We start from the raw sequence: 230,686 nt of genomic DNA, 5'->3' as shown, positions 1-230,686 counted from the left end.
ACGCGGAAATCACGCCGAATGCAGAACGATTCACTAATCAAATTTGGCTCATCCAAACGCATCTGGTGGGACGGCGAAGCCCCTGCGCAAAACACAGAAGGACTCCCAGAATCAACCGACATCATCGTATCACATGAAGCGCCATTGTCGTTCGCTCCGACACTTATTCGAGAGCTCTATGTGCGCGAAGATACCTGGCAGCAGGTAATTGAATCCCGCCGCTATCTTGATTATGTTTTGAAAGCCGTCAAACCGCCACTCTGGTTTTATGGTCATTATCACCACCATTATGAAGGTGTTGTCGAAGATACTATGTATCGTGGATTAGATATCGGTGAAATGACAAAAGCGACTCTCATATAAGCCCCATTCTCCCTTCATCAAACTGTGCAGCCTAAAAAGTTTTCAAATGTGTATTTCGGTGTAAATATGAAAATCTTCAGGTTTCATGCGCATGGCATCTTCAAGGGAATAGGAGCCGTCGGCAAAAAATTTATGCATAGCATAGCAGATATACACATCCTTGAATTCCGGAAGTTCAAGTTCTTCAATATTCCAGTTTAGTTTTTTGCGCCACTCATTGAGTTCTTTGTAATCTACGGGTTCTTTTCCCGATGCATCACTAATGCTGACTTCGAACCTATTTCCTCTGTCGTATGAATCGTACAATCCGCCAACTTGTCCTTCCCAGTCCTCTTCCGATTCATAAACGATATAGGTTTCAATGCAAAAGGTATCATAGTAAGATTTTCCCTTCGCCTTAAGTTCCATTAAATCTTTGTACATGTCGAAAGTAATTTTGGCACATTCGTCTTGCAACTCGTGGAGCCGTTTGTTCAACAGTAGTAACTTGTCAATATTTTCCTTGCTGTGCTCAAACCTAGCGTTGGCAAGCACCTTCCTTGCCAGGAGTTGCATTTCTTGATGATGTCTGTTTTCTATTTCGCTTTGCCTCTGCTGTTGAAGCCAATCTCTATCCTCAATCAGATGGTTAATGATACCGTTTAGATATTCGGGGCTTTTGCGATCTTCGTATTTCATATTAAAGCCCCTTTTCTTTACTAAGAGGTGTGTCTATGTAGAAAGAAATTACTGATGAAACAAATATATATTGGCCATGCGACAAATACGGACACAAGAAAAGCCCCTAGAAGGGGCTTGTACGGTACTTAACTATTTTGATTTCTTTTTTACTTCATCATCAACTATTTTTTGATATTGCCATATAATAAAATCTAATTTTTTTACAGGATTTATATTTTTAAAATCGTTTCCTATATTTCCATCCAAATACTCAATAATCGGATTCAACAACTTATTTTCGATGACTCTTTTATATTCAATAACGAGTTTCTCATAAAAATCAATAAATTCATCCTTTTCAGGAGTTGACTTTCGATTACAAAAGAAATACCAAACTTTTGAATCGTATATTGGATAATTATGATTAATTGTATGAAGTAATTTTGTGGAAAAAGAAGGATAGAACTTTTTCTTTGCTTCTGGAGCAATTTTTTTTATACAGTCGGCAATTTCAACAACTTTATTTACTAAAACATTTTCTTTGTCGACTTCAGATGTGGCATTTTTCATTAATTCAAAGTAAAGGTCATTAAATTCTCCTGAAATTATTGGCTTTAACTTGTAAAAATAGTTGTAATTACTTTTATATGCTTTATCTGTGCAATCAATTGGTGAGTTGATTGTGTAAAGGTACCTTTGCACAGCAGTTATTTTTTTTGCATTAAGATTCGCAAGAATTTTTTCTTTCTTAGAAGATATTTTTTCATATTTTTCATTAAGTTTTTCTGGTTCCAGTATTCTCATATACAATCTCCTTTCTTATTTTCTATAAATATACCACAGAAAGATTCAAAAATCAACAGAATAAGTCGCTATTTTTCAGATTAAAATGATCTTATCACCTTTTTAGAACGGAATATCGTTTCCGTATTCACTCTTATATTGTTCGCATTCGTCTTGCAACATTTTGAGGCAACGACGGAGTTCAGTGGCGAACTTTCTGGGTACAGGAAACGATGGCGGAAGAACATTAACTACGGCGGGGTGCGAGTGTCCATAGCCAATTTCTCCGTCATTGCTGACATTGTAATAAACAACGGTGTAGGCATCATCAGAATCGTCAGGATGAATGAAGGAAAAATCCTTCCCGCGAGTCCGATGCCGTTCCCATATGGGTTTCATATACTCAACACTCGGTGGCAGGTTCCAGATTATGGCTAGCCGCACAAAATCTTGACCAACAATTTCTACGATATCGCCTTCTTTAAAGGGGATGGTCTTCAAGTCGCGCCCGTAAAAACCAGTATCGCCAAGATCAACGTTTTTTCCGTTGAATCGCCGAATACCCGAAACTTCACATTTTTGCCACAGTTTGCCGTCTCTCAAATAGCGTCTTCTTGAAAGAGCGTCTCCGGTATAAAATGTGCCTCCCATCGGCTTTTCTTCTACAAGAAAACTATAGGTGTCAACGTCATTTGCAAGTTTCCGAATCTGCTTTTCTGTCTGCGCCAACGACTCAAAAAATCCTGTTTCCGACTCAAAGATGCCGAAACCCGGCTCGGCATAACCCTTCCGTTCAATCTTATCCTTATCTACGCGGTACGCAAGCTTTTCACATGGCTCAAATTTGTAAACGTGCAGAATAAATATGCTCTTGTAGTTCCTTGTACCCATAAGGGCCTCCTATTTATTGAAACTCTTTTGAAAGAGTTCATCCCATTTCCAGAGAATTTTGTTGGCGTTTTGCTTTTGCTCTTTTTGTGCATCCGAGACCGATTTCTTTATTCTCTTGCAAAGCGATTCTTGCATATCTATTTCTTCGTTCTTGAATTCAACTGTAGTGATGCCACCCGAAGAATCTCTTGCTATTTCAAATACGCCCGCATATTTGACACGGTTCTTGCATAATACGCAACGAATGATGAACTTCGCCGTTTCGGGAACGTTCAAATTCGCGATATTGTCCATGTTTTCTTCACAGGAACTCAGTAGAATGTACGAATCTCTGAGCGCCAATTTACTTTTGAACGAAAAATCTTTTGCGCCTGACACATCTGGATTTACAAAGAAAAAGCGATGTGTATTTTGGGCTACATCACTCACCAATAGGCAATGCGTAAATGGATAGCTTACGAAGGGTTCATCCAAGACGTCAAAAATAGAGACGAAATCGTCTGAATTAACGAGGACATCCAAATGACAAAGTGGTTTACCGGTTTCTGACATTTGGAAAAAGATTTCCAGCTGATCTTGCCTGATATCGTATTCGTTACAGCTTAATATCAGCCGTTTGACGGAATGCCAAACATCCTTGCATTCGTCTTTATTGGGGTACGACATTTCAACAAAGCTTTTCAGCACTTTGTATTTCTGAAATTCATTTAACGTCATACGGGCCTCCTATTTTGCGTTGGTTGTTGCGAAATAAAATTCGCTTTTGTAATGAGCCTTCAAATAGGCAAATTGGTAAGCAACGAAGGTGTAAATTGACACGAGAGTTTTGCGGACGGCAGGCTTTGTGTATAGGAGAAGAAGATCCCATATTTGCAAAGCGACTTGTTGGTCATACCCTTTGTCTACGCACCGACAAATAATCTCTGGTTCAAGTTTCGCCATTTTCTCAGGATTTCTTTTGGCGAGCATGTGACGAACTTCCTCTGCATTTTCTGGAGGGTATCCCACAATTTCGCAAAGAATATCTGTCACTTGCTCTTGGTAAACAATCATGCCGCGGGTAGCCGAAATAATCGGTTCCAAATCTGGGTGAATACCGCTATATTCCCATACGCCTCTCTTTATATCGATATAATCGGTAATCAAATCAGATGTCGCGGGCCTAAACGCTCTCGCAGGTCCACATAACGCGCATAAAGTCATTAATTCTTCGAAGCTATCTGGTTTCAGCTGTTTCGAATATTTTTGCATGTCAGGAGAGTCAAAGCCGAATACGCCATCTGTATCCCCGTTCCTGAATAGGTCTAGTGTTTTCTTATCGTCTAAAGGGATACGGCTAATGTCAACACGAATGTTCTGTGTTTTTTCAATACAATCCAGAATTTTCCGCATAGTAGAAAGCGGATATGGTTCCAAAAGTTGGTTGTTTTCGCTTCGCATATACGTCTCGTTCACAATTAGATATCCCAAGGACCATCCGAAATATCATCCGGATAGGCGTAAACATATTCGCTTGAAGCCGGTTCAAGCCTTGCAAATAATGTGTGGAAATTTATTTTTCCTTCTCGTCTAATGGCATCCGCAATACGATGGACTACCTCGGCAAACGAGACTCTGCCGGGCAATTCGCTATGGACCTTATCAATCAATTCTTCTTGCGTCATATTCTCTCCTAAAATAGGTTGACGCAATAAAGATACATCGGTTATGCGACAATTACAGACGGATAGTAACCGTCATGAAAAAAGCCCCCCAGAAAATGACTTCTGGGGGAGGGACGACATTTTTTTCAATTTATTATCACAAACAACACTTTTTAGCATAAGACTCGCTCATTTTTGGTTGTTTTGATGTTATTTTTAAGGGGTAAGAAATGAAGGAGACTTGTATGGGAGACAAACAAGGCATAGGCGAAATATTGACCAAAATCGAAGATCTTAAAAAGGACAATGTTCGCATTTACGGGAATCGAAAAGCTGACATTCTGTTTATAACTGGTTGTACAAGTAGTAAAAGCGAGGTGGGTGGAATAATTTCAGCATATTGTCGGTATACAGGAGCTGCATCGAAGCAAATGCTCTCTTTTTTCAAAGATAATTGCGCTTCTTTAGATAGGGATAGATTCCTTGATTTGTATGTTTTGTCTGCTGGCTACGGCCTTATCCCTGTTGATGGAAAAATCCAAAATTACAATGTGACATTCGCGAAAAGAACCTCCCATCAAAAAGAAAAAATGGCTGAAAAATTGAAGCTAAATCAAAATTTTCAAAATATTCTTAATCAAGGTTACAGACTAATTATTCTGCGGCTCGGAAACGATTACATTCAAGCTTTAAATTCTGTGGCACCTGCTGGCGGATACAAAATTCCTGAAGGAACAAAAGTATGTTATTTAAAACCAAAATCAACGCAAGAAATTTTGTTGCAAGGGGCTGCATTTCCAATAAAAGTTTGTGCATCTGATCTCAGAAAATATGGTAACAATATTTCGTACCAAGATGGAATTTGGAGCGATTTTTTAAAGATGCATCAAATGGATTCTGTTGAGAAAATCAGCAAAAGTATCACTGGTAAAATAGAGGATTTGTTAAAATGAAATTTGAACAACAAAAGCCTGTTTGCGATATTCGGATTTCTAAGGAAGGAATCGGAAAAGATGTGGGGATTTATTGTTGGTGGTTTAGAGATGATTGCCTTAAGAATCTACTAAGTAAAATTTCGAAGTTTGTTGATTTGAATCGTCTAAATATCGAAAAGAATCAACATAAAACTTTTAACAGTACCCCATACACAGCTCTCTATATAGGAATCGCAGCCGGTAAAGACGGAATTCTCGGACGATTCAAGTGGCACATTGAACAAAAACATTCTGTATCCAATGTATCAAAAGGATATCTATCGACACTCCGTAGGACACTCTCTGCACTTCAAGGCTTTAAACTGTTAAAAAACAATACCGAGGTGAATCCTCAGTTTCAAGAGAATCTGAACGCGTTCATGAACGAAAACTGCATGTTGGAATGGAACTATTATCCAAAGAAGACAAAAAAGGAACTGGAACAAATTGAAGAAGAAATCATTAACTCAGGCTATTTTCCGCTAAACATCCAGGGCAACCGGCAAGTTTCAAAGGAATTGCGCGAAAAACTGAGTGAGCTGCGAAAAAGCGCTTGTTTAGCGCCATAAAATCACTCTTTAAACAAATCATCCGGCGTCACAAGGTTCTAAATTCGGTTGGTATATGGGTCGGGCTTCAAACCTTCAGCGCTGACGAGTGTCCACATTAAAATCTTTTCTATCGAGATTTGACGGATTATAAGCTTTGAATGCTCAAAGCTTCCTTGAAGATTTGGCCAAACAAAATTTCCTTCAAACGTCATCAGTTGTCGCATGGCGTGACTATCTTTATGAAAAAAAGGAGATTGTATATGACATTGAAGGAAAAAATAGCCGAACTTTCTCGCGAACTTAGACCGATGTGCTACGCTAAAAACAGAAACCTCGCTTCAGAAATCAATAGCGCGCTCATGAAACATCTTGACGAACATCCCGAAGATCGCAAGGCGTGGTTTGGACACCACGAAGATTAGCAGGAGGTTTATTATGACAGAAATGAAAAATAAGGTAATTGGTAATGCTGTGAAGGCAACCCGAGAACAGCAAAAGGCTTTTTGCTATTACAATTATATCCGCGAGTTTTACGGTTACTTGCTGGATTCTATTGGATGGTCCTTGGAACCCGAAGACGCTAGTTTTAACCCGGCTACAGCACCTGCCGAAAAAGTTTTTGCGCCGAGAGTTGATGAGAAAATAGCGACATCAAAAGAGGTTGCTGCCGACAAGTGCGCCCGAGCCATTGCCGCTTACGAACGAATGATTGAAGTTGTTACGGCGTGGAGTGTTGAAAAATACGAACAGGAAAAAGAAAAGCGCGAATGGGGCTTACAAGACCCCGAAAAATTTGCCTTAACAAGTATCGCCGAGATGCTTTTGATGCCTGCGATTTGGTATGAGTTTGACGCTCGTTCGCAAAAGGAACTCGCTAAGCTCGGCGACGACGCCCAAAGCGACGTAATGCTGATGGACGCACTTTCCCTTGAAGACCATATTTCTAAGCTATTCGCAAAACAAAAGGGCTGTCTGGAAGAATTTTTACCCCGAAAACTCGAGGAATTGAAAGAATTGCTATCCGAGGTAAAATGAAAAACTATTTAAAAAAACTCAAATCGCTTTCGCCAAGGATTATATTCTCTTTGCCTGCCGCCCAAAGAATAAAGTCTATTTTCTTTGTTTCAGATATTTCCGACACTCCAAAAGTATCATCAAAGAACTTTATAATTTTTGTACCCGTTTCTGACGTTATAAGCTTCTTGTAGCCCTTGCAAATTTTTCCATAAATCTCAACAATTTTTTCAAAGCGATTTTCTTCATCAGCAGCAGTTGCTTTTTGCTTTTTGACAGGAGTTTTAATTCCCAACTGATAATTAACGACTATAGAATCCCATATCGGCTTTTGGTCACAAATAGTGTGAAGCATTTTACTGGCAAAAGATGCTTCCAATCTTTGAATATCTTTATTTTTCCACAATTTTTTTAGGATGGCCTCAAAATCTGCATTTTGGGGCGAATAATTTTCAAATTCCTTAAAAAAAGCCTTTCGCCACTTTTCATTTCTTCTTACTCTATAAAAGCCCGTAAATTTCCTTTGAAATTCTTCATTGGATGGAGTCTTTTTCAACGCCCTAATAAGATTGTATTTTTCTAGGCCATCACGAATCTTCTGTATGTTTTCTGCGCTGATTTTGATTTTTTCCATTAGCCCCCCCCCTTTCTACCGTCTTTGCGGCACCATAAATTTATTTCTCTATAGCATAATATAATCTAAAAAAACAAATAAAGCATTCTTTTTTATATTCACTCTAAACAGGAGTCCTTATGAAAAAGCGTTTTCTCCCTCTCATTGCCATTGTGGCATCTTTCGCCGTATTCGGCTGCAGCGACACCAAGACCCCCGCTACTGAAAAAACGGCGGAGCCTGCCAAGCCCGCTACGGAACCGGCAGAAAATGCAGCTGCTGCAGAAGTCGCGAATGTCGTTCAGGTCGCCAAAACGATCAAACTCGCGAATGGCGCAAGCGTGACCTGGATTCAGGACAATCAGGACGAAAAGCTGAACCCCCGCAGCCTCTTTAGCGACGCAAGCGATTCTCTGTTTGCAAGTTTAAATTTGCCCGATGGCATTCCGGCATCGGTGAGCGTATTCCTGCTGCAGGTCGATGGCAAGAACATTCTGTTTGATGCCGGCCTTGGCGCGTTCGGCGGCCAAATGTTGAACCGCCTTGAAGCCCTTGGTGTAACACCCGAAAACGTCAACTTCATTTACTTGACGCACTTTCATGCGGATCATATTGCAGGCATGATTGCAAAAGACTCTGCTGGCAAAGACGTGAGGGTCTTCAATAATGCGACGGTTTATGCGGGCAAAGTGGAATACGATGCTTGGATGAACGACATCGCGAAAAATGATTTGCAGAAGGTGATTATGGGCATCTATAAAGATAGCCTGCACTTGTTCGCTTTTGGCGATACGTTGCCGCAGGGGGTGATTGCACTTGACGCCGTGGGGCACACGCCCGGCCATACTGCGTTCCAGTTTAGTAACCTGCTCGTGATTGGCGACTTGATGCATGGTTACGCCTTGCAGAAGGATCATCCTGAAATCAATTCCAATTATGACATGGACAAGGAAAAGTCCATTGAAAGCCGCAAGCGCCTAATGCAATATGCTCGCGACAACAAACTCACCATGGCCGGCATGCACTTGCCGCCTCCGGGATTTGCAGAATAGCTCCGCGCAAACAAGGATTTTCTATGGAATGGAATGCTGAAACGAAGGAACGTATCGAAGTGCGCTTGAATGCGAAAGAAGCGTCGCTTGCGCCTTATGCCTGCAAGTCCGCTCAGGCGGTTCGTTTTCACGAGGCTCCCGAAGATCTCCGCCCGAACTTTTTCCATGATTCGGACAAGATAATCCATTCCTATTGCTACAGCCGCTACATCGACAAGACGCAAGTTTTTTACCTGGTCGAAAATGATCACATCACGCACCGTGTGCTTCACGTGCAGCTGGTGGCGAAAATCGCAAGAACCATCGGTCGATTCTTGAATTTGAACGAAGACCTGATTGAGGCAATTTCATTGGGCCACGATGTGGGCCACACGCCTTTTGGCCATGACGGCGAAAAAATCATTTCGGTCTTCTTGCAAGAACAAGGCGCAGGCGTTTTCGAACATAACGTTCAGAGCTTTAGGCTTTTCCACGACCTCGAAGCCTACGGAAAAGGCTTGAACCTTACCGCACAAGTTCTCGACGGAATCATCTGCCACAACGGTGAAATTCTGCAGAACAGTTATGGTTGCGACCGCAGCAAGACTCCCGAAAAGTTGCTGATAGAATACTGCGAAAGCCTCAAGGGTGATTTCAAGTCGAAAGACATGGTCCCCATGACGCTCGAAGGCTGCGTCATGCGCATCTCGGATGTGATTGCGTACGTAGGCCGCGACATCGAAGACGCCATCATCTTGAAGCTGGTGGAACGCGAAAGCCTGCCCCGCGAAGTTACGGAAGTTCTTGGTAACAAGAACGGCCAAATCGTCGACACGTTGATTAAGGATCTGGTTAACAACAGCATTGACAAGGAAATGCTCAGTTTCTCGCCGGCTGTTTATGATGCGTTGAATTGCCTGAAAGATTGGAACTACAAGAACATTTACCAGAACCCGAAAAAGTCAACGCAAGACGAAAAAATCAAGGCGATGTTCCGGACCGTTCTGGCCGAATGCCTCGAAGAGCTCGGCTCTAACAAAAAAGTCACCGGCATCAATCATTGGTTCAATTCCATGAGCGCCGAATATAAGGAGGCAACCCCCAAGCCGCGTGTTGTCGCCGACTATGTCTCCGGCATGACCGATGACTACCTGATGAACGCCTACAAGGAAATTGTAATCCCCAAGTCGTTCGGGATCAGCTTTGCTGAAAAAGTGTAGTTTTATTGTCATTTTATGACATTAAATTAAGTCTATATTTATAGGTGACTCTAGAAAGGAGGCACCTATGGCAACTATCTTTATTGACGACTCCAAGCCGTTTCCTGTTATTTCCAATCAGCCTGACAATAGGCACGAATCGACCCAGGAATTTTTCAAGCGACAGGCGGCAGGCCTGAAACTGATTAGCGACGAAATGGAACAAGAAAACTGGGAGCAAGAGGAATTGCGTAAGTTTCAGGAAAAGAGTTTTGAACGCAAGAAAAAGTTGCTGTTCGACAACCTGGACCTCATCATGCGTCACCGGGACGAAATCCTTGCGACACCGTGCTACGCCAACATTGATGTCCATTACGCCATCAAGGGTGGCGGACTGTACGTAGGCCCCTTGCTCACTTCAAGGGCGCTCAACATTGCAGGCAGTATCGTTAGGGTCAATCTCAGGCTCGCAACACTCCTGCGTGTTTGGGAAACCGACCAGTTTCGCGTAGACTGCAAGTGCGGCTGCACTGCCCTTATCCGCAGCTTTACCGGATCGCCGCTTTCGGGCAGTTCTCGGGCGACTGCGTATTGCCCCGAATGCAAACAAGAAACTCGTGTCGGTAACCGCAGTTTCGGCAATTATTACTGGCATTTGCAGAAAACTCTTTCCGAAGACGTCGAGGCCGTCGCGAGGAATTTTATTGCCAAATGGACTCTCGCCGAAACGGAACACGAAAAGAAGGTGGCCGAAGGGAAATACAAAGATCCCAAGCCAGGTGACGAATTCCATGGCGACGGCACGCCCTGCAATCTCGAAACGATGATTAACGAATTGCGGCTGAAGGAATTTGAGGAATCCAGCACCAACTAAAAGGAGCAAACTATGACACTCGAAGAAAAAGTAAAGGAACTGTATAACGAATTGAAACCCAAGTGCCAAGCCGAGGGTTTGAACCTGAATTGGGAAATCCATAAAGCCTTAAGACGATTCCGCAAGGAACATCCCGATCTGGATGACCAATGGGCCAGAGAGGCGGAGGGGCTGTAATGTCGGAGAAAATGTCGGTGCAAATGTCGGTATAAACGAGCGTGAAGTAATAGAAATGGATTCAGAAAATTCTCGTATATCGGCAAAAGAGGTTGCAGTATGAATGAAAAAGTGCAAAATATGCAAAAATAATTCCTAACACCATTTAAACCATGAACTTCATTGATTTCTTGATGGAACCCCAAGGCTTGCTTTCCTTGGGCTGATATAACCAAAGTTGCGACTGTATTTGTCGCATGCCTGTCGTATATTATAAAAAAAGGAGTAATATATGACACATGAAAAAAGTACAGATGGTTTAGGTGGTATGGCCGCAGCAGAAATGGCCAAGGCTTTCCGCTACTACAATTACATGCGGGAGTTTTATGGTTACCTTTGCGATTCGCTGGATTTGGTCTTTGAAGACGACTGTAATGAATTCGACCCGGCGTATGCTCCGGCTGAGAAGGAGTTTCCGCCTACCGACGGAATAGATGAAAATTCTACCGCTAGGGCGCTTGCGCTTGACAAAATGGCTCGGGCTATTCGCGCCTATGAAACAATGCAGACAATCGTTGCGGTTCTTGACGAAAAGAGCGTTGAGAATGCAGCGAAAAATCGCGGAATGATGCAGGATTCCCACAAGTTCGCTCTTACAAGTATCGCGGAATGGTTCCCGATGCCTAGTATTTGGCGGGAATTTGACGAATCGACGCAAAAATGGCTTGACAAGTATTCTGGCGATGCTCAAAGTGCCGTGTCGCTGATGGAATCGCTTTCGCTCGAATCTGCAATCCACAAGATTTTCGCGGAGCAGAAGGAATGCCTTGAAAAATTTTTGCCGCAAAAAATTGAGGAACTAAAAAAGTTGCAGACTGAAATGGACTCTTCATACAAAGGTAAAGCGGATTGGTCAAGTCAATTTCGTCGAGGAGAATTGACAATTCTTGCGGCGCGACCGGGAGTTGGAATGAAAACGTTTGCATTGAACGTTGCAGAGAATGTGGCGTTGGATGACGGCAAGGGTGTCGTTTATTTCGATCTGAATAATAGCTGTGCGCAACGCAGCGAGCAACTCCTTTGTCAGCGTGCTAATGTGGACTATTGCAAAATTGATGAGGATACCCTCGATAAAACCGAGATGAAAATGCTCATGACGGCGGTGGGTGAAATCATACATTCGCATTTACGAATTGAAGACGCTACTGATATGAGTCTTACTGAACTTGCGCGAAAAGCAAGGCTTTACAAGCAGCTTAAATCACTAGATGTTCTGATTATCGATTACTTGCAGCTACTGAAGGTTCAATCGAACACGAATAGGGATGAGTCTCTAAAGAGGGCGGCTTGGACGCTGAAAAATCTTGCCGTGGAATTGCATATTTCTATTCTGCTCCTCTACCCGCTTGGCAGAGAAACGTCTGCTGAACAGGAACGGCCCCAGTTGTCTGACTTTATCGAAATTCCGGGCGTTACGCAAGAAGCCGATGCCGTTTGGATTCTTGACCGCGCCTTTATGCGCACCCACCGCGAAGAAGATAGAGAAAAAGCGGAACTCTCCATCGTCAAATCCGGTGACAACTCCGAGAAAAACATTCCCTTGCGCTTTACGCGCAAGAAAGGGTTTGCTTTGGCTGAAGCATGAATTTAAAAGCGAAAAAATGGAGTTGACATGAAACTATTTGATAAACTTCCCGCAGCGACGGGAAAAAGTATGACTTACGCCGGTATCGGGCACAGGGTTTTGGGCGGCTTTCGTGAGCCGAATACGAATGAGCCCGTAGAAAATGTGATGGCGTGGATTGCCGGCGAACTTGAAAAGTTCGGGTACACGCTGAACAGTGGCGGCGCCAAGGGTGCCGACGCGGCTTTTGAATACGGCGTGAAACAGCCTGCGCACAAGAACATCTTCCATCCAGAAGATGCGACTGAAACGACGCGAGCCATTGCGCGGGAGCTGCACCCGGCTCATGAACGCCTGCATGGCCACGCTCTTGATTTGTATGCCCGAAATACGAACCAGATTTTCGGACGCAATCTCGACAAAACGGTTGATTTTGTGGTGTGCTACACCAAGGACGGATGCGAATCGCATGAGACACGCTCCAGGGATTCGGGCGGAACGGGACAGGCCATCGAAATGGCGACACGCAAAGGCGCGAAGGTGTTCAACATGAAAAATTCCGACTGGTTCGAACGTCTGAAAAAATATCTCGTGAACGTGGCCGGAATTGCTGCTGCAAATGCTCTGGATTTCCCGAAAACCTTCGTGAAGGTACCAGATTCTAAAACTGCACCGAAAATGAACGATACGCAAATTAAGGCCTTGATGAAGTCCATGAGAAGGTGATTTTGCTTAATTGTCAAGGAGGTCTTATGAAATACGAAGATCGCAGAAGTCAGGAATACATCAATAGCATAATGGAATGCCTGATTAAGGACGACGGCTGGATTGTTGCGCGAAAGAAATGCAAACTTGAAGAAGAACATCATCAAGATATGCAACTATTGGCACGGAAAGTCATGGCCAATGCTCGCTTTGAACACAGCAAGGAAAATATCGCCAAGCTGTTGCTGCTGAACAAGCGACTCCATAAACTGCAAGATGAATGTGCAAAAGTCACCTTCGATATGTACAGGGACATGAGGGCACTCATGGCGCAAGGCAAGTCGTATTACAAGACTTTTGGCATTGAGTCGTTTATTGTGTATGAATCAGAAGAGGACTGGGAGGGCGACGTTTCCGGTCTTTACGATTCCTACGATAGGGCGAATCGTTTTCAGGTGAATCTCAATGACGCTCCCGGCAAGGAACCCGCCGATTACAAGGATTTGAACGCCTGGCACGAGGAACTGAGCTGGAACATTGAAGGGCTTGACCTGCCTGAATTCAAGGACGAATATATCTGCTTTGCGATGCACAAGTTCTTTGCCGATGGCGATTATTCCCTCGAAGATGCCATGCGCATGAAACTGGAAGATTTTTACGTCCATACCGAGATTCATATATAGGTATAGTGAGGCCTTATGCACATGACAAGCGTTTATCAATTAGTGGCGACGATTCTCCCGAATGGCGTTGATGGCGAAAAGGTCCAGCACGACCTTGGAATCTGGACGACGTTACGCGATGCCAAGAGGCAGATGAAGGAATTTGTGAAGGATGGCGATTTCTTTTGCCCTGTCTATTGCTATTCTATCCAGTTTCTCCCGCTGGATAACGATTTGGATTACCAGTCCGAGCGTAAGATAAACGTTTATTCGCCCGATGGCAAGTTGCAGATCAAGGAATTCAACATGGTCTCATGTGGGGCGGGATGGAGCAGGGAACTTAATCTTAATATCCGTGCGTACGTTGATATGGGTCCGAAAAAGAAATCATACTTCGTTCTGTACAATCATTGGCGCCCCGGGCTTGCGACCAAGTGCGCGCGGATCTCCTTCTTGGAGCCGAAATATGAATTGGGCGCGTCGTACAACAAGTCAATTTGGGTTCTGGATGACCGCGAGAAAGAAATCTTGTGCGAGTTCCTAAAATCACCGAAAGATAGCGGTTGCGACGGCGTTCACAATGTATGGCAAAAAGCAATCTCTGCATTCAACAACGAAGTCGAAGGTGTTGACGACAGTCGCATGCTGCCCGAAGACTTGCCCATACCGGATTATAGGATGCTTAGCAATGAGTAAGAGAATGACAAGTTTTTTGATTTGGCGCATGGTGCCGACAGAAAAGTCGCGCCTTGAAGGCGATAAGATTCTGTGGATGGGCGTCAAAAAACAGGAAGGCTTCGAGATAGATTATGACCGCCAGATTGTCTCGTTCGTTCCTGCGCGGGATGATTACGAGATTCCCGAATACACACCGATGGTCGACTATTCCACATTGGGCGATGTTCCCGTGTGGTCCATTTTCTGGGGAAAAAGGGTCGGTGACTATAACGTGATTCCGTTGATATATGCATGGAAGGGTATAAACAACTGGGTGTTTAAGGATTTCGAACTTGTGAACTTTGTTGAAAAGTTGCTCGATTCCGTCATTGAGAAGTACATAAACGTACACTCTGAGGAAGTTACGGTGATTGTCCCGAATGGGAATATATGCTACAAGTTTGTCGCGGAAAGAATTCTCATTAAGGCGAATGAATGTCGATCCGGGAACGGATGCCTGATTGAGGGGAGAGTACATACACTGCGGTTGAGGATGGCGACTCGAAAATAAGGGCTCTCTATGGTCGCGACTTTAACGAGGTTATTTGCAAGTTGGGGCCAACGGTGGGCGAAGAAATCGAAGGGCTCTTTGACAGGGAGACCATATTAGACAAAGATGTTCGTGACGCTGTAGACCTTACGTTAAAGCACTGCAAAGAGTTTTGGGCGGAAGACGCCAACAAGATAAATGGCCGGCATATCCTGATTCTTGGCAATCCGATGGGCGGTTATAGGGAAACAATCAATGATGTAATAAAGACTCTGAAACATTGCTACGCCCCGAAAACCGTGACCGTGCTGCAGATGGTCGCGAAAGACAGTGGGTAAATTTTTGAGAGAATGTATTTGCATTTGCTTCAGTCCTATGTCATCCCCGCGTGGGGATCTCCCTGCGTCTTCCTTTTCCCTGTTAATCGTGGCTTTAGACGGAAACTCAATATTATAAAGCTCTCAATATTTCCAGGAATTTTTCCTTAGTATAGGCACCTTCGATTTGGCGATTCTCGTATACTAAAAAGTATTTGAAGTTGCTTCCAGCTTCTGAAGCCCAGCGGTTGCCTAGCTTTATTTTATTTTCCGCATCTAGATGATCGCCCTTTGTTTCAAGCATTACAATTTTTCCATGCTTTGTCTTGATGATAAAATCAGGATAATGATTGATGAACCCGTTGATACAGAAATCTTTTCGTTCACGATTTCTTGTCCAAAATTCAATATTGTCCATATTGGCAACAGTATCAATAACGGACTCTTCAAATTCGTTTATGCCGTCCTCTTTTTCATGCAGAGTTTTGGGCAAAGGCTTAGTCGTAGTTGAAAGGGTTAACTTTTCCGGAAGATGAAAAAATGGACGTAATACAATCTTTTCCTGCTCTAAAGCTGTAAAGAATTCATCTTCAATATATTTTTCGGAAAGTTCCTTTATTTTTGCTTTGATTTTGTTTGCGTAATCACTTTGCGAATAAAGCATTTGGTTCAAATCTTTATCGCTGAAACCTGAAAGTACACGACGAATGTATTCGACAATGTCAGGATCTGGGATAGGGTACATGTTTCCCACCCAATCACGCAAACGTTCAGCGCATTTCTGGCGTTTCTTTTCAATATCATCAATGTTTGAAAGCCAGTGAATTATTTCTTCCTGCTGGTACATTTTAAGATGAGAAATTGTAGGTGTAAAATCGTTTTGCGATTCATCTAAATCAATGCTCCGGGCATCTAATTCCATATTGGCAAAATTGATATTCGTATCTGCATTTCTTAGCCTAAAATTATTAAGCAACATATTGCCTTCGAATGGGGTATCCTCGATTCCAAAAAGGTCATTTGCGCTGCCTTCTGCAAGATTATTCATGAAGAACTGTGGTAAAACGATTTGGCTTGCAGTTTCCCTAAAGCATTCCTTTATTCCGAAGATTTTCACTTGGCTCTCCGTTTCTGGTGGTATCACAGGTTCATTTTTATTTTCTTGTACATATTTTTCTAGTACATCGTTTTCTCGATGGGCCAATTGTTCAATTTTATTTATGACATTTGAATTTTGAATTTGTGCTTCATTTGCGTTCTTGGGAGTTTCTTGTTGTTCGTTGTCCCCATGCCAAAAAATTGAAGATATGTCAAATGAATCTTCTTGTGAATCTGCATGTTTTTCTTTTTGTGACGTTACAGGAACATCTTCTTGTTGAACAGAATCAACTTGTTTATAATCTTTACTACTAAATCCTGCACGATTGAGTCCATTAACGATGCTGCCGAGAGTTTCATTGAATTTTGCCGAGGCCGTAAAAACATAGCTCATATTGAGCATTACATTCTCGTTTTTTCGTACATAAGGCAATCTCAATACGCGACCTAAAATCTGTTCTACATCAACCGATGAACTTCTATCAGCTAAAGATGCCAGGATATAGGCGAAGGGACAGTCCCAGCCTTCCTTTAGAGCGTTGATTGTAATGATATAGCGGACAGGGCAATTTTCGTCCATAAGGTTAATGTTTTGCAACTCATTAATATTTGCCGTCTTGATTTTGATTTGTTCTTCAGGAATTTTCAACTCAAGAAGCATTGACTTGACTCTTTCAAAAGTCGTGTTGTCATTTTTATTCTTAGGTTCTGCCTGAAAAAGCACGATGGGACGGATGTAAGGCGCTCCCGACTTGTGCGCTTCATTTGCGGTGTATTCCAGTTTTGAACGCAATTCTAATGCTGAACCGACAACTTCCTCTTTTGTATGATGGTTATAAACAATAACGGGCAACTTTACCATATTCTCTTTTTTGAGTTCAATGGCTGGTGTAAAACTGATAATATTGCTATTTTTACGAGGTGTCGCCGTCAAATCCAAAATAAAACTAGGATTCAATTTTCGAAGCATTTCTACGCTCAAGTCGCTTTCGGCGTTATGACTTTCGTCTACAATAACAACTGGTTTAAGAGAGCGTAATACAGACATTACGGAAATTTCGTCTTCACCAACATCATTTGCAAAAGTTTGGAGATTCCCATTTTCCTGATAAACTTTACGATCCTCTTCCTTGCTAGCACGTAAACTATCATAGCTCAGGATGCAAAGGGTCATGTTCTCTCGAACGGAAACTGTGTCAAATCCGGTCCCCTGCAATAGAGCTCGCTTATCTAAGACCTCAACCCTATTTGCGAAATCGCTATTTAGTTGCTCGCGATAGGGATGATATGGATTGCTGAAATTACGGATAGTCTGTTCGAGGATGGAATTTGATGGAACCAACCATACGGCAACTTTTGGACGATCGGGATCGAATGCGTTGAAAATAGTCGATAAGGCATTTGCCGCGATAAAGGTTTTTCCGCCGGCAGTAGGGACTTTTACGCATACATGTGGACATGTGGGAACATTATTTTTGTAAGGTTCTACAGCCGAGTCTGGTATAGGTGCAATTGGCGTCCTCGGATGTTTCGCCCAAAACTCATTGAAAGCATCGGCAAGATTACGTCGTTCCTTGAGAATTTCAAGATAGTGCGTTAAATCGTCAATTATTTGTTTTTGGTATGGTTTAAGAATCATCTAGAACCTCCTCACATCGCGGGGAATCTTCTTAAAGATTATGTTATGCTTGAACAAAAAATCTTTGGGTAGCACACAATTGTCGGCGAAAATGACATAACGTTCAGATTTTGTATGAATGGTCGAAAGAAAACGGAAATCAAGTGTCGTAATTTCGTTTTTTTTATAGAAAAAGTAGTATGCGGTGTTATCAAAGTCGCCCAAGAAATAATCATGTTTTGCTTTCTCGACTTTATCCTGATCAATGGGCGTCCGTGTTTCGGAATGGAAGATATATTCGCGAATTTTTTCAATCGGCTGTTGCTCGTTCAGGATGCCATTGATAATCATTTCTGGGCCAAGTTTGTAGTAGTTAAAATCGCCCCCTAAGCCTTCCGTATATCCTTTCTTTTTGCCATAAAGTTTAAGAGTATTGTCTTTAATCTTAGTATCAAGGGAATCAAAGTCGTCTTTGCGTTCTGCACGAATAGCTTTTATTTCTTCTAAATAATCTGATGCGTTTTTGAGATTATTAGGCGTTAATTCTTGAGAATACAGTTCTGTCAGCTCGTCTGCTTTGTAACCCTTGATTACACGACGCACACGTTCTGCCGTGATTTTATCTGCATAATCTTCCATCTCTATAAGAATAAATTTACGGTTTCCTCCATCCTGTTTGTTGAGATTCAAAACTGCGTGAGCTGTAGTGCCGGAACCGGCAAAGGAATCAAGAACAATTCCATTTGAATCTTTCATTAAATTAACCACCCACTGTACCAAGGTTGTTGGTTTTGGGGTGTCGAAATTTTTTGTTCCGAAAATATTCTTTAGCTCACTTGTACCAATGGAGTTGAATCCTATTTTGTCAAGCCATGTACTCCATCCTAATTCTTTTTCCTTAACACGAATTTTTTCATAAGGAAAAATCCTTTCGGTTTCTCCGTTAACAACTATTCCATTGTCAAATTTTCTTTTTTCCCAATAAACACAGGGACAATTGGGATTATTAAGCAATTCTATCATATTAGGGTTGTCCCTGCCCCAACGCCATCTGCCCTCTAATCCATCGTTTCGATAAGGATATACCATGCTGCCGTCCGGAGCTTGTATGGCGAACCACATATCAGGTCGATCTGTTTTAAGAGACTCACTTCCCCATTTACTTAATTCTCGGCCCCGAATATATTCCCCAAACTCATCTTTATGAATGGTTCCTTCAACTTTTTTTGTTTCGTATTTTAATTCGTCATTATCTCTTTTTATATAAAGCAAAATATACTCATGCCCAATACGAAGAGCTTCCTTCGCTTTTCCTCCAGATGGTTCTGACAAAACAGGAACGCAGGCGAGTCTATTGGCATATCCAAATATTTCGTCTAAAATGCAAGCTAAATTGATTAGTTCATTATCGTCAATTGAAATAGCTATAAATCCATTTCTATCTAACAATCTATGTAAAAGCTTTAAGCGAGGATACATCATGCAAAGCCATTTATCATGTCGGTTCAAGTCGTCAAATTCTTTTCCAACAACCTGCTTAATCCATTTTCGAATTTTTGGAGAGTCTACATTATCGTAATAGACCCATCCGCCTTTATCTGGAGATGCTCCTGTATTATATGGAGGGTCAATGTAAATGCATTTGATGCGACCTTCGTATTCAGGAAGCAGTGCCTTTAATGCTTCAAGGTTGTCACCTTGAATAATCTTGTTCTCGGATTTTCCTAAGTCACAGTTGAAGGACTCCTTCAGTTCCAGAGTTCTGTAAGGAACATGATGTTTTAGTACAGCGTCCTTTCCAAGCCAGTTCAGGGTAGGCACAAAAACCTCGGGGCAAAAAACGTTAAATTCCCGATTCAGGGATTTGCGCTAGTGCCGCAGATTTCCGCCTCATACAAAAAAGGGCGCGAAGTTGCCCGCAAGCTAATGTGTTTCGAGGCTCTAGCAAAGCCTAACTTACCAATAACTGCAAACAACCCACGCCCCAATTGGGACGTGAGCAGTCTGCCCTATTCTCGTAAGTTGTGAAACTGCTAGATTTCGAAACAGAGTTTAGAGCAAATACTCAAAAACCGGTCGCTCCGAACCATTCGGTACGGGGCTATGTCAATATCAAAATAGCATATATTTTTGACAAAATGATGAATTTTGGCGAATTTTTATGTTTATCTCTTGACAAATAGTGAACATTTGTGTATCTTTAGTGGTGGAAATGTGTATTTGCGGATTTTTTTTTGCTTGTTCCGCAAAGGAGTGAATGATGAAAAAAGTGGTTGCTGCCGCTGGAATGGCTGTGGTTAGTGAAGTTTCCGCTTCGGCGAAGTCTGAATTTTCCCTGATAGACGAAAATCTGCTCAAATCTCGAATATATACGATTCGAGGTGTTAAGGTTATGCTTGACGCCGATTTGGCGGAGATTTACGGGTATAGTACCAAGGCGTTCAATCAGCAGGTCAAAAATAATATTGAGCGTTTTGCGGATGATTTCCGATTCCAATTATCTAATAAAGAAATCGAAGAACTTTCAAGGTGCAAATTTTGCACCTTGAACACGGGATTAGAAAACAACGGCGTTTCAAGGTCAAAATTTTTGACCTTGAACAAAGGCTCTCGCGGATCTAATATCAAGTATGCCCCCTTTGCCTTTACAGAACAAGGCATTTATATGCTTATGACTGTGTTGAAAGGTGATTTGGCGATACAACAAAGTATGGCGCTCATCCGTCTTTTCAAACGGCTGAAAGATTATGCCGTTTCGGAGGGCTTGCTGCTCAGTGGTTCAGAAGTCACTCCGCTGGCGTTGCAAACAGCTCAAAACACAAGGGATATTGCCGCTGTATCGACGGACCTCAAGATCCTTTCTGGAGAAGTTCATGAGATGCGGGGCGAATTCAGCAAGATGAATGCGGATTTGCAGAAGGTCATGGATAATTTCATCGATCCGTCGACTTACAAGCATTTCTTGATTCTGAATGGTCGCAAGCTGGAAGCTGACATCGCGTACACGCAGATTTATGGCATGGCGAAGAAGTCCATTCTGGTTGTTGACGATTATGTGGGGGTCAAGACACTAGATTTGTTGCGTGAAATTGCCAAGAACGTTTCTGTAACGATTTACAGCGATGGGCGCGGTTTTGAAACGCTGACGGAACAGATGCAGAAAGATTTCTTAAAGGCACGGCCCGATATCTCGCTCAAAATGAGAAAAACGCACGGTAAATTTCACGACCGCTACATTTTCTTGGATTATGGCTCAAAAAGCGAAAAAATGTTCCATTGTGGTGCATCTTCCAAAGATGCAGGAAACAAAATTACCACCATTATGCAGGTAGAATGCACGGAAATTTACCATGCGATGATTGATATGCTGGAATGAGACTGATTTTATAAGTCAGTAATTGTCGCATAGCCTATGTATATTATCGGCAGACAAGGAGCCGATATGAAATATAGGCACGAATTGGACTATTCTATTGTAGAAAAAATCGTAAGATATTTTGAGCCGTTCGAATGTGCGGTGGTTTGCAAATTCCCGGACCGTATCGAGGCTATGGGCGATGGTGTCTATAGCAAAATTCGGGAGTATACAGAAAGCGAGGAATACAAAAATGCAGGTTTTGTTCCGCAGACGTACCGGCAGGAATGGGACCGCAAGCTATATGCTGTGGCCCTCAAGTTGCGCTATGCCGTAGCGATAGGTGATAATTGCTATGTCTTTGTCAACACGGGCTGTAAGCCGGATTTTTTCAAAAATGTGCAGAAACTTGCCAAGGCGTTCAATCAGGAATCTGTAATCGTCAAGGATGCGGGTTCTCAAGAAGCGTACAAATTGGGTGCCGGTTTTGATGCCGAGCAGCGAGAGCCTACCGGGGCGTTTATGGATAATATTCCGCTGGCCGAAATTTTGCAGCGAGCCTTTAGCCCATTGGGAATGCCCCTGAACTTTAAAGACGTGGACTTGCAGAAAATGACCTGCATAGATACTTGGGCAGGATACAATAATATGGGCAAGTACATGATTTCGCAGATTGCCCAGAAGATTATGGAAGAACTTGGAATTGAACCTAACGCGGCTCAGAAAAATGCCTAAAAAAGGAAACTATATGCAGAACGAAAAATTTGATAAAGATACGCAGTTGTCGGTGATTTTGGTGCTGGTTTCGGTCTCCCTAAATCGATGGATGTCGCTTATGGCAAGGTGCGTGCGGCTTTAGAGAAAAATGACATTTGCATATACACGATTCGTGGCAATCACGACGATCCTGCGTTTTTCGATGGGTTACACGATTTTGAACGGCTGCATTTTCTGCCGGATCACTGCATAATCGAATTGTGCAGCAAGAGAATTTACCCCGTCGGTGGGGCTGTTTCTGCCGACATAGATTTTGTTGATCCTCTAATCCGCAAATCACGGCGAATGATAAACGATACCCTAATCAGGATGGGCTCTTCTAAACGCATCTGGTGGCCTGATGAGGCTCCTGTGCCGATTGTTGAAAGTTTCCCCACTGCTGTAGATATCGTCGTGTCGCACGAGGCCCCGCTTTCTTTTGAACCGCCCCTTGTGCGAGCCGGTTATGTGCAAGATGAAACATGGCTAAAAATTGTCGAATCTCGCAAGTATCTGGATTATGTTCTGCAAACAGTCAAGCCGACCTTGTGGTTTTACGGGCATTATCATTGCTGTTATGAGGGAAATTATCAAAAAACACATTATCGCTGCCTCGATATTGCTGAAATGACGCGGATTGTTTGAAGTTGTAACATACGTCAACATCTGTCGCATAGGTGCTGTATATTTGTGAACGAAAAAGAAAAACTTATGTAAATTTTATTGGAGTAACATATGGAAAAAAAGATTAAAAATATTTTCGTTTTGCATATTCTTGAGGCGTATTTTGTGTATGGAGAAAGAAGGGGGTACCATTTTCAAAGGGATGTAACTGGATTTAGTAGAAATGAAAATCTTGGTTTTCAGATTTATACTAGTCAAATCGGATATTATGAATCTTTGCATGAAGCTGAATTGCGCATCAAAAAGATTGCAAACGAAAAGGATGAGAACCTCTACGGTTTTGTGGTGGAGGAAAAACCGATAGGTTTTCTCATTAATGGATTCTGCATTAATCGGGAGTATGGCCAGAATCTTTCGTTCAGGAGATATTTGAAAAATGGAAAGATATGGCAGAAAAGTGATCTTTCGACCATTTCCTGTTATGATGAAAAAGATGATAATCTAGGTGACACTGCTTTTAGGGGATGTGATTCTAAAACGATTCCTTTCAAAGAAGGAGATATAGTAGAAATCGCCCGAAAAGATTTCGTACTGCTAGCAATCATCGTTCGCTTGCCTCCGACGAAAGCGAAAATGAAAATTGCTTGGGCACGTTGCCAAGAAAAAAATCTGCGTGATTATCCTGATTATTTAGATGAAAGTTACGCAACAATTCATTTCGAAGTTGATGTGAATGGACGTTGTATAGAAGACATTCTCCACATGGATTCAATTGTAAACGTTCTTCCTCTCTCATATCATATTCCCCAAAAATGGGAAGCTAAACTTCGCGGAATTTTTAGAAAGTATAAGACATATGTTGAAAAGCGGAATTTAGTAAAAAATGACGGCAGCATAGAATAAATTTTTATGCGTCATCAACTGTCGCATAGCGTGTATATATTTACATTCGGCGCTTAACAAGGAGCCGTGATGAATCGTAATATGTACATGATTGCAAGGCGTACTGACTGGAAGGTTCTTGAGAATTTCTACAAGGGCGTTGAGGACGGCTTGGAAAAAGTCGAGAGGATGAAGCGGTATTGCGATCTAAAAGATGACAAGGATACGATTGAGCCTTATTACGCATATAAAATGCGCTATGCAGAAGTGAATAAGGAATTCCTGTTTGATCGTTATAGAAAGCTGAACGAGGAATTCGTTTGGACCGAAGAAAATCTTGACAAGTTGATTCGGCTCGATCAGCACATCCGCAAGCTGGAATACGAAATGTACCAGAAGTTCGTCGAAATTAAGCGGAATCTGGACGGCCTCATTTCGCAAGGATTCGATGTTTACAAGGATTACCAGGTTACTGGCGAGATCAATTACGATGCGATGTACATCGACGACGATGAACACGAACAGAAATACGACTGGCTCTGCGGTTTGCTGCAAGATTATGCGGATATGCGTGCGCTCGATTGGTTTACCTTTGGCGATGGGCAAGAACCGGAAGATCCGCGCGATAAGGAGAACTACGTTTTCGAAGCATGGGGAAAATGGCTGAAATACGACTATTTCGTAAAAAACGGAATGACGATGTTCCTGTGCCATTTGATGGATGACCTGCAACATAGTCTCTATTCTTACAGCGATATCGTGAATATGGACTTGAGGTGTTTTTATCTCAACTATGATATTTCGCTTTAGGGGGTAGATTATGTGGAGTAAAACAAGACAAATCTTGGAAAGCAGGCTTGCAGAGGGTCTAAAGGGGCGCGTAAGCTACCATTACGATGTTTACCACACCAATAAAGATAAGGTGAAAAAATGGTGGTGGACAGAAATGCATGTGTTTTCAATTATTGTCGATGGAAAACCGTGGTTTTGTTCTAACCCTAAATATTTCCGTTTGATGTATCAACAAGGAAAAACAGAACCCGAAATCATCCGTGAATACGGCTTTGTTCCCACCAGTTATGCAGGTGGTTTCTTGAATGCATACATCCATGAATATTTAAACGAACTTTCTATTGAAGATGCCATTAACAACGGCAACTATTTCATTCGTTTGCTGGCCGTACTTGATGCTCGTTTAGGAAAACGGAAAGTCAAGGCGCTTGTGGACAATGTCGAAAATGAACCGGAGTGGTTCAGAAAGTGGATTTTGTTGAGGAATGGAGAAAAGTTTAAATAAAAGAATAAATAAGACTATACGACGCTATTTGTCATATTTTATATATATTTAGTGGAAAACAAATCCAGGAGAAAATATGGCAGATATGACTCGCGGCGAAAGGACGGTACAACTCTTTGCGAAGGTAATTTCGAGCCCCGACAAGAAATTTACCGTTAGCGACTTGATGACTTCTTTTGAAATTCCCGAAGGCGAACGCCGCAACGTTCAGCGTGATATGCGGTTCCTCTCGGAGATGGATGGCGGACGCTACATCGCCGTAGAAACGGTGGGTCGCACAGCTTATTATACCTCGGCGCTTCATAATGCAGAAAGATTGCTGTTCCCGAACTTCGAAAATACGATGCTGCATTTCGTGTTCCTGAAACGCATCGCGAATATTTATCCGGCTACTAGCGAAATTATCTCACAGCTTCTGGAACGCATCGAAAAAAGTCTGCCGCACAGCGAGCAAAAATCGCTCCAGATACTCGGCAAAGAGTTGAATACCAAAATTCTATTTATGGGTGCGCCTCCGGATTTTGAAGAAGACTCCAGCGAAAAAATTCGGGTTATTTTACGGGCTATTCACGAACGTCGCAAAATCGATGTGACCTACAAGACGGAAGAAGGCGAAAGACAATCGATCCGAATTCCGCTGATGATCATTATCTACGAAGACGACCTCTATGTAGGCTGTCAACGGCAGGATGGCGATACGTATACGCTCAAGTTCCGTCGAATCAAGAATGTCAAGCTTTTGAAAGATTCGTTTGAAGAAAATCCGAATGCCCTCGACAAACTCCGCAAACAGGTGGCGTCTGGTGCGGCATTCATGGGGAGCCAGGAACCGAAACTTGAAGATGTGGAAATCGAATTCAAGAGTAGGGCGAGCCTCTATCTCGAAGAAAATCCGTTTAACCGGTCAATGCGAATCGGCAAGCCGAAAAACGGAAAAGTCACGGTGAAATTGAAAGCCGAAGTAAACCAACTCCTGTTCAACTGGATTGTCTCTTTTACGGATGCCGCCCGCGTCGTAAAGCCCGTCTCTCTGCGTAACCGCCTCAGGACCTACGCAAAATACCTGCTGGAAAATTACGGGGAGTAATTTTTAAGTGACAAATTATTTGACTATATTCTGACTATGCTCCACCTGAAATTTGCACTGAACTTGGAAACTCTGGCCGACGAAATGATTTCGGCGATTTCTGCGAATTGGACTAATCCCTTCGAAGCTCCCGTGGTGATTTTCCCGGATCCGAAACTTGAACAGTGGTTCCGCCTTCGCTGGATGAAAAAGAAGGGTGTGCTCGCCAACCTGAACAAGAGCACCATTGACAGGTTTCTGTTCGATATTTTGGTAGGGGATAATCGCAAGCTGAAAAAGCTGTCATCAGAAATGCTTGCGAATGTAATTATGGCTTATTTGTTGGGTAAGGAAGACGGGACGACCCCAAATTACGAGACTCTGGATTCCAACGTTGCCAAGTACCTGACGAAAATGGATGGCGAAAAAAAGACGCTTGACGAAGTTCGACTTTTTGATTTCTCTAACAAGTTGGCGGGCCTGTTTCTTGAATACGAAACGAGCCGTCCTAAGGACTTTTTGCAAAATGACGAAGGCAACGTTGCTAAGGGAATTCTTGACTATTGGTCTGAGGAACAGCTAAAAACGCCGGAAGGCTTAAAAGATTTCTTCGTTAAAAAGACTGCAGCTGGTGCGTTTGAACCCGTAAATAATGAATCTTGGGAACGGTCCCTTTACTCCAAGATATTCCATAACGTAAACGGAAAGTCCCTGCTGACGCGTGTCTTTGAAAAGGCCGATAGCGAATCTGACCCCAAAAAAGTCACATATTTGACCTTGCCCTTCCTTTACAAGGCAAATTTGGATGCCGACGGAAAGCCGCTATTCAAATACCAGTCCAAGGCGCCCATCTTTATTCTAGGGCTTTCGGGCATGGGCCAGTTCTACAGAATAGTATTACGTGAATTTGCAAAACAGCACGAGGTTTATGCATACATCCAGAATCCGTGTATGGAATTCTGGGAAGATGTCGATACATCCTCCTTTACCCCCATAATCAAGACGACTCACGAAGACGACCAGGTTTTAGAAACAGAAGATGCCGTATCGAATAGTGAAAACAACCTCCTCCGTTACTGGGGCAAGTCTGGTCGAGACAATATCAAACTGTGGTGTCTTACGGACGACTATTCCTCATGCGATTTTGCCGAAGATGAACACTTGGAATTACTTGATGAAAATCGAGAAACTCCGAAAGATCTTCTGCATGCGGTTCAGAGTCTTGCCGCAGGACGTATCAATAAATTTGAAGACGGTTTGTTTCTGAAAAAGAAAGAGGACGAGTCGCTTACGGTGACGGCTGCTCCGAGTAAGTTGCGCGAAGTCGAAGCGCTCCATTCATCCATATGCAAGCTGCTTTTGAAGGGAGTGCATTCAAACGACATCTTGGTTGTATCGCCAAATTTGCAGGAATACAGTCCTTACATTTACCAAATCTTTGACCAAGCGAAAAATGCTGCTGAAAATGGGGACAAGTCCATTGTCCATGTCCCCTATACGATTGTTGACTCCATTTCTAAGGATTCCCTTGTCGGTTCCGTTGTAAGAACTCTTTTCCAGGTTCGAAAGGAACATTCCATTTCGCGTCCAGATTTCTTCGAACTGGTTCGAAATCCCGTAGTCCAGGCTGCCCGGGGAATTACGCCCGATATGGTGGATATATGGGAAACGTGGATTACTGACATGCATGTTTACCGTGACAGACCGAAACAAAAAATCGAGCCTTGGCAATGGGCTGTCAAGAGAATGCTCTTGGCGCGCCTTACCTCCAAAGCGCAAGAAATCGACAACAAGGTCTATTTGCCATATGCAAACATGAATAGCACAAACGACTTGTTGCTGATAAAATTTATTGATGCCATTGAGGATCTTGAAAAATGGACGAATGTCTTTGAAAACGGCGTTACTGAAAAAGATTCTGAGACTTTGCTGGAAATGCTCAATAGCTGGGTGAATATGAAAAACGCCTCCGACGAACTCGTTGGCGAAAAGGCTGCATATTTCGAAATCTGCAAGGCGCTCAATCGTCTAAACTACATATTCTACGCGGAAACGACTGATTCCATCCCGATGGATATCGTTAAGGAAACTATTCTTCAGGCGGCGACAGTATCGGAATTCAGTTTCGGCAACCTATTTGTGAACGGAATTTCGTTTATGAAATTTGCTCCCAACAGAGTCATTCCCGTAAAGCACCTGTTCTTCTTGGGTGCCGATGTAGACCACTTCCCAAGCGACGATTCTTTCAATACTCTGGATTTACGCAAACAAGTACGTCCGTGGCCAGGCGACGATACAAGTATCAACCGCAATCGATACGCATTCCTTTGCCAATTGATGTGTACATCCGAAGGGTTCCATATCAGTTATCAGAACATGAACCTTGCAAAGGATAGCGAAATCTATCCTTCACCGGTTATCAACGACCTGAAGAATTTCGTTGCAGGCTTTGCCGAAAAGTTGAAAGACGATGTCACGGGAGAAAATTTAGAACCGCTTCCGACGACAATAATCCCGCTTGACGAGACTCGTTGCAAGGAAAGCTTGTTTACAAGGCGCGGACGCAGATACTTGGAATCGATCGAGCGCATTCGGATGCCACAATCTAGTGATGAGACGTCCGATACAAAGGCTTCGAACGCAGGCCAGATTACCAAATATCCGGATAAAGTCTCTATTTCTCAGTTGAAACAGTACTTGAATGATCCTTTCCAGTTCTATGTAGGTCGTATGCTGCGTCTGGAAGAATCGGGTGATGATCCGACTGAGGAATTTGTCGAGCCTATTAGCTTGAGTAAGCTTGATGAAGCACATTTCTTAAAGCAAGCTGTATATATAGAAATGGGCCTCGACAAGAACTTTGAGAATGTTGATGTTTACTTCGAGAGTCTTGAATCGCAGGGGAATATCCCTTCGGGAATGTTCGGTGCAGGCATAATCGACAAAATCAAAGCCCGTACCGAATTGATAAAAAGTGAATTAGACTGCTTGTTTCCGGCAAAAAAATATGAGTGTGAAACCATCGAACTGAATGAATGTATTGCTGATTCCGATGGCTTAGAATTTATTTTGCAAGGCAACATCCCTCTAGTATTTTCGTCCAAAGGGAAATATATCATTGTCGATGTCAGCAATTCAGATGGATTAGGAATTTATAAGTACTTGAATTCTTATATCGGGGCTTTGGGGCTAATCGCCGCGCGTAAAGCAACAAAAGTCGATTTGTTTATTGCAACTGGGGAAATTCAAGATGAATCGGAGTATGAGGCGGTCTCATGTCGTATAGACATGCTTTCGGACGATGCAAAGAAAGTTCTTTGCGACATATACAAAAAGGCCTTTGTTGACCTAGACCATAAAATACTCCCCATAAGTCTTCTCACCTCTGAAATCAAAAATCATGAAGAGCTTAAGGCGGAGCTGGAAGACAGTAGTAACAGTCCGTGGGCCTATTTTGCTGGCAAGGATCTTTTTATTAACGAACTAGAAAAATATTCGGGGTATCCCAAGGACAATTTTGCCGAAAAATGGGATAAGGCGTGTGAAAAACAAAAAGAATTGCTGGGCGGTTTGACCAGTATGTTAGAAGGGGCTGTGAAATAATGAGCGACGCGATTGAACTACAACCTTTTGATATCACGACCTTTTCCCCAGAAAAGAACCAGTACATCGAAGCTTCTGCGGGAACGGGAAAAACCTATACAATCCGAAAGATTTCTGCCGAATTGGTCAGAAACAACATCCCCCTTTCCAACGTACTCTTTGTAACATATACGGAAAAAGCTGCCGGAGAAATGCGTGACCGCATTCGTGAAGAAATGAATGAATGCTTGGCGTGTACAAAGTCCAAAGAAAAAGCTCTATTCGAAAGAGCTTGTCAAGATATCGATAAGGCCATGATTGGAACAATCCATTCGTTCTGCCGTAAGACCTTGCATGATTTCGCTTACGAAGCCAACGTTCCGTTTGACATGGAAAATGCTGATGACCAAGCTGCTGAGGTGGTTATTGACAGGCTGATTCGCGATGAATGGGAAAGCGACATATGCAGTTTGCCAAGAAAGAAGTCTTTGCCAGAAGATGTCGAAGATATAAAGACTTTGCTAAAGAGTTCGCTGAGATTGTATTCGCCGGACAAAAAAGAAATTGTTCCGGCAACAACGATTCAGGAATGGCTTGAACAGAACCCTGAAGCTAAAAAGCATTGGGATATATTGAATAAAAATGCAGAAAAGACGTTTTCCGCGTTGGATAGAAACAAAGAAAAAGTATTTCCCGTATCAGACATCATACAGAAAATCAACATTTGGACAGGAAGCGGCGTGCTATTCACGGGTGTAGGCACAAAGCTGGCACAAGAATCGCCTAACGCCCTTGGAGAAGCCTTGTCTTATTTCTTTAGCATAAGGGATGGGAAAAAAATAAAGTTGGCGGCAGCCGATGATGTCACCCGCATTAAATTTCTAAACAAAACGACTAAAGATCTTTACTCTCGTTGGCAACAGGAAAAAGCCCGCCAAAAGGCCCAATCTTTTGATGATATGATTTCGGCGGTACGTGAGGCAGTCTGCCCAAACGGAATCGCTCCAGAAATCCCGACTTTCTTGTGCGAAAAAATTCGCGATACCTACAAGATTGCCATTATAGACGAATTCCAGGATACCAACGAATATCAGTGGAATATTTTCGAAACGGTATTCCAGAAGAGCGACCGCAATCATCTTATTGTCGTTGGCGACCCCAAACAGTCCATTTATAGTTTCCAGGGGGCCGATTTGCAGGTGTATCGCCGGGCAACAAAATGTATTGGCAATGGAAGTGCGCTTAAAACGAATTTCCGCTCTTCCATATCGATAATCAATGCCTGCAATTCCATATTCTCGATTGGCGATAACTCTGCATATCCCTTCTTACCTAAGGGTGATTTCTCCGATTCCAAATATCCTGAAGACGCTAAAAACCAAAGGCAAAACGCCTTATTCAATGGTAAGCCTACCATGCCTATTTGGGTCTCGCCGATAGTCCCCGAAAAGGGGTTTGCGCGTTTTGCGGTCCAAAAGATTATTGAATGCTGTAAAGAATCAAATCAAAAGACGGCCCTGCAAGTTTTTGACCGTGGCGCCACGGAACCGCGAAATGTCAATTTTTCGGATTTTGTTGTTCTCGGACGAACAAGACCTGAAATGGATGAAATTAAGGAATGCCTTACAGAAGTCGGTATCCCCTTTGTGCTTTACAAGGATAACTCCCTATTTGATTCTAGAGAATGTGCAGAATGGATTTCTGTCCTTAAAATGCTTGCAGCGCCGAACTTGTCGGGCTACAACGGCAAGTTGCTGAACAGCGCCTTTGTTACGGACTTTTTTGGCGAAGACCTATGTAATTTAAGCGATGATCCTCAAAAGGATGTAAACGAAGCCATTCTTACCCAGATCGCTTATTGGAGATTGCTTGCATCTAAAAAGCAATGGACGGAACTTCAGGAACAGATTTATGAAGACACTCGCGTCGAACAAAAACTGAGTACTCCTTCGAGATTGCAGGATTTGATGAAGTTGCGCCAGATTGGCAACTACATCTTTAGCTATCTGTACGAAAAGAAATCAACCCTCCAGCAGGCAATCAAGCATTTGGAAACCTTGGCTAGCGACAGCAAGAAAGCTGGTGACGAAGAAAAGAATCTCGTCGCAAAGGGGACCGACTTCAAGGCGGTTCGCCTGATGACAATTCATGCATCCAAGGGATTGGAATTCCCTGTAGTCATTTCCTGTGCCGGGTATAAGGAACTGTACAAAAATGCTTCAGGCCCTTATGTGTTTGGGCAAGAATCAGAAAAAGACGAGACGATTCTGCAGAAATACATTGGATTCGACAAGGGAAGTCAAAAGAATCGCCAGCAAGAAGAAATCGTCGAGTGGCATCGTCTGCTTTATGTCGATTATACGAGAGCTTCATCTCTTTTAATCTTACCCCAATACGATAAATGGTATGAATGCGAAAAAGAAGGACAAAAGATTGTTTATGAAAAGCGTTATGGATTGAAAATGAGGAAACTCGTTCTCGATAAAGACAATAATGCTGTTATAGACAAAAAGTCCCCGTGGGCATTCCTCGCTTACGCGCATACTAAAATATGCGAAGAAAACATATTTGCCGCATCAGATGAATGGGACGGATTGTGGAAAGTCGATGAACTGGTGAGCGCAGTAACCGAAGAACTGGCGTTTTTCAACAAAGACGAAAAAACGGATTCGTCCGAATTACCCAGCCTAGAGATACTCAAGGCCATCCGTAAGACACTCAAGGATTCAAGCCTTTACCAGCATTCATATTCATCTATCGATAAAAAGTCATCCGGCATAGAAATACTCTCTGCAGACGGGACTTTGCAAAACCGCTCAGGCGACGAACCCGATGAGGACTTATCTATAGAAGTTGCCGAAGATCAGGACTATCCGCGTGGCAATCTTTTTGGCGAAGCCCTTCACCAAGTCTTCGAGGAACTTGACTTTGTGCGGATTGGTAACATGACTTTGGAAGACGCGCAAAAAGATGGCGAGCTCCACGAACTTATCACCACTAAATTCCTGTCGCAGGGTCTGCCCATCGGTAAACACCCGAATTGGATGACCAGAACCGTTGAGATTATCTGGAATACGATGAACGCCTCGTTCCAAGAAATCCATGGAACAGAAAAAACGGGAGAAGTGTTTAGTCTCAAGGAATTGGAGTCTTCGAAACGCCTTGCCGAAATGGAATTTAGGCTCAAGGCTAAAGATGGTGCCGAAGATGCCCTTAAGACGTTCACCAAGGGATTTATGGACTTGGTGTTTGTGCGCAAGGATGGTGATAAGGAATATTATTCCGTTCTGGACTGGAAATCGAATCTTTTAAAAAAATACGATAGCGAATCTTGCTTTGAAGCGGTGAAGGAACATTACTCTATTCAGATGGTTTTGTATTCCTATTGTCTAATCAAATGGCTTTGTTCTATATGGAATGAATCTTCACCAGAAGAAGTGTACAAGGAAAATTTTGGCGGCATTTACTATGTGTTTGCACGTGGCTGCAAAAAAGACAAGGACAACGGCATATATGCCCATACTTGGTCATCTTTTGCAGAACTTGAAACGGCGTATCGGGAAATTGAAAAGTTGATGCTTGCGTCACGCAAGGCGGAGGTTTAAAAATGACTAAAGAAGAAATGCTTGAAAAACTGAATGGTTCGGCAAAAGACTTTTTTAGTCTACTCTGCGATATGCGTGGTGCCTCCCCGTTAAACGAAAAACTGGTACAACTCCTTGTTGATTTGCATCAGGGCAAAAAGGGATATTCCACCAGCGCGCAAAAAGTCCTGCATATTTTCTTCTCGTTGACAAACGATGGCAATACCTGCATTTCGTTAAATCCCAAAAGTCTGCTGGTTAAGTGGAAAACAAAGTGGGATGGGCTCGTCTTGCTGGCCTCGCAAGACCAAGATGTCGAAAGTGCCCCAAACGATTTTCTTGCTGCCGAAGATTTCATGCCTGTTATCGAAACGGGATGTAAAGAGCTCATAAAAAACGTTGAAGCCCCTTTGGTTATCGAATCCCTTTCGAAGAACGGAGAAAACGAGCCTTTCTTGTTCACCGAAAAGTATTTTGACGCCAAAAAGATAATTGAAGCCTGCTTCAAGAACGATGACAATCACTGCGTATTCAATGGCGGCGTTCCGGCATCTAAAACAATTGATAAATGCAAAAAAAATATTTCGTCTATCATCAAGTCTGGAGCCAAGTTTGAATTAAGGGACGCCCAAGCCGAAGCGATTCTCAAAGGCGAAAACCAAAACCTGATCATAACAGGCGGCCCCGGAACTGGCAAGACGACCGTCATGTTCTTCTTGCTCTGGAATCTGTTGAAGACTCATCGTGAAATGATTGGCTGGGACATTCATTTTGCGGCCCCGAGTGGGAAGGCTGCTGACCGTCTGCGAGAAAGCATTGGCGAAAACTTTGAAATGCTCGCTAACGATGCTCAAAAAGACCCCGTAGTGTTACGTCTAAAAAATGTCGATAACTATTCAACATTGCACAGGCTCCTGAGTTACAATCCGCAAACGAATAGCTTTAGGTATAGCGAGAAAACGCCTTTTGCTGAAAAATCAATTTTCATTATTGACGAGGCGAGCATGATAGACCTTTCCCTTTTTGCGTCTTTCATGCAAGCTTTACCTAAGAAAAATTTTAGGCTTTATATTCTTGGTGATAGGGATCAGTTGCCATCTGTTGAAGCTGGCGCTGTGCTTGGGGAAATTCTCGGTCTAGACAAGAACAGCATTGTCGAACTTGTGGAATCGAATCGATTCGACAATAATTCAAATATCGGACGCCTTTCGCGATTCATCCAGAAAAAGCTTGGCGAAGGAGATCTCCAATTTAATTTGGAATGGAAACCATGGAGCTGTGAAATGCAACTATGGAATCCTACAATGCCCGACGAAATAAATCTACTGCGTTTGGGTGACGGCTCAAAGCCATTGACGCGTGCCGAAGAAGATGCCGAATTGCAAGGATTGCTCTCTTCTTGGGTCAAGAGATTCTACAAGAGCCCCAATACCGGCTTAATGGAACAGGCAAAAAAGATACGTCCGGATCAAACACCAGAGAATATTGCCAATTGTGAATCTTTATGGCAATTGGCTGATGCCGCGCGCATTCTTTCGGCAGAACGTCGTGGCTTACGCGGTGTTGAAAATCTGAACAAGATGGTTGTTAAGGCTCTTGGCCGAAGAGAAAATGAACCGTTCGATGGCCAGCTCATGATTCTGACAAAGAACCAATCCTATTTTGACTTGTACAACGGGGATTCCGGTGTCGTCGTGAATTGTGATACGCGTCCGATGCTGATGATTAAGCGCAAGGGTAATTTCGTATTCTACCCGATTTCGCTTTTGCCAAGCGATTCTGTTGAAACTGCTTTCGCGATTACCATTCACAAGTCGCAGGGGTCCGGCTACCCGAATATCATGATGTTCTTGCCTACGCGCAAGGGGCACCCGCTTTTGAATCGGCAAATCCTCTACACGGGAATCACCCGCACAAAAAAACAGTCGCTCACCATCATTGCCACCCCCGAAACGTTCAAGGCGGCTTGCGAGACGGTCACCACCCGCGATACGGGAATTCAACTGTAGGTTGCGAAGGTTTTAAAAGGTTAGTTGATAAATGAAAATTATTCGCGTTACAAGGGAATCGGAACGGGCGGGTGCCTATTACGTACGTATACAGGCGATGATGCGCAAGTACCAGATTCCGCTCGATGCCGAAGTCGACGAAAAAGATGGCCCTGGTTGCAACTACATTTTGGCGCTAGACGATATTTACCCGGTGGCTACGTGTCGCTGGTTCGGTGTCGATGGCGAAACTGCAGAAGTCGGGCGCGTCGTGGTGCTGCCGGAATACCGCGGGCAGCATTTGGGACAGTCTGTTGTCGCTGAAGCCGAAAAATGGATGCGCGAGGCTGGTTTCAAGAAGGTCTGTATCTCTAGCCGTGTCGGCTTTGAAGGCTTCTATGAAAAAATGGGCTTCCGCTTTGATGAAAACGGTAAGGCCCATCATCACACGTTCCAGTGCGTGTATATGGAAAAGCAACTGTAGTCTTAGTGGATATCCATCTTCGAGAAAAGGTTCAGGACCGCCACACCAGAAATAATCAAGATGAGCCCGATGATGGCTCCGAGATCCGGCATCTGCTTGAAAAAGACGATGCCGCTTATCGTTATGAGGGCAATCCCGAGTGCTGACCAGGTGGCGTACGCGATGCTGATGGGGATGCCGCGCAGGCAAAGGCTCAATAGGTAAAGCGATGCCAAGTAGCAGAGTATTGAAAAGATGGACGGGACGAGTTTTGTGAACTGTTCCGACATTTTGAGGAGGGTCGTTCCGCCCGCTTCTGCGACAATTGCAAGAAAAAGAAATAAATAGTTGAGCATGAACTTAATATACAAATTAATTGTTATATTGGAAGTATGCCAAGTTCACAGAAGTTTAGAGATTATGTCGTGGCTCAGTTCAAGGGTGAACTGCGCGTGACCACCCGCAAGATGATGGGCGAGTACATCCTGTATGCCGACGGAAAAGTCTTCGGCGGAATTTACGATGACCGCCTGTTGGTAAAGCCTGTGCCCGCGGCGCTTGCAATGCTCCCCGGTGCTAAAAAGCAGCTGCCTTATGACGGCGCAAAGCCCATGCTCCGCATTACCGCCGAACAGATCGAAGACAGTTCCTTCCTCGCAAAACTTCTGGATGCCATGCTCCCGGAAGTCCCCGCTCCGAAGAAAAAGTAGGGAGAGGCTTCCCCCTTTTAAATTGTTATATTTGAGGAAATTAGGTGGAGGATTTGAAATGAAGAATTTTGGGGTTAGAGTAGCCCTTTTGATGGCTGTGATGTTCCTTGTCGGATGTTCGAGGCAATATGCGCCTTCGGCAGCCCAGATGATGAATACCATGGAAGGGGATAATCGTGGTATTGGCATGATGTTGAGGGCTGGTGACCTTTATAGTTCGGATATGGTGGGTTACCAAGAGGAAAGATCTTTTGAAATGGACGAAAATAATTGGAATATTGAGTGGTTTACGTATTCCAAGTATTCCTATTTCGTGTTCGGTATGAATTTCGAAAATGTGGCCCCGCGTGTAGTGCTTGGTGCACGGACGGATTATTTGGGGCTGTTTGGTTGGTTAGGCTGGCTAGTGACAGATGAAGATGGTGACACTCATTATCCGGTAGGTGCTACGCTTGTGGAGCAGCTCCCGATAAACGAGAAATTTAAAATCGGTGTTAGCGAGTATATTTCTAACAATATGTTCCCCATAGAAGAAACGACGGAAGGTCATTCTAATGACTCGTATGTGAATATGTATTCCGAAGTGGGTGCCGGGCTTTATGCTATGTACAGTAATACGGTGTCGCTAGAATTCCGTGTCGGAAAAGAATTGGATGAATCGAATTATAGATACTACCTGCTGGCAAATATTGCGTGGAATTCTCCGCCGAAAAAGAAGTAATTTGCCTTTTCCTGGGGAATTTTGTATCTTAATCATCGTAAAAAACAAAAAGAGGCTTAAATTATGGATATTCAGGAACTTTCGGAAAAGGTGCGTGAACAGAGCGCATTCTGCATGAATTTGTTGCGCGAAGTGGAAGGAACGGTGATTGGCCAGAAGGCTCTGGTCGAAAGCATTCTGACGGGTATTCTGGCCGACGGTCACGTGCTGCTGGAAGGCTTGCCGGGCCTTGCCAAGACGACGGCGGTGAAGGCTTTTGCCGATGCCGTGTCGCTGGACTTTAAGCGCATTCAGTTCACGCCCGATTTGCTCCCGGCCGACTTGCTGGGTACCACGATTTATAACGCCAAGGAAGCAAAGTTTGAAACCCGCAAGGGTCCGCTCTTTACGAACCTGGTGCTCGCCGATGAAATTAACCGTGCTCCGTCGAAGGTGCAGAGTGCTTTGCTTGAAGCCATGCAGGAACGCCACATTACTATCGGTGACGAAACGTTCAAGCTGGACGAACCGTTCCTGGTGCTTGCTACCCAGAACCCGATCGAGCAGGAAGGTACTTACCCGCTGCCGGAAGCTCAGGTGGACCGTTTCCTTTTGAAGGTGAAGGTCAGCTACCCGAACAAGGCCGACGAAATGAAGATTCTCGACGCCGTTGCCGGTGCTGGCCTCCGTCAGCCGCAGGCTGTTGCCACGAAGGAAGATATCCTCGCTGCCCGTCAGCTGGTGAAGCAGGTGTATGTGGATGAACGCGTCCGCGAATACATCGTGAACCTGGTGCTCGCTACTCGTGATCCGGGTAGCATCAAGCGCAGCGACTTGGTCGGCTTCGTGGAAGTCGGTGCTTCGCCCCGTGCTTCTATCGGTCTTGCCCAGGCGGCAAAGGCTCATGCATTCATTCAGGGCCGCGCCTACGTGACTCCGGAAGACGTGAAGGCTGTTGCCATGGAAGTGCTTCGCCACCGCATCATCCTCAGCTACGAGGCCGAAGCGGAAGAAGTCTCCGCCGAAACCGTTGTGCAGAAAATTCTCGACAGCGTTGAAGTTCCTTAGTGAACTTCGGGGCGCGAGTGTCGCGCAGAAATCATTTGAAAAAAGAACGACTTTTGCTTGGGCGTTCTTTTTCTATTTTAAGAATTGTGAAAACCTGGCTGACTTTATTGATCCTGAATTGCGCCGTGCTAGCCATGGTGTTTTTGTGCTCGTGCGGCTATTCGCATTCTGACCCGTGTCAGAGTTCCATATATGAGGAATGTATGCGGAGGACGGAGAATTCATTGCTTGCCGATATCGTCTGCTCCGAAAAAGCGGTATCCGAATGCGAGGATTAGGGTGGACGGCCCCTTGGCAAAAAATGGCCGGAAAATGATGTTAATTTGTTTGTATTTTGCCGAAAGGGGCGTATAAACGGTGTTGTTTTGCGAAATTTATGCCTCGGCTCCCTTTTTTCGGCTTGTTTGGGCGGTCTTCCTTTGATTTCGCTGTTCGCGGCTTGCCGCTCTTTACTATCTTTATGGCGAAAAAGGGCTCAGGGAAATCCCCTGGGTAGCTTATTTTCGTGTTTAACTAGTTTAAAAAAACGAAGGATATATGGCAAATCGTGTTGTAATCGGTTCCCAGTGGGGTGACGAAGGCAAGGCCAAGGTTGTTGATTTTCTGACTCTGGACGCAGACTACATCGTGCGTTTCCAGGGCGGCGCAAATGCCGGCCATACCGTAGAAGTGGGCGACAAGAAGTTCGTGTTCCACTTGATTCCCTCGGGCATCATGCACGAAGACAAAATTTGCGTGATCGGTAACGGCGTGGTGCTGGACCCGATCCAGACGCTGGATGAAATTGCTGACCTCCACACCAAGGGTATCAACCCGGAAGGTCGCCTGTTCATTGCCGACAACGCACATGTGGTGCTCCCGTACCACTCTACCCTCGACAAGGCAAAAGAAAAGAAGGCTGGCAAGGCTGCTATCGGTACCACGGGTCGTGGCATTGGCCCCTGCTATAGCGACAAGGTGAACCGTATCGGTGTCCGCGTGGGCGACCTCATGGACGAACGCGAACTGCGCCCCCGTGTCGAAGCCATGGCCAAGGTTCACAATGAAGAATTCAAGGTGATGTACGATGTGCCCGAAATCGACCCGGAAAAGGTCATCAAGGACTATCTCGAACTGGGCCAGAAGATCAAGCCGTTCGTGCGCGACGTGAGCGCCATGCTCTATGAAGCCGTGAAGGCTGGCAAGCGCCTGGTGTTCGAAGGTGCCCAGGGCACTATCCTCGACGTGGACCAGGGTACTTACCCCTTCGTGACCTCCAGCAATACCGTTGCCGGCTATGCTAGCTGCGGTGCAGGCATTGGCCCCACGGCCATTGACCAGGTGGTTGGCGTGGTGAAGGCTTACACGACCCGCGTGGGTAACGGTCCCTTCCCGACTGAACTTTTGGACGAAACGGGCGATACGCTCCGTAAGATTGGTAACGAATACGGTGCAACCACTGGTCGTAACCGCCGCTGCGGTTGGTTCGACGCTCCGGTGGTCCGCAAGGCTGCCGTGGTGAACGGCCTCACTCACTTGGCTATCACCAAGCTGGACGTGCTGGACACCTTCGATACCATCAAGATTTGCACTCACTACGAATGCGATGGCGAAAAGATCGAAAACTTCCCGAACCAGCTTTCCAAGGTCGGCCGCTGCGTGCCGGTCTACGAAGAAATGCCGGGCTGGAAGTGCGATACCACCAAGTGCCGTAAGCTGGAAGAATTGCCGGAAAATGCTCGCAAGTACCTGAACCGCATGGCGGAACTGGTGGGCGTGAAGATCGGCATGATCTCTATCGGTGCCAAGCGCGACCAGAGCATTATCGTGGATCTGGACTAAGAATCTAACTGAAGGAGAAAGAAGAAATGGACAGCAATGTATGTGGTCTTTTGAAAGGCGTTGACCTTTTTTCTGAACTGACTGAAGAGCAGCTTGGCTTGCTCGCCAATCTGGTTGTTGTCCAGGACTTCAACCGCGACGAAACCGTGGTTCTTGAAGGTGACTGTTCGCTGAAGGCTCTGTACCTGATCGCTTCGGGTACGGTGCAGGTCTACATGACCGGCGTCGATGGTCGCGAGACGATCCTCAGTTTCTTGGAACGCGGTGACTTCTTCGGTGAAATGTCGCTCATCGACGGCGAACCGAGGTCTGCCTCGGTGCGCACCGTGACCGACGCCCAGTTGATGATTATCCACCGGGAACCCTTCTTGACCCTTATTCGTCAGACTCCGGAAATTGCCATGTCGCTCCTTTCCGAAATGAGCAAGCGACTCCGCAAGGCCAATAAGCAGATCGGTTCCCTTTCCACCATGTCGGTGAGCGGCCGCGTTGCGGGCACTCTCCTGAACCTGATGGAAGAACGCGGCATGCGCATTCATACCGACAACGGCCAGATGGTGACGGTGATTCACAACCGCCCCACCCAGCAGCAGTTGGCGGACATGTCGGGTACGACCCGCGAAACCGTGAGCCGCATCTGTTCTTTGCTGGTGAAGGCAAATGCAATTGCCATGACCGGCAAGGATATCGTCATCTTTGACGAAACCGCTTTGCAAGAGAAAGCTACTAAAGGGTAGTTTTGCCTACTATGGATAAAGTAAAGAATATTGCGAACAAAGTTTTGGCTTGGCTCAAGGCGGCGCCGGTTGTAAAGGCGATTGGTATTTGGGTCGTCCTTTTGATTATACTCGCTTTTGCGGTAGACAAGCTGGTGATGCCGATTTTCTCGGGCCATTTTGCCTCTACGGGCGAAGTCCCGAATTTGGAAGGCATGACGCAGGAAGCCGCCGAAAAGGCTTTGGACGAAGCGGGCTTTAAGTACGAATGGCTTGCCGAAGGCCGTTACAATGCCCAGATCCCGGAAGGCCTGGTGTTGGTGCAGATGCCCGCTGCCGGCCGTACCGCAAAGCTTGGCCGTACGGTGAAGCTTACCAAGAGCCTGGGACTTCGCGAAGTGGAAATTCCCGATCTTCGCGGCAAGAGCCAGAAACAGGCTGCCATTTCTTTGAGCCGTGCAGGCCTTGTGCAGGGTGCCATCGTGAAGGGCGCTCACCAGAGCATTCCCCGCGGCGTCGTGATTCGCACTATTCCTTTTGCAGGCCAGAAGGTTCGCGTTGGCGATACCGTGAAGGTAGTGATTTCTGCCGGCGTGACGACGGGTAACACCTTGCTCCCTGATTTTGCCGGCGAACAGATCGACAACGTATACGCAAAAATTGAAAAGCTCGGTTTCAGGGTCGGCAAGATCAAGCGTAAGAAAGATAGCGAAGGTCGTGCTCCCGGCACCGTGATTGAAACCACTCCTAGACATGGTGATTACTTGCCGCCCGATACCAAGATTGATTTCGTGATTGCGGACTAGGATGTACATGAAGGTTTTGTTTGTTTCACTTGCAATGGCGGCGACTCTTGTAACGATGTCGCTTTCGCTCTCGGCATGTGCCTCGTCCTCTAAGAAGGGCGAAGCCCTGACGGCGGCGGATTCTGCCGCTATTGCCATGGCGGTGAATGCAAAGCTGGACTCTATCAAGAACGCGTCTGGTGATATGGCGCTTTCCCAGAATATCGATGCTGCCCATGAATCCTTTATCCGTGCCCAAGAAATGGAACTGCGCGGAGAAAGGTCCTTGGCCAACGTGTTCTGGCAACATGCTGCGGAATCGGATCCCAATAGCCGATACCTGGCTTTTAAGCTTGCCGAAATCATGATGGCTCAGGGCGCAGATTCCCTGGCCCTGATTCAGGCCCGGCGCGCCCAGTCCCTGAAGGGACGGCCGACAGCCTCCCAGTTGGGCATGCTTGCCCACTTGTACGTGAAGGATGGCCGAGCCGATTCAGCCCGCAAGTATTTCAATGCCGCCCTGGATACTTCCCGTTACCAGGACATGACGCTGTTGTATGATTACAGCCTGTTCCTGGAAGCCGTTCAGGATGGCAAGGAACTGACCCGTGTCTATGACTTGCTCTTGCCCCAGGTGAACTACATGCCCACGCTTTTCCAGCGCCAGCTCAAGCTGCTTCTGGACCAGGGCAAGGATTCGGCGGTGGTGGAACTTTTTGCGAAGGGCCACGAGGCGACCGGCGACAAGAAGATGCTTTTGCAGATGGTGCAGGGGCTTGTGTTCCAGCAGCGTTTGAAAGAAGTGAACGCTGTGGTAGACACCCTTACGGAATCGACTCCGGAAGACGAATCCATAATCGTGCTCCTGATGAGCGCCCTTGCCGAAAAGAGCCGCGATTCCGCTTACGCCATGCTCAAGAAGAAGTATTACACCGATCAGGTGCGCACTCCCATGCTTGCCAATTTCTTGGGTCATTACGAACACATGTTCGGCGATTTGGACAGTGCGAAGGTTCACTTGAAGATTGCTGCAGAACAGCTGGTGGACCAGCGGGTCTATGCGACCAACGCCTACCACGCCCTTTCGGCTATCGCCTTTAAAGAAAAGAAGAATAAAGATGCCGTACGCTATGCCGAAAAGGCCGACTCCGTAGCCCTGGGTAGCGACAAGGCCGCTCTCGCCTTGACTTACGGTACGGCGGGCCTTTACAGCAAGGCCTACAAGATGCTTGATTCGGTAATCGCGGTGTGGGACAAGTGGACCCCCATGGAAGGCATTGCCGATTCCGCCTCCATCCAGCGAATGAAGGGCGATGTCGAACGCAACAGGCGCCAGTTCCGTAGCGTGTACGCCCGAATCCTGTGCGTGGAAGCCCAGGAAACCTGGCAGAAGGACATTGCGGATTCTGCAAGGATTAAGAAGGCGGCGGCGTTGCGTGAACGTGCCGACGGATTCTACAAGGACCTGGCCGCAAGGGATACTGCAGATATGGGTGTTCGCGTCTTGATGGCCATGAACCTGGAACGCATGGAACGCTATGAAGAGGCTTTCGCCCTGTTCGAGAAGATTTTGGGCGACAAGAAGGCTCCCATCGACCGCGCCGAAGTCCTGAATTATTACGGATATACGCTGATTGACTTGAACCGCAGCCCGGCAGAACTGGACAAGGGTATTGCCTTGGTGGATCAGGCCCTCTTGATGGAAAAGAACGGTCAGCCCTCGGAAGCCTATTTGGATTCGAGAGCCTGGGGCTTTTACCGCAAGGGACTTTATAACGAAGCCCTCACGGTAATGAAGCTTATCAAGAGCCCCCACTTTGATGACGACTATGTTTACTGGGAACACATGGCGGCAATTCAGGATGCTCTGGGTATGAAGGCCGAAGCGAAGGCCGCATACAAGAAGTTGAAAAAGTTGCAACCGCATCACCCTGCCGTGAAGAAATTCTTCAATAAGAAGTAGGCAGAACTTAGTAGGCCGATGGCGGAACAAAGACGAGTGTTATCCTGAGCGTAACGAAGTGAAGTCGAAGGATCTAGGGATTAGGTGAATAACATCGTAAAATTTTTTCTGTTTATAGCAGTGGTCGCGGGGCTGTATGGCTGTGCCGGCAAAAAGCCCGTCGTAGAGCCGGTTTCTGCTGATACTACTGTTGAAAAAGAAGCTCCCCGGGACAGCCTGCGGGCCAAATTTGTGCTTACGATATTGCAGCAGGATTCTGCTACACAGGAGCTGAAGGCGCAGGAGTTTGATGCCGTCATCTTCTCGGTGCCGGGCAAGCGTTACCGCATGGAACTTACGGGCCCGCTGGGAATCGGCGTGGCATCTCTCTTGTGGCAAGAAGAGGGCTGGCAGATGACCTTCCCGACAGAAAAGCTTTATATGAAGGGTGTGGGCTACATGGTAGGCCTCTTGAACAGCGATGCGCTCCCGATGGTACATATCCACCAGGTGGCAGACATCTTTGATGGCCGCCTGTTGCCTGAAGGCTATGAAGAAGTGGCGCCGCCCGAAGATTCGACGAAGGTGGATGGCGCTGTCTATGCCCGTGAAAAAATGGGACGCCCTTTCCATTTTGTGAAGGATGGCGACCATGTTTCTTGGCTTTCGCGCGCGGGTCGCGGCGGCAAGACCGAGGTCATTCGCTATTACGACTTCAAGGAATTTGAAGGCGTAGAAACTCCGTCCAGGATTGAATTTGAACTGGACGGTGCAAAATTTCTTGAAATACGCATTAAAAAAATTGCCCGCAACAAGTCTTTCAGTTCGGGAACTTGGCGCTTGAATATTCCCAAGAGCTTTAAGCGAGTCGGGGAATAAGAACGTTGAGGAGGACAAATGAAGAAGATATTGTTTCTTGGCGCGTTGATGACGCTGCTTCTGTCGTGCTCTGATGACACCACATACATAGAATATGACGCCGATCCCGTCATGGTGGAATCTTACAAGGATTTGTCCAACCTGGATGCCTCCGGTTTTTCCAGTGGAACGCGAATCTTTGTCCGCAACGAGGACTGCTTCTATTCCTGGGATGGAAAATCATGGAACGAAATTGAAGAAATCCGCTCGTCTTCGAGCAGACTGACTTCCAGTAGCGACGATTTCGATGACGAATCCTCTGATTCCGATGATGACATCGAAAGCTCCGATGACGAAGATGAGTCCTCCAGTTCTGAAGAAAGTGAGGTAAAGATTCGCTCAAGTTCTTCGGAAGAGGATGTCGAATATAGCTCGTCTTCTGAGGAGGAAGAGTCTTCCAGTTCGGTTCGGGCTTGTTGGCGTGAGATGAATGAGAATTTTTCTTATGGTGAATATGTTGATGAACGCGATGGATACTTGTATAGAACCATAGAAATTGAAGGCCGGACATGGCTTGCTGAAAACTTGAATTACGATATTCCTGATCTTGGTGATACCGCAGATGCTTGTTTTGCCTATAACGACACGTTGTATTGCGAAAAATATGGAAGGTATTACACATGGTATGCCATGATGAATATTCGACCCGAAGAATGCAGTGGTGAAGCCGGCTGCCCGGAATTGTATAGCTATCCCTACCGTGGTGTGTGCCCCGCAGGCTGGCATTTGCCCGATTCCATTGAAGTGGCGGAACTGATTGAACTGTTCGGCGGAATGAATGCGGCGGGTGCAACTTTGATCGCCCATAGCTTTGGGTTTAATTTTCTGGGAGGAGGATATCAAACTGTCAAGAGCAATGGCGAACGCTATTGGTCAAATGAATTTGCTGGATACCCGAAGGGTTATCTTTATTTTGTAAGTGAGACCGGGTTTACTCAATCTTCGAGTCCGGCGTATTATATTGAATATTACTACCGAGACCTGCAATTAAATTCAATAAGTCGAAATACGGCGATTCCGGTGAGGTGTGTCAAGGATGATCCCGAAGAAATTGCTCGCCGACAAAGCTTGGCTGGGGAGGAATAAATGAAAATAGTGTTGAAAACATTTGCCGCCTTGGGTACGCTCATTCTGTTGAACTCCTGTGGCGATGAAAAGACCGTTTATTATCCGAGTTCTGCTGTTTCTGAAATTGTAGACAATCATGACGACTTGAAAAAATGCGCCGAAAAAAATAACGGCGATATCGTCTATGTTAGGGAAGATCATACTGCCTATATTTGTGACTTGAAAAAATGGGAAATCTACGAGGAATACGATGAGCCGCATATAGGTGACTCTGACGATGACGAAAACGAATCGTACAGTTCTTCGGAAAAGTCCGGTGGAAAATCCAGTTCGTCGCAATCTTCGAAGGACGGGTCTTCTTCTGGAAAAGCAACTTCCGATACGGATGAAGATTCGTCAAGCTCCGAAGAGTCTGTAGCCTTATCCTCTTCTGCTGTTGTTTTGTCCAGCTCGTCGGCCTTTGTTTGTGCGGATGATTGGTATTGCCGCCATGTTGAAGAAACGTGCGACGAATCGACAATTGACAGTTTTGCAGTTCTCCCTTATAATGACAAGACCTATTACTACCGGTGCATGGCAGATGGGTGGATGCCTTCGGACCTGGTGGAGTATGACACGTTTGGAAAGCTTTGTTCCTCGGATGCCGATACTGCTTGGGGAACCCATGACTTTTATGACCTTAAAGATTCCTTGAACCCCTATCGGAAATTTTATGTGTGCAGAAAAGGTTCTTTTAAGACTTACTATTCATTTGAAGAATCCAATTCAACTGTGTTGACGTTCTTTGATGGCATTGTATGTGATGATTTCCACCAGAATGTTGTGGTGCAAAAGAAGTATTCCTCGTTTGCGTGTCATGGAACTTCGTGGTTTCTTGAAGACCAGTATACGGGAACAATGGTGGATGACCGCGACGGAAGGGAATACAAAACGGTTGGAATCGGAGACCATATCTGGATGCAGGAAAACCTGATGTTCACTAAGGGCATTCCTGAGGTGGAATATGGAACCTATGCTGTTAAACAGGGACCGCAATACAATTGGTACACGGCTGCAAATGTGTCTGAAAAGGAATGGAACAATAACCCGCTCAAAATCAAGGCTCCCATCCAAGGAATTTGCCCGAATGGCTGGCATTTGCCGACCTACAGAAATTTTTTGGAGTTGTCCGATGCAATCCATGGAATGGTAGACGATTATTATCACTCCAATAATATTTCTAGCGTCAAAAACAGTGTAAAAGCCTGCTACGTTGGCAAAAACTGGAGCTTGTTTACGAATAATTCTTTCAAAGGAAAGGATTGTATGAACATGAAATTTCTAACTGTTCCAAGGTTGGAGTCTAATGGACGTGTCGCGAAAAATGATTCTAACCATACCACTGCCATGTGGCGAAGCGATACATACGACGATTTTTATGCGGGATCTCTAAATTTGTCGAATGCGATGTATAACGAAACGTCGATGGCGTTCAATGAAAATGCCTGGGTCAGAATGGAAGCCTTTGAAGTTATCCGTTGTGTTAAAGACGAAATAGGGGAACATGTTTACAAGTCCCCCTACGACATTCCGCAGTAAAATTTAGCGAGCCTTTGTGTTACTTATCCATTAGGCAACGAATGGACATGCTATGGCTACTTTTTTTATAACAAGGCACGACTTTTACCGTGTCTGATGAAATGTCCAAACCCCATGCGTTTTCATCGTCCTTTTCGGAAGCGCTCCAATAGGTGACAAAATTGTTGCGTTTTTCGCTTCCGTAATTTCCAGAGTAAACAGGATGCGCTTCAAAACCGAGAATATTTGATCCGTAATGACGATAGGGCCAATCCATGATGCTTCTCAGGTCTTTTTTGATGTCGTAATTTTCTAGGACATAATTGACCAAAGTGTCGAATTCGTCTTTGACGGGAAGGTGCCACCCTTTGGGGCAAAGCCCTTGTCTTGGGAATGCGTCGGGTGCAAGTCCGCAAACATAACCGACTGCGCAGACATTTTCGAGAGTGTCGATTGCCTGGTACCAGTAGTCGTATCTATAACCTATTTCGGGGTCCGCATCAGACCATCCTTCGTTCAATTTATATCTTAAATTTTCGGCCATCCAGGTCTGATTTCCGATTTCGACAGTCTTATAAATGGTTCCGTCTCGCTCGTCGATGAGCTCGCCGTATTCGCCTAGATAACCGTATGGCTGTAAGGTGTCATTGATGCAACGGACGGGGAATGCGTACCTTGTCCATACCTGGCTGATTCTTGATCCATAATCAGAGTCCTTGCTGATATAGAGCGTGAGTCCTGTCGTCTCATCGTTGTATGTGCTTGAGTCGCTTCCCCACAGTTCTACGCCGTAGGTAGATGCTCCGTCAAATTTCCCTTCACGATAGGTGTAAGCAGTCGGTAGCGAGAACCCGTATTGGTCGCTGTAGCCCCATTCTGCGTATGAAAGCAGATAGTACTTTGCGTATTCCTTTCCCATGGACATTTCTAGTAGTTCCTTGAACTCGGCTGAGTCGGGCAGATGATAACCCGCAGGGCAGGCGGTCAAGGCATCGTGCCAGGAGTAACAGCGGCCCACATCTTCACAATAGTGGCAATAGGAAGAATCCGTTTCATAATTTAGGTTCTGCGCCATCCACTTCTGGTGACCGATGACGACGGTCTTGTAGGTTTGTCCGTCGCGGCTGTCGGTGAATTCCCCATAGGAGACTTTCGGATTCAAGAAGTCGTCGCGAGTAGGTCTAGATGATGAACTGGAACTTTTTTCGTAATAGTAATAACTGCTGGAAGACCTGGCTTCGCTTGAAGATGAATACTCGTCGGAATCGGAAGACGAGCCTTCGGACGAAGATGATTCCTTGGACTTGTTGTCGCTAGAAGATTTGCCCTTGCTGTCAGAAGATGGCTCTTCTTGTGCAACCCATTCGTAGCCATCGCATTCATATTCGATGTCTTCGTCTTTGACGTATACGTAATCGCCCCTGTTGCCGCTACTACAGGTGATGACTTGTAGCTCCTTGGCCGATTGAATCTCGGTAAGGTGTATGTTGATGTCGTCATCGCTACAGGCGCAAAGAACCAACAGGAAAAATGCAAATGTTGCTTTATACTTATTCATCTTTATTCTCCTCAGGGTTCTTTATGCAACGGACGGCGAATTGACCGACCTTGGCGTAATCATTAAAGACGTTCGTTATTAAAAATGTGCCTGCTACATAAGCTTTGGAGCCATAACCATATACTTCTGTTGAAGTCCAATAAGCGGCAACAATATTATCCATCCATACATAGTCGCCTACGTCGGTTTTGTAACCATGACGTGTTGCAGAAAAACCAAAGAAATCGCTTTCGCCGGAACGGTCCCACGTAATATAAGAGGTGTCGGATATTAACCCGCGTACGGCTGCGCGGCCGTATTCGTCACCTTTCTCTAGATTTTCGGAAGTGAATCCCACATTGCTCCAAAGGGTGTCCCATTCACTTTGGGTGGGGACATGCCACCCGTCAGGGCATATTCCTTGATTGCTTGCCAATGAGCAGCTTGCCGCGTCTTGGCAGCGGTTCTTGTCGTAATCCATGACGCCAGGCCAGGAATAAAGTTTCCCAAAGCGTACGCAGAAATCGGGCTCGTCTTTGTAACAGGATTGCCTACGGTTGTCTTCTATGTCGTAGTTCAAGTTCTGTGCCATCCAGGTCTGTTCGCCAATGACGATGGTCTTGTATTTTTGCCCGTCGCGTTCGTCTTCAAGGACCCCGTATTGGCAGGTGTCGATTTCGGTATTGCGACAAGGTTTTACTTTCGTAATAAAGTTGAAGGAACTGCTTGAAGCGACTTCTTCGCTGGAAGAGCTTTCTTCCACATCTTCTTCACTGGAAGAACTCTCTTCTGCATCTTCTTCGCTGGAGGAACTTTCCTCGATTTCTTCTTCGCTCGAAGAACTCTCTTCTTCGATTTCGTAGGAGCTGCTCGAAGGTATGGCGATGATATCTGGTTCTTCGCTAGAGGAACTTTCTTCGTCATCGTCTGAATAGGAACTGCTCGAAGATTTTTCGGAAGATGACGATACAAACAGCTCAACCCATTCCTTGTTGTCGCATTCGTAGATCTGTTCGGTCTCGATGATGTAGACATATTCCCCTTCAAGGGAATTGCTGCATTTCAGGTCCTTGAAGGTGGCTTCGCTGATGTCGCTAGGGTGCCCCACCTTCAGGGTGTAAAAGTCCTGCTCGTCGTCGGAGCAGCTTGTAAGAACGCTTGTTGCCAATAAGGTGGTAAGCGCAAGAACAAGCTTGTTCAAGCTATTTTGCATAAAAATAATCCTAGGAAAACAATTTCTCATAACCCGCAACAAATATATTAAATAATGAGTATATCCTGCCCTTTTCGGGCTTCTGGCCTCTATCTTGTAAGTTCTACTTTTTGTAAATTATGGTTATGAATTTGAATGCTAAGATTTTTGCATTGGTTTTTGGGCTATTCTCTTGTGCACCGTTGTTTGCTGCGGATACGCTCCAGGTGTATGCGATTCGCGTGCAGTTTGCCGAAGAATCCCCTGACAACAGCTTGACTACGGGAACGGGACGTTTTGATTCGGACCAGAGCAAGAAGGGTGACTACAAGTTGGACCCTTCGGGCATGCGCAACAGCGTGTCTTACTGGAAAAAGCATTTTGACTTTGTGAACGCCTACTTTAACAAGGCGAGTAACGGGAATGTGGTGATTGACGCCCACATTTTCCCGAAGTCCTCCAGTGCCTACAAGCTGAAAAAGCAGATTATCGATTATAACCGTACAAGCAAAATGAAAGGCGAAAAGACTGCGGAATTCGACGAGGCCCGCAGCCGTGACTACCTGCAGTTTATTTATGATGCCGTGACGACTGTCCATGAGTCGGGCGAATCTCCTTTTAGTGAACCTCTGTCGAAAAATCCGAATACCAAGCGCGCCTACATGATTATTCATGCGGGGGCAAGCCGCCTGGTTGATGGCGGTAGCATGGGAACTCGCGGTGCCGATACGCCGGGCGACTTTATGGATGCCTACATCGAGAAGGCATATTGGAACTACCTGCCGGATACCCTCGATGGATTGGCCTCTCGCAAGGTGGGCAAGGATTCCACGGTGGTAGAAGGCCTAGTGCTGGAAGGTGCTGCCATAGATACGCTGCGTTCAATTATGGTCACCAGCGAAACCGCTTCGCAGGATGGGCTGAACTGGGGCGTGAACGGAATTCTGGTGAACCAGGTGGCCCGTGAACTTGGGCTCCCGAGTACTTTTGACGTGGTGAAGGGAATTAGCCGCCTGGGTTATTATGACGTGATGGACTTTGCGGGCTACAATGCGGGCAACGGATTCTTGCCTGCAATGCCTGCTGCATGGGAACGTGCCTACATGGGCTGGAGCAACATGAAGGAAGTCCGCCCCGTGGCTGGCAAACCCGTGACAGTTGAAATTTCGGCGGCGGGAACCGGTGGCGATGTAGAAATCGTGAAGGTGCCCCTGAGTGCAAGCGAATACCTGCTGATTGAAAACCGCCAGCGCAGCTGGAATAAGGATGGCGAGGTGAGCGTGTCGTTGAGCGATGACGATGAAAGCCTCGATACCACAGTCACGACGGTGCCTGTAGACAGCTTGCACCTGGTTTTCCAGGACAGCGTGAACTGTGAGAAAAAGTGTACAGTCAACAAGAAAAAGGCGAAGGGCATCATTGTTGACGTGAGCAGCTTCGATGCGGGTATTCCCGCCAGCGGCATTGTGGTGTGGCGCGTGAATGACTGGTATTTGCGTCAGACCCTGGAGTATGGCGTTGCGAATTTCTGGGGTGGCGATACCCTGCGTGACCACCAGTTCGGCATCGCCATGGTGGAAGCCGATGGAATTTTGAGTATCGGCAAGACCTTCAAGAACGCCTTGGGCGAAGATACTTACGATTACGGCTCCGGCACGGACTTGTTGCCCCACTTGCGCAAGCCTGCGAAGGATTCCAAGCTGACGTTTGATACGGTGACAACCATCGGGTCGACGGGTTATGCCAATACCAAGACAACCCAGGGCGGTTACACCGGTATCAAGGTCAAGGTGAATGTACCGAAAAAGGCCCGTATCGAAAAGACGGCTAATGCCTTTATGGGCGATAGCGTGGTGAATTTTGGGGCGCAGAAGATTAGCGTGACCATCAGTATCGATGACGGAAGCATTGACGGCTCCCAGTTCCCGCGCAATGTGGGCCTTGCCTCGGCTGTGCGTGGCGCCGTGTTCGTGGACAATCCTGAAAAGGAAGGCGAAAAGCTCTTAGTGGTGGGCGCCATGGACGGAACGCTGCAGGTGTTCAATGCCATGGGCGATACCCTGTTCCCGGCAGATACGGTAATCAAGCAGATTACGTTGACCCGTAACAATGCCGAAAAGGAAGTCCCGCTATACCGCGTGGGCGCAAGTTATGGCCCGCTGGTAGGCATGGCAAGCGATGGCAAGGACGTGTATAGCCTGCATAAGAATGCCCTCGTGAAGACTAGCTTTGTGGGTGGACTTCCGACGCAAGAATCGATTAGCATTGATCCTGCATTAGCAGGGCCGATGATTGTTGATGGGAATATTTATTATACGACAACCAAAGCCCCCTTTATCTACAATATAAAAGAGGGCAAGGCGACCGCCCAACGGGCTGAAGGCGCTAGTGTTTACCGTACAGATATAACCGATATGGCATACTGTGGCACTGCCGATGGCAAGCCGGCTATTGCTTACTATTCGGCCTTGGACGGCTCCGCTTATTTACATGGTGTCGAAGTGAAGTTGGGTGACCGTAAAGGAGAAACCTACCGTATCGCCTGTACCGATTTGAATCGTGATGGCAAGGAAGAAGTGATTGCGCTCGGAAGTCGCGGATCTATTGTTGCTTCAAGTGCAACAAGAGAAAAGAACAACGTGAATTGGGAAAAAAGCTACAAGCGTGGCGCCGGTGGCACTAGCGGGCTGAAGGACGAAACTTCCGGCATTGCCATTGGTGATATTAACGGTGATGGCTATCCAGAAATTGTATTCCTTGGCGACAACCTGGTGTATGCACTGGACCGTTCCGGTCTCCCCATTGCCGGTTTCCCGGTGAAAATTTCCCGCGGTACGCCAGTCTTTGGTTTCTTCAGCGATCCTGTGATTGTTGACGTGACGGGCGACGATGTGCCTGAAATTCTGGTGCCGACGAGCAATGGACTGGTGTTCGCATTTACCGGCAAGGGCAAACAGGTGACGGACGGGTTCCCGATTGCGGCGGGCAGCTACGAAGACATGGATTCTACGAGCGTGATTCAGCCAATGAGCATCTTTGTGGCGAATGCCGTTTCGGACAAGAAGTCCGCCGGCCCGGAACTTTATGCTCTGCATCGCAATAGCCTGTCGGCCTACCGCTTGCGTAGCGCTTCTGCTGATGCGGCGTCTTCTGTTGCCGCGTGGACCTTGCCGGCCGGCGGTAACGAGCGTACGGGCTATTTTGACGCCTCTAAGCTGGGCGACGTGAAGAAGGTGGAACCGAAGGACGAAATCTCGGAATTCTTCATGTTCCCCAACCCGGTGCGTGGCGGCAATGCGAAGGCCCGCTTTGAAATCGGTGCGGCCGCGAAAAACGCCACCCTTGAACTCTATGACATTACCGGCCTTTGCGTATTCAAGGCGAAGTTGAGCGATGTCAAGCAAGGTCGCAACCAGTTCGAACAGCTTGACTTGAAACACTTGGGTTCCGATGTCTATACGGCGCGACTCAAGGTGAAATTCGAAAGCGGCAAGACCAAGCAAAAGCTCTACCGCGTGGGAGTGGTTAAGTAATATGTTGGCCCCTTTGATTGCAGCTTCGCTTTTCGCTTTCTCCCTGATGGCCTGCACGGCTACCGGTGATTCTGCGGATATGACGCCTTCCGGCTTGAATGGCGGTGACAATGGCGGCAATTCGGGGAACGGCAACAAGGATAACCCGGGCGGCGATTCCCAGGATTCTACGACCCTTTCTGAACTGGTGGAGATGGTGAACGTTTCAGCCATGGGCATCACCCGTAACGACGTGGTTTTCTCGGTAAGTGCCTATTCCATCGGTGCCACCGAAGTGACCCAGGGTTTATACCGCAAGGTCATGGGGGCTATTCCCAAGGAAGATTCCTTAGGGGATGATTACCCGGTTTTCAATGTAAGCTGGTATGATGCCGCCTTGTTCTGTAACGCCCTTTCTAAAAAGGTGGGCCTCGATACGGCTTATGTGTACGAATCCCTTAACGCTGGCGGAGAACTGGTGGGCTTGTCCATCAATTATGCTGCCGAATCCGTAAGGCTCCCCACCGAAATGGAATGGGAAATTGCAGCCCGCGCAGGGACCTTGACCACCTATTACTGGGATACCGATGTGGCCTCCAAGTACGCTTATTATGGACAAAGTAAAGGTCCGACGAAGGTGGCCGAATATATCCCCAACGATGCAGGTCTTTACGATATGGCCGGGAATGTGGCCGAATGGGTGAACGACTGGTATTATGCATACCCGACGGTGTCCCAGAAAAACTACAGCGGTCCTGACGAAGGAAACTACAAGGTGCTTCGCGGTGGTGGCTGGTCCGATAAGGCTCCGGCCTTGGCTACGGGTGAACGCGAGAAGAAAGACCCCAAACATCGCAGCCAGACAATCGGCTTTAGAATTGTCTATTCTAGCGGCATTTAATATAAACGCTGTTATTTTTGCTACATTGTAAACCATGATGATGCTTAAATCTATGGTTTCTCCTGTTGCAAGAGTGGTGCTGCCGCTTTTTGCTGTTTTGGTAATGGCTTCTTGCGAAGAAGAGGCAAAGTCGGATCCGCTGCCGAATCTTCCGTCTATCGAAATCCCCAAGGAAGTTCCGGGACTTTATTCCGGTAGCCTGCCCTGCGACGATTGTACCAGCCGCATGGTTCGCATGACCCTTGGCGAAGACAGCTCGGTAGAAGCAATTCAGTTGATTTTGCGCGATACCATGGAAACCGATTCCTTGAAGGGAACCTATTCTGCTTCGGACAGCACGATTCGTGTGACGCTCGAAGGCGGTAAAGGCCATTGGAACTTCAAGCGTGCCAAGTTTGGCAATTTGCATTATATGACGGCTGCCGGAACCGTGTACGAAGACAAGGACGGAATGAAGGCCGAAATGATTCGCATTTTTAAGGTGGCGCCGAAGCCTGCCGCAAAGGATACTGCAAACGAAAAGGATTCCACTGCTGCAGATACGGCTAAAAAGGAAGAACAGCCCAAGGAGTAACTATGCAGTGTACCGCTCTTGTAATTGACGACGAACCGCTTGCCCGCAAGCGCATGATTTCGCTGTTGGAACCCTATTCTTCTGAAATCGAGATTTTGGGAGAGGCCGGTTCCGGTGCGCAGGCCGTCAAGATGATACACGAGATGATGCCCGATGTGGTGTTTCTGGATATCCAGATGCCTGACATGGATGCTTTCGAAGTGCTGCACTCCCTGCAGGGCGACGATGTTCCCCTGGTGATTTTCACGACGGCTTTCGATAATTTTGCATTGAAGGCCTTCGAAGAAAATACGGTGGACTATCTTTTGAAGCCGGTGGCTCCGGAGCGCTTGGCGGCCTCTATCGAGAAACTTCGCAAGGCGATTCCGCAGGTAGACGACACGACGATTCCCGCCGACTTGAATTGGGAAAAGTTGCGTAACCTTGTGGACATGAGCGGACTTTACCTTCAGCGCTTGCAGGTGAAGGTGGGCGACCGCATTGTGTTTGTGAATATTGACGAAGTCATCCGTTTCCATAGCGAAGAAAAGTACACCACCGTTTACACCGTGAACGGCCAGTATGTAATTGATACGACGCTTGTGGAACTCGAAAAGAAGCTGGACCCGAAGCATTTTACGCGTGTACACCGTTCCCACATTGTGGCAATCGACTACATTGCTGAATGCCGCAAGGGCGATGCCGGCTGCATGGTCATGGTGCTCCGCGACAAGGCGGCGACCCAGCTGGTGGTGAGTCGTTCGCTGGTCAAGAAGATTAGAACGCTGTAAAAGGATGCGGTGCGTTGTGTCATCCTGAGCAAGTGAAACGCGCCGAAGGATCTAATTTTTTAAATTTTATCTGAATTTTTTTATTCGGATTTTTATGGAAAAAGATAAACAGCCGATGGCGTGGAAAAAGTTTGTAAAAGGCCTGCTCCGGGAAATCATTGTACCGGTGGCGTTGGCCTTGATCGTGATTCAGTATGTGATTCAGGCCTTCCAGATTCCGAGCGGGTCCATGGAAGACACCTTGCATACGGGAGACTTTTTGCTGGGCCTCAAGTTCACTTACGGCTCTCCGATTCCCTTTAGCAACCAGAAATTCCCCGGTTATGCGTACCCTGCCAAGGGCGACGTGGTGATTTTCCGTTACCCCGGCGAGCCGGAATACCCCGATGGCAATCCGCAGCGTTATACTCACTTGTTTAACGCCCTGATGTTCGGGAACCTCTACTGGGATCATGAACCTAAGGCCGGTCAGCCCCACTTGATCCATTACGCCGATGGTCCGAAGGACTATATCAAGCGTTGCGTGGCTGTAAGTGGCGATACGGTGGTTGTACACAAGGGTCGTCTTTTTGTGAATGGCGAAATGCAGAGTACCTTGCCCGGCCGCGGCAAGTACACGGCTGCTGCCCGTACTTTCTCGCCCCGCGACGAACGGGAAGAATTCGTGGTGCCGTCGGTGGGCGACAGCTTTACGGTAAGCGACATGCCGCTGGAAAAGTTGTGGTGGCTGCGTTCCCTGGTGGCACAGGAAAATCCTGACGAAACGGTGGAACTGGATATTTCGCTGTGGAAGGATTCCGTCGAGATTGACAATTACGACTTCGAAGAATTCAAGATTCCGGTGGAAAATGACCGCGGCCTTGCGCTGAATGAATTCTTCCGCAGGAACCGCACGGTGCTGCAACAGCGCCTTACCCAGGGCGATACCATTTCGGGCCTGATGTCCTTTGCGTACTTCAAGGAACTTTCGCGCATGGCCTATTTGCCCATGATCGACCCGAACCTTCAGGGTGGCTTTATGCGCCCGGTGAGCTACATGGCCTTTGAAGGTTCTTTGCTGAGAGACCTGGAAGGTAACGTGGCCTTGTTGAACCAGGCCGAAGAAGACAACGCCGGTACCGTGGAACTCGTCGAGGTGGACGCTCCTCAAGATGGCGCTGCTACCGTGGAAGGCATTGCAGGCGATACCCTGGATGCCCCGGCAAAGTCCAAGTTTGAAATCCGCCGCCGGTTGCTGGTGGGTGGCAAGCCTATCGAAAGCTACGTGGTGAAGACTCCCCAGTTCTTTATGATGGGCGACAACCGCGACAATTCCGCCGACAGCCGTTACTGGGGCTTTGTTTCGCTCCGCAATATCCGCGCCAAGGCTTTCGTGATTTACTTCTCCTTCGAAAATGACGACGAAGCCTTTGCCCTGAAGAATCCCTTTACTTGGTGGAGGCTTCCGTTCCGCATTCGCTGGGGACGCCTCGGCAAGATTATCCAGATGATCGATTAATGAAGTTCTCGTTGTTGAAATACGGTGCGGCATTTGCGAGCCTTTCCCTGGGCCTGCTATCGGCCCTGTTTGTGGCCTGTGCTACCCAGGTGGCGCCTAGCGGTGGCCCCGAAGACAAACTGCCTCCCCGTGTGGCGGGAGTGTACCCGGCGCCCAATACGACGAACCATCCCAACGAACTCATGGTGAAGCTGGAATTCGACGAGTGGATTAATGCGTCGATTCCCCGCAGTGCCGTTTCTATTTCGCCGCCTATCGACAAGAAGCTGCGTTTTGAAGTGAGCGGAAAGTCCCTTGTGTTGACTTCCCGGGCGGTACTGGATACGGGCACCACTTACACCATTACCTTTGCGGGCGGTATCAAGGACTTGCACGGCAACGCCTTGGCAAAGCCCTTCCAGGTGGTGTTCTCGACAGGTTCCGTTATCGATTCCCTGACGGTCTCTGGCCGGGTGCTGGTAAACCAGGCCATGGCCCGCAAGAAGGAGTTCCCCAGTATCGGTCTGTTCTTGCTGGGTGAAGAACGCGCTTCCAGGCATTACCTCGAAAAGTATCGCGACACGACCACCAAGGAAATCAGCAAGGATCCGCAGCTGTTGAAGGAACCGCCCCTGTACGTGACCCGTGCCGACAGCGCCGGCCATTTTACGCTGACGGGCCTGAAGGCGGGGCATTATCGCGTGGTCGCCTTTGTGGACGGAAACGGAAACCAGAAAATCGAGCTTTCTACCGAACAGGTGGGCCTCTGGACGGCTGACCTGAATTTGACGGCTGAAACCGCCGATACCCTGTGGATTGCGGTGGCCGACATGGATACCACCAAGCTGGAACTGGAATCGGTGAGCCAGCCTTTCGCCAATGTGCTGGAGGCAAGCTTTACCCGTAGCGTGTATTTTGATTCTGCCTTTGCGGATACGGCAAACTGCCACTTGACTTCGCCCGAGAACAAGAAGCTTTATCCGAAGCTTGTCTACATGAGTGCCAGCACCAACAAGCCGCAGTTCTACTTTGACCCGGCTCCCAAGGGAGAAGTGCTGTACAAGTTCGTGTGCGAAGGGGCGAAGGATTCCATGTTCCGCCCGCTGGATACGCTCCGCAACGAGGTGGAATGGGAATGGAAGAAGATGGAAGGGGATACGCTTGCGCCCAAGGTTTCTGGCGTAAAGACCAATTCCAAGGCGAAGACCCTTTTCCCGGACGATTCCCTGATTGTGTATTTCAACAAGCCCAAGCTGGATTCGCTGACCCAGACGTTCTATGTGGCAATCAACAAGGATACGACCCAGGTGCAGGTGAAGCAGCTTGACCCGGTGCGTTTCGCCGTCGAAAAGACGGCCCCCTGGAATACGGACATCACGGTGCATTTCTTGATGGGCTACCTGGATACGACTCTTGCCGTGGCCGATAGTACCGGCAAGCGCGATACGGTGGTGGAACTCAAGTACCAGAAGCTGCAGAAGTTCGAAACGGTAAGCAAGCTCAAGTTCGCCAAGCTTCGCGGAAAGATTCCCAATGCAAAGGCGAAGGCCATGGTGCGCCTGCTGTCTGCCGAGACGAACCAGTATTACCTGGAACACTGCAAGGAAGACGGCAGCTTTAGTTTTGACGACCTTGTGGAAGGCGCCTACTTGATGGATTATTATTACCCCGAAGAGGGCAAGGACTTGCCCGATGCGGGTTCTGTGGAACCGCTGCGTTACGGATCTGCCTGGCGTGCCATTAGCGATACGCTCAAGGTCAAGAACGGCGAGAATATCCTGGATAGCTTGGTGAAAGATATTCCGGCTTTGTAGCGGTTAAAGTTTTACGAGGAATCAAATGGAAAATAAATCATTCGTTGCAATTGACCTGGAAACGACGGGCCTCGATTTTGAAAAAGATGAAATCATCGAGGTGGCGCTGGTTCGTTTCGAAAACGGCGTGGAGTCGGAATCGGTCGATTACTTGGTTAAGCCGACGAGTGTGACGCTCCGCCCCTTTATCGAAAGCCTTACGGGCATTAGCAACGCTGACCTGGAAACGGCGGAACCCTTTGCCGCCGTGGCCCAGAAGATTTATTCCTTTATCGGGGACTTGCCTATTGTGGCCCACAATGCCATGTTCGATTCCAAGTTCCTGAAGCAGACTTTTGCCAAGGTGGGCATTTCTTTTGAAAACCATCCGGTGTGGGATTCCCTGACGGTTTCCCGCATTGCCTACCAGAACGTGCCGAACCATCGCCTGGATACCCTGGTGCAGGAACTGGGCATTGAACGGAGCCGCGCGCACCGCGCCTTGCCCGATGCCATTGCGTGTGGCGAACTGTTTGTGATGGCGCTGGACAAGATTGCAAGTTCGGACCCGTGGCTTGTGGATGCCCTGTCGAAGGTGGCCAGGGGTTCGGACTGGTCGCTGCTGTGGAAGGAGTCGGAGACTGCTTCCGAGTTGCCGGCCTACAGGCTGCCGGACGTTCCTCTTGAAAACGCTCCCGTGAAAGAGCGTGCGCCCCGGGTGAGCGAGTTCTTTAAAGAAGACGGTCTCCTTTCTACCAAGGTGGAAAATTACCAGGCCCGCCACAACCAGCAGGATTTTGCCTCGGTGGCGGAACGCAATATGCATAAGGGCGGCCTCTGCGTTTTGGAAGCTCCTACCGGTTCGGGCAAGTCCCTTGCCTACCTGGTGTCGGCTGCCTGCAAGGCGGTGTCGGGGGAGCGAGTGGTCATAAGCACCGCGACCCGGGCACTGCAGGAACAGCTCTGGAACAAGGATATTCCGCTGGTGGCAAGCCTGTTCGACGGCAAGTTGAAATCTGCCGTACTCAAGGGCCGCGAAAACTACCTGTGCCTGCGCAAGTTCGAAGAAATCCTGAAGGCTCCGCAGAACCTGCTGCTTGCCGACGAGCGGGATTCCTTCATGGCCATTGTGCCCTGGGGGTTCGCTACTGAAACCGGCGACGTGAACGAATGCAATTCCTTTAGCCAGGGCCGCAATCGCGTGCTCTGGTCCAAGCTGGCAAGTTCTGCAAAATCTTGCCTGGGCGAAAAGTGCCCCCATTACAACAAGTGCCCAGCACTCGCCGCCAAGCGCCGCGCCATGAATTCCAACTTGGTGCTGGTGAACCATTCCCTGTTCCTGGCGGACATGGCACTGGACTTTGCGCTGCTCCCGCTGTACGAACACATCGTATTCGACGAAGCCCATAGGCTTCCGCAGGTGAGCCGCCAGGCCCTTGGCCGTACCATTTCTTTCTTCGCCCTGCGCAACATTATCAAGACATTGGTTCCTTCCAGGGGCCACGAAGTGGAAAACCGCGACGGTCTTGTGGCCGAACTGGAAAAGCATATTCCCGTGGAAGAAACGGAACTCCACGCAAGCTGCGTGAACCTGACCGAATCCTTGTCGGAAACGGAAAAGGCCTTGCACCGATTCTTCATGAAAATCGGCAAGAAGCTTTCCAAGCAGAAAAATACCCGCAACGGCTTTACCTACACTTCGGGCATTATGGCCGAATACGAAGCCGACCCCGCCACCTTTATGGACCAGGGCCTGAACGCTATCAAGCAGACAGAGAACCTGGCTTCGTCCCTTGCCGCCGACAAGAACCTTTCGGGCCTCTTGAGCGACATTAACGGTCGCATGACGGAACTTTCCCGCTTCTTGCAGGACTTTGAATTTGTTGTGAAGGCGGGTCGCGATGATTGGGCCTTCTATATGGAAGAGCCCTTCAATCCCCATACCATCAAGCTCCATGCAAGTCCGCTGGATGCAAGCACCACCTGGAAAGAAAAGTTCTATCCCTGGATCAAGTCTGCCACCTTTACTTCGGCCACCCTTTCGGTGCAGGGCGACTTGAGCTACTTCGTGCAAAAGATGGGCATGGATTCGCTGGGCGGCAAGAAGACTCCCTTCTTGCGAGTCTATACCGAGGTTGCGAACAAGGACGAACGTCGTTCTGTCATTTTGGCCAAGTATCTGCCCAAGCCCTCGCTCCCTGAATACAACGATGCCGTAAACGAGACCCTCTGTGCGGTACTCCCGGAAGTGGAAGAAAACACCATGGTGCTCTTTACCAGCATTTCTGCGATGATGAAGGCACAGGCCGCCTTGGCTCCGCTGTTTGCCGAAAAGAACAAGCTGCTCCTGTGCCAGCACGTGGACGGCTCCCTGGATGGTCTCGTGGCCATGTTCCGCAAGTCCCGTGGCGCATGCCTGCTGGGTTGCCAGAGCCTGTGGGAAGGCGTCGACTTCCCGGGCGATGCCCTTAAGCTCCTGGTGATTCCGAAGTTGCCATTCCCCAACCCGGTGGATCCGCTGGTGGCCGGCATCAGCAACAAGATGAAGGCCGAAGGCAAGAACGCCTTCAAGGAATACTTTGTACCCGAAGCCTACATGGAATTGCGTCAGGGGCTTGGCCGCCTGATCCGTTCCGAAGAAGACTCGGGCAAGGTGCTGATTCTGGATAACCGCATTGTGGTCGAACACTACGGCAAGAGCTTCGCCCGCATCTGGAACAACAAGCAGACTGTTGTCAATTCTGTCGAAGAAATAAAGGCTGCTCTGAAGTAGCCCGAATGATGCTCAAAAAAACTAGATGTTGTCGCGGCGGTTATATTGCAGCTGCGTGTAATAGCTGGTCTTTTCTTCTTGCATGGACCTTGTGATATCGTCGATGAAATCTTCCATGCTCTTGGAAGGATCGTAGCTTTGGCTGCAAATGCAGGTAGAAAGCTTGTAGGAATTGCTGAAGGTGTTGATTTCGTTCAGGCTCGACTTGATGCGCGTAATGCACATGCTTACGGCCATTTCGTTGGTGGTGTTGATGAAGGCGATGAATTCGTCGCTTGAATAGCGAACGATGAGACCCAATTCTCCCACGGCCCGATTCAGGATTTTTGTCATCTTGACAAGGACCTTGTTTCCGACAACCCTTCCGTAATCCAGGTTGATTTTTTTGAAACCGTTGATGTTTACGAGAATGCCTGTAACATGCAGGTCTTTCTTTTTCTTGTAATCGCGCCCAAGGTTTGCCAGGTAGGCGTAATTGTAAACGTTGGTGAGCTTGTCCCTAAAGGCGAGTTCACCATGGATTGACGAGAACAATCCAGCAATTGCAATTGCCGTGCACGAAGAAATGGTGGAAATGCCGTAAAAGAGCGATTGGGCGATTGTGCCTGCTATAATCGGGAAAAAGAAAATCCAGATAGGGAACGATTTGAGGGGGCCACCCTTGTGCTTGCAGATGAAGTAGATGACAAGGCTGTCCACCAAGAGGCCGTAATCGATGATGGTGTAAATCCAGAAGTATCTGCGTGTATAGACGTTGTTCGCGGAAACGTCAAAAATAATCGGGACGAAGTTGTTGAGTATGACGAGTACGAGCCCAAGGACGATGGTAAAGCCTAGAACGTTGCGGTGGGCTATTGAAAAGTGGAAGTTCAGGTGTTCGGCAAGGAACAGAAGCCAGAAAAAACAACTGAACATGTTGGTGAGGTACAGAAGGTCATTGCTGCCGTAAACGAATATGCGGGCGATGGTTCCGAGGCGGCCGTCGGCGGTGTAGGCGATGGGGTCCAATACGCAAGTGCAGAACGTAAAGAGTAACAGTAGCTGGAGGTATGCGTTTTCGGAACTTCTTTCTTTAAACCGCCAAATGCTGCCTGCTAGCAAAATGCCAAGTAGGACTATGCCGAAAATGTTTGTGGCATAAACCGCTGTCAGTTCAAAAGTCTGTTCCATAAAGATCCCCTTCCTTAATATAATCAAAAAAATGCCAAAAGTTTATAATTTGTGTACAAAAAAGGAGGGGTGGCCCTAAATTTTTTTATAATTAGGGTAAAAAACGGAGTTTCCAATGTCCAAGCTAATGCGTTCTATTTCGGGTATTCGCGGAATCGTGGGCGATACCCTTACCCCCAAGGTTTTAAAGAGTCATGTGAGCGCCTTCTTGCAGATTACAGGCGCCAAGCGCGTGGTTATCGGTCGCGACAGCCGCCCGACCGGTGATGCCATTAGCCAGTTCGTGGCGGGCATTTGCCGCCTTTCTGGCGTAGACGTGGTTGAAGTGGGCCTTTCTACGACGCCCTCTGTGGAAATCCTTACCACCGAACTGAAGGCCGATGCCGGCATTATCATTACGGCAAGCCACAATCCGCTTGAATGGAACGCTCTCAAGTTCTTGAATAACAAGGGCTTGTTCCTTGGTCCCGCCGATGTCAAGAAGTTGTTCGAACTCGCCGATGCCGACAACTTTGATTATCCCGACTACCGTAACATGGGCAAGTACGAGTTCATGAAGGATGCCGACGGCGTGCATGTGGATGGCACCCTGAAGATTCCTTTTGTAGACGTGGAAGCCATCAAGGCCAAGCATTTCAAGGTGGCTGTAGATGCCGTGAACGGTGCAGGGTCTTACATTGTACCTCGTTTGTTGGAACAACTTGGTTGTAGTGTGGTACGTGTGCATTGCGAACCTGATGGAACCTTCCCCCGCGGCGCCGAACCCATTCCTGAAAACTTGGGTGACCTCCGCAAGGCCGTGAAGGAAAACGGCTGTGCCGTCGGTTTTGCCGTTGACCCCGATGCGGACCGCTGCGCCCTCGTCGATGGTTTAGGACAAAGTATCGGTGAAGAATATACGCTGGCCATTGCCACCGAAGAAGTGCTTAGCCAGAAGAAGGGAGGCGTCTGCGTGAACCTTTCTACCAGCCGCATGAACCAGGATGTGGCCGAAAAGTACGGCTGCGAATTTAGCCGTGCTAAGGTGGGCGAAATTAACGTGAGCCTGCAAATGATCGAAAAGGGCTGCGTTATCGGTGGCGAAGGAAACGGAGGCGTGATTCTCCCGGCCCTGCACTATGGCCGCGATTCCTTGGTGGCTGCCGCTCTCGTGCTCAGCTGGATGGCCCATCACAATGGTGGCCCGGAAAAGTTCGTGGCTGAAAATCCGTCCTATGCCATGCCCAAGAAAAAGTTCGAACTTGGCAACAAGTCCGTGGCTGAAATCTTGCCGAAGGTGAAGGCAGAATTCGCCGGCTGGGATATGGATGAACGTGACGGCCTGTGGCTCGGTAAGGAAAAGTCCTGGGTGCATGTGCGCGCCAGCAATACGGAACCGGTGATTCGCGTGATTGCCGAAGCTCCTTCCGCAGAAGAGGCAGAATCCCTCTGTTCCCGCGTTGAAAAACTCATCTAGTTTGACTATTTGATTTTTTCTTTGTTCATTTTGAGCTCGCTTTTTAAGCGAGCTTTTTTTTGCGATATCACTTTTTTTAGCGATAGAGCCGAGCGGTCATGTGTGAGCAAAAAGCCCCAAGCGTTAAGCTGGGGCTGTTGCGAGAGCGAGCGCTCGGGGGACGTACTTAGTATGATTGGGCGCGAGCGGTTATATAAAGAAAGCCCTCCGAACGGAGGGCTTTCGAGGTTGGAGTGTGTGTAGGAAAGATTCTTAGAACTGTTCGAAGAATTCGTGGACGGTCTGCGGAACCCAGGACTTGTTCCAGCTGTTGCTATTGTAATTGCTGTAATCGCCTTCGTCGTGAGCCGGCCAGCGGTGAGGACCGTTCCAGCTACAGAACTTTACCGGGAAACGCGGATCGACGTTCTTGAAGTCGTAACAGACGTGTCCGGCTTGGTTGTTGCCGATTTCTTCGGGCTTTTCGCTGCTTGCGTCAGTGAATTTTCCGTTGGCGTCGGCCTTGCCGTTCCTCTTCAGGATTCTCGGGAGGGCGCTGTTCTTTGCGCGGTTGTAGTCACAGGTGCCGTCGCCTTTACCGTGCACGAGCATCCAGGCAATCGGCAAGTCCTTTGCGTCATAGCGGCCCGTTCCTGCACTCGGGAGCCAAATGTTGTAGTCTGCGACTGCATAGACGGCGACAGCGCGAAGCCTTTCCTGCATGTCCTGAGCGAGGGAGTTCGTGAACATGGCGCCGAAGCTGAAACCTGTTGCGAACACGCGGGTGGTGTCGACGCAGTAGTTGTCGAACATCGTGGTAATCATTTCGTCGACAAACTGGTGGTCATCCTTTCCGTTCCATGTACCGTTATCGTTACCCTGCGGGGCTACGAAGATGTAGTCGCCGTTCTTATCCAGTTGCTGCTGGCCATAGTACGGAGTCGGATGGTCGTAGTCCGGAGAATGGTGTACGAAGTCTTCTGCCTTGGAGCCCATGCAGTGGTTTGCAATAAGAAGCTTGTGGGGCTTGGTGTTGTCGTAGTTCTTCGGCAAGGTGATGAAGAACGTACGGTTCTTTCCGCCAACGTTAAGAGAGAACTGTTCGCCGTTTTCGACTTTTCTGTTGGACTTCAAGGAAGATGCCTTGCCGCAACCCTTACTCGGGCGCGGGGTGTTGCCGAGGGCGTAACCGAAAGCATACGTCTGTTCGGAAACGACTTCGTTAAGCTTGATGTTCAGCGTTGTGTCGAGGGTAGGGAGGAATATCTTGAGGCTATCGTAGCCTTCTTTTGCAATGCTCAAGGTGTCTGCGTCGCTGTCCAGTTTCAAGAGGGCCTGGCGGTTCTGCTTGACATAGCCCGAGAAATTGCCGGAGGCGTTAAAACGGAATGTTTCCTGGGTGGAACCCAGCTTGACGCGGGCCATGTAGGTACCCTGTGCCTCGATGACGGAATTCAGGTCTACGGTGCCTGCACCTTGGAAGGTCTGGGCGAAAACCTGGTTGCCGAACATGTCGAAAATCTTGACCTGTACGGGGGAGTTACCGTTCTGGGCGAAGTTCAAGACGCCGTTGTGCATGCTGAAGCTTCCTGCACTACGGGCAGCGTTTAAATGCGTCGTTGCTTCTTCAAAGGTGAACTTACCCTGTTCATCAGTGGTAGTAGCCTTGTTTCTCTTGAGAAGCTTCACGTCTGCGTCTTGAATGGCCTTGCCGTCGCTACTAGCGGTGACGGTGCCCTTCAAAGTATAAGCGGAAGCGGTGCCACACATCGTGGCAAGAAATGCTGCAGAAAGCAGCGCGGAAAATGATTTACCCATACTTACTCCTTTTTGGTCAATAAACCCAATTTGCCCCAAACTCCTTCCGACCCCAAAAATATATTCCTGTGTAAGGAATGCTGTTAATTTAGTTTATCGTGCCGTTGACAATATATCCATAACAATTTTTTTACACAAAAAGACCCCTTTCGGGGCCTTTTTGGGGAAGGAGTATGATGAAAAAATAAAGTTTTTACACGAATTTTTGGGTTTTTGCTCCTTATTCGATGGTCAATTTGCGGGCGGCAGCCTGCTGCTTTTTGGCCAAGTTGAAGGACAAAACACCGTTTTCGAGGCTGACCTTGATGTTTTCGGTGTCAATGTCGTCGGCCAGGCGGAAGCTACGTTCGTAGGTGAACTTGCCATCCTTGCGGGCACGGGTTGCCTTGACGGTGATGATGTTCTTTTCGACCTGGACGTCCAAATCTTCCTTCTTGACGCCCGGGATTTCGACTTCGAGCATGAAGCCGTTTTCGACTTCGTAGTAGTCGGCCTTGGGGGTGTAGCAGCATTCGTTCTGGGCGTTGGCTGCGTTCAAGTTGTCAAGGAAGTTCTGGATGCCGTAGAAAGTGTTCGGGAAAAGCTGTGTCATAATTTTAACCTCTTTTGGTTGTGGGCCCGAGCTTTGGTAGTTTGCCTTGGCTTGGCGCCCTGTTTTTGTTTACACCCCCTTAATAGCAAAAGGCGTGCCAACTTTTGAATTTGGGTGCCTTGATGCCAAAACGGGTTGTTTCCGCCAAGGCAATGCAAAAAGAAACGCCCGCTGTTTCAGGGGCGCAACATCCGGTGTTTATTTTTGGAATTTGCCCTTTTTTTGTTAAATTAGATGAAGATGCTTATTAAAAAGACATTCTCCGGGAAGCGGTTTCGCGCCATGCTCATGACGGCATCGATTTCGGTTTGTGCCGAAATCGCCAATGTCTTTGTGGATAAGATTGTCGCTGCCCAGTTCCTTGGTGAAAAGGCGCTGGCTTCCATCTCCTTCTTTTCGCCCCTGTTCTCCTTTATCTTTTTCCTGAACGCCCTTGTGGCCGTGGGGAGCCTGGCTTGCTATTCCATAGAGCTTGGCCGCATGAACAGGGACCGCGCGAACAGGTTCTTCGGTCAGAGCATCCTGTTGTCGTTCCTGGTGGGAACGTTGATGGTGATTCTCTTCGCTTTTGGAAAGGGCGTCATGTTCCGCTTTATGAACGTGGATCCGGAGCTGTTGCAATATGTAGACGAATTCTACGGCTGGTTCCTGGGAATAGCCTTTTTCATGCCCTTTTGCAATGTCTTGCAAGAGATGATCTTTGCCGATGGCGATACCAGGGTTTGCAATGCCTCTTACGCCGTGCTCCTTGGCGGAAACATCGTGCTCTCGTGCCTGCTCTGTACCCGCATGGGCATGTCGGGGATTGCGCTTGGCACCCTGCTTTCGGTGGTGCTTAGCATTGCCGTGCTCTGCATGCATTTTTTCAGGAAGAACAACAGCCTCCGGTTTGTATGGCATTTCAAGATTGCCGATGCGGCGCGGACTTTCCGCTTTAGCATGGCGGAAGCCTGCGAGTACCTTTATTTCTCGTTGCTTGCGGCCCTGTTGAATTTCTACTTCGTCCAGCATTTCGGTACGGACAAGCTGACCGTGCTTTCCATTGTGTACGAAATTGTGGAGGTGAGTGTCATCTTCAACGGCATTTGGCTTGCCGCTGAACCCCTCATCAACATTTACCGTGGCGAAAGGAACGGCAAGGGAATCTTGCAGACCATGAGGTTTGTCAACTGGTCGATTCTTAAGGAAGGCTTGCTGGTTACGGCGTTCCTCTTGATCTTTGCTCCCGCCTTGACCCGGCTTTTCGGTATCCATTCCGAACCCCTGGCCGGTGAGGCCACGTTTGCAATCAGGGCTTGCGCTGTGGGCCTTTTCCCGCTGGCCGTGGTCAAGACTTACGCCTGTTACCACGTGCATGAACTGCCCCTGCTCTCGTTCCTCTTTATTTCTTTGGTGATGTTCGTTTGCCCCTTTGCCAGCGTGGTCGGCATTCATGTCTGCCTTGGCGATGGTGCCCTGTGGGGCGGTTTCGGCGTGGCTCCCTTTGCGGCGCTGGCCTTAAGCATCTGTATTCATCTGCTGATTCATGGCTGGGAACATTTCCCGCTGGAACTGAAGGAATTTTCCATCGGCAATTATTGGCACATGCATGACATGGAGCTTACTCCCGGGAACCTGATTGCCTACCGTAACAAGTTCAGCAAACTGTTGACTCGCCGCAGCGTCAGCTCGGACGTTCGAATCAAGGCCATGCTGATTCTGGAAGAACTGGGAATGGTGATTTACGAACGGAACAAGAAAAGGAAGGTCTTTGTCGAAATCGACGTGAACCTGAAACCCGGAGACATTACGCTGGTAATCAAGGATGACGGCGTGCTGATGGACTTGACCGATTTTGAACAACGTGTAACGGACTTGCGCATGTACCTTGTGAACATGTTCATGACGGTGCAAGAAGACAAGTGCTATTTGCTGACTTCCAGCTACAACCGCCACGTATTCCGTTTTGACCGGAACTGATTAATCCAACTTGCCCTGGTAAAGATCCAGCAGCTTGCGGGAAAGCAGGCTGGTGTACTTGGCGTTGGTGAGAGTGATTCTGGCTTTTTCCAGGTTGTTCTTCTGGGCCAGGAAATCCGTATAGGTAAGGGCGCCGGCGTTGCGCTGTTCTTCGGCCACGGTGAGTGCTTCGGCTTCGGCCTGCACCTGGAGGATTGCGGCCTTCCACTGCATGTCGGCGCTCATGGCGTTCAGGTAAAGTTTTTCGAGATTGTTTTCGAGGGTCTTCAAGTCTTCCTTGAGGCTCACCTGGGATTCAGTCTCGCTGACCTGGGCCTGCAGGACCTTGTTTGTGGTGGCACCGCCATCGATAATGGGAATGTTGATGCCCAGCGTGATGGAATTCTGCCAGCCGTACTTGAGCTGGTCCTTGTAGGCCTTGGATTGCCAGGCCTGCAAGCCCGTGCTGGAATTGGCGCCGAGGGTCACGGTAATGGAGCTGCCCTTGCCGGCGACCTGGGTGTTCTTCTGGGCGGCGCGGACCGATACGCTGTCGGATTTCAGTCCGGGGTGGGCGTTCTGGGCGTCGGCCTTGAGCTGTTCGTAGGTGGGCAGCGGTTCAAGGGAATCGGGGCTTTCGATATTGGTTTCGGGGGCGACCACCTGGAATTCGGCGTTGTCTTCCAGTTCCAGAAGCTGCCTGAGGGTGGTCTTGGCGGTGCTTACCGAAAGCTGGGCCGTGAGTTGCGACGTCTGCTTTTGCAGCACGTTGGACTGGGACTGGGTCAGGTCCTTCTTGGTAATGGAGCCCGCTTCGTAAAGCTTGCTGTAGTGTTCGAATTCGGCCTGGGCCAGTTCCACCGAGGCGTCGGCGGTACGAAGGTTCTCGCTGGCGGCCAATAGGCTCATGTAGGCGTTCAGGACGCTTTCTTGTACGCTGCGTTCGGTCTGCTGGGTGGCAAGTGCCGTCGCTTCTTTAGTGAGCGTCTTGGATTCCACATTCAGGCTGGTGGCGCCGCCGTCCCACAGGGTGTAGGAACCGGAAATACCGAGGTTCAGGCGGTAATGGTCCTCGTTGTAGACAAAGGGGTGGTCGTAGAGCGTGTTCTGGATATTTGCGCTCACGGTGGGGTAGTTACCCGTCTTGGCCTGCTTGATAGAGATGTCGGCAGATTGTTCCCGGAGCTTAGCGGATTCCAGTTTGAGGCTGGCCTTCTTGGCTTGCTTGAGGCAGTCCTCCAATGTCCAGGTGCTTTCGGCAAAAGTCGCCGTTGCGAGGGCGGCTGTCGTAAGGAATGCAGAAATGAGGACTTTGGTATTGATCATGCCTTTTAGATGCTCTTGGAACTTGAATAGTTGCGTTGAATGGTGACAAAATAACAAAAAATGGTCCTAAACAAAAAAGACCCCGTTGAATGGGATCTTTTTTAGTGGACGGTACTGGATTTGAACCAGTGACCTCTGCCGTGTGAAAGCAGCGCTCTAAACCAACTGAGCTAACCGTCCGAGGTAGGCGCAATTATAGAAAACTTTTTCTAGGTTGTCAAGGGGATTAGAGGTATTTGTCCTCGGCAGCGCGGAGAATGGTCAGGAATTCTGCCGGGTCCTTGGAGGCGATGAGGTCCTTGCGGACGCCACCGTCGGCCAGAAGACGGCTTACGGAGGAGAGAGCCTTCAGGTGGGGGCCTACGGTGTTGCCGGGGCTTACGATCAGGATGATCAGGTAAACCGGTTCTCCGTCAAAAGAAGCGAAATCCAGGCCAGCCTCGATAGTGGCGGCGGCCATGCACATGCGGTCCACACAGTCAATCTTGGCATGGGGGACTGCCAGTCCGCAACCGATACCGGTAGAACGGCTCTGTTCGCGAGTCCATACGGCATCGAAAATTTCGTCGCGGTGTTCCAATTTGTAGGCACTGCAGAGCGTATCCACCAGCTCGTTCAAGACTTCTTCCTTGGACGTGCTCTTGGAATTGATCAGAATGCAATTGTCGACAAACCTTTCGGAAAGACGCATAATGAATTCCTTTTGATGTTTTCAATATGGATATTTAGCAAAAATAAACGCCGTTTGGACGAAAAAAGCCTTATTGGAACGAAAAAATATCAAAAAAGGCTAAAATTGATTCAGAAAGGCCAAAATTTCCATCTCGGAGTGCATGTTTTCGGCTTGATCCAGGGCCCGGCGCATAATGGAGACCTCGATTTGCCCGGGGGCCTCGGAATGGCCGATAGAACCGTAGGTGAGGTTGGCGCCCTGGTTCAGGGACCAAAGGCGGCTGACCTTGCCGGTTTCGCCCATGCCGAAGGCGGCGAACATCTGGAATTTCTTGCCGAATTTTTTTGCAAACTTGTACAGGCGGTCGCAATCAACGTCGGAATTGCTCATGGCGGCAATCTTCAGGCCCTGGGCGCCAACACGCTTCACGTCGTCGGCGAAGGCTTCCAGTTCAATGTCGTTGGGAATGCGTTCGAAGTTGTGTTCCGAAATGAGCAGGCCCACGCCTATGGGGAAGGCCATGTCGTTCAGCGCCTTGAAGTCGCTGAGACAGTCCCGTTCCAGGTCCAGCCATTCGGGAACCTGCTTGCCCGAAAGGATTTTCTTCCACAGGTCCATGCGTTCGACGACCCGTTCGTCGGCGAACTTGCCACCGTCCCGCTTAAGGCGGATGGTGCCGATTTGCAACTTATTGGGAACTACGTGGCGGACCCTTTCCGAAAGGGTATCCCAGACCGATTCGTCGAAGAAATCGTAACGGATCTCGATGGCGTCGCAGCAGTCCAAGTCCAGGCGAACCGGATGGAACAGGTCTTTTTCGGCAGCTTCGAGAACGTCAGGGCCCACAAGGCCTACAAGGTAATTGCGAGAAACGGCTGGCATGGCGCAAATATAAAAATTCCACTGCTTTTATACAAGCTTCCAGTCCAGTTCCTGACCGGCGGCGAGCGGGACCACGCCGTTCACGATGGCGGGCACGGTCCATTTTTCGCGGACGACCTCGATCTGCTTAGTCGTGCGCGGAAGGCCGTAGAAGTCGGCGCCGAAGCCGGCGATGAAATTCGGGAGCTTGTCCAGGTGGCCAGCCCTTTCGAATTCTTGAACCAGAAGGGGGATGGCGACCGGGGCGCTGTAGACGCCCGCTGCCCCGCACGGGCATTCCTTTTTGCCCAGCTGGTGCGGGGCAGAGTCCGTGCCGAGGAAGAACTTGGGATTGCCGCTGAAGGCGGCTTCGCGGATGGCGGCACGGTCTTCAGGCCGCTTCGGCAGCGGCTTGCAGAAATGGTGCGGCCTGAGGGCGTCTCCGACGATGTCGTCGAGAGTCATCATCAGGTGATGTACCGTGAAGGTGGCGGCCACGTTTGCGGGCAGGCGCTTTACGGCCTCGACGGACTTTGCAGAACTCAGGTGTTCAAAGACAATCTTTAACTTCGGAAACTTTTCGGCCAGGGTTTCGACGCGCTTGATGAATGCGGGTTCGCGGTCCAGGCAGAATTCGCCGGGCTCTTCGCCGTGCACGCACAGCACGAGCCCCAGCTTTTCCATCATGGCGACCACGGGGAAGATTCCTTCGAAATCGCTGATGCCGTCGGCGCTGTTGGTGGTGACGCCGGCGGGGTAGTACTTGCCAGCCACCACGCCCACGGCCATCATGTCCTTCAAATCCTGTTCCGTATAGTTCGGGTTCAGCTTGAAAGTCATGAGCGGAACAAAATCAGGGCGCACGGCCTTTGCCGCATCCAGAATCTGGGCCTTGTATTCGGCGATGGCCTTGGCAGAAGTCATTGCCGGAACCGTGTTGGGCATAATGATGGCACGGCCAAATTGCTGAACCAAGTCGCGAACGTAACCGGGCATGAGTTCGCCCTGTCTCAAGTGAGCATGAAAATCATCTGGCAAAGGAAGAAACATTTTTAGTAACCTTTTTTATAAATGTGAGATGTGTGATGTGAAATGTATAATGGTTAATTTCTCATTTGTCATTTCACGCTTCACATGGACGCGTAGCGGCTTTATCCGCTGGTGCGCAAATCTCGGAACAGTTCCTTGGAAATGTCCGTGTCGGAGTTCAGCCAGTATTCGAAGGGCTTGGGCTCGGTCAATGTCTTGCGGTGCAAGAAACAGATGTTGCAGTCCAGTTCCTTGGAAATCATCAAGTCGTGGGTCACGATCAGGATGGTGGTTTTGAACAACGTACGCATGTTGTCGATCAGCGGCAGCAGATTGCGGCGGTTATAGTTGTCAAGACCTGCGGTAGGTTCGTCCATCAGCAAAAGCTTAGGATCCATGGCCCAGCTACGGGCGATGGCTACACGTTTTTGCATGCCTGTACTGAGCATGTGAGGGTAAAGGTCGGCTTCGTCGCGCACACGCATCAGGTCCATGGCCATGTTGATCTTGTCTTCGATTTCGCTGGGCGTTCCCATTTTGTGGTAACGGAGCGGCAAGCCGATGTTGTCGCGGACCTTGAGATTAGAAATCAGGGCCCCGTTCTGGAACACCATTCCCACCTGGCGCTTGGCCACTTCCAGGGCCGTCAACTTTTCGGGCGGAATGTATTCGCCGAAGTAATAAATGTTTCCGCGGGTGGGGCGGGTGAGCCCTGCGATGATTCTTAAAAGGGCGCTCTTTCCCTGACCGGACGGACCGCCGATGCAAATGGTTTCGCCGCGCATCACCGAAAGGTTGACATCGGAAATCAATTCCTTTTGCGGGTCCATTTCGATGCCTCTGAAATAACCCAAAATCCTCGGCTTGGAGAACATGGCTCCTGCGAGGTCATTGTAGGCGAGGTGGATATCCTCCATTCTTAGGGCTTCGTCAAACATTAGATTAGCGTCGAGAGGTTGTTCATGTAGTCAACAAAATAGAATACGGAAAGAATCACATCGGCAACGACAACGTACAGGAATGACTTGATCACGGAACGGGAAACCGCCTTGGGCACCTGGCGCACGTCGCGCTGGATGTTCAGCGCCTGGTAGCAGGCGTTGGTGGTAATGATCGCTCCGAACGTAAGGGGCTTTAGAATGATGAAAATAAAGTCGGTAATCGTAATGGCATTCAGGATTTCGGTACTCAGGTAAGACCAGGTGAGCTGAATGTTCATTATGTTGCCTGTGATAATGATAGCACCCTTGGTAACCAGGTAGCCTGCAAAAATGGCGCTGGCACTAAAGAAAATGTTCATGATGAACATGGCGATGCAACCGCCGACGAGGCTGGGCATGACCAAGAAACGGATGGGGTTGACGCCCATGGTGGCCAGTGCATCCACTTCGGAATTGATGACCATGCTCCCGATATAGGTCGTAAGGGATGACCCGCTTCGGCCGGCGATCAAGAATGCGGTAAGGATGGGTCCCAGTTCTCGGATAATCACCACCACGATCATGCTTCCCACGAAGTCGGCGAAGCCTATCTTGCTCATCATGGAGATCACTTCGATGATGACGATTGTTCCGAACAAGGTGGCCACTATAAAGAGAATGGGGAAGATTTCGACTGCCGTAAAGAAGGTCTGCATGATGATGTTACGGGAGTCGGTCTTGAGACTGCGATTCTTGGAGAATATACTAGCGATAGCCCTGCAGAACAGGGCGATTTGCTGGCCGAAAGGGCGGCGCAACAAGAACAAGCCCAGCAAATGAAACGCCTTTGCGGGGAGCGTGAATCTTTGCCAGTTTCTACGAACCCTTACTTTCATCGTTTTGTTCTATCGCTTCCAAAATATTGTGCCACAATTCTCCCAGTCCGAATTTCTTCAGGGAACTCACGCTCAGGGGATTCTGGTCTAGCCCGAATTTCTCCTTGATGCTGCGGAGTCCTTTTGCAAGTTCCGACTGGTTTGCCTTGTCGCGTTTGCTAGCAACGATCAGCACGGGGCAACCGGTGGCCCGGATGGCTTCTACTGTCTCGATATCGATAGCGTGGCCGCCGTGGCGCACGTCTACCAGATAAACGAGTCCTTTCAGGTCTTTACACTTTTCCACGTATTCGCGGATAAAGTCTGCCATCTGGTCGCGTTTGCTGTTGCTGACTTTTGCAAAGCCTACACCTGGTAAATCTACTAGAAAAAACTTCCCGTTGACTTTGAAAAAATTCAATTCGCGGGTTTTTCCGGGGGTTCTACCCACTTTTACAAGGTCTTTTCGGCCCATCAGGGCGTTCATGAGCGAAGACTTGCCCACGTTGGAGCGTCCGAGGAAGGCAATTTGCGGGAGCCTTTCTTCGGGGAGGTGCTTGATGCTGGTGGAACCCTTGACGAATTCGGCAGAGACGATCTTGTAGTCCCCTACCATGACAGGGCTGTGGTGGACAGTCTTGGGCGGTAGATTTGCCTTTGTCCCTTTCGGAGCATTTTCGGTCATAAGCTGACTCTCCCTTCGAATGCGCGGAGCATGGTGACTTCGTCTACAAATTCAAGGTCCGAACCCATGGGGATTCCGCGGGCCAGTCGCGTGCGCTTGACGTTTACGCCTGCCAGCATGTGGTCGAGCATGAGCGCGGTGCTGTCGGCTTCGGGGCTAGAACCTAGTGCAAATATAAGTTCTTCGATGCCTTCGTCCTTGATGCGCTTCACCAGTTCCGGCAAATGCAGGTGTTCGGGGCCGATGCCGTCCAGGGGCGAAATTACGCCGCCCAGCACAAAGTAGGTTCCCTTGTAGATGCCCGAGCGTTCAAAGGGAACGATGTCGGAGCTCTTTTCTACCACGCAAATGCACTTGGCGCCTTCGCGGGCCTTGCACACCGGGCAAAGGTCCTCGTCGGTAAAGGCGTAGCAGCGGGGGCAGGGGTGAACGTTCCTTTTGGCGTTCAGCAGGTTCTCCGAAAAGCGTTCCACGTCGCCTTCGTTTTTGGAAAGAATATGATACGCAAGCCTTCGGGCGGTCTTCTGCCCGATTCCGGGGAGCGATGAAAATTCCCCGATTAACGCTTCAAGACTTTGCGGCTCAATGTTCATTGGCAAAACTGTAGGATTCGGTGAGACAGAGTTTCAGTTGGGCGAAATGGATGCCTTCTTCCTTGAGGCAAGCCTGGATAGAATCCCGGTCGTCCAGTTCCACGGCGTCGGCAAGGCGTAGCAACGTGCCGAGGCGGCCCGTGCGGTTGAGGAGGGCGTCCTGCATTTCGTCGTCGGTAGGGGCGTCCGGCAAGATGGTCTCTAGCGGGGCGCGTACGAGGGCGTCCATACGGCTGATGAGTCCCACCATGAATGCCTTGGCGCAGAAGTCGTCGTTGTTCTCGTCGATGGTGCGGGCGAGGCTTTCCATGAACTTTGCGCGGTGACTTGCGTTCTGGAACAGGGGCGAGGCTTGCGGAGTCATGCCGAGCTCGGGGCGGGCGTACAGCATGAGCATGAGCCATTCCTGGATGCGGCGCATGCCCACCCACACGATGGCGTCCTTGACGTTTTCGATGCGGCTGTGACTGGTCTGGGAGTCGGAGTTCACGAACCGGAGCAGGTTCTGGGCGATGTCTTTGTGCTTGGAAAGACTATCGACCATGTCTTCGAGACTTGGGCGGGACTTGATGCGGAGCAGGAGCTGCAGCAGCGTTGCCGAGGTGGCGTCGATTTTACGACCGGTCACCAGTTCCGGCTTTGCAAAGAAGAAACCCTGGAAATAATCGTAGCCTGCTTCTTCGCAGCGCTTGAAGGTGGCCTCGTCTTCCACCTTTTCGGCCAGGAGCTTGACCCCCATGGTCTTGAAGAAGGTGGCGGCGGCGTTCATGGATTCCTGCGAGTTGTCCACCACGTCCATCTTCACGTAGCTGATGTAGGGGAACAGGGGCTTGAACCGGGTGATGAATTCGTCGTTGAAGATGAAGTCGTCCAGGGCAAGCTCGAAACCCAGGGCCCTGTAGCGCTGGACGGCCTTGACGATAGCCTCGTCCACTTCTACGTCTTCGAGAACCTCGAGTACGAAGTACTTGGGGTTCAGAAGCCCGAACAGGTTGTCCAGCAGCATGTTGCGGCTGCAGTTCACGAAGGCCTTGTTGTTGCCGATGAGGCGCTCGATACCGATGTTGTTCAGTACGTTTTCGAGCACCTGCGCCGTGGCGAGCACGTCGCTTGCAATGATGGCGATGTCGCTTTCGGGCGAGTCGCGGAACAACAGCTCATACGCGTAAATCTTACCCTCGCGGTCGAGGATAGGCTGGCGTGCTAAGTAAGCAAGTGTTTGCATGTCTTAGATACGGGCGCTCTTGATCCCGAACAGGAGAATGCTGCGTGCGCCTGCGTCCCAAAGCTTGTCCATGATGGCGTTAGCTTCTTCTTGCGGGACCATGGCCTTCACGGAATACCATTCGCGGCCGTGGAGCTTGGTCACCGTCGGGGCATCGAGGCCCGGCGTAAGTTCGCATGCCTTCTGGAGGAGTTCAGCCGGGCAGTCGTACTCGATCATCATGTACGACTGGGCAACCAGCTTGCCCTCGATGCGGCGGATCAGCGTGTGGACTTCTTCCAGTTCGGTCTTCTGCGGGTTGCAGAACAGGGCTGCATTGCTGCGGAACAGCGGTTCGCCCACGATACGGAGTCCAGCCTGCTTGAGAGTCGTGCCGGTTTCTACCACGTCGACAATGGCGTCTGCCACGCCGAGGCTCACGGAGATTTCGACGGCGCCTTCCAGCACCACGAAATTCATGTCCTTCTTGTAGTAGCCTTCCACGATATGCGGGAAGCTGGTAGCGATGGTAGCGTTCTTGAGTTCTTCAAGGGACTGCACCGGGCTTTCGTTGGGCACGGCGGCGCACATCTTGGAGGCGCCATAGGGCAGGTCGAGAACCTTGACTGCCGGGCTCTTGGCTTCGGCGTTAAAGTCGATACCCGTGATGCCGGCGTCGATAATGCCGCGGCCCACGTACATGGGGATGTCGCTGGGGCGCAAGAAGAAGAATTCGATTCCGTTCTTGGTGTCCAGCTGGGTCAAAGTCTTGTAGGGCTTGGAGGCCTTGTAACCGCAAGCCTTCAAAAGTTCCTGGGTGGGCTCAAAGAGCATGCCCTTGTTGGGGAGAGCTACCTTAATCATAGTTTAGCGTACACTTCTTCGAGGGTGAGACCTTTTTCGGCCATCATTACGGCCACATAGTAGAGAACCTGGGAAAGTTCCAGGCACTGGGCGTCGCGGCTTTCAAAGCGGGCGGCCATCCAGCTTTCGGCGGCTTCTTCGACGAGCTTCTTGCCAATGCCGTGGGGACCCTTCTTGAAAAGTTCCGTGGTGCCCTTACCTTCGGGCATGTCTTTCTTGCGCTGGCAGGCCAGTGCGTACATTTCTTCGAATGTCATAATGGACCTCTTTAATTTTTTTTCAGAGGTAAAGATAGAAAAACTTAGTTTTCTACCATGTTGCGAATCTGGTTCTTGCCTTGGTTTTTGGCAGAAACCACCAGCTCGTCTACTCGGAAAAGGAGCTGGTTCACGTCGGCTGCCGATTTGGCGTAGCAGGGGAGCAACCCGCCGCTTATGGTAAGCCTGAGTTCGGGATGTTCCTCGAATGTAACTTGGCGGACGGACTTGCGGATAGATTCGACCTTTGAATAGGCTTCTACTTCGGAGCCTGCGCTGATAAGGTAGATGAACTTTTCGCAACCGTAGCGGGCGACGCATTCGCCGGCGGATTCATCGCCGACTTTCTGGATTAGCTCGCCTATGGTGCAAATCACCTTGTCGCCGAAGGTATGGTCGTACTTGGTGTTAACTTGTTTAAAATTATCCAAGTCAAACATGGCGATAAAGTAGTCGTTGCGGTGTTTCCAGACTCGTTCTTCCAGGAACTTGAGCAAGTATCTACGATTGTACAGGCCCGTAAGGGAATCCCTGACGGCCAGGTAGTCCAACCGGGCTACCAGTTTTTCGCTTTTTTCGCGCTCCTGCACGTATGCCATCAAGGAGAAGGAACCTACGGCAAAGAGCGTGATGCCAGTCAGAATGTGGGTGACCAGAATGTCGAGGAAGGCTCCGTCGCGGTCAAGGGTGGTGTAGAGGATGTCCGGTTTTTTCCAGGACATGTAGATAACGGCGGCCTGGACCAACAGCGAGACGATAAAGGAAATGTTCTTTGCGCGTCCGCGGACCGCAAAGGCGATCAACGCAAGCGAGGTGATGCAGTACAGGGGCATGCCGCTAGTAATGCCGCCGCAGAACAGGAACAGGAGGGGCATTAAAAAACAGGTGAGCGCACAGCACATGACCAGGTAGCACTGGTTATATAGCGAGGTCTTTACGGCTACGAAGGCGATGACAAAGCAAAGCAACGTACATCCGAGGCTGGCCAAGGATGCGGAGGCATTGATGCCCTCGTAAATGGTAAAGACGGCAGAACAGGTCGCTACTACGGTAACAACCACTAAAATCGACCAGAACATTTTACGTTCCAGTGTGTCCTGCGCCCCCCAGAAGTTTTTCAGGAACTTAATCATAAACGTTGTTAATAAAATATAACATGATAATTCTAAAACAGGACTGGGCGAATCACCATTTTATATCTTATTTTTTTGTGACTTTGACACCGCTGTTTGCAAGTTGTTATATTTCGGATGTCGCTAAAGGCGGCAAATTTCCACTTTTTTGCAGGTTTTAGTATGGAACTTACACCTTTGGATATTCGAAACCAGAACTTCCACAAGAAAAATTTCGGTGGAATCGATCCCGAAGAAGTCAAGGCTTTTCTGGAAACGGCGGCCAATGCCTTTGAACAGATGTCCAGGGACAAGACCGACCTTACCGAACGTTTGAAGGTTGCCGAAGAACGAGTGAATTACTATCGCCAGATCGAAAAGACCATCCAGGACGCCGTGGTGACCATGCAGCGTACCGTGGACGAGGTCAAGGCTACTGCAGAAAAAGAAGCCGAAATTATCGTTGCCGAAGCCAAGGCCAGAGCGGTCCGCGAGGTGGAGTCCACCAAGAAAGAGGCCGAAGAGCTCCGCATGGAAATTGAACAGCTCAAGCAGTTGCGTACAAACTATTTTATCCGCTGCCGTGCGCTTATCAAGGGCCAGGAAGACTTGCTCTCTGCCATGGAAAACGACCAGCGCATGCAAGAAGAGCTCAGGGCTCGCCCGGCGGCCCCGGGAAATGTGCTCGCCTAGTACTTTATGAGAATCAACATCAAGGTACATGCCCGGAGCAAGCGCGAAAGCGTGGTAGAGCTCCCCGACGGCAGCTACAAGGTGGAGGTCAAGGCCCCGCCTGTGGATGGAGCGGCGAACGAGGCCATCTGCGAACTCCTGGCCGAGCACTTTCATGTGCATAAACGGGATGTTTCGGTGGTCTCGGGGGCTACAAACAACAAAAAAATAGTGGAAATTATAAAATAGGACCGGCAAGGGTCCTTTTTTTAATTATTTTATTTGTGCTAAGAAGGATGTATTGGTCCATATGAGAAAGATTGATTTTGAAAATGGGTCTAATTTAAAAAGCGTAATACTGCTGATTATTGCTGGTTTGCTGCTCAATGTCTTGCCGGCAAAGCTTGCGCTAACCCTGGAACTGCCTCTTTACCTGGATTGCTTGGGGACAATCCTTACTGCCATGCTGGGTGGTAACCTTCCGGCTGTTATAGTCGGCTTCGCCTCCAACGCCATCAACGGAATTTCGGACCCGGTGACCATGTTCTACGGGGTCATTAGCATTTTCATTGCTGCCCTGGCCACCTTCTTTTACCACCAGCGGTTCTTCAAGAATATCCCGCGCCTGTTCGTGGTAATTATTTCTTTCGCCCTGATTGGCGGCGGTATCGGTTCCATCTTTACCTATTTCTTGTTCGGGTTCAATTTTGGCGAAGGCATTTCGGCTCCCTTCGCTATCGCCTTCCACGAAGTTTTCGGCTGGAGCAAGTTTAGTTCGCAGCTCTGGGCCGACATCGTCCTGGACTTCTTTGACAAGGGCGTCGTGGTGATTGCGGCGGTATTCCTTTTCCGCTTTATTCCCCGTGTCGTCAAGAACCACCTGAACAAGGTGTTCCTGCGCGTCAACAACAACGAAGTGGCTAAGCACATGGTGCGCTATTCCTTGCTTCGCAAGGTGGTGTACATGGTGATTGTTGCCGAAGTGCTTTTGGGTGGCCTAGCCAGTACGATTGGCTTTTTCCTGTATCGTGAAAATTCCATCAATAATTTTATCAGTGTGGCAAACGGCGTGACCAGGGCCGCCTCTACGGCTATCGACCCCGACAAGATTGACTACTATATGAGTCAGGGCTTTGAAGACGAGGATTACGCCTTCATCAGTAAGATCCTGTACGCCATTAGGGAAAGCTTCCCCCAGACCAAGTACCTGTACGTGTACAAGATTCTGCCGGACGGCTGTCATGTGGTGTTCGACCTGGATACCGATGGCGAACCGGGGGGTAGACCGGGCGATGTGGTGGAGTTCGACCCGAGTTTTGAACCCTATTTGCCGACGCTTTTGGCGGGTGGCGAAATTGACCCCATTGTCTCTGACGACAAGTATGGCTGGTTGTTGACGGTCTACAGGCCCATTCGCAATTCCTCGAACAAGACGGTAGCCTATGTGGCAGCGGATATTTCCATGGAGGCAATTATCCGCGAAGAGGCAGTATTCTTTATCAAGATGCTTTCGCTGTTCTTCGGCCTCTCCATTATCATTATGAGTATTGTGCTGGAACTGGTGAAGCGCGGGGCGGTGATTCCCATGAACCAGATGTCTGTCGCCGCCATGAAGATTGCCGCCAACACCACTCGCGCAAGCATGCTTGATACCGAAACGGTGGATCTGGAAAGCATTAGGGACAGCGTGGAACGCCTCGGAAAAATCGGGGTCAGTACCAGTGACGAAATTCAGCACCTTTATGAGTCCATCTACACGATGGCCAGCGATACCTACAACTTTATCCAGCGTGTGCAGGAACAGAACGAACGTATCCGGCGCATGCAGGAAATCATTATTATGGAATTCGCTGAAGTGGTTGAAGCCCGCGACAAGAGCACGGGTAACCACATTAAGAAGACCGCCGAATATGTGGAAGCCATTGCCCACCAGCTCAAGGCCGAAGGCAAGTTCACGGATGTGCTCACGGATGCTTACATTGAAAAGCTGAAGCGCGCCGCACCGTTGCACGATATCGGTAAGATTGCCGTGTCTGACTTGATTTTGAATAAGCCGGGCAAGCTCACGGACGAAGAATTTACCATCATGAAGAGCCACACCACCGAAGGTTGGAAGATCCTGACCAAGATGGTGGAAGATGCCGGCGATACCATCGATGCGGACTACATGGTCGAATCGATCGACATGGCCCATTACCACCACGAAAAGTGGGACGGCACGGGTTACCCGACGCATATCAAGGGCGAAGAGATTCCGCTGTCTGCAAGAATCATGGCTGTGGCCGACGTGTTCGACGCCCTTGTGGCAGAACGCGTGTACAAGAAACCCTTTACCTACGAAAAGGCGATGGCGATTATTACCGAAGGTGCGGGCAAGCATTTTGACCCGGATATCGTGGAAGCCTTTACCCATATTTCTGAAAGACTCTACGGCGCAAGAACCAAGCTGCCGCCGCAGCCACCGGAAGAAGTGATTGCGAACGCTGATGCTGCTAACGCTAACGCTGCTGCTGGTGCCGGTAATAATGGCGCCGCTGCTGCAGCTTCCAGTGGTAACAATGGTGCCGCTCCGGCTGCGGAACAGCCCAAAAGCTAAACAGGAGAACTCGATGTTTAACAAGATGAAGTTGACGGCCGCAATGTCTGTATTTGCGGCATCGCTGATGTTTACCGCCTGCAACGAGCAGGAAGCGAAAAAGGATGCGCCTGAAGCAGCCAAGGCGGAAGTCGCAGCACCTGCCCCCTCGAAGTCTGTGGTGGTGTACTACTCGCAGAACGGAGCCACCAAGAAGCTGGCTGAAATTTTCCAGAAGGCGAAGAATGCCGACGCCGTGGAACTCAAGCTTGCGACACCGTACCCGTCTACTTACGACAGCACCATTGCCGCGGTAAAGGCGGAGCGCGAAAGCAAGCAGTGGCCCGCCCTTGAAAATGCCAAGGTGGAACTCGCCAAGTACGATACGGTTTACCTGGGCTACCCGATTATGTTCGGGACTTTTACTCCGCCCATTTACACCTTCCTGGATTCCAATGACCTGAGCGGCAAGGTGGTGGTGCCTTTCTGCACTTATGGCAGCGGTGGCCGCAAGGCGAGCGCTGAAGAACTCAAGATTCTTGAACCGAATGCCAAAGTGACCCTTGCCTTCGGTATTTCCAACAAGCGCATCACGGCTGAGAATGGCGCCGAAGTCGCCACGCAAGAAGTGGAAACTTTCTTTGGGAACCTGGAAGCCGGCAAGACCGACGAAATGCTGATGGGCGGATTCTCGGAACAGCGCCCGCTGGCCGCAGAAGATTCTGCCGTATTTACCGAGGCTACCAAGGACTACGCTTACTTGGGACTCAAGCCGCTTTCTGTTTCGACCCAGGTGGTGGCCGGTACGAATTACCTGTTCGTTTGCGAGATGAAGGCCTTCGGTGGTCCGGCGGTTCAGACCAACGTGAAAATCTTCAAGCCGCTCCCGGGGAGGGGCGCGCCTGAACTGATTGTTGTCGAGAAGTAGAGAACGACGAGATAAAAATCGCGAGTTTAAAAAGGCGGGCTTGAAGCCCGCTTTTTTTAAACCTTCACGTGGAAGTAATCGATATCGGGGTGGCTGATGTAGAGACCGCTGACGGATGCCTGCGGGTACATGGCGCCGTTCTCGGTGAGGCTGATGCCCACACTGTCGAAATCGATGAGTTTTGCCACGTTGAAAATTTCCTTGATGTTCGGAAGCACGGGGTAACCGACGGCCGGGCGGATGCCCTTCCAGTTGCTTGTGCGTGCGAGTTCCTGACTCAAGTATTCTGCGCCGGCTTCGGCCAGGCGGTCGGCGACAGTCTGCATCAAGAGAACGTCGTAGTCGCTGCCGCCCTGTTCGGCTTTCAACTTTTCGAGGCGCTTCACGAAGGCGTCGCTTACGGTGACGGCGAAGGCGCCCACGATGTCGCGGAATACGTCCTTACCGGCGGGAGCGGCGAATACGCTGGCGGTATTTGCATTGGCGGGCGCCACGTAGTCGCAGAGGGCGAGGCAGGTGCCTTCGGGATTCTGCTGACGGGCGGTGCTGACTTCTACAAAGTCGGCGTCGGTGCCAGTGCGGCCCGTGTTAAAGAGGACAGAGTCTTCGGTACCGGCGGCGGGGTAGAAGGCTTGCACGGCCCGGAGAGCGTACTCGGACTTGCAAAGGCTCTTGATGAGCGCTTCGGCATCGGCCTTAAGCTTCTTGGCTTCTTCTTCTTCGGGCTTGATTTTCCATGTGAAGAAGAAGTATTCCCAACTGATAAGCGGAATGACTTTTTCGAGTGCGATGGGCGGGAGCTTGCTTTCGCCCATGAACGGCGGTTCCACCGGCTGGTACTTGCTCCAGTCGCACATATAGCGGCGTTCGACCGGAGTCTTTTCGGCAGCGGCCATGGCGTTGGCGGCTTCGGTCTTGATGCCGTTTTGCTTGTCGCGGATGCGTTGCTGCTCTTCGCGGTTTTCTTGAATGGTCTGTTCGCTGGTGGCCGGGTCGAGCAATTTCTGGACGAGGCCCGGGTTGCTAGCGGCGTCGCGCACGTGGAATACGGGACCATCATAGCACGGTGCAATCTTTACGGCAGTGTGCGTGGGCGAAGTGGTGGCGCCGCCGACGATAATCGGAATACGGAGGCCAGCGTCTTGCATGGCCTTTGCCACGGTGCACATTTCTTCAAGCGAAGGTGTAATCAGGCCCGAAAGGCTCAAAATGTCTGCCTTGTTTTCGATAGCGGCCTTCACGATCACATCTTCGGGAACCATCACGCCCAGGTCCACCATGTCGTAGCCGTTACAGGCCATAATCACAGAAACAATATTCTTGCCGATGTCGTGCACGTCGCCCTTCACGGTGGCGATCACGATCTTGCCGCGGCTCGATGCGTTGGCGTCCTTGCCGGCTTCGATGTAGGGCTGCAAGATTTCCACGGCCTTCTTCATGGTACGTGCGGTCTTCACTACCTGCGGCAAGAACATCTTGCCTTCGCCGAAGAGACGGCCCACTTCGTTCATGCCGTCCATGAGCGGGCCAGAGATGATTCCCACCGGGCTATCGCCGCGGTTGATGAGTTCCATCAAGTCGGGCTGCAAGGTTGTTGAAGTTCCCTTGAGCAAAGCTTCTTGCAAACGTTCTTCGGGCGTGGTGGGCTTTGCATCTGCGGCGGCGTTGTCGCCTGAGTCAGAGGAGGCCGCGCCGGTGCTCATGGCGAAAATCGCCTTCGGGTCGTACTTGGTGCCCGCTTCTTTTGCAGCTGCTGCGGCAGCCGTCATGCGGCTTGCAATTTCAATGAGGGCTTCGCTGGCATCCGGCTCCGTATTGTAGATGACTTCGGTAATAGCCATGCGGAGTTCCAGCGGAATCGTCTTGTATTCGATAATCGCGCTGGGGTTCATGATGGCCATGCCCATGCCGTTGGGAATCGCATAATGCAGGAAGGTGGTGTGCATCGATTCGCGCAGGTAGTTGTTCCCGCGGAATGCGAAGGAAAGGTTCGAGAGACCGCCCGAAATACGCACGCCGGGCAGGTTGTCCATGATCCAGCGGACAGCGCGGATGAAGTCGATGGCGTAGGCGTTGTGTTCGGCCATGCCGGTAGCGACTGTCAAAACGTTGGGGTCGAAGATGATGTCAGAGGGCGCAAAGCCCAGTTTCTTCACCATGATGTCGTAAGCGCGGGCGGCAATTTCCACACGGCGGTCGTAATTGGTGGCCTGACCTTCTTCGTCGAAGAGCATCACGATAACGGCTGCGCCCAAGCGCTTGATGGTAAGGGCGTGTTCAATGAATGCCTGTTCGCCCATCTTCAAGGAGATGGAGTTCACGATGCTCTTGCCCTGAATGCACTTGAGGCCCGCTTCGATGACTTCAAATCGGGAACTGTCCACCATGATAGGCACGCGGCTTACCGCCGGGTCGGAGGCAATCAAGTTCAGGAAGGTCTGCATTTCGGTGGTGGCGTCGAGGAGGCCGTCGTCCATATTCACGTCGATGACGTCGGCGCCGTCTTCCACCTGCTTGCGGGCAATGTCGAGAGCTTCGTCGTAATTCTTTTCGTTAATCAGGCGCAGGAATTTCTTGGAGCCGGCGACGTTGCAACGTTCGCCCACCTTCACAAAGTCTTCGGCGTTGCAACTGTCGGCGCCGTTACTCGGGCGCACCTGTTCCTTGAACAGCGGCTCCAAACCGGCGAGGCGGAGCAGCGGGCTAGTTGCATACTTGGGCGCGGGCTTTCTGCGTTCGTAGTCGGCAGGGAGCGCGTCCAGCATCTTGCGCATGGCGGCGATGTGTTCCGGCGTGGTACCGCAGCAGCCGCCAATCATGTTCACCAGCTTGTCGTCCAGGTAAACGCCCATCAAGCGCACCATGTCTTCGGGCGTGTCATCGTAACCGCCGAACTGGTTCGGCAAACCCGCATTCGGGTGACAGGAAATGTAGCAGGGGGCGACCTTGCCCATACGGCGCAGGTACGGCACCATACCGTCGGCACCGAGACCGCAGTTCAAACCGATGGAAAGCGGGTGCATGTGCATCACGCTCACGGCGAAGGCTTCCACCGTCTGGCCAGAAAGCGTACGGCCCGAGGCATCGCTCACCGTCATGGAGAACATGACTTCGATAGGCTTCAGGTCGGCGGCATTCTTGCCCGCGGCCACAGCATCGGCTTCGCGTTTTTCCATCACCTTGGTAAATGCGCTTGCAGCAGCCTTCGCATTCAAGGTATCAAAAATCGTTTCAATCAGAATGGCATCGACGCCTTCTTCTACCAGCACCTGAATCTGTTCCAGGTAGGCGTCTTCCAGTTCGTCAAAAGTAATGCTACGGCTGGCAGGGTCGTTCACGTCTTCGCTCATGGAGAGCATCTTGCTGGTGGGACCCACGTCGCCCAGAATATAAACCTGGCGGCCGTACTTCTTTAAACCTTCTTCGGCGGCCTGCTTCGCAATCTTCACCGCGGCTCGGTTCATTTCGGCAATGCGGTGTTCCTGGTGGTACTCGTGCTGGCTCACGCGCTGGCTCGAGAACGTGTTCGTGGTCAAGCAGTCCACGCCCGCATCCACATAGCGGCGCTGGATATCCAGGATCACGTCCGGCTTTTCGATGGAGAGCATGTCGTTATTGGCGCCCTTGATGCCGTAAGTCTGAATAACAGAACCCATGCCGCCGTCCAGCAGCATCATTTTGGATTCAAAGGCTTCGCGTAACGTCATTTTTCTACCATCATCCCGGCGTTGCAATTTTCGCCATGTTTATGCGTTTATTTGATTTTATGCATAAATATAGAAAATACCGATGGCCCTTCCAAGAGTCATTTCGGGAATGTTGGGGGCTTTGGAGGGTTATTCCTGGCTTCCGAAGCCGTCGGAACTATCGCTGTTCGTCTCTTCCGGGGTATCGACCCCTTCCAGGCAGCGCACAAAATGGTAGTCTTCGTGGCAAAGCATGGCTTCGCAGTAATCGGTACCGCCAAAGCGGTAGTGCCTCAGGTGCTTGACTTCCACGTTGCCGTTTTCGTCGGGCCACAGGGGAACATCCTTTGCGTCCTTGGTCCAGTAAGAGCCGAAGGCGTAAGTCTCGCCGTATTCTTCGGTGCATTCGCCATCGTAGTAGTGGCGGGTCAGGGTAGAGAAATTCAGCCCGGTGGCATTCGTCGGGAAGAAGAATATTTCTGCATCCGTGGAATAGGCCTGGGAACCGCTCTGTTTTTCGACTTCCTGGATGGAATAGAAGGGCCTGCGGTAGGCGGCAGAGAAAAGGTCGTCGTAAGAGGCGTTTTCGGGAAGGTCCGTCTTCAGCTTTTCCAGCTCGGCAGCCTTCGGCAGGCGCCAACCCTCGGGGCAAATCCCCTCGATATCCGATTCGGGGTATTCGAGGCCGGCATCGGACGGCTGCTTGATCTTCGGAGAATCGCCTACAAAAGTGCGGCTTCCCGGAGTCTTGTAACGCATGTCCTGGGCCATCCAAGTCTGGTCGCCTATGGTAATGGTCCTGTAGACCTGGCCGTCGCGGGGGTCCGTCATCTGGCCCGTCTGCGACTTGCGGGGCATCTTGGGGAACCCCCAGAACTTGATCAGGGCGATACACACGTTGGGGTAAAGCTTTCCCGGGTAAATGTCTTCGATTTCGATGATGATCTTGAAGACGTTCTTCAAGGGCCTGTCAAAAACGATGATGTCGGCGTGGGGATTCTTGTACCCGTGCCACTTGGGCTTTGCGAGGGTGGCCACCTTTACAAGATTGTCCGTGGTGTTCAGGTAGATCTTGAGGCTCTTGGCGAGGCTGTTGTTCACGTAAGAGGCGGAGTCCCGCATGAACCCGTTGTAAAGGGTGATCTGGTCCAGGCGCTGGGCCTCTACCAGGAATTCCAGGGTGATGGACTTGTCGTTGTACTTGGCGCCCCAGACCTGATAGAAGGGGTGCACGTACTTTTTCATGACCATGTTTTCGGGCCGGAAGGTGTTCTGGCCATAGTCCGGCAAGGTCGCAGAAGCCTTGATGCCGCTAATGGGAACTGACGTTATTGCATGGGACAGCGCAACCCCCACAAAAAGGAGTAACGTTGTCAATTTAGCCGAAAACCTTTTCACGGGACACAATATATCTTTTTTTTAGCCCCCTGCGAGAACCCCGGGAATAAAAAAATTGTTTACTAAGACCCCGTTAGCATTTCGTAAGTATAACCGCACTAAATTGTTTAGCCGCACCTCTTTTTTTGATATATATTTACACCATAGGATTTCTATGTCCGAAAAACGAGAAATATCTTTCCGAAGAAATGCGGGTTGATCAACGTGTTATAGATATATTCGTATTGGGTGAAATAGAAAGTGAATGCTAAATCAAAAAATCCAACCCAAGTCCAAGTTTTTGAACTGTTGGGGCGAGCCTTGTATGCGTGCAATGTCATTGAGCTCCAATTGCGCTGGATGCACAAGCATGCCGGCGGCATTTGGATGGGCGAAACTCCTGAAGAACTTCTTAAGTCTGTAAAAAAGGCCGTAGAAAAGCAACAGAAAGACGACAAACGAATGCTCGGCTTAGTCGGTCCAGAATTAATTGATGCCATCTATACACCTCGTTGCAATAAAGACCTGGAAGCAGCAGAAAAACAGAACCTCTTTGTATTCAAAATGGATTTAAAGCTTGATCGAAAAGGCCGTTGCCGCCAAGCAAAAGCGAAATTTGCAAAATTCATTGAAGCCCGCAATTATCTCGTTCATTATTTTGCGCGAGATTACAACTTAACGGAACAGGAATCTTGCAGAAAAGCATATGATGATCTGAAAAAGAAATGCGAAATCGTTAAGGATGCGGCAGAGTTCTTCAATGAAGATTACAATGCGATGCACCGGACTATACAAGAATTTCTAGCAGAATTGCCGAAATCAATTGAAGCTCTTTCAAATAAAATTTCAAAAAGGCAAATTATGTCTTAGCAAGAATACATATAACTCGTTTGGTGATGTAAAATTTCCTTTGGCCCCTTGCCAGTTTTTGGGATAATAGGTACATTAATGCCCGACGCATCTCGCTGTACAAAGGCGAGGTGCGTTCTTTTTTTATCTGAATTTCAGATTTGAGAGAACGCCTCTAAACATCAACCGGTCACAATTTGTGACGTCACTTATTGTGACTACTTGGAGGCTATATGACCCAAAAAGAAGTAACTGCCTACTCTCAGCAGACTTTTGAGAGTATCAAGCACATCGATGAAAACGGAGCCGAATTCTGGCTTGCTCGCGAACTGCAGATTGCCCTAGAATACGCCCAATGGCGTCGGTTCCAGGAATCTGTTGAACGGGCGAAAACCGCTTGCGAAGCTAGTGGGTTGAATGTTGCGGATCATTTTGCCGACGTTGGCAAAATGATAGACCTTGCCAAAGAAGCCCAACGCGAAATCGCTGATATCAAGCTTTCCCGTTATGCATGTTACTTGATTGTAATGAATGGCGACCCTCGTAAAAAAGTTGTCGCCCTCAGTAAAACGTATTTTGCCATAATGACATGTCGGAATATCAACGGTTTGGGAATGAAGGACATCCACAAGCGCAAGGGGCTCAAGAAGAATGAACAGATTCTGGACCACATGGGGGCTACGGAACTTGCCGCGAATCTATTTCGCATTACGCAAACGGATGACAAACTTCGCCGTGAAAATATCAAGGGCAAGGAAAAGGCGAATGAAACCCATTTTGCGGTTGGCAAAAAGGTCCGTCAGACAATTGCTGAACTTGGCGGAACGATGCCCGAAAATCTCCCCACTCCAGAAAAAAGTGCGAAATTGTTGAAGAAAGAACGCTTGAAACGTGTAGCGAGGAAATAAGTAGCACTCCCGAGGTCGGGGGCCGGGGAGTGCGTGCTGTTTGCGGCTAGTCAAGGCACTTTTCGAGTTCCATTCGGATGGAATCCTTGTTGTAGCCCTTGCCGATGAAGACGACTTGGTTTTCGCGGTCGCCATAGCGTGAATCCCAGTTCTCGCGGACTTCGGGGTTTTCGGCGAGGTAGGCTTGCTTCTGGTCTTCGCGCAGGGCGTCTATCCAGAAGGATACGGGCATGACCGAGGAATTCCTGCCGGCCTGTTCGAAGAGTTGCACGTCCCTGCTGGCGTCGGAGAACCAGATGTAGCCCTTGGAACGGATGAGCTCCGAGGGGTAGCGGTTGTTGACGAAATCCATGAAGCGGGTTCTGTTGAAGGGTTGCCTGGTCTCGAAAACGAAGGATGAGATTCCGTATTCGTCTACGCAGCTGTCGCGCCTGCGGCCTGATTGCAGCAAGCTTGCGGTGGCTTTTTGAATGGCCGAGGACGATTCGATTTGGCCGTAGTTGAAGGGCTTGGTGGTCATGATCTTGTCGATATCGATGTCGCCGTTTACCGAATGGATGATCGGTGCGCGGGGCTGGAAGTCGCGTACGATGGCTTCCACTTCTTTGAGCTGGTCTGCGCTGAGCAAGTCGCACTTGTTCAAGACGATAAAGTTGCAGAACTCAATCTGGTCCACGATCAATGTGGAGATTTCTTCCTGGGAAAGATCGTATTGGTCGGCCAGGTGGTCGCGCTGTTCCTTTTTGTGTTTCAGGTCGCTGAGGAATTCGCGGTAAATGCGGTCTGCGTCTACCACGGTGACGATGGAGGTGAGGTAGACGTTTGTGTTGGGGTTGTCTTCTTCGTAGGCCAAGAAGCTTGCGCTGACGGCGCCGGGGTCGCTGATGCCGGAGGCTTCGACGAAAACGACTTCGATGGAATCCAGCTTGGAGATTTTTTCTACCTGTTCAATGAACTCGTCGCGCAGCGTGCAGCAGATGCAGCCATTTTGCAGTTCGAACATGGGGCATTCGGCGACGTTGGAACCGTTCTTTTTCAGGATTTCGGCGTCGACATTGATGCTGCCCATGTCGTTGACGATGAGGGCGACTTTGCGCTTCTCTTGCTTGAGGATGTTGTTCAAGAGAGTGGTTTTGCCGGAGCCCAGGTATCCGGTAATGAGGATGACGGGTTTCTTGCTCTTTTTCATAGTTCTCCTTTTGAGGATTGGTTTACCATTCAATTTTTGCGAGGGCGCTGAAGTTGCGGCCTTTTTCGGGCATAACCGATTTTAGGCGGGATAAGTGATTGCGTATGTCGGCGTCCAGCAGGTTGTCGCCGCGGAATACGAGGCTGTAGTGGGCGAGTGCAAGCTCCCAGCGGAATTCTAGCGATAGCCCGAGCGTGATGTAGCCGGGGGTGCGCTCCTCGTATTTGTCCACCTTGTGTTGGGCGAGGGCCATGTCGGTGTGGGCGCCGGTGCGCACGTGTTCCCAGAGGTAGGCCAGTTCGCCGTGGAACTTGAGGGGCGGAATTTGGGGCATGTCGCTCCATCGGTGACTGCTCCATTTGCTATGGCGGTAAAAGCCCCGCACGTAGCTGGCGGAGGTGGCTGCACGGAAGCCCTGCTCCGCCGCGGTTTCTACGGAGGCGCTGGCGCCATAGAGCAGGGCTTCGTCGCCCCGCACTTGGTAAATGGGCAGTAGCTGTGACCAGTTGGTGTCACCGCTGGCGCGCGGGGCGAGGTGGTTTAAAAACCACGTGCCGTATGCGGAACCGCGAACATTCAAGTACTCGCCATAAGAGCGGTACTCCAGTTCTCCTCCGTAACCACTTTCGGCATCCAGCTTGTGGTTGCCGCGCTCGTAGGTGTAGGCGGCCAGATGGGGCCCCTGGTTGTAAAGCTCTTCGATCGTGGGCGCCCGTGTGGTCCTGAATACATCCAGCGTCAGGAACTTGCCCACACCGACGCGCTGCGAGAATTCTACGTTGAATGCCCACAGGCCGAAATTCCGGTCTTCGATGGCCTCCTTGTCGGCCACCACGCTTTCGTGGGGCCTAAAGAAGGCGCCGCCCAGTCTTGCGGCTACCGTAATTTCGAGCCCCCGCCACCCACTCGTACTTGCGGCAACAAAGGCTGACGCCCCGTAGGACTGAGTCGGTGGCGTAAACACGTAGCCGCCCATTTCGATCCAGCGGCGTTCCAGTTCTGCGCCCAGGTGAATTCCAAAAAGGGGACCGAGACTTGCCAGGAGTTTTTCTAAGCGCAAGTTCTCCTGATTCACGGCAAACTCGGCCCCCACCGCCCCCTTCTTACCTTCAAATTCTTTATGATGATACCGGTTGACGCGAAGTGTGGCTTCCAGGGTGTCGCCCGGCGCAGATGCCGGCAAATAAAGGCCCCGTAGGGTCAGGTCGCGTTTTGTCAGTTCTATGTCGACACCGTTGGGATGACCGCCAATGAATCCGCCGGGAATTCCGTAGTCGCTGTTGAACCAGCGGTAAGAGGCTCCCAGGCGAAAGCGCCCCAAGGCGTACGCGGCGCCTATTGCCCCGCTTCCGTTTTCAACATCCGTATTTTCGAGGGTGCCGCCGGGCGTTTCCATGTCGCCCATCTTGCGGGCCGAAAGTTCACCCTTCAGCGATATTCCCGCTACAGATGTCGTCGTCCCCACGGCGGTTGCGTAACCCGGCTGTGCGCTTTCGAAATACCCCGTGACGTAACCATGAAACAGCGAATCGTCAAAGGGGATGTCCTTGCGTTCCACCTGCACCACGCCCCCGGCGGCAGAAAAGGAATGCAACAGAATGTGGGGACCCCGCAATACGCGGAGTCTCTGGGCGGTCAATACTTCCGAAGCTACTGCATGGTCGGGCGATGTGGCGCTCATGTCGCCGCTGAAGGCCCCGTCTTCGGTAATTTCTACATGGCTCCCCGAAAGTCCCTTGATCACAGGCCGTGCCGCCGCAGGGCCCATGGAGCGGATGGCTACATCGGGTTCGTTTTTAATGGTTTCTGCAATGGTGGTGGACATTTCCCGTTCAAGGGCGTCCTTTTTCAAGTCGTCATCTTCCCGCAGGCCGTCTAAAATGGCGTGGGTCGGTCCTTCTGTCTGTATTACCGAACTTCCCAAGTCCTGTACAAAATCTTGCGCAGAATCCTGCGCCGTAATTTCTGCAAAAGAAAGATGAAGGAAGCCCCCCAAAAGGAGGCTCCCCATGGCAGCCCTAATAAGGCTAGTGTTCATGTTCGTGCTCGTGGTCTTCGTGGTCGTGGTCATGATCATGATCATCATCGTCGTCATCATCGTGGTGATGTTCATGGAACGGGCATTCGTCTTCGTCCAATGCCTTGTCTACGACAACGCGAATTGCCGGCGTACGTGCGTCAGCATGGTCATGATGGTTCACCTTGAGAATCAAAGTGGTTTCGCCTTCCTTGACACCCTTCAGGTGGAAACCCCAGCTACCGCAGGAGTGTATATCAAGAATTTTTTCGTCGCCGATTTCCCAACCCAAGGAATGTTCGTCATCGGTGGGGGGCTCCACTTCTTTTTTCTTGTCGTCGAGGAATTTCACGTGAATGTGTTCGCTCATGCAGTTGGCATTCACATGCATCACTTCGATAGAGGAATCGGCCTTGCCGCGGTAAACGCTATAAGCAAGCTGCCAGTCACCCCAGTAAAGGTTCCAGCCTTCGGCTTCGAAATGTTCGTGCTGGTCGGTGGAGGCACTGTTGCTGTCGCCGCAGGCGGCAAAGAATACGCTAAGGATCATACCCAGAAGGGCAATGGAAAGGGATTTGATAGATTTCATGTTTCTCTCGTTTGAATACAACGGTCCTATCCGCAAAGGATTTTGCGGACAACAAGGCCAAAAACACCTGGCGATTTTTCGCGAGGCAAAAAGCAGGATGTTGCGATTAAAGTTTTAACGGATTATGCCGAGAGACAAGGGGGCCCGCGGGGCCTGTAAAAATGAATGTGCGAATTCGTCTTGCTTGCGCATTTCTGATTCGTGAGTTCGCAGATAACCACCAAAAACAGGGCGACTTCTGGCGCATTGTCGCTAATGTCGAGACCGTCTTGCACCAGGGCGCATATTGGGCAGTCCTCGTGACTGTCAAAATCGTCGTGATGGTGCTGCGCGACCGAAAGCAGTCCCGCAATCAACAAGGTGACTATGATGGTCTTCAAGAACTTCACTTTAAAATCCAGTCAAAAAACTATTCGCTTAGCAATTCCGCATTGCGTATGATGGGAAAACCGCTGCCGGCTTCGTCCTTTTCGAAATCGAAGTCGCCCGAGATGGTGATGTCGGCCCCTTCTTGCGGGTATTCGGAGGGAAACTTGCGAGGCTTGGCAAGCTCGAAGGCGAGACCCTGCGAGCAACAGGCGAGGGCGTCTTGGATGACGCAGCCGTAAAAACGGCGTTCGATTTCTTCGTCGTAGTAGCTCGAAAAGAAACCCTTCATCTTGATGTGCTTGCCGACGTATTTTTTCGGGTAAGTTACCATTTGGTAGACTTGCCCGTAGACCATGGTTCCGCTCATGCGCGAAAGGTCTATGTCGTATTTCTTGGTGCCGTCGGGCTCTTTTGCAAGCAGGGCTGCAAAGGCCAGCAAAACGGCAAGAACGATTTTAGGCAATTTAAACACCTCTGCCTTGGAACAGGCTGATCGAATAGAATAATCCGAAAGCCACAATATCCGCCGCCACGATGGTCGAACCTACGGGAGTCCCTGCGAGGATTGCAACAACGATTCCGATGAGGGAGCACACGACCGAGATGATGGCCGAGGCGACTGTTACCGCAAAGAAGCTCTTGAAAACGCGCATTGCCGAAAGCGCCGGGAACACCACCAGGGCAGACACCAGGAGGGCCCCGACCAGGTTCATGGCGAGAACGATGATGACCGCTACGATGGTTGCGATCAGCAGATTGAACAATGTGGTGTTGACACCGGTTGCCTGCGCGAAATTCTCGTCGAAGGTGATGGCAAAAATCTTGTGGTAGAAAAGAATAAATACGGCAAGGACTGCAATGGAAAGCGCCACGCACAGGTAGACTTCTTCTACACGGAGCGTGAGGATAGATGTGGAGCCGAAAAGCGTGGTACACACGTCTCCCGAAATGTTTGCCGAAGTGGAGAACACGTTCATCAGCAGGTAACCGATGGCGAGAGCGCCTACCGACACCATGGCAATGGCGGCATCCCCCTTGATGCGTGCGTTCTTGCCCGTGCAGAGCAGGAGTATGGCTACCGCCACCGTCACCGGCAAGATCAACAGCATGTTGTTCGTTATCTTGAGCACCGCCGCAATGGAGAGTGCGCCGAAGGCCACGTGGGAGAGGCCGTCGCCAATGTAGGAATAGCGCTTGAGTACCAGGGTCACGCCCAGCAGCGACGAACAGAGCGAAACCAGCACGCCCACGATAATGGCGTAGCGTACGAAAGGGAAATCCAGGTAGAACGAAAGCTTTTCAATAAGTTCAGGCATGGTTACTTCCCCTTTACCGAAATCTGGTCGAAGTTCATGACGCGGGTGGCATCGTCTAGGGCGGTGTCTACATCGTGAGTGATCATGATGACGGTCATTCCCTTCTGGTGCAGGTTTTCGATAATGCGGTACATGGTTTCGGTGGATTCGGGATCGAGACCCGTTACCGGTTCATCGAGCAGGAGCAGGCGCTCGGCGGCGCACAGGGCCCTTGCCAACAGTACGCGCTGCTTTTGGCCCCCCGAAAGCTCGCGGAAGCAGGATTTCGCGAGGCTTTCGGTACGGGTAAGCGCCATGGCCTCCATGGCGCGTTCCCGGTGCGCCTTCCTGTAGAAAGGCAGCAGCCGGTGCTTCCCCTGGAATGCCGACAGCACGATTTCTTCTACCGAGGCGGGGAAGTCTTTCTGCACGATGGTCATCTGCGGCAGGTAACCGATCTGGTTGCGCGTAAGCCCTTCGCAAAATTCGATGTTACCGGACTTGGGCGAAAGCAGTCCTGCAATCCCTCTCAAGAAAGTCGTTTTTCCGGAGCCGTTGCGGCCCACGATGCACAGGTAGTCGCCTACGTTTATATCATAGTCCAGGTCACGGACCAGGTCCTTGCTCCCGTAGCCGAGAGTGAGTTGACGACATTTGATAAGAGGGGTCGAGTTCTTCATAATTTACTTTAAAGCTTTTTTCAAAACTTCCAGGTTAGACTGCATGATCGAAAGGTAGTCCATGCCGGATTCCATCTGGGCGTCGGTCACCGACTGCATCGAGTTCAGCGTGAGCACCTGGGCTTCTTTCGACTTCTTGCTTGCATCGAGGATGGCGCGGGCAATCTTGCCGTTGCTTCCGTCGATGGTGAAAATGGCGGGGAGGGCGAGGGTATCCATCTTGCCGGCCAGGAAGGCTACCGTTTCAAAGCTCGCTTCGCTTTCGGCGGAGCAGCCAACAAACGCGGCAAAATACTTAATGCCGTAATCATCCACCAGATAACGAAACGGAAAACGGTCGCCGAACAGAACGGTCTTGTTTTCTGCCGAGGAGGTGGCGGCCGTATAGCTGTTGTCCAGTTCCTGGATCTTGGCCATGTAGGCAGAAGCGTTTGCCTTGTAGGTGGTAGCGTTTTCTGCATCGATCTTTGCGAGGGCTTCGGCAATGCCGTCCACAAGGATAATGGCGTTCTTCAGGGAGAGCCAGACGTGTTCGTCGTTTTCTACTTCTTCGTGATGGTCATGGTCTTCGTGGGCTTCGGCGTGTTCATGATGTTCGTGTTCTTCGGCCTGCATGCCTTCCACGACTTCTTCTTCCTTGACGCGGTCACCCAGGGCCTGCATCAGGCTCATCTGCACGCGGCCGGCCTTCGGCGTGGCGCTCAGGGCCTTTTCGATCCATTCGTCCGATTCGCCGCCTACGTACACCACCAGGTCGGCGCTGGCAATGGCTGCGATATCCTGTGCCGACGGCTTGTAGCTGTGCAAGTCGGTACCGTTCTTGATCAACAGCTTCAGGTTCACTGCGCCCACGCGGTCGCCCAGGACGTTCTTCAGCCAGTCATACTGCGGATAGGTCGTCGCGACAATGGAAACTTTCTTCTGGGCGGGAGTCTTTTCGCTGGATTCTGCACTACAGGCAACCAGCGTCAGGGCTGCCGCCAAAACAAACATTGCAAGAGCTGCAAATTTCTTCATTATAAGTCCTTTACCCTTTCGGGTGAAAATGTGAATTGATGGTTAAAGCCGGAGGACGGCTCCCATCAATTCAGTAAAAGGACTTTCTGCGAAACAAGGGTTACCGACCGCGATGTCGCGGCCCTGAAACAAACCAGCTTGAAATAGAAAATATGGAACGCCAGTTCGAAGGGGGCCACTACCAGTTCCAGGCATACCGAAATCAGTTCCAGACATCGGTGGATGTGGTGGCACACGTGGCAATGTTCGCCGTGGCAGTGGTGCTCCAGGTTCCTGGCGACATAGAGCGAGGCGAAAAATACGATCAGCTTGTCCAACAGGGTGCTAGCCATGCCGCCTCCGGGAACAGTCGGAGCAGCGCCCGAGCAGAACCGATTGCTTTTGGTCCAGCACGAAGCCGTTCAGGCGTTGGATCGAGAGCATGAGCATTTTTAGGGCGGGACCTGCCAGGTGGAAGAACTTGCCGCAGTCCTTGCAGACCAGGTGCATTTTCTCTTCGCAGCGGCCGGGGCCCGTGTAGCGGTATTGCAGTTCGTTGTTGTCGTCGGCACCGACGATTTGCACCGTGCCGGCCTTTTCGAGCCTTGCAATGTTCCTATAGATAGTGCTTAGCGAAACATCGGGCAGGTTTTGGGCAATTTCGGAAGCCTTGAAAATCCGGTCCGGATTTTCGGCCATGTAGTCCATGATCTTTTGCCGCGTCTGTGTCTTATATTCCATGTTTCGCCCTCCGCAAACCGAATTTGCGAATGGTTCGCAAAATATAGTAAATTTGAGAATGATTTGCAATTTACGTTTGGCGACTTTGCCGGTTTCCCTTTTTGGCCAAATTTGGGCGTTTTTGCCCCGTTTGTGACCAACGTCACAAAGCACTTGGATAAAACGTCCATGCGAATTTTACCCTCGGTATATGTTTCTTTACCTGCAAAGTCTATTTTATTATTGTAAATATACGGGTAAAAAATTATGGTTACGTTTTCTGACATATCGGATTACCGCGACTTCCTGAAGGAGTACTACGATCGCAGGAAGGCTGAGATGCCTTTCTACTCGTACCGTATGATGGGGGATAAGCTGGGGTTGGATTCCAGCTACCTTTATCGCGTGCTGCAGAAAAAGCAGCACCTTCCGGCTCATGCACTCCCCGCCGCGAAAGAAATCCTGAATCTGTCCGGTCGCGAGGCCGAATACTTTGACCTGCTCTTCTCCGCTGCAGTAACCAAGGACAAGGGCAAACGCGAAGAACTGATGGCCAAGGCCCTCGATCTTCGCGACGTGGATCGCCACAGTCTGCAGGCAGCCGAACTCAAGCTGCTCCAGAATTGGTGGATCCCGGCAGTGCGCGCCTACCTGGAACTGAATGGTGGCGTTGTGAATGTGAAGCAGATTTCCCGAGACCTGTGCCCCCCGATTACCGAGGAACAGGCCCAGGAAGCTATCGATACCTTGCTGGAAGTTGGCCTGGTAAAGAAGATGGCTTCGGGTAAACTTGCTGTTACGGACGCCCACTTGACGGCGGGCGGCCCCGAAAAGAAACTTGCAGTGCGTCATTTCCAAAAAGAAGTGCTCTCTTTGGCTAGCGATGCACTTGACAATATTCCTGTTGACGAAAGAAATATTTCTACTCTTACATTGTCCGTGGACCAGTCCTGCTTTGATGATTTGGGTGATATGCTTCGAGAATTTAGGCGACTTGTCCAAAAGAGGGTGGACAGTGCCAAGAACCCGGATCGGGTAATGCAGCTTTCGATGGCGTTTTATCCGATTGCGCGCAAGGGCGGTGTCCGTACCGTTGATTCTGTGGAGGGCGGCAAAAGGGAGTCCAAATGAAGAAATGGGTGTGGCATATAGGTTTGGTTGCAGCGGTGGGAGCGCTCATTGCTGCATGCACTAGCAACGAAACTGCGGGTACTTCGCTTGAGACGGAGAACTCTGTTGCTGTCGTACTTGCTGTGCAGAAGGACGATGGCTTGCCCGCAGCCCGTACCAAGGTTTTTGTGCGTCCGTCCGAATTCTTGGCGGGTGCAAACAATATGGCATATAGTAAGGATTACGACGGACCGGAATCGCCGGTTGTCGAATCTGATTCTTCTGTTGGTGTCTTGAACCTGGAAACCGACGACCAGGGCCAGTTGAACCTCCCGAGGCTTAAATCCGGTAGCTATACCATTGAAGCCCGCGATGATTCCTTTAAGGCCTTTAAGCCTGTAGTCGTTGGTGACAGCACTTGCGACACCGTGTCTATCCAGATGACGCCGACGGGTTCGATTTCGGGCCAGGTCTACATGCCCGATAACGTGTCGTCCGTGACGGTGGCTATCAAGGGTCTCGATTACTTTGTTGAAACTGATTCCGCCGGTAAATTTGAATTCCCCAGTGTTCCTGAAGGCCTCTTGAACGTGGTGGGATTTGTATACCGCACTTATCAGGTTCCCGATATGGACGGTGAAACTTCGACTATCAGCAACTTCATGTCGGTGGGTAGCCGCAATACGAGAGTTGAATCTGACAAGGCGTCGGAGAACGTGAAGATCGGTCAGAAGAAGATCGTGATTGTCCAGCCGGATACGACTCCGAAGGATACGACTCCGGTGTACCCCGTAACCTTGTTCGAAGATTTCGAAGACAGCACCTATGGCTGGTACAAGTCTGTATCCCGCTATGCCGATGCTGAACTCGATGCCGTAAGGAATGTGGCTGGTCGCAAGGGCATGGTGGCACACTTCGTGTACACCAACGATTCCAACGCCAACTGGGCTTTGATGGGACATGACCTGAACGGAATGAAGGACTTGAGTGAACTTGATTCCGTGGTGTTCTGGGCCCGCGCCGGATATGGCGATTCTACCCAGTGGATTAGCGTTTCCTTCGATGTGCTCCTGGATTCCGCCGCTCTCGATCGCACCGGTCTCGAAAACGGTAAGGCCTGGGTGCATATCTCCCTCGATACGGCCTGGCAGCGCTTTGTAGTCACGCCTAAGGACTTGCTGGAACCTGACGAACACAATATCGGTGGCAACATCGGCTGGGACGAAGTCAAGGAACATGTGACGAACCTGAACTTCTTCGGCGGTGGCGTGACCGAGGGCGAACCCTACGAACTGTGGCTCGACGATATCACGATTTACGGCGTCAAGGGACTGGAATAGTTTTCATCTAAAATGATTGCACCAAGTGCATAACGAGCATTATGGCGGGCTTCGGCCCGCCATTCTTTATTCTGTATGCCCCCCGTCATGGATAATGTGTCAATGGAAATGTTTTTGGGGTCTGTCAAAATGGGCGGAAATGAGGGTAATTTTAGTCTGTGAAGGTTTGGTGTTTATGCCTTCGAGGAGTCCGTATGGATTATAGGAACGTTTGGAATAAGTTTGGCCTGAAGAAGGCCGCCTGTCTGGTTGCCGGTCTTGCCGCCTTTGGCCTTGCTGACAACCCCATTTCCACTTATCATTACTTGGCTGACCCGGGTGCTGCCGCCGATGATGATTACTTCTATATCATCACGGACTCCGATGACCCGGCTCCGGCAAACGCTGACGGTTACAAGATTTACGCCCTTTATGCATTCCGTAGTAGGGATATGCAGAACTGGACGGACTACGGCATTATTTATGACGCCCGCAAGGTGAGCGGCATTAACGACATTTGGGCCTCTGGCATTGCTGTCCATAACGGCACCTTCTATATCGTGTTCCCCGATGGCGGTGGCGGCGGTATCGGCTACATCAAGGCTCCGGCAATTGAAGGCCCGTGGTCCAACGCCGTGGGCAATGGCAAGACCAAGCTTGTTGGCGGTAGCGGCATTATCGGCTGCGATGGCGTGTCCTGGTGCTTTGACCCGGGTATCTTTATCGATGACGACGGAACCACCTACGTCACATGGGGTGGTGGCGAAAGCACGAGCCGCCCGAACACCGATAACTTCGATATCGTGAAATTGAACGATGCGAAGAACGCTCCGGTGGGCAATGGTTCTCACGTGAAGGTGAACAACTTGCCTAAGCGCAAGATGCTTGAAGCCTCTTACATCCATAAGCACAAGGGAACTTATTACTTCTCGTATAGTACCGGTTGGCAGGATGGCGCTCCCACGATTGACTACGGTACGTCCGACAACGTGATGGGCCCCTACACTTGGAAGGGTACCATTCTTGGCGACCCGAGCATGAACGGCAGGAGCATTAACGGCAACAACAACCACCATGGTATTGCCGAATTCAAGGGCCATTCTTACGTGGTGTATCATGACCGCCGTATTGCCAAGGGCCACAACGGCCTGGAAGTTATTCCGGCCGATGACGGTCGCGCCAACCCGAACGAAGGCTACCACCGCAGTGTTTCTGTAGACGAGATGTTCTACAATGCCGACGGTACCATCAAGCAGGTGGTTTGCACCAACGAAGGTCCGGAACAGATTGAAAACTTTGATCCGTATGATTGGTATCCGGCTCTCACCAGCTCCAAGCAGAAGGGCGTTCGTAGCCGTTCTAACTTTGTGCAGGGCAAGGCTGCCGAACATGTGTTGCTCCCGCTTTCGAGCAAGGAATCTTGGCTCCGCGTTTCTGGTGTAGACTTCGGTACTGCTGCTACGGGCTTCACTGTCGAAGCAGCAAGCGTCGCCGAAGGCAACAAGATTGAAATCCGCACCGGTTCTGCAACAGGTACGCTGGCTGGTACTTGTAACCTCAAGACCACTAGCAACAAGAATACCTACGCCATGAACGAGTGCGAGGTGGAAGGCCTGAAGGGCATTGTGAAGCAGCTGTTCCTGGTGTTCAAGGGCAATCAGGATTCTACCATGGCTATCAAGGCCTGGGGCTTTGAAGGCAGCGGCACCACTCCGCCGACTCCGCAGAGCCCGTTCGGTGGCACGGCTTGGGCAATTCCGGGCAAGATCGAAATGGAAAACTTCGATGAACCGGGTGTCGGCCGTGGCAGCGATCTCAAGTCTTACAGCGATAACGATGCCGAAGACCATGGCGTTGACAATGGCGGCACCAGCTACCGCGAAGGTACCGGCGTCGACATTTACAAGAAGGCTACCGGTTACGTAGTTGGCTATAACCAGGCCGGGGAATGGTTGGAATATACGGTGAACGTGAAGGAAGCAGGTGACTACACCATGTATGCCGCCGTTGCCTCCGCCAACGCGACCTCCAGCTTCCAGCTATCTATCGACGGTGATAACATTACCGAAGAAATCTCCGTTCCCCAGGCAAGCTCCGGCGAAGACAATTACGACGATTACAACAAGGTGAAGGCCAACGTGAAGTTGCCCGCCGGTGAACATATCCTCCGCTTTACGGTGACGGGTGACTGGATGGACATCGACTACATCAACTTCGTGGCAGGCAAGGATGCTGTCGATTCTGATCCCCTCGGTGGTACGACGGCTATTGCTGCAGATGTGAAGCTGGGTGTCCCCACGGTTACGAAATTTGACGTATTTAGCCTGAATGGCAAAAAAATCGCAAGTTTTGTGGCCCATAACATGGCCGAAGCCACCAAGATTTGGCAGAGCGGCTCGGTCAAGGGTACAGAAAAGGCGGAAGGCATTTGCCTGATCCGTAGCCGTAGCACCGGCGCCGTTGCGAAAGTTCGCTCCATTCGTTAATTTTCATAGATAAACCTATGGACAAATAGTCAATAAAAAGTGCCCCTAGGGGCGCTTTTTTGGCGTTTTTTGAGGATAATTTAAGATTGTGAAGGTTTGGTGTGTTTATTGCCTTCTTAGGAGTCCATATGGATTACAGGAATGTTTGGAAGCGTTTCAGTCTTAAAAAGACTGCTTGCCTGGTTGCGGGTCTTGCCGCTTTTGGCCTTGCCGACAACCCTATTTCTAGCTATCACTACTTGGCTGACCCGGGTGCCGCCTCTGACGACACTTATTTCTACGTGATCACCGACTCCGATGATCCGGCTCCGGCGAATTCTAGCGGTTACGAAATCAAGGCCCTTTATGGCTTCCGTACCAAGGATATGAAAAACTGGACGGACTTTGGTATCATTTACGATGCCCGCAAGGTGAGCGGTATCGATGCTATTTGGGCATCTGGCATTGCCGTGAACCCCAAAGACCACAGACTCTATATCGTGTTCCCTGATGGTGGCGGCGGCGGCATTGGCCTTATTGGCGCCGACAGCATTGCCGGCCCCTGGACGAATCCTCTTGGTGGAGAAAAGAAACTCATCAACAACTGGGGTGGTGGTATTGCGGACTGCGACGGTATCGGTTGGTGCTTTGACCCGGCAATCTTCTTCGATGATGATGGTACGGGCTACTTTACCTTTGGCGGTGGCGATAGCGATTCTCGCCCGGCCAGGGACAACAACAACGATATCTTCAACATCTACAAGTTGAACAGCGATATGAAGGGCTTCGACGTAAGTTCCAAGACTCACCTGAAGATTGGTGGTCCGAAGGCGATGGAAGCTTCTTATATCCACAAGTACAAAAACAATTACTACCTGTCTTACAGTACTGCCGATTTGCGTATTGCCTACGGTATGGCAACGAGCCCGATGGGTCCTTATACCTATAAGGGAATCTTCATGGGTAACCCCAACATTGGCGGCCAGAACATTAACGCAAACAACAACAACCACCACGGCATTGCTGAATTCAAGGGCCACTGGTACGTGGCTTACCATGACCGCCGCATTGCTAACGGTTACGATGGCCTGGAAAAGATTCCTGCCGAAGACGGCAAGGCAAATCCGAATGCCGCCTACCACCGTAGTGTAAGCGTCGATGAATTCTATTACAATTCTGACGGTACCATGAAGGAACTGACCTTCACCAAGGAAGGCCCGAAGCAGATCGAAAACTTCGATCCGTATGATTGGTATCCGGCTCTCACGAGCTCCAAGCAGAAGGGCATTCGCAGCCGTTCCAATTGGGCTCCAGGTAAAGTTGCGGAACACTTGTTGCTCCCGCTTTCGACCAAGGAATCCTGGATTCGCGTTTCTGGCGTTGACTTCGGTACGGCCGCAACAGGCTTTACCGTGCAGGCTGCCAGCGCTGCCGACGGCAACAAGATTGAAATTCGCACCGGATCTGCAACGGGTACGCTGGCGGGCACTTGTACGCTCAAGAATACGGGCAACAAGTCTACCTTCGCCGAAACCTCTTGCGAAATGACTGGCCTCAAGGGCATTGTGGAATCTGTGTTCCTGGTGTTCAAGGGCTCTCAGGATTCTACCATGGCTATCAAGGCCTGGGGCTTCGAAGGCAGCGGTACTACTCCGCCGACTCCCCAGACTCCGTTCAAGGGTACTGCAATTACCATTCCGGGTACTGTCCAGATGGAGGACTTTGACGTTCCGGGTACGGGTCGTGGCGGCGATGTGGAATCTTTCAGCGATAACGATTCCGAAAACCGCGGCGATAGCGACTACCGCGAAGATACGGGCGTAGACCTTTACGAGAAGGCTACCGGTGTCGTGGTGGGCTACAACCAGGCTGGTGAATGGCTGGAATATACTGTGAACGTAAAGGAAACGGGCGATTATACCATGTATGCCGCCGTTGCTTCTGCCAACGCGACTTCCAGCTTTAAGCTGTCCATTGACGGCGAAGACATTACTGATGAAATCTCGGTTCCGCAGAACGAAGGTGAAGACAACTGGAACGATTACAGTAAGGTGCATACCAATGTGAAACTTGCTGCCGGCCAACATATCCTCCGCTTTACGGTGACTGGCGACTGGATGGATATCGACTATATCAACTTCGTGGCTGGCAAGGATGCGCCGGATATGGAACCCATGGGCATTGCGAACAAGGTAAAGTTCAATGCGGCCAAGGTTTCGAATTTCGACGTGTTTGACTTGAGCGGCAAGAAGATTGCAAGCTTTACTGCTCGCGATATGGCCGAAGCATCTAAACTTTGGAAGAGTGGTTCTGTTAAGGGTGCAGAAAAGGCAAGTGGTGTTAGCCTGATCCGCAACCGTACCAATGGCGTGATTGCCAAGGTGCGGGTCGCCCGCTAAGTTTCCCATAAACACATCCAACCAGGAGGACTCCCTCGAGTGGGGGAGCCCTTCCTTTGGGAAAGAACTCTGATGGAGAACAAAGTGCATAAGGAGTAAAAGATGAGTGTAAAATTGGTGAAGGGATTAGGTGTCGCCATTGGGATGGCCGGCATCTGGAGCTTGGTTTCTGCATCGACGGTGAATGTCGATGTGACTGACGAACATCAGGTCATCCGTGGTTTCGGTGGCATGGTGCATAACCAGTGGCAGGGCGGTAGCGGCCTTTCTGAAGCCGATGCCAAGATTGCCTTTGGTACGGGCGATGGTACGCTCGGCCTGAATACGCTGCGTATTCCGGTGTATGCAAGTTCTAACGATTTTAATAAAGAAGTTCAGGCTGCAAAGTACGCAAAGAAGTACGCAGGCGACGACTTTATTCTGTATGCAACCCCGTGGACTTCTCCGTATGCGGGCGCTAATCAGCATATGTCTTCGTCTAACTACCAGAAGTACGTGGACCACCTGAATAGCTTTAACGACTACATGAAAAACCAGGGCGTTCCCCTGTATGCAATCTCTATCAGTAACGAACCGGATTGGTGCGGCGAATGGGCTTGCTGGAGCGCCGACGAAATCTACAACTTCACCAAGGGCTATGCCGATAAGATGCGCAAGAACGGCGTCAAGGTGATTTCGACGGAATCTTTCCGCTACGACAAGAATCTTTATAACAAAGTCTTGAACGATGCCAACGCCCTCAAGAACTGGGACATTCTCGGTGCGCACTTCTACGCAAGTGACAGAAACTCCCAGGATAACTTCTTCCAGTACCAGCTTGCTGACCAGAAGGGCGTGGAACGCTGGATGACGGAACACTATACCGAAAGTCAGGGTAGTGGTAACGACTGGCGTACGATCCGCAATACGGGTGACCAGGCGAATGCCAACAAGCGCGATACCGTGAACGCTATGGACGTGGGCTACGAAATCCACCGTGCCATGGTTATCGGTAATTTCAACCAATACACTTGGTGGTACATCCGTCGTTGCTATGGCCTTATCATGGAAAAGGATTTTGGTAACAAACTCCAGATTCCGCAGAACGAAATTGGCAAGATTTCCAAGCGTGGCTATGTGCTTTCTCAGTTTGCTCGCTTTATCCGCCCGGGTGCTGTCCGCGTGGGTGCAACTGCCAAGCCCGAGGCAAACCTCTTTGCCAGTGCTTACAAGAGTGCCGATGGCGATAGCGTGATTGTTGTGCTCGTGAACCGCGATTACAAAAACGACAAGTCCGTGACCGTCAAGGTGCAGGGCGCCGATGTGCAGTCCTTCCATGTTTACACGACCAGTGAAGCGAAGAACGCTAAGTACGAAGGCGAAGTCGAAGTCAAGAACGGCGAAGTGACGGTCAAGATGGAATCTGGTGGCAGCAACTTCAAGGATTGCATCGTGACGCTCGTGGGCGTTGGTACTCCGTCTGAACCGGTTCCGCGCGAACCGTTTGGCGGCAAGGTCGCCGAAATTCCGGGCAAGATCGAAGCCGAAAACTTCGACATTCCGGGCACCGGCAAGGGCAACAAGACCTACAGCGATGCTGATTCTGACAACCATTCTTGCACCGACGAAGGCAAGGAAGCCGAATGCACCGATTACCGCGAAGGCACGGGTGTTGACATTTACAAGAAGGCTACCGGCTACGTCGTGGGCCACAACCAGGCTGGCGAATGGCTGGAATACACCGTGAACGTGAAGGAAGCTGGCGAATACAACATGATTGCTTCTGTCGCGACGAGCAATTCCGATGTGGGCTTTACGCTTTCCATTGATGGCGACGCCATTGCCGAAGTTCCGGTTTCGGGCTCCAGCTGGGATGACTTCGAGAAGGTGACCGCCAAGGTGAACTTGCCTGCCGGCGAACACATTTTACGCATGGAAGTGACTGGCTCCTGGTTCGACATTGACTACTTCAAGTTTGAAAGGGCCTGCACTGATTGCAACACGGGAATTGCCAGCGTTCGTTTCGATATGCCGACCGAAGCTGAAAATTACCGCATTTTTGACATGAATGGTGGCTTTATCGGCATGGTGCGTGCCTCCAATGGGCAGGAACTGAAGAATGCCGCTACGGGACTGGTACGGTGCGGTGGCGCCTACTTGGCTAAGTCTGCCGCCGGAAAAATCCTGCGCATTCAGGTGTCAAAGTAAGCACGAATGGCTGAAGTAAACTTTAGTTAACCGAAACCCGCCTTTTGGGCGGGTTTTTCGTTTGTTTTTGCCTGTCTCCTATTGACTATTTATCCATAGGTTTCGGCTTTTTTTACATAAAAAAGCCAATTTTTTTGGATAACTTTAGGGTATAAAAGGAGTGTGTTATGGACTTTAAAAAAGTTTCTGAGTTTTTGACCCCGGCCCTGTGGCTTGTCGGCGGGCTTCTGATGCTCGCGACCATTGCCAATGCGGCCCCGAACCCCAATTTCCATATCTATATCGCCTACGGCCAGTCGAATATGGCCGGTAACGGCCCGATTGTTCCTGCCGAAGACCAGGCAACGAACCCCAAAAATTTCTTGATGATTGCCTCCCATAACGCGAGTGCTAGGGACCGTAGTGGTAGCACCACTCAGTCTATCGAGACTGGCAAATGGTACCCTGCAATTCCGCCGATGTTCCACCCGTTTGAAAAGCTTTCTCCGGCTGACTACTTTGGCCGCGCCATGGTGGATTCCCTGCCGGGTGTAACTGTGGGTATTATTCCTGTGGCTATCGGTGCTGTAAGTATCAAGGCTTTCGACAAGGACCAGTACCAGGCATACTTCAGCTCTGCTGCAAGCTATATTCAGAGCTGGGCTAAGGACTACGATTCCAATCCGTACCAGAGAATTGTAGACCTGGGCAAAAAGGCTAAGGAAGTGGGCGTTATCAAGGGCGTGATCTTCCACCAGGGTGAAACTGATGGCGCTGGCACTGAATGGCAGAACAATGTGTACAAGACCTACAAGGACATTATCAATGCTCTTGATTTGGACGAAAACGAAGTGCCTTTTGTGGCTGGCGAAATGATGAACGACCCCACGGGTAACTCCGGCCAGGGTAGCTGCTGCAGCTCTAAGAATGCCGGTATTGCCCAGCTCAAGAGCAAGTTCAAGAAGTTTGGTTTGGCCTCTTCCCAGGGCTTGAAAGGTAACGGCGCTGATCCCTATCATTTTGGCCGCGAAGGTGTGATTGAACTTGGTCGTCGCTATTGTTCCGAAATGCTCAAGCTGATTGATAAGACCATTGACCCGGATGCTCCGGCGGTGGACTTGGTTGATCCGAGCCAGTCTACTGTTCCCGATGAACCGCCTGAGGAATACGGCCCGTATGGCGATGCTCCCGCAAAGATTCCTGGCACTATTGAAGTCGAAGAATACAACAAGGGCGGTGCCGACAAGGGTTACTATGATTTGAGCAAGGGCAATGAAGGTGGCAAGTTCCGCAAGAACGATGTGGACATTTACCAGCCCAACATGGGTTTGGTTGTTGGTCACTGCCAGAAGGGCGAATGGCTTAAGTATACCGTGAAGGTGGAAGCCGATGGCGAATACGAAATTTCTGCACTCGTGGCTGGCGATAACAGCACCGGTGGCTTCCAGCTATACATTGATGACGAACCGATCGGTTCTGAAATCGCTAACGAAGGCAAGGGTTTCACTTCGTTCACGACGGTGGGCGGTGGCAATGCTAACTTGAAGGCCGGCGAACATGAATTGAAGCTGGAAATCACCAACGACTGGATCGATATTGACTATGTGGAATTCAAGGCTCATTCTACGACGTCTATTGCTCAGGGCTTGAACCTGATGACCGAAGCTGAAAGCAACTTCAACCTGTTCGATATGCAGGGCAAGCATGTGGCAAGCTTCAAGGCTGCCGGCATGGATGCTGCGGTACGTATGGTCAAGGATGGTGTCAAGGGTATCCGTCAGGGAGTGTATTTGGTTCGCTCTGCCGGCAAGATGGGCGTCAAGCAGAAGGTGGTGACCTATGAAAAGTAGCGAAATTGTGGTCGTTAAGCAGATTGCCGTCTTTTCGATTCTTGCAGTCGTGCTGGGATTTCTGTACGGTTAAAGTTTAAACTCTCTCTCCTTGTTTTACACCCCTGGTTTAGGGGTGTTTTTTTGTGTTTTTGCCGTTGGCCTTCTTGACAATTTGTCAAAGGAACTTGCGGTTTGGTGGGGCAATTTATCCCGTTTTTAGGGTAATTTTAGAATGATGAAATTTGTATGGGCGGTGGTGCGCTCAGTAAAGGAGTACTATATGGGATGGCTAAAAGGTTTGGGCGTTGCCCTCGTTAGTTCTTGTGCCGTTTACGCAGCAACGGTCAACAATCCGATTATGTATGTCGATAGTCCGGACCCTTCCATTGTCCGCGTCGATGATGCTTATTACATGGTGACGACCACCATGCACTTTGCTCCGGGCGTGCCTGTTTTCAAGAGCACCGATTTGGCCCAGTGGCGCACGGTGGGTTATGCCTACCAGACCCTCACCAACAACGACAACATGAACTTGAACGGCGGCAAGGACGCCTACGGCAAGGGCTCCTGGGCGTCCAGCATTCGTTACCACAAGGGTAACTTCTATGTATTGACACCGTCATACACCACCAACAAGACGCACCTTTACAAGACCGCCGATGTGGAAAATGGCCCGTGGTCCGAAGTACAACTCCCGTTCTACCATGACCCCTCCCTCTTCTTTGATGACGATGGCACCGCCTGGGTGTTCTACGGTTCGGGCGACCAGATTAGCTATGTGCAGCTCAATGACGATGCCAGCGGTGTGAAGGCCGGCGGCAAGAGCGGCAAGCTCGGCGGCGTGAGCATTAACCAGGTGACCGGCTCCAACAATTACTATGTGCAGCAGGAAGGCTCCCACATGGAGAAGGTGAACGGCGAATACTACCTGTTCACGATTTCTTGGCCGGCAGGCAAGAGCCGTAGCGAAATTGTTTACCGTTCCAAGAGCCTGCTCTCCGGATTTAGCGGCAGATACTTCTTGTCTGATAACGGCGTTGCCCAGGGTGGTATTTTCGATACTCCCGATGGCAAGTGGTATGCACTGTTGTTCCGCGATTCCGGCCCGGTGGGCCGTATGTCGCACTTGGTCCCGATGGAATGGAAGGACGGCTGGCCGGTTCCCACCAGCGGAAGCAAGGCTCCCTCCACAATCGACCTGCCCGAAAGCCCGCTTCCGGGTTACGGCATGGTTACCAGCGACGATTTTGAATCTAGCGAACTTGCTCTCGAATGGCAGTTTAACCACAACCCTGATAACAAGAATTGGAGCCTGTCTGCAAATCCGGGCTACTACCGTATTACTACCAGCCGCACTGATTCCCGCGTGCAGAATGCAAAGAATACCTTGACCCAGCGCACCTTTGGCCCCAAGTGCTCCGGTCGTACGCTGGTAGATGGCACCGGCATGAAGGACGGCGACATGGCTGGCCTCGTTGCCCTGCAAGATGACAAGGGCTTTGTGGCACTCGCCAAGGATGGTGGCAGTTACAAGGTGGTGATGTACACCGGAAACAAGGACGGCGAAAAGCTTGCTGCAAGCCAGGCCCTTTCGGATTCCAAGGTTTACCTGCGAATCGATTTCGACTTGCCCATTGACCGCGGTACCGCCTATTTCTACTACAGCACCGATGGTAGCACCTGGACAAAGATCGGTAGCGAAGTGAAGCTCAATTACGACCTGCACATGTTCGTGGGTGTACGCTGGGGTCTCTTCAACTTTGCGACAAAGACGGCTGGTGGCCATGCGGACTTTGACTGGTTCAAGGTCGGTGCCGACGTGAACGACGAAATTTACCTGGAAGGTGCCGGTGCAGAACCTGTGCCCCAGACTCCGTTCTGTGCCGCTGGCGAGAACTGCCCTGCCGTTGCGCTCCCGGGCAAGATCGAAGCCGAAAACTTCGACGTGCCGGGCAGGGGCAAGGATGGTACTTCGTACTATGACGGCGATTCCGAAAACCACGGCGATAGCGACTACCGCAAGGGCACGGGCGTAGACCTTTACGAAAAGGCGACCGGCGTCGTTGTGGGCTACAACAGCGAAGGCGATTGGCTGGAATACACCGTGAACGTGAAGGCTGCGGGCGAGTATACCATGTTTGCAGCTGTGGCTGCAGCGGGTTCTACCTCCAGCTTCAAGCTATCCTTGGATGGCAAGGACATTACCGAAGAAATTGCTGTGCCGGCGGCAAGTTCCGGCGAAAACAATTACGACGACTATAACAAGGTGAAGGCCAACGTGACGCTCCCTGCGGGCGAACATGTGCTCCGCTTCACGGTCATTGGCTCCTGGCTCGATATTGACTATTTCACCTTCGTGTCTGGCGCGAATGCTACGGATCCGGAACCCATTGGCCCGACAGGTATCGCCAATAAGGTCCGTTATGACGTGCAGACTGAACAAGTCTATCGCGTGTACGGCTTGAACGGAAGCTTTGTGGGGGCAGTGTTTGCCGCAAGCGCAAGTGAAGCCCAGTCCAAGGTACGCTCCATGGTTTCGGAAAAGGGCGTGTACCTGATTAAGGCGAAGAATGGGATGGTTCATCGCTTTATGGTGACGAAGTAACGACATTGCGGCGTAGCCGCTTTTATAAGGAGCATGAGTGATGAGATGTTTTGGTTTCAAGGGCAAGGTGGTGCTTGCCTTGGCAGGCGTGGCGCTATGTGCGAGTAGCGCTATTGCAGACAATATCAATGTGAACGGTGCAAACCGCAGTATGCTGGTGTATGCTCCGTCGGGCATCGAAAAAAATCGCCCGCTGATTATTCAGATGCACGGCATGAATCAGGATGCCCCTTACCAGCAGAATGCGGCTAAGTGGGAATCTATTGCCGACACGGCCCGTTTTGTGGTGGTGTTCCCCAATGGCGAAAACAAGGCCTGGGATATCTCTGGCGACAAGGATATCAATTTCTTAAAGGCTATCATCAATAATATGTATGAAAAGTACGGAATCGATAAAAAACGTGTATATGTTTCCGGCTTTTCGATGGGCGGCATGATGAGCTACCATGCGGCAAACAAGATGGGTGACATGATTGCGGCCATCGCCCCTGTTTCGGGTGGCGGCAGCCCGAATTCGCCCAAGCGCGCCATGCCGATTATGCATACCCATGGCACCACCGACGACGTGGTGAACTACAACAACACCGTGAATACGGTGAAGAGCTGGGTCTCTGCGCAGAAGTGTTCTTCGTCTTCCCAGAAGATTAAGCCTTATCCGGCAACCCGTTCGGGTTCTGCGGCTTCTCTTGAAATTTGGAGCGGCTGTAACGATGGGGTAGAAGTGCGCCTGATGACGATTGAAGGTAAGGGCCATTGGTATTCCATGGATTTGGCCAGCGTGAATACCAGCGACGAAATCTGGAATTTTGTGAAGAACTATTCCCTCGATGGTGTAACTCCCTCGGCCCCTGCCGTGGTGGTGCCCACCAATCGCGATAGCATCTTCAATGGCGGTTTCGATTCAAGCGCCGTGGCTTGGGATTTGCAGCTGCATGGCGATGCCAAGGCGATGGGTGCAGCCAAGGATGGCAAGTATCAGCTCGATATTTCGGCTGTCGGAACGCAGAATTACCAGGTGCAGCTGATTCAGCATGACTTGCATTTGGAAAAAGATCAGTGGTACGAAATCAGCTTTGATGCCAGTGCCGGTGCGGCCCGTACCCTCGAAGTGAATGTGGAACAGCATACGGATCCGTGGGATTCTTACTTGGGCGAAAAGCAGAATTTTGAAATCGGAACGGAGTCGAAAACTTATTCCTTCAAGTTCCAGATGACAGCCGCTACCGATACCAATAGCCGCTTGAGCTTTAATGCGGGAGCTGCCACGGGAACTCTTACGCTTGATAACGTAAAGATTTCGAAGACCGAAGCTGAGCCGCCTTCTAAGTTGGCGAATGTGCGCCTTGAAAAGGCCGGTGTCGAAAATTACGCCGTGTTCAGCATGAATGGTGTTTACCTGGGTCGTATCACTGCCGATAAGGCAGGGCTTTATGAAGCCACCAAGAATTTGGTGAAACGACCCGGAATGTTCTTGGTTAAGTCTGAGGTTGGATTGACATTTAGGTTGAATGTCAAGTAGTTTAAACAAGGAGTCAAGATGATGAAGGTTTCGACTAAAAAAGCAACGCTGGCGGCTGCGCTTTCGCTTTCGGCGATGAGCTTTGCTCACCCCGATAGCTTGGTGCTTACGCCACCGCTGGGTTGGAACAGCTGGAACGTGTTCCACGAAAACATCAACGAAAACCAGATTAAGGAAATTGCCGATGCCATGGTCAATTCTGGCTTGAAGGACGCCGGCTACATTTACCTGAACCTGGACGATAACTGGATGGATACCAAGCGCGATGCGCAGGGTAACCTCCAGAACAACCCGAAGACGTTCCCCAGCGGCATGAAGGCCTTGGCCGATTATGTCCATGAAAAGGGCCTGAAGTTCGGTCTTTATGGCGACCGCGGTAAACGTACCTGCCACCATTACAACAGCAATTGGCAGAGCCAGAGCGGTTCTAACGGTCACGAAGAACAGGATGCCAAGAAGCTCGCCGAATGGGGCGTAGACTACTGGAAGTACGATAACTGCGATTCTGACCCGAACACTCAGGAAAAAGATTATACCGCCATGTCCAAGGCTCTCCGCAATTCTGGACGCGACATCGTGTTCAGCATTTGCATGTGGGAATACAAGGAATGGATGCCAAAAATCGCTAACCTCTGGCGCACCACTTTCGATATCGGTCCCGCCTGGATTTCTCAGTCCTGGTACCGCGGCGTTTATGAAATTATCGATGCCAACAACAAGTATTGGCAGATTGCAAAGCCCGGTCACTGGAATGACCCGGACATGCTCGAAGTGGGGAATTCCGGCCTCTCTTACGAAGAGCAGCGTTCTCAGATGACGATGTGGTCTATTATGGCCGCTCCCATCATGATCAGTTCTGACGTTCGCAAGATGAGTAACGAGACCAAGGAACTCTACCTGAACAAGGACATGATTGCCATTAACCAGGACTCCTTGGGCGTTCAGGGCCACCGCATTTCTGACAAGAACGGCAAGCAGGTTTGGACCAAGCCCTTGCAGAACGGCGATATTGCCGTTGCGCTCCTCAACAACAATTCTTCTACCCAGACCGTCGAATGCAACTTTGCAGACATTGGCGTAGAAGGCGAAGTGGAAGTTCGCGATGCCTGGAAAAAGAAGGACTTGGGACCGGTTTCCCACGTTTCTATCGAACTCCCGGCCCACGGCTCTGCGCTGCTCCGCTTGGTTCTCAAGCCGGTTCCTCGCGCGCCGTTCAAGGGTGAAGCTCTCGCCATTCCGGGCAAAATCGAAATGGAAGACTTCGACATTAACGGCGTGGGTAAGGGTAACACCACCTACAGCGAGAATGATGCTGAAGACCACGGCGCCGAAAGCAATGGCGGCAAGAGCTATCGCGAAGGGACGGGTGTCGATATCTACAAGAAATCGAACGGCTATATCGTGGGCTATAACCAGGCTGGCGAATGGCTCGAATACACCGTGAAGGTGGCTGCAACGGGAACTTACACCATGAACGCTTCCGTGGCTTCTGCTAACAATACTTCTAGCTTCAAACTCTCCATGGATGGCAAGGACATCACCGAAGAAATTGCCGTTCCGCAGGCTACCTCCGGCGAAGACAATTACGATGAATACAATACGGTTGAAGCCAAGGTGAGCCTGACCGAAGGCGAACACATTCTTCGCTTTACGGTAACTGGCGACTGGATGGACATTGACTGGATTGAATTCTGCTCCGGTGACAGCTGCGAGGGAACCACGGGCATCCGCACGGCAGCTCCTGCGACAGTGCGTAGCTCCTCTGCGCCTCGCCTTCTCAAGAAGGGCAATGCCATGTTCATTGAAAAGAATGGCAAGCGCTTCGACCTGACGGGTCACCGCATCAAGTAATAAATTTCCTAAGAATGAGAGCGCCTCGCTTGTAAAGCGGGGTGTTTTTTTGTATACACGGTTTTTGAAATTTTGTCAAAACATAATGTTTTGGAGGGTGGAATATTGTAGGTCCTGGGATTTATCTTTATAGAGGTTGTTTAGGTGTTGGAAAAAGGACGGTACAAGATGTTTGGAATCAATATGAAACGGTTGGCTTGCGTGGCCCTTGCTGTAGTGGGAGGGACTTTTACGCAGGGGTTTGCGCAAGACCTTCTATACCCCGATATGTTCGCCCTGGGCGATGTCCAGCTGCTTGGCGGCCCCCTCAAGGACCGTCAGGACTTGAACGTAGAAACCCTGCTTTCTTACGATACGGACAAGCTGATTGCGCCGTTTTACGAAGAAGCGGGAATGAAACCTAAAGCCTCCAAGTTTTCGAACTGGGCGGGTCTCGATGGCCATGTTCTGGGCCATTACCTGAGCGCTCTCGCCATGCATTATGCGGCGAGCGGTGACGAAGAAATCAAGCAGCGCCTGGAATACGTTTTGAGCGAACTCAAGACCATTCAGGACCAGAATTCCAAGGACAATAACTTCAAGGGTTACATTAGCGGCGTGCCCAACGGCAAGCAAATGTGGCTCAAGATAAAGAGTGGCAATGCGGGGGCCCAGAGTGGTTATTGGGTGCCCTGGTACAACATCCACAAGCTTTACGCCGGTCTTCGTGACGCCTACGTCTATGCGGGTTACGAACAGGCTAAAACCATGTTCCTCGCCCTTTGCGATTGGGGCCTTACCATTACGGGTGGGCTCAACGATTCTGGCATGGAATCCATGCTGGGCACGGAACACGGCGGCATGGCCGAAGTCTACGCCGACGCTTACGCGCTCACCAAGCAGGATAAGTACTTGAAAGAGGCCAAGCGCTGGTCTCATAAGTGGCTGTTGAATGCCATGGCCGCAAGCAACGATAACCTCACCAACGTGCACGCCAATACTCAGGTGCCCAAGGTGGTGGGCTTTGCGCGCATTGCCGAACTCACCAACGATGCAACTTATGTGAAGGGCTCGGAATACTTCTGGGACCGCGTGGTCAACAAGCGTAGCATTGCAATCGGTGGCAACAGCATTTCGGAACATTTCCCCTCTTTTGACAACCACAAGAAATACGTGGAAGAACGTGAAGGACCGGAATCTTGCAACACCTACAATATGCTCAAACTGACCGAGCGCCTGTTCAATATGGATCACAGCGCCAAGCAGGCGGACTTCTACGAACGCGCCCTGTTTAACCATATTCTTTCGACCATTCACCCCACTCACGGTGGCTACGTGTACTTTACGCCGGCAAGGCCCCGCCATTACCGCGTGTATTCCAAGGTGAATGCGGCCATGTGGTGCTGCGTGGGGTCTGGCATGGAAAACCCCGCAAAGTATTCGCAGTTCATTTACACCAAGAACGGTAGCGATCTTTATGTGAACCTGTTTGCCGCCTCGCTCTTGAATTGGAAAGATAAGAGCGTGACTATCAAGCAGGAAACCGCATTCCCCAAGGGGGAATCGGCAAAGTTCACCGTGACGGGCTCCGGCTCCTTCGACATGAAGATTCGTCACCCCTACTGGGTGAAGGAAGGTGAATTCAAGGTAATCGTGAACGGCGATACCATCGTGAAAAAGTCTGATCCTTCCAGCTACGTGTCTGCAGGAAAATCTTGGAAGAGCGGCGATGTGATTGAAGTGCTGTTCCCCATGTACACCCATGTAGAAGAATTGCCCAACGTGTCTGACTACGTGGCGCTTTTGCACGGCCCCATTGTACTTTCGGCAAAGACGGGAACCTCTAACCTGAATGGCCTCGTGGCCGATGACGGTCGCTGGAGCCATATTGCCTCGGGTGCGCTGGAATCCCTTGATCAGGCCCCCATGTTTGCCAGCAAGAAAGAAGATATCCCTTCGAAGGTGGAGCCCGTGAAGGGCGAGCCCATGCACTTTAAGGCCCCGTACCTGTTTGCAAACAAGAAAGATGCGAGCCTGTTGCTGGAACCCTTCTACGAAGTACACGATGCCCGCTATATGATGTACTGGATGGTGCTTACGGACTCCTCTGTTCTTGAACGCCTGAAAAAGGAACAGGAAGAAGCCTTGGCCCTTGACGAAAAGACTGTCGATAAAGTGGCCCCCGGCGAGCAGCAGCCCGAAGCGGACCACAAGATGAAAACGGAAAATTCCACCACGGGCACGCACCAGGGTGAATTCTACCGCGATGCGGGCAAGTGCAGTGGCGGTGACGGCGGCCTCATTAGCTACGAATTCGAAACCAACGAAGAAGATTCCTTGAGCCTCATGGTTCGCTACTGGGGTAACGAAGGCTGCACCCGTACTTTTGACATCAAGATTGATGACGAAAAGCTTGTGACCGAGACGATTTCGGATCGCTGGAAAAAGGATGAATTCGTGAACGTGACTTACCCGATTCCGGATAACATGGTGAAGGGCAAGAAGATTGTGCGAATCTCGTTTACGGCAAGTTCCGGCATGGTGGGCGGCATTTACAGCGTGCGCTTGCTGCGCAACAAGCCCAAGCCCGAAAAGACCACGGTTGTGAACGTGGCTCCCGTGCGCCCCGATTTGCGTGCCCGCGTTTATGGTAACGAATTGCAGATTGAAGCCGGAACAGCTCTCACGCAGGGCTATACCGCAAGAATCTTCGGCATGAACGGTCGCTTGGTCAAGTCGCAGGCTCTTGCAGCGGGGCAGTCTAGCTTCAGCATCGGTCTCGGCGACATGCATGACGGCATGTACATTCTAAAGATTCAGCATGGCGGATTCAGTTACGCGTCAACGATATTCCGCAAGACGACCCGTTGATAAGTTATCCAAGAGAACTCCCGCCCGGGAGTTCTTTTTTGGCCCCGAATAGGTAATTTTAAATTGGAGTGATTGGTGGTGTGAAGGAAGGTTTTTTATGGTGTTTGGTTCTAAGGTCAGGCGTGTCGCCTGTATCGCTTTGGCTGCTACAGCCATCTCGGCGGTAAATTCTTTTGCCGTCACAAGCCAGTTCCGTGGCGTGAACTGGGCGGATAAACGCGACAATTTTGTGTCAGACGTGTTGGTGCTCTCGGGGCTCAGCCTTTCTGACAATTACCAGTCGGCATCGGTCTCGGCCGAGCGCGTTATCGGGCAGTTTCAGGAACTGCTCGGCACCAACAGCGTGCGCATGCCGGTAAACGAACCTACGGTTTTGAACGCCTTCGACATGTATTCCGGTGCCCTGGATGTGGCGCTGAAACATGGTCGCCTGGTGATGGGTTATTGGGGGCCATCACAGCCTTCGGGCCCCAGCAATATGGACAATTGGTGGAAAATGTGGGCCAAGCTGGTCGAAAAATATGGCGAGCATCCGAACGCCTATTTTGAAATCATGAACGAGCCTCACATGTACAACAAGGATCAGCTGCGCAATCTTTATGCGGAATGGCTCGAAAAGTTCCCCAATGTGCCCCGCGACCATATTCTGCTTGACGGCTCGGGAATGGCGCAGAACGTGCCCGACATCGCCGATGACCCGCGCTTTGAAGGTTGCCTGTTCGCCGTTCACGAATACACCTTCTGGAACATGAGCATCAATACCGAAGAAGGCTGGAAAAACAGTTTCAAGTATAAAGTGGGCAAGTACATTGACCGTACGGTTTGTACCGAATGGGGCGGCGCTATGGCCCCGGGCGACAAGGCTGGCGTGCATTACGAAACCATGGACTACAATAGCACTCCGACCAACTACTTTATGGCCTATATTCGCGGCATGAGCGATCAGCTGCGGGAATGGGAAATGGGTAGCTTTCACTGGCCGGGGCTCCGCGATGGCGACTGGTACAGCATGACAAAACGCAGCGGCGAAGGGGCGAATATCAAGCTTGAAGTGGTGAACCAATCGGGCCTTGATCGCATGCAACATTCGTGGGCAGATACGGTTGCCGTTGTTCAAGAAACGCCTGCAGATTCTGCGGCGGCGGATTCGTCTGTTGCAGACTCTAGCAATGTGCCGGATTCTCTGATGTCCATTGGCATGCGTGTTCCCACAAATGTTCTCAAAACGTCGCAGGGCCTGCGCGTCAAGGGTTACAAAACCTATGTCGAAAAGAATGGCGTGCGCTTCGATTTGACCGGACACCGGATCAAATAAGCGATTCGGCATTGACAACTTGTCAACAGCAACTCCCTTTAAGGGGGTTCTTTTTTTTATGGCAAAAGGTATCTTTCTTGATGGTGTGGATTATTATGCGAGGTTTCTTATGGATACAAGGATTCTTTCTTTGGCGTTTGGCTGCACTTTGGCTTTGACCAGTGTTGCTTTGGCAGCCACCCAGGCTACCTTCTACGTTTCCCCTTCGGGTAATGATTCCAACAAGGGTACTAAAGATGCCCCGTTCAAGACCATAACCCAGGCACAAAAGGCTGTACGTGCCATTAACGGCACCATGACGGGCGATATCGAGGTGATCCTCCGCGAAGGCACCTACGCTTTGCCCGGAACTATCGGCTTCGATGAACGCGACGGCGGTAAAGACGGCCACTACGTTCGCTATAAAGCTTTCGAAGGCGAACAGCCGCTCATTACGGGTGGCATGGGCATTACCGGCTGGACCATTCACGACGAGGCGAATAACATCTGGAAGGCCGAAGGCGTCGACGGTCGTTTCCGTCAGCTGTATGTGAACGGCAAGAAGGCCGTTCGCGCTTGCTTCCCCAACGTGGTTGACGCAAATGAAAAGGGTGCAGGCGGCTTCGACCACGATTTCGTGCGTCTTTCGAAGGTGGACTCGACGGGCCGCGCTTTTGATGTTTCCGCGGACTACGTCAAGAATATCAAGAACATCGAAGATGTTGAAATCCATCTGATGATTGCCTGGTCCGAAAATATTTTGCGATTGGAAAAGGCTCAGGTGAATGGCGGTACTGCAAAGCTCATTCCCAAGGATCCTGAACGTACCAGGCTCTTCCACCGCGCATACCCGATGCTCGGTACCGCATTCATGAGCGATCCTCCCAAGCAGCAGGTTTTCTATCTGGAAAACTCCTACGATTTGCTCGACGCTCCGGGTGAATGGTATCTGGATGAAAAGAATCAAACGCTTTACTATAAGCCCCGTACCGGCGAAAGCATGGCAACGGCCAATGTGGTTGCTCCCCGCATCAATACTCTGTTCAGCGTCTTGGGTAAAGACACCAAGAACAAGGTCGGCTATATGTCTTTCGAAGGCCTGATCTTTGCTCATTCCAACTATACCCGCCCCAGTGAAGAAGGTTTCTTGGATTTGCAGGCTGGTAACTTCAATGTGGATGTTCTTGCAGACCCCGGTCGTGGCAACTGGGAAAAGTTGAACAGTAACAAGTTCTTGCTGTGGCGCCCCGATGCGGGTTTCCGTGTGGAAAATGCGCACCACTTCTTGGTCAAGAATTGTACCTTCACGCAAATGGCTGCAACCGGCCTCGACTTTGTCTCGGGCACCAACGACGACGTAATCGAAGGCAACGTGTTCTACGAAATTGGCGCTGCAGGCATTATGCTTGGCAAGTTCTATCAGGATTCTACGACCGAAATTCATATCGCCTACAATCCGAGTGACAAGGAAGAAATCAGTACCCGCGATACCATTCGCTACAACCTCGTGACCAACGTGACCAACGAACACCAGGGTGCCGTGGGCATTGGCGCTGGTTACCCGCGCTATGTGGTCATCGAAAATAACGAAATTTCCTACACCTACTATTCCGGCATTTCGGTGGGCTTTGGCTGGACCACAAGTCAAACGGCCATGACCAACAACCACATCAACAAGAACAATATTCACCATATTTCTCGCTTGCTTTGCGACTCTGGTCCGATTTACACCCTGAGTAATCAGGGCACCGGCAGCGAAATCAAGGAAAACTACCTCCACGATTACAGCGCCTCCAAGTGGTCTGATTACTGGGTGTTGCCCATCTACTTGGACGAAGGTTCCAGTGGTTTTACTGTCGAAAACAACTCCTATAAGAATTCTCCAAGTGGCGTTGGCCGCAATGCTGCGGGTCAGTATACCGAAAAGAACAATGGCGGCTACATTGAATCTGTTGCTCAGGCAGCTGGCTTGCAGGGTGAATTCAAGAGCATTGGCAACCGCATCAGTTCTATTCCGCTTGCCGACTTTAACGGCGCTGTGGCCCAGGAACCGTACAAGGCTCAGTTTACCATTCCGGGTGCCATTCAGGCCGAAGACTACGATAACGGCGGTCAGAGCGTTTCGTTCTATGACAAGGATTTTGTGAACGAAGGCAATGTCTATCGCGAAGATGGCGTGGATGTCGTGGGTGTTGGCTGCTCCGATTCCCTCGCGACCAAGGATTGTAAGGGCTATGCTATCGGCTACACCGAAGCCGGCGAATGGCTCGAATACTCCGTGAACGTGATTACGGCTAGCAAGTATGTGTTCCGCGCCAATGTGGCAAGCGGTCTCGATGTCGGTAGCTTCAGGCTCTTCTTGGATGGCAAGGCCATTACCGATACCATCGCGGTGCCCCAGGGCGAAGACTGGAACACTTATGGATTTGTGGAAGGTAAGACTGCCGAACTTGAAAAGGGTGACCATGTGTTGCGTATACAGTTTACGGGTACCTATGTGAACCTGGACTGGATTCAGTTCGCCCTTACGGAAGCAGAACTTACCACTACGGCGGTGCGCAAAGTTGCCTATGGTATCAACTTTATGCCTGGTGCGGATCGATCCCTCAAGGTGTACAGTGCAAGCGGCCGCTTCATGGGTAGTGCCGAAAAACGTGCAGGACTTTCTCTTACCGAAACTTTGCGAGAGGCAGGCTTTGCCAGCGGTATCTATATCGTCCGCGGCTCAAGTATTGCAAAGACTCTCCGTGTGCAAGTGAAGTAATTCGTTGATAAAAAATCAATAGGATTTAACCCCGAAGGTGCGATACATGCTGATTCGGGGTTTAGTTTTAGAATGGTTGGTTTAAAAAGGAGTTGTTATGAAATCGCTAGGCGTTGTGTTTGGATCTTTGGTTTGCGCTGCGACGATTTTGGCGCCTGTGGCTTTTGCTGCAGATAATCCGCTCACCTTGTGGTACAACAGCGATGCTGGTACGTCGTTTACCGATGCTTTGCCCATTGGCAACGGCTACATGGGTGGCATTGTTTATGGCGGTGTCGCAAAAGACATTATCGGCCTGAACGAAAGTACGGTGTGGTCGGGCGGCCCCGGCGACAACAACAAGCAGGGCGCTGCGAATTACTTGAAGGATGCCCGCGATGCCATGTTCCGTGGCGACTACCGTACGGCGGAATCTATCGTGAGCGACCATATGATTGGCCCGGGCCCGGCAAGCTTCCAGCCGGTGGGCGACCTAGTAATCACTACGTCGCATTCGGGCGCTACCAACTACCGCCGCGAACTGGATCTTAAAACCGCTATCGCAAAGACTACGTATACGGCGGGCGGCGTGAACTACACCCGCGAATATTTTGCAAGCTATCCGGACCATGTGATTGTGGTGCATTTGACAGCCGACAAGAAGGGCTCCGTGAGCTTTGGCGCTACCATGACGACTCCGCACCGCACCAACAGCATGTCCAGTAGCGGCAACACGCTCATTTACGACGTGACGGTGAATTCCATCAAGTTCCAGAATCGCTTGAACGTGGTGGCCGACGGCGGTACGGTTTCTATGGCGAACGGCAACATCTCGGTGCAGGGTGCAAACTCTGCAATGCTGGTGCTCACTACCGCTACGAACTTCAAGTCCTATAACGATGTCTCGGGCAACCCGGGCTCCATCGCTACCGAAATCATGTCGAAGGTGGCCAAGAAGTCTTACGATGACTTGCTCAGCGCCCACCTTAAGGATTACCAGACTATCTTCAATCGTGTCTCGCTGAACTTGGGCGAAGCCGACAAGAGTGCTGGCGATATCACCACCACCCGCGTCAAGAACTTTAATTCTACCAACGACCCCTCATTGGTGGAACTGCATTATCAATTCGGCCGTTATTTGCTGATTGCAAGCTCCCGTAAGGGAGGCCAGCCGGCCAACTTGCAGGGTATCTGGAACAAGGATACGAATCCGGTTTGGGGCAGTAAGTATACCACGAACATCAACCTTGAAATGAACTACTGGCCGGTAGAAACGGCGAATTTGGGCGAATGCGTGTGGCCGCTCATCGACAAAATCAAGAGCATGGTGCCGCAAGGCGAAAAGACCGCCAAGGTGCACTGGGGTGTAGACGAAGGCTGGGTGGAACACCACAATACCGACCTTTGGAACCGTACCGCTCCTATCGATGGCGCATGGGGTTTGTGGCCTACGGGCGCAGGCTGGCTCTCCACGCACTTGTGGGAACATTTCCTCTTCAACCCGACCGATAAGGTTTACTTGCAAGACGTTTATTCGACCATGAAGGGTGCGGCTTTGTTCTTTGTGAACAGCCTTGTAGAAGAACCCGAAACCGGCAACAAGTACTTGGTGACGGCACCCAGCGATTCTCCGGAAAACGATCACGGCGGCTACAATGTTTGCTTTGGCCCCACCATGGATAACCAGATTATTCGCGACGTGTTGAATTACACCATTGAAGCGTCCAAGATTCTCGGTGTCGATGCGGATGCCCGAGCCAAGATGGAAGCGGTGGTAAAGCGCTTGCCGCCGACAAAGACGGGTAAGTACGGCCAGATTACGGAATGGCTACAGGATTGGGATGACCCGACTAATAAGAACCGCCATATTTCCCACTTGTACGGCCTTTTCCCCAGCGCGCAGATTACGCCCGAAGAAACTCCCGACCTGATCAAGGGCGCAGGCGTTACGCTGGAACAGCGCGGCGACGATGCTACCGGTTGGTCGCTCGCTTGGAAAATCAACTTCTGGGCCCGAATGCACGATGGCGATCACGCTTACCGCATGATTCGCATGCTGCTTACGCCGAGCAAAACTTATAATAATTTGTTCGATTCCCACCCGCCGTTCCAGATTGATGGTAACTTCGGTGCGGTCTCGGGCGTGAACGAAATGCTCATGCAGAGCCATAACGGCAGAATCAACTTGTTGCCGGCACTGCCTTCTCAGTGGAAGGACGGTAACATTAAGGGTATTCGCGCCCGCGGCGGTTTCGAAATTGATTCTATGGCCTGGAAGGGCGGCAAGCTCACTTATGTGGCTATCAAGTCCGATGTAGGCCAGACTCTGAACTTGGTGAACGGCTCTAACAAGTTCACTACCACCACGGTTCCGGGCAAGGTTTATGAATTCGATGGCAACCTCAAGCTCACGAATCAGCCCTTTGAACCGGTGACGCTTCCGGGCAAGCTCGAAGCCGAAAGCTACATTGCCATGGATGGCGTGCAAATCGAGCCCGATGAAGAAGGCGTGCCGAACCTCGGCTGGATTAACGATGGCGACTTTAGCGAATACTTGGTGAAGGTCCCGACTGCAGGTGCCTACACGCTTACCGCCCGCGTGGCAAGCGCTGCCGAAGAAAAGTCTACCATTACGGTGACCGATTCTACGGGCAAGGCTTTGGCTACGCTTACGGTGGACCCCGCAAAGACCAAGGGTTGGAACGACTGGTACGAAACTTCGGCCAGCATCGAATTGCCCAAGGGTGAACAGAAGCTTAAGTTCAACTATTCCGGCACCACCGACTTCTTGATGAATGTGGACTGGTACGATTTTAAGGGCTCCTCGATGGCGTTGCCTGAAGTCGTCCGCGTGGCAAATACGCTTTCTGTACGCCAGGTGTCTATGTCCCGCGCCTCGGTGGCCCTGATGGTGAATACCGACGGCGATTACGAAGTGCGCCTGTATACAGCCAACGGCAACATGGTGGCCAAGCGGCAGGGAAGTGGCAATTCTCTGGTAGAATTCGGCAAGAACGGTCGCTTGCTACAGGGAACTTACATTGCGGTTGTCAAGAGCGGTAACCTGCAAAAAACGCTCAAAATCAAGGCATATTGATAACTTGTCCACGCGAAATGCCCTTTTGCGTGGATTTTTGCCCCTTTTGGGGGTTAATTTTATAGGGGTGAGTCATGAAAGTCGTCTTTTTTAAGGCGCAAGGGATGCAAATATGAGTTTTGCAAAAAGTGTTAAGATGGGCGCAGCTCTGCTTGGTTTTGGACTCTGCACGACTGCGATGGCAGAAAACCCGATTATCCAGACCTATTATTCTCCGGACCCGGCTCCGGTCGTGTTTGGCGACACGGTTTGCGTGTACACCGGTAACGACGAGGGCGGTCACTTCTTTACCATGCACGGCTGGCGTGTTTCTTGCACCACCGATATGGTGAACTGGACCGACAAGGGCGAACTGATTCTTTCGAACGAAAGCTTTGGCGGTAACGCCAAGAAGAACGGCGACTGGGCCGCTCAAGTGGTGCGCCGCAACGGCAAGTACTACTACTACGTGACTGTGGAATCGACCCGCGGTGGCCGCGCCATTAACGTGGCCGTGGCTGACAAGCCCGAAGGTCCGTTCAAGGATGCTCGCAACGGTCAGCACCTCGCCGGCCCGGACTGGGCCTATATCGATCCGACTGTTTGGATTGACGATGATGGCCAGGCATGGCTCTACTGGGGTAATCCGAGACTTTATTACGCCAAGCTCAAAGAAAACATGATTGAGTTCGACGGCAAGATCAATACGACCGATATGAGCCGTGGTTTTTCTCCGAATGGTGAATCTGTGTACACCGAAGGCCCGTGGATCCACAAGCGCGGCAAGAAGTACTACATGCTCTACGCTTCCCATGGTACGGGTAACGGCGGCGAACGTATTTCGTATTCCACCAGCGATTCTCCGACGGGTCCGTGGACTTGGGGCGGCCTGATTATGGAACCGGGCCAGGGTGCTGCATTTACGAACCACTGCGGTATCATTGACTTTAAGGGCCGTAGCTTCTTCTTCTATCATAACCAGAAGAATGTAAGCGGTGGTGGTTACAGCCGTTCTACCGCCATTGAAGAATTTACTTGGGGTTCCGACGGTACCATTCCGAAAATTAACCCCACCAACAATGGCGTGGTAAAGCCGGTCAAGAATCTTGATCCCTTCGATCGCGTAGAAGCCGAAACCAAGTCCTGGGTGGGTGGCATCAGCGTGAGCAAGCCTAGAGACCCCGAAGGTGGTAACTACACGATTATTGAACATGTGAAAGTCGAAAATGGCGCAGTTTACCTGACCAACATGGGCAACAGCTTCTATACGAAGGTGCGCTCTGTAGACATGGACGACGGTGCAGACCGCATTATCATTTGCACCAGGGGTAAAGCCGGTAAGATTGAACTCCATGCAGGTTCCGAGACTGGCGCTCTGCTTGCTTCGATGGATGTTCCGGCTAGCACTGTCTGGCAAGAAAACACTTACGACTTGAGCGATGCAGCCGGTGTCGATGACTTGTTCTTCGTTGTAAAGCAGGGCGGTTTCGATTTTGACTACTGGTACATGGAAAGCGAAAAGACTGCTGTTCCGCAGACTCCGTACAAGGAAGTCGCTGCAACCATTCCGGGCAAGATCGAAGCTGAAAACTATGACGTGGGTGGCCACAACAAGGCTTTCTACGATATGGATCGCGAAAACCAGGGTAAGGTCTATCGCGAAGACGAAGTGGATGTGGTCGGTTTTGATTGCTCCGACGAAGACAATACCAAGGATTGCAAGGGATACGCCATCGGTTACACCCAGGAAGACGAATGGCTGGAATATACGATTAACGTTGCTGCCGATGCCACGTACGACATTACGGCGAATGTGGCGACACCTTTTGAAACCGCAGGGCTCCAGCTGTTCATCGATGGTGAACCCATTACCGATGCTATTGACAACTTGAAAACGGACGAAGAAAAATTCGATGTCTACAAGGAAATGGAAATCGGCTCCGTTAATCTGAAGAAGGGCGAACATGTGCTCAAGCTCCTGATTACGGGACAGTACCTGAATGTGGACTGGATTCAGTTTGTCGATCCGAAGAATCCGACTTCCATCGGTGTTGCCCGTAACGTGCAGCTTGCTTCGCAGAATATTTCGTACAACGTGTTTGGTGCGACGGGCAAGTTCCTTGGTCGCGTTGATGCCACAGGTGCCAACCTCTCTGCAACCCTTAAAAATGCTGGCTTCGCAAGCGGCATGTACATCATGCGCGCCATCGGCCTGAACAAAACCCACCGCGTGCAGGTGCGTTAATACGTCATCGCGAACACTTGCTTTCTAATTGTCATCCCGGCTTTCGAGCCGGGAATTTTTTTACGGCTTTCCAAGCGTTGATAAGTTGTCAACGAGAACTCCCTTAAGGGGAGTTCTTTTTTGTTGTACAAAAGATATCTTTTTATCGGTGTGGATTTTTAAGTGAGGTTTATTATGAAAAACTTCTTGGTTTCGACTGCTGCATCCTGCGTTGCCCTGTGTGCAACGGTGGCTACAATCGCAAATGCTCAACCCAATGACGAATGGAACGGCAAGCCCCGTGTCTTTGCTGTGAACGCCCTTACTCCCCACGTCACTTCCATGCCGTATACTACGGTGAAAGAAGCTGTGAAAGGTGACCGCCATGCATCGGAATGGTACCAGAGCCTTTCGGGCAAATGGAAATTTTTCCATGTAGAAAAGCCCGCTCAGCGCAACAACGATTTCTATAAGGATAACTACGATGTGTCCGGCTGGGATGAAATCCCGGTGCCGTCTTCTTGGCAGCTGCTGGGTTACGACCATCCGATTTACACCAACGTGATTTATCCGTGGGCGCAGAACAACCGCGTTTCTGCACCGTACGCTCCGACAGACTTTAACCCGGTGGGCCATTACCGCCGCACCTTTACCGTTCCTGAAAAATGGAGCGGCAAGCGCATCCGCCTGCATTTCGAAGGTGTTGAATCCGCCTACTATGTGTGGGTGAATGGCAACTACGTAGGCTATGCCGAAGACTCCTTCACGGGTCATGAATTCGATATCAACAAGTACTTGCGCAAGGGCGAAAACAACATTTCCGTTCAGGTATTCCGCTGGTGCGATGGCTCTTGGCTCGAAGACCAGGACTTCATTCGTCTTGCCGGTATTATGCGCGACGTGTACATTTACGCTGTGCCCGAAGTGCATATTCAGGACTTCCAGATCGATGCGACTCTTGCTAGCAACTACAAGGACGGTATCTTGAAGACCAGAACCTGGATCTACAATTCCACGGGCTCTGCATCTGGCGATTATACGGTCGAACTTTCTCTTTACAATGAAAACGGAACCGAAGTGATTGCTCCTGTGTCCAAGTCTGTATCGGGCATTGGTGCGGCTGGTGGCCAGAAGGATGTCTACTTCGAAATCCCGTATACCGCTCCCAAGCTGTGGTCTGCGGAATCTCCGAACCTGTATACAGCAGTGCTTGCCCTCAAGGATAGCAAGGGCAATGTGATGCAGGTCGAAAGTAACAAGATCGGTTTCCGCAAGATTGAAATCAAGAAAGATAACGGTGCTCCGCGCTTGTACGTGAACGGCATGCCGGTTAAGTTCCACGGTGTTGACCGCCACGAACTCGATCCGGATAATGGCCGCGCTGTGACCTACGACCGCATGGAAAAAGACATTATCCTCATGAAGCGTTTCAACATCAACGCTCTGCGTATGTCGCATTATCCGAACAACCCGATGATGTATGATCTTTGCGACAAGTATGGTATCTACGTGATTGACGAAGCGAACGTTGAAAGCCACGGTGCAAATAACGAGTTGCCCAAGAATAGCGACGATTGGCGCGCTCCGGCGGTGGATCGCTTGAACTCCATGGTGCAGCGTGACAAGAACCACCCGAGTATTATCTTGTGGTCTCTGGGTAACGAAGCCGGTAACGGTAACGTATTCGCTTCTGAACGTGAACGTGCCCACCAGATTGACTCTACACGTTTTGTGCATTACGAAGGCGACTGGAACAATGCCGATGTGAACAGCTGGATGTACTTTGGTCCTGATGCAGTTGCAAGTTACAACGATGCTAACAAGCCCATTATGCTTTGCGAATACGAACACGCTATGGGTAACTCCGTGGGCGACCTGCAGGAATATATGGATGCCTTCTATGGCAACCCGCGCAGCTTCGGTGGCTTTATTTGGGACTTCATTGACCAGGGCCTGCGCCACAAGGGTACGCCCTACTTCGAATTCGGCGGCATGTGGGGCGACTGGCAGAACGATGACAACTTCTGCGCAAACGGCCTCGTGTTCCCCGATAGGTCTTTGCAGCCGGAAATGTGGGAAGTCAAGTATCAGTATAGCCAGGTCCGCGTCAAGAACGTAGACGCTGCCAAGGGCAAGATTCAGATTGAAAGCCGCTACCTTTACAAGAACCTCGGCGACTTCCTCGATGCCTACTGGTCCATCAAGGAAAACGGCAAGGTCATCAAGGAAGGCAAGCTGAACGGCACCCAGATGAATATTGGTCCGAACGAAAAGAAGGAAGTCACTATCGACATGCCGAAAATCGAAACGACTGTCGGCGCCGAATACCACCTGGATATCGATTTCCGCCTGAAAAAGGATGAACTCTGGGCAAAGGCCGGTTTTAGCGTTGGTCACGAACAGTTCGGCATCGACTTGGGTCAGCTCTGGTCTACCGAAGTGGATATCAGCACTATGCCGACTTACAAGGTTAACAAGTCTAACGGCCTCGAAATTGTAGGCTCCGATTTCAAGATTCGTTTCGACGAAAATAGCGGAACTCTTGCAAGCTACGTGCTTGATGGCGATACCATTATCAAGAACGGCGGTATTCCGAACTTCTGGCGCGCTCCGACCGACAACGACAAGGGCTTCAACATGGAAAAGGGCCACGGCGAATGGCGCAGCGCAAGCAAGAAGCGTTCCGTGACCTCCGAAGTCAAGGAAGTCTCTCAGCAGGAAACCCAGGTGACCTTCAACTTCAGCTTCCCGGATGTGGGCAGCTCCAAGATGAGAATGACTTACTATGTGTACGGTAGCGGCGATATCGTTGTGGACTACTCGTTCACTCCGGATGGTTCCAAGAGCTACATTCCGAATGTGGGTACGATCTTCACCGTGCCGGGTGGCTATGAAAAGGTTCGCTGGTTCGGTCGCGGTCCCGATGAAAACTACATTGGCCGTAACCGCGGCAGCTTCATGGGCCTCTACTCTACGCTTGCCGATTCTATGACGGTCAAGTACATGGAAATCGGTGAAACCGGCCAGCGCACCGACGTGAAGTGGGCAACCCTCACCAACAACGACGGCAAGGGCCTGATGGTCGTGGGTAACCCGCGTATGGAATTCAGCGCACAGCACTACACTCCGGAACAGCTCACCGATGTGAAGGTTCCGTGGGAACTCAAGCGCGACAAGGACATTACGCTCCGCGTAGACTTGCACCAGATGGGCCTCGGTGGCATCAACAGCTGGGGTGCAGAACCTCTCGATGCCTACAAGCTGTCTGCAAAGAATACCTATAACCATACGTTCCGCCTCGCCCCGATTCGCAAGAAGCTGAACGACCCGACTGAATACTCGTTGCTCGGCTTCAGGAACTTTGGCTGGAACAAGGAAATTGCACCGGCTAAGTACAGCTCTAAGGAAATCGAAGATATCTATAAGAACCAGCCGGCCAAGGACATTACGGAAGACGCCAACAAGGATCCGGAAAACACCACCGTGATTCCTGCCCCGGTGGCACGTCCTGTGAGCAATGTGGTCCGCAACTACAGCGTATTTGACATGCAGGGCCGCCTTGTTACTAAATTTACCACCATTGGTATAGAAGATTTGCAGGCAAGAACCTCTGCTGCGGTAAAGCGCTCGGGCACGTACTTGGTCAAGTCCAAGACCGGAGCCGCCTTCCGCATCAATGTGCGCTAATGTCATCCTGAGCTCAGTCGAAGGATCTAGAAACTCCACACCCCATGCATGAACGTCCCGGCTTCGGCCGGGACGTTTCCTTTATGAGATACGAGCAAAGACAAGCAAATCCTTTTGGAGTTCTCGTTTTTCTTTGCTCGCTATATATAAAAGAAGTTCCCGCCGAGGCAGGAACTTCTTTGGTTGGTTGGTTTTTTAGGAGGTTTTTTCTTAGGAGTACTAAGACTTGTTTGTGAGAGAGAACTTACTTCACGAAGCTGGCGGGCAGCGTGAACTGCTTCAGGAACGGCCAGCCGATGTTTCCATCGCCCTGGTCGTGGCCTCCACCCTGTTTGGTGCAGAGCACGACCTTCACGCCGTCACGGCAGTTGGAGTATTCGTCGCAACCGTCGGAGTTCTTGGTCGGGGAGCCGGTGCAACCATCTGCTTCTGCCCAATATTTGAAGGTGCCTTCGGCGCCGAGGAAGTTCAAACCGTCGTTGTAGCCACTGTCTCCACCTTGGTATTTGCAGACCGGGTCTGCCGTGCCGCGGAAGTTGATGACAGAAATCGGACGTGCCTTCGTGCACTTGGCGCTGTTGGTTCTGTTCAGGTCCATAGCTGCCGGAGCAACTGCGGCGAAGACGTCGGACATCATGCAGGCTACGTGGTTACTCATACCGCCACCCATGGAGAAGCCTGCTGCGTAAATGCGCTGCGGGTCGATGCAGGCTTTTTCTCTGACATACTTGATCATTGCGCGAGTGAACTCAATGTCATCGTCGTTGGAGCAGCATGGGCCGACGTTCCAACCCGGGCCCATCGTTTTGGTGGTGCCTTGCGGGTAGAGCGAGATGACGCCTTCCTTGTCGGTGAGCGCTTTGTACTTCGTGTCCCTCATCTGATTTGAACCGGAACCGCCAATCGGGTGATAGTCGATCATCAGCGGGACAGGCTTGTCGCCCTTGTAGGTGCTCGGCACATGCATGATGAACTCGCGTTGGCCCGAACTGCCTTGGACGGTCAATTTTACCGTTTCGTCTTTGCCGGACTGTACGGTCTTGCCGGAGCAATCGATTACGATAGGACCGTCGTTGCCTGCGCTAGAAGACTTCGGCTGTTCAACAGAACTGGAAGATTTCGGTTGTTCGCCGTTTTCCGAGCTGGAAGAAGTTTCGGAGGGTCTTTCCATTTCGATGGTTACGCCCGTTTCGATTTCTTGCGTCATCTGGTACATCTTGTTGGCGTAGCCTTCCATTGCAAACTGGAGCATCGGCAGCAAATCGCCTTCTTTCTTGAGAGCCTTCACGGCACCCTTGTCGGTCACCATAAAGGTGCTGTTGCGGTTGTCTGCGCTGACGCGGATAAACTTTGCGCCCTTGGCGAGCTTGCCCAAGTCAAGGGAGACGATACCCTGGACATTTTCAATGCTGTTCTTCTTGAGAACCTTGCCCAGGGAGTTGATTACGGACACGCTGAGAGAACGAGCGTCCGCGTTGTAGATGGTAAGCGTGTTGCCTTCCATATGGAGTGCAACATTGGATGCCTTGGGGCTGGCGATAGCCGTAGTCCCATCGCTGCTGAGGTGGAATGTTCCGTCTGCGGCAGAGGTTGTTTCGAAGCCGCCGAAGTTAAAGGTGTTGATTGTTACTCCAGAGAGCGTACGGCCTGAAATCTTGGATTTAACCACGCCGTCAATGCTCCATGCGAAAGCCTGGCTGCTTAGGGCTCCGAGCAGAATTGCGCTACTTGCAATGAGTTTACGACTCAGCATAAGTATCTCCTTTGATGTTAAAATTGTTTCCCAAACGAACTTTCTGCCAATAAATTTACACAAAAATTTTGATTTTGGAAAGTATTTTAGAAAATTTTACGAGTTTTCAAATAAATCTTACACGCTTTTCGTGTAAAAAGCGTTTTAAGTCAACTCTGTTTTTGAATGTTTACCTGAGTCTTGGATGTTTTGTCAACGGAATGTCCCCCCCCGGAGGGGGCTTTTTACCTTTTTCGGGGTAGATTTATTATTGCGTGCTATATCACTTTAAAAACCGGTCTTGTTATGAATATATTAAACGTGGTCGCCAAAACCCTTGCTTTAGCCCTTGCCGCATCGACCTTTACCTTTGCGGCTTTAGCCGATGGTGCACCCAAGTTCTTGGGCAACATGACCACATCTGGCGAAATTCCCGAAGACTTTGGCTCCTACTGGAACCAGATTACCGCCGAAAACGAGTGCACATGGAGCTGGGTTGAAAAAGAACGCGGAACATACGATTTTTCCGATTGCGATGCCGTCTATAATTGGGCAAAAGAGCACAGGGCCTATTTTTCGTACCACACACTGATATGGGGGTCCCATAACCCGGAGTGGTTGAGCAGACTTGACTCTGCCGAAACAAAAAAGGCCATCACAGAATGGATGGACACTGTTCAAGGGCATTTCCCCGACCTCGATATGATTGAAGTCGTAAACGAGGCTGTCAAATCGGGTGCTAGCGGGTATCATTCCGCTTTTGCCCGTTACAAGATTGTCGAGGCTCTCGGTGGCGACGATGGCGACTACAAGTTCGTTGCTACTGCTTTCAAAATGGCCCGCGAACGCTGGCCGAAAGCGATTTTGATTTACAACGACCACAATACGATTATGTGGCAAAAGGCCGAGGCAATAGACCTTGTCAAAAAGGTCAAGGCCCAGGGTGGGCCTATTGATGGCTTTGGAATGCAGTTCCACGAAACCTATGCGCAAGGTTCTAATGCGAGTTGCATACCTGCTGCCACGCTTAAAACTGCTCTTCAAGATGCTTACGAGCAGACGGGCGGAACTCCTATATTCATCACCCAATATGATGTCGGAACCGAAGACGATCAACTTCAAAAGTCATGCTACGAAACGCATATGCCGGTTTTGATGGAATCGGAATATGTGTCTGGCGTTACCCTTTGGGGCTACGTTTATGGTGCCACTTGGACAGCAAACGGTAACTCCGGGCTTATCAAAGATGGTATTGACCGCCCGGCCATGACCTGGCTCAAGGAATATTTCGCGGAAAACTACCCGTACACTCCGCTTGGTCCAGAAGAACCGTCCGCAATCGCACAGAATCTGTATTTGTCACCGAATACCTTACAAAAGTTTGAATTGTACAATGCCCGCGGTGTGCGCCTCGGCGTGTTCACGGCCCACAGCTTTGAAGCTGCGGAACAGAGCCTCCGCAATTCAGGCGCCCTCAAACCCTCCGGCGTGTACTACCTCCGTAGCCGTGTCACTGGTAAAATGCAGTCTGTGCGAATTAGTAAATAGACCGTTCGGCTCTATCGTTAATACGAGAATGTGACTTCGCCTCACTCTCGCCTCCACGATTCGTTAAATAAACCTAAGTCGAGTACAGCAGAAACAAGTTTACTTGTTTCTATTGTCGAGGCGCCAGTTTATGCGATGTAATCGCAATACAAATCGCTTGAGGCTCACGGTAGACCATTCGGCTTTACCGTTAGGCTCTACAAAAAAAACGCAAAAAAAACGGGCCCTCCGGCCTGTTTCCTGTTCTTTACACAACTATGGACATTTTGTCCATGGAAAGCCTTTTCCAACTTGGAATATTCCCTGTTTTTCAGGATACCTTTATGGGTGCATGGTGTAACCTTAAAAAAGGATGTGGTTTATGAAAAATCTATCTCTTTCTGCAATGGCGCTTGCCGTTGCTTGTGCAGTACCTGCTTTCGCTGGCCCCGGTCTCGCCGATGGCGCAGCAAAGTTTGTTGGTAACATTACTACTAATGGTCAGGTTCGTAGCGACTTTGGTACCTACTGGAACCAGATTACTGCCGAAAACGAATGTAAGTGGGCTTCTATCGAAGGCACTCGTGGCAATTACAACTTTACCGGTTGTAGAAACGCCTATAACTGGGCAAAACAGAACGGAGGCCACTTCAAGTTCCACGCTCTCGTGTGGGGCTCCCAGTATCCGAACTGGTTGGGCAGCCTGAGTGTCGACGAAACCAAGAAGGCCATTACCGCCTGGTTCGACGCCGTCAAGAAGGAATTCCCGGACTTGGAAATGATCGACGTGGTGAACGAAGCTATCCGTACTGGCAACAACCAGTATCACTCTGGTTACACCAACACCAAGATTATCCAGGCTCTCGGTGGCGATAACAACGGTGACTACACCTTCGTGACGACCGCCTTCAAGATGGCTCGTGAACGTTGGCCGGATGCAATCTTGATTTATAACGACTATAACACGGTCCAGTGGAACAAGGACCAGGGTATTACCCTTATCCAGACCATCAAGAAGAATGGTGCCCCTGTTGACGGTTACGGCTTGCAGGCTCACGACATGATGAGCCAGGGCGGTGGCGCCGGTGGTACCGGTGGTGGTGGCTCCTGCTTGAGCATCAACACTCTCAAGAACACGATCAAAGAAATTTGGGACAAGACCCAGACTCCGTTGTTCATCTCTGAATACGATATCGCTAGCACCGATGACAATGTCCAGAAGCAGTGCTACTCCGAACAGATTTCGTACTTCATGGAAAACGAACACGTTGCCGGTATTACCATCTGGGGTTACATCTACGGTAACACCTGGTTGGATTGTAACGGAACCGCAAAGGGCTGCTCCGGTATCATTAGAAATGGTCAGGATCGTGCCGCTATGACTTGGTTGAAGCAGTACCTCGCTTCTAACAAGGGCGTGAATACGACGGGTCTCAACACTGGCGTTGTGACTCCGGTTGACCCCGAACCGCAGCTTCCGTTCAAGGGCGAAGCCTTTGGTATTCCGGGCAAGATCGAAGCTGAAGACTTCGACGTTCCGGGCAAGGGCAAGAACGAAGACGGCACAAGCAATGCCTCTTACGGCGATAACGATTCCGAAAATAAGGGCGATTCCGACTACCGCAAGAATGATGCTCCGGGTGTTGACCTTTACAAAAAGAGCAACGATCGTATCGTCGTGGGCTACAACCAGACGGGTGATTGGCTGGAATACACGATTAACGTGGCCGAAGCAGGCGATTACACCTTCTTTGCCGCTGTCGCCTCAGCCAACAGCACTTCCAGCTTCCAGATGTCTCTTGACGGCAAGGAACTCACCGATAAGATTTCTGTTCCGCAGGCCAAGTCCGGCGAAGAGAACTATGACGACTACAACAAGGTTTCTGCCAACGTGACACTCCCGGCTGGCAAGCATGTGCTCCGTATGGATGTAACCGGCGACTGGTTCGATGTGGACTATTTCACCTTCGTGAAGGGTAAGAATGCAACCGACCCCGAACCGATTGCCGGTAGCGAAGATGAACCGATGGTTATTGGCAACAACCTCCAGATGCAGCAGAATGCTCGTCAGGACTACTACGTGTTCGACCAGAACGGTGTCCGCATGGGCGTACTCACTGCCTACGGTTTCGACGCTGCCAAGGAAATCCTCAAGTCTTCTAACGAAGTCAAGAGTTCCGGCGTCTACTACCTGCGCAGCCGCACCACTGGCAAGATGCAGAGTGTCCGTATCATCAAGTAATCTTTAAAAACTCAATACACCAAACAACGGGCCCCGAAGCGAATGCTCCGGGGTTTGTTTCTTACATTTTTCTTACGTCGTGGACATTTTGTCCATGGCAGTTCTTCTTTTTTTTGGGGAAAATGGCTATTTGCGGGATATATTTATAATGGTTTTTGGGATAAAACCACAAAAAGGATGTGAGGATATGAAAAGGATAATCTCTACAGCAACGAAGGTTGCTGCGGTCGCTCTTGCGGCTTCAACCTTCTCTTTCGCTGGCCCCGGTTTGGCCGATGGTGCGGCGAAGTTCGTCGGTAACATTACGACTCGTGGTCAGGTCCGTAGTGACTTTACGACTCTATGGAACCAGATTACTGCCGAAAACGAATGTAAGTGGGCATCGATTCAGGGTAACCGCAGTCGTTACAACTGGTCTGGTTGCGACGCTGCCTATAACTGGGCCAAGAATAACGGTGGCCACTTCAAGTTCCACGCTCTCGTGTGGGGCTCCCAGTATCCGGACTGGTTGAACGGCCTTTCTGTTGATGAAACCAGGAAGGCTATTACCGAATGGTTCGATGCTGTCAAGGAACATTATCCGGACCTCGAAATGATCGACGTGGTGAACGAAGCTATCAAGTCTGGCGGCAGCTATCACTCCGGTTACGGTAAAGGCAACAACATTATCGGCGCTCTCGGTGGCGATAACGGCAACTACGAATTCGTGGCAACTGCATTCAAGATGGCTCGCGAACGTTGGCCGGATGCTATCTTGATTTATAACGACTATAACACTGTCCAGTGGCAGAAGGACGAGGGTATCGACCTCATTCAGAAACTGAAAAAACAGAATGCTCCGGTTGACGCTTACGGCTTGCAGGCTCACGACATGATGAGCCAGGGCGGTGGCGCCGGTGGTACCGGTGGCGGTGGCTCCTGCTTGAGCCTCAGCACTCTGAAGGGCGTTCTTGAAGAAATCTGGAACAAGACGGAAACGCCGATGTTCATTTCTGAGTATGATATCTTTACAGATAATGACAATACCCAGAAACAGTGCTACCAGGAACAGATTTCCTACTTCATGGAAAATGAACATGTTGCCGGTATTACCCTTTGGGGCTATATCTACGGTGCAACATGGAATAGCGGTACCTCTGGTATCATTAAGGATGAAAAGGACCGTCCGGCCATGACGTGGCTCAAGGAATACCTTGCAAGCAACAAGGGCGTGAATACCACGGGTCTTCCGACTGGTGACGTGACGCCTGTTGAACCAGAACCGCAGACACCGTTCAAGGGCCAGGCATTCGATCTGTCTACCAAGATCGAAGCTGAAGACTTTGACGTCCCGGGCAAGGGCAAGGGTAATAATTCGTATGCAGTATCTGGCGATTGTAATGATACCTGGAATACGGAATACAGAAAGGGCACGTCTGTAAAGATTGGCGAAAAGAACAGTGGTCTTGTTCTCGGCTGCAATCCTACAGGAAACTATTTCCAGTATACGATAAATGTTGCTGAAGGTGGAACGTTTAATGTGAAAGCAACTGTTGCTGCAAATGGTGACGGTGCGTTGGTATTCAAGGTTGGCGACAATGTCGTGTCTGATACGCTGAAATACACGGGTGCTTCTTGGAGCGAATTTGATGAAGTATCTGGTACAATTACCCTTGAAAAGGGTGAACAGATTCTGACATTGGAAGTTGCCAAGGGATACATCGATGTCGACTGGTTCCAGATCGGATCGGGTACGGACGCTATCGCCCCGGCGATTAAGTTCGTTGACAACAATGCCCGTCAGGACTACCACGTGTTTGACCAGAACGGCGTGCACATGGGCGTGCTCACTGCCTACGGTTTCGATGCCGCAAAGGAAATCCTCCAGAGCTCCAGTGCTATGAAGGCCTCCGGTATCTACTACCTGCGCAGCCGCACCACTGGCAAGATGCAGAGCGTCCGTATCGTCAAGTAATTTTTAAAAACTCAATACACCAAACAACGGGTCCCGAAGCGAATGCTCCGGGACTTGTTTTATTTTGCGTTATGGATATATTGTCCAGGGAAATTGGCTTTTTCTGCAAAAAATCGCCGTTTTTTGAAGATATTTTTATCTACGGGTGAAAACAATTAAACGGGATGTATGTCTATGAAAAAGCTTTCTATTTCTCTCGCTATTGCTGCTGTTGCAGGGCTCGCCTCTGCAGCTAACGCAGCCCTAGCCGATGGCGGTGCCAAGTTCCTTGGCAACATCACTACGAATAGCCAGATCCGCTCGGATATGGGCACCTACTGGAACCAGATCACCAACGAAAACGGTTGTAAGTGGGGCTCCATCCATTCCGTTGACAACAGCGGAAAGAGCAAGTTTAACTTCAATGGCTTCGACAGTTGCGAAAACGGCTACAAGTGGGCCAAGGAAAAACCGGGTGAACGCCACTTCAAGTTCCATGCCCTCATTTGGGGCTCCCAGAAGCCCGATTTCCTCTGCACGGCCAAGAACCCGGGCATTACGGTAGAAAAGACCAAGCAGTACATTATCGAATGGTTCGACGCCGTTGCTGCCAAGTTCCCGGACCTGGAATACATCGACGTGGTGAACGAAGCCATCTGGGCCGGCAACAACTACCACTCCGGCTATAACAAGCCCGCAAACGGTGCCGAAGGCATCAGTACCGATGACCCCAGCTGCGGCGGTACCTACATCATCGACGCTCTTGGCGGTGACCGCGTGGTGAATGGCAAGCATCAGTACGATTTCGTGAAGACAGCTTTTGAAATGGCCCGTGAACGCTGGCCGGAAGCAAAACTCATTTATAACGACTACAACACCCTTTCTTGGCAGATGAACGAAGGTATTGAAATGATCCAGACGCTTCTCGCCAACGGAGCCCCCATTGACTTCTACGGTCAGCAGGCTCACGACTGTAAGGGCATGAGCAAGTCCGATTTCGAAAGCAAGCTCACCAGGATCCACAACGAGACGGGCCTTCCGCTGCTCATTTCGGAATACGATATCGGCGAAGCCGATGACCAGAAGCAGAAAAATGACTATGCCAACCAGATCCCGTTCATGTGGGAAACCGAATGGATTGGCGGTATCACCATCTGGGGCTATATCAACGGTGCAACCTGGGCTGCCAATACCGGCATCATGGAAAGCAATGGTTCCAAGCGCGCCGCTATGGTGTGGCTGGAAGACTACTTTGCCAAGAACCTCGACAAGGGCAAGAATACCACGGGCTCCATTACGAAGATTGAACCCGAACCGCAGACTCCGTTCAAGGGCGTGGCATTCGATCTGTCGGCCAAGATTGAAGCAGAAGATTTTGATATCCCGGGCAAGGGCCGTAACGAAGATGGAACGAGCAACAACTCTTACTCTGTTAGCGGTCAATGCAATGACACCTGGAATACGGAATATAGAGCGGGCACATCTGTAAGCATTGGCGAAAAGAACGGTGGTCTTGTTCTCGGCTGCAATCCTACAGGAAACTCTTTTGAGTACACGATCAACGTTGCCGAGGGCGGTACGTTTGACATAGCTGCAATGGTTGCTGCAGAAGGTGACGGTGCATTGGTGTTCAAGGTTGGCGACAAGGTCGTATCTGATTCTCTGAAGTACAGCGGTTCTTCTTGGACTACCTTTGAAAAGGTTGCTGGTTCTATTACCCTTGAAAAGGGTGAACAGATCCTGACAATGGAAGTGGCCAAGGGATATATCGACATCGACTGGTTCCAGATTTCTAAGGCAGGCGAAGCCGCTATCGGCCAGAAACTGCAGCTGGATAGGAACACCCTCCAGGACTACTACGTGTTCGATATGCAGGGCGTACGCCTGGGTATCCTCTCGGCTTACGGCTTCGATGCTGCTGCTGAATTGCTCAAGACCTCCAGCGCCGTGAAGTCTTCCGGTATCTACTATCTGCGTAGCCGTACCACCGGCAAGATGCAGAGCGTCCGTATCGCCAAGTAGTCTTTAAAACTCAATAAACCGAACAAACGGGTCTCGGGGCGAATGCTCCGGGACTTGTTTGTTATGAGACTGTTCGGCTCTATAGCAAGTGCAGGAACGTGACTTCGCCTCACTCTCGCCACCACCCCAGCTTAACGCATGGGGTTTGTGGCTCGCGGAGACCGTTCGGCCATACTGTTTTCCCCGCTCAAGTTGTCTTCCCCGGCTTGACCGGGGGTCTCCTGTTTTAGCCGCAAAGAATGATTTTTATTATGATAATTAGCACAACTCTATTAATTGATAGAATGAAAATGTCAAAAATGGCGCGGATTTTTTGAAAAATCGATATTTTTTACCCTTGCAAACCCCGAAATATTCTTCTAAATTTAGCGCAGCATTTCACGGGGCAACTCGGCCCCGGAATAACTAATAAAGGATTTACATGAAGACCATTACGGTAAACCCGAAGAACGTCGAACACAAGTGGAAGCTTGTGGACGCCGCCGACAAGCCTATGGGTCGCGTTGCCTCTGAAGTTGCAAAGCTCCTGATGGGCAAGCACAAGGCTATCTTCTCCCCGAACGTCGACACTGGCGATTTCGTGGTTGTGATCAACGCTGAAAAAGTTGCTGTTACCGGCAACAAGGCTCTGCAGAAGCAGTACTTCCACCACACCGGTCACATTGCCGGTGAACGCTGGATCAACTTTGCCGACCTCTTGGCAAAGCACCCGACTGCACCGCTCGAAGCTGCCATTTGGGGCATGCTCCCGCACAGCGCTCTCGGTCACAAGATGATCAAGAAGCTCAAAATCTATGCCGGTGCTGAACATCCGCACGCCGCGCAGAAACCCGAAGTTGTAGAACTTTAATTTAGAACGGAGGATACCTCTATCGCTACCGCAAAAAATAAGAAGATCTACCGTGGCACTGGCCGTCGTAAGAATGCCATCGCCGCTGTGATCCTGAAGCCGGGTTCCGGCAAGCGCACTATCAATGGTCGTGATTTCAAGGATTACTTCCATTCTGAAGTGCAGAACATGATTGCTAACCTTCCGTTCGCCATCCTCGGCAACGCGGAAGAATGGGACGTCGAAGTTACCGCTCGTGGCGGTGGCATCGCTGGCCAGATGGGCGCTGTCCGTCTTGGCATTGCCCGCGCCCTGGTTGCTAACGACGCCGAAGTCAAGCCCGCCCTCAAGAAGGAAGGCCTCATGACTCGCGACTCTCGTGCCGTTGAACGTAAGAAGTTCGGCCGCAAGAAGGCTCGTAAGCACTTCCAGTTCAGCAAGCGCTAATCTGCGAATTTGCTATTACGAAAAACCCTGGCTATGCCAGGGTTTTTCTGTTATTACAAGACCGTTTCGGCTCCATTTCGGAACTGAGAAGCCGATATCATTTTACAAATAAATTTGCTTTTCGGGCTTTTTTAGCTTATATTTATTTGTGATGAAAAAGTTAGCCCTTTTATTTTCAGTCTCTTTTTTGCTTGCGGCCTGTAGCTCAGGTGGTGATGTTCATTATATCACCATGGAAGAAAAGGAAAACGAAGTGCTCCTTACGGACTTTTCTAGTCTTCACTTTGCGTTGCGTTGCCGCGTTGATTCCAAGTCTAAGAATTGCGGAATCGTACTTGGCGATTTCTTGTTGAAAGAATCCCGCTCGGGCGGTTGCAACCCTAATACAGGCTGTACCTATTATGATACTTATTATGGATTTAAAGACGCCTCGCTCCTTACATTGCAAGTCAAGAACGAACTTACGGGAGAGTCGAAATCCCTGATGTCGTATTTACAGGACGATATTCCCTACATGAAGGGTGATGCCTATGTGCCGTCTGTAATGAACCTGAAGAAGTCGAAAGAGCCAATCAACACGATTACGCTGACGGGCTATTATGATGGAGACGAGTGGGTTGAGCATGATACGACCATTGCCATTAAAGACACCCTTTATGCCGACGAAAACGGAAAAATCAGCTTCTCTGTTTCGGATGCCAAGAACAACCGTGCCGCAGTTTCTATAGATATAAGTGCCGTCCTCGAAAAAAATAACGCGAAGACTGTGGTGCTGAGAACCGTGACTGGGGGAGATTCTTCGTATATTGAGCCTCTTTGGACTGTAGAACCGGGGATGATTGCCGTGGAACCCTTGGACATCAATTTTGAAATGAAGGATTCTGTTGTGATTCCGCAGTTCACGAACCTGCCTGTTCAAAAAAAATCGTTCTTGAACGTAAGCCCGCTTCCCGATTCGCTTATTCTGTCTGGCGGAGTGAATGATAGTCCCCTTCATATCCTGGTGGAAAACTATGCGAAATAGAATTGCCGTTGTTCTTTTGTCTTTGTTTCTTGCGGCTCCCGCTTTGGCTAGCGTCGGGGTTTTCCAGAAATTCAGTATGGGTATCATGTTTGGCTTTGGCCCGTCTTATATGACCGGGGATGATGCGGACCTTTACGAAGAAAACGAAACGATGGGTATTGGACTCGCATTCCGAATGGCATTCCCTGTGACAGACAGGTTGTCGGTGCTTGCTGATCTAGGTATCGATGGAACTCTCGGTTATTCTAGTGAATATGATTACCAGCATCGCACGTTTACGGATTCAGTCATAACGGATGCCTGGGAAATTACCGTGTTGTGGAACTATTTTGCGACGGACAACTTTTTCGTGTCGGCCGGCCCGAGTTTTCGATTCCCTTTTGTCGAAGAAAAAATCGAATTAGATGACGATGAAATCTATTCAGAGAAAAAAATAGACTATGCGAACGATTTTTGGTTTGACGCGATGTTTGCCTTTGGCTGGAAAGAAGGCGGCTTTGAAGTTGGCTTAAGGACCGGTTACGAATTCTTGGGAATGTTCAAGGAAACCGATAAATACGAGTCTGTAGACATCAGCGAATTGCGCTTCCGTTTATACTTGACTTATTGGTTTGGGCAGACCCCGTAATGGCCTAGAAGTTGTCGTCGCGGTCGAACATGTGTGTCACGAATTCCACGACCAGCGTCTCGTAAGCATCGTCGCTGAAAATCGGCTTTTGCATCAGGTCGATTGCTTCTTTTGAAAGCGCACCCGTGGCGGCGAGTTCTGCGCCGCCCTTGCGGTACTTGTCGCGCAGCATGTTCAAGCGGCGCGGGCCTCCGCGGTGGTCCAGCGCACGCATCTGCGGACAGGCGATCAGCGTGTAGCCTTCGTGCCCAAGGATAATATCGAACTGCTTGCGGACCGGTTCGTAGACCACGTCCAGGTCCATCCAGGCGCAGCTCGAAAGCAGGATAATCTTCTGGCCTTCTTTCTGGAACTGGAGGCCATGCAGCGGCGTGTTCATGGCATTGGCGCCATCCTTCAGCTTTTGGCCCATGTAGGGGTGCACCATGCCCACGATGCGGTCCATCAGGCACTTCATCTGGCCTGGCACGCCAAACAGGTACAGGGGAAAACTCCAGATGACGATGTCCGAGTTGATGAGCTTTTCGCGTACCCAGGGCACGTCGTCGTCCTTCATGAAGCAGCTGCCGTCTTCACGACCCCAGCAGCTCAGACAGCCGCGGCAGGGCTTGATATTCAATTTGTCGATAAAAAGATATTCCGATTCGTACTGCCCACTTGCTTCCAGGCCTTCTACGAACGCCTTGGTGGGAATCAGGGTTCCGCTGCGCTCTTTTTTGGGGCTAGCGACCATAATCAAAACTTTCTTCTTTTCAGGCATGGACGCAAATGTAGAATTTTTCAACTTTGGCACTCCTTCGGAGTGCATTTAGCTCGGCTCGGTTATGTCAAAGCATAAAAATGCTTTGACGCAACGCTCGCCTTTTGCTAAATTTACCCGCGCTTGGGTAATTTCGCCCAAGTAAAAACCAATCACCGGCTTGCGAGAGTCGCTTCGGTGGCGAGGTCCACACCCCTAGGTCAGGTCTTCGCTTCGCGGCTTAATTGCAGTCCGGGTAGTAACAACCGAAAAGGAAAATACATTATGGCAAATCTGCCTTCTGTCGAAGATCTGCTTGCTGCAGGCTCCCACTTTGGTCACCAGACTCAGCGCTGGAACCCGAAAATGAAACCCTACATCTTGGCTGAAAAGAACGGCATCTACGTTCTCAACCTCTCCAAGACTCGTGAACTCCTTGAAGAAGCCGCCAAGGCCGCTGCCAAGATCTCTGAATCTGGCAAGACCGTGCTCTTCGTTGGCACCAAGCCGACCGCTCGTCAGTGCGTGCTCGACGCTGCTGCTTCTTGCAACCAGTTCTCCGTGACCAACCGCTGGCTCGGTGGTATGCTCACGAACTTCCAGACCGTCCGTAAGTCCATCAAGAAGATTGACAAGATCGACGCTATGGAAGCTGATGGTACTTTCCAGGCCCTCTCCAAGAAGGAAGTCCTCGACAAGAACCGCGAACGCGAAAAGCTCCTTTCCGTGTTCGGTGGCATCCGTGAAATGGTGAACCTCCCGGGCCTCCTCGTCGTGACCGACCTCGCTCACGAAAAGATCGCCGTGGCTGAAGCTCGCCGTCTCCACATTCCTATCATCGGCATTTGCGACACGAACGTCGACCCGACTCTCGTGGACTATCCGATTCCGGCCAACGACGACGCCGTGAAGTCTCTCACGCTCATCGTCGACTACATCGCTGCTAACGTTGCAAAGCGTTCTGCAGACAAGAAGGCCGAAAAGGAAGAAGCTAAGAAGTTCGACAACGGCGAGGAAGAAAAGTAATATGCAGATTACCGCTTCCCTCGTTAACGAACTCCGTCAGAAGACTGGCGTGGGCATGATGCAGTGCAAGAAGGCCCTCACCGAAACTGACGGCGACATGGACAAGGCCGTTGAACTCCTCCGCAAGCAGGGTGCTGCTGTTGCCGCCAAGCGCGCTGACAAGGCCGCTAAGGAAGGCCGCATTTACTTGATCGAAACCGCCGACAAGGCCGCTGCTTTCGAACTCTCTTGCGAAACCGAACCGGTCTCCAACAACGACGACTTCGTCGCTCTCGCCAACATGGCCGTGAAGGCTGTCGAAACTCAGGCTATCGCCTCTGTCGAAGACCTCAAGAACGCCGTTGTCGATGGCAAGAAGATTAACGATGTGCTCCAGGACGTGCTCGTCAAGATCCAGGAAAACATCGACTTCCGCAAGTTCGCCGAAATCAAGAAGACTGCTAACTCCGTGTTTGGCGTTTACAGCCACATGAAGGGCAAGATCGGTGTGATCACCGAACTCGCTTTCGAAGGTTCTGCCGACGAAGCCGCCCTCAAGGCTGCCGCTAAGGATATCGCCATGCAGGCTGCCGCCTTCGCTCCGGTCGCCCTGAATGACGCTGCCGTTCCTGCCGAAACTATCGAAAAGGAAAAGGAAATCGCCAAGGCTCAGATCGAAGCTTCCGGCAAGCAGACCAAGCCCGAATTCATGCAGCGCCAGATCGATGGCCGCGTGGCTAAGGTGCTCAAGGAAATCGTTCTTGAAGACCAGGAATTCTTCATGGCCGAAAAGAACCCGAAGAAGCTCTCTGTCAAGGACTACCTCCAGGAAGTCGTTGCCAAGCAGCTCGGTCTTTCCAGCTTGAAGGTCGTGAACTTCATCCGCTTCGAACGCGGTAACTAAGCTTACGTCATTGCGCAAGCGCATGACTCTTCGGTTATCCAATACGTGTGCAAGCGCCCGTGCTGTATAACCTTGGACGTCATTGCGAACCCGTAAGGGTGAAGCAATCCATAGCTGAAATTAAATTGGTCGCTCCCCCGTGGGGCGGCCTTTTTAAATTTTCTGGCAAGTATAGAATACGTTTGGATTTGTAGTGCTCCTTTTGGATTAATTTGTGAAAAAAAGTATTTTGTATGTAAAAACGTACTTGTTTTTTTGAAATGTTTTTTTATTATTCTCCACCGAGTCTTGAATTTGTACGAAATTTTGGATAAACTTGTTTTGTACAATTAAAAATAGGAGAGAACAATATGAACATTCAAAGGAATGTTGTTTTTGCACTAACCCTTGTAGGGCTTTGGTGTGCAGAGTCTTTTGCGGCGAGCATTATACCTCATACGAGAACAAAGGCGAAGCCAGGAACCTCTGTAAATTATGTCGTCTATGAAAATTACAGAACTGCGGGACTGTCTCAGCCTGTAACTAAGAAACTCAAGGTCCTTTATGACTTAGCGGCCCCTTCTTATGGTGCCATCAAGGACACTAAGATGACGGTGACGACCTGGGGACCAGCTTCTGATGCACTGGGCTATACCGAAATGACAACGGAAGGCCACATGTACAACGGCTGGAGCGATAATAGGGAACCCTTAATGTATCGGTGCTGGGCTGTTGCTGCATATAACCTGTATCATTACTTTTATAATAAGTACAAGGCTGAAAAAACTATTACCTTTCCGTCTAATTTTAAGCCGATGACACAGGATGAAATGGTCTTCTGGGGTCAAAATTCAGGTTTAGGCAATTCTAGTATTTATACTCATCCTGGATATGACGCCTTCCAGTTACTACAGGGGGGTGATGACGCAGATAGAGAAGCCGTTTTCAGAAAAATGTTTAATAGATATGCCCAAAGTGTATATCGTCCAAATGTGCTTGATATAGCCTCTATATTGTCGGACCTGAAAAAAGATAAACCAGTTTATATCAGTGTGCCTCAGCATGCTATGTTGATTGATGCCGTAGCCGAGGATTCAGAAAAAAGGAAATTGGTTCATTGTGTAAATTTCGACAACCATGGAACTGAAGGTTATGTATACTTTGACCAACTAGATATTGAAGGTTGGGTTGCCTATGAAAAACCAAGTGAATTGATTGGATCTGATACGGAATTTCCGGTTGATAAGGATTCTGATAATGATGGCTTGTGTGACTTTGACGAAAAATATCGTTTTAAAACTAATCCTAATGGCGCGTCGACAGATCGCGATGCTTTGAGCGATTCTCTGGAAATTCACGCCAAAATTATACGTTTGCAAATTGACATTAATTACCTTTACGATCCTAATACAAAGGCCATTGAGTTCCTTAACTTGAGCTCGGCCTACGATAAAAAATCTGGTCGGGCCTTGGAAATTGAAGAAATACTTCCCGAAAAGAAATCCAATACAGATGGGGATAGCTACTCAGATGGCTATGAAGATAAAAATAGGAACGGCCTTTGGGATGAAGGAGAAACCGATCCGTATCTTCCGGACATAGATAAAGTCACGGTTTCGGATAACGTTCCGGGAAGCTATACCATCTATTCGTTGGGCCTTGTTGAACTTGGAAAGAATGTAGAATGCTGGAACTCCGATAGTCGGCCTACATACATCTCCTATAAGAATGAGCGGCGTGATTACCGCCCTCGTTACAATGGATGTCGCATCGCTTCTGAATATAAGGGCAATGATACTTATGCTGTGGATCTTCGTGAAAATGCTCATGCGGGCTTTATTGATTCCAAGGGCAAGGTCAGATTGGGCGATGGAAGCGTTGCGCCTTTCGTATATTTCTATAGGGCGGATGAAGAAGGCAGCATGACTAGAAGTAACTCTGCTATTGGTTATGGTCATGTGTTTCTTGGTGGCGGGGCATGGCAGTATGTTGTGACAAAGCATGCTGTATATGATACGGGTACAAGGGATGCTTACGTGTATAGCGGCGAAACTCTGACGATCACTCCGTCGACACCGATTAGGAGCCTTATCGTAGAAAGCGGTGGAACGCTGGTTCTTGGTAATGGCGATTTGTATGTTGGTACCATTACGCTTATGGCTGGCTCTAAAGTCAAGCTTTTGGATAACACGCATCGTACGAACTTGCATACCTGTGGCGTTGTAAATTGGAAAGCTGCGTTCGTGAAACCTAGTGATGCAGATGTTGGGGATATGACGGGACAATTTGCATTGATTCAGCATGCTACCTACAATGTCAATATCGATAACAAATGGTACGGCTCCATTTATGCTCCAAAATCAACCATTCGCCTAGGTACAACAAAGGGCATTTCGGCCTATGGTCGCTTCTTGGGCGGTAAGGTATCTGTTCGAGAGCAGTCTGTTGTTTACTATTCTCCTTTAAAGAGACCGGCTTATGCCAAGATGATTGCTGAAAGCGATGTCGCGGAACCGAAAGCTCAGTTTCTTGAAGAGCCGAATTTCTCTGCGGAGGTCTCGGGCAATATGTTGACTGTCGGCAATATTCCCAATGGACATGCCGTCCGTGTTGTAGACGCTCAAGGCAAGGTTATTTCTAAGATGGTATCCAATGGAAGAGAACTGAATATTATGCTGCCGACTACAGGTCTGTATATCGTCTATTCCGGAAGTCGATATCGAATGCTTACTGTCAAGTGAATTAGTAGACAGTAGGACAAACGCGTAAGGCGAGTGTTGCGCCCATGCTTGCATGGGCATAACCGAGCCAAAGAGTTGGGGCTTTAGCCCCATCCTAGCTACAATTAAATTGGTCGCTCCCCCGTGGGGCGGCCAGTTTTTTTATTTTGTATGCGAATATAAAAAGGAGAACGAAATGCTGAAAAAGTTTTTGTTGATGGGTGCTGTCGCAGGGTTCTTGGCCGCTTGTGGCGATTCCGATTCGTCGCAGGCTCTGGAACAGGAAACAGCGTCTCTCGAAAGCTCTTCGTCGGAGAACTCTGAAAACAGTTCATCGTCGCTACTCAAGGAAGAAAGTTCTTCTGCAGCAGAATCTGCGACGGACTCTTCGGCAAATGGCTCGGAGATGAGCTCTGCCGTGCAGGATTCCGGAGCCGGATCTTCTTCTGAAACGGCGGCGGAAAGCTCTTCATCGCAGGAAGAGTCTACAAGTTCTTCGTCCGATGACTTCAACGTGCCGCATTACGACAAGCTGCCCTTTGATACCGCGGGAGTAAAACCGGAAGTATATGAATTTTTAGATATTGATGGAGAGTTTGCAGAAGAATATGCAAGTGAATATGCAGAGTATGGTGATTCTGCGAAGAATATTCGCTGGTTATTCCCGGTAGATTTTGAAGGATACTGCTACACCATAGATGAACCGAATGGCGAGTTTGGTGGTGGCCTCCAGATGGGCGCCGGCCCTCTGGAAATGCTGATTATTGCTCGGGAAGATTCACTGATGTATGCCGATTATCGTGAATGCTCCGGTCTAGGGTGGGATGGCTGCCGCCGTAAAAAACATGCCTATACGCAAAAAATTACGGTCGGTGAAGATGTCTTTTACTATGGGGAATTTGATGACAAGTTTTTGCTTATCCAGATGACGGATTCGTTGCTTTCGCAGTGGTCCATTGCGAACCCCAGCTATGTTCCTGTTAAAGATACGTCTAAGCATACCGGTTGGCCAAAGAGCCTGTTTGAAGGTAATTCTCTGGTAGCGTTTGTCGGTGACGATTCCAGCTCGGCCTATGTCGATACGATTTATATCGCGAAGTACAACGTGAAAATTACGGATGTCGAGAATACATGGATTTTTGAAAACGAAACTTGCACTGCCGAGGGTTATGAGCGCCCGGCCGGTATGGAAAAGAAAGAATCATGCAATGCGTTCATCGCGTACCATAACGAATCGAAAGCGTGCATCAGGCGCAACCTGGGTACAGAAAGTTTTGTCAGACTGTGCCGCCCGCAACAAGATGTCTATATTAGGAGTGACATCTGGTGCATCCTGGATCAAGAAAAACCAGATTGATTTCCTAACGAAAAAACAGCGGTATGCCTCAGGGCATGCCGCTGTTTCTTTATAAATTCAGCTTTAATTATTCCGCTTCGATAGGCACGAAGGCGTTCTTGCTGTCAAAGCCTTCAGGCAGATCCCAGTCGTCATCCTTTGGCATGGCGGCAGCCTTCGGCTGAGCCGGTTGTGCAGGCTGTGCCGGAACAACGGGTTGTGCGGTAGGCTGCTCGGCGCTGGGGGCGGCTTGGGCGGTTTCTGCTGCAGGGGCGGCGCTTGTTGCCGGCTGTGCGGCAGAAGAATCGGCGGTGGCAGGCTCTGCGGCAGGTGCAGCTGCCGGCATGGGCAAGCTTACCATGATTCCGTTTTCGGCGGCGGTTTCTGCAGCCGCGGCGTGAACCTGGGGCGGCGTGAATCCCGGAACTTCAATCCATGGCAGCGGGCGGCCCTGTTCGGCGCTACCGCCTGCGATAATGCTGCCCGTCATGGGGTCTACCGTCAGCTGGCCGCGTTCGTTGTTTAGCACCAGCGGAACTTCGCCGGCGGCAAGCATCGAAATATCCAGGAAGTCGATCTTTTCGGGCAGGCCCAGAATCTTGATTTCTTTCTTGGCAAAGTCGGCCCACTGCGGCAAGCCGCCGCTGGCGCCTGCGATACGGGTGCGCCCGGATTTCAGCGGCTTGTTGTCGTCGAAGCCCACGTAGCTGCCGATGGCCACTACGGAGTCCGTAGAAATGCCGTTCTTCTCGTTCACGTAGGTGGGGAGTGCACCGAGGAATGCCACGTTGCGGTAGTCATTGGTAGTACCGGTCTTACCGAGGGCGGGGTAGCGCAGGGTAATGGCGCTGTCCGGCGAAGTCACCGTAATGTGGGTGTACTGGCTGCGTGCCGTACCGTTTACGAACACGGAGTGCAGCATTACCGCCATCTGCGAGGTAATGGTGTCGCCGATGACCACCTTGCTTTCGCTCTTGTTCCTGAAGATCACCTTGCCGTCGCGGTTCTTGATTTCCTTGATAAAGCAGGGGTCGGTCCAGTCGCCATCCAGGCACTTGAACACCTTGCCGGTAAGGAGGGTCTGGTAGGCGGTAGAAATTTCAGCCAGGGTAATGTCGTTCACGCCCAGGGGCATGCTGAACACTTTCTGCAGCTTCTGCTTGATGCCGATTTCCTTGGCGAAGCGTGCGTATTCGGCAAAGGCCAGGGAACGTCTGTAGTCGGGCCAATAACGCAGGTGTTCTGCGTCCAGGTAATCCACTTCGCTGTCCACCGGTTCCACCATGGTAGAAAGGCGTTTCATGTCGGCCAGCGTAAAGTGGTTGTACAATACCACGGAATCAAGAGGCGGCAATTCGACGGTGGGGTCCAGCTCCTGTGCCTGGCGGTTGCGCAAGATTTCGGAATAGCGCTTGTAATTGTGGTTGATAAATCCGATGGTCTTTGCATCCTTTTTCGATTGCTTGATGGCGATATCGTTAAAGGTGCCGTAACGCAGGTTCATGACATCCCGGGCCTTGTCGTCCTTGCCTTCCAGGCGGTAGCGTTCGGCCAGGGCGTCGCGGGCCTTGGTGAATTCGATTTCCCGCTTGGTGTCTTCCTTGAGAATCAGGCCGAACTTGTCGCGGAGTCGTTCAAAGAACTTCTTGGTTTCTTCTTCATCGTAGCGGGCCATGTCGTTGACGGCGGCGATTTCGTTGAATTCATCCTGCGAAAGCTTGTCCAGCAGGTGTTCCAACAGCCAGATGCTGGCGATGTTTTCGGAGCGGGTGGCGGACCAGGCGATGCTTACGACGTCACCCTTGTTCTTGTGGTCCGGTCGCGGGAAGTAGAACTGGTTGGTGAACTGGAACACGTTGAAGTCGTTTTCCAGCATGTCCAGGTAGTTCCAGTGGTACTTGAGGGCGAGTGCATAAAGAATGGGCTTCCAGCTGGAACCCAGCTGACGCACGGCCTTGAAGCTACGGTCGAATCCGGTGTTGTGGAAACCGCCCTGGCTAGCAACCACCTTTCCGTTCTGGATGGCAAAAAGACCGCCTTGCAGTACAGGTTCCGTTTCAATCTGGCAGGGGGCAAAACCGTCTACGGTCTTGTCGTCCATCACGCTCACCAAGAGGATGGCTCCCTTCTTGAGTTGCGGTGCCAAAATCTTGTTCACGTCACCGCCGGCCTTTTTCGCGAAGTCCTTCACGGCGGCTTCAGAGACCAAGCCCTTGAGCTGTCCGAAGCTGAGGGTCAATGCCTTCAGGCTTCCCTTGTCGTCAACCATGATGCTGTCGACGGTGCCGTACAGGTAATCGCCCTTGCGGGCGGTCTGGGCGCGGTTAGCGAACTGGGCCTTGGGCAAAACGAAACCGCCCAACTGCATCTGGAGCCCGCTGATGTTTGCCTGCAGGGCCGTCTTTGCGGCGTCCTGGCTGCGGGCGTCAAGGGTGGTGGTAATGGAAAGCTGGGCCTTGCGCCAGTCCTCGATTCCCTCGGCTTCAAACTTTTTCTGGAAGAATTCTCCATCCAGCTTTTCTTCGATGCGGTCCAGCATGGTGCTTACGCTAAAGCGGAAGTTGCCGTGGTTGAATTCCAGCGGCTTGGCCAGCGCCTCGCTCATGTCTTCTTCGGAGATGTAGTTCTCTTCGACCATGCGGCCAAGCACGTATTCCAGGCGTTCCTTGCCGCGGGCCAATGCCTTTTCGCGGCGCTCGGCGTTACGCTGAATGAAGGGGTCGTAGTTGAAGGGCCCCTTCACCGAGCCTGCGATAAAGGCGCATTCGGCAAGTGTCAGGTCCTTCAGTTCCTTGTTGAAGAAGTACTGGGCGGCAATGGCCACGCCCTTGCCGGTACCCGAAACGTGGAACTGGTTCAGGTAAAATTCAAGGATGTCTTCTTTGCTAAAGTGCTTTTCCATGCGGAGCGCGTTAATGAGCTCCTTGCCCTTTTCCTTGATGCTTCTTTCTTCGCGGCCAAAGATGTTCTTCACGGTCTGCTGGGTCAGCGTAGAACCGCCCTGGCGCATGTGCCCGCTCTTGATGTTCGAAATCATGGCGCGGGTAAAGCCGTAAATGCTGAAGCCGGAGTGGTTCCAGTAGCCGGCGTCTTCGGCGGCAATCAATGCGTTCACGATATTTGCCGGAATGTCGCCATAGGGGACGTACACGCGGTGGTTTGCGTCGAAGAAGGCTCCCAGAAGCTCTTCGCCGTCATTATAATAGACGCGGGTTTCGCCCGAAAGCACCTGCAGAATGGTGGATCGGTTGAACTGGTTGTCCGGATCCTGGGTAGGCAGGATCTTGAACACCACGATGTAGGCGGGAATGCAGCAAATGAGTCCGACCAGCGCAAATGCGGCCGCGATTTTTAGCACTTTGGATAAGAAACGCATACTAAAAATTTAGAAAATTTGCTTTTTTGCTCCGTGTAATGTAAAAAAAAGTGCCTTTGTGGGGCTAAATTTGGCAATTTTGGGCCGATACCCTTGAAATTTCACCGAATTTTATCTAAAATTTGTGTCCCCAAGATGGGAAGATGGCCGAGCTGGCCGAAGGCGCGTCCCTGCTAAGGACGTATAGGACTTAATCCTATCGCGAGTTCGAATCTCGCTCTTCCCGCTGCAAAGACCCTCTGGTTCGCCAGAGGGTCTTTTGCTTTTTTTAGACAAAAAAATGGCCTTTTGGTCATTTTTTACTTGATTTTTCTATTTTCAGAATGGATATTATAGGAAAAGATTTTTCAAGGAGCTTAAAATGAAAGCATCAAGTTTTTTTGCCGGTCTTGCCTTGGGCGCTGTTGCTGCTATTGCCGCCTCTAAAAAAATCAAGGCCATGTGCGATGACGAAGATGATTCTTGCGACAACGACGCCGCTCTCAAGGATGCCGAAGACACCGTCCAGAGCCTGCGCAACTCTGCCGACAGCCTGCTGAACGATCTCAAGACCCAGACCGAGGCCAAGCAGACTTACGCCGCCCAGTGCGAAGATCTGAAGGACCAGCTTGCAAAGAAAGACGCCGAAATCAACAACCTGAAGAATGTCTGCGACAAGCAGGCCGGCGAAATCAGCAAGCTCGAAGCCGCCCAGGCCGGTTAATCTTCTAAAACGCCTATAAAACAACTTGAAACAGTGCTTTTTAAGCACTTGTTTTTGCGATTTATCCGATTTCCGGCAAGGGAACCGGAGTTTTTTGTGTAATAAAGGTATATTTGGTTCATGACAAAGTACCTTTTTGTTCTGACCAGTTCCCCGAAGGATTTTTTCTGCGAACAGACGCTGGTGGCGATTGCCTCCTTGCGCGTGCATAACCCGGGCGCATTCGTAACGCTCTTGACCGACGACAAGACGGCGGCGACCCTTACTGGCCCCCGTGCCGTGCTCAAGGATGCCGTGGATGAACTGAAGGTGCTGACCCTCGACGAAAAGTTCACGCCCATGCTCCGCTCCCGCTACCTCAAGACGGTCATGCGCAACGTAATCGACGGCGACTTCCTGTACATGGATTCCGACATTGCCATCGTGGGCGACCTTTCCATCCCCGAAGAATGGAAGGGCGGCATTTACGCCGTGCTGGACTTCCACACCAACCTTTCCAAGGCCATCAACCGCAAGAAGGTCTTGAACAACGCGAAGATGATGGGCTTTTCGCCTATCCTGAACGACGAAATCTTTAACGGGGGCGTGATGTTTGCGGCAGACACTCCCGAAGCCCACAAGTTCTTCGAAACCTGGCATGATCTGTGGCTTTACTGCGTGTCCAAGAATTTCCCCTACGACATGGCAAGCCTCGCCGAGACGAACTTCAAGTTCGGCTACATTACGCAAAAGATGCCGGGCGGTTGGAACTGCCAGCTGGCCTACGGCAACCGCTTCTTGCCCACCGCGAAGGTACTGCATTTCTTCGGCTCGCGAATCATCGATACCCGCGGCCACAAGGTGCCTGCAAGCATGGACCTGTTCTTGCCCAAGATCTTGCGCAAGGATTTCTACACCAACCTGAAGAATATTCCGGTGAAGGTCAACGCCGACAAGAGCATTTCCATCAACGAATACTACGACGACGTGATTGCTCACGCCAAGGAAGAATTTGAATTCCAGACCCGCAAGGTGGGGGCGGCTGGTGCCTACATTATTCGTAGCTACGCCTTTGCCAAGTCGCTTGCTTGGCTGTACAAGCATTTGCCGATTCTCGTGAAACCGCTCCACATTTTCGGTGCGATTATCGGGAAGTGATTTTTCTATATTGCGATTGATTATGGGAAATCTGGAAACAGACAGTAAGTTCTTGAAAAAGGCGATAATCGTAAACATCGTGGGGACTATCCTCAAGGTTTGCGGTCCGCTGTTGACCTTTGTGATGGCGCGTATTTTTGGCGCCGCTGAATTTGGAATTTTTATTTCTGCGCAGACGCTCCTTTTGACCATTGCCCATTCTTCGACTCTTGGGCTCGATAAAGGCTTGTACTGGTACCTTCCGCAGAACGGCTTGCATAACCGTCTCCGTTACGACGGCATTATGGAATCCTTCTGGATTTCGGCTTCTATTGCAATCCTCTGTACGGCAGTGATTTTTGTAGGCTCCTTTACGCCCTACATTTCCAAGGAACTGCCTTGGTACGCACTGTCGCTTCTGTTCTATATCGGCTGCTATGTTTTCGGTACCGCTTCCGAAGGAAACCGTCACCCGCAGAATGCGGTGTTCGTGAATTCTTTCCTCACGGTGTCGCTGGCGCCGGCTACATCGATCGTCCTTCACTTTATGGGAGTTCCCCATGCGCTTCCGCTGGGCCTTTTGGTGGGCCAGATGGTGGGGGCCTGCGTGCTCTTTGTGCTTATCCGCAAGCAGTTCCCCGAAATGCCGCTGCATCCGCGCTTCAAAGTTTCGCGTGTGCTTCTGAAGTATTCGCTCCCGCTGGGTATCGATGAATTCGTGTCCTCTTTCTTGATCCGCTCCAGCCTCTGGATGGTCATGCTTTTCTTGGGCCCCGAAAAGGCGGGTGCCTATGGCATCATGGTTACCATTTCCAATGCGCTCCAGACCATTCGCGTGGGCTTTACGCCTATCCTTACGCCGGTGGTAGCGGGCATGGACAAGGGTCGCCTTAAGACGGACCTCAAGCCGGTTTACAGCTACTGCGTATTCATGGTGACCTTCATTCAGCTCATGATCGGTTTCTTTATCGTGCTCTTCCCGGACTTGATCCTCGGCATTGCGGGTAAGGACTTTATCGTGCAGCCCGAAACCCTTGGCATCTTGCTGCTCGTGCACCTGGTGGCGGGCTTTGGCGGAATGTCCTATGTGGTGCTGAACGGCATGGGCAAGAGCTTATATACGCTTATTTTGGATATAGCCATGCTTGTCGTTGCGCTTATTACCGGTTATTTCTTGATTCCGGCGTTTGGCCTAGTGGGAGCGGCTCTTTCGATGCTTTGCTACAATATAGTGGCTATCATTTGCAACAATGTCTATTTGTTCAAGATGGGACTACAGCCCTATTCGCTTCGCCTTTGGTCACAGGTAGTTTGGATTCTTATTCTGATTGCCTTCTATATCGCTCTTAATACGCAAGTGTTTACATTGTCCATGATTGAAAAGGCCGTTGTGTATGTGGCGATTGTTGCCGCTCTTGGTGCATATGGTTTTTTGGTGAAAAAGAGAATGGACAAAGACAGAAATGCCGTTTCGGCTGGGGGCTTAAAATGAAAAAGATTGAGCAGAATGAGTTTCGTGAAATCCAGATGTCTATCCTGGATGAAATTAAGCGCATCTGTAAAGAAAACAACTTGAAGTACAGCCTTGCTTATGGCACCTTGCTCGGTGCGGTGCGCCACAAGGGCTACATCCCCTGGGACGACGACATCGACATTTGCCTTTTGCGCGAAGACTACGAAAAGCTGATTGCCATTCTCAAGGACAAGAATGCCCCCGGCAGCAAGGAATGGCTAACGCTGGTCGACGATACTTGCGACGGTTACTTCTACCCCTTTGCAAAGGCCTACGACAACCGTACTACAGTCAAGATGGAACGTCACAAGGGCGAAATGGGAATCTGGGTTGACATCTTCCCGCTGGATGGTCTTCCGAAATCCCGTTTCTGGGAAAAGGCATACGTGCTTTACTGCAGTTTTTTGCGCGTGATTACCCTTGCCATTACCTCTGACTTCAAGTCCAAGGCCTATGATACCTGGACCCTTATGTACAAGCGTTTCTTCTATGCCGTGGCGTGCATTGTGGGCAAGAAGCGTTTCTGCCGCTATGTGGAACGGGTCATTCGCCGTTATCCGACAAGCCATTCGGGCCATGTGGCGACGCTTTTCTTCGACTCGAAAACCGACCGCATTCTCGACCTCGAAAAAATTGCAGAAACGGTGGACTATCCCTTCGAAAACCGCGAATTTAGCGGCTATAAGAACTTTGATTACTACCTGTCGGAATTCTACCATGACTATATGCAGCTTCCGCCAGAAGAAAAACGCTATAATCACGGGGTAAGTGCTTTTTTTCGGTAAAACTTTCCGAAATCAGTAAGACTTGTTCCCCGAAGGTGGCCGCAGACCTAATTCTTCAAAGAGACGAACCCAATTGTCCCCGATTTTGTCCGGGGTAAAGTCCAGGGAACGCTTCCAGCCGTTTTCTTGGACTTGCTTGCGGTATTCTTCGTCTTCGATCATTCTTGTAAGCGCATTTGCCAAGGCGTCTTCGTTTTCGCTTTCTACGCACAAGCCCTGGGAATCGTTCTGGATGATTTCTCTTTGGCGTCCCTTGTAGTCGCAGGCGATGCAGGCTGCTCCCTGTGACATGGCTTCAATGAGAACCATTCCGAATCCTTCATAGCGGCTGCTGAGGACAAATATTTCGGAATCGTCGAAGAAATCCTTGATATTCAGGTGGAATCCGGAAAGAATGACCCGGTTTTCCAAGTGATTTTCGGCAATCAGGCTTTCCAGATACTGGCGGCCCTTATCTCCTTCGCCGGCAATTTCTACGACCCAGTCTGGGTATTTTTCCTGGACTTTCGCCCAGGCCTTGATGAGGATATCAAACCCCTTGCAGTGCCAGATATTCAACCGGCCGGCGGCAAGGATCCTTTTTTTCTTGCTTGGGTTAATTGCCGCCGCGGGTGTTATGGAAAGCGGGTTCGGCATGACCACCGTTTTCTTGAATCGCTTTACGACAATGTCGTGGTCTGTCTTGGTCAAGACGGTAACGCAGTCGTAAACGGCGTTGAAATAGAACTTGAGAAGATAGGGAAAAAGATGCCTTTGAGAATAGGGATTTTTTTCGAAAGAACTGTGGTCGGACGAAATGATTTTCTTGTGGAGGCCCAAAGCCGCCAAATATGTGTAGAATGTGGAATCCGGCATGACACCGATGATGATGTCGGGATTTTCCTTTTTAATGGCGCGGCGCAGGCTGAAAATCTTTAAGGGGAAAAAATGACGAAAACAGGGGAGAATTTGAACTTTTTCTTCGATGGGATAAAAGTCAGAAATGTTGTCCCGTTCCTTGTTGCTTACGAAAAAAACGGTGTGCCCCATTCGGAAAAATTGATTGGCTAGTTGGACTGCCACATTTTCCCCGCCACCACGGGCGATTCGGTTAAGGACGATCATTATTCTCATAAGCGTAAATCTAGTAAAAAAGAGTCCGTACAAATTTTTTATATTTTACATATGGTTACAAAGAAATCCTTACAAGAAAAATTTTCGGCGTGGTATATCCCGCTCATTTGTAAGCACCAGTTCAAGGCTTTGGCTTTCTATCTCCTGCTTGCTGCATTGTGCGCATTCCCCATTTTTGTTAAACCGGGTCTTCGACTGGATGCAGACCTTTCTCATTTGCTTCCCGATGAAACCCCCAGTGTTCTTGCCTTGCAGGAATCCTACCAGCGATTCGGCAGTACGGACCGCTTTACGATTGCCATCCAGAGTGACGATCCCGAGATCGTGGCGGCAATGCAGGATTCCGTTGAAAACTACATTCACAGCCGCTGGCAAGGTGATTTCGTATCGACGCAGAAAGATGAAGAAAACCAGTTCTTCAAGGATAACGCCCTTCTCTATTTCCCGGTGTCTCACCTGGAACGTATCCGCGATAACCTGGAAGACCTTCAGCTGGAAATTGGCCGAAAGAATGGTCCTCTTGTTGTAGACCTGTTGGGAGACTCGACGACCGCTGCTCCTGAAAAGAAGGAACGCGTTTGGTTTGATGAAAACTTGCCGCAGGAACTTGGTCTTCCGGATGAAGCCGTTGGTGCATTTGCTTCCTTCATTCAAAAGAACAAGGATGAATCCGACAAGGATGCCAGTGATGAATGGCACCCCAAGGATCCTGTGCCGGCCCATCTGAAGGCCCGTCTCATTGGTTGCCCGCGCCCCGATAGTACCGGAAAGATCCTGTTCAATGGCGTGGTGAATGCAAAGCTCATTAAGCCCTCCACGGACTACGAATTTGTCACGCATATTCTTGCTCGTACAGATTCCCTGCTCCAGCATTTCAATGGAAAGACCTATCCTGTTCCCACCCGTTTTACCGTGGATGGTACTTACGAGGGCCTCAAGGAAGTGGATGAAGTCGCCAATGACAGTATATTCTCCTTCGCCATCAGCCTGGTGTTGATTTTGCTCTTGACCTCTTACTTCTTTAGAGGATTCAAGGGGCCGATTCTTGTTACGGGCACGGTGCTTTACGCCTGCATTCCGACTTTTGCCTTTACAGCCCTTTTCTACGGTAAGTTGAACCCGTTCACGGTCTTTGTGGCGTCCATTATCCTGGGTATCGGTATTGACTATTCCATCCACATGCTTGGAACGGCTCAAAAACTGTTGAACCAGAAGGCGACTTTGGAAGAAGTCCTCCAGGAAGCCCAAAGGCGCATGCTGAAGCCCTTTATCTTGGCTAGCTTTACCACGATTGCGGCTTTCCTGACTTTGCTTGCGGCTCATTTCAAGGGATTCTATGAATTTGGCGTCGTGGCATCTGCAGGTGTTTTCTTCAGTATGCTCACCTCCGTTCTGGTGCTTCCGGTTTTCATCAAGTGCATGGGTGGCATTCCCCGCACACCTGACAATAGCTTTTTCCCCAAGGCTTGGACTGAAGGCCAGATTCTTAAGTTCTTCCGGGTCGCTGCGATTGTCGGCTTGGTTCTTGGCGGAATTTCCCTCTATTTTGTACCCCAGGTGGATTTCGAACATGACCTAAAGAACCTTCGTCGTTCTTCCACGGTAAAGAAGGTCGAGGACAACAAGATTTCGACTAAAGTCACTCGTGCAAGCTATAAGGCCAAGACGTCTACGCCTGCGGCAGTGATGGGGTCGAAGGTGTCCCAGCTGGATCAACTCTATGATACGCTGATTTACCGCCTCAATGTGGAAAAGGATTCCATGCTGGGCAGCTTTATTACGCTCAAGAGCTTCATTCCGCCAAAGGATTCCCAGGAAGCCCGTCTTGAAGTCATCGAGGAAATCCGTGAACTGGTGGAGGCCCGCGTCTTTGACCGTGCCGAAGGCGAAGATTCCGTCAACATCGCCAATTTGCGAAAGCTGGCTTCGGTAGAAAAGACCTTTACTCCGGAAGATCTTCCTAGCTGGATTCTTGATGTCGTTCGTGAAAAGGACGGCTCCTACGGCAAGATTGGCTTTATCTATGGCGATTTCCCCAGTTGGGATGCGAAGGCTCTGCAGCGCTTCCAGGACCGTTACGGACATTGGAACTTTGATGGAGAAAACCTCCGTACCTTCTCCTCGCAGTTTATTCTTTCGGACGTGATTTCGTCTGTGAAGGAAGACAGCTTCAATCTGGCGATTGTGATTATCCTCGTGATTTTCGGTACCCTTCTCATTTCCTTTAGAAAGCCGAAGATTTTCCTTGTGGGCTGCATTCCCTTCGGTATGGGCGTACTTCTTGCCTTGGGCTTGCTGGGCTTCCTCAACGGAACGTTTGACTACGGCAGGATCAGCATTTACAACGTGATCGTGATTCCGATGGCGCTGGGTATTGGTATCGATGCCACGATCCACCTGGTGACGGCATGGAATTCCGATAAGGCAATGACGCTTCGCCGTTTGATGGATACGACGGCTCGAAATGTGATGGCCAGTTCCTTGACGACCATTGCGGGCTTTGTAGGCTTCCTCTTCACGACGCATAAGGGCTTGAAGGGAATTGGCGATCTTGCCTGCATGAGCATATTCATATTCCTGGTGACAAGTGTCGTGTTCTCCATGTTCCTGTGCGGCACCATCCTAAAAAAGAAGTAGTTGCATGAGGTTTATAGAAATCTACCGTAGCATCATGCAGGGTGTTTGGAACATCGGCTTTGTCGATAACACCTTGGACGAAGTCATTGCCGGCGAGCCCCTGAAAATCAGGTGGCTGAATCACGAATGCAAGGACCGCTGGTTTGCGGATCCCTTCATTCTCGATGTTACGGACGACAAGATATATGTCTTGGTCGAAGAATACTACTATCCCCACAAGAGAGGCCGCCTTGCGATGCTCACTATCGACAGGGCTAGCAACACTCTTCTTAAGGTCGATACTATTCTGGAGTTGGATTCCCATCTCAGTTTCCCGGCGATCATCCGCAGGGATGGCAAGATTCTTGTTTACCCTGAAAATTTCAAGGGCGGTGGCCTGAAGCTTTATGAATTGGACTTGGAAAAGCCTGCCTTGGTGAACGGAAAGCCGGTTAGCGACGCCCTCCTTACGGATGCGGTCTATACGGAACTGTTTGGCAAAAAGCAGATTTATTCCACGGAGATTCCGAAGCCCAATGGATCCACCCTGGGCGTGTACGAAGCGGATGCGTCTGGAAAGTATGTCAAGGTGAAGGAATACCAGTTCCCTGAAAACATTGCCAGAAATGCTGGCGACTGGTTCGAGTACAAGGGAAAGATTTACCGCCCCGCCCAGGAATGCAACGTGGAATATGGCCACGCCATATCCTTCCAGCAAGTTGAAGAATCCCCGGAGGGCCTTGTGTTTAAGGAACTGTGGAGAAAGTCTTCTCCGCACCCGACAATGAAAGTGGCCTTCCATACGTTCAATATGTACAAGGGCGTGATGGTGGTGGATTGCCGAGGGTACCGCTATAGGGCTATTGCCGGCATCATCAACTTCTTTAGGGGCTTGTTCGTAAAAGGATAATTTCTGAATATGAAGCAGTTCTTGAAAAATCCCTACGTGCTGATAACGGTGATCGCCTTGCTGGTGCAGTCAGTGATGCTGGTGTTCTTCTACACCCTTCCTGACCCTCTGGGACTTTCCTTGTTGGAAATGTTTTCCGGAAGAATCCAGTGGCAGATGATTATGGCCTATGGCGGTATGTTGGTCATATCCGGCCTTTTCATGCTGATGAAAATGCCCAGGGGACTTGCGATCTACTATATCCTTTATTTTTTCTTTGCGACCGCCGATTATGAGGTGTTCCGTTTTTCCCATCAGCGTCTTTCCTATTCCTTCGTCCGTACCTATTTTCATCCTTCCAACTTGTTTGACAGTACTGCCGCTACCGTTTTTGGTGGCGATGCCTTGGGCACGGTACTTTGGGTCGGATTGTACATTCTCGTGCTGGCTGCAGGAATCACGTTTATCGTTCTGTACACCCTTCAGAAAAGAAAGAAGGGCAAGGACCTTGATCTTGCCATAACGCCGAAGAAAAAGGTCCCCATTAGTTTTATTTCTGCAGGCCTTGTCCTGTCCGTGTTCCCCTTGATTCTCTTTTTGATGGGAACCCGCGCCGTATTCTATGTGCCCATTGTAAAATGGCCTATTGAAATGCAGTTCAATCTTGGGAAGTACACGTTGACTTCTCCGATTCTCCATATTGCGGCATGGGAAACCTTTGAGTTTGTCCGTGACAACGAGAAGGTCTCGGAAGAACTGGTGGAAGACCTGAATGCCTTCTTGCCAAAGGACAAAATCGGGGCTCGTCAGGATGTGATGAACTATCCGGTTTACTTTGATGCTGCCCGACATGAATATAAGGCAAAGCGTCCCTACAACATCGTCTTTGTCTTCGGGGAATCCTATAAGGGCCGCATTTTGAACCAGATGCTTTCGGGAGATACGACCCTCGCCCCGAATCTCTGGAAATTGGCGAAAGTGGGCGGACTGTGGTTCAAGAACGCCTATAGTGGCGGGTATCCGACGGTTCGTGGAACAACTTCGACCTATCTCGGTTTCCCCACCCATCCGAACAGGGATGTTCCCAGTTTCTACGCATCGAACCATTTCAAGGGATTCCCGGAATATCTGGAAAACTACAAGAGAGCCTATGTGACCATTTCCAATCCGGTGTTTGACCATACCTTGCCGTTTGTAGAACGCTTTTATGGTGAAAACTGGAAGTTGGCTCCGGATGACAGTATTCCCGGAACGGCCGACAGCTTGGGCGCTGACCTTGCGATACAGACCCTAGACGGCATGCCCTATGACAAGCCCTGGTTCCTGCTTTTTAATACCATTGCGACCCACATTCCGTTCTATGGCTACCCGGATGCCTTTGCTCCGAAGCCGGAGGATCCCATGGTTCGTTACCGCACGGCGCTTCGATATACGGACCAGCAGTTTGGCCGCTTTATGGAAAGCCTTTCCCAACGTCCGGATTTCGATCGTACGGTAGTCCTGTTCCTGGGAGACCACGACACCCCGGTAGATTCTGTTGACCGTAGAATTCCGCAGCCCATAGGAGTGTCTTCTTCCCGTATATTCATGGGAATCTTTTCTGCTGACACCAGCTTGTTCCAGGGACTTGTCGTTCGCGAAGATGTGGCCTCTCAATTGGATGTGGGGCCGACGATCTTTGACTTGGCCCAAGTTCGAGCTCCGGGACATTTCTGGGGATATGACCTGCTTACTCAGGAACGCCCTGCGGAACAGCCCTCCCTGTTCTTTGGCGAGAACGGTTATTATCTAGGGTTCAGGGATCACGTCCTTACGGGTGGCCTGAAAAGCGAAGAAGTGTACAGCGGCGTGAACCAGAACTTTGTGCCCGTTACGGATTCCGTTTCTCTAAACTGGAGAGACAGGGCTGTTGGCGCCAGCAAAATACTGCGCTCCTTGCTCCGTAATGACAACATGATGCCTTAATATTTTTACGGTAAAGAGGAGGAACAAATGAGAAATCTATTTCGCAAGGTCTTTTTATGGCTCGGGGCGCTCTTTTGGAGCAAGCGCTTTAGAATATCAAGCGTCGTGGCCTCGTCATTTGCATTGCAGGCTTTTGCCTGTACTTATGGAACCGATGAATCTTGCGATGGAGACTGCTACGATCCTCCTCCCTTGGAATGTAAGCCTGTGTACGACGAGACATTGTCCGACTCTTCTATAGTCGAATATCAATGTGCCGACAATTATGAAAATACTTCGGTAGACGAAGACCGTCGTCAAGAATCCAAGGAATAGATGGATCGCCGGCAAGGTTTGTAAGGGTTGGTTACAATCCTTTTTCCAGGCTGTAATCCGAAATCTTAATTAATGTATCGAGAGTCGCCGAAAGGTGACTTTCTTCGTTTTGGAACTTGCCCGTCAGCTCCTGTTCTTGGCGGAGGTCGTTTTCTGCAAAGAGGTGCGTTTCATCCTGTGCGGGGTATTTCGCGATAAAGCGTAAGCCATCTAAGCCAATCGCAGCGTAACCGGAGTATGCCCCGAGAGACATACCGGCAATTTTCTTCGATTCCGTAGTAACAGAAGAATCGGTAGATGCAGAATCTGTTTCAACCTTAGTCGTGTTTCCACGCAACAAGTTATGTCCCATGAATATGTTCGGTACGGCGAATCCGGCCAGTTCAAGCACCGTGGGAGCGATATCGATCTGGGCTGCGGTCGTGGTGTCGCGAACGGCCTCCATGCCCTTGCCGTGAATAAAGAACGGAATCCAGCTGATGTTCGAATATCCGCCACCGCTCATGGTAGAAACTCCGTTTTCGCCCAAGGGGAAACCGTGGTCGGCCATCACGATGACATAGGTATTCTGGTACCAGTCCTCGTTTTGTACGGCGCGGATAAAGCGGGCCAGCTGCCTGTCGGCATACCCCATGGTCACGTTGATGCGTTCCTGCAGGGGCCTGTTCTTTTCTTCGTCGGTCATGCCTGCGGCAAAGTTGAAGGGGTAATGGTTGGAACGTGTCATGAGGGTGGCGAGGAAGGGCTTGCCTTCTTTAGAGAGCGTATCGCGCACGTACTCGATGGCATGATCCATGAAGGTGGAATCGTCTTCACGGTTGCGGTTGTAGTGTTGCTCCGTGTACCACTTTGCCATCCATACGCCCAAGTTATCCCAGGCGGGGTCGGCGGCAGACATGTAGTGGGTGCTGTAACCGTTTTCTGTCAGCACCGAAACAAAGCTGGGGATAGTCACATGCGTCAGGTCGGTGGCCTGAGACAGTCGGGAATGGTGCGGAATGCCGATATGGGTAGAAAGCACGCCGCCGGTGGTGGGGACGCCGCTGGTGTGCATGCGCATCCACACGCGGGAATGTCCGGCGAGGGAATCCATGAAGGGCGTGGGGGAGGGCTGTATTTGCGGGTTCATGTAACCCGTGTTAAGGCCGCGCTGCGATTCCATCAGTACCAGAATAAAGTTGGGCTTCATTTCGCGCTGGGCCTTGAGCTTTTCGCTGTTCAGGAGCTCGTCGCTGGGAATGCGGTAAAGCGGAAGTCCGTTGCCTTCTTTTGCATCGGAGAATTTCCAAGAAGAATCGCCTTCGACCTGTTGCCATAAATTTTGATAAGAGACCCGGTAGGCATCCAAATTGGCATCGGTAAGTCCGTCCACTTTTTTCGTGGCAAACAAGTCCTTATAAATTAAGGAGACAACGGGACAGAGCTTGTCCATGCGGGAACTGCCAGTCCATATAAAGTAAACGTACGAGTAGGAGGCGATGTAGAAAATGACCATCGCGATGACTGATTTCTTGATATAGAAGCTGTTTGTCGGACGGTACCATTTGCAAAATAGCCTGTAGAGCCCGTAAGTCAAAGGTAGCATCAGAACGAGAACGACGAACTGCAAGTAAGGTACAGAAAGGTCGTTTGCAACATAGTCGTAGAATACGATAATCGACGAAGTGTCCTTGTAGGTGTCTACAAGTCCAAAGGTCAAGTGCCCGCCCAGAAATCGATGGGTCTCGTTGTCGAGAAGGGTCAAGAAAAGGATTGCACCGTGGAATACGGCGTATAAAATCGTCAGAGTCTTCTGGACAATAATTTTTGCCTTGTCGGATTTTAAGGCGTCGCCAATCTTGATGCCGATGGCGCCGATGACAAGGAATACCACCAGTGCATTCGCGATCCACATGAAGTCGATGCAGACTGCGTGGAAAATGAACCAGTCCGGCTTGCTTACAAAAGGGAATCCGTAAGGGTTGCTGCGGAAAAGGAGCAATACCCGCAAAACAATGTGTGTCACCCATGCTGCAAGGGAAATCAAGACCAGGTTCTGCAAGGGCATCAGCCCTGTCGCGGCATTCTTCAAAAATTCAATAACACGGAGTTTCATGCGGAATAAAATAGAAAATCAAATTATCTATATTTGGCCTATGATTCTTCAAAAGTGGACGTTGATACCTTTATTGCTGATCGGTCTGTTGATGACCGCTTGCGAAGAAATTGAAGAAGAAAAGCCCTGGCTGCAGGTAGAACGCCCCGAAATGCTTTTCACCGATACCACCCTTATGGACAGTTACGACAAGGGTGTGCTGGCCTGGAAACTGAAAACCGCCTATTTGGAACGCTGGGGCGACAAGGAAGTGGTCTTTGTGCGCCCGGTGCTGGTGGATATTTACGACTCCCTGGGAGAACGTACCGCATTCTTGCGCGCCGATTCCGGCCGCATGGACTTGAAGTTTACCTACGTGTATGCCTACGGCCACGTTTACGCCCTTACGCCCAAGGGCGCGTCGGTGCGTTCGGACTCCTTGATTTGGAACAAGAGGGACAACCTGGTTAAAACAGAAAGTTACGTCCGCGTGGTCAGCGAAGAAGGCGACGTGTTGCAAGGCCGCGGCTTTGAAAGCGACGCCCACATGGACAACTGGCGCATTCTTTCCAGTGTCACGGGCATTTTCCAGGATGCCGCCCGCCGCCTCAAGGAAGAAGACAAGTCCCAGGCAAAAGAAATTGAATCCCGCGATAGCGCCCAGGCCGCTGCGGCTCCTGCATCGTCGTCGGCAGCGACAACGGTGGCTCCCGTCAAACCGGCAGCGCCTGCGCCGGTGAAACCGGTGGCGCCGTCCGCTCCTGCAAAAGCCGATACTTTGAAAGAGACTGAAAGCTCCGCCCCGACCAAGGCCGAACAAGAGTTCATGAAGAAAATCAGGAACAGGGGGATTCGCGCCAAGGCAAAGTCGAGGGACGAATAATGAAATCGGCCTTCCGCAAAACTTGGCTTTTGTCGCTGTTCCTGGTGGCCCTTCTGGCCACCAGCGCTGCCGCCCAGTCCTCGCCCTTGATCATGAAACATGCCGACAGCCTTGCTGTCGCCCGCAAGCGCGGAACGCTCTTGCTGCAAGGGCGAGTGCATTTCGTCCATGACAGTATCCAGTTCCGCACCCAGCGCGCCTTCTGGCACAAGTATGCCGAAACCGTGCAGTGCAATGGCGGCTTCCTCTTTACGCACCCCTCGGGCTACATCCAGGCCGAAAGCGGTCTGTACCAGAAAAAGAATGCCATTGCCACGGCCTCGGGCAATGTCCACGCGGGCGATTCGGCGTCTACGTATCTTTTTACCGGCGAGTATCTGGAATACGACCGTGAAAAAGAAATCTTGACCATGCCCCAGAAACCCAAGCTTTATCAGTTCGAAAAGCAGAAAAACGGTAAAATCGATACGGTGACCATTTCGGCCAAGCGCATTATTTACAACAAGAAAGATGCCTTTGCCCAGGCCTTCGACCAGGTGAAGGTCACGCAGAACGAAATGGTGGTGACTTGCGATACGGGCTACTTTGACCGCAAGAACAACTGGCTTTCCATGAAGGGTCACCCCACCTGCGACCTCAAGAATTACCACCTGACGGGAGATTCCATTTTCCTGGTGTTGGACTCTACGGGTAAGTCCTTGCAGTCGGCCTTGGTGATTCGCAACGCCCACGGTATCCAGCAGGAGGAACCCAAGAGAAATGCTCCCGGCAGCGTGACCGAGGCATTCGGCGATACCCTCTACGCCCAATTCAGCAACGACAAGATTGAACGTCTTTACGTGAACTTGAACGCCAAGGGATTCTTCTACGAAACGGACCTGAAGGAATACCGCAACCTGATGGACGGCGACAGGCTTGACTTGTACTTTAACCAGGGCAAGATGGACCGGGCAATCGTCTCGGGCAAGGCTCAAAGCACTTATTTCTACGTGAAAAAGGACCGTTCTGTTTCGGGCAAGAACGAGGCCACGGGCGATACCATCCATATCGTGTTCGACGCCCAGAAAAATGCGGTGAAGTCCTTAAAGCTTCTGGGGGCTGCGGCCATGGCTAGCGGTCGCTACATCGACATGGAAAAGGAGCAGCGCAACAAGAAGGCGCAGGCGGATTCCCTTAAGGTGGAATCCGGCGACAATGCTCCCAAAGAAAAGATGAAGTCCCATTTGGATATGATTAAAAAAATGCGGGAAAAACAAATCGCCCCGCCGAAAGATTTGTAAATTGAGTTTGAAAAGTCTATGAAAAACCTAGTCAGTACCATACGCACGGAACACCTGAGAAAGGTCTATGGCGGTCGCCAAGTGGTGAGCGACGTATCCATTCGCGTGTCCCAGGGCGAAATTGTCGGACTCCTGGGCCCTAATGGTGCCGGCAAGACGACTTCGTTCTACATGATCGTGGGCATGGTGCGCCCGGAGTCGGGTCACATCTTCCTCGACGACATCGAGATGACGGACAAGCCCATGTACAAGCGCGCCCGTCTGGGTATCGGTTACCTGCCCCAGGAAGCTTCGATTTTCCGCAAGCTTAGCGTAGAAGACAACATTATGGCGATTCTCGAAACCCAGGGCATGAAGCGTTCCGAACGCAAGCGCCGCCTCGAAGAATTGCTGGAAGAATTTAAGATTACCCACATCCGCAAAACCAAGTCCATGAGTTGCTCGGGTGGCGAACGTCGCCGTCTGGAAATTGCCCGCGCTCTCGCCAGCGACCCCTCGTTCCTTTTGCTGGACGAACCTTTCGCCGGTATTGACCCCATTGCGGTGGCCGACATCCAGTCCATTATTTCGGGCCTCAAGGATCGCGGCATGGGAATCCTGATTACGGACCACAACGTTCGTGAAACCCTTTCCATTACGGACCGCGCCTACATTATGTACAAGAGCCAGGTGCTTACCGAGGGTTCTTCGGAATACTTGGCCAATGACCCCGAGGCCCGCCGCATTTACCTGGGCGAAAGCTTTAGCTTGGGTTAGGGGGCTTCGTGGATATCGGACTGCAAATAGGTACAAATCAGCGACTGGAGCAAAATCTTTCGCCCCAGCTTCGTCAGTTTGTAACCATCTTGCAGAAGAACTCCCTGGAACTCGACACCGCTATTAAAGAAGAGCTGGAAAGCAACCCCCTTCTGGAATTGGATGATGCCGCTCCCATGGAAGAGCGGGAAGTCCACGAAGACGAACTTCCGGATTCCGGTGCGGAACTGCGCGAAGTCAAGGACGATTTTGACGATTACGATTCGGGCGACTATTCCAGCCTCGAAGACAGTGCCATGGGCGACAGCTCCCTTTTGGACGGCGGCGACGATATCAATTACGAACAGTACTTGAAGGACGGCTCCATGAACGAGGACGCCCCCTTCAAGGATTTAAACGTCGGTAACGATTCCGATGACGAATGGGACCGCCCCATCAAGGATCACGGCAAGAGCCTGCAGGACAAACTGCGTGACCAGCTGCTGCTTTGGTCGGGGTCCCGTGAACAGCTGGAACAGCTTGCCCAGAGCAACTGCTCCGAAAAGAAGTTCCGTTCGTTGGTGGAATACCTGATTGATTCTCTGGACGAGAACGGCTTCTTGCAAGAGGCCACTCTGGAAGAGACCCCCTTGCGCCTGTCCGAGGATCCCTACATCAACGAGATTGAATCCATGCTCCGTAACGAGGTCCCGCTGGAGGAATGTTCCCTCCCTGTCCGTGAGGCGGTGCATGTGCTGCAAGGTTTCAACCCGCGCGGAATCGGCGCCCGCAACCAGCGGGAATGCTTCTTGATCCAGGCCTACGGCCTCCCGAACTTCCCGGCGCTGGGCATCAAGATTCTTGAAAAGTGCTACGACGACCTGCTGGCATTACGTTATGCGAAAATTGGCAAGGCCTTGGGCGTTTCTACCGAAGACGTGCAGCGTGCAGTCGCAAGCTTTGCAAAGCTGAATCCCCATCCGGGTTTCCAGCTGTCCAATTCCCGCGTGCAGACCATTGCCGCAGACCTCAAGGTGGTCGACAAGCATGGCCGTATGGAAGTGGAATCTGTCCGTTCCTCGGTGCAGAAGAGGCTCCGGGTTAATCAGACTTACAAGGCCATCCTCGACGACAAGGGCGCTTCCAAGTCCGACAAGGATTACGTGCGCACTCATTTGTTCAAGGCTGTGGAATTCATCAAGGCACTTGATAACCGCTACACGACTATGGAACTGGTGATGCGTGCCATATTCAAACGCCAGAAGGATTTCTTCACCAAGGGCCCAGCATTCCTGAAGCCCATGGTGCAGCAGGACATTGCCGACGACATCAAGCGCGACGTGAGTACCGTGAACCGCTCGGTGAACGGCAAGTACGTGGATACGCCTTACGGCATTTTCGAACTCAAGCAGTTCTTTACTTCGGGCGTCAAGCAGGATTCTTCTCCCGACGCCGCAGAACTCAGCTCCGCAACTATCCTGGATGCCATCAAGAAACTGGTGGACGAAGAAGACAAGAAAAAGCCTCTTTCGGACCAGGCCATTGCAGACAAACTGATGGAACAGGGAATCAAGGTGGCCCGCCGTACGGTGGCAAAATACCGCGAAGAAGAGCTCCATCTTTTGCCCGCCAGTAAGCGCAAAAAGCTCATTTAGGCCTTTTTTGGCCTAAAAAGGCCACTTTTGTACTAAATATTCCAAATTGGAATAAGTTTTTTTGAAAATTTTTGAAAAACCCTTTGTTTTTGAACAAAAAAAGATGTATATACTCTAGACGTGGAGCAAAAAGCTCTGCAATACATACGAAAACCCTTTTTAAGGAGGTTAATATTATGGATATTCAGTTCTCTGCTCGTCACTTTAATGCTTCTGCCGGACTTCAGGATCGTATTCAAGAAGAAATGGATAAATTAGCTCGATTCTACCCGAATATCACAAGTGCCTCCGTTATCCTTGACCACGAAGTAGAACATCAGCGTCATTGCGAAATTACTGTTAATATTACTGGTTCTCAAGTAGTGGCCTCCGCCGACGAAGAAAACATGGGCAAGGCTGTGGATGTGACTCTTGAACGCATCAAGGTGCAGCTCAAGAAGGCAAACGACAAGCAGAACGATCACCGTGCCCAGCCTATGTCTGAAGTTGTATAATCGGACGATATCGTGGCTGAGTCAAGATTAAAAGACATCAAGATCCTGCACCGGGAACGTCTTCTGGTGCGGGACTTTTTTTTGCATTATGGCAAGGACCTGCAAATGGCTTGCCATTCTTCGGAATCGACCCTGGACGCCCCTATTGCCGAAAGCGGCATTAACAGGCCTGGCCTTGCCATGGCGGGCTTTACCAAGGTCTATAGCTCCCAGCAGATTCAGGTGGTTGGGCACACCGAATGGAACTACCTGGAATCCATTGGCCCCGAAGGCCGTGCAAAGGTTTTTGAGAATTTGTCTGTATTCAAGGCACCCATGTGGGTGGTGACCCACTCCCAGATGCCTCATCCTGAGCTTCGCGCCATGTGCGAACGTTTGGGTATTCCCCTGTTTTCTACCACGCTCCACACTTACGAGTTCAACAAGATCGCCCAGCGTATCTTGGAAGAATTCTTCGCACCCCATGCCATTATCCACGGAAGCCTTGTGGACGTCTACGGCGTGGGCATGCTCTATGTGGGCGACAGCAATGTGGGCAAGTCGGAATGCGTGCTGGATCTTGTAGAAAGTGGACACCGCATGGTGGCTGACGACGTGGTCCACATCAGTAACGTGGGCCGTGCCATTATTGGCCGTCCGGATCCGCTGATCAAGCACCACATGGAAATCCGCGGTGTGGGCATCCTCGATATCCGTGCCATGTTCGGTATCCATGCCATCCGCAAGGTGAAGAAGATCGAAACCATCGTGGAACTGCAGCAGTGGCACCGCGACGGCGGTTACGACCGCACCGGGCTCAACGAACAGGAAGAAGAAGTGATGGGGGTGAAAATCCCCAAGGTGGTCATTCCTGTGGCCCCCGGCAAGAACCTGACCGTGATTTCCGAGGTCATTGCCATGAATACCTTGATGAAATATAGCGGTCAAAACGTGGCTCAGGACTTCAATGAGTCCTTAATGCAAAAGATTAAGGCCAAGGCCAAGGGCGAGTATGTCGATGATTTGTTAGATTTCGACAATCAAAATTGGTCTTACTATGAATAGGGTCATAAAACGCATTAAAGAGAACCTTTTGCCGTTTATCGTGTTCGTCATTCTCGTGACGTCATGTTCTTCGGCGTGGTTCTTTTTACACCCGTCCAGTCCGTATCACCCGCGTTATTCTTTCGTGGTTTCTTTCGATGCCGTGGGAACCCTTTCTCCAGGCAACCTGGTCAAGGTGCGCGGCATTAAGCGTGGCGAAATCACCAAGGTGGAACTTACCGACGATGCCGTCTATGTGACGGTCCGGGTTCTCGCAGAAACGAAGGTTCCGCGCAATTCGGAATTCCGCCTGATTACTGCGGGCCTTATGGGCGAACGTGAAATTTGCATTTTGACCGGTGATTCCAAGGATCTGGTCCATGAAGGCGATACGCTGGTTGGACGCTTTGACGAGGGGCTGAGCGGCTTCGGCAAGAAACTGGGCGCCATTCTTACGGACTTGGGCGAACTGAAGGATTCTGTCCGTTCGGTAATGGACTCCCTTTCGGACGGTCAAACCGGTGTGCAAATTCAGCGCGTGTCCAAAAAGGCGAAGAACGTAATCTACAAGAGCCGGGTGAATGTGAAAAGCTGGAAGGCCGAGGTGGAGTCGCTTCTGGATAAATGTGACCAAAGCTTGAGCAATGCGCAATCGGCTCTGGAAGCCATTGCCCAGACCGGGCAGGTCAAGATCCGCGACCTGAACGCTTTGGTTGAACGCACGCGCCTGTTGCTTGAGTCGGTCAAGAGGCTCAAGGACCAGTCCAACACGATTGTGGGTAAACTTCTGGAGGGGGACAACTCCGCTGGGCTTGTCATGAATTTGACGTCGCCCATCAACACTGAACTGGATAAGCTGCTTTTGGATGTCAATGCGCTGCTTGAAGACATCAAAAAGAACGGCTTGGACATTAATGTTGATATTTTTTAAAAAAAGTTTACCCTTTTCGCAAAAAAAAAGTTATTTATCAGTTTATTGGTACAAACGAGTTTAATCGCAACCAAGGAGAAAAGACCATGGCTGAAAAGAAACCTGTAAAGATGAGCGATGCTGACCTCAAGTTCTTTGAGGATATGTTGATTGAAAAACGTAGACAGATTGTTACGGCTCAGACCGACTTTGACAAGACAGAAACGTTCAAGAATCAGGCGCAGGCTGGTGAAGGTGGCGAATCCAACAGTGCAGACCTTGCAACCGACTACAATGCCCTGGAAACGAACTTCTCCTTGGCTGCCCGCGAAGGCAAATATCTGGTGTATCTGGAAGAAGCCCTCAAGCGCATCAAGAAGGGTACCTTCGGTATCTGCAAGGTGTGCGGCGAGTTGATTCCCAAGGCCCGTCTGATTGCCGTGCCTACGGCAACCAAGTGCGTGAACTGCAAGGAAGAAACCAAGCGCAAGGAAAAGGAAGACAGCCGCCTTGAAATGGCCCGCATGCTCGCCGAAGCCCAGCGCCGCGAAATGCAGAAGCGCGCCGCCGGCAAGTGACACTCCGTGTCATCCTGCCACGAAGTGGCGGGATCCATACATTTTAAAATGCACTTGTAATAAGTCTTAAAAAGAAAGCGCCCCTTTGGGGCGCTTCTTTCTATTCTAGAATCTTTCTCACAATGCGGTGTGTTAGCCCTTGCTCAAGAGTTCCATGAGCTCGCTGTCCAGGCGTTCCGGGTTGTCGTACTGCTTCAGGTTCTGGTGCAGCGATTCGCCCTTGGAGACAAGGCCGAAGTCCAGGTTCTTGTAGTTCCAGTAGCTGTAGCCCACGTCTGCATCACGGAGGATTTCCATGAAGTCGCGCATCCAGGCGAGCTGGTACTGACGCTTGACTTGCACGTATACGCCGAACTCGTTGCAGGCCACCGGCAAATCATACTTTGCACGGAAGTCGAGCGCATTCTGGATGCTTTCTTGCAGGCGGGCCTTGTCCCACTTGCCGTATTCCACGTCCAGACGGGTGGCACCACCGGCCTCGGGGGCGGCGTAGTCGCCGGGCCAGGGGCGTTCAATCTTGAAGAACGGATCGCGGATCCATTCGGCACCCTGGTGGGTAAAGGTCACCGGGGTGTAGGTATGGAAGCTGTAGATGGCGTTGTCGTCATCCATGGGCGTCAGGTACTTGAATTCGCGGGCGCTGTTCCACTTGTTGGCGCCTACCACGATGGTGTTCTTCGGGGCGTGCTTGCGGATGGCCCAGAAAATTTCGTCTTTTACTTTGTCCCAAACAAGGGAGTCGGCGGCGGCGGGTTCGTTCAGGAGTTCCATCATCACGCGGGACTCGCCACTGTAGCGTTCCGCCATGAAGGACCACACCTTGGCGGTGTCCTTGCGGGCGTCGGCGCTTACAAAGAAGGGCTGCTCCTGGTACGAACCCAGGTGAAAGTCGTGGCCCGGACACTTGTGCAAGTCCAAAATCACGTACAGGTCGTTAGCCTGGATTTCCTTGATGGCCTTGTCCAGAAGTGCAAATACTTCGTCTTTGGGCTTGAGGGTGCCTTCGTCGAACAGGTTGAAATAGTCCACCGGCAGACGTACGTGGTTGAACCCCGCACCGCGGATGCGCTTGAAATCGCTTTCGCCAAGGAAGGTCTTGATATGTTCAATGATCCCCGGAAACCCTACGGGATCTTTTTCCTGGATGCAGTCTACCTGACTGAACCATCCACCCAAATTCACTCCCCGCAGTCTTTCTTTAATCATTGTATCATCCCAGTGTGCGAAAAGGCTGAATTGCCTTACTCGTTTACAATTGTCAGGTCTTCTTCGGCGATGTTCAGGCTCATGATGACTTCCATGTCATCGGGAAGGTCCTTGAAATCAACCACCAGTCCAACCTTCTTGGATTCGTCCTTCTGCTTTTCAAAAAGAACGACATCAAAAATTTTCATTCTCACCACCGCCTCTTGTGTGACGGGGATTTCTACAGTCATGCCCTTGCTGATGGGGCCTTCAACAATCTTGCCCTTGAATACCAGGGAAGTCTGGTCGTCGCCGAGCGAGGTCTTCTTTACATGAAATACAGCCATTATACCTTAGCCATTTTTCGGTTATTCTTCTGTTATTTGTTCTTGAACCCTGTTGCGGTCCGTGGCGAAAAATTAACTTTTTTACATGGCTTTACGAGTTGGACGAATCCCATTTTTGGTCTGTGCGCCGTTTTTTCATGACTTCCTCGGACGCGAGTCCGAATTCCATGACATCGAATTTGTGGACGGGGCACCCAGCGTGCACTGCGCGTCGCTTAAAGAGGGCCAAATCCATTTGTCTCCGGCTTCCTCCATCACCTTTGCGCAGAAGCCCGGGGCCTTCGTATTGGCTCCGGATATTTGCACCTCCTGTTCTTTTGAAGTCCGTTCCGTTAAGTTGTTCTCGAAGGTGCCCGTAGAGGAATTGTCCCGCAAGAGGGTATGCCTTACGGCCCAAAGCGAAACGTCTATTAATTTGTTGAAAATACTCCTGCAAGAACGTTTCGGCCTGCAGCCGGTTTACCGTGCCGGAGTATACGAGCCTGCCGATGATGCCTGCCTGCTGATTGGCGACCAGGCCCTCGAAGAAAACGAACGCCACCGCTTTGCCTATGACTACGATTTGGGAACCCTGTGGCAGGATTGGCAGCATGTTCCCTTTGTCTTTGGGGCGTGGATCATTTCTAGGGACGCCCTGGGGCCGGAACTGAAGCCGGTGCTGCTCCGTTATTTGCAGGCCACCCGCGAAAGCGTTGAACGGTTCCGCGAAAATCCGTCGCGATCGCTGGACAAGTGGCTTGCCCGTTACCCGGTGGACCTGCCCCGCTCCGTTATAGAAAATTACTATTCCGCGCTGGATTACCGCTTTACGGACGAACGGAAACGGTCCTTGTCCCTGTTTTTTGAGCATGCGGCCGCCCAAGGGCTTATCAAACAGGCGCCTACCCTAGAGTTTTTGTAGACAATCTCTCGAAACAATATTAATTTATGGAAATCCCAAGGTTGTTTAATGGGAGGTTGTTCAATGGTTGAAGAAAAAATTCTGATTGTAGACGATAACGCCGAGATCCTTGAAAAGACCAAGGACCTCCTGGTGCGTGTCGGTTATAGTGTTGAATGCTGTAATTCTGGAAAAGACGCTCTGGATTTTTTGGCCGATAACCAGGTGGATTTGGTTTTGCTTGATATCAACATGCCGAACATGAACGGCTTTGATGTTTGCCTGCGTATCCGCCAGCGCCATGCCTTGGACGACCTGCCGGTCATTTTCTTGACCAACCGTGAAGATTCCGACAGCGTGACGAAGGGTTTCCAGGCGGGTGCCTCGGACTTTGTGAGCAAGAGTGCCATTGCCGAAATCCTCCTTGCCCGCGTGAACGTGCATATTCGCCTTGCCCGTTCTTTGCGCAACCTGCGCGATATTTCCTTGACCGACGACATGACGGGCTGCTTCAACCGCCGTCACGGCATGTTCTCGCTGCGCGAATGGTTCTCACGTTCCAAGCGTTACGGCACTCAGTTTGCGATTATCTATTTTGACTTGAACGGCCTTAAGGCTACCAACGACCAGTACGGTCACCAGGCCGGTGACTTGCTTTTGCGCTCGGTGTCCACTGCCATCAAGGATATCCTGCGCGAAACGGACCAGCTCTTTAGAATGGGCGGTGACGAATTCATGGTCATTTGTCCGGAAACCGATGTGAAGGGTGCCTTCGTTTGCGCCGAACGCATGGAGAAGATTGTTTCCGAAATCAAGATCGTCGACAAGCAGGCTTCCTTTGCTTACGGCGTAGCCCATTCCAGCGAAGACTACAAGGAAGTCGACGACATGTTGCACAGCGCCGACGTTTCCATGTACAAGATGAAGCAGGATATGCGCAAAAAGAAATAGCGCCATTTCTGGCGCCTGTTATCTTGGTTCCGGGCTTGTCCCGGAATGCTTTACTTGACCGCGGCGAGCAATTTGGCGAGCCGCGTTTCAATTTCGTCCCACTTGTTCTCTTTCATGAGCGTTGGGTTGAAAATGCTTGCCCCGAAAGACACCAGGTTCGAGCCCGCCTTCAGGTAGGCCTGGGCGTTTTCGGCGTTCACGCCGCCGCAGGCCATCAGGGGAATGTCGCGGAAGGGGCCGCGCAGGGCCTTGATGTATTCAGGACCGCCCACGCAGTTCACCGGGAAAATCTTTACGGCGGTAGCGCCCAGGTCGAAGGCCTTTTGCACTTCGGTGGGTGTCAGCGCGCCCGGGATAATTGGGATCCGTGCCGTAGCCGAAAGGCGGATGATTTCGTTGCGGGTGTTGGGCGTTACGATGAATTCGGCACCGGCGCCAATGGCTTTTTCCAAGTCGTGGCCATGGCGGACCGTGCCTGCACCGACGGCGATGCCGAGGGGCTTGGCGTGGGTCTTGATGGCCGCGATGATTTCTTCGGCGGCGGCGGTGTTCATGGTGACTTCAATGGCTTTGAGTCCGCATTTGGCGGCCGCCTTGACGCATGCTTCTTCGGCGCCTTGGGGAATGTCGCGGAGAATGCCCACGACCGGCATCGGTTTTAAAAATTCTAGCAGTTCCATGCCCTAAATATATATGAAAAATGCGGAATGCGTCAAAAAAAGTGAGAATTATTTATTCGAATCTCAGGGCTTCGATGGGGTCCAGACGGCTTGCCTTGCGGGCAGGGTACCATCCGAAAAAGACTCCGGTGGCAAAGCACACGCCAAAGCTCACGATCACACTGGTAATCGAAATGCTCATGGGCCAGTTCATGGCCATCTTTACAGTTTCGGAGGCGGCAATGCCGATGGCGATTCCGATGGCGCCGCCCAGCAGGCTAATGATTACGGATTCAAAAAGGAACTGGAGCAGAATGTCGCGGCCCCGGGCGCCGATGGCCATACGCAGGCCAATCTCCTTGGTGCGTTCCGTCACCGACACGTACATAATGTTCATGATGCCGATACCGCCTACAAACAAACTAATTCCTGCGATGGCGGTAAGCACCAGCGAAAGCATATCAGAGGTGCTTGTGACCATCTGGATCATTTCTTCCTGGGTAAACACGCGGAAGGGGTCGGTGGGCCTGGTCCAGCTGCGGCGTTCCTTCAAGATGCCCATGATTTCTTCGGTGGCCTTTTCGGCGTAGCCTTCGCCAATGGAGTTGGCGTAAATCTGGCGGATGTTCGTGGTGGCGTTGAACCGCTTCATCACCGTCTGGTAGGGCGTGAAAATCACGTCATCCTGATCCTGGCCGAAGTCGCCGGAACCCTTGGCCTTGAGCGTACCGATTACCTTGAGCGGAATGCTCTTGTAGCGGATGGTCTTGCCAATGGGATCTACATCGGGGAACAGGTTCTTCACGACCGTCTGGCCGATGACGCAGACTTTTGCCATGCGGTCAGCTTCGTCATCGAACATGACTCCGTCGGCAATTTCGTAGTTGCGGATTTTCAGGTAGTCCGCCGATACGCCGCTCAAGCTGGTGGGGGAGTTGTTGTTGCCTACAATGGCTTGGCCGCCTACGGTAATCATGGGAGAGACACCATTGATGTAGGTGGCGTTTTCGCGGATGGCGATCACGTCGGCCTCTTCCAGCATTTCGGAAGATTCCATCTGCACGCCGCCGCGACGGTTCTGGTTCGGCATGATGATGATAGCATTGGTGCCCATGGCTGTCATCTGTTCCTTGATGGACTTCTTGGAACCTTCGCCCATGGCCACCATGGTAATCACCGCGGCAACGCCGATAACGATACCCAGCACCGAAAGGAAGGTGCGCATGCGGTTACGCAAAAGTGCGCGGAGAGAAATTTTTATTAAAGTGATAGGTGACATTATTCCTCCTCAAAAGTTTCGGGTGGAGGTAATGCTTCGAAAGCCGCCTTGGCGTCTTGCACGTTTTCGTTCTTGACGTCTTTCTTAAGGAGCCCGTCGCGCAGCGTAATGGTGCGCCCGCTAAAGGTGGCGATGTCGGGTTCGTGGGTCACGAAGGCGATGGTTTTTCCTTGGCGGTTTAGCTCCTGGAAAATCATCATGATTTCGTAGCTGGTGCGGGTGTCCAGGTTACCGGTGGCTTCGTCGGCCAAGATAATCACCGGATCGTTTACCAGGGCGCGTGCAATGGCCACGCGTTGCTGCTGGCCGCCCGAAAGCTGATTAGGCACGTGGTTCATGCGTTCTTCCAGGCCCACCATTTTCAAGGCCTCGATGGCCCGGTGGCGGCGTTCTGCTGCCGAAATGCTAGGATTGTAAAGCAGGGGCAGTTCCACGTTCTCGATGGCGGTGGTGCGGCTCAAAAGGTTGTAGCTCTGAAAAACGAATCCCAGCTTCTTGCTGCGGATTCTTGCAAGGGCGTCCCGTTTTAATTTTTCGGTGTGTTCCCCGTCCAGTATGTATTCACCGGAGGTGGGCTTGTCCATGCAGCCCAGGATGTTCAGCATGGTGGATTTTCCGGAACCGCTTGTGCCCATGATCGTTACGAACTCGCCGGGGTAGATGTCGAAGGAGACTCCGCGGAGGGCGTGGACGGTTTCGTCGCCCATTTTAAAGTCTCGGCGGATATTTTGTATAGATAAAATCGGGTTCATAATCATTATTTTGATGCTTAATATAAACTTTTCGTTGCATTTGTGCGAAATTTGCTGATTTTATATGCATTTTTGGGTGTGAGCTTGGTCACATTGGGCTTGAAACTTGCAAAAATACTACATTGGGAAGTAATGTAATAAAGACATGCGAGGGATACAATGAAAAAAATCATTGCTTTATCATTGGTCGCTGGTGGTCTTGCCTTTGCCCAGTCGGGGCTTCAGGGTGGAACCTCCGGTATACATCAACACAACGCTTACACGTTGGGTCAGTGGGGAATTGAAGTCGGTACGGGCGGAGATATTTCTACGGACTCTTGGTCGCAATCCCGTGGTGGCGTGCTTAAACAGGGTAAGACGGAACGCGCCTTCCATGGCGTAGCCGGAACTCTTTCGGGCAATGTCCATGCAGCCATCGGTTTGAAGGATTTCATTGACCTCGGTGTGGCTCTTCCGCTTTATTACGATCATGCCAACTTGAAGGGCAAGGGCGAAGGCGATCTTTGGACCGCTAGCCGTGGTGACCTTGATGTTTGGTTGAAGGCTGGCCTTGTGGGTGACTCCAAGAGCTTCTTTGGCCTCGCTGTTCAGGGTGATGTCTATATCCCCACCGGTGATGAAAACGTGGGCGTGCGTCCCCGTCATGCCTGGTACTTGAACGACGAAGGTGGCAAGACCAATCCCTATACTTCTAATGAATTTAACTTTGCCGGAACAATGGTGTTCTCTTTGAACTTCGGCGCACTTGGGGTGCCGGTCCTGTGGAACACCCACGTGGGCTTTGTCTATGCTGGCGACGGTACCAATACCTTGGTCTATGGTACCGGCCTGAACGTGATGCCCACCGGCTGGATGGACATCTTCGTGGAATACTCCGGCGAAATGCGTGTTGAAGACGGTGCCTACCGTCGCGACCCGATGGATGACCCGATGCTCCTTACTCCGGGTTTCCGCTTCCACCTTCCGTGGAACATCGACTTCGCCCTGGGCGTCGATATCGCCTTCCGTACCTTGGCTAACCTCGGTTACGACATTGACGATGAAATGAAGAGTGTCGAACAGCACATGATTCATCACGACAATACGACGGGCCCGGTCAGCTACGGCTATGCTCCGACCCCGACGATTGCCGGTACTGCTGCCCTTACTTGGCGCTTTGGCGGCAATGCTAAGAGCGATAGCGATGGCGACGGCGTTTCTGATGACAAGGACCAATGCGAACATACTCCGGCAAAGGCTGTTGTTGATGCCGTGGGTTGCCCGGTGGATTCCGATAAGGATGGCATGCCGGATGGTCTTGACCAGTGCCCGAACACTCCGGCTGGCGCAACGATCGATACCGTGGGTTGCCCGATGGATTCCGACAAGGATGGCATCTTCGATGGCGTTGACAAGTGCGAAAATTCTCGCGAAGGCGCTCCGGTTGACTCTCTCGGTTGCGAACCGGACTTCGACAAGGACGGCGTACCTGATGTCTTGGATAAGTGCCCGAACACCCAGGCTGGCGTGAAGGCCGATGCCGTTGGTTGCCCGCAGGATACCGATAAGGACGGCGTGTACGACGGTCTCGACAAGTGCGAAAATACTCCGGCAGGTCTCCCGGTCGATGAAACTGGTTGCCCGGCCGATGCCGACAAGGACGGTGTTGCCGATGCATTCGACAAGTGCCCGAACACTCCGGCAGGTCTCCCGGTCGACACCCTCGGTTGCCCGGCTGACGCTGACAAGGATGGCGTGCCCGATGCTCTCGACAAGTGCGCCAACACCCGCGAAGGTGCTCAGGTGAACGCTGAAGGTTGCGAAGGCGACTTCGATGGCGACGGTATTCCTGATGCAGTTGACCAATGCCCGAACACCAAGCAGGGCGTGGCTGTTGATTCTACGGGTTGCCCGGCTGACGCCGACAAGGATGGCGTACCTGACGCTCTTGACAAGTGCCCGGATACCAAGGCTGGCCTCACGGTTGACAATACCGGTTGCCCGCTGGACTACGACAAGGACGGTATCCCGGATGGCGTTGACCAGTGCCCGAATACTCCGGCTGGCGTGCCTGTTGACTCTATTGGTTGCGCTGCTGACGCCGACAAGGATGGCGTTTACGACGGTCTCGACAAGTGCCCGAACACTCCGGCTGGCGCCGCAGTAGACACTGCTGGCTGCCCGGTGGACAGCGACAAGGACGGCGTGGCTGACTTCCTCGATAAGTGCCCCAACACCCTCGAAGGTGTACGTATCGACAAGAAGGGTTGCCCGCTCAACAAGGCTGAAGACCTGGAACAGTTGAAGAAGGGTATTAACTTCCAGAGTGGCTCCAAGAAGCTCACCAAGTCAAGCTACAAGACCTTGAACAACATCGTGAAGCTCATGAAGAAGTTCAGCACCGCCAACATCGAAGTCCAGGGTCACACCGACAACACTGGCTCCGAAGACACGAACAAGCAGATTTCTCAGGATCGTGCCCAGGCTGTGGTGGATTACTTCATCCAGAACGGTATTTCTTCTGACCGCGTCCGCGCCGTGGGCTTTGGCTCTGACAAGCCCATTGCCGACAACAAGACGAAGAAGGGCCGCTCCAAGAACCGCCGTGTTGAACTGGTACCGTTCTAATCGGAACTCTTGAAATAGACATTGCAGCTCTGCTGCAAAAAAGGACGCTCGCCATTGGCGAGCGTTTTTTATATGACTAATTCCACATTACACATTCCACATTTTATTTAAAAACCCACTTCTTGTAGAGGGTGAAGCTTGCGATGACGTAGACGCCGTTGGCGACGATGTTTGCAAAGAAGCTGGGCTTCATGAATTGCGAAATGAAGTCGGTAAAGGGCTTGCACCAGGTCATGTTGAGGACGTGGACGGTTGCTTCGAGGGTCACGAAGTTCAGGGCATAGGCGGCAATGAATACGATGATGAATCGGATGATTTCGGTGCGCTTTCGGCCCTGACTTTTGAAGTTCCAGATACGGTTCATCAGGTAGCTGTTGATGGCGCCGAAAATGAACCCGAGAAAATTGGATAGTTCCAGGTTCCAGTCCAAAAGCTGGTGCATCACCCAGACCGAGGCCAGGGTAATGAGCGTATTCATGACGCCAATCAAGTTGTATTTGATGAAATGTTTCACTTTTGCGAAAATAGAAAATGAAAGACGTCATTGCGAGGAGCTTTAGCGACGAAGCAATCCGCATCTCTTTATTTTCTCTAAATAGATATCCTTTTATGGATTGCTTCGCTTCGCTCGCAATGACGTATATGAGGTTATTTTATCTAATTTTATCATATGTCTTGGATAAATGCGAAGAAGTGCTCGGCTGCCGACGCAGCGGCAATGATTAACGATGGTGATGTGTTGGGTGTTTCTGGCTTTACCTTGGCGGGTTATCCCAAAGAGGTCCCGACGGCATTGGCCGCCCGTGCAGAAAAGCTGCATGCGGAAGGCAAGCCGTTCAAGGTGACGCTCTTCTCGGGAGCGTCGACAGGCGACAGCTGCGACGGGGCTTTAGCTCGGGCGCAGGCGGTGTCGCTCAGAATGCCTTACCAGAGTAATCCGAGTCTGCGAAAGTCTATTAACGCCGGCCAAATCAAGTACATCGACGCCCACTTGGGCAAGATGGGCTACCTGGTGCGAACGGGGGCTTTGCCTGCCCCGACGGTCGCCATTATCGAAGTTTCTGCCATCATGGGCGACGGTCGGGTATGTCTGTCGACATCGGGCGGAAATTCGGTGACCTATCTGGAAATGGCCCCGAAAATCATCCTGGAACTGAATACCCGTCTGGGCGATTCCTTCATGGGAATCCACGACGTGGCCCTGCCCGAACTTCCGCCCCATGCAAAGCCTCTCCCGATTTATAGCGCCGGAGATCGCGTGGGTGGCGAATTCGTGAAAATCGATCCGAACAAGGTTATTGCTATCGTCGAAACATCTCGCCTTGACGAAGTGAACCCCTTTGTGGAACCGGACGAAATTTCGACCAATATCGGCCAGCGCATTCTGGACTTTATCAGCTTCGAAGAAAAGAAGGGCCGCCTCCCCAAGGGAATGGCTTTCCAGAGCGGCGTGGGCAAGGTGGCCAATGCAGTCTTGAATGCCATGTCCTGCGACGATCGCCTGGGGCAAATTGACCTTTATACCGAAGTGATTCAAGAAGCGGTGCTCCCGCTCCTCAAGAAGGGCAAGCTGGGCGTAGCCTCCGGCACGGCTCTTACTTTGTCTGAAAACGCCCAGAAGGAATTCGTGGAGAATGCGAAGGAATGGAAAAAGCATCTGATTCTTCGCCAGCAAGAAGTGAGCAATAGTCCCGACGTGATTCGTCGCGTAGGCGTGATTTCCATGAATACTGCCCTGGAAGCGGACATCTTCGGAAACGTGAACAGCAGCCTGGTTTCGGGTTCCTCCATGATGAACGGAATCGGCGGTGCTGCGGACTTTGCCCGCAATTGTGCCCTCGGGTTCTTCTTGACACCTTCGGTGGCCAAGGATGGCGCCATCAGTTCCATTGTGCCTTACGTGAGTCACGTGGACCAGACGGACCATGACACCATGATTTTCGTGACGGAACAGGGACTTGCGGATTTGCGAGGGCTTTCTGCCGAGGAACGCGCAAGGTTGATCATCAAAAACTGCGCCCATCCCGATTTCCGCGAACCGTTGACGGATTTTTTGGAATATAGTCTAAAGCATGCCAAGGCAGTTCACATGCCAATAGCCCTAGAAAGGGCCTTTGAGATGCATTCCCGGTTCCTTGCAACTGGGAAAATGGTGTAGACTTTTTTATATTGTCCAGTAGGTTTTTAGGAACGACGAAATGAATCGCCTATTTTGGATTATTGTCTGTGCTTTGATGACCCTCTCCTTTGAGGGGTGTTCAGAGAATAGCTCTAGTTCAAACGAAGATGTCGTGGACGACCTTTATAGCGATGAAACGTCCAGTGGATCCCGCGGGGAGAAAAATTCCAGTGGCGTGGTCCAGAAAGATTCCTTGGGTCGCCCCATTTCCAGTGCCAGCGATCCTGGCAAGCCGGGTGAACCCGGTGGTTCAAGTTCTTCGACAGGAGCGGTTGTAGGCATTCAGGATACGGTAATCGCCGATACCACGGTTGTGGTAGATGTGGATGCCTTGCCGGAATGTACCGCCCAAAGCGAAGGCGAATCCTTCATGGTCAAAAGCGAGAACAAGCTTTATTTCTGTCTGGCCAAGGAATGGGTGCCTTCGGACGAGGTGTCCCAGACTACGGGCATTTCTTGCCGCAATGGTGTACTTGTAACGGGTGCCGATGTTGATGACTCCGATGAAGACGATTCGGGCAGTTCCGGTGGTAACACCTTCCCCTGGGGTAATTTTGGTGGCGGCAATTCCGTAAACACGGATGCTGTCGATACGGCGGAGCCGCGCATAGTCGGGGCGCACCTTGTAGGTATTGCAGAAAAGGGACCGTTCCGTTATGGCACGTCGGTCAAGCTGATTGAACTGGACAGTACCCAGCACCTGGCCGATTCCAAGCGTACCCACAAGACCTGCATTTTGAATGGCGACGGCAACTTCAACTTTGACAGCGTAGACTTTGTATCGCCCTATTTGCGCGTGAAGGCCAACGGATATTTCCGTAACGAATTGACGGGAGGTCTTTCTTCTAAGCCCGTGACGCTGGAAGCGGTAGTGGACGTGACCGAGAAGGACTCGGTGAACGTGAACATGCTGACCCATATGGAAGCGCCCCGCGTGCTCAAGCTTGTGGAAAACAGCGGCAACAACCAGCCGATTCGTGCTGTCAAGGCTCAGGCCCTGCGCGACATCTTGTCTTCTTTCGAAATCCAGTTGGGTGAATCCTCTGGCTCCGGTGGCGGCAATGGTGGCGGATTTGGCGGTTGGGGCTTTGGTCCGCAGCAACAGCAGCAGACTACCACAGATGGCCGCTTTGCCGAAGATATCGGGCTTTTCGATGGCGACGAATACAGCGGCGCTCTCCTTGCCATATCCATCATGATGCAGCGCAAGGGCTCTGGCAGCGAAATGCTTTCGTACACCTCGGGTATTGCCGACCGCATCAAGGGCAATGGCAACTGGGACGACAACAATGCCAAGGCAGACCTTGCCGACTGGCTCATGGTGCTGGATACCAGCGGCTCTTACGCGACCATCCGCAACAACATTGCCAGCTGGAACATGGGCGAGGTTCCCGACTTTGAAAAGCACCTGAAGCGTTTCTGGACCAAGGTCTACAATTTCGGTGATTGCGGTTCCCACAACGCCGACACGGTGAAATTCATTAGCAACAGCTTGAGCGCTTACTTTGTTTCGGGCTACGATCAGCCGGGCCCCTCGGTGCGCTTTATTTGCGATGCAAGCACCCATGAATGGCGTGCCGCTACGGATCTGGAAAAGGATACCTACGGCTTTGGCAGGGGCGAATACGATGGCCAGCTGAAGTCCGGCATTATCAACAAGGACCGGTACTACATTTACGACGATAACAAGTGGCGAGCCACCACCAGCGATGATATCCAGGACTTTGAAGATATCGAAAGCGTTTACAAGGGACTTAAGTCGGGCGAAAAGGTCATCTTCTTCTTGCGCCATGCCAAGCGTTCCGACGATACGGGCAAGAAGGGCCACCTGACCGACGAGGGTAAGTCCCAGTCCAAGCAGGTGGGCGAAAAGTTCAAGGGCGAAAGCATTTACTTTGCCAATTCTACCTACACCCGTAGCCTTGAAACCTGCGAGAATATTGCCGCCGGTGCAGGCGTGTCGAACTTCAGCGAGAATACCATCGAAGCCCTTGATGGCGAATGGTACGTGAAGGACGATAGCAAGCTTGAACAGCACAAGAGCAGCGATGGTGGCGGCTGGGTGGTTGCTTCTGCCTATGCCTATAAGGGCGCCTACACCGATGCCTTCTACGACCTTAAAACCTACAGCGAAAAATTTATTACCGAAATAATCAAGCCCGAATTTTCGAATGTGAAGAAAGTGGGTGTTTTCATTTCCCACGATATGTTTGTGGTTCCGCTGACGGCCTATTTCACCGACAAGAAGGTGAATTTGCGCTACTTTGAAACCAAGCAATGGATCAATTACTTGGCGGGACTTGCAATTATCATGGGAACTGATGGTAAGATTCGTTACGTGCCGGTGAGGGGGCTCGATTCTGGCACCATGACGATGTAGTCAAACAAAAAAGAAGAGAGAAAATGAACCGAAAAATTTGGATGGGAGTTTTGGTGGCTTTGTCGCTGCTGTTTTGGGGATGTAATGAAGCGACGGGTTCTTCTGAACAATCGGAAAAGATGGTCCGGGACTCTGTTGTGGTCCGCGACAGCGTGCGCTTTATCGATAGCGTTAGGATAATCAACAGCATAAACTTTGTAGACAGCGTCCGTGTCGTAGATAGCGTGAACGTTGTGGACAGCTTGCATGTCGTGGATAGCCTGAACATCGTCGATAGTTTGCATGTCGTAGACAGCCCGGTTCATGTCGTTGACAGTGTGCGCTTTATCGACAGCGTTCGCGTGATCGATAGCTTGAATATTAAGGACAGCGTCCGTGTGGTTGACTCCGTTGTGGTGTATGGCCCGGAACATTATTTCGGTCCTTGCACTAGCGAAAATTCTGGCGAAATCAAGTCGACCACCATCTACGACGAAGTCCGCGCTTACGTTTGTGATGAGAATACCCTGTTGTGGCGGATTGCGACACAGGTCGATTGGAACGACAAGTACATTTATGAATCCCATGCGGACGAATTTACGGATCTCAAGAAACTGGTCGATAACTTGGCCACTACGGAGAAGATGGTGGTCGTGTTGCGCCATGCAGAACGGGGCTCCGATTATTCCATGACGGGCCCTTTGAACGAGAACGGTTTCAAGCAGTCACAGGACCTTGGCGAATCCATTGCCAATGACATCGAATTCTACTATGGGGCATCACAGTTTGTCCGTGCCCACCAGACTTGCAATAGCATTGCCAAGGGTCGTGGAGATTTGGATACGCTTGCCGATACTCTTGCCGCCTTGAATGACAGCTGGTTCGTGAAGGACGAGACTGCCTACAAGGCCGCGAAGGATGCCCACGGCGGTGGCTGGAAGGTGACTTCCCAGTGGGCTTACGAGGGTGACTATTCCGATGCGTTCTACGAGTTGAATTCTCGCAGTACGGAACTTTTTGAAGAACACCTGATTCCGGCTTTTGAAAGCTCGGGAAAGCAGGTGGGCCTGTTTGTATCCCATGACTTGGTGATGGTGCCCCTGGTGGTGTATGCTTCGGGTAAAAACATCGACCTGAAGTACTACAAGGATTCATCGGATCATTGGCTGAATTATCTCGGGGGAGTCGCAATCGTGTTCAAACCCGATGGCACGAGAGTGTTTTATGTCGTAAAGGGACTCGAGTCGGGAACAATGTAATGGTAGGTTGATGGTAAGGTTAAAGTGGTGTGTGGAATGTTTGGCGACTGCATTGGCTGTGGCCATGCTTTTGATTGGTTGCGGTTCCAGCGGCGATTCCGATAACGGCAATGCAGTTAGCCCCGTTGCCGACGACCCTCATGGCAATACGCCGGAGCCGGTTGTCGATACGGTTCGTGCCCCTCTCTTTGTTTATGAAATATTGGCGGATAGCGCTTCCGGTTCTACCGGAATCAACATTCTGACTCTGTTGTCTCGCCCCCGGGTAGAACAGCTCTTGATGAACCATGTGTCCGCGGACTCGGCGGCGGAACAGGCCAAGTATGAAGTCCTGGCCGCGTTCGGTATAGATTCGTTGCAGTTTGCCATGGATTCCGATGCGGTGCTGCTGGCAATCTCGTCGTTGGTACAGAACCGCTTTACTAAAGAAGAAACGCGAAATTTTATTGCCACCTTGGGCGAAGACCTGAAGGGCGATGGCGTGTGGAATGACCCCAATGTGAAAATCCAGATTGCGGATTGGGAAGTCGGTATCGATTCCGCCTGGCGTTACAACGATATTCGTAACAACGTAACGACTTGGGGTGTGACGAATATTCCGAACTTCGAAAAGTACATGCGATGGTTTATTCCGCTGGCTTATCTTTTTGAACCTTGTTCCGAAGCGAACGCCGGAACCGTCACCTTCGTGAATCAGGGCCAGAGTGTGCTCTTCGCAAATGATTACGAGACTTCGGATCATTCGGCCGTGCGCTTTATTTGCGACGCGAATAACAAGGAATGGCGAATCGCGCAACCCATGGAAAAGGATACGGTGGGTTTTGGACCGGGCGAGTATGACAAGGAAATTCGCGAAGGCCGTGTGATTCACGATAACTACTACATCTATGATTCCGGTGCATGGCGCATGGCGACTCCGCAGGAAGCCGACGGGTTCACGGACCTTGTGGAAGTCTATGCAGGCCTTAAATCCGACGAAAAGGTCGTATTCATTATCCGCCACAGTGAACGCACTAACGAAACGGGCGAAAAGGGCCATTTGACCGAAAACGGTAAAAAGTATGCCCGGAATCTGGGAGCCCGCCTGGCGCAAGTGAAAAAGGAAAATATCTATTTCGGTTATTCGGGCTATACCCGCACCAAGGAAACCTGCGAAAACATTGCCGAAGGTTACGGGTTGTCCAATTACGATTTGGAAGTTCTAGGCGGACTTGATGGGGATTGGTACGTGAAGGACTCGGACAAGGCGGAATCGTACATCAATAGCGCGGGCGGCTGGATGGTGTATTCCAAGTACGCGTTCCTGGGTGAATATGCCGATGCCTTCTATGATCTGGAATCTCGAAGCGAAAAGTTGTTGAATGATGAAATCAAGGCGAATTTACGCAAAATGGAACGGCTGAATATCCTGGTGACTCACGATTACCTGGTGGTCCCGCTGCTGGCCTACACGACAAACGGGCATGCGAACGTAAGGTATTACGAAAAATGGAAATGGGTGAACTATATGGCCGGAGTCGCCATGATTATCTCCGCAGACGGCTCGGTGCGCTATATACCCGTAAAAGGCCTCGAAACGGGGACCATGTAGCTTTCGGCGGCGCAGTTTTTGCGCCGCTTTTTCTAAATTTTCACCGCTGATTTTTACAAAACAGAAACCCAAAAGAATGGATTGAATCCAATATGAACGAAACACAGACCAATGCACCCGAAGCTCAGGAAGTGGCTAACGCCGCCCCGGCCCAGGATGTGCAGCAGCCGGCTCTCGTTGCTTCGAAACCTGCAGCAAAGGTGAAGGGCAAGTTCGATGAACAACTCGGACTCATGCTCCCCTCCGATGCCGCCCAGGTTCAGGAACAGCTTTCTATGCCGGGTATGAATGACGACATGGTTTACAAGATCGTGGAAAACCACTCTGGTAACCATTCGGTTCTCTACAAGACCTATGACCAGGCAGTCCTTGCACGCGACGTTCGCGATTCTATCGAAAACGCCGGCGGCCACAAGGTGCTCCCGATCGCAAAGGCCAAGCTGGGCTCGACCTACTGCAAGGGCGAATTTTCGACCGAACAGGGTTGTAAGGGTGATTCCGACACCTTCGGTATCGGCTCCCTGATCGAATTCCAGGCAACCGGTCTTATCGTGGTGATGTGCGTCATCGTGGGCCTCACGGTGCTCTGCTACCTCATGAACTTCATCATGGCCAAGCTCGGCCTCAACAAGGACAAGGCTCCGGCACCTGCAGTTAAGGCTGCTCCGGCCGCCGCTCCCGCCGCTGCAGCACCGGTAACCATCGGTCCTGCCCACTGCGACTGGGATCCGAACGCCAAGAGCGTTCATCCGGGCTTCACCAACAAGCAGCTCCAGGCTTTCCTCGGCATTGCCGCCGTGGCAGCCCTCGAAGAACACCCGGGCATGAGCAACGACCAGTTCCTCGCCCTCGTGACCGCAGCGGCGACCCAGGCTATTGGTCAGCCCTGCCGCGTGACTGCTTACAGAAACATTAACTCTCCTGCTTGGACGATCGTCAAGTAAGGTAAACTTTTAAAACTCAACAGGCTTTTAAGCCAGGAAATATCAAAATGAAGAAAACCGTCCGTATCAGTTTCGAAGGCAAGACCTACGATGTCGAAGTAGAAGTTCTTGATTCCAATGCCGCCGTTGCCGCCGCTCCTGCTGCAGCTCCCGCTGCCGCTCCGGCTCCTGCCGCCGCTCCTGCTGTTGCCGGTGGTACCGAAGTGAAGAGCCCGCTCGCTGGCTCCGTGTTCAAACTGAAGGTTAAGGTCGGCGACACCGTCGCTGCCAACCAGGAAGTGGCTATCATCGAAGCTCTCAAGATGGAAAACCCGGTCGTCGCTCCTTGCGCCGGCACCGTGAACTCCATTGCCGTCAAGGAAACCGACACTGTCGTCGACGGCCAGACTCTCATGACCATCGCCTAAGAGGTACAGATAAATGAGTTCTCTTTTAAATTCGGTCGTTGAGTTCGCAGGCGACACCGGATTCGCATACGTCACCCCTTCGATGATCGTGATGTGGATCGTGAGTTTCGTCCTGATGTACTTGGCGATTGTCAAAAAGTACGAGCCGCTGTTGCTCTTGCCGATTTCTCTCGGCGCACTGGCGGTGAACATCCCGAGCGCGGGATTCTACGATGGTGGCTGGAGCATCGAAGGTATGTTTACCCCGACTGCTGGCCTCTATTACTACATCAGCCAGGGTATCCACCTGGAACTCTTCCCGCCCATCATCTTCTTGGGCGTGGGTGCCATGACGGACTTCGGACCGCTTATCGCTAACCCGCGTACGCTCCTCCTCGGTGGCGGCGCTCAGTTCGGCGTGTTTGCGACCATGTTCTGCGCCGTGGCTTTCGGTGGCTTTACTCTCGGTGAAGCAGCCTCTATCGGTATCATCGGCGGTGCTGATGGTCCGACCTCCATCTTTACTGCAAACAAACTAGCAAAGCACTTGATTGGCCCTATCGCGGTGGCAGCCTATACTTACATGGCTCTCGTTCCGCTGATCCAGCCGCCTATCATGCGCCTCATGACCAACGACAAGGAACGCAAGATCCGTATGAAGGCCCTCCGCAAGGTGTCCAAGGCCGAACGTATCGTGTTCGCCGTCATGGTGATGATCGTTTGCATCCTGGTGGTGCCCGATGCTTCTGCTCTTATCATCATGCTCATGCTCGGTAACATCTTCAAGGAAGCCGGCGTTGTCGAACGCTTGGTGAAGACTTCCTCTAACGAACTCATGAACATCGTGACGATCTTCCTCGGTTCTTCCGTGGGTCTCACCATGTCTGCCGACATCTTCTTGCGTCCGCAGACCCTCATGATTATCGCTATGGGTGTGGTCGCCTTCGGTTTCTCGACCGCTGCAGGCCTGTTCCTTGCTAAGATCATGAACAAGTGCACTCCCAAGAACCCTGTGAACCCGTTGATCGGTTCTGCCGGCGTGTCTGCCGTGCCGATGGCCGCTCGCGTGTCCCAGGTGGAAGGTGCCAAGTATGACCCGCAGAACTTCTTGCTGATGCACGCCATGGGCCCCAACGTGGCTGGCGTGATCGGTACTGCAGTTTGTGCAGGTTACATGATTTCTAGACTTTCGTAGTCTGAAAGTCACCCCGTGACATTAGAATGCCCCCGACTTTGTCGGGGGCTTCTTTTTATAGTTATATTTATTTTAATTGTTCTTAGAAGGAGAGAATCATGTTCGCGAAGAAGGAAATCCTGCTTGCATCAGTCGCATTGCTCGCCACAGTTGCGCATGCGGTAAAAGAAATTGCTCCGAAAATGCCGGAACTTGTGGGAGACTGCTACCAGATTTCAAGTGTAGAGGAACTGTACGGCTTTGCCGATTTCATGGATGATTGGTCTTTTAAGCATGATGACCCCTTTTACGGCTGTGCCGAACTCACCGCGGATATCGTCGTAAACCAGAATGTCATCAAGGACGGTGCGCTCAATGAATCGGATACGGCAAACTTTGCAGTATGGACTCCTATCCGGAACTTCGTTGGAACATTCGACGGCAAGGGCCACACTATTTCGGGCTTATATTACAACAAGGATGCTCATCGCGATGATGCGAGGTATGTTGGCTTTTTTAGAAACTTCTATGGAAGTTCCCATGCGGATTACAGTGCAGATACGGCATCGGTAAAGAACCTCCATATCAGGGATGCGTTCTTTAAGTCGGATCGCGCGATAGGGGGCATCGTAGGCTATTTGAATACTTCGATTACGCTGATTTCTGGTTGTAGCGTAGAGGGCGTCTTTATTGGTGATTATCATGTGGGTGGCCTTGTTGGACTTGATGAGGCGTACGGCCTTGAAATTTCGAATAGTTACAACAAGGCTTCGGTGAGTGGAGTGAAAAATGTCGCTGGAATAGTTGGATACGTTGATTCCTATGTTGCTTTAATGAATGTCTATAATGCGGGATCTGTGACGGCAAAGGAGAATGCTGGTGGGATTGGCGGTGATTTGAGAGGAACCATCTACTTTTACAATGTTTTCAACGTGGGGCCTGTTGCCGCGTTAGAGGACGGTTTTAATGTAAGGTCGGTGATTGGAAGTCTGTATAATGAGGAACAGAATAATTTGGCAAATGTTTTTTATCTCGCTCCAGGAACGGAAGAATTTTTGGGACAGCCGGTGTCTTCGGAAGCTTTTGCAAACGGTTCTATTGTAACCGTGATGCATGATTATGTTTATGACATTGACCTTGAAATTTATGGTGAAGTTTATGAAGATGCCTTTAGCATAGATGGTACCGTATGGGGGCAGAATGTGGGCGTGGACGCTTTCCCGAATTTTAGTGGCTCTATTACGGGCGAACCTTCTTTTGATGCGATTACGCTTAGTCTCGATACGGGAAGCGCCGTCCTTTGGACGAAAAAAATTCCGCAAGGCTTGCGCTACAAGCTGCCGGATGTAGAACGTGACAGGTACAAACTGGTGGCGTGGTATGACAATGAAGAACTGTCGGGAACGCCGGTGACCTATGTCCCCGAAACGCAGGCTGAAGATGTGAAATATTGGGGCCTATACCAGCGGAAATACAAGGTAACGCTTGAAATGGAAGATGCGACGGTGCATCCGCACCATCAAGTGAATTCCTATGTCTACACAATTGGTACTAAACTTCCAATGTTTGTTTCTCGTAAAGGTTACGTTTTTGCCGGCTGGTATACCGATAAGGATTTGAGCGGAAGCCCCGTTGATAGCATTTCTGCAATGGCGACAGGCGATACGGTTTTTTACGCCAAGTGGCTCAAGATTAAAACCCCTGCAAAAGATGCCGATGGGTGCTATGTTATTTCAGACGCCGCGGAACTTTATGGCTTTGCCTCTATCGTGAACGGGACCGATGGATATGTGAGAAATAAGGCTGCCTGCGGAAAGTTGACGAAGGATATCGTTGTAAATGAGAAAGTCCTGAATTCTGATGGCTCGCTCAATGAGTCTCTTGCCGCGGGCTTTATGCAGTGGAATCCGCTGGACAGCTTCGCGGGAACTTTCGATGGAAACATGCATACGATTTCGGGATTGTATTTTGAAGAAGATAGGGCATCAACTGGTTACAAAAAAGGAATAGGTTTTGTTGGAACAACCTATGGAACGGGGGATGAACCTGTTTACATCAAGAATGTTGGAATTGTAGACTCGTATTTCTATTCGATTGTGGCGTATGCAGGGGGAATACTCGGATATGTCCTGGATAATAAGCCTAAATATTCGATGACGTATGTTCAAAACTCCTATAGTTCAGCCACCTTGGTTTCTTATGCAGGGTCCATAGGCGGAATTGTCGGTGGCGTAGACGGATCGTTGGATGTTACCAACTGTTACAGTCAGGGCCTGTTGCAGGATAGTTCCGAATACAGTGTCGATGTGGGTGGAATTGTCGGCTGGATTGGTTATCTCGATGCAGCGTATATCAATAATAGCTACAGTGCCGGGAAAATTGCTGCAAAAGAATGGGCCCCCATTGCGAAAGGCCGCACTCAAATAGGGGGCAAGATATATATCGATGTTACAAATTCCTATTACCTGAATTCGCTGGCTTCTGAGACGGATAATGATACTCTCGGAAAACCCGTGAGCGCTGAACTGTTAAAGAATGGCGCCGTTGCGATCTTGCTGCACGATGGCTGGGAAGGGGCAATATGGGGGCAAAATGTCGGTGTAGACGATTATCCGGTGCTTTCGGGCGAACTCAAGAATGCGGACGTTGCTAAGAAGTCGGTGACCTTCCATACCTTTGAAGGAGATACGGCCAAGTATTTCGATTACTATATCCCGGGATATTCTAAGTGGTTGCCCTTCGAGAGTGAGGTGGTGCCGCAGCCGCATTATGTCTTTAGAGGGTGGTACGACAATGCCGGTTATAAAGGTGATTCCGTCACGAAAATTTCAGAGGACGCTTCTGGCAACCTGGATTTTTATGCCAAGTGGGAACCGGAAACGTACAAGATATATTTCTATGATATTTGGTGGGATGGAATATATAGGGGCGACACAAGAGGAACCTTTGTTGGTGAGAATGATGGATATGAATATGTCTATGGCGAAAAGGATACGGTCGAATTTATTCCTGACTCTGGTTATTGCTTCTGCTACTGGAGAGACGATACGACGAATACGAATCCTGTTTTGATATTCGTTGCCGAGAAGGATACGGGGTTCGTTCCCCATGTGGAATTGGAAGGGAATCCGCTCTGTGCAAAGTTGAGTTCGAGTTCCAGCAGCGAAGAGCAGAGCTCCAGTAGCGTGTCGTCTAGTTCTTCCTCTGAGCCGAAGTCATCGAGCAGTAGTGATGAACCCGAGTCCAGTAGCTCGAGCAAGAAGGGCGGTAAGGATGCCTTGCTGACCGTTGCGCAGGTCCCGCAGTTCACGCTGAATGTGGTCGGTCGCAATATCCAAGTGTCGGGAGTCTCTGAATCGGCGCGCTTCTACACGGTGTTCGATATGCAGGGACATGTGCTCCGTAAGGGGAATATCTATAGCAAGAACTTTGCTATCCCGGTGAATTCCGCTGGCAATTACCTGGTGCGCATCGGTTCCCAGGTGCAGCGGGTTTCCATAAAATAATTTTTGTGAGTCATTTGGAATCGCTCCGACAAAGTCGGAGCTTTTCTGTTCTCCGGTACAGAAATCTATAGAATTAGCATTTTGTTATATTTGCATAGATTATTTTGGATAAATAAATCTAAATGGATTTGTGGAGGTTTTATGAAGGGTTCAGTTTTATTGGGGCTGCTGTTTGCTACTTACGCTGTGTCGGCAATTTCGCCAACCGTTCCCCCAAAGGATGCGGACGGATGCTACTCGATTTCAACGGTTGAAGAACTTTATGGCTTTGCAAAACAGGTGAATTCTGGTGAGGAAAAAAAATTGGACCAGATTACCTGTGCAAAACTTGAAAACGATATTACAATCAACAAGAACGTGATGGACGAAGTTGAATTTGGAGAAGAGGATGACGTCCCCCCAACTCTCAAGTGTGCAAAAGATGGCGGAACATGCTCTCTTCAAAAATGGAATCCTATTGGCTCCGAAAGTACGCGGTTTCATGGCATCTTTGATGGGCAGGGGCATACGGTAAGTGGACTTTACGTAGACGCTTTTTCCTATCCGGCGGGCTTTTTTGGATATGTTTCATATGGGGGTGGAATCATCAAAAACCTGAATATTGCCGATTCATACATCAAGGGAGGCCGTCACGTCGGTGGTATATCTGGAAGAGGGGGAAACATATACAACAGTTCATTTTCTGGTGTGGTTGTTGGATCGGAAGTGGTTGGTGGAATCGCGGGAAGCGCTGATGACGCGTTTCGTTGCCATAACGATGGCTATGTTTGGGGAGAAGATGAAGTTGCTGGAATTGGTCTTGTGATGGCGGAACAATGTTACAATACGGGAACTGTCTATAGCGAAAAAACTGGGGGTGGAATCCGCTCTACTAATGGAGCTATATATCAATGTTACAATACAGGATCTGTGAAAGGCGGTTCGGTGGGCGGACTAGTCGGAACGTCTTTTTTCAACATTGTTATAGAAAACAGTTTCAACGTGGGGCAGGTTCAAGGATGGTATCAAAGCGGGTTTACTAATATCATAGATACGGCTGATCTGCAAATAAGGAATTCCTACAGCATTGCGGTCAATGAAAAACCTGACGGGTACGTTGAATATCCGAATTATGGAACCATTGTTGATGAGTCTGCCTTTACGGATGGAACCATTGTCGATTTGCTCAACAATGATGGTTATTTTGTAGATATCTGGGAGCAGGGGGAAAAGCATCCCGTATTAAGGGATTATGCTCCTAAAATCAAGAATGGCGTGTACCAGATCGAAAATGAGGAACAGCTTGTATGGTTCGCAAGGGTTTCTCCTGGAGATAAGACCTTGAAAGCGGTTCTTCTCAAGGACCTGGTGTTCAACAGGAATGTTACTTCTGATGAATGCCTAAAGAATGGGACCGAGTGCAAATTTTTTTCCTGGGATTCTCCCGTAGCTTTCGCTGGAACCCTGGATGGACAGTTCCATTCTATTTCCGGGTTGTATACGACAAAAGATCGGGTTCATATTGCGAGCTATAAGTCTGTTGGGTTGTTTGAATCGATTGAATCGACTGGGGTCGTCAAGAATCTCATTATAAAGGATTCTTATTTCAATTCGGACGCTAAATTTCGTCATGATGCGGCTTTGGCCGGTAGTAACGATGGGACTATTAGTGAGTGTTTCTTTGAAAACGTCTATAATGGCGATGAAGTGACTGAAGTGAATAAGATTGCGGGCTTTAATAGTGGCACCGTCATTCAAACCCGAATAGCGAACAAGGACTTATGGTTTGATGGGATAAATTATACTCCGTATAAGTATAAAGCATGTCAGTCTATAACGGGATCGTTTTGCGAAACGTCGGAGGAACCCCGTGTTTCTCTTGGCAGTGCGGCTGTTGTGCGGACGCCCTACCCTTCTTTCAGGGAAACGATGGATAGCCTAGGCTATTTAGGTTACAAGTATCGAATTAAAAAAGACTTGGCAAAAAAACATATGGAAATCACTATTCATCTAGATAAGGGAGACGAAGCAATAGGTCGGGATTCGGTCGTGTCCAAGGCGAAAGGGTTCTGCACAACCTATATGTCTGACCATGATATCGTGATCCGTGTTGGGTTCTGTAGCGCCGTTTTGCCTAAGACAAGCAAAGTTTCTACGGTTGAAACGTCGCTTGGAAATTTTAAATATTATAATCCAAGTGATACAGATGAAGTCAAGCCCTGTAATTATGATAAGAATATTTATCTTGATATTGTCGATTCCGTTGCGGTTGAAGGAACCCTTCGGCTGTTTGAATTCGGTCCCAGGGGAACTTGCAAGGGTGACGCGAAAACGGTAAAGGAGCCTGAATTTGATCAATGCTACAATAATAATTGGATGTCTTGTGAACAGTATGAAGAAGAGGAACGGGCTGCGGCGCCGGTCTTGGACAAGCCTCTCGATGTGAGAATGGTTGTTTCAGGGAAGAGTCTCCATTTTTATGGAACAAGCGCTCAGGCAAAATTCCAGATAGTGAACTTAAAAGGTGAAGTCGTCAAGAGGGGGCTCGCAAGTTCAAATGTCCCGTTGAACGGATTGAAGAGCGGGATCTATGTTGTCCGTGTTCAGGACGGGCATTCCTCTGTCTACAGGAAGGTCGTTTTGAAAGGCATTTAACTTGTTTTAAGGGCAGGAAGGGCTAGGAAAAACCTAGCCCTTTTTGTTTTATATATTCCGTATTTTGTTTTATGAAATTGAAATTTCTTTAGCGTAAAACAAAAAGTGCTTAAATTTGCTTAAAAACGACATTTTTGTTTTTTAAAAATTGTTGCATGAATAGATGGGATTATCTATTTTATTGTCATGATGAAATCAGTTATTGAATACAAAGATTATCGCGAGTACGTACTTGACTACTACCGCGAACGCAAGCGCACGTCGGCGTTTACCTGGCGCGAGTTTGCAAAGATTGCTGGTTTCGCATCGGGTTCATACTTGAAGCTGGTTTGCGATGGCAAAACAAGGCTTCGGGAGGAAGGAGCAAAGAAGACTGCCCTGGCGATGGGGTTGCTGGGGTTTGAGTTCGACTACTTCGTTTTGATGGTTCGATACGAAAACGCAAAAACAGACCGCGAAAAGAAAAAATGCTTCGAAGAAATGGAAGCATTGAGTTCGGCACACCATGTGAAAATTTTGGGCAGCGAAATGTACACCTTCTATGAAACGTGGAAACATTCCGTGGTCCGTGAATTGGCTGTGGCTATGCCCGGGGCAAAACCGCACGAAATCGCGAAAGCCTGCCGTTTCCCTATTTCTGCAGCCGATGTGAGCAACAGTCTTCGCTTTCTGACCAGTGCGGGTTTCTTGACAAAGGATATCAAGGGCTTGTATCATCAGACGAACCATTCTCTTTCCACTGGTCGCCTGAAGGTGGTTTCGGTGGCGGTTCATTCCCTGCTACGCCAGATGGGCGAATTTGCGCTAGAGTCTTTAGACGACGTGCCTATTTCGGAACGTCACTTTAGCGGCGTTACCATGGGTATGACTGCCGAAAGCTACGAGAAGGTCATTGAAGAACTTATAGAATGCCGCAAGCGCATCGTGTCGATTGTCTCGGCAGACAAGAACGTAGAAAAGGTTTATCGATTGAATATGCAACTGTTCCCGCTGACAGACAATTTGAATGGCGGCCGGGATGAGAACAATGGGGGTGAAAATGTTTAGGCGTTTGAATTGGATTTTGTGTGCATGCTCCTTGGGGACGATGCTTAGTGCTTGTTTAGAAAGCAATACCGCGGGTACCAGCGAAGAGTCCGAAGGCATTGTTGCTATTGTAGATAAGGAACTTGCCGGTGTGGTGCAGAAGGGACCTTTTGTAACGGGATCCAGTATTGTCCTCCGGGAAACCTCAGCAGAAGGAAACTTCGAACCCACGGGCAGGGAATTCTTTGCAACAACCCGTAGCGATAAGGGTGATTTCAAGATTGATGGCCTCAATTTGGAATGTCAATATGTAAGGCTTGAAGCTACTGGTTACTATAAAAGAGAAACGACGGCTGAAAATTCAGTGTGCCAAGTCAGTCTGAGGGCTTTGTCTGATATTAACAATCGAGAGCAAATTAATGTGAATGTGCTGACGCATCTGGAATACGATCGCACGCTTGCTTTGATAAAGAAAGGAAAGACCTTTACAGAAGCCAAGAAACAGGCCCGTCAAGAATTGATGAAGGCGTTCTACTACGATGATTTGGCGGAAGATTCTGAAAATCTGAATATCAACAATAGCGGGGATGCCGACAAGGCTCTGAAAAAAATCAGCACCTTTGTTGACCATATCCTCTTCGGTGAGGAGTATGGAACTGTTCATTGGCATTCTAGAGACCATAAAACTTATTATACACAGTATGAAGAGGAACCCGAAAAATACTGTGAAGAAGTTCAGAATTATCTAGACAATTTTGTTGACATCCTTGCGGGGGATGACTATGAACGGTTTGATTCACAGATGCTGCATTCTGTTTTAAAAGGCTGGTTTATGGAGGATTAATATGTTTAAGGGATATAAACAAATTAGCGTTTTGTTTGTTCTAGGAATGTTCCTTGCGGCGTGCAGTCAGAACGATTCAAGTTCCGCATTGTCGGAAGGAAGCAGAACTATTTACGGAACGTCGCAGAAGGGGCCTTTCGTAAAGGGAACTGAAGTAACCCTTTATGGAATGGATGAGGGACTGATTCAGACGGGAACGCATTTTTCCACGGAAATAGACAACAATAGTGGTGAATACACCCTGAAAAAAATTAATTTGGAAAATCGTTACGCTTGGCTTGTGGCGAACGGCTACTATATCGATGAAATAACGGGTGACACCTCTGCTCAAAAAATATCGTTGAACAGTCTTGTTGATTTACAGGACCGGGATCATGTCAATATTAATATTCTGACTCATTTGTCCTTCAATCGAATTCGTTACCTTGTCAAAAATGGAAATCCTGTCGATAAGGCGAAGCGTCAAGCTGAAAAGGAAGTGTTGGAAGCGTTTGGTTTCTCTGAATCGGAAGAGTCCTTTGAAGATCTTGATATTTTGAACAATGGCGAAAGTGATGCTAAATTGCTTGCAATCTCTTTGATGATGCTTACGGCCGCCAATGTTGGCGAGGTCACTAGCCGTTTGGCTTCTATTGCGATGGATCTAGAAGAAGACGGTATTTGGGATGACAGCGTTTTGATTGCCCAGATAAAGCGCTTTGTCTCGATGGACAATCATGATGGCGTATACAAAGGGGTCTTGCAAAATTTAAAGAATATGGGCGCAACAGAAATTCCCGATTTCCAGAAATATTTGAAGCAGTTCGCATCTCCTTGGGATTCTACCTGGGAACACTGCCTCAATCAGGATGAAGTCTGGAGAACGACCCGGTTTAATGATAGCCTTTATAGTCGCGTAATTTGTCGCGATGGTGTGTGGAAATATTACCATGGGGCCAGAGACGAAGGTGATGAACCTGTGGATACTGCAGGCAAATATGGCGCCTTGGTTGATGAACGAGATGGCCATGTCTATAAGACTTTAGATGTCAAAATGGAGAACGGTAGAATTGCGACTTGGATGGCGAGCCTTTTGGAATATGAACCCAAGAACAGTTTTAAGGCCGATGCCCGCAATGTTCCCGGGGTGGGACGCGAGTACTACGGTTATCAGGTGTTTGATTATCCTGCTGATGAAAAGTTTAGCTACGTGGGCTTGGAGGCGGATATCCATAACCAGATGTTGTTTAGTGAATTTATCCAAGGCATTTGCCCGGATGGATGGCATCTTCCCTATGTTGAAGAATGGAGGTCTTTGTGGGATGCGATGAGGGATGACTATGAAACTCGTGAATTATTTGTTTATTTGCAGTATACGGATTCGGGTGCGAAAAAGTCGCTAGATAAAAGTAGTCGCTTTTATGTTGATTTTGAATACAATTTCACGCTCGACTTGGTAGATGATCTAGGTTTCGTCGTGGAAAATGTCTGGAATTGGAATTCGAATCGTGTGTTCCACCGGGATTTGTATTATCCTGTCCGCTGCGTGAAGAACTAGGACTGGCATGGTAAAATACATTTGAGTCCCCTCGTTTGGGCCCGATGGAGTCGGGCAAGGGGACGGTTAGGAGAGAAGCCTCGCTAGGACGCTAGCGAGGTCTTTCTTGTGAGACCGTTCGGCTCCGTTGCTTTCATGTTCTAGGAATATGCTGACCATGTTCTAGAATGTTGAAATTTTAGTAAAATGCTGAAAAGTGGTAAAATTTGCTTAAAAACGCAAATTTTATGTTCTAAATGGACTAGATGAATCTATATTTGTAGACATGAAGGAAATAGTAGAATACACTGATTATCGCAAGTTCATTCAGGACTATTACGATGAACGCAAGCGCTGCTCGGCTTTCTCCTGGCACGCTTTCGCCCAAAAGGCGGGCTTTTCGTCGGATGTCTACTTGAAGTATGTCTGCGAAGGGAAAAAGAATTTGAGCGTCGGGTCGGCGGGTTCGGTGGCTACTGCCATGGGGCTTGTCGGTTTCGAACACGAATACTTTGTCTTGATGGTTTCTTATGCGCATGCAAAGAGCAACGAGGCGAAGAAGGCCGCTTTCGAGGAACGCTGCGCGCTGGCGAACGCCCACAAGGTGCGCATCCTCGGAAACGAGGAATTCAAGTATTTCAAGTCGTGGAAAAATTCTGTAATCCGCGAACTGGCCCCGCACATGCCGGGCGCAAAGCCTCTTGAAATTGCCCATGCCTGCAAGCCTAAAATTTCGGCGGCGGAAGTTTCCGAGACTCTTGACTTTTTGGTGAAGGCGAAGCTCTTGAAGAAGGACCGCGACGGAAATTACCGCCAAACGGACAAGGCGATTAAAATGGCCCCGGTAGAGGCGGTGCCGCTGGCGGCTCGCGATTTGCAGCGCCAGATGGGCGAATTCGCCCTCAAGTCCATTGACTTGCCGATTTCGGAACGAGTCATGTCGGGTTACACGCTTGGCCTAACGCGCCGCGCGTACGAGCGCATCAAAAAAGAGACGGAAGATTATTACCGCCGCGTGGTGGCGATTGCGACAGAAGATGATGAAACGGAACAGGTTTATCGCCTGAACGTGCAGCTGTTCCCCATGAGCGAACGTTTGAAAAAATAAAATGGTTTAAACAAGGAGTTGAACAATGAGTAATAACATGAGTCAAAAGATGAGGCGCGGGCTGGTATATATCCCGTTGATGGCAATGATGGCGGTCTTTGTTGCGGGTTGCTCAAATTCTGATCAAGATATTTCCGGTGGCGCGTCGGGTGATGCTGGCATTGTGGGTATTTCGAATAAGAGAATTGCCGGTGTGTCGCAGAAGGGCCCGTTTGTGAAAGGTTCCACTGTAACCCTCAGAGAAACATCTGATGATGGAAGTTTTGAACCCACAGGTCGAAAGTTCGTTGTTAAGACTTTTAATGACGAGGGTGAATTTCAGTTTGATAGTCTAGATTTGGAAAGTCAGTATGTGCTTATTTCTGTAGAAGGCCGCTATCACCACGAAAGCAATAGCGAAATTTCAAGATGCTCTATGCGCCTTGATGCGGTTTCTAATTTGGAGAAACGTGAAACCGTGAATGTCAACCTTTTGACTCATTTCGAATACAAACGAGTTTTGAACTTAATCAAAGAGGGCGAGTCTTTTGCTGAGGCTAAGAGACGGGCTGCAACAGAGGTTCTTGGTGCATTTGGTGCCAAGATTGAAACGCCCTCTGCAGAGGATTTGAATATTTACAATACATCTGATGCAGATAGAACTCTCTACTACATTAGTCGCATCATTGATGAAAATCCAAATTGGAATGCATGGTACTCTGCATCTTCTGATGAAATTATTGAAATAATGCGCGATAATTTTAATATGGATGATGATGTAGCACATGATGTTGATTGCTCCAAACTGCAAGATTATGTCGATGAATTTGTCAATGATTTCGCAGATGACGGAGTTCTTGACGATTCGCTTATGCAAGGCCTCGCTGGCATTGCCTATGTTTGGACTAAAATAATGTCCGAGAAACGAATGTCCGATTTCAGTGCGCAGCTGATTCAGCATTACATGGGTTTAGAATCTTGTACCGAGGCACTTTGGGGAGAATACAGAGAATTCAATAAGCCGATAAGTTATGGCGATGAATTCCTTCAATCGGGTTATTTCCTTTGCAATGGATATTATTGGCGCTTGACAACGAAAGAGCACCTTGATTCTCTCATGGCGAATGTTGAACACGAAATAGGAATCATGACTGATTCTCGTGATGGGCGCAAATACAAGACTGTTAGTTTTGAATACAAAGGAAAAAAATATGAATGGATGGCGGAGGACCTCAAATACAAATCTGATGGTGCCTATATCTGGACGAAGGCTATGCAAATTGAGGACAGATACATGGGGATGGTTGTTAAAAATGATTTGATCGATTCTGTTCATCAAGGTATTTGTCCAGATGGGTGGCATGTGTCCAATACCGAAGAGTGGAAAAACTTGATTGATTATGCCGGTGGTGTCAAAAAGCTGTTTAATGAAACGTGGAAAACGTCGGATATGGATGTTGCTTATCAAAAAGGTATGACTGACGTATTCTACAATAATTTAGATTTCGGCTTTACACCGATGGATACTGTATACTTGAAGGCCTATTACCATTCGTATACGCAAAATACTTATCGTTATAGATTGGCCGATGTAGAAATTGTGGAAATTTGGCCGTACCTTTTAGAAGAAGAGCAAGAGGCTTTGGCTGATCGTCTTGTTTCTGGACCTGCAGGCGACTATGGTGTCGAAATTTCTACCAATGGTTATTTGGTTAAAGAGAGACCGCTAACGGATGCCCGAGTCCGTTGCGTGAAGAACTAAGGTGATGATGCGTCAAGAAAAGAAATTTTAGATATGGGAGAGAGAAAATTTATGAATAAGGAATGGATGATGAAGAGAAATCGCATTATAGGGAGTCTTGTAGTCGGGGCCATGTTCTGGGCTTGTTCCGGAGGCGACTCCGATAGTATGGATCTCGGTGGCGGTGCTTCGGGCGATGCCGGCGTTACCGCTGTCGTAGACTTGGAAGTGGCCGGAGTGTCGCAGAAGGGTCCGTTCGTTACGGGTTCCGCAGTGGCCGTGCAGGAACTGGACGGTATCACGCTCAAGCAGACAGGCAAGAGTTTCAAGGGCTCCATCAAGAGCGACAAGGGCGACTTTGCCATCAAGGATATTAATCTGGAATCGCAGTATGCGATTCTCGAGGCGACGGGGTATTACCGCGACGAAGTTTCTGGCAAGAAGTCTTCGGGCATGGTGACGCTGCGCGCGCTGACGGATCTTTCGAGTAGAAAGACGGTGAATATCAACTTGCTCACGCATTTGGAATATGAGCGCGTGATGTACTTGGTCAACAAGAAGAAAATGTCCATTGCCGATGCGAAGGCGCAGGCCGAAGGAGAGGTCCTAGCGTCGTTTGCAATCGCGGGCGACTTTGGTGAATCCGAAGACTTGAACATCTTCAAGACGGGTGATGGCAACGCCGCGCTCCTCGCGGTAAGTGTACTCCTGCAAAGCGATGTGGACGTGGCGGGACTTACCGAACGTATCGGCGAATTCAGTATATCGCTTGCAGAGGGTGGTAGCTGGGACGATGCCGACACCAAGGCCTTGATTGCGGATTGGGCCTGCGATATAGACTTGAAGGGCTCCCTTTCGAAGATACGCAAGAACGTGGAAAGTTGGAAATATGCCGACACCGTACCCGCATTCGAAAAGTATGTGACGAACTTCTGGTGGGATAACTACGGCCTCGGCGCCTGCACCGACAAACGCGAAAACGAAACCAAGCGCAACATAAACAAGCTCAGTAAACTGTACAACGAATACTTCGTGTGCGAAAAGGGCCGCTGGCATATTCCGGGTGATGAACCTGAATCGTCTTCTAGTGTCACCCCGAGCGGAGTCGAAGGGTCTAGTAGTTCCGCTGACGTTTCGTCGAGTTCTCTCTATGATCCGTTTGTAAGCTCTTCTTCTAGTGAACCCGAAGATACGATTCCGCCTCTTCCTGCGGAACTAGACTTATTCGATTCGACATATTCGTTCATCGGCTACAGGAGCTTTGGCGAAGGCAAGCAGGAAGTTTGGTTCCTTCAGGCAAAACAGGAAAGCTATCAGAGCGGAAGGGATTCCGTTGCTAGCGCATTGGTAAAGACGATGGGGGATAAAGAATTTTCTTTTGAAGGTGTCATAAATAATGATTCCCTAGATGCCGCGTGGTATGATACGCTGTCGTATGTTTATTCGTTAAAAAAGGAAAACGTTCTTTACAAGATTTCTATTTCGAAGGAACGAGTTCTGGGTATTATGTTTGGTAGTGATTTTTCCTTTAAGGTGAAGGTCGTGGTGCTGAAAGACGGCTTCGAAGAAATGCCGACGACCGATTATAGCTCGCTTCGTTTTGATAAATTGTCAAAAGAATTTGACTTTGCGGCAGAATACCTTTCGTTGAAAAGTCTGGATGCTTGGGATGACGACTCCCTTACAACAGTTTGGACTGCTCATTATGAGACGGATACAGCTTGGGTTCAGATGCAAACTTTTAGTACAATCCTCATGGATCAATCGAAAGAGGATGCGGCTGGGGATAGCCTTGAAGTGTTTAGAAATTTGCTGCTTGAAAATGGCTTTACGTATGTGAAGTCGGATACGGTTGCCGAGAAGGAGTATGATCCTGCGAAATATAATCATGATCATATCGTGACGAAAAGCGAAATTATTATACGCCATTTGTACGAAAAAGAAACCGAAATGGCGAAGTTTGAAGTTGATGTTCATGTGGGGGCCGGAATGCGTGCCGCCTCAGCGATGGCTGGTAATACTTTGACCAAGTTTGTATACGGTTATTCTATAATAATTCACACGCAGTATAAAAAGAAATAAATGCGTTAAAGTGTTCCCAAAGCACACTATGCTTTTGGTAATATACCAAAGGTATAGTGAATTCTTGTATTCCTGGAATACAGGCTGTATTCTTGAAATTGCTGAAATTTTTAAAATTATGCAGAATTGGTAAAATTTGAAAGAAAAAGGCTGATTTGTGTCCCGAGATTATGCAATTAGTCTATATTTGTATCCATGAAGGAGATCGTAGAATACACAGATTACCGCAAGTTCATCCAGGACTACTACGATGAACGTAAGCGCACTTCAGCGTTTACCTGGCGAGATTTTGCGCGAGACGCAGGGTTTTCGTCGGCGGTTTATCTGAAGTATGTCTGTGAGGGGAAGAAAAACCTGAGCGTAGGGGCTGCAGGTTCCGTAGCGAGTGCTATGGGGTTGGTGGGGTTTGAACACACGTACTTTGTGCTGATGGTTTCATATGCGCATGCGAAGGGGGACGAGGCGAAGCGTGCCGCGTTCGAAGAGCGCTGCGCTTTGGCCATGGCTCACAAGGTACGTGTGCTGGGGGACGAAGAGTTCAAGTATTTTAAATCGTGGAAAAACCCGGTGCTGCGAGAGCTTGCTCCTCACATGCCCGGTGCAAAGCCGCTTGAAATGGCGAAGGCTTGCAAGCAGCCGATTACCGCAGCCGAGGTCTCCGAGACCTTGGACTTTTTGCTGCGTGCCAAGCTCCTCAAAAAAGACAAGGACGGGAATTACCACCAGACGGACAAGGCCATTTCGATGGGCTCTGTAGACGCCGTGCCCGTGGCGGCCCGCGATTTGCAGCGCCAGATGGCTGAATTCGCCGTCAAGGCGCTGAGTTTGCCTCTTTCGGAACGCGACATGTCGGGCCTTACCATGGGAATTACCCGCCGCGCTTACGAACGCATTAGGAAGGAACTTGCAGATTGTCGTCGCCGCATTATGGCCATCGTGACCGAAGACGATGACACGGAGCAAGTGTACCGCCTGAACTTGCAATTGTTCCCGATGAGTGTATGTTTAAAGAAAGACGGCAAGGTTGCGACAAAAAAGGATGGAGATCATGAAGAGTAACTTGTTTGTTTCTGCGTTTGTGGGAATGTCGGTGCTGTTTGCCGCATGCTCCAGCGACGATGAAGAACGCGTTTCGGGCGGTGTCACTGAAGATGCCGGCTTTGTGGCCGACGTGGCGGGCGTTGCCCAGAAGGGCCCGTTCGTGAAGGGCTCTGCCGTGACGGTTCGTGGCATTGACTGTAAGACGCTGGAATTCACGGACCAGGTTTTCGAGGGTGCAATCAAGAGTGACAAGGGCGACTTTGCTCTTGACAGCGTTGCATTGGATACCTCTTGCGCAGTGGTCGAGGTGACGGGTAGGTACCTGAACGAAGTTACCGGCAAGAAGACGAAGGGCGAACTGACGCTCCGCGCATTGACCGACCTCAAGGATCGCGAGAATGTAAACGTCAACTTGCTTACGAATCTGGCGTACGAACGCATGATGTATCTTGTGAAAGAAAAGAGCAAAACCTTGGCCAAGGCAAAAGTCCAGGCCGAAAAGGAAGTTCTTGCCGCCTTCGATATCAAGGACGAAGTCGATGAATTTGAAAACCTGAATATCTTTGAGTCGGGCGACGGTAACGCCGCGCTCCTGGCCGTAAGCGTGATAATGCAGGGGGATGCCGATGAAACCGCACTTGCCAAGCGCCTCGACAATTTTGACGATTCCTTTGCCGAAAGCGGCGAGTGGAAAGACTCTGAAACGAAAAAGGCGATTGCGGAATGGGTTGCGGAAGCTTCGGCAAACGGAAAACTTGATTCTATCCGCAAGAATATCGAAGGCTTGGGCTATGGAGATTCCATCCCTGCATTCGAGAAGTACATTCCCGTAGTTACTTCCGCGGATGGCGACAGTGTCATCCTGAGCGAAGTCGAAGGATCTTCCTCCAGTGACGTCATTGGAAGTGAAACGAAGCAATCCAGCAGCTCGGTCTCTCCGGCTGACTCGGTGAACTCGTCTTCTAGTAGCAGTTCCGTAAAGGCGGATGCGGGCAGTAGGTACGATGCGGCTGCAAATACGCTCAAGGACCTGCGCGACGGAAGGACTTATAGAACGACTAAAATCGGTGGCCAAGTGTGGATGGCGGAAAACTTGAACTACGAAACGCCGAACAGTTACTGCTATAATGACAGTGCGAGCTATTGTGATAAATATGGTCATCTTTATGCTTGGAAAGATGCGTTGAATGCTTGCCCGACAGGGTGGCATTTGCCGAGCGTAGAGGAGTTTGTCTCGCTAATCGAACTGGTTGGAGAAAGATGGGAAGCGGGCGGAAAGCTTAAATCAACAACTGGTTGGGATGGAGGACATAACGGCACGGATGACTATTCCTTTACTGCGTTGCCTGCTGGTTTCAAGAATGAGAGTGGAGTGTTCCAATTTGAGGGACGAGAAGGTTTCTTCTGGACTTCTAGTGATGAAAGCACTAGCTATGCGTATGGCATACATGTGGATACGAACGAGTATGCGGCTACATTCCTTGATCATAAATCTATAAGTAAATCTATTCGCTGTATGATGGATGTTGAGCCTAGTTCCAGCAGTTCTGTTGCTTCGGTGAATTCGTCTAGCAGCATCGAGGTTGCTCGGGTTTGCAATAGAAGAGGTTCGGATGATTGCGAGTATGGAACTTTGACTGATGACCGCGACGGTCAAACTTACAAGACTGTGAAAATTGGCAAACAGTGGTGGATGGCGGAAAATTTGAATTATGCTTCTTTGCAACCATCGGATAGTTTGGATTCTACCAGTTTCTGCTACAATGATTCCTTGAAATATTGCGCAAAGTATGGTCGCCTGTATTTTTGGAGCGCGGCCATGGATAGTGCTGCGACATGGAGCGAAAACGGTAAAGGCTGTGGCTACGGTGTTGTTTGTACTCCGACTTTCCCTGTACGCGGTGTTTGCCCTGCTGGCTGGCATATACCGAATCGTGATGAACTCTATGAATTGGTGCTCGCGGTTGGTGGGGTAAATGATGCCGGAGATGCGCTTAATGCTTCTAGTACCTTGTATGAACAAAATCCTTACGGTTTTTCGTTCCTCCCTTCTGGCCGCAAAAGAATTCCGGTGGCTTATATGGATATTGGCGAGTATATTTATGACGATGATGGCGAGTATGGGTATATATGGAGTTCGACGGATGACTATTGGAATTCGGAAGAACTTTTTATCAGAGATCATCTAGAATATGAACTTGTGGTAGCTTTGTCTGTGTCTAAAGGGGGCGAAGTAGGCTTGCATGGATATGAAAAAAAATCTGGCTACCCTGTCCGTTGCATAAAAGATTAATTAGGTCAAAAAACGCTCCGACCTACGAAAAAGACCCCGCGAATGCGAGGTCTTTTTCGTATGGAATGGAGTGGCTTAGACTCTGTATTCCAAGAACACAACTTTTGTATCCCAACTTGCCTAAAATTTTATAAAAACATTAAAAATGGTAAAATTTAAAGAAAAATGATGATTTTGTATTCTAGATTGGTTAAAAAGCCTATATTTGTAGGTGTGAGGAATACAAAACACTCCAACAAAGAAGGAAGAAAAAATGAAAAATAAATGGTACGAAGTTCTTGGCGCAGGCCTGTTGTCTGTATCGGCAATGTACTTGTGCACGGCTCTGGTGGTGACAGGCTGCTCTGTTGATGGCGACAGCATGGATGCAATCGATGCGAACGAAAACTCCGAAGTCGTGGAATCCGGCAACGACGAACAAATCGAATCTTCGGAGGTCGAGGAATCTTCAAAGGGTAAAGAAACATCGGAAGAAGAAGTTGAAACCTCTGAATCTGAAGAACAGGAACCGGCCGAAGCCGAAGAAAATACTGAAGCCGAAGAAAAGCCGACAACCACTCCAGAAACAGAAGAACCGGCTGAATCTAGCGATGTTGCCGCACCTGAAGAACCTACTGAACCGAACAAAGCTGAACCTGAAGAAAAGACAGATCCGGCTGAAACCACAGATCCCTCAGAAGAAAAAACTGAACAGGCTGAACCTTCAAACTCTGAAGAAAAGATCGAACCGATTGAATCTGCTGAGCCTGAATCGGTTGAACTAAACAATGCAAAGGAATGGGAAATCATCAGAGATTCTGTTACGTCCGTAGTGGAGAATAATTCGATTCAATATTTGCATGAAACTCGTTCTTTCAGACTGGATCGCTCCGACAAAATTTTAAGACTTGATGAGTATAGAATGCCTAAGGATGATTTCGTTGCCGAATATCAATATGATGGTTATGATCAGCATTTAACGGATAGGCTTTATGAAGATGAAATTCTGTGGGAAGGTTTTAATTGGACTAATCTCAATAAACCGGAATGCCGCTTTAAAGCAGGATTGGATTCCATATTGGTGGGGACGAATTGGCCGGAGATTTACGTCGAAATGTACGCAATATACGATGTTAGATATTTTTGCCAGTCTTTGGGGCTTGAAGGAAATCTTTCAATATGGATCCCGGTAAGGTATAGGGCAAAACAGGATTAACCTTAAACACAAAAAGAAGGTAGAAAATGAAAAATAAACTTGGAAAAATCACGGCGTTGGCAGCCGTCAGTATGGCTCTGGTGGTAACGGGCTGCTCCAGCGAAAGCAGCGGTGTTGCCGGGGAAGACTCGGAAGAATATATCGAGGACGTGGAATCCGGTGACGACGAGGGCACTTCTTCGTCTTCGATTGCGGGCAAAGATAAAAAAGGGAAGTCTTCGAGTTCCGAAAAGAACGAGAAAATCGAATCTTCAAGTTCCGAAAAGGCAGAATCCTCTGACTCTGAAAAGGCTGTTTCTTCGAGTTCTGAAGATTCCAAGGAATATGCGGTCGAGAATAAGGCGTTGAGTGGCGTTGCTCAGAAGGGCCCGTTTATTGACGGTTCGGTTTGGGTGGGAGAAGTTGATTGCGAAACATTAAGAAGAACGAGTGGTGACGAAAAGTTTTGGAATGCTCGTATTGATATGGAAAACGGAGTGTACAATGTTGAAAATCTTAACATGGCTTCTTCGTGCGCTAAAATCAAAGTGGAGGGTTATTATCTAGATGAACATACTGGGGCAAAGTCGAAGAAAGAAGTATTGCTGCACGCCTTTGTTAATTTGGAAAATCGCAGCACTGTGAATATTAACGTGTTTACGCAGCTTGAATACGACCGCATAATGTATCTTGTGGAAGAAAAGAAAATGCCTGTGGCGGAAGCAAAGGCTCTGGCGAAAAAAGAAATCCTTGCGCTGTTTGACATTAAAGACGATATCGGTGATTTTGCAGACTTGGATATCCTTAAGCCAGGGGATGGCAATGCGGCGCTTTTGGCGGCGAGTGTGCTCCTGACGGCGCAGACGGAATCAGAAAAGAATGCGCATCTTACTTATAGTGTAGACTCGTTAAGGAAATCTTATACCAAAACGGGCGAGTGGGATGCTGAAATGAAAACCAAAATTGCCAATTGGGCTCATTCAGCCAAAGAAAACGGCCAATTGGAAACAATTCGCAAAAATATTGCCGGATGGGAATACACGGAATCGGTTCCCGAATTTGAAAAATATGTAGAAGCCTATGCCGAAGCGTTCTATGATCCTGAAAAGGATGAATCATCCTCGAAAACGCCCGGCCATACGAAGGAATGGCAGGATTTACACGACCTGATTTACCATTATGTTCTTGAAGAGAAAACTCCTGAAACTTTGTATAAAGAATGTTGTCAGGGTGTTTATCGAGATGATAAAGAAACGAATGCTGACGAATATTTGATGGATGAGGACGCCTTTAAAGCAGAGTATGGTGTCGATGATCTTTATAAAGGACGAAGCGTGTTGATACATGATACTAGAATATGGGATGGCGATGAGTGGGACGATCCTCGATATCCGAACGTTCATTATGAAATCTGGCTTGATACCATTTGTGTTGGGGAGGCGTATGAGTTTGATTCGGATAAGATTCGTGCTGTTGCGGGATATGCGATTCGATATACCATTGGGGTGGCCCCGGATGTTGAAGAGCGTACGGCTTATGTAGAAGTCTATGTCAAGCTCAATTCGCTTGATAAGCCCTACATTCCCGCGAAAAAAGAAGACGATTAAAAACGCTTTTGTTTCCTCCATAAGAACAAAAAAAGACCCCGCGAATGCGAGGTCTTTTTTAAGGGTGGGTGACCGGACTCGAACCGACAACATCCAGAATCACAATCTGGGACTCTAACCAATTGAGCTACACCCACCATGATTGTGAGCCCAAATATAAAAAAGCCACCCCGATTTTCAAGGGTGGCGGTCCAATTTTTTACGAAAAAGCCCGATTTTTAGTCGTTTTTCATCTTTGAGATGATGCGCAGGTAGTTTGCGCGCTTAAAATCGTTGCGGTGTTCTTCGCAGAAACGGGGGTAAATGTACTGCTTGGGGAACACGCGGATAGTGAACAGCTCGTTGCAGCCTTCGAGACAGCACTTGAAGGTGAGGTCCATGGACTCGGTGTAGTTGTGGCGGAAGATGATGTTCTTGGACTCGATGTTGTCCACATCCTTCTTCTGCTTCTGGCGCTGCTTGATGTCGCGGTGCAATTCGCAGTACTTGGCGATCGGGTGGCCCCAGAATTCGCGGCCGCAGCCGGGTTCCTGACAGACTTTCAACTTGATACGCTTTTTCTTTTTGTACTTAGGTAATTGCATAAAAACCTCGAGTGTTAGGCGTAAAGATAGCAAAAAAGAACGTCATTGCGAGGAGCGAACGCGACGTGGCAATCCAAAAACTGTTAAAAAATCCCTGTTTTGCGGATTTTGGCGTGTATATAAGAGGAACCTTTCATAAAAGGATGCTGTTATATGCCCGTTACAAGAAAATCGAACCGCTGCATTTTCCTGTGGATTTTGCTTTGCGGGGTCCTTTGGAGCGCCTTGTTTGGCCTGCTTCTGTCGGCCTGCACTTACGATTCCGGTTGGAGTGGGGGCCCGGAACCGGTACGGATCACGTTTCTGGATGTGGGGCAGGGGCTTGCCGTGCTGCTGGAAAACGGGGGACGGTATGCCCTGTACGACACGGGACCCGACTCCGCCGGACTGGTGGATTCCCTTGCGGCGAGGGGCGTCAAGTCGCTCGACTGGGTGCTGGTGAGCCATTTTCACCGGGACCACGGCGGTGGCTTTATGGAAATGGGGGCGGCCCTGAAGTCGGGGCGGCTCAAGGTGGGGCGCCTGCTGGTGGGGGCGGACACCGCGGTGGGCTTTGTGGGCGATAGCGTTTTCACGGTGGCGCGGCGGTACAAGATTCCGGTGGATACCCTGGTCCGCGGCGACACGGTGTTTTTTGCGGAGAATTTCAGGCTGGAATGCCTGTGGCCCGTCAGTTATGGGAGATTTGGCGAAAATCGGGCCAGCGTGGTGCTGATGGGGGCTATGACGGGGCCACTGGCAGGGCGCGAAAGTTCGTTTTTGTTGATGGGCGACCTGGATTCCGTGGGCGAAAACCGCCTGATGGAACTTTCCCACGACTTGTCGGCGGATCTTTTGCAGGTGGGGCATCACGGCTCGGCGGGCAGCAGCACCTTGAAGTTCCTGGCGCAAGTGTCCCCCAGGTATGCCGCCATCGGGGTCGGTAAAAACAATCGTTACGGCCACCCCAAAGACGAGGTGGTGAACAAGCTTCGGCTAATCACGGGCGATTCAACGGCAATCTACCGCACCGACTTGCACGGGAGTTTCAGCTTTGAAATGTGGCCGGGAGTGGGGCTGGTTATTCCCTGAAGCTATTCCCTGAAACCCACGCGGGCCTGGAAATGGCAACGGTTGGTGGTGTGCTAGTGGATGAGAGGGGTGTATACAGGCTTAGGGGTCGAAATCAGTGCTTTGGCCTGTACGAAATGCGAAAAAATGGCCTGAAAAGTTGCGGGAGAAGGTGGCTGTACAGACTAGAAACGCGAACAGCATTTGTTTGGCCTGTACCAATGGCAAATAGAATGAGGAAAAACGCTGTAGAGTGCAGACTAAATATGAAAAATGTCTTGCATAGCCTGTACGATGCTGGAAATTGGCTGGAAATTTTGTTGGAAAACAGGAAAAGTTACAGGTTGAACGCATTAAGTTTATGTGTTTGGCCTGTACCAATCTTTAATTAATCACGCTTTAAAAAGGAATAATATAAGTGAAAGACCTTTCATGTGCTCAAAATTTATTGCCGTCTCTTCAGACGGTTGTCGACCAACTTCAGTCATGGATTTCCGCAAAGGAAAAATCACTGAAGAAAGCGCCTTCGGGACGTCTTCGTATATCAAGAAGAAAGAATCAAATGCAGTGGTTCCATGTTGCCAAAGGGACGACTGAACATGGAAAGTATATTCCCGTGAAAGATGTTGCTCGCGCAAAGGCGCTTGCACAAAAGGAATATGACCAAAAGGCATTGCCCGAAATGAAGCGGCAATTGTTGACAATCGAACGCTTTATGAAAAAAATTGCTTCTTGTAACTTGGAAAAAATGTATGTCGATTTGCATGAGGGACGACGCAAATTGGTTGAGCCCGTTTGGATGCCTGAAGATATTTATGTGACGCAATGGATTTCTACTGCTTATGAAGGTAAGAAATTTGACGAGGAAATTCCGGAAATAAGGACTCTTCGCGGGGAGCGAGTTCGTTCAAAATCAGAAGCTATGATTGCGGATACGCTGTATCGGCTGAAAATTCCTTATAAATATGAATGTCCCCTGACTATTAAGGGAAATGCAAAGAATTCGCAAAAGTCTATGAAAATTTATCCTGATTTCACTTGTTTAAACGTACGTTTGCGTCACGAATTTATATGGGAGCATTTTGGCATGATGGATGTTGCGGAATATTCTTCGCAAGTGGCTTGGAAAATAAATTGTTTTGAAGCCAATGGATTCTTTCTAGGGAAGAATCTAATTATATCAATGGAGTCGTCAGAAGTGCCTCTGGATGCGACTCGCGTAGAAAGGATTGTGAAACAGTATTTGCTATGAGCAAATAAGTGATAAATAGAGACTTGAGTCTCAAAATGCTAGTTGTACAGGCTGAATGTGCCAAAAGCTGCTGTTGGCCTGTACAAAATGCGGAAAAATGGCTTGAAAAGTTGCGAATGGTGGCGGCGGTACGGGCCAAAATGTGGTTTAACATGCTCTTGGCCTGTACAAATTGCTGCATGTAACAATTTTCCCCGTCAGCGGAGGGATTTGTACAGGCTAAATTAGGCTGAAACCTCTGTTTAGCCTGTATTTCCCTTTGAAATGTGGCCGGGAGTGGGGCTGGTTATTCCCTGATGCTATTCCCTGAAACCCACGCGGGCCTGGAAATGGCAACGGTTGGTGGTGGGGCTCTTTTCCATGTCGGCGTTCATGCCGAAGAATACGGCATGGTGGTTCGTGTCCTTGAAGCGGATAATGTTCACGTTGGCACCCAGGGGCACCTGGTTCACGAAGTTCAGCTGCAGCGAGCGGATGCCGCGTTCCTTGAGTTCCTCTTTGCTGAGGCAATCGAGGATCCATTCCACGTAACGGCAGTGGTTTACGTGGTGGTTCAGGTCCAAGTCGCTGTTGCGGGCATGTTCCGTATAAACTAATTGAGGATCCTGGCCCATGGGCAACACCTGCAGCATTTCGGGCAGGGCGCTCTTTTCGAGCTGGATGGGGAAGGGGAACGGACTGTTGGAGGGGGGCTCGGCGAAGCCGGTCTTCAGGTTCACCAGAATCCAGGACGAAGTGCCTTCGGCAAGGGCGTGGCCCTGGCTATCGACGACGGCGTAATCCTTGAGGACAACCTTGTCCTTGTAGATTTCCTTGATCCAGGTAGAAACGCTGAGGGATTCTCCCATGAGCGGGGTGTGGTTGATGCGGACCTTCATGCGCGTAATGGCCGAGGTGTAGCCCGCCTTCATCATTTGCCACAGGCCAAATCCGTTCCGTTCGGCGTCGGTAATGGCGGCTTCTTCCATGAACTGGAACAGGCGCGACAGTTTAAGCCTGCCGTACTCGTCGCAGTCCGAAAAGCGGACGGTGAATTTGAGGTCTGTGATTTCGCTCATCATTTAATGCTCCGTTTATCTATTAGCTTATTTAATTTATAAATTTATCGGCATGGATACACCTTTTTTTCGCCCTAGTCATATTCAGATTCCCGCTTTGTCGTCTTATAACGGTGAACTTCGTGTCCCGGGTTCCAAGAGTATAACCAACCGTGTGCTTTTGGTGTCTGCCCTGGCCGAAGGTACCACCCGTTTGCACAACTTGTTGAAGAGCGACGATACCCGCTACATGGGTGAGGCCCTCAAGGCGCTCGGAGTCAAGGCCGATATGACCGAAGACTTTACCGAAGCCGTTATCGAAGGCAATGGTGCCCCTATTGACGCTCCCTCTGTCTTGGTAGAAAACGACAACTATGTGGCAGGCCTTTACCTAGGCAATGCGGGCACGGCCATGCGCTCCTTGTGCGCAGCCCTTGCTCTCGGTCGCGGCGTATTCCATTTGAGCGGCGAAGAACGCATGAAGGAACGCCCCATCCGCGACTTGGTGGATGCCCTCCGCATGCTGGGTGCCGATATCGACTACATGGAAACGGATGGTTTCCCGCCGGTGTGCATTAACGCCCACGGCCTCAAGGGCGGCTCTGTCACGGTTCGCGGCAACATTTCTAGCCAGTACCTGACGGCTCTCTTGATTTGCGCCCCCTATGCAGAATCTCCGCTCCACATTCATGTGGATGGCGAACTGATTTCTGCCCCCTATATTCTTTTGACGCTGGACGTCATGAAGCATTTCGGCATCGAAGTCAAGCATGCCGACCTTAAGGATTTTTATGTGCCCAAGGGCGTTTACAAGTCTCCGGGCGACTACATGGTAGAAGGCGATGCGAGCTCTGCCAGTTACCCCCTGGCTGCGGCAGCCATTGCCGGCGGCAAGGTGCGCGTGCTGGGCGTAGGTTCCGAATGCCGCCAGGGCGATATTGCCTTTGTCGAAGTCATCAAGAAAATGGGCGCGACGGTGACCATGGGCCCCGACTGGGTCGAATGTGAGGGCCCCCAGGGCAAGCTCAAGAGCCTCGGCGAATTCAACGCCATCGAAATTCCCGATGCGGCCATGACCGTTGCCGTGCTCGCCCTGTTTGCAGACGCCCCCATGACCATTTCGGGCATTGCCAGCTGGCGTGTCAAGGAAACGGACCGTATTGCGGCCATGGCGGCTGAACTCCGCAAGGTGGGTGCCGAAGTCCGCGAAACCAACGATTCCATTACCATTACGCCCCCGGCTCGCTTGCAGCCCGCCACCATCGAAACTTACAACGATCACCGCATGGCCATGTGCTTTAGCCTGGTGGCTCTGGGCGGCGTCCCCATCAAGATCATGGACCCCGCCTGCATCAACAAGACTTATCCGCGCTACTTTGAAGACTTTTTGAAAATAGCCCAGTAATCAAGGAACGGTTAATTAGTATCTTAGAATAAAACCCATGAAAAAGCGTATTTTCGGCATAGCTCTGTTTTTGATGAGTCTCGCCCTGTGCGGGACTGCTCAGGCTGTGCCGGAACTGAGGGCCATGCCTACGCCCCCCGATACGCTGGTGCTGTGGGTGATGGACCAGGATATTAATGCGGGTACGGCTCTTCAAAAGCTCATGAAGAAGTACACGCGCCAGAGTGGCGTCCCGGTAAAGATCCGTTTTTTGGACTGGGGCTCTGCCTTTGCCGAACTCAACAAGACTCTGGTGAACGAGGCTGGCGAAGCCAACGATTATCCGGATGTGTTGCAGCTGGGCTCTACCTGGGTTCCCTACTTTGCCAAGGCGGGAATGATTACCCCCGTTACGGAATTGCTGGACGCGGTGGATACCAGCCGCTTTTATCCCGAGGCCATGAAGTCGGCCCACATCGGTCGCGATACCGTGGTGTACGCGATTCCCTGGTTCCTGGATGTCCGTGGATTTTTCGCCAACGAACGCATTTGGCTTGAGCTGGGTCTCCATGATTCCGAAATCGAGACCTACCCGAAGTTCTACGGCGTGTTGCGCGCCATATCAGAAGCGAAGGTTGTCAACCGACAGGGTGTGGAGGTCGCTCCCTTTGAATTTGGCGTCAAGGACGACTGGACCGGTTACCAGCAGATGTCTCCCTTCCTTTGGAATTTCGGCGGTGACTTCGTGGTGGATACCGAAAAGGGCTATCGCAGCGCCCTGGCAGATTCCCTGACGTTGGTAGGCCTGCGCCATTACTTGAAGCTGTTGCGTGACTTGGAAATTTCTCCCTATAACCTGAAAGAAAATTCCGCCCAGAGTGCAGACCGCTTTGTACGTGCCGAACAGCTGATCATTTTTGGAACCTCGGAACTGATTCGTAAGATTGAATTCGATAACGATATCGGCGGCCTGATGGACAGCCCTCTTGCAAAAGACGGCATTATTACCATTAGCGGCCCCAAGGGTCCCTTCGGGAATCACAGCTTTGTGGGCGGCAGCCATTTGACTTTGCCGAAGAATGCGAACCCCATCAAGCGCAATCGTGCCTACGACCTGTTCCTGTTCATGCTCCGTGCCGACAACATTGACTACTACTCCAGACAGTGCGGCTTTATTCCTCCCGACAAGGGCTTGATTCGCATCTGGATGCAGGACCCCCGCTACAATCACCTGATCGAGGGACTTGAAAATCATGGCCGCAGCACCCAGAACATTCCGGAATGGAGTGAAATCGAAATGTCGGTCAACGGCATGGTGTCTGCCATTGCGGCGAGCCTGCTGAAAAACGCTCCCGATGTAAACGACGAGATTGCCCGCTTTGTATTTGATACCCATCAGAAAATCAACGACATCCTTGGCTACAAGAACCCGGAAGCGGCTGCGACCGTAAAAGAACGCATCCGTACGTCGTTGCAGTTGCCCGTAGACGAATTTAAATACGCAAAGGGCCTGGGTGTCGTTAAGGCGGAGTCGGAATGGAGCGTTCGCCTTATTGTGGTGATTTCTCTGGGTGTGCTGGCGGTGGCCATGATGCTGATTTATGCGTTCCGCATCCGTAAGCACTAGACGAAATTTCGAGAATGATAATGCGTAAAATTTTTTGCTTAGTTTGTTTGCTTTCTACAATCGTCTTGGCTCAATTTGGACTGGATTCCTTCCAGACGTATGTGGACTCGGTTGTGCCGGGCTCCCGCTACGGGCTTTCTATTCGCTCTGTAAAGACCGGCAAGGAACTGGGAAATATTCGCGGCGTCGAAAAATTTACTCCCGCCAGTACCCTCAAGACTCTTACCACGGCAGCTGCCGTGCATTACCTGCCGCTGGATTATGCTCCCAAGACAGATGTTTCCCTCAACGGTAGCGTACGCAAGAAGACCTTTATCGGAACAGTCAATGTCCGCGGTGGCGGCGATCCGAATTTTTCGGGCCGTTACTATGCCGACCCCTTCCATATCATTTATGCCATGGCCGATTCTATTCGCGCTTTGGGCGTAGATTCCATTTCGGGCAAGATTACGCTGGATTCCAGCTATTACAAGGGCCCGTGGCGTGCCGAACACTGGCGCAAGAATTTTTATGATGCCTGGTACGGTGCCGAAATTGCCCCCCTTGGTTTTAATGACAACTGCACCATGATCCGCTTCAAGCCGGGCTTGAAGGTGGGTGACTTGGCCCGTGCCGAGATTTTGCCCGATGTAGGTTATGTTGTCCTGAAAAACGAAATGGTGACGGTCCCAGGCAAAAAGCGCAAGTGGACTTGGGCCCTGGATTCCGCAAAGCCCGAAATTACCATTGGCGGTGCTATCGGTATCGGTGTGGATTCCAGCCAGCTGGTGCTCCCGGTGCGCAATCCGGTGGCTTACTTCAAGGCGGCCTTTACCCATGCCCTTAAGGAACGCGGCATTACTTTCAAGGAACAGAATAACGTTCCGGACGGAATCCAGATTGCCTCTTATTCTTTCTCGGCGGCGCCCTTCCTGAGCATTCTCGATGAAATCAATCAGCGCAGCCAGAACCTGCATGCCGAAACCATCTTTCGCAACCTGGGCGCCCAGAAATCGGGCGTGGGTAGCGTCGAAAGCGGCCGCAATGCCGAAATGAAATTCCTCGCCGAAATGGGAATCGATTCGACGGATTTTGAAGTGTGGGACGGTTGCGGACTTTCGCCCAAGAACAAGGTGAAACCTTCTACCGAGACGACACTGCTGGCAAAGATGGCCCGCCATCCCAAGGGTCGCTTTTACATCAACAGCTTTGCGGGCCCGGGAATCGGTACCGGCGGCAAGCGTATGCTGGATTTGCCTTACCCCTGGCTCACCCGATTCAAGACGGGCTTTATTGGCGAAGTCCATGGCCTGGTGGGTTACATTTACACCCTGGAGGGCGATACCCTTGCGGTGGCCATGTACCTGAATGAAACTGGCCGGAATTCGGATGCCCAGCTGAAAGATGTGCTGGATACTTTATGGAGCCGACTGGTGTACCGCACCAATGACAACTACGGCTCCCTCATGAGAATGAAGCAGATGTGGCTTGCGGCCCAGAATGTGGCTGGCCTTACCGCAAGGCTGGAGTACTTTTCGCGCATGATGAAGGGTACGCCCTACAAGCTTGGCCCCATGGGCGAAAGCTACCTTGACCCCATCGAAAACAAGCCGCTGGTGTACATGGATTCGGTGGACTGCGTGACTTATCTGGAACATGTGCTTGCCATGGCGATTGCGCCTAGCGAAAACGAAATCTTCAACACCCTGCAGAAGATCCGCTACAAGGGCGGTAAAATCGGTTTCGTGAACCGCAAGCATTACCTGCTGGCCGACTGGGTGGGCGAAGGCAAGTATGCCCGCCCCATGCAGGTGCCGGGCGATACGGTGGTAAAGCGTACCATGCCCAAACAGAATTTCTTCAGGGCGAAAAAGATCAAGTACGACATTCCCGATGCTCCCATGGACTTGCGCTACTTGCCTTATAATCGCGCCGTAGAAATGGCCTCCAAACCTTATGAGGGCCCGCTCATGGTGACAGGTGTTGCCTTTGTGGCAAGCGCAAATGACCTGGATGCGACCCATACGGGCTTTGTCGTTTTCCGCAACGGAGAATTCCCCGTTCTGCGTCACGCCGCCTGGAAAAAGCAGGTCATTGAACTCCCGCTGAAGGATTACCTGGCCAGCCGCAAGGGCAAACTCCCCGGCATCACGCTGTTTGAATTCTTGAAGCCCTAAGTAGAGGGCGGGTTATTCCCCTAAATCGAATGCAAGGATCGCGACCAGCTCATGCTCGCCGCCTTCATCGCCTTGCGGACCTTTTTCAAAAAGAGTCCATGCATCGGGCATCCACCCGTAGGTAGCCATGGTCAGCTCCTTGCCGATGGCAATTTCGGCGGCTTCCACTTCTTCCCAACGCACGGGGCCTGTAGGCGCCTTGTAGTAGCGCAGCATGCCCAAGGCTTCCATGGATTCCGGATAGTTGTCCACCAGCTGGTAAACGCAGTCCTTGTAGCTTTCTCCCTTCAGGCGAATCACGCGGTAAAGGCGCTTGGGGCCCAGGAATTTGGACAGGTCGCCGTGGTGAACGTCTATCTTGGAGCCTTGCCCGAAAAAGGTCATCAGTTCACGGAAAATCTCCGAATCCTCTTCCATGAAGGGGGAGAGTTTTTTGATGAGGGCGTTTACATCGTTCGGGAGCATGCCTAAATAATAGATATTTGAAATTCCGCGGTCTCAATTTTTTATCTTATAGTCAAAATATTTTGAGGTCTTAACATGAAAAACGTAGTCCTTCTCGGTGCCACCGGTTCTATCGGTACTTCTAGCGTCGATGTCATACACCAGCATTCTGATATTTTCAATCTCTACGCCGTTGCCGCTAACAGCAGCGTGGCCAAGGTTGCCGAAATCGTGCGCAAGTACAAGGTTGAACGCGTGTGCATGTTCGACCCGAATGCCGCGAAGGAACTTGAAAAAGAACTGGGCATGAAGGTGCTGGCCGGTATGGAAGGCCTTTGCGAACTGGCCGCCGACCCGAAGGCCGACATCATCATCAACTCCTTGATGGGTGCCGTGGGCTGCCTCCCGACCATTACCGCTATTGAACACGGCAAGCATGTGGCTCTTGCAAACAAAGAAACCATGGTCATGGCGGGCCCGGTTATCTGGGACAAGCTGGCTGAAAATCCGAAGTCCTTCATTACGCCGATCGACTCTGAACACAGCGCCATTTTCCAGTGCCTCGAAGGCGGCAAGCGCGAACACGAAGTCGAATTCCTGGAAATCACCGCTTCGGGTGGCCCTTTCCGCGAATGGCCCATTGAAAAGTTTGAAAACATCACCGTGGCAGACGCCCTCAATCACCCGGTGTGGAGCATGGGCAAGAAGATTACCATCGACTCCGCTTCCATGATGAACAAGGGCCTCGAAGTGCTCGAAGCTCACTTCTTGTTCCACATTCCTTATGACCAGATCAAGGTGGTGGTTCACCCGCAGTCCATGGTGCATTCCCTGGTGCAGTTCCGCGACGGTTCCCTGATGGCCCAGCTCGGCGCTCCTGACATGCGCATTCCGATTCAAGTGGCTCTCACTTGGCCCGACCGCTTGCCGCTGGATACCAAGCGCATCGACTTGCCGACCCTTGCAAAGCTCACCTTCTTCGAACCGGACTTCAACAAGTTCCGTTGCCTCGCCCTCGCCTTCGAAGCTGGCCGCCGCGGCGGTATCGTGCCCTCCATGATGAATGCCGCCAACGAAGTTCTGGTAGATGCCTTCCTCAAGGGTAACCTGAAGTTCACCGACATTCCGCGCCATGTGGAAACCATTATGGCCGGTGCCCCGAACGTAACGGGCCACTTGACGCTGGACCAGGTGCTTGAAGCCGACGCCGAAGCCCGCAAGCTCACCGCAGCCTTAATCAAGTAGTTGTTGTTCTATACAACGCTTAATTCCCTGGAACGATTCGTTCCGGGGATTTTTGATTTATTTTATTAGTATTCCAAAAGGAATGGGGTTAAAATGAATAAAATGGTGGGTGTATTGTGCCTTGTGGCAACGGTTTCGACCTTTGCGCAGGGTTTTGGCGGCCAGCAAGGTCAAGGCAAAATTGAATATTCCGAAAAATTTGCCGATTTAAACTATGTCGGCGATGACAAGGTTTATCATACGCTTGACATTTACTTGCCGAAAGAGGTCAAGGATGCTTATCCGGTGGTGATTCACACCTACGGTAGCGCCTGGAGCATGAACAATTCCAAAGGTTCTGCGGACTTGGGAACCATCTGCAATGCGCTCCTGAAAGCGGGGTATGCCGTGGTGACCCCGAACCACCGTTCTGCAGACGACGCCAAGTATCCGGCGCAGCTGCATGACCTTAAGGCTGTTGTACGTTTTTTGCGCGGCAATACGGCCAAGTACAAAATTGATTCGAGTTTTATTGCTATGTCCGGGTTCTCCTCGGGCGGTCACCTATCAAGCCTTGTGGCGACAACCTGCGGCTTGAAGGAAGGCAAGTCTGGCACCGTGACGGTGGACTTGGTAGGTGACTTAGGCGATTATACACAGTATAGCAGCTGTATTGACGCTGCAACACTTTGGTCGCCTCCGACGGACATTTACACCATGAATCCTATCAACAGCTTCATGGGCAGCGGAACTTTCGAAGGCGCCTTCATCGGTGTTGAACGCGAAGGGAACAAGGACAAATGGATGGTCGCCAGTTCCCCCTACTATGCCAGCGAAGACGATCCGCCGATCATTATGTTCCATGGAACAAAAGACCAGATTGTGAATCCGGAACAGAGTCAGGAACTTTACGATTCCCTTAAAAATCATAATGTGGTGACGGAGCTGGTCTCGGTGCCGAACGGAAGCCATGGCAGTTCTGAAATGTATGTCTCCGAGAATTTGGACAAGATGGTCAGTTTCTTTGATACTGCCCGTGAAGCCAAGGCGCAAAAAGCCCTTCTGGATTCGACGGCGGATTCCTCCAAGACGGATTCTACGGTTACGGATTCTCTGGATAACGATTCGGTGGTGACTCGCTTGTCTTCGAACTGGAAACAGTTGGCTCATGTCGGCTTGATGGGCGACAAACTGGTGGCCTTCGGGAACGGGGGAGAATACCGTTGCGCCATCGTCTCCATGGATGGTGCCACTGTTTGGAGGGGTCGCTTCCGTGGGGCTCTGGACCTGTCCTGGCTTTCTTCGGGGCATTACGCCATTGTTGTAACATTCCCATCTGGAATACAAAAAAGCCTGAAATTCGCGAAAAAGTAATACATTGGGTACACTTGTATCCAGTTTTGGCGGAAAAGGGACACCTTTCCCGCCTTTTTTGAAATATATTTGAAAAAAAATGGATGTTATAAGGAGTGTTTGAGATGCTCAAATTTGGTATAGCAATGCTTTCCCTGGCGACAGTTGCCTCTGCCGCTACGGCCTATATTAACCAGGTGGGTTACCGCCCCGGCGATATCAAGGAGTTCGCCCTGACCGACGCTAACGGCACGGTGGAAATTACCGATGCTTCGGGAACTGCGGTTCTCACGGTGACCCCTTCGGCAGCTTCGAACTGGAGCGCCAGCGGCCAAAACGTGCAGCTGGTGGATTTCTCGGATTTGAACACCCCGGGTACCTATAAGATTAAGGTAGGTGGCCAGGAACTTCGCCAAGACCTTAAAATTGCCGCCAATACCTATGTAGACGTGGTCAAGGCCTCTTTGAAGTGGTACTACTACCAGCGTGCCTCCATGGCTTTGGACGAAACCTATGCCGGTCAGTGGAAACGTGCCGCAGGTCATACCAATGCCAGTTCGCAGCTCCATAACTCTACCGGAGAATCCGGCTCCATCAACTCTACAAAGGGCTGGTATGATGCTGGCGACTATGGCCGCTACATCGTGAATTCGGGCATTACTACTTATACGCTCCTTTCTCTGTACGAACATTTCCCCAACTATTTTAATACCCTCAGGTGGAATATTCCTGCCGACGGAACCCTGCCGGATCTCCTTGCCGAAATCAAGTGGAACCTGGATTGGATGCTGACCATGCAGGCCTCCGATGGTGGCGTTTACCACAAGCTCACCTCTCTCGGATTCCCGGGCGACGTGATGCCGGCGCAGGATACCGACCCCATTTACGTGATTGGCAAGGGCACTGCCGCTACTTTTGACTTTGCAGGCGTCATGGCCGTGGCTGCCCGCGTGTACAAGCCTTTCGATGCAACTTATGCCAGCAAGTGTCTTGAAGCCGCCAAGAAGGCTTACGCTTGGGGCGCCCAGAACCCGAACAAGGCTTACCACAACCCCACCGGCGTGCAGACCGGTGAATATGGCGACAACTGGCTAGAAGATGAAAAGCTCTTCGCTTCTACGGAACTCTTCGTGACTACCGGCGATGCGACTTACAAGCCCAATGACGCCTCGGGAAATATCCCCAGCTGGGCCGATGTGGGTGGCCTCGCTACTTACGGTATTGTAACCCATGCCCCCGAATTTGGCAATGTGGCCCAGGCGGCAAAGGATAGCTTGCTGAAGGTGGCCGATGTCTTTGTGGCCCGTGCCCAGACTGGCTTTGGCGTGGTAATGGCCAAGAACGATTTTGTGTGGGGCTCCAATGCAGTGGCCGCAAACCAGGGTGTTTGGCTGTTGCACGCCTACTACATTACTGGCGAAAAGAAGTATTACCAGGCTGCCGTCAAGGTTCTGGATTACCTGCTGGGCAAGAACCCGCTGGATATGTCCTTCTTGACCGGTTACGGTACCAAGACTCCCATGAAACCTCACCACCGCCCGAGTACCTCTGACAAGATTACTGACCCGATTCCGGGCATGCTCGTGGGTGGCCCCCAGCCCGGTGGCGAAGACATCGGCTCTGAAACCTGGGAATGCAAGGATTACAGAACGGGCAATGCGGCAACGTCTTATATCGACAACAATTGCAGCTATGCCACCAACGAAGTGGCTATCAACTGGAATGCCCCCTTTGCCTACCTCGCCGGTGCTATCGAAGCCATGAGCAATGGATTCATTCCCGCCGTGGCCGGTGTTGCCAGCATCGAGAAGCGTCCGTTGACCTCTCGCAAGGTTAACGCCGAGGCTGCTCCGCGCCTGCGCTTTGCCAACCAGAAGCTCTTCGTCGAAAAGAACGGCAAGCGCTTCAACCTGAATGGTCATAGGATTAAGTAGCACGTCATTGCGAGCCCTTTAATAGGGCGAAGCAATCCATTCCGTAGTTGTCATGCCCGGCTCCGACCGGGCATCTCTTTTTGAATTATATTTACCCCGAGAGGTTTTTATGAAAAATCGTTTTGCTTTTGCCGCCTTGGCGGGTTTAGCCTGTTGCGCCGCTTCTTTTGCCGCGCAGAACGTCGTTCGCGTTGACGACAAGCATCCGGGAATCGTCATCAACAAAGACAACATGATGTCTGCGGACTTGGCCATTTGGAATCCGCCTAGCCGCTATTACGACATGACCCGGGCCCTTGTGGACGGTGGCTACACCCTGTTCCGCTTCCCCAACGGATCGCTTTCAAATGATTACCACTGGAACGGTGTCGGCAGTTACGACAGCACCGGCCTCTGGACCCCCGACGAGAAAAAGTGGGCCCGCGGCTTTTTAGGCGAAACCATTTATCGCGGCACCACCAAGGACAACTACGGCTTTGTGCGCCGCAGCCACCTGGCCGACGACAACATGGAAACCATGTGGTGGGGCGAAATTTTGGACCCCGTTGATCCGCCCTGGATTGTGGTGGAATTCCCCGAAAAGATGAACCTGGATTCCTTGCAGATTGACTGGGGAAACCTCCGCCCCAAGGCATTTGAATTTGCCTACTGGACCGAAGACTACGCCGAATATCCGGGCGTGCACCAGGCCTTGGAAAACAAGTTGAAAGTGGCTGGGACCGTCAAGGTCAATGGCGCTACCACCAAGTACAAGTTCAAGCAGCTGCGTACCCGCTATGTGGCTATACGCTTCAAGACGTCCGATTTGCCCACCAAGGGTGTGCAGATTCGCGAAATGAAGCTCTATAGCGGCGAAACGGATTTGCTGGGTGGCAACAACTACAAGTTCTACGCCATGTCTACCCGCAACGGCGACAAGGCCCGTACCGACTGGACTGACATCAAGTGGGACTTCGAAGAATTCATGAAGTATATCAAAACCCTTCCCAATGCGCAGGCGGTTATCTGCGTGAACGCGGGTACGGGTACTTCTAAGGAAGCCGCGGCTTGGGTGCGCTACGCCAACAAGGTGAAGGGCTACAACATTAAACAGTGGGAAATCGGCAACGAACTGGACGGCGAATGGGAAGAATCCGGCCCCATTTCGGCAAGGCATTACGCCTCCCGATTCCTGGAATACGCCCGTGCCATGAAGGCGGTGGATTCCACCATCATCTTGCACGGACCGCTCCTGAGTACCCACAAAATGCAGCAGAAGGGCGCCGGCATTCTGGATGGCAAGTACTGGATGGAAGAATTCCTGCGCATCGTGGGCGAGGCCGAAAAGAAAGACGGCAAGCGCTACCTGGATGTGGTGGACTTGCACAATTATCCTTACTGGACGCCTAACGCTCCCGACGCCGGAGAAATGCTCAAGGCCATGTTGGATGTGAGCCCCAACATGGATACGCTCAACGTGTGGATGAAACGCTACCTGGAAGGCGAACGTCGCGTGTTCCTCTCGGAATTCAGCACTTGCGTGCAGGGCTTTAGCCTGCTCATGGATTACCCCCAGGCAGCAGCCGTGGCAAGCATCTTTGCGCAGCACGCCATGCGTTTCGGCAACCGTTTGCAGGTGCTCCCCTGGGATGCCTTTGGCAACGTGTTCAAGGGCCCCGATGACACCTGGGGCACTATCAGCATGACGGCCCTCGCCAAGGAAGGCTCCTGGAATTACTGGAAGTCCCTGGAACCTACCGCGGAATATTACGGTCTCTACATGACCTTCATGGATTTCTTGCAAGACGGTTACGCCGTAATGCCTGTAGAAAGTACTAGCCCCGATATCGCGGCCTACGCCATTGGCAAGGGCGATTCTGCCCGAGTGATGTTGGTGAACTTGTCCGGAGCAAAGCAGGTGGTGCAAATTGACCGCGCCAGCAAGGCATCGGATTTGGTGCGTACGCAGGTCGAAATCTTTGGCGAAGATCAGTTCAAGTGGGTGGGCACCTCGCAGAATGCTTACCCGTACCCGAAAATGGGCCCTAGCGGTCGCCGCCTGAACCCCAGCAAGAGCAAGGATGTTGAAATTCCTCCTTATGGGTTAGCTGTTGTACAAATTAACCCGAAGGTGGTGGGCCTCGATGCTGCCACGAAGGATAAGGCCGCAAAGCCCGTGATTCTCGCCGCCGCCCTCGAAAAGAAGGTGTTGATGGCGGGGGATACCATTGACCTCTTTGTGACCGTGACCCAGCCGAACGGCCAGCTGACCAATGGTTCCGTGAGTGTGGATAACTGGGGCAAGCAGGGAACCTATGAAGTCGCCGTAACCCCCGATGACGGCAAGTGGAATGCATCGATCGAAAGTTTCCATGTCCAGATTCCTGTGCCGGCCGACATGCGTTCTGCGGCCCGCACCATTCGCGTGGTCGTGCAGGGCCTCGGCGGTAAGGTGACGGCCCTTGAAATTCCGTTCCGCGTTCGCGGCGCCTACCGAACCACCCATGTGATGCAGAATTTCGATAACGGCCTCGATGCCGTTGACTGGTTCCCCGTGGCAAACGGCGACAACGCTACCGCCATCGAAGCCAAGGTGTTTAACGGAGCGCCCCCGCACGGTGGCTTTATCCGCCACGACTTTGTGATCGAGCAGCCCCCTGCACAGGGCTGGCCCAACTTCGCCGGCGCTTACTACGTGATTTCCCCCGAAGTCAAGAAGTCTGTGGGCATTGTGTTCGACTACGCCACGAACCATAATAACCCCGACGGCTATTTCGAAGTGCAAATCGCCAGCGAACAGGTCAAGGACTACGACGAATTCATGGTGCGCCTGAAAAACACCCATGGCAGCTGGGTCCGCGACACCCTCATCTGGGAAAACATGAAACAAGAAGGCTGGGGCAAAACAATCCCGCAGCTGGACCCGAAGCAAATCAAGAACTTCTCCTGGCGCGCCCGTTACAGCGGCAAGGGCTACATCAGCCTCGACAACATCTACCTGCTGGGCGAAGACGGCACCGAAATCCCCATGCCCCGCGGCCTGAGAAGACTGAGGTAGTAACTCAAAGCTTGCAACACTTACTGAATCTGTTCGTCGATCCATTGGATTCGGTTGCGAATCCAATCTTTTAAGTCTTCGACAGCTTCTTCGTAGGTGTTGTATGCATGGCGGTGATCTATATATTTCGTGCTGTTGAGAACATCCCACCGTTTAAAGTTGTTCTCTGCGGCACCTTGTAGCAATGAGCAGATAGAATCTGCCTCGTCTATCGTTTTGACGAACTGCTCCCTATGTTGTTTCCAGAAATCGATTCGGGCTTGGTCCGTGGTAGAATCCTTGAAAATATAGGCGTTCCAATAGCTGTCTTTTAATTGCCAGTTTTCGGTTGAGTTAATATGCTCCATGCCGTGGCCACCAAAAGCCAAATCAAAATCCCACACGGGCCCCATCTTTATCAACCCGCCCTTAACCCAAGAAAAATAGACGCTCGTATAAAAAGTCGCATCTGGATTCTTAGAAAACTCCTGAACCCAGTAGTGCTTGACGTATTCCGCCAAGTCTATCCACAGGCTTAAACTGTCTGCGTTATCCATGTTGATTAAGAACGTTTCAAAGGAACGGATGTGCTCTTTTATAGTTGATAGAGCTTCTTCTGAAGCATTCTTGGGATCGTGAATCCTAAAGGTTTTGCCGTTGGTGTTTATTACGTTGGAACGCACCGCCTGCTCGTTT

At 50.2% G+C, this 230,686-nt stretch carries 178 protein-coding genes, 3 tRNA genes and 3 pseudogenes (2 of these 184 only partly in view); 127 read left to right on the top strand and 57 right to left on the bottom strand.

Annotated elements, in window-relative coordinates:
- A protein-coding gene (locus ACJMNB_RS08055; RefSeq protein WP_405341116.1) for a metallophosphoesterase crosses the window boundary here: on the top strand, nucleotides 1–363 show its 3' portion. The gene continues 366 nt to the left of window position 1, outside the view; 363 of the gene's 729 nt are visible here — the last part of the coding sequence; its start codon lies off the left edge, out of view; it ends in the stop codon at nucleotides 361–363.
- 42 nt (nucleotides 364–405) lie between these two features.
- Here ACJMNB_RS08055 and ACJMNB_RS08050 read toward each other — a convergent pair whose 3' ends face one another.
- The 6 genes from ACJMNB_RS08050 to ACJMNB_RS08025 form a co-directional block, all read right to left on the bottom strand.
- Nucleotides 406–1,041 (bottom strand): hypothetical protein, encoded by a 636-nt coding sequence (locus ACJMNB_RS08050; RefSeq protein ID WP_405341113.1) that lies wholly within the window; start codon nucleotides 1,039–1,041, stop codon nucleotides 406–408.
- Nucleotides 1,042–1,173: 132 nt separating this feature from the next.
- Nucleotides 1,174–1,827, bottom strand: coding sequence for a hypothetical protein (locus ACJMNB_RS08045; protein WP_405341110.1), 654 nt, complete (start codon nucleotides 1,825–1,827; stop codon nucleotides 1,174–1,176).
- A 102-nt stretch (nucleotides 1,828–1,929) separates the two neighbouring features.
- Nucleotides 1,930–2,697 carry a hypothetical protein gene (locus ACJMNB_RS08040; RefSeq protein WP_405341107.1) on the bottom strand — a complete coding sequence of 256 codons (768 nt, stop codon included), beginning with the start codon at nucleotides 2,695–2,697 and terminating at the stop codon, nucleotides 1,930–1,932.
- A gap of 9 nt (nucleotides 2,698–2,706) precedes the next feature.
- Nucleotides 2,707–3,414 (bottom strand): hypothetical protein, encoded by a 708-nt coding sequence (locus ACJMNB_RS08035; RefSeq protein WP_405341104.1) that lies wholly within the window; start codon nucleotides 3,412–3,414, stop codon nucleotides 2,707–2,709.
- Between the two features lie 9 nt (nucleotides 3,415–3,423).
- On the bottom strand, nucleotides 3,424–4,137 hold the full coding sequence (locus tag ACJMNB_RS08030) for a hypothetical protein (RefSeq protein WP_405341101.1): 714 nt from the start codon (nucleotides 4,135–4,137) through the stop codon (nucleotides 3,424–3,426).
- Between the two features lie 17 nt (nucleotides 4,138–4,154).
- A complete protein-coding gene (locus ACJMNB_RS08025) occupies nucleotides 4,155–4,361 on the bottom strand; it encodes a hypothetical protein (protein WP_405341098.1) in 207 nt (68 codons plus the stop codon).
- 224 nt (nucleotides 4,362–4,585) lie between these two features.
- Between ACJMNB_RS08025 and ACJMNB_RS08020 the strand changes: the two genes are divergently transcribed.
- The 4 genes from ACJMNB_RS08020 to ACJMNB_RS08005 all read left to right on the top strand — a co-directional run bounded on the left by ACJMNB_RS08020 (nucleotide 4,586) and on the right by ACJMNB_RS08005 (nucleotide 6,900).
- Complete coding sequence (locus ACJMNB_RS08020) at nucleotides 4,586–5,293, top strand: DUF6884 domain-containing protein (RefSeq protein WP_405341095.1); 708 nt, start codon at nucleotides 4,586–4,588, stop codon at nucleotides 5,291–5,293.
- Complete coding sequence (locus tag ACJMNB_RS08015; protein ID WP_405341092.1) at nucleotides 5,290–5,883, top strand: GIY-YIG nuclease family protein; 594 nt, start codon at nucleotides 5,290–5,292, stop codon at nucleotides 5,881–5,883. The genes ACJMNB_RS08020 and ACJMNB_RS08015 overlap by 4 nt, the downstream gene beginning before the upstream one ends.
- A gap of 242 nt (nucleotides 5,884–6,125) precedes the next feature.
- Nucleotides 6,126–6,287 carry a hypothetical protein gene (locus tag ACJMNB_RS08010; RefSeq protein WP_405341089.1) on the top strand — a complete coding sequence of 54 codons (162 nt, stop codon included), beginning with the start codon at nucleotides 6,126–6,128 and terminating at the stop codon, nucleotides 6,285–6,287.
- 13 nt (nucleotides 6,288–6,300) lie between these two features.
- On the top strand, nucleotides 6,301–6,900 hold the full coding sequence (locus tag ACJMNB_RS08005) for a hypothetical protein (protein ID WP_405341086.1): 600 nt from the start codon (nucleotides 6,301–6,303) through the stop codon (nucleotides 6,898–6,900).
- A gap of 4 nt (nucleotides 6,901–6,904) precedes the next feature.
- Here ACJMNB_RS08005 and ACJMNB_RS08000 read toward each other — a convergent pair whose 3' ends face one another.
- Nucleotides 6,905–7,513: a hypothetical protein gene (locus ACJMNB_RS08000; RefSeq protein WP_405341083.1), complete on the bottom strand. Its 609-nt coding sequence runs from the start codon at nucleotides 7,511–7,513 to the stop codon at nucleotides 6,905–6,907.
- A 119-nt stretch (nucleotides 7,514–7,632) separates the two neighbouring features.
- Here ACJMNB_RS08000 and ACJMNB_RS07995 point away from each other — a divergent pair, with 119 nt between their 5' ends.
- From ACJMNB_RS07995 to ACJMNB_RS07950, 10 genes are all read left to right on the top strand, one after another.
- The gene (locus tag ACJMNB_RS07995; protein WP_405341080.1) at nucleotides 7,633–8,544 is read left to right on the top strand and encodes an MBL fold metallo-hydrolase; all 912 of its coding nucleotides are present in this window, start codon (nucleotides 7,633–7,635) and stop codon (nucleotides 8,542–8,544) included.
- Between the two features lie 23 nt (nucleotides 8,545–8,567).
- Nucleotides 8,568–9,743 (top strand): deoxyguanosinetriphosphate triphosphohydrolase family protein, encoded by a 1,176-nt coding sequence (locus tag ACJMNB_RS07990; RefSeq protein ID WP_405341077.1) that lies wholly within the window; start codon nucleotides 8,568–8,570, stop codon nucleotides 9,741–9,743.
- A 67-nt stretch (nucleotides 9,744–9,810) separates the two neighbouring features.
- Nucleotides 9,811–10,596 (top strand): hypothetical protein, encoded by a 786-nt coding sequence (locus ACJMNB_RS07985; RefSeq protein WP_405341074.1) that lies wholly within the window; start codon nucleotides 9,811–9,813, stop codon nucleotides 10,594–10,596.
- 12 nt (nucleotides 10,597–10,608) lie between these two features.
- Nucleotides 10,609–10,773, top strand: coding sequence for a hypothetical protein (locus tag ACJMNB_RS07980; RefSeq protein WP_173387921.1), 165 nt, complete (start codon nucleotides 10,609–10,611; stop codon nucleotides 10,771–10,773).
- A gap of 271 nt (nucleotides 10,774–11,044) precedes the next feature.
- Complete coding sequence (locus ACJMNB_RS07975; RefSeq protein WP_405341071.1) at nucleotides 11,045–12,397, top strand: DnaB-like helicase C-terminal domain-containing protein; 1,353 nt, start codon at nucleotides 11,045–11,047, stop codon at nucleotides 12,395–12,397.
- 27 nt (nucleotides 12,398–12,424) lie between these two features.
- Nucleotides 12,425–13,102, top strand: coding sequence for a hypothetical protein (locus ACJMNB_RS07970; protein WP_405341068.1), 678 nt, complete (start codon nucleotides 12,425–12,427; stop codon nucleotides 13,100–13,102).
- Nucleotides 13,103–13,128: 26 nt separating this feature from the next.
- Nucleotides 13,129–13,764 carry a hypothetical protein gene (locus ACJMNB_RS07965; RefSeq protein ID WP_405341065.1) on the top strand — a complete coding sequence of 212 codons (636 nt, stop codon included), beginning with the start codon at nucleotides 13,129–13,131 and terminating at the stop codon, nucleotides 13,762–13,764.
- Between the two features lie 15 nt (nucleotides 13,765–13,779).
- Nucleotides 13,780–14,439: a hypothetical protein gene (locus tag ACJMNB_RS07960; protein WP_405341062.1), complete on the top strand. Its 660-nt coding sequence runs from the start codon at nucleotides 13,780–13,782 to the stop codon at nucleotides 14,437–14,439.
- Nucleotides 14,432–14,971, top strand: a complete 540-nt coding sequence (locus ACJMNB_RS07955) for a hypothetical protein (RefSeq protein ID WP_405341059.1) — start codon at nucleotides 14,432–14,434, stop codon at nucleotides 14,969–14,971. Before ACJMNB_RS07960 ends, ACJMNB_RS07955 begins: the two co-directional genes overlap by 8 nt.
- A 53-nt stretch (nucleotides 14,972–15,024) precedes the next feature.
- Nucleotides 15,025–15,288 carry a hypothetical protein gene (locus ACJMNB_RS07950; protein ID WP_405341056.1) on the top strand — a complete coding sequence of 88 codons (264 nt, stop codon included), beginning with the start codon at nucleotides 15,025–15,027 and terminating at the stop codon, nucleotides 15,286–15,288.
- A 112-nt stretch (nucleotides 15,289–15,400) separates the two neighbouring features.
- Here ACJMNB_RS07950 and ACJMNB_RS07945 read toward each other — a convergent pair whose 3' ends face one another.
- Both ACJMNB_RS07945 and ACJMNB_RS07940 read right to left on the bottom strand, forming a co-directional pair.
- Nucleotides 15,401–18,004 (bottom strand): DEAD/DEAH box helicase family protein, encoded by a 2,604-nt coding sequence (locus ACJMNB_RS07945; protein ID WP_405341053.1) that lies wholly within the window; start codon nucleotides 18,002–18,004, stop codon nucleotides 15,401–15,403.
- A complete protein-coding gene (locus ACJMNB_RS07940; protein ID WP_405341050.1) occupies nucleotides 18,005–19,804 on the bottom strand; it encodes a site-specific DNA-methyltransferase in 1,800 nt (599 codons plus the stop codon). It lies immediately after the preceding gene.
- A gap of 439 nt (nucleotides 19,805–20,243) precedes the next feature.
- Here ACJMNB_RS07940 and ACJMNB_RS07935 point away from each other — a divergent pair, with 439 nt between their 5' ends.
- The 11 genes and pseudogenes from ACJMNB_RS07935 to ACJMNB_RS07885 all read left to right on the top strand — a co-directional run bounded on the left by ACJMNB_RS07935 (nucleotide 20,244) and on the right by ACJMNB_RS07885 (nucleotide 35,601).
- A complete protein-coding gene (locus tag ACJMNB_RS07935) occupies nucleotides 20,244–21,359 on the top strand; it encodes an ORF6N domain-containing protein (protein ID WP_405341047.1) in 1,116 nt (371 codons plus the stop codon).
- Nucleotides 21,360–21,425: 66 nt separating this feature from the next.
- Complete coding sequence (locus ACJMNB_RS07930) at nucleotides 21,426–22,073, top strand: hypothetical protein (RefSeq protein WP_405341044.1); 648 nt, start codon at nucleotides 21,426–21,428, stop codon at nucleotides 22,071–22,073.
- 51 nt (nucleotides 22,074–22,124) lie between these two features.
- Nucleotides 22,125–22,739, top strand: a pseudogene (locus ACJMNB_RS07925) (metallophosphoesterase); the annotation flags it as partial.
- Nucleotides 22,740–22,829: 90 nt separating this feature from the next.
- Nucleotides 22,830–23,621: a hypothetical protein gene (locus tag ACJMNB_RS07920; protein WP_405341041.1), complete on the top strand. Its 792-nt coding sequence runs from the start codon at nucleotides 22,830–22,832 to the stop codon at nucleotides 23,619–23,621.
- Nucleotides 23,622–23,690: 69 nt separating this feature from the next.
- On the top strand, nucleotides 23,691–24,410 hold the full coding sequence (locus ACJMNB_RS07915; protein ID WP_405341038.1) for a hypothetical protein: 720 nt from the start codon (nucleotides 23,691–23,693) through the stop codon (nucleotides 24,408–24,410).
- A 10-nt stretch (nucleotides 24,411–24,420) separates the two neighbouring features.
- The gene (locus ACJMNB_RS07910) at nucleotides 24,421–24,897 is read left to right on the top strand and encodes a hypothetical protein (protein WP_405341035.1); all 477 of its coding nucleotides are present in this window, start codon (nucleotides 24,421–24,423) and stop codon (nucleotides 24,895–24,897) included.
- Nucleotides 24,898–24,973: 76 nt separating this feature from the next.
- Complete coding sequence (locus tag ACJMNB_RS07905) at nucleotides 24,974–25,984, top strand: helix-turn-helix transcriptional regulator (protein ID WP_405341032.1); 1,011 nt, start codon at nucleotides 24,974–24,976, stop codon at nucleotides 25,982–25,984.
- Between the two features lie 36 nt (nucleotides 25,985–26,020).
- Nucleotides 26,021–29,566 carry an exodeoxyribonuclease V subunit gamma gene (locus tag ACJMNB_RS07900; RefSeq protein WP_405341029.1) on the top strand — a complete coding sequence of 1,182 codons (3,546 nt, stop codon included), beginning with the start codon at nucleotides 26,021–26,023 and terminating at the stop codon, nucleotides 29,564–29,566.
- A complete protein-coding gene (locus tag ACJMNB_RS07895; protein WP_405341027.1) occupies nucleotides 29,566–33,150 on the top strand; it encodes a UvrD-helicase domain-containing protein in 3,585 nt (1,194 codons plus the stop codon). The genes ACJMNB_RS07900 and ACJMNB_RS07895 overlap by 1 nt, the downstream gene beginning before the upstream one ends.
- Before the next feature lie 2 nt (nucleotides 33,151–33,152).
- Nucleotides 33,153–35,138 carry an ATP-dependent RecD-like DNA helicase gene (locus ACJMNB_RS07890; protein WP_405341024.1) on the top strand — a complete coding sequence of 662 codons (1,986 nt, stop codon included), beginning with the start codon at nucleotides 33,153–33,155 and terminating at the stop codon, nucleotides 35,136–35,138.
- Nucleotides 35,139–35,169: 31 nt separating this feature from the next.
- Nucleotides 35,170–35,601: a GNAT family N-acetyltransferase gene (locus tag ACJMNB_RS07885; protein WP_405341021.1), complete on the top strand. Its 432-nt coding sequence runs from the start codon at nucleotides 35,170–35,172 to the stop codon at nucleotides 35,599–35,601.
- Nucleotides 35,602–35,603: 2 nt separating this feature from the next.
- Here the strand turns inward: ACJMNB_RS07885 and ACJMNB_RS07880 are convergent, their stop codons facing one another.
- Nucleotides 35,604–35,936, bottom strand: a complete 333-nt coding sequence (locus ACJMNB_RS07880; RefSeq protein WP_405341018.1) for a DMT family transporter — start codon at nucleotides 35,934–35,936, stop codon at nucleotides 35,604–35,606.
- Between the two features lie 36 nt (nucleotides 35,937–35,972).
- Here ACJMNB_RS07880 and ACJMNB_RS07875 point away from each other — a divergent pair, with 36 nt between their 5' ends.
- The 10 genes from ACJMNB_RS07875 to ACJMNB_RS07830 all read left to right on the top strand — a co-directional run bounded on the left by ACJMNB_RS07875 (nucleotide 35,973) and on the right by ACJMNB_RS07830 (nucleotide 46,886).
- Nucleotides 35,973–36,290 carry a TfoX/Sxy family protein gene (locus tag ACJMNB_RS07875; RefSeq protein ID WP_405341015.1) on the top strand — a complete coding sequence of 106 codons (318 nt, stop codon included), beginning with the start codon at nucleotides 35,973–35,975 and terminating at the stop codon, nucleotides 36,288–36,290.
- 58 nt (nucleotides 36,291–36,348) lie between these two features.
- Nucleotides 36,349–37,011, top strand: a complete 663-nt coding sequence (locus ACJMNB_RS07870) for a hypothetical protein (RefSeq protein WP_405341012.1) — start codon at nucleotides 36,349–36,351, stop codon at nucleotides 37,009–37,011.
- Between the two features lie 63 nt (nucleotides 37,012–37,074).
- Complete coding sequence (locus tag ACJMNB_RS07865) at nucleotides 37,075–38,058, top strand: AAA family ATPase (RefSeq protein ID WP_405341009.1); 984 nt, start codon at nucleotides 37,075–37,077, stop codon at nucleotides 38,056–38,058.
- Between the two features lie 537 nt (nucleotides 38,059–38,595).
- Nucleotides 38,596–39,879: an adenylosuccinate synthase gene (locus ACJMNB_RS07860; RefSeq protein WP_405341006.1), complete on the top strand. Its 1,284-nt coding sequence runs from the start codon at nucleotides 38,596–38,598 to the stop codon at nucleotides 39,877–39,879.
- Between the two features lie 26 nt (nucleotides 39,880–39,905).
- Nucleotides 39,906–40,616 carry a Crp/Fnr family transcriptional regulator gene (locus ACJMNB_RS07855; RefSeq protein ID WP_405341003.1) on the top strand — a complete coding sequence of 237 codons (711 nt, stop codon included), beginning with the start codon at nucleotides 39,906–39,908 and terminating at the stop codon, nucleotides 40,614–40,616.
- An 11-nt stretch (nucleotides 40,617–40,627) separates the two neighbouring features.
- Nucleotides 40,628–41,401, top strand: a complete 774-nt coding sequence (locus ACJMNB_RS07850) for a PASTA domain-containing protein (protein ID WP_405341000.1) — start codon at nucleotides 40,628–40,630, stop codon at nucleotides 41,399–41,401.
- A 7-nt stretch (nucleotides 41,402–41,408) separates the two neighbouring features.
- On the top strand, nucleotides 41,409–43,343 hold the full coding sequence (locus tag ACJMNB_RS07845; protein ID WP_405340997.1) for a tetratricopeptide repeat protein: 1,935 nt from the start codon (nucleotides 41,409–41,411) through the stop codon (nucleotides 43,341–43,343).
- 84 nt (nucleotides 43,344–43,427) lie between these two features.
- Nucleotides 43,428–44,201 carry a hypothetical protein gene (locus tag ACJMNB_RS07840; protein ID WP_405340994.1) on the top strand — a complete coding sequence of 258 codons (774 nt, stop codon included), beginning with the start codon at nucleotides 43,428–43,430 and terminating at the stop codon, nucleotides 44,199–44,201.
- Between the two features lie 18 nt (nucleotides 44,202–44,219).
- Nucleotides 44,220–45,326, top strand: a complete 1,107-nt coding sequence (locus tag ACJMNB_RS07835; protein WP_405340991.1) for an FISUMP domain-containing protein — start codon at nucleotides 44,220–44,222, stop codon at nucleotides 45,324–45,326.
- Nucleotides 45,327–46,886 (top strand): FISUMP domain-containing protein, encoded by a 1,560-nt coding sequence (locus ACJMNB_RS07830; protein ID WP_405340988.1) that lies wholly within the window; start codon nucleotides 45,327–45,329, stop codon nucleotides 46,884–46,886.
- A 19-nt stretch (nucleotides 46,887–46,905) separates the two neighbouring features.
- On the opposite strand, the pseudogene ACJMNB_RS07825 reads toward ACJMNB_RS07830, so the two are convergent.
- The 3 genes and pseudogenes from ACJMNB_RS07825 to ACJMNB_RS07815 form a co-directional block, all read right to left on the bottom strand.
- Nucleotides 46,906–47,460: pseudogene (locus ACJMNB_RS07825) on the bottom strand (FISUMP domain-containing protein); the annotation flags it as partial.
- A gap of 108 nt (nucleotides 47,461–47,568) precedes the next feature.
- Nucleotides 47,569–48,423, bottom strand: a pseudogene (locus ACJMNB_RS07820) (FISUMP domain-containing protein); the annotation flags it as partial.
- Complete coding sequence (locus tag ACJMNB_RS07815; RefSeq protein WP_405340985.1) at nucleotides 48,416–49,615, bottom strand: FISUMP domain-containing protein; 1,200 nt, start codon at nucleotides 49,613–49,615, stop codon at nucleotides 48,416–48,418. The gene ACJMNB_RS07815 and the pseudogene ACJMNB_RS07820, both read right to left, overlap by 8 nt.
- Nucleotides 49,616–49,740: 125 nt before the next feature.
- Here ACJMNB_RS07815 and ACJMNB_RS07810 point away from each other — a divergent pair, with 125 nt between their 5' ends.
- From ACJMNB_RS07810 to ACJMNB_RS07780, 7 genes are all read left to right on the top strand, one after another.
- Entirely contained in the window at nucleotides 49,741–53,127 is a 3,387-nt protein-coding gene (locus ACJMNB_RS07810) for a hypothetical protein (RefSeq protein WP_405340982.1), read from the top strand.
- Nucleotide 53,128: 1 nt separating this feature from the next.
- Nucleotides 53,129–54,007, top strand: coding sequence for a formylglycine-generating enzyme family protein (locus tag ACJMNB_RS07805; protein WP_405340979.1), 879 nt, complete (start codon nucleotides 53,129–53,131; stop codon nucleotides 54,005–54,007).
- A 34-nt stretch (nucleotides 54,008–54,041) separates the two neighbouring features.
- On the top strand, nucleotides 54,042–54,581 hold the full coding sequence (locus ACJMNB_RS07800; RefSeq protein ID WP_405340976.1) for a copper resistance protein NlpE N-terminal domain-containing protein: 540 nt from the start codon (nucleotides 54,042–54,044) through the stop codon (nucleotides 54,579–54,581).
- A gap of 2 nt (nucleotides 54,582–54,583) precedes the next feature.
- Nucleotides 54,584–55,351: a LytR/AlgR family response regulator transcription factor gene (locus ACJMNB_RS07795; protein WP_405340973.1), complete on the top strand. Its 768-nt coding sequence runs from the start codon at nucleotides 54,584–54,586 to the stop codon at nucleotides 55,349–55,351.
- Between the two features lie 94 nt (nucleotides 55,352–55,445).
- Entirely contained in the window at nucleotides 55,446–56,849 is a 1,404-nt protein-coding gene (lepB, locus tag ACJMNB_RS07790) for a signal peptidase I (protein ID WP_405340970.1), read from the top strand.
- Nucleotides 56,849–58,642: an Ig-like domain-containing domain gene (locus ACJMNB_RS07785; protein ID WP_405340967.1), complete on the top strand. Its 1,794-nt coding sequence runs from the start codon at nucleotides 56,849–56,851 to the stop codon at nucleotides 58,640–58,642. Before lepB ends, ACJMNB_RS07785 begins: the two co-directional genes overlap by 1 nt.
- 25 nt (nucleotides 58,643–58,667) lie before the next feature.
- The gene (locus tag ACJMNB_RS07780; protein ID WP_405340964.1) at nucleotides 58,668–61,394 is read left to right on the top strand and encodes a helicase C-terminal domain-containing protein; all 2,727 of its coding nucleotides are present in this window, start codon (nucleotides 58,668–58,670) and stop codon (nucleotides 61,392–61,394) included.
- A 21-nt stretch (nucleotides 61,395–61,415) separates the two neighbouring features.
- Here the strand turns inward: ACJMNB_RS07780 and ACJMNB_RS07775 are convergent, their stop codons facing one another.
- Entirely contained in the window at nucleotides 61,416–62,564 is a 1,149-nt protein-coding gene (locus tag ACJMNB_RS07775; protein WP_405340961.1) for a diguanylate cyclase domain-containing protein, read from the bottom strand.
- 115 nt (nucleotides 62,565–62,679) lie between these two features.
- On the opposite strand from ACJMNB_RS07775, the gene glmM reads away from it, so the two are divergent.
- Complete coding sequence (glmM, locus tag ACJMNB_RS07770) at nucleotides 62,680–64,020, top strand: phosphoglucosamine mutase (protein WP_405340958.1); 1,341 nt, start codon at nucleotides 62,680–62,682, stop codon at nucleotides 64,018–64,020.
- Between the two features lie 252 nt (nucleotides 64,021–64,272).
- Here glmM and ACJMNB_RS07765 read toward each other — a convergent pair whose 3' ends face one another.
- Nucleotides 64,273–65,817: a T9SS type A sorting domain-containing protein gene (locus ACJMNB_RS07765; RefSeq protein WP_405340955.1), complete on the bottom strand. Its 1,545-nt coding sequence runs from the start codon at nucleotides 65,815–65,817 to the stop codon at nucleotides 64,273–64,275.
- Nucleotides 65,818–66,037: 220 nt separating this feature from the next.
- Nucleotides 66,038–66,409, bottom strand: coding sequence for an Hsp20/alpha crystallin family protein (locus ACJMNB_RS07760; protein WP_405340952.1), 372 nt, complete (start codon nucleotides 66,407–66,409; stop codon nucleotides 66,038–66,040).
- A 122-nt stretch (nucleotides 66,410–66,531) separates the two neighbouring features.
- Between ACJMNB_RS07760 and ACJMNB_RS07755 the strand changes: the two genes are divergently transcribed.
- Nucleotides 66,532–66,660: a hypothetical protein gene (locus ACJMNB_RS07755; protein ID WP_405340949.1), complete on the top strand. Its 129-nt coding sequence runs from the start codon at nucleotides 66,532–66,534 to the stop codon at nucleotides 66,658–66,660.
- Nucleotides 66,650–68,368: an MATE family efflux transporter gene (locus tag ACJMNB_RS07750; RefSeq protein ID WP_405340946.1), complete on the top strand. Its 1,719-nt coding sequence runs from the start codon at nucleotides 66,650–66,652 to the stop codon at nucleotides 68,366–68,368. Before ACJMNB_RS07755 ends, ACJMNB_RS07750 begins: the two co-directional genes overlap by 11 nt.
- Here the strand turns inward: ACJMNB_RS07750 and ACJMNB_RS07745 are convergent, their stop codons facing one another.
- The 13 genes from ACJMNB_RS07745 to ACJMNB_RS07685 form a co-directional block, all read right to left on the bottom strand.
- Nucleotides 68,369–69,673 carry a TolC family protein gene (locus ACJMNB_RS07745; protein ID WP_405340943.1) on the bottom strand — a complete coding sequence of 435 codons (1,305 nt, stop codon included), beginning with the start codon at nucleotides 69,671–69,673 and terminating at the stop codon, nucleotides 68,369–68,371.
- Nucleotides 69,674–69,778: 105 nt separating this feature from the next.
- Nucleotides 69,779–69,853, bottom strand: a tRNA-Val gene (locus ACJMNB_RS07740).
- A gap of 46 nt (nucleotides 69,854–69,899) precedes the next feature.
- Complete coding sequence (locus tag ACJMNB_RS07735) at nucleotides 69,900–70,364, bottom strand: PTS sugar transporter subunit IIA (protein WP_405340940.1); 465 nt, start codon at nucleotides 70,362–70,364, stop codon at nucleotides 69,900–69,902.
- Nucleotides 70,365–70,463: 99 nt separating this feature from the next.
- On the bottom strand, nucleotides 70,464–71,228 hold the full coding sequence (locus ACJMNB_RS07730; RefSeq protein WP_405340938.1) for a type I 3-dehydroquinate dehydratase: 765 nt from the start codon (nucleotides 71,226–71,228) through the stop codon (nucleotides 70,464–70,466).
- Between the two features lie 27 nt (nucleotides 71,229–71,255).
- Nucleotides 71,256–72,257, bottom strand: a complete 1,002-nt coding sequence (gene pyrC / locus ACJMNB_RS07725) for a dihydroorotase (RefSeq protein WP_405340935.1) — start codon at nucleotides 72,255–72,257, stop codon at nucleotides 71,256–71,258.
- Between the two features lie 101 nt (nucleotides 72,258–72,358).
- Complete coding sequence (locus ACJMNB_RS07720; RefSeq protein WP_405340932.1) at nucleotides 72,359–73,153, bottom strand: ABC transporter ATP-binding protein; 795 nt, start codon at nucleotides 73,151–73,153, stop codon at nucleotides 72,359–72,361.
- Nucleotides 73,154–73,173: 20 nt separating this feature from the next.
- Nucleotides 73,174–74,052, bottom strand: coding sequence for an MlaE family ABC transporter permease (locus ACJMNB_RS07715; RefSeq protein ID WP_405340929.1), 879 nt, complete (start codon nucleotides 74,050–74,052; stop codon nucleotides 73,174–73,176).
- Nucleotides 74,033–74,716 carry a ribosome biogenesis GTP-binding protein YihA/YsxC gene (gene yihA / locus ACJMNB_RS07710; protein ID WP_405340926.1) on the bottom strand — a complete coding sequence of 228 codons (684 nt, stop codon included), beginning with the start codon at nucleotides 74,714–74,716 and terminating at the stop codon, nucleotides 74,033–74,035. Before yihA ends, ACJMNB_RS07715 begins: the two co-directional genes overlap by 20 nt.
- Nucleotides 74,713–75,309, bottom strand: coding sequence for a recombination mediator RecR (recR, locus tag ACJMNB_RS07705; RefSeq protein WP_405340923.1), 597 nt, complete (start codon nucleotides 75,307–75,309; stop codon nucleotides 74,713–74,715). The genes yihA and recR overlap by 4 nt, the downstream gene beginning before the upstream one ends.
- Nucleotides 75,299–76,534, bottom strand: a complete 1,236-nt coding sequence (locus ACJMNB_RS07700) for an EAL and HDOD domain-containing protein (RefSeq protein WP_405340920.1) — start codon at nucleotides 76,532–76,534, stop codon at nucleotides 75,299–75,301. Before ACJMNB_RS07700 ends, recR begins: the two co-directional genes overlap by 11 nt.
- 3 nt (nucleotides 76,535–76,537) lie before the next feature.
- Nucleotides 76,538–77,377 carry an ATP phosphoribosyltransferase gene (gene hisG / locus ACJMNB_RS07695; protein ID WP_405340917.1) on the bottom strand — a complete coding sequence of 280 codons (840 nt, stop codon included), beginning with the start codon at nucleotides 77,375–77,377 and terminating at the stop codon, nucleotides 76,538–76,540.
- Entirely contained in the window at nucleotides 77,374–77,634 is a 261-nt protein-coding gene (gene hisE, locus ACJMNB_RS07690) for a phosphoribosyl-ATP diphosphatase (protein WP_014545870.1), read from the bottom strand. Before hisE ends, hisG begins: the two co-directional genes overlap by 4 nt.
- Before the next feature lie 44 nt (nucleotides 77,635–77,678).
- Nucleotides 77,679–78,767, bottom strand: a complete 1,089-nt coding sequence (locus ACJMNB_RS07685) for a GGDEF domain-containing protein (protein WP_405340914.1) — start codon at nucleotides 78,765–78,767, stop codon at nucleotides 77,679–77,681.
- A gap of 162 nt (nucleotides 78,768–78,929) precedes the next feature.
- On the opposite strand from ACJMNB_RS07685, the gene ACJMNB_RS07680 reads away from it, so the two are divergent.
- The 4 genes from ACJMNB_RS07680 (at nucleotide 78,930) to ACJMNB_RS07665 (ending at nucleotide 82,921) form a co-directional block, all read left to right on the top strand.
- Nucleotides 78,930–79,439, top strand: coding sequence for a DivIVA domain-containing protein (locus ACJMNB_RS07680; RefSeq protein WP_405340911.1), 510 nt, complete (start codon nucleotides 78,930–78,932; stop codon nucleotides 79,437–79,439).
- Between the two features lie 6 nt (nucleotides 79,440–79,445).
- Entirely contained in the window at nucleotides 79,446–79,667 is a 222-nt protein-coding gene (locus ACJMNB_RS07675) for a DUF167 domain-containing protein (RefSeq protein ID WP_405340908.1), read from the top strand.
- 61 nt (nucleotides 79,668–79,728) lie between these two features.
- Nucleotides 79,729–82,014 (top strand): HD domain-containing phosphohydrolase, encoded by a 2,286-nt coding sequence (locus ACJMNB_RS07670; protein WP_405340905.1) that lies wholly within the window; start codon nucleotides 79,729–79,731, stop codon nucleotides 82,012–82,014.
- 13 nt (nucleotides 82,015–82,027) lie between these two features.
- On the top strand, nucleotides 82,028–82,921 hold the full coding sequence (locus tag ACJMNB_RS07665) for a flavodoxin (RefSeq protein WP_405340902.1): 894 nt from the start codon (nucleotides 82,028–82,030) through the stop codon (nucleotides 82,919–82,921).
- A gap of 56 nt (nucleotides 82,922–82,977) precedes the next feature.
- Here ACJMNB_RS07665 and metH read toward each other — a convergent pair whose 3' ends face one another.
- Complete coding sequence (gene metH / locus ACJMNB_RS07660) at nucleotides 82,978–86,628, bottom strand: methionine synthase (RefSeq protein ID WP_405340899.1); 3,651 nt, start codon at nucleotides 86,626–86,628, stop codon at nucleotides 82,978–82,980.
- Between the two features lie 129 nt (nucleotides 86,629–86,757).
- Complete coding sequence (locus ACJMNB_RS07655) at nucleotides 86,758–88,005, bottom strand: FISUMP domain-containing protein (RefSeq protein ID WP_405340896.1); 1,248 nt, start codon at nucleotides 88,003–88,005, stop codon at nucleotides 86,758–86,760.
- Between the two features lie 240 nt (nucleotides 88,006–88,245).
- Here ACJMNB_RS07655 and ACJMNB_RS07650 point away from each other — a divergent pair, with 240 nt between their 5' ends.
- Entirely contained in the window at nucleotides 88,246–88,854 is a 609-nt protein-coding gene (locus tag ACJMNB_RS07650; protein ID WP_405340893.1) for a hypothetical protein, read from the top strand.
- 212 nt (nucleotides 88,855–89,066) lie between these two features.
- A complete protein-coding gene (locus ACJMNB_RS07645) occupies nucleotides 89,067–89,741 on the top strand; it encodes a BRO family protein (protein ID WP_405340890.1) in 675 nt (224 codons plus the stop codon).
- A gap of 46 nt (nucleotides 89,742–89,787) precedes the next feature.
- Here the strand turns inward: ACJMNB_RS07645 and ACJMNB_RS07640 are convergent, their stop codons facing one another.
- From ACJMNB_RS07640 to ACJMNB_RS07595, 10 genes are all read right to left on the bottom strand, one after another.
- Nucleotides 89,788–90,930, bottom strand: a complete 1,143-nt coding sequence (locus tag ACJMNB_RS07640) for a CobW family GTP-binding protein (protein WP_405340887.1) — start codon at nucleotides 90,928–90,930, stop codon at nucleotides 89,788–89,790.
- A 22-nt stretch (nucleotides 90,931–90,952) separates the two neighbouring features.
- Entirely contained in the window at nucleotides 90,953–93,043 is a 2,091-nt protein-coding gene (locus ACJMNB_RS07635) for a TonB-dependent receptor domain-containing protein (protein ID WP_405340884.1), read from the bottom strand.
- Nucleotides 92,958–93,536, bottom strand: a complete 579-nt coding sequence (locus ACJMNB_RS07630) for a hypothetical protein (RefSeq protein WP_405340881.1) — start codon at nucleotides 93,534–93,536, stop codon at nucleotides 92,958–92,960. Before ACJMNB_RS07630 ends, ACJMNB_RS07635 begins: the two co-directional genes overlap by 86 nt.
- Before the next feature lie 122 nt (nucleotides 93,537–93,658).
- A complete protein-coding gene (locus ACJMNB_RS07625; RefSeq protein WP_405340878.1) occupies nucleotides 93,659–93,925 on the bottom strand; it encodes a hypothetical protein in 267 nt (88 codons plus the stop codon).
- Nucleotides 93,926–93,945: 20 nt separating this feature from the next.
- On the bottom strand, nucleotides 93,946–94,368 hold the full coding sequence (locus ACJMNB_RS07620) for a hypothetical protein (protein ID WP_405340875.1): 423 nt from the start codon (nucleotides 94,366–94,368) through the stop codon (nucleotides 93,946–93,948).
- A 1-nt stretch (nucleotide 94,369) separates the two neighbouring features.
- Nucleotides 94,370–95,221 (bottom strand): metal ABC transporter permease, encoded by an 852-nt coding sequence (locus ACJMNB_RS07615; RefSeq protein WP_405340872.1) that lies wholly within the window; start codon nucleotides 95,219–95,221, stop codon nucleotides 94,370–94,372.
- Between the two features lie 2 nt (nucleotides 95,222–95,223).
- On the bottom strand, nucleotides 95,224–95,880 hold the full coding sequence (locus ACJMNB_RS07610) for a metal ABC transporter ATP-binding protein (protein WP_405340869.1): 657 nt from the start codon (nucleotides 95,878–95,880) through the stop codon (nucleotides 95,224–95,226).
- A gap of 3 nt (nucleotides 95,881–95,883) precedes the next feature.
- Nucleotides 95,884–96,897, bottom strand: a complete 1,014-nt coding sequence (locus ACJMNB_RS07605) for a metal ABC transporter solute-binding protein, Zn/Mn family (protein ID WP_405340866.1) — start codon at nucleotides 96,895–96,897, stop codon at nucleotides 95,884–95,886.
- A gap of 65 nt (nucleotides 96,898–96,962) precedes the next feature.
- Nucleotides 96,963–97,229 (bottom strand): hypothetical protein, encoded by a 267-nt coding sequence (locus ACJMNB_RS07600; protein ID WP_405340863.1) that lies wholly within the window; start codon nucleotides 97,227–97,229, stop codon nucleotides 96,963–96,965.
- Nucleotides 97,222–97,617 (bottom strand): Fur family transcriptional regulator, encoded by a 396-nt coding sequence (locus tag ACJMNB_RS07595; RefSeq protein WP_405340861.1) that lies wholly within the window; start codon nucleotides 97,615–97,617, stop codon nucleotides 97,222–97,224. The genes ACJMNB_RS07600 and ACJMNB_RS07595 overlap by 8 nt, the downstream gene beginning before the upstream one ends.
- Nucleotides 97,618–97,863: 246 nt before the next feature.
- On the opposite strand from ACJMNB_RS07595, the gene ACJMNB_RS07590 reads away from it, so the two are divergent.
- From ACJMNB_RS07590 to ACJMNB_RS07520, 15 genes are all read left to right on the top strand, one after another.
- Nucleotides 97,864–98,727 carry a DUF4423 domain-containing protein gene (locus tag ACJMNB_RS07590; RefSeq protein WP_405340858.1) on the top strand — a complete coding sequence of 288 codons (864 nt, stop codon included), beginning with the start codon at nucleotides 97,864–97,866 and terminating at the stop codon, nucleotides 98,725–98,727.
- Entirely contained in the window at nucleotides 98,724–100,046 is a 1,323-nt protein-coding gene (locus tag ACJMNB_RS07585; protein WP_405340855.1) for a hypothetical protein, read from the top strand. The genes ACJMNB_RS07590 and ACJMNB_RS07585 overlap by 4 nt, the downstream gene beginning before the upstream one ends.
- Before the next feature lie 194 nt (nucleotides 100,047–100,240).
- A complete protein-coding gene (locus tag ACJMNB_RS07580; RefSeq protein WP_405340852.1) occupies nucleotides 100,241–102,511 on the top strand; it encodes a carbohydrate-binding protein in 2,271 nt (756 codons plus the stop codon).
- Nucleotides 102,512–102,639: 128 nt separating this feature from the next.
- Nucleotides 102,640–104,889, top strand: a complete 2,250-nt coding sequence (locus ACJMNB_RS07575) for a carbohydrate-binding protein (RefSeq protein WP_405340849.1) — start codon at nucleotides 102,640–102,642, stop codon at nucleotides 104,887–104,889.
- A gap of 102 nt (nucleotides 104,890–104,991) precedes the next feature.
- Complete coding sequence (locus ACJMNB_RS07570; protein ID WP_405340846.1) at nucleotides 104,992–107,076, top strand: carbohydrate-binding protein; 2,085 nt, start codon at nucleotides 104,992–104,994, stop codon at nucleotides 107,074–107,076.
- Between the two features lie 167 nt (nucleotides 107,077–107,243).
- On the top strand, nucleotides 107,244–108,905 hold the full coding sequence (locus ACJMNB_RS07565) for a sialate O-acetylesterase (protein ID WP_405340843.1): 1,662 nt from the start codon (nucleotides 107,244–107,246) through the stop codon (nucleotides 108,903–108,905).
- 262 nt (nucleotides 108,906–109,167) lie between these two features.
- Nucleotides 109,168–111,492, top strand: a complete 2,325-nt coding sequence (locus ACJMNB_RS07560; protein WP_405340840.1) for a family 43 glycosylhydrolase — start codon at nucleotides 109,168–109,170, stop codon at nucleotides 111,490–111,492.
- 40 nt (nucleotides 111,493–111,532) lie between these two features.
- Nucleotides 111,533–113,011 carry a carbohydrate binding domain-containing protein gene (locus ACJMNB_RS07555; protein ID WP_405340837.1) on the top strand — a complete coding sequence of 493 codons (1,479 nt, stop codon included), beginning with the start codon at nucleotides 111,533–111,535 and terminating at the stop codon, nucleotides 113,009–113,011.
- Nucleotides 113,012–113,029: 18 nt separating this feature from the next.
- Nucleotides 113,030–114,862, top strand: coding sequence for a carbohydrate-binding protein (locus ACJMNB_RS07550; RefSeq protein ID WP_405340834.1), 1,833 nt, complete (start codon nucleotides 113,030–113,032; stop codon nucleotides 114,860–114,862).
- Between the two features lie 183 nt (nucleotides 114,863–115,045).
- A complete protein-coding gene (locus tag ACJMNB_RS07545; RefSeq protein ID WP_405340831.1) occupies nucleotides 115,046–117,712 on the top strand; it encodes a beta-L-arabinofuranosidase domain-containing protein in 2,667 nt (888 codons plus the stop codon).
- Between the two features lie 97 nt (nucleotides 117,713–117,809).
- Nucleotides 117,810–119,027, top strand: a complete 1,218-nt coding sequence (locus ACJMNB_RS07540; RefSeq protein WP_405340828.1) for a cellulase family glycosylhydrolase — start codon at nucleotides 117,810–117,812, stop codon at nucleotides 119,025–119,027.
- Between the two features lie 109 nt (nucleotides 119,028–119,136).
- The gene (locus ACJMNB_RS07535; protein WP_405340825.1) at nucleotides 119,137–121,770 is read left to right on the top strand and encodes a carbohydrate-binding protein; all 2,634 of its coding nucleotides are present in this window, start codon (nucleotides 119,137–119,139) and stop codon (nucleotides 121,768–121,770) included.
- Nucleotides 121,771–121,867: 97 nt separating this feature from the next.
- A complete protein-coding gene (locus tag ACJMNB_RS07530) occupies nucleotides 121,868–124,846 on the top strand; it encodes a glycosyl hydrolase family 95 catalytic domain-containing protein (protein ID WP_405340822.1) in 2,979 nt (992 codons plus the stop codon).
- A gap of 112 nt (nucleotides 124,847–124,958) precedes the next feature.
- The gene (locus tag ACJMNB_RS07525; protein ID WP_405340819.1) at nucleotides 124,959–127,070 is read left to right on the top strand and encodes a family 43 glycosylhydrolase; all 2,112 of its coding nucleotides are present in this window, start codon (nucleotides 124,959–124,961) and stop codon (nucleotides 127,068–127,070) included.
- 174 nt (nucleotides 127,071–127,244) lie between these two features.
- On the top strand, nucleotides 127,245–130,736 hold the full coding sequence (locus ACJMNB_RS07520; RefSeq protein ID WP_405340816.1) for a glycoside hydrolase family 2 TIM barrel-domain containing protein: 3,492 nt from the start codon (nucleotides 127,245–127,247) through the stop codon (nucleotides 130,734–130,736).
- A gap of 244 nt (nucleotides 130,737–130,980) precedes the next feature.
- Here ACJMNB_RS07520 and ACJMNB_RS07515 read toward each other — a convergent pair whose 3' ends face one another.
- Entirely contained in the window at nucleotides 130,981–132,489 is a 1,509-nt protein-coding gene (locus ACJMNB_RS07515) for a prolyl oligopeptidase family serine peptidase (RefSeq protein ID WP_405340813.1), read from the bottom strand.
- 300 nt (nucleotides 132,490–132,789) lie between these two features.
- Here ACJMNB_RS07515 and ACJMNB_RS07510 point away from each other — a divergent pair, with 300 nt between their 5' ends.
- From ACJMNB_RS07510 to ACJMNB_RS07475, 8 genes are all read left to right on the top strand, one after another.
- Nucleotides 132,790–134,016, top strand: a complete 1,227-nt coding sequence (locus ACJMNB_RS07510) for an endo-1,4-beta-xylanase (RefSeq protein ID WP_405340810.1) — start codon at nucleotides 132,790–132,792, stop codon at nucleotides 134,014–134,016.
- Nucleotides 134,017–134,377: 361 nt separating this feature from the next.
- Nucleotides 134,378–136,237 (top strand): endo-1,4-beta-xylanase, encoded by a 1,860-nt coding sequence (locus tag ACJMNB_RS07505; RefSeq protein ID WP_405340807.1) that lies wholly within the window; start codon nucleotides 134,378–134,380, stop codon nucleotides 136,235–136,237.
- Nucleotides 136,238–136,424: 187 nt separating this feature from the next.
- Nucleotides 136,425–138,191, top strand: a complete 1,767-nt coding sequence (locus ACJMNB_RS07500; protein WP_405340804.1) for an endo-1,4-beta-xylanase — start codon at nucleotides 136,425–136,427, stop codon at nucleotides 138,189–138,191.
- A gap of 174 nt (nucleotides 138,192–138,365) precedes the next feature.
- Nucleotides 138,366–140,192 carry an endo-1,4-beta-xylanase gene (locus tag ACJMNB_RS07495; RefSeq protein WP_405340801.1) on the top strand — a complete coding sequence of 609 codons (1,827 nt, stop codon included), beginning with the start codon at nucleotides 138,366–138,368 and terminating at the stop codon, nucleotides 140,190–140,192.
- 421 nt (nucleotides 140,193–140,613) lie between these two features.
- Entirely contained in the window at nucleotides 140,614–141,042 is a 429-nt protein-coding gene (rplM, locus tag ACJMNB_RS07490) for a 50S ribosomal protein L13 (RefSeq protein WP_072980026.1), read from the top strand.
- A 21-nt stretch (nucleotides 141,043–141,063) separates the two neighbouring features.
- The gene (gene rpsI / locus ACJMNB_RS07485) at nucleotides 141,064–141,468 is read left to right on the top strand and encodes a 30S ribosomal protein S9 (protein WP_072980024.1); all 405 of its coding nucleotides are present in this window, start codon (nucleotides 141,064–141,066) and stop codon (nucleotides 141,466–141,468) included.
- 151 nt (nucleotides 141,469–141,619) lie between these two features.
- A complete protein-coding gene (locus ACJMNB_RS07480) occupies nucleotides 141,620–142,492 on the top strand; it encodes a hypothetical protein (protein ID WP_405340798.1) in 873 nt (290 codons plus the stop codon).
- Nucleotides 142,482–143,120 (top strand): hypothetical protein, encoded by a 639-nt coding sequence (locus ACJMNB_RS07475; protein ID WP_405340795.1) that lies wholly within the window; start codon nucleotides 142,482–142,484, stop codon nucleotides 143,118–143,120. Before ACJMNB_RS07480 ends, ACJMNB_RS07475 begins: the two co-directional genes overlap by 11 nt.
- Nucleotides 143,121–143,124: 4 nt before the next feature.
- Here the strand turns inward: ACJMNB_RS07475 and ACJMNB_RS07470 are convergent, their stop codons facing one another.
- Nucleotides 143,125–143,880, bottom strand: a complete 756-nt coding sequence (locus tag ACJMNB_RS07470; protein ID WP_405340792.1) for a flavodoxin family protein — start codon at nucleotides 143,878–143,880, stop codon at nucleotides 143,125–143,127.
- A gap of 264 nt (nucleotides 143,881–144,144) precedes the next feature.
- Here ACJMNB_RS07470 and rpsB point away from each other — a divergent pair, with 264 nt between their 5' ends.
- The 4 genes from rpsB (at nucleotide 144,145) to ACJMNB_RS07450 (ending at nucleotide 149,824) form a co-directional block, all read left to right on the top strand.
- Nucleotides 144,145–144,885, top strand: a complete 741-nt coding sequence (gene rpsB, locus ACJMNB_RS07465) for a 30S ribosomal protein S2 (protein ID WP_405340789.1) — start codon at nucleotides 144,145–144,147, stop codon at nucleotides 144,883–144,885.
- A gap of 1 nt (nucleotide 144,886) precedes the next feature.
- Nucleotides 144,887–145,768, top strand: a complete 882-nt coding sequence (gene tsf / locus ACJMNB_RS07460) for a translation elongation factor Ts (protein WP_405340786.1) — start codon at nucleotides 144,887–144,889, stop codon at nucleotides 145,766–145,768.
- A 350-nt stretch (nucleotides 145,769–146,118) separates the two neighbouring features.
- Entirely contained in the window at nucleotides 146,119–148,488 is a 2,370-nt protein-coding gene (locus tag ACJMNB_RS07455) for a hypothetical protein (RefSeq protein ID WP_405340783.1), read from the top strand.
- 175 nt (nucleotides 148,489–148,663) lie between these two features.
- The gene (locus ACJMNB_RS07450; protein ID WP_405340780.1) at nucleotides 148,664–149,824 is read left to right on the top strand and encodes a hypothetical protein; all 1,161 of its coding nucleotides are present in this window, start codon (nucleotides 148,664–148,666) and stop codon (nucleotides 149,822–149,824) included.
- 67 nt (nucleotides 149,825–149,891) lie between these two features.
- Here ACJMNB_RS07450 and ACJMNB_RS07445 read toward each other — a convergent pair whose 3' ends face one another.
- Nucleotides 149,892–153,179, bottom strand: a complete 3,288-nt coding sequence (locus ACJMNB_RS07445) for a transglycosylase domain-containing protein (protein ID WP_405340777.1) — start codon at nucleotides 153,177–153,179, stop codon at nucleotides 149,892–149,894.
- Nucleotides 153,180–153,316: 137 nt separating this feature from the next.
- Here ACJMNB_RS07445 and ACJMNB_RS07440 point away from each other — a divergent pair.
- From ACJMNB_RS07440 to ACJMNB_RS07420, 5 genes are all read left to right on the top strand, one after another.
- Nucleotides 153,317–153,405: transfer RNA gene (locus ACJMNB_RS07440), tRNA-Ser, on the top strand.
- Between the two features lie 135 nt (nucleotides 153,406–153,540).
- Nucleotides 153,541–153,882, top strand: a complete 342-nt coding sequence (locus ACJMNB_RS07435) for a hypothetical protein (RefSeq protein ID WP_405340774.1) — start codon at nucleotides 153,541–153,543, stop codon at nucleotides 153,880–153,882.
- Between the two features lie 120 nt (nucleotides 153,883–154,002).
- Nucleotides 154,003–155,019: a hypothetical protein gene (locus ACJMNB_RS07430; protein ID WP_405340771.1), complete on the top strand. Its 1,017-nt coding sequence runs from the start codon at nucleotides 154,003–154,005 to the stop codon at nucleotides 155,017–155,019.
- A gap of 22 nt (nucleotides 155,020–155,041) precedes the next feature.
- Complete coding sequence (locus ACJMNB_RS07425) at nucleotides 155,042–156,490, top strand: oligosaccharide flippase family protein (protein ID WP_405340768.1); 1,449 nt, start codon at nucleotides 155,042–155,044, stop codon at nucleotides 156,488–156,490.
- Entirely contained in the window at nucleotides 156,487–157,296 is an 810-nt protein-coding gene (locus ACJMNB_RS07420; protein ID WP_405340765.1) for a phosphorylcholine transferase LicD, read from the top strand. The genes ACJMNB_RS07425 and ACJMNB_RS07420 overlap by 4 nt, the downstream gene beginning before the upstream one ends.
- A gap of 12 nt (nucleotides 157,297–157,308) precedes the next feature.
- On the opposite strand, the gene ACJMNB_RS07415 is transcribed toward ACJMNB_RS07420, so the two are convergent.
- Entirely contained in the window at nucleotides 157,309–158,400 is a 1,092-nt protein-coding gene (locus ACJMNB_RS07415; RefSeq protein ID WP_405341373.1) for a glycosyltransferase family 4 protein, read from the bottom strand.
- A gap of 60 nt (nucleotides 158,401–158,460) precedes the next feature.
- Between ACJMNB_RS07415 and ACJMNB_RS07410 the strand changes: the two genes are divergently transcribed.
- From ACJMNB_RS07410 to ACJMNB_RS07395, 4 genes are read left to right on the top strand one after another with little or no spacing between them, the layout of a single operon-like run.
- Entirely contained in the window at nucleotides 158,461–161,046 is a 2,586-nt protein-coding gene (locus tag ACJMNB_RS07410; protein WP_405340762.1) for an MMPL family transporter, read from the top strand.
- A gap of 4 nt (nucleotides 161,047–161,050) precedes the next feature.
- Nucleotides 161,051–161,935, top strand: a complete 885-nt coding sequence (locus ACJMNB_RS07405; protein ID WP_405340759.1) for a hypothetical protein — start codon at nucleotides 161,051–161,053, stop codon at nucleotides 161,933–161,935.
- A gap of 9 nt (nucleotides 161,936–161,944) precedes the next feature.
- Nucleotides 161,945–163,879: an LTA synthase family protein gene (locus tag ACJMNB_RS07400; protein ID WP_405340756.1), complete on the top strand. Its 1,935-nt coding sequence runs from the start codon at nucleotides 161,945–161,947 to the stop codon at nucleotides 163,877–163,879.
- Between the two features lie 27 nt (nucleotides 163,880–163,906).
- Entirely contained in the window at nucleotides 163,907–164,194 is a 288-nt protein-coding gene (locus tag ACJMNB_RS07395; protein ID WP_405340753.1) for a hypothetical protein, read from the top strand.
- A gap of 31 nt (nucleotides 164,195–164,225) precedes the next feature.
- Here ACJMNB_RS07395 and ACJMNB_RS07390 read toward each other — a convergent pair whose 3' ends face one another.
- A complete protein-coding gene (locus tag ACJMNB_RS07390; protein ID WP_405340750.1) occupies nucleotides 164,226–166,289 on the bottom strand; it encodes an LTA synthase family protein in 2,064 nt (687 codons plus the stop codon).
- Between the two features lie 40 nt (nucleotides 166,290–166,329).
- Between ACJMNB_RS07390 and lptC the strand changes: the two genes are divergently transcribed.
- From lptC to ACJMNB_RS07350, 8 genes are all read left to right on the top strand, one after another.
- Nucleotides 166,330–167,151, top strand: a complete 822-nt coding sequence (gene lptC / locus ACJMNB_RS07385; protein WP_405340747.1) for an LPS export ABC transporter periplasmic protein LptC — start codon at nucleotides 166,330–166,332, stop codon at nucleotides 167,149–167,151.
- Nucleotides 167,151–168,431 (top strand): hypothetical protein, encoded by a 1,281-nt coding sequence (locus ACJMNB_RS07380; RefSeq protein WP_405340744.1) that lies wholly within the window; start codon nucleotides 167,151–167,153, stop codon nucleotides 168,429–168,431. The genes lptC and ACJMNB_RS07380 overlap by 1 nt, the downstream gene beginning before the upstream one ends.
- 18 nt (nucleotides 168,432–168,449) lie before the next feature.
- Entirely contained in the window at nucleotides 168,450–169,187 is a 738-nt protein-coding gene (lptB, locus tag ACJMNB_RS07375; RefSeq protein ID WP_405340741.1) for an LPS export ABC transporter ATP-binding protein, read from the top strand.
- A gap of 8 nt (nucleotides 169,188–169,195) precedes the next feature.
- Nucleotides 169,196–170,821, top strand: a complete 1,626-nt coding sequence (gene rpoN / locus ACJMNB_RS07370; RefSeq protein WP_405340738.1) for an RNA polymerase factor sigma-54 — start codon at nucleotides 169,196–169,198, stop codon at nucleotides 170,819–170,821.
- 176 nt (nucleotides 170,822–170,997) lie between these two features.
- The gene (hpf, locus tag ACJMNB_RS07365) at nucleotides 170,998–171,315 is read left to right on the top strand and encodes a ribosome hibernation-promoting factor, HPF/YfiA family (protein ID WP_072798321.1); all 318 of its coding nucleotides are present in this window, start codon (nucleotides 170,998–171,000) and stop codon (nucleotides 171,313–171,315) included.
- Between the two features lie 12 nt (nucleotides 171,316–171,327).
- The gene (gene hprK / locus ACJMNB_RS07360; protein ID WP_405340734.1) at nucleotides 171,328–172,359 is read left to right on the top strand and encodes an HPr(Ser) kinase/phosphatase; all 1,032 of its coding nucleotides are present in this window, start codon (nucleotides 171,328–171,330) and stop codon (nucleotides 172,357–172,359) included.
- Nucleotides 172,352–173,269, top strand: coding sequence for an MlaD family protein (locus tag ACJMNB_RS07355; RefSeq protein ID WP_405340731.1), 918 nt, complete (start codon nucleotides 172,352–172,354; stop codon nucleotides 173,267–173,269). Before hprK ends, ACJMNB_RS07355 begins: the two co-directional genes overlap by 8 nt.
- An 86-nt stretch (nucleotides 173,270–173,355) precedes the next feature.
- Nucleotides 173,356–173,826, top strand: coding sequence for a TraR/DksA C4-type zinc finger protein (locus ACJMNB_RS07350; RefSeq protein ID WP_072798329.1), 471 nt, complete (start codon nucleotides 173,356–173,358; stop codon nucleotides 173,824–173,826).
- A 132-nt stretch (nucleotides 173,827–173,958) separates the two neighbouring features.
- Here the strand turns inward: ACJMNB_RS07350 and ACJMNB_RS07345 are convergent, their stop codons facing one another.
- The gene (locus ACJMNB_RS07345; RefSeq protein WP_405340728.1) at nucleotides 173,959–175,032 is read right to left on the bottom strand and encodes a glycoside hydrolase family 5 protein; all 1,074 of its coding nucleotides are present in this window, start codon (nucleotides 175,030–175,032) and stop codon (nucleotides 173,959–173,961) included.
- A gap of 35 nt (nucleotides 175,033–175,067) precedes the next feature.
- The gene (locus ACJMNB_RS07340) at nucleotides 175,068–175,358 is read right to left on the bottom strand and encodes a hypothetical protein (protein WP_072798334.1); all 291 of its coding nucleotides are present in this window, start codon (nucleotides 175,356–175,358) and stop codon (nucleotides 175,068–175,070) included.
- 85 nt (nucleotides 175,359–175,443) lie between these two features.
- Here ACJMNB_RS07340 and ACJMNB_RS07335 point away from each other — a divergent pair, with 85 nt between their 5' ends.
- Both ACJMNB_RS07335 and ACJMNB_RS07330 read left to right on the top strand, forming a co-directional pair.
- Nucleotides 175,444–176,259 carry a menaquinone biosynthetic enzyme MqnA/MqnD family protein gene (locus tag ACJMNB_RS07335; RefSeq protein ID WP_405340724.1) on the top strand — a complete coding sequence of 272 codons (816 nt, stop codon included), beginning with the start codon at nucleotides 175,444–175,446 and terminating at the stop codon, nucleotides 176,257–176,259.
- Between the two features lie 63 nt (nucleotides 176,260–176,322).
- On the top strand, nucleotides 176,323–177,189 hold the full coding sequence (locus tag ACJMNB_RS07330) for a diguanylate cyclase domain-containing protein (RefSeq protein WP_405340721.1): 867 nt from the start codon (nucleotides 176,323–176,325) through the stop codon (nucleotides 177,187–177,189).
- Nucleotides 177,190–177,239: 50 nt separating this feature from the next.
- Here ACJMNB_RS07330 and ACJMNB_RS07325 read toward each other — a convergent pair whose 3' ends face one another.
- The 3 genes from ACJMNB_RS07325 to ACJMNB_RS07315 are packed head-to-tail and all read right to left on the bottom strand — an operon-like array spanning nucleotide 177,240 to nucleotide 179,885.
- Nucleotides 177,240–177,869 (bottom strand): bifunctional 4-hydroxy-2-oxoglutarate aldolase/2-dehydro-3-deoxy-phosphogluconate aldolase, encoded by a 630-nt coding sequence (locus ACJMNB_RS07325; RefSeq protein WP_405340718.1) that lies wholly within the window; start codon nucleotides 177,867–177,869, stop codon nucleotides 177,240–177,242.
- A gap of 52 nt (nucleotides 177,870–177,921) precedes the next feature.
- The gene (locus ACJMNB_RS07320) at nucleotides 177,922–179,127 is read right to left on the bottom strand and encodes an ABC transporter permease (RefSeq protein WP_405340715.1); all 1,206 of its coding nucleotides are present in this window, start codon (nucleotides 179,125–179,127) and stop codon (nucleotides 177,922–177,924) included.
- Nucleotides 179,127–179,885 carry an ABC transporter ATP-binding protein gene (locus tag ACJMNB_RS07315; protein WP_405340712.1) on the bottom strand — a complete coding sequence of 253 codons (759 nt, stop codon included), beginning with the start codon at nucleotides 179,883–179,885 and terminating at the stop codon, nucleotides 179,127–179,129. The genes ACJMNB_RS07320 and ACJMNB_RS07315 overlap by 1 nt, the downstream gene beginning before the upstream one ends.
- A 153-nt stretch (nucleotides 179,886–180,038) precedes the next feature.
- Between ACJMNB_RS07315 and ACJMNB_RS07310 the strand changes: the two genes are divergently transcribed.
- A complete protein-coding gene (locus ACJMNB_RS07310; protein ID WP_405340709.1) occupies nucleotides 180,039–182,486 on the top strand; it encodes a thrombospondin type 3 repeat-containing protein in 2,448 nt (815 codons plus the stop codon).
- A 103-nt stretch (nucleotides 182,487–182,589) separates the two neighbouring features.
- Here the strand turns inward: ACJMNB_RS07310 and ACJMNB_RS07305 are convergent, their stop codons facing one another.
- Nucleotides 182,590–183,000, bottom strand: a complete 411-nt coding sequence (locus ACJMNB_RS07305; RefSeq protein WP_405340706.1) for a GtrA family protein — start codon at nucleotides 182,998–183,000, stop codon at nucleotides 182,590–182,592.
- A 156-nt stretch (nucleotides 183,001–183,156) separates the two neighbouring features.
- Between ACJMNB_RS07305 and ACJMNB_RS07300 the strand changes: the two genes are divergently transcribed.
- The 19 genes from ACJMNB_RS07300 to ACJMNB_RS07210 all read left to right on the top strand — a co-directional run bounded on the left by ACJMNB_RS07300 (nucleotide 183,157) and on the right by ACJMNB_RS07210 (nucleotide 212,929).
- Nucleotides 183,157–184,644, top strand: a complete 1,488-nt coding sequence (locus ACJMNB_RS07300; protein ID WP_405340703.1) for an acetyl-CoA hydrolase/transferase C-terminal domain-containing protein — start codon at nucleotides 183,157–183,159, stop codon at nucleotides 184,642–184,644.
- A gap of 40 nt (nucleotides 184,645–184,684) precedes the next feature.
- Entirely contained in the window at nucleotides 184,685–187,045 is a 2,361-nt protein-coding gene (locus ACJMNB_RS07295) for a histidine phosphatase family protein (protein ID WP_405340700.1), read from the top strand.
- 23 nt (nucleotides 187,046–187,068) lie between these two features.
- On the top strand, nucleotides 187,069–188,283 hold the full coding sequence (locus tag ACJMNB_RS07290; RefSeq protein WP_405340697.1) for a histidine phosphatase family protein: 1,215 nt from the start codon (nucleotides 187,069–187,071) through the stop codon (nucleotides 188,281–188,283).
- A 10-nt stretch (nucleotides 188,284–188,293) separates the two neighbouring features.
- Nucleotides 188,294–189,874, top strand: a complete 1,581-nt coding sequence (locus tag ACJMNB_RS07285) for a histidine phosphatase family protein (RefSeq protein ID WP_405340694.1) — start codon at nucleotides 188,294–188,296, stop codon at nucleotides 189,872–189,874.
- Nucleotides 189,875–189,966: 92 nt separating this feature from the next.
- Entirely contained in the window at nucleotides 189,967–190,818 is an 852-nt protein-coding gene (locus tag ACJMNB_RS07280) for a hypothetical protein (protein WP_405340691.1), read from the top strand.
- Nucleotides 190,819–190,865: 47 nt separating this feature from the next.
- The gene (locus tag ACJMNB_RS07275) at nucleotides 190,866–191,225 is read left to right on the top strand and encodes a biotin/lipoyl-containing protein (RefSeq protein WP_073321322.1); all 360 of its coding nucleotides are present in this window, start codon (nucleotides 190,866–190,868) and stop codon (nucleotides 191,223–191,225) included.
- A 13-nt stretch (nucleotides 191,226–191,238) separates the two neighbouring features.
- Nucleotides 191,239–192,399, top strand: coding sequence for a sodium ion-translocating decarboxylase subunit beta (locus tag ACJMNB_RS07270; protein WP_405340688.1), 1,161 nt, complete (start codon nucleotides 191,239–191,241; stop codon nucleotides 192,397–192,399).
- A gap of 98 nt (nucleotides 192,400–192,497) precedes the next feature.
- Complete coding sequence (locus ACJMNB_RS07265) at nucleotides 192,498–195,884, top strand: InlB B-repeat-containing protein (RefSeq protein WP_405340685.1); 3,387 nt, start codon at nucleotides 192,498–192,500, stop codon at nucleotides 195,882–195,884.
- 141 nt (nucleotides 195,885–196,025) lie between these two features.
- The gene (locus tag ACJMNB_RS07260; RefSeq protein ID WP_405340682.1) at nucleotides 196,026–198,518 is read left to right on the top strand and encodes a T9SS type A sorting domain-containing protein; all 2,493 of its coding nucleotides are present in this window, start codon (nucleotides 196,026–196,028) and stop codon (nucleotides 198,516–198,518) included.
- Between the two features lie 186 nt (nucleotides 198,519–198,704).
- Nucleotides 198,705–199,565, top strand: coding sequence for a TIGR02147 family protein (locus ACJMNB_RS07255; protein WP_405340679.1), 861 nt, complete (start codon nucleotides 198,705–198,707; stop codon nucleotides 199,563–199,565).
- Nucleotides 199,558–200,388 carry a hypothetical protein gene (locus tag ACJMNB_RS07250; protein WP_405340676.1) on the top strand — a complete coding sequence of 277 codons (831 nt, stop codon included), beginning with the start codon at nucleotides 199,558–199,560 and terminating at the stop codon, nucleotides 200,386–200,388. Before ACJMNB_RS07255 ends, ACJMNB_RS07250 begins: the two co-directional genes overlap by 8 nt.
- A gap of 1 nt (nucleotide 200,389) precedes the next feature.
- Nucleotides 200,390–201,925: an FISUMP domain-containing protein gene (locus tag ACJMNB_RS07245; RefSeq protein WP_405340673.1), complete on the top strand. Its 1,536-nt coding sequence runs from the start codon at nucleotides 200,390–200,392 to the stop codon at nucleotides 201,923–201,925.
- Between the two features lie 265 nt (nucleotides 201,926–202,190).
- Nucleotides 202,191–203,012: a TIGR02147 family protein gene (locus ACJMNB_RS07240; protein WP_405340670.1), complete on the top strand. Its 822-nt coding sequence runs from the start codon at nucleotides 202,191–202,193 to the stop codon at nucleotides 203,010–203,012.
- 25 nt (nucleotides 203,013–203,037) lie between these two features.
- Nucleotides 203,038–204,753 carry an FISUMP domain-containing protein gene (locus ACJMNB_RS07235; RefSeq protein ID WP_405340668.1) on the top strand — a complete coding sequence of 572 codons (1,716 nt, stop codon included), beginning with the start codon at nucleotides 203,038–203,040 and terminating at the stop codon, nucleotides 204,751–204,753.
- 66 nt (nucleotides 204,754–204,819) lie between these two features.
- On the top strand, nucleotides 204,820–206,814 hold the full coding sequence (locus tag ACJMNB_RS07230) for a hypothetical protein (protein WP_405340665.1): 1,995 nt from the start codon (nucleotides 204,820–204,822) through the stop codon (nucleotides 206,812–206,814).
- 195 nt (nucleotides 206,815–207,009) lie between these two features.
- On the top strand, nucleotides 207,010–207,873 hold the full coding sequence (locus tag ACJMNB_RS07225) for a TIGR02147 family protein (protein ID WP_405340662.1): 864 nt from the start codon (nucleotides 207,010–207,012) through the stop codon (nucleotides 207,871–207,873).
- A complete protein-coding gene (locus ACJMNB_RS07220; protein WP_405340659.1) occupies nucleotides 207,863–210,148 on the top strand; it encodes a fibrobacter succinogenes major paralogous domain-containing protein in 2,286 nt (761 codons plus the stop codon). The genes ACJMNB_RS07225 and ACJMNB_RS07220 overlap by 11 nt, the downstream gene beginning before the upstream one ends.
- A 253-nt stretch (nucleotides 210,149–210,401) precedes the next feature.
- Entirely contained in the window at nucleotides 210,402–211,343 is a 942-nt protein-coding gene (locus ACJMNB_RS07215; RefSeq protein WP_405340656.1) for a hypothetical protein, read from the top strand.
- Nucleotides 211,344–211,369: 26 nt separating this feature from the next.
- Entirely contained in the window at nucleotides 211,370–212,929 is a 1,560-nt protein-coding gene (locus tag ACJMNB_RS07210) for a hypothetical protein (protein ID WP_405340653.1), read from the top strand.
- Between the two features lie 63 nt (nucleotides 212,930–212,992).
- Here ACJMNB_RS07210 and ACJMNB_RS07205 read toward each other — a convergent pair.
- Nucleotides 212,993–213,066: transfer RNA gene (locus tag ACJMNB_RS07205), tRNA-His, on the bottom strand.
- Between the two features lie 81 nt (nucleotides 213,067–213,147).
- The gene (locus ACJMNB_RS07200) at nucleotides 213,148–213,513 is read right to left on the bottom strand and encodes a hypothetical protein (RefSeq protein ID WP_405340650.1); all 366 of its coding nucleotides are present in this window, start codon (nucleotides 213,511–213,513) and stop codon (nucleotides 213,148–213,150) included.
- Nucleotides 213,514–213,666: 153 nt separating this feature from the next.
- Here ACJMNB_RS07200 and ACJMNB_RS07195 point away from each other — a divergent pair, with 153 nt between their 5' ends.
- Complete coding sequence (locus tag ACJMNB_RS07195) at nucleotides 213,667–214,584, top strand: ComEC/Rec2 family competence protein (RefSeq protein WP_405340647.1); 918 nt, start codon at nucleotides 213,667–213,669, stop codon at nucleotides 214,582–214,584.
- A 397-nt stretch (nucleotides 214,585–214,981) separates the two neighbouring features.
- The gene (locus ACJMNB_RS07190; protein WP_405340644.1) at nucleotides 214,982–215,815 is read left to right on the top strand and encodes a hypothetical protein; all 834 of its coding nucleotides are present in this window, start codon (nucleotides 214,982–214,984) and stop codon (nucleotides 215,813–215,815) included.
- Nucleotides 215,816–216,114: 299 nt separating this feature from the next.
- Here the strand turns inward: ACJMNB_RS07190 and ACJMNB_RS07185 are convergent, their stop codons facing one another.
- Nucleotides 216,115–216,876 carry an acyl-[acyl-carrier-protein] thioesterase gene (locus ACJMNB_RS07185; protein WP_405340641.1) on the bottom strand — a complete coding sequence of 254 codons (762 nt, stop codon included), beginning with the start codon at nucleotides 216,874–216,876 and terminating at the stop codon, nucleotides 216,115–216,117.
- Nucleotides 216,877–216,925: 49 nt separating this feature from the next.
- On the opposite strand from ACJMNB_RS07185, the gene aroA reads away from it, so the two are divergent.
- From aroA to dacB, 3 genes are read left to right on the top strand one after another with little or no spacing between them, the layout of a single operon-like run.
- On the top strand, nucleotides 216,926–218,257 hold the full coding sequence (gene aroA, locus ACJMNB_RS07180) for a 3-phosphoshikimate 1-carboxyvinyltransferase (RefSeq protein WP_405340639.1): 1,332 nt from the start codon (nucleotides 216,926–216,928) through the stop codon (nucleotides 218,255–218,257).
- Between the two features lie 37 nt (nucleotides 218,258–218,294).
- Complete coding sequence (locus tag ACJMNB_RS07175) at nucleotides 218,295–219,863, top strand: extracellular solute-binding protein (RefSeq protein WP_405340636.1); 1,569 nt, start codon at nucleotides 218,295–218,297, stop codon at nucleotides 219,861–219,863.
- A gap of 47 nt (nucleotides 219,864–219,910) precedes the next feature.
- Complete coding sequence (dacB, locus tag ACJMNB_RS07170; RefSeq protein WP_405340633.1) at nucleotides 219,911–222,019, top strand: D-alanyl-D-alanine carboxypeptidase/D-alanyl-D-alanine-endopeptidase; 2,109 nt, start codon at nucleotides 219,911–219,913, stop codon at nucleotides 222,017–222,019.
- A gap of 12 nt (nucleotides 222,020–222,031) precedes the next feature.
- Here the strand turns inward: dacB and ACJMNB_RS07165 are convergent, their stop codons facing one another.
- Nucleotides 222,032–222,484 carry a hypothetical protein gene (locus ACJMNB_RS07165; RefSeq protein WP_405340630.1) on the bottom strand — a complete coding sequence of 151 codons (453 nt, stop codon included), beginning with the start codon at nucleotides 222,482–222,484 and terminating at the stop codon, nucleotides 222,032–222,034.
- Between the two features lie 75 nt (nucleotides 222,485–222,559).
- Here ACJMNB_RS07165 and dxr point away from each other — a divergent pair, with 75 nt between their 5' ends.
- The 4 genes from dxr (at nucleotide 222,560) to ACJMNB_RS07145 (ending at nucleotide 230,011) form a co-directional block, all read left to right on the top strand.
- Nucleotides 222,560–223,708 carry a 1-deoxy-D-xylulose-5-phosphate reductoisomerase gene (gene dxr / locus ACJMNB_RS07160; RefSeq protein ID WP_405340627.1) on the top strand — a complete coding sequence of 383 codons (1,149 nt, stop codon included), beginning with the start codon at nucleotides 222,560–222,562 and terminating at the stop codon, nucleotides 223,706–223,708.
- Nucleotides 223,709–223,801: 93 nt separating this feature from the next.
- Nucleotides 223,802–225,061 carry an alpha/beta hydrolase fold domain-containing protein gene (locus ACJMNB_RS07155; protein ID WP_405340624.1) on the top strand — a complete coding sequence of 420 codons (1,260 nt, stop codon included), beginning with the start codon at nucleotides 223,802–223,804 and terminating at the stop codon, nucleotides 225,059–225,061.
- Nucleotides 225,062–225,165: 104 nt separating this feature from the next.
- Complete coding sequence (locus ACJMNB_RS07150) at nucleotides 225,166–226,974, top strand: glycoside hydrolase family 9 protein (RefSeq protein ID WP_405340621.1); 1,809 nt, start codon at nucleotides 225,166–225,168, stop codon at nucleotides 226,972–226,974.
- Nucleotides 226,975–227,083: 109 nt separating this feature from the next.
- A complete protein-coding gene (locus ACJMNB_RS07145; RefSeq protein WP_405340618.1) occupies nucleotides 227,084–230,011 on the top strand; it encodes a glycoside hydrolase family 44 protein in 2,928 nt (975 codons plus the stop codon).
- Nucleotides 230,012–230,031: 20 nt separating this feature from the next.
- Here ACJMNB_RS07145 and ACJMNB_RS07140 read toward each other — a convergent pair whose 3' ends face one another.
- Nucleotides 230,032–230,686, bottom strand: partial view of a CotH kinase family protein gene (locus ACJMNB_RS07140; protein WP_405340615.1) — the end only. Its footprint extends 665 nt past the window's final position; the window shows 655 of its 1,320 coding nt (coding positions 666–1,320); its start codon lies beyond the right edge, outside the window; it ends in the stop codon at nucleotides 230,032–230,034.

The sequence above is a fragment of the Fibrobacter sp. genome (assembly GCF_045131395.1).
Classification (GTDB): Bacteria; Fibrobacterota; Fibrobacteria; order Fibrobacterales; family Fibrobacteraceae; genus Fibrobacter.
Note: the sequence above shows the minus strand (reverse complement) of the source record. Positions and strands in the feature narration are given on the sequence as shown.

Bases quoted from the DNA above. Each gene is read 5' to 3' on its own strand.
- ACJMNB_RS08045 (WP_405341110.1), bottom strand. From the start codon at position 1,827: ATGAGAATACTGGAACCAGAAAAACTTAATGAAAAATATGAAAAAATA.
- ACJMNB_RS07390 (WP_405340750.1), bottom strand. From the start codon at position 166,289: ATGAAACTCCGTGTTATTGAATTTTTGAAGAATGCCGCGACAGGGCTG.
- ACJMNB_RS07870 (WP_405341012.1), top strand. From the start codon at position 36,349: ATGAAGAATTTTGGGGTTAGAGTAGCCCTTTTGATGGCTGTGATGTTC.
- ACJMNB_RS07535 (WP_405340825.1), top strand. From the start codon at position 119,137: ATGGATACAAGGATTCTTTCTTTGGCGTTTGGCTGCACTTTGGCTTTG.
- ACJMNB_RS07575 (WP_405340849.1), top strand. From the start codon at position 102,640: ATGGATTACAGGAATGTTTGGAAGCGTTTCAGTCTTAAAAAGACTGCT.
- ACJMNB_RS07555 (WP_405340837.1), top strand. From the start codon at position 111,533: ATGAGATGTTTTGGTTTCAAGGGCAAGGTGGTGCTTGCCTTGGCAGGC.
- ACJMNB_RS07635 (WP_405340884.1), bottom strand. From the start codon at position 93,043: ATGAACATCACCACGATGATGACGACGATGATGATCATGATCATGACC.
- ACJMNB_RS07210 (WP_405340653.1), top strand. From the start codon at position 211,370: ATGAAAAATAAACTTGGAAAAATCACGGCGTTGGCAGCCGTCAGTATG.
- ACJMNB_RS07220 (WP_405340659.1), top strand. From the start codon at position 207,863: ATGAAGAGTAACTTGTTTGTTTCTGCGTTTGTGGGAATGTCGGTGCTG.
- ACJMNB_RS07855 (WP_405341003.1), top strand. From the start codon at position 39,906: ATGGACAGCAATGTATGTGGTCTTTTGAAAGGCGTTGACCTTTTTTCT.
- ACJMNB_RS08035 (WP_405341104.1), bottom strand. From the start codon at position 3,414: ATGACGTTAAATGAATTTCAGAAATACAAAGTGCTGAAAAGCTTTGTT.
- ACJMNB_RS07445 (WP_405340777.1), bottom strand. From the start codon at position 153,179: ATGCGTTTCTTATCCAAAGTGCTAAAAATCGCGGCCGCATTTGCGCTG.
- ACJMNB_RS07835 (WP_405340991.1), top strand. From the start codon at position 44,220: ATGAAGAAGATATTGTTTCTTGGCGCGTTGATGACGCTGCTTCTGTCG.
- ACJMNB_RS07865 (WP_405341009.1), top strand. From the start codon at position 37,075: ATGGATATTCAGGAACTTTCGGAAAAGGTGCGTGAACAGAGCGCATTC.
- ACJMNB_RS08005 (WP_405341086.1), top strand. From the start codon at position 6,301: ATGACAGAAATGAAAAATAAGGTAATTGGTAATGCTGTGAAGGCAACC.
- ACJMNB_RS07815 (WP_405340985.1), bottom strand. From the start codon at position 49,615: ATGCAAAATAGCTTGAACAAGCTTGTTCTTGCGCTTACCACCTTATTG.
- ACJMNB_RS07410 (WP_405340762.1), top strand. From the start codon at position 158,461: ATGGTTACAAAGAAATCCTTACAAGAAAAATTTTCGGCGTGGTATATC.
- ACJMNB_RS07195 (WP_405340647.1), top strand. From the start codon at position 213,667: ATGCCCGTTACAAGAAAATCGAACCGCTGCATTTTCCTGTGGATTTTG.
- ACJMNB_RS07155 (WP_405340624.1), top strand. From the start codon at position 223,802: ATGAATAAAATGGTGGGTGTATTGTGCCTTGTGGCAACGGTTTCGACC.
- ACJMNB_RS07450 (WP_405340780.1), top strand. From the start codon at position 148,664: ATGCTGAAAAAGTTTTTGTTGATGGGTGCTGTCGCAGGGTTCTTGGCC.
- ACJMNB_RS07325 (WP_405340718.1), bottom strand. From the start codon at position 177,869: ATGGAACTGCTAGAATTTTTAAAACCGATGCCGGTCGTGGGCATTCTC.
- ACJMNB_RS07735 (WP_405340940.1), bottom strand. From the start codon at position 70,364: ATGCGTCTTTCCGAAAGGTTTGTCGACAATTGCATTCTGATCAATTCC.
- rplM (WP_072980026.1), top strand. From the start codon at position 140,614: ATGAAGACCATTACGGTAAACCCGAAGAACGTCGAACACAAGTGGAAG.
- ACJMNB_RS07905 (WP_405341032.1), top strand. From the start codon at position 24,974: ATGGCAGATATGACTCGCGGCGAAAGGACGGTACAACTCTTTGCGAAG.
- ACJMNB_RS07345 (WP_405340728.1), bottom strand. From the start codon at position 175,032: ATGATTAAAGAAAGACTGCGGGGAGTGAATTTGGGTGGATGGTTCAGT.
- ACJMNB_RS07550 (WP_405340834.1), top strand. From the start codon at position 113,030: ATGATGAAGGTTTCGACTAAAAAAGCAACGCTGGCGGCTGCGCTTTCG.
- ACJMNB_RS07165 (WP_405340630.1), bottom strand. From the start codon at position 222,484: ATGCTCCCGAACGATGTAAACGCCCTCATCAAAAAACTCTCCCCCTTC.
- ACJMNB_RS07900 (WP_405341029.1), top strand. From the start codon at position 26,021: ATGCTCCACCTGAAATTTGCACTGAACTTGGAAACTCTGGCCGACGAA.
- ACJMNB_RS07935 (WP_405341047.1), top strand. From the start codon at position 20,244: ATGAAAAAAGTGGTTGCTGCCGCTGGAATGGCTGTGGTTAGTGAAGTT.
- ACJMNB_RS07975 (WP_405341071.1), top strand. From the start codon at position 11,045: ATGACACATGAAAAAAGTACAGATGGTTTAGGTGGTATGGCCGCAGCA.
- ACJMNB_RS08030 (WP_405341101.1), bottom strand. From the start codon at position 4,137: ATGCGAAGCGAAAACAACCAACTTTTGGAACCATATCCGCTTTCTACT.
- ACJMNB_RS07500 (WP_405340804.1), top strand. From the start codon at position 136,425: ATGAAAAGGATAATCTCTACAGCAACGAAGGTTGCTGCGGTCGCTCTT.
- ACJMNB_RS07595 (WP_405340861.1), bottom strand. From the start codon at position 97,617: ATGGAATATAAGACACAGACGCGGCAAAAGATCATGGACTACATGGCC.
- tsf (WP_405340786.1), top strand. From the start codon at position 144,887: ATGCAGATTACCGCTTCCCTCGTTAACGAACTCCGTCAGAAGACTGGC.
- ACJMNB_RS07685 (WP_405340914.1), bottom strand. From the start codon at position 78,767: ATGATTAAGTTCCTGAAAAACTTCTGGGGGGCGCAGGACACACTGGAA.
- ACJMNB_RS07630 (WP_405340881.1), bottom strand. From the start codon at position 93,536: ATGAAATCTATCAAATCCCTTTCCATTGCCCTTCTGGGTATGATCCTT.
- hisG (WP_405340917.1), bottom strand. From the start codon at position 77,377: ATGATTAAGGTAGCTCTCCCCAACAAGGGCATGCTCTTTGAGCCCACC.
- ACJMNB_RS07350 (WP_072798329.1), top strand. From the start codon at position 173,356: ATGGCTGAAAAGAAACCTGTAAAGATGAGCGATGCTGACCTCAAGTTC.
- ACJMNB_RS07590 (WP_405340858.1), top strand. From the start codon at position 97,864: ATGGTTACGTTTTCTGACATATCGGATTACCGCGACTTCCTGAAGGAG.
- ACJMNB_RS07610 (WP_405340869.1), bottom strand. From the start codon at position 95,880: ATGAAGAACTCGACCCCTCTTATCAAATGTCGTCAACTCACTCTCGGC.
- ACJMNB_RS07540 (WP_405340828.1), top strand. From the start codon at position 117,810: ATGGTGTTTGGTTCTAAGGTCAGGCGTGTCGCCTGTATCGCTTTGGCT.
- ACJMNB_RS07895 (WP_405341027.1), top strand. From the start codon at position 29,566: ATGAGCGACGCGATTGAACTACAACCTTTTGATATCACGACCTTTTCC.
- ACJMNB_RS07785 (WP_405340967.1), top strand. From the start codon at position 56,849: ATGAAGTTCTCGTTGTTGAAATACGGTGCGGCATTTGCGAGCCTTTCC.
- ACJMNB_RS07230 (WP_405340665.1), top strand. From the start codon at position 204,820: ATGATGAAGAGAAATCGCATTATAGGGAGTCTTGTAGTCGGGGCCATG.
- ACJMNB_RS07290 (WP_405340697.1), top strand. From the start codon at position 187,069: ATGAACCGAAAAATTTGGATGGGAGTTTTGGTGGCTTTGTCGCTGCTG.
- ACJMNB_RS07970 (WP_405341068.1), top strand. From the start codon at position 12,425: ATGAAACTATTTGATAAACTTCCCGCAGCGACGGGAAAAAGTATGACT.
- ACJMNB_RS07335 (WP_405340724.1), top strand. From the start codon at position 175,444: ATGGCTTTACGAGTTGGACGAATCCCATTTTTGGTCTGTGCGCCGTTT.
- ACJMNB_RS07715 (WP_405340929.1), bottom strand. From the start codon at position 74,052: ATGAAAGTAAGGGTTCGTAGAAACTGGCAAAGATTCACGCTCCCCGCA.
- ACJMNB_RS07795 (WP_405340973.1), top strand. From the start codon at position 54,584: ATGCAGTGTACCGCTCTTGTAATTGACGACGAACCGCTTGCCCGCAAG.
- ACJMNB_RS07470 (WP_405340792.1), bottom strand. From the start codon at position 143,880: ATGCCTGAAAAGAAGAAAGTTTTGATTATGGTCGCTAGCCCCAAAAAA.
- ACJMNB_RS07585 (WP_405340855.1), top strand. From the start codon at position 98,724: ATGAAGAAATGGGTGTGGCATATAGGTTTGGTTGCAGCGGTGGGAGCG.
- ACJMNB_RS07875 (WP_405341015.1), top strand. From the start codon at position 35,973: ATGCCAAGTTCACAGAAGTTTAGAGATTATGTCGTGGCTCAGTTCAAG.
- ACJMNB_RS07990 (WP_405341077.1), top strand. From the start codon at position 8,568: ATGGAATGGAATGCTGAAACGAAGGAACGTATCGAAGTGCGCTTGAAT.
- ACJMNB_RS07215 (WP_405340656.1), top strand. From the start codon at position 210,402: ATGAAAAATAAATGGTACGAAGTTCTTGGCGCAGGCCTGTTGTCTGTA.
- ACJMNB_RS07200 (WP_405340650.1), bottom strand. From the start codon at position 213,513: ATGCAATTACCTAAGTACAAAAAGAAAAAGCGTATCAAGTTGAAAGTC.
- ACJMNB_RS07985 (WP_405341074.1), top strand. From the start codon at position 9,811: ATGGCAACTATCTTTATTGACGACTCCAAGCCGTTTCCTGTTATTTCC.
- ACJMNB_RS07225 (WP_405340662.1), top strand. From the start codon at position 207,010: ATGAAGGAGATCGTAGAATACACAGATTACCGCAAGTTCATCCAGGAC.
- ACJMNB_RS07270 (WP_405340688.1), top strand. From the start codon at position 191,239: ATGAGTTCTCTTTTAAATTCGGTCGTTGAGTTCGCAGGCGACACCGGA.
- ACJMNB_RS07395 (WP_405340753.1), top strand. From the start codon at position 163,907: ATGAGAAATCTATTTCGCAAGGTCTTTTTATGGCTCGGGGCGCTCTTT.
- ACJMNB_RS07530 (WP_405340822.1), top strand. From the start codon at position 121,868: ATGAAATCGCTAGGCGTTGTGTTTGGATCTTTGGTTTGCGCTGCGACG.
- ACJMNB_RS07765 (WP_405340955.1), bottom strand. From the start codon at position 65,817: ATGGGTAAATCATTTTCCGCGCTGCTTTCTGCAGCATTTCTTGCCACG.
- ACJMNB_RS07240 (WP_405340670.1), top strand. From the start codon at position 202,191: ATGAAGGAAATAGTAGAATACACTGATTATCGCAAGTTCATTCAGGAC.
- ACJMNB_RS07275 (WP_073321322.1), top strand. From the start codon at position 190,866: ATGAAGAAAACCGTCCGTATCAGTTTCGAAGGCAAGACCTACGATGTC.
- ACJMNB_RS07235 (WP_405340668.1), top strand. From the start codon at position 203,038: ATGAGTAATAACATGAGTCAAAAGATGAGGCGCGGGCTGGTATATATC.
- ACJMNB_RS07800 (WP_405340976.1), top strand. From the start codon at position 54,042: ATGATGATGCTTAAATCTATGGTTTCTCCTGTTGCAAGAGTGGTGCTG.
- ACJMNB_RS07860 (WP_405341006.1), top strand. From the start codon at position 38,596: ATGGCAAATCGTGTTGTAATCGGTTCCCAGTGGGGTGACGAAGGCAAG.
- ACJMNB_RS07700 (WP_405340920.1), bottom strand. From the start codon at position 76,534: ATGCAAACACTTGCTTACTTAGCACGCCAGCCTATCCTCGACCGCGAG.
- ACJMNB_RS07980 (WP_173387921.1), top strand. From the start codon at position 10,609: ATGACACTCGAAGAAAAAGTAAAGGAACTGTATAACGAATTGAAACCC.
- ACJMNB_RS07755 (WP_405340949.1), top strand. From the start codon at position 66,532: ATGCCAAAACGGGTTGTTTCCGCCAAGGCAATGCAAAAAGAAACGCCC.
- ACJMNB_RS07565 (WP_405340843.1), top strand. From the start codon at position 107,244: ATGGACTTTAAAAAAGTTTCTGAGTTTTTGACCCCGGCCCTGTGGCTT.
- ACJMNB_RS07775 (WP_405340961.1), bottom strand. From the start codon at position 62,564: ATGGAACAGACTTTTGAACTGACAGCGGTTTATGCCACAAACATTTTC.
- ACJMNB_RS07570 (WP_405340846.1), top strand. From the start codon at position 104,992: ATGAGTGTAAAATTGGTGAAGGGATTAGGTGTCGCCATTGGGATGGCC.
- ACJMNB_RS07890 (WP_405341024.1), top strand. From the start codon at position 33,153: ATGACTAAAGAAGAAATGCTTGAAAAACTGAATGGTTCGGCAAAAGAC.
- ACJMNB_RS07580 (WP_405340852.1), top strand. From the start codon at position 100,241: ATGGATTATAGGAACGTTTGGAATAAGTTTGGCCTGAAGAAGGCCGCC.
- ACJMNB_RS07150 (WP_405340621.1), top strand. From the start codon at position 225,166: ATGCTCAAATTTGGTATAGCAATGCTTTCCCTGGCGACAGTTGCCTCT.
- ACJMNB_RS07960 (WP_405341062.1), top strand. From the start codon at position 13,780: ATGCACATGACAAGCGTTTATCAATTAGTGGCGACGATTCTCCCGAAT.
- ACJMNB_RS07965 (WP_405341065.1), top strand. From the start codon at position 13,129: ATGAAATACGAAGATCGCAGAAGTCAGGAATACATCAATAGCATAATG.
- ACJMNB_RS07805 (WP_405340979.1), top strand. From the start codon at position 53,129: ATGTTGGCCCCTTTGATTGCAGCTTCGCTTTTCGCTTTCTCCCTGATG.
- aroA (WP_405340639.1), top strand. From the start codon at position 216,926: ATGGATACACCTTTTTTTCGCCCTAGTCATATTCAGATTCCCGCTTTG.
- lptB (WP_405340741.1), top strand. From the start codon at position 168,450: ATGAAAAACCTAGTCAGTACCATACGCACGGAACACCTGAGAAAGGTC.
- ACJMNB_RS07145 (WP_405340618.1), top strand. From the start codon at position 227,084: ATGAAAAATCGTTTTGCTTTTGCCGCCTTGGCGGGTTTAGCCTGTTGC.
- ACJMNB_RS08040 (WP_405341107.1), bottom strand. From the start codon at position 2,697: ATGGGTACAAGGAACTACAAGAGCATATTTATTCTGCACGTTTACAAA.
- ACJMNB_RS07280 (WP_405340691.1), top strand. From the start codon at position 189,967: ATGAACGAAACACAGACCAATGCACCCGAAGCTCAGGAAGTGGCTAAC.
- ACJMNB_RS08050 (WP_405341113.1), bottom strand. From the start codon at position 1,041: ATGAAATACGAAGATCGCAAAAGCCCCGAATATCTAAACGGTATCATT.
- ACJMNB_RS07545 (WP_405340831.1), top strand. From the start codon at position 115,046: ATGAAACGGTTGGCTTGCGTGGCCCTTGCTGTAGTGGGAGGGACTTTT.
- rpsB (WP_405340789.1), top strand. From the start codon at position 144,145: ATGGCAAATCTGCCTTCTGTCGAAGATCTGCTTGCTGCAGGCTCCCAC.
- ACJMNB_RS07915 (WP_405341038.1), top strand. From the start codon at position 23,691: ATGAATCGTAATATGTACATGATTGCAAGGCGTACTGACTGGAAGGTT.
- metH (WP_405340899.1), bottom strand. From the start codon at position 86,628: ATGACGTTACGCGAAGCCTTTGAATCCAAAATGATGCTGCTGGACGGC.
- lptC (WP_405340747.1), top strand. From the start codon at position 166,330: ATGATTCTTCAAAAGTGGACGTTGATACCTTTATTGCTGATCGGTCTG.
- ACJMNB_RS07300 (WP_405340703.1), top strand. From the start codon at position 183,157: ATGTCTTGGATAAATGCGAAGAAGTGCTCGGCTGCCGACGCAGCGGCA.
- hpf (WP_072798321.1), top strand. From the start codon at position 170,998: ATGGATATTCAGTTCTCTGCTCGTCACTTTAATGCTTCTGCCGGACTT.
- ACJMNB_RS07515 (WP_405340813.1), bottom strand. From the start codon at position 132,489: ATGCTGAGTCGTAAACTCATTGCAAGTAGCGCAATTCTGCTCGGAGCC.
- glmM (WP_405340958.1), top strand. From the start codon at position 62,680: ATGTCCAAGCTAATGCGTTCTATTTCGGGTATTCGCGGAATCGTGGGC.
- ACJMNB_RS07665 (WP_405340902.1), top strand. From the start codon at position 82,028: ATGTTTAACAAGATGAAGTTGACGGCCGCAATGTCTGTATTTGCGGCA.
- ACJMNB_RS07520 (WP_405340816.1), top strand. From the start codon at position 127,245: ATGAAAAACTTCTTGGTTTCGACTGCTGCATCCTGCGTTGCCCTGTGT.
- ACJMNB_RS07310 (WP_405340709.1), top strand. From the start codon at position 180,039: ATGAAAAAAATCATTGCTTTATCATTGGTCGCTGGTGGTCTTGCCTTT.
- ACJMNB_RS07615 (WP_405340872.1), bottom strand. From the start codon at position 95,221: ATGCCTGAACTTATTGAAAAGCTTTCGTTCTACCTGGATTTCCCTTTC.
- ACJMNB_RS07420 (WP_405340765.1), top strand. From the start codon at position 156,487: ATGAAAAAGATTGAGCAGAATGAGTTTCGTGAAATCCAGATGTCTATC.
- ACJMNB_RS07955 (WP_405341059.1), top strand. From the start codon at position 14,432: ATGAGTAAGAGAATGACAAGTTTTTTGATTTGGCGCATGGTGCCGACA.
- ACJMNB_RS08025 (WP_405341098.1), bottom strand. From the start codon at position 4,361: ATGACGCAAGAAGAATTGATTGATAAGGTCCATAGCGAATTGCCCGGC.
- ACJMNB_RS07285 (WP_405340694.1), top strand. From the start codon at position 188,294: ATGGTAAGGTTAAAGTGGTGTGTGGAATGTTTGGCGACTGCATTGGCT.
- ACJMNB_RS07930 (WP_405341044.1), top strand. From the start codon at position 21,426: ATGAAATATAGGCACGAATTGGACTATTCTATTGTAGAAAAAATCGTA.
- ACJMNB_RS07670 (WP_405340905.1), top strand. From the start codon at position 79,729: ATGAGAAAGATTGATTTTGAAAATGGGTCTAATTTAAAAAGCGTAATA.
- ACJMNB_RS07780 (WP_405340964.1), top strand. From the start codon at position 58,668: ATGGAAAATAAATCATTCGTTGCAATTGACCTGGAAACGACGGGCCTC.
- ACJMNB_RS07495 (WP_405340801.1), top strand. From the start codon at position 138,366: ATGAAAAAGCTTTCTATTTCTCTCGCTATTGCTGCTGTTGCAGGGCTC.
- yihA (WP_405340926.1), bottom strand. From the start codon at position 74,716: ATGACCGAAAATGCTCCGAAAGGGACAAAGGCAAATCTACCGCCCAAG.
- ACJMNB_RS07720 (WP_405340932.1), bottom strand. From the start codon at position 73,153: ATGGAGGATATCCACCTCGCCTACAATGACCTCGCAGGAGCCATGTTC.
- ACJMNB_RS07640 (WP_405340887.1), bottom strand. From the start codon at position 90,930: ATGAAAAAGAGCAAGAAACCCGTCATCCTCATTACCGGATACCTGGGC.
- ACJMNB_RS07480 (WP_405340798.1), top strand. From the start codon at position 141,620: ATGAAAAAGTTAGCCCTTTTATTTTCAGTCTCTTTTTTGCTTGCGGCC.
- ACJMNB_RS07880 (WP_405341018.1), bottom strand. From the start codon at position 35,936: ATGCTCAACTATTTATTTCTTTTTCTTGCAATTGTCGCAGAAGCGGGC.
- ACJMNB_RS07675 (WP_405340908.1), top strand. From the start codon at position 79,446: ATGAGAATCAACATCAAGGTACATGCCCGGAGCAAGCGCGAAAGCGTG.
- ACJMNB_RS07995 (WP_405341080.1), top strand. From the start codon at position 7,633: ATGAAAAAGCGTTTTCTCCCTCTCATTGCCATTGTGGCATCTTTCGCC.
- ACJMNB_RS07505 (WP_405340807.1), top strand. From the start codon at position 134,378: ATGAAAAATCTATCTCTTTCTGCAATGGCGCTTGCCGTTGCTTGTGCA.
- ACJMNB_RS07430 (WP_405340771.1), top strand. From the start codon at position 154,003: ATGACAAAGTACCTTTTTGTTCTGACCAGTTCCCCGAAGGATTTTTTC.
- ACJMNB_RS07265 (WP_405340685.1), top strand. From the start codon at position 192,498: ATGTTCGCGAAGAAGGAAATCCTGCTTGCATCAGTCGCATTGCTCGCC.
- ACJMNB_RS08020 (WP_405341095.1), top strand. From the start codon at position 4,586: ATGGGAGACAAACAAGGCATAGGCGAAATATTGACCAAAATCGAAGAT.
- ACJMNB_RS07600 (WP_405340863.1), bottom strand. From the start codon at position 97,229: ATGGCTAGCACCCTGTTGGACAAGCTGATCGTATTTTTCGCCTCGCTC.
- ACJMNB_RS08000 (WP_405341083.1), bottom strand. From the start codon at position 7,513: ATGGAAAAAATCAAAATCAGCGCAGAAAACATACAGAAGATTCGTGAT.
- ACJMNB_RS07750 (WP_405340946.1), top strand. From the start codon at position 66,650: ATGCTTATTAAAAAGACATTCTCCGGGAAGCGGTTTCGCGCCATGCTC.
- ACJMNB_RS07645 (WP_405340890.1), top strand. From the start codon at position 89,067: ATGACCCAAAAAGAAGTAACTGCCTACTCTCAGCAGACTTTTGAGAGT.
- ACJMNB_RS07245 (WP_405340673.1), top strand. From the start codon at position 200,390: ATGTTTAAGGGATATAAACAAATTAGCGTTTTGTTTGTTCTAGGAATG.
- ACJMNB_RS07295 (WP_405340700.1), top strand. From the start codon at position 184,685: ATGAATCGCCTATTTTGGATTATTGTCTGTGCTTTGATGACCCTCTCC.
- ACJMNB_RS07315 (WP_405340712.1), bottom strand. From the start codon at position 179,885: ATGATTATGAACCCGATTTTATCTATACAAAATATCCGCCGAGACTTT.
- ACJMNB_RS07320 (WP_405340715.1), bottom strand. From the start codon at position 179,127: ATGTCACCTATCACTTTAATAAAAATTTCTCTCCGCGCACTTTTGCGT.
- ACJMNB_RS07400 (WP_405340756.1), top strand. From the start codon at position 161,945: ATGAAGCAGTTCTTGAAAAATCCCTACGTGCTGATAACGGTGATCGCC.
- ACJMNB_RS07680 (WP_405340911.1), top strand. From the start codon at position 78,930: ATGGAACTTACACCTTTGGATATTCGAAACCAGAACTTCCACAAGAAA.
- hisE (WP_014545870.1), bottom strand. From the start codon at position 77,634: ATGACATTCGAAGAAATGTACGCACTGGCCTGCCAGCGCAAGAAAGAC.
- ACJMNB_RS07355 (WP_405340731.1), top strand. From the start codon at position 172,352: ATGAATAGGGTCATAAAACGCATTAAAGAGAACCTTTTGCCGTTTATC.
- ACJMNB_RS07425 (WP_405340768.1), top strand. From the start codon at position 155,042: ATGGGAAATCTGGAAACAGACAGTAAGTTCTTGAAAAAGGCGATAATC.
- ACJMNB_RS07330 (WP_405340721.1), top strand. From the start codon at position 176,323: ATGGTTGAAGAAAAAATTCTGATTGTAGACGATAACGCCGAGATCCTT.
- lepB (WP_405340970.1), top strand. From the start codon at position 55,446: ATGGAAAAAGATAAACAGCCGATGGCGTGGAAAAAGTTTGTAAAAGGC.
- ACJMNB_RS07380 (WP_405340744.1), top strand. From the start codon at position 167,151: ATGAAATCGGCCTTCCGCAAAACTTGGCTTTTGTCGCTGTTCCTGGTG.
- ACJMNB_RS07730 (WP_405340938.1), bottom strand. From the start codon at position 71,228: ATGCCAGCCGTTTCTCGCAATTACCTTGTAGGCCTTGTGGGCCCTGAC.
- ACJMNB_RS07405 (WP_405340759.1), top strand. From the start codon at position 161,051: ATGAGGTTTATAGAAATCTACCGTAGCATCATGCAGGGTGTTTGGAAC.
- ACJMNB_RS07185 (WP_405340641.1), bottom strand. From the start codon at position 216,876: ATGATGAGCGAAATCACAGACCTCAAATTCACCGTCCGCTTTTCGGAC.
- ACJMNB_RS07560 (WP_405340840.1), top strand. From the start codon at position 109,168: ATGGGATGGCTAAAAGGTTTGGGCGTTGCCCTCGTTAGTTCTTGTGCC.
- ACJMNB_RS07605 (WP_405340866.1), bottom strand. From the start codon at position 96,897: ATGAAGAAATTTGCAGCTCTTGCAATGTTTGTTTTGGCGGCAGCCCTG.
- ACJMNB_RS07760 (WP_405340952.1), bottom strand. From the start codon at position 66,409: ATGACACAGCTTTTCCCGAACACTTTCTACGGCATCCAGAACTTCCTT.
- ACJMNB_RS07175 (WP_405340636.1), top strand. From the start codon at position 218,295: ATGAAAAAGCGTATTTTCGGCATAGCTCTGTTTTTGATGAGTCTCGCC.
- ACJMNB_RS07525 (WP_405340819.1), top strand. From the start codon at position 124,959: ATGAGTTTTGCAAAAAGTGTTAAGATGGGCGCAGCTCTGCTTGGTTTT.
- ACJMNB_RS07830 (WP_405340988.1), top strand. From the start codon at position 45,327: ATGAAAATAGTGTTGAAAACATTTGCCGCCTTGGGTACGCTCATTCTG.
- ACJMNB_RS07255 (WP_405340679.1), top strand. From the start codon at position 198,705: ATGATGAAATCAGTTATTGAATACAAAGATTATCGCGAGTACGTACTT.
- ACJMNB_RS07910 (WP_405341035.1), top strand. From the start codon at position 24,421: ATGTGGAGTAAAACAAGACAAATCTTGGAAAGCAGGCTTGCAGAGGGT.
- ACJMNB_RS07250 (WP_405340676.1), top strand. From the start codon at position 199,558: ATGTTTAGGCGTTTGAATTGGATTTTGTGTGCATGCTCCTTGGGGACG.
- ACJMNB_RS07340 (WP_072798334.1), bottom strand. From the start codon at position 175,358: ATGGCTGTATTTCATGTAAAGAAGACCTCGCTCGGCGACGACCAGACT.
- ACJMNB_RS08010 (WP_405341089.1), top strand. From the start codon at position 6,126: ATGACATTGAAGGAAAAAATAGCCGAACTTTCTCGCGAACTTAGACCG.
- ACJMNB_RS07475 (WP_405340795.1), top strand. From the start codon at position 142,482: ATGCGAAATAGAATTGCCGTTGTTCTTTTGTCTTTGTTTCTTGCGGCT.
- ACJMNB_RS07885 (WP_405341021.1), top strand. From the start codon at position 35,170: ATGAAAATTATTCGCGTTACAAGGGAATCGGAACGGGCGGGTGCCTAT.
- recR (WP_405340923.1), bottom strand. From the start codon at position 75,309: ATGAACATTGAGCCGCAAAGTCTTGAAGCGTTAATCGGGGAATTTTCA.
- pyrC (WP_405340935.1), bottom strand. From the start codon at position 72,257: ATGTTTCTTCCTTTGCCAGATGATTTTCATGCTCACTTGAGACAGGGC.
- ACJMNB_RS07745 (WP_405340943.1), bottom strand. From the start codon at position 69,673: ATGATCAATACCAAAGTCCTCATTTCTGCATTCCTTACGACAGCCGCC.
- ACJMNB_RS07260 (WP_405340682.1), top strand. From the start codon at position 196,026: ATGAAGGGTTCAGTTTTATTGGGGCTGCTGTTTGCTACTTACGCTGTG.
- ACJMNB_RS07415 (WP_405341373.1), bottom strand. From the start codon at position 158,400: ATGATCGTCCTTAACCGAATCGCCCGTGGTGGCGGGGAAAATGTGGCA.
- ACJMNB_RS07945 (WP_405341053.1), bottom strand. From the start codon at position 18,004: ATGATTCTTAAACCATACCAAAAACAAATAATTGACGATTTAACGCAC.
- ACJMNB_RS07435 (WP_405340774.1), top strand. From the start codon at position 153,541: ATGAAAGCATCAAGTTTTTTTGCCGGTCTTGCCTTGGGCGCTGTTGCT.
- ACJMNB_RS07850 (WP_405341000.1), top strand. From the start codon at position 40,628: ATGGATAAAGTAAAGAATATTGCGAACAAAGTTTTGGCTTGGCTCAAG.
- ACJMNB_RS08015 (WP_405341092.1), top strand. From the start codon at position 5,290: ATGAAATTTGAACAACAAAAGCCTGTTTGCGATATTCGGATTTCTAAG.
- ACJMNB_RS07920 (WP_405341041.1), top strand. From the start codon at position 22,830: ATGGAAAAAAAGATTAAAAATATTTTCGTTTTGCATATTCTTGAGGCG.
- ACJMNB_RS07845 (WP_405340997.1), top strand. From the start codon at position 41,409: ATGAAGGTTTTGTTTGTTTCACTTGCAATGGCGGCGACTCTTGTAACG.
- ACJMNB_RS07455 (WP_405340783.1), top strand. From the start codon at position 146,119: ATGAACATTCAAAGGAATGTTGTTTTTGCACTAACCCTTGTAGGGCTT.
- dxr (WP_405340627.1), top strand. From the start codon at position 222,560: ATGAAAAACGTAGTCCTTCTCGGTGCCACCGGTTCTATCGGTACTTCT.
- ACJMNB_RS07810 (WP_405340982.1), top strand. From the start codon at position 49,741: ATGAATTTGAATGCTAAGATTTTTGCATTGGTTTTTGGGCTATTCTCT.